The organism is Cohnella caldifontis, from assembly GCF_029360585.1.
Taxonomy (GTDB): Bacteria; Bacillota; Bacilli; order Paenibacillales; family Paenibacillaceae; genus Cohnella; species Cohnella caldifontis.
In genome coordinates this window covers 57,672-285,833 of record NZ_JAQZSJ010000003.1, presented here as the reverse complement: position 1 = coordinate 285,833, position 228,162 = coordinate 57,672, and the positions used below count along the sequence as shown (strand labels likewise).

The 228,162-nt window shown below is 59.8% G+C and carries 219 protein-coding genes, 6 pseudogenes and 1 riboswitch (2 of these 226 running past the window's edge); of the genes and pseudogenes, 67 read left to right on the top strand and 158 right to left on the bottom strand.

Annotated elements, in window-relative coordinates; all coding sequences use genetic code 11:
* Positions 1–428: the start of a DUF3900 domain-containing protein gene (locus tag PTZ19_RS07110; protein ID WP_276353385.1), read on the bottom strand. The gene continues 781 nt to the left of window position 1, outside the view; the window shows 428 of its 1,209 coding nt (coding positions 1–428); the start codon lies at positions 426–428; the stop codon falls past the left edge of the window.
* Positions 429–615: 187 nt separating this feature from the next.
* Between PTZ19_RS07110 and PTZ19_RS07105 the strand changes: the two genes are divergently transcribed.
* Both PTZ19_RS07105 and PTZ19_RS07100 read left to right on the top strand, forming a co-directional pair.
* On the top strand, positions 616–2,025 hold the full coding sequence (locus PTZ19_RS07105) for a hypothetical protein (RefSeq protein ID WP_276353384.1): 1,410 nt from the start codon (positions 616–618) through the stop codon (positions 2,023–2,025).
* Positions 2,026–2,090: 65 nt separating this feature from the next.
* Positions 2,091–2,306, top strand: coding sequence for an H-type small acid-soluble spore protein (locus PTZ19_RS07100; protein WP_276353383.1), 216 nt, complete (start codon positions 2,091–2,093; stop codon positions 2,304–2,306).
* Positions 2,307–2,375: 69 nt separating this feature from the next.
* Here PTZ19_RS07100 and PTZ19_RS07095 read toward each other — a convergent pair whose 3' ends face one another.
* From PTZ19_RS07095 to PTZ19_RS07070, 6 genes are all read right to left on the bottom strand, one after another.
* Positions 2,376–3,398, bottom strand: a complete 1,023-nt coding sequence (locus PTZ19_RS07095; RefSeq protein ID WP_276353382.1) for a ThiF family adenylyltransferase — start codon at positions 3,396–3,398, stop codon at positions 2,376–2,378.
* A gap of 52 nt (positions 3,399–3,450) precedes the next feature.
* Positions 3,451–3,726, bottom strand: a complete 276-nt coding sequence (locus PTZ19_RS07090; protein WP_276353380.1) for a MoaD/ThiS family protein — start codon at positions 3,724–3,726, stop codon at positions 3,451–3,453.
* Between the two features lie 17 nt (positions 3,727–3,743).
* Positions 3,744–4,844 (bottom strand): WD40/YVTN/BNR-like repeat-containing protein, encoded by a 1,101-nt coding sequence (locus PTZ19_RS07085; protein WP_276353378.1) that lies wholly within the window; start codon positions 4,842–4,844, stop codon positions 3,744–3,746.
* A gap of 161 nt (positions 4,845–5,005) precedes the next feature.
* Complete coding sequence (locus PTZ19_RS07080) at positions 5,006–5,509, bottom strand: hypothetical protein (RefSeq protein ID WP_276353376.1); 504 nt, start codon at positions 5,507–5,509, stop codon at positions 5,006–5,008.
* Complete coding sequence (locus PTZ19_RS07075; protein WP_276353375.1) at positions 5,484–5,978, bottom strand: hypothetical protein; 495 nt, start codon at positions 5,976–5,978, stop codon at positions 5,484–5,486. The genes PTZ19_RS07080 and PTZ19_RS07075 overlap by 26 nt, the downstream gene beginning before the upstream one ends.
* Before the next feature lie 120 nt (positions 5,979–6,098).
* Positions 6,099–6,941, bottom strand: a complete 843-nt coding sequence (locus PTZ19_RS07070; protein ID WP_276353374.1) for an HNH endonuclease — start codon at positions 6,939–6,941, stop codon at positions 6,099–6,101.
* A gap of 197 nt (positions 6,942–7,138) precedes the next feature.
* On the opposite strand from PTZ19_RS07070, the gene PTZ19_RS07065 reads away from it, so the two are divergent.
* Positions 7,139–7,267 (top strand): DUF4023 family protein, encoded by a 129-nt coding sequence (locus tag PTZ19_RS07065; RefSeq protein ID WP_276353372.1) that lies wholly within the window; start codon positions 7,139–7,141, stop codon positions 7,265–7,267.
* A gap of 196 nt (positions 7,268–7,463) precedes the next feature.
* Here the strand turns inward: PTZ19_RS07065 and PTZ19_RS07060 are convergent, their stop codons facing one another.
* Positions 7,464–8,705: an MFS transporter gene (locus PTZ19_RS07060; protein ID WP_276353369.1), complete on the bottom strand. Its 1,242-nt coding sequence runs from the start codon at positions 8,703–8,705 to the stop codon at positions 7,464–7,466.
* A 195-nt stretch (positions 8,706–8,900) separates the two neighbouring features.
* On the opposite strand from PTZ19_RS07060, the gene PTZ19_RS07055 reads away from it, so the two are divergent.
* Positions 8,901–10,391, top strand: coding sequence for an MDR family MFS transporter (locus PTZ19_RS07055; protein ID WP_276353368.1), 1,491 nt, complete (start codon positions 8,901–8,903; stop codon positions 10,389–10,391).
* Here the strand turns inward: PTZ19_RS07055 and PTZ19_RS07050 are convergent.
* The 3 genes from PTZ19_RS07050 to PTZ19_RS07040 all read right to left on the bottom strand — a co-directional run bounded on the left by PTZ19_RS07050 (position 10,385) and on the right by PTZ19_RS07040 (position 15,169).
* On the bottom strand, positions 10,385–12,262 hold the full coding sequence (locus PTZ19_RS07050; protein ID WP_276353367.1) for an ABC transporter ATP-binding protein: 1,878 nt from the start codon (positions 12,260–12,262) through the stop codon (positions 10,385–10,387). The genes PTZ19_RS07055 and PTZ19_RS07050 overlap by 7 nt on opposite strands.
* Positions 12,243–14,012, bottom strand: coding sequence for an ABC transporter ATP-binding protein (locus PTZ19_RS07045; protein ID WP_276353366.1), 1,770 nt, complete (start codon positions 14,010–14,012; stop codon positions 12,243–12,245). The genes PTZ19_RS07050 and PTZ19_RS07045 overlap by 20 nt, the downstream gene beginning before the upstream one ends.
* Before the next feature lie 65 nt (positions 14,013–14,077).
* A complete protein-coding gene (locus tag PTZ19_RS07040; RefSeq protein WP_276353364.1) occupies positions 14,078–15,169 on the bottom strand; it encodes a winged helix DNA-binding domain-containing protein in 1,092 nt (363 codons plus the stop codon).
* Between the two features lie 173 nt (positions 15,170–15,342).
* On the opposite strand from PTZ19_RS07040, the gene PTZ19_RS07035 reads away from it, so the two are divergent.
* From PTZ19_RS07035 to PTZ19_RS07025, 3 genes are all read left to right on the top strand, one after another.
* Positions 15,343–16,044, top strand: coding sequence for a futalosine hydrolase (locus PTZ19_RS07035; RefSeq protein WP_276353363.1), 702 nt, complete (start codon positions 15,343–15,345; stop codon positions 16,042–16,044).
* Complete coding sequence (locus PTZ19_RS07030; protein ID WP_276353689.1) at positions 16,044–16,883, top strand: 1,4-dihydroxy-6-naphtoate synthase; 840 nt, start codon at positions 16,044–16,046, stop codon at positions 16,881–16,883. Before PTZ19_RS07035 ends, PTZ19_RS07030 begins: the two co-directional genes overlap by 1 nt.
* A 160-nt stretch (positions 16,884–17,043) precedes the next feature.
* Positions 17,044–17,772, top strand: a complete 729-nt coding sequence (locus tag PTZ19_RS07025) for a peptidylprolyl isomerase (protein ID WP_276353362.1) — start codon at positions 17,044–17,046, stop codon at positions 17,770–17,772.
* A 105-nt stretch (positions 17,773–17,877) separates the two neighbouring features.
* Here PTZ19_RS07025 and PTZ19_RS07020 read toward each other — a convergent pair whose 3' ends face one another.
* Complete coding sequence (locus PTZ19_RS07020; protein ID WP_276353361.1) at positions 17,878–18,708, bottom strand: CPBP family glutamic-type intramembrane protease; 831 nt, start codon at positions 18,706–18,708, stop codon at positions 17,878–17,880.
* 227 nt (positions 18,709–18,935) lie between these two features.
* On the opposite strand from PTZ19_RS07020, the gene PTZ19_RS07015 reads away from it, so the two are divergent.
* The 5 genes from PTZ19_RS07015 to PTZ19_RS06995 all read left to right on the top strand — a co-directional run bounded on the left by PTZ19_RS07015 (position 18,936) and on the right by PTZ19_RS06995 (position 23,975).
* Positions 18,936–20,492, top strand: a complete 1,557-nt coding sequence (locus PTZ19_RS07015) for a catalase (protein WP_276353359.1) — start codon at positions 18,936–18,938, stop codon at positions 20,490–20,492.
* Positions 20,493–20,643: 151 nt separating this feature from the next.
* A complete protein-coding gene (locus tag PTZ19_RS07010; protein ID WP_276353358.1) occupies positions 20,644–21,147 on the top strand; it encodes an RNA polymerase sigma factor in 504 nt (167 codons plus the stop codon).
* Entirely contained in the window at positions 21,144–22,505 is a 1,362-nt protein-coding gene (locus tag PTZ19_RS07005) for a hypothetical protein (protein WP_276353357.1), read from the top strand. The genes PTZ19_RS07010 and PTZ19_RS07005 overlap by 4 nt, the downstream gene beginning before the upstream one ends.
* A gap of 16 nt (positions 22,506–22,521) precedes the next feature.
* Complete coding sequence (locus PTZ19_RS07000) at positions 22,522–23,064, top strand: hypothetical protein (RefSeq protein ID WP_276353356.1); 543 nt, start codon at positions 22,522–22,524, stop codon at positions 23,062–23,064.
* Positions 23,065–23,204: 140 nt separating this feature from the next.
* Complete coding sequence (locus PTZ19_RS06995) at positions 23,205–23,975, top strand: hypothetical protein (protein WP_276353354.1); 771 nt, start codon at positions 23,205–23,207, stop codon at positions 23,973–23,975.
* 51 nt (positions 23,976–24,026) lie between these two features.
* Here PTZ19_RS06995 and PTZ19_RS06990 read toward each other — a convergent pair whose 3' ends face one another.
* The 4 genes from PTZ19_RS06990 to PTZ19_RS06975 form a co-directional block, all read right to left on the bottom strand.
* The gene (locus PTZ19_RS06990; RefSeq protein WP_276353352.1) at positions 24,027–24,362 is read right to left on the bottom strand and encodes an ArsR/SmtB family transcription factor; all 336 of its coding nucleotides are present in this window, start codon (positions 24,360–24,362) and stop codon (positions 24,027–24,029) included.
* A 1-nt stretch (position 24,363) separates the two neighbouring features.
* Positions 24,364–24,783 carry an SRPBCC family protein gene (locus PTZ19_RS06985; RefSeq protein WP_276353351.1) on the bottom strand — a complete coding sequence of 140 codons (420 nt, stop codon included), beginning with the start codon at positions 24,781–24,783 and terminating at the stop codon, positions 24,364–24,366.
* 97 nt (positions 24,784–24,880) lie between these two features.
* Positions 24,881–25,333: a hypothetical protein gene (locus PTZ19_RS06980; protein ID WP_276353348.1), complete on the bottom strand. Its 453-nt coding sequence runs from the start codon at positions 25,331–25,333 to the stop codon at positions 24,881–24,883.
* A gap of 2 nt (positions 25,334–25,335) precedes the next feature.
* Positions 25,336–25,887, bottom strand: a complete 552-nt coding sequence (locus PTZ19_RS06975) for an NAD(P)H-dependent oxidoreductase (protein WP_276353346.1) — start codon at positions 25,885–25,887, stop codon at positions 25,336–25,338.
* Between the two features lie 137 nt (positions 25,888–26,024).
* On the opposite strand from PTZ19_RS06975, the gene PTZ19_RS06970 reads away from it, so the two are divergent.
* The 4 genes from PTZ19_RS06970 to PTZ19_RS06955 all read left to right on the top strand — a co-directional run bounded on the left by PTZ19_RS06970 (position 26,025) and on the right by PTZ19_RS06955 (position 33,784).
* Positions 26,025–26,663 (top strand): HlyD family secretion protein, encoded by a 639-nt coding sequence (locus tag PTZ19_RS06970; RefSeq protein WP_276353344.1) that lies wholly within the window; start codon positions 26,025–26,027, stop codon positions 26,661–26,663.
* 12 nt (positions 26,664–26,675) lie between these two features.
* Positions 26,676–28,208 carry a DHA2 family efflux MFS transporter permease subunit gene (locus tag PTZ19_RS06965; protein WP_276353342.1) on the top strand — a complete coding sequence of 511 codons (1,533 nt, stop codon included), beginning with the start codon at positions 26,676–26,678 and terminating at the stop codon, positions 28,206–28,208.
* A 145-nt stretch (positions 28,209–28,353) separates the two neighbouring features.
* Complete coding sequence (locus tag PTZ19_RS06960) at positions 28,354–29,373, top strand: LLM class flavin-dependent oxidoreductase (protein ID WP_422614975.1); 1,020 nt, start codon at positions 28,354–28,356, stop codon at positions 29,371–29,373.
* 1,267 nt (positions 29,374–30,640) lie between these two features.
* Positions 30,641–33,784 carry a S8 family serine peptidase gene (locus PTZ19_RS06955; protein ID WP_276353339.1) on the top strand — a complete coding sequence of 1,048 codons (3,144 nt, stop codon included), beginning with the start codon at positions 30,641–30,643 and terminating at the stop codon, positions 33,782–33,784.
* 76 nt (positions 33,785–33,860) lie between these two features.
* Here PTZ19_RS06955 and PTZ19_RS06950 read toward each other — a convergent pair whose 3' ends face one another.
* The 8 genes from PTZ19_RS06950 to PTZ19_RS06915 all read right to left on the bottom strand — a co-directional run bounded on the left by PTZ19_RS06950 (position 33,861) and on the right by PTZ19_RS06915 (position 40,972).
* Positions 33,861–34,640 carry a DODA-type extradiol aromatic ring-opening family dioxygenase gene (locus PTZ19_RS06950; protein ID WP_276353337.1) on the bottom strand — a complete coding sequence of 260 codons (780 nt, stop codon included), beginning with the start codon at positions 34,638–34,640 and terminating at the stop codon, positions 33,861–33,863.
* Between the two features lie 147 nt (positions 34,641–34,787).
* Complete coding sequence (locus PTZ19_RS06945; RefSeq protein ID WP_276353336.1) at positions 34,788–35,231, bottom strand: ferritin-like domain-containing protein; 444 nt, start codon at positions 35,229–35,231, stop codon at positions 34,788–34,790.
* 405 nt (positions 35,232–35,636) lie between these two features.
* A complete protein-coding gene (locus PTZ19_RS06940) occupies positions 35,637–36,311 on the bottom strand; it encodes a DUF998 domain-containing protein (RefSeq protein ID WP_276353335.1) in 675 nt (224 codons plus the stop codon).
* 38 nt (positions 36,312–36,349) lie between these two features.
* Positions 36,350–37,156 (bottom strand): alpha/beta fold hydrolase, encoded by an 807-nt coding sequence (locus PTZ19_RS06935; protein ID WP_276353334.1) that lies wholly within the window; start codon positions 37,154–37,156, stop codon positions 36,350–36,352.
* Positions 37,157–37,191: 35 nt separating this feature from the next.
* Positions 37,192–37,650, bottom strand: coding sequence for an SRPBCC family protein (locus tag PTZ19_RS06930; protein WP_276353333.1), 459 nt, complete (start codon positions 37,648–37,650; stop codon positions 37,192–37,194).
* 4 nt (positions 37,651–37,654) lie between these two features.
* Entirely contained in the window at positions 37,655–38,005 is a 351-nt protein-coding gene (locus PTZ19_RS06925) for an ArsR/SmtB family transcription factor (RefSeq protein WP_276353332.1), read from the bottom strand.
* 1,380 nt (positions 38,006–39,385) lie between these two features.
* On the bottom strand, positions 39,386–39,877 hold the full coding sequence (locus PTZ19_RS06920; RefSeq protein WP_276353331.1) for a hypothetical protein: 492 nt from the start codon (positions 39,875–39,877) through the stop codon (positions 39,386–39,388).
* 189 nt (positions 39,878–40,066) lie between these two features.
* Positions 40,067–40,972 carry an NAD(P)/FAD-dependent oxidoreductase gene (locus tag PTZ19_RS06915; RefSeq protein ID WP_276353330.1) on the bottom strand — a complete coding sequence of 302 codons (906 nt, stop codon included), beginning with the start codon at positions 40,970–40,972 and terminating at the stop codon, positions 40,067–40,069.
* Positions 40,973–41,226: 254 nt separating this feature from the next.
* Here PTZ19_RS06915 and PTZ19_RS06910 point away from each other — a divergent pair, with 254 nt between their 5' ends.
* Together PTZ19_RS06910 and PTZ19_RS06905 are read left to right on the top strand one after the other, a co-directional pair.
* Positions 41,227–41,988, top strand: a complete 762-nt coding sequence (locus PTZ19_RS06910; RefSeq protein ID WP_276353329.1) for a DUF2087 domain-containing protein — start codon at positions 41,227–41,229, stop codon at positions 41,986–41,988.
* Between the two features lie 12 nt (positions 41,989–42,000).
* Positions 42,001–42,387: a GIY-YIG nuclease family protein gene (locus tag PTZ19_RS06905; RefSeq protein WP_276353328.1), complete on the top strand. Its 387-nt coding sequence runs from the start codon at positions 42,001–42,003 to the stop codon at positions 42,385–42,387.
* A gap of 68 nt (positions 42,388–42,455) precedes the next feature.
* On the opposite strand, the gene PTZ19_RS06900 is transcribed toward PTZ19_RS06905, so the two are convergent.
* The 3 genes from PTZ19_RS06900 to PTZ19_RS06890 form a co-directional block, all read right to left on the bottom strand.
* On the bottom strand, positions 42,456–43,940 hold the full coding sequence (locus PTZ19_RS06900) for a DHA2 family efflux MFS transporter permease subunit (RefSeq protein WP_276353326.1): 1,485 nt from the start codon (positions 43,938–43,940) through the stop codon (positions 42,456–42,458).
* A 187-nt stretch (positions 43,941–44,127) separates the two neighbouring features.
* Positions 44,128–44,826: a C40 family peptidase gene (locus PTZ19_RS06895; RefSeq protein ID WP_276353324.1), complete on the bottom strand. Its 699-nt coding sequence runs from the start codon at positions 44,824–44,826 to the stop codon at positions 44,128–44,130.
* Between the two features lie 73 nt (positions 44,827–44,899).
* On the bottom strand, positions 44,900–45,535 hold the full coding sequence (locus PTZ19_RS06890) for a spore coat protein (protein WP_276353323.1): 636 nt from the start codon (positions 45,533–45,535) through the stop codon (positions 44,900–44,902).
* Positions 45,536–45,622: 87 nt separating this feature from the next.
* Here PTZ19_RS06890 and PTZ19_RS06885 point away from each other — a divergent pair.
* Positions 45,623–45,967, top strand: a pseudogene (locus PTZ19_RS06885) (Crp/Fnr family transcriptional regulator); the annotation flags it as partial.
* On the opposite strand, the pseudogene hmpA reads toward PTZ19_RS06885, so the two are convergent.
* The 12 genes and pseudogenes from hmpA to PTZ19_RS06825 form a co-directional block, all read right to left on the bottom strand.
* A pseudogene (gene hmpA, locus PTZ19_RS06880) lies at positions 45,925–47,131 on the bottom strand (NO-inducible flavohemoprotein). The pseudogenes PTZ19_RS06885 and hmpA overlap by 43 nt on opposite strands.
* Before the next feature lie 142 nt (positions 47,132–47,273).
* Positions 47,274–47,513: a hypothetical protein gene (locus tag PTZ19_RS06875; protein WP_276353321.1), complete on the bottom strand. Its 240-nt coding sequence runs from the start codon at positions 47,511–47,513 to the stop codon at positions 47,274–47,276.
* Positions 47,510–48,616, bottom strand: coding sequence for a GerAB/ArcD/ProY family transporter (locus PTZ19_RS06870; protein WP_276353319.1), 1,107 nt, complete (start codon positions 48,614–48,616; stop codon positions 47,510–47,512). The genes PTZ19_RS06875 and PTZ19_RS06870 overlap by 4 nt, the downstream gene beginning before the upstream one ends.
* A 7-nt stretch (positions 48,617–48,623) precedes the next feature.
* Positions 48,624–48,962 carry a Ger(x)C family spore germination C-terminal domain-containing protein gene (locus PTZ19_RS06865; RefSeq protein ID WP_276353317.1) on the bottom strand — a complete coding sequence of 113 codons (339 nt, stop codon included), beginning with the start codon at positions 48,960–48,962 and terminating at the stop codon, positions 48,624–48,626.
* Positions 48,929–49,834, bottom strand: coding sequence for a Ger(x)C family spore germination protein (locus tag PTZ19_RS06860; RefSeq protein WP_276353316.1), 906 nt, complete (start codon positions 49,832–49,834; stop codon positions 48,929–48,931). The genes PTZ19_RS06865 and PTZ19_RS06860 overlap by 34 nt, the downstream gene beginning before the upstream one ends.
* Entirely contained in the window at positions 49,831–51,354 is a 1,524-nt protein-coding gene (locus PTZ19_RS06855; RefSeq protein ID WP_276353315.1) for a spore germination protein, read from the bottom strand. Before PTZ19_RS06855 ends, PTZ19_RS06860 begins: the two co-directional genes overlap by 4 nt.
* A gap of 231 nt (positions 51,355–51,585) precedes the next feature.
* Complete coding sequence (locus PTZ19_RS06850) at positions 51,586–52,140, bottom strand: pyridoxamine 5'-phosphate oxidase family protein (RefSeq protein WP_276353314.1); 555 nt, start codon at positions 52,138–52,140, stop codon at positions 51,586–51,588.
* Positions 52,141–52,171: 31 nt separating this feature from the next.
* The gene (rlmN, locus tag PTZ19_RS06845; protein WP_276353313.1) at positions 52,172–53,233 is read right to left on the bottom strand and encodes a dual-specificity RNA methyltransferase RlmN; all 1,062 of its coding nucleotides are present in this window, start codon (positions 53,231–53,233) and stop codon (positions 52,172–52,174) included.
* A 127-nt stretch (positions 53,234–53,360) separates the two neighbouring features.
* Positions 53,361–53,771: a hypothetical protein gene (locus PTZ19_RS06840; RefSeq protein ID WP_276353311.1), complete on the bottom strand. Its 411-nt coding sequence runs from the start codon at positions 53,769–53,771 to the stop codon at positions 53,361–53,363.
* 69 nt (positions 53,772–53,840) lie between these two features.
* On the bottom strand, positions 53,841–54,263 hold the full coding sequence (gene arsC, locus PTZ19_RS06835) for an arsenate reductase (thioredoxin) (RefSeq protein WP_276353310.1): 423 nt from the start codon (positions 54,261–54,263) through the stop codon (positions 53,841–53,843).
* Positions 54,264–54,293: 30 nt separating this feature from the next.
* Complete coding sequence (locus PTZ19_RS06830; protein ID WP_276353309.1) at positions 54,294–55,586, bottom strand: arsenic transporter; 1,293 nt, start codon at positions 55,584–55,586, stop codon at positions 54,294–54,296.
* Positions 55,587–55,599: 13 nt separating this feature from the next.
* A pseudogene (locus tag PTZ19_RS06825) lies at positions 55,600–55,913 on the bottom strand (ArsR/SmtB family transcription factor).
* A gap of 390 nt (positions 55,914–56,303) precedes the next feature.
* On the opposite strand from PTZ19_RS06825, the gene PTZ19_RS06820 reads away from it, so the two are divergent.
* The 3 genes and pseudogenes from PTZ19_RS06820 (at position 56,304) to thrC (ending at position 58,615) form a co-directional block, all read left to right on the top strand.
* Positions 56,304–56,681, top strand: a complete 378-nt coding sequence (locus tag PTZ19_RS06820; protein ID WP_276353308.1) for an ArsR/SmtB family transcription factor — start codon at positions 56,304–56,306, stop codon at positions 56,679–56,681.
* A pseudogene (locus PTZ19_RS06815) lies at positions 56,678–57,043 on the top strand (methyltransferase domain-containing protein); the annotation flags it as partial. The gene PTZ19_RS06820 and the pseudogene PTZ19_RS06815, both read left to right, overlap by 4 nt.
* 183 nt (positions 57,044–57,226) lie before the next feature.
* Complete coding sequence (thrC, locus tag PTZ19_RS06810) at positions 57,227–58,615, top strand: threonine synthase (RefSeq protein ID WP_276353307.1); 1,389 nt, start codon at positions 57,227–57,229, stop codon at positions 58,613–58,615.
* A gap of 75 nt (positions 58,616–58,690) precedes the next feature.
* Here thrC and PTZ19_RS06805 read toward each other — a convergent pair whose 3' ends face one another.
* The 6 genes from PTZ19_RS06805 to PTZ19_RS06780 form a co-directional block, all read right to left on the bottom strand.
* The gene (locus tag PTZ19_RS06805; protein WP_276353688.1) at positions 58,691–58,900 is read right to left on the bottom strand and encodes a hypothetical protein; all 210 of its coding nucleotides are present in this window, start codon (positions 58,898–58,900) and stop codon (positions 58,691–58,693) included.
* A gap of 140 nt (positions 58,901–59,040) precedes the next feature.
* The gene (locus PTZ19_RS06800) at positions 59,041–59,550 is read right to left on the bottom strand and encodes an SRPBCC domain-containing protein (protein ID WP_276353306.1); all 510 of its coding nucleotides are present in this window, start codon (positions 59,548–59,550) and stop codon (positions 59,041–59,043) included.
* A 99-nt stretch (positions 59,551–59,649) separates the two neighbouring features.
* Positions 59,650–60,303 (bottom strand): ABC transporter permease, encoded by a 654-nt coding sequence (locus tag PTZ19_RS06795; RefSeq protein ID WP_276353305.1) that lies wholly within the window; start codon positions 60,301–60,303, stop codon positions 59,650–59,652.
* An 18-nt stretch (positions 60,304–60,321) separates the two neighbouring features.
* Positions 60,322–61,230 carry a glycine betaine ABC transporter substrate-binding protein gene (locus PTZ19_RS06790; protein WP_276353304.1) on the bottom strand — a complete coding sequence of 303 codons (909 nt, stop codon included), beginning with the start codon at positions 61,228–61,230 and terminating at the stop codon, positions 60,322–60,324.
* A gap of 21 nt (positions 61,231–61,251) precedes the next feature.
* On the bottom strand, positions 61,252–61,917 hold the full coding sequence (locus PTZ19_RS06785) for an ABC transporter permease (protein ID WP_276353302.1): 666 nt from the start codon (positions 61,915–61,917) through the stop codon (positions 61,252–61,254).
* A complete protein-coding gene (locus PTZ19_RS06780; RefSeq protein WP_276353301.1) occupies positions 61,907–63,064 on the bottom strand; it encodes an ABC transporter ATP-binding protein in 1,158 nt (385 codons plus the stop codon). Before PTZ19_RS06780 ends, PTZ19_RS06785 begins: the two co-directional genes overlap by 11 nt.
* 334 nt (positions 63,065–63,398) lie before the next feature.
* On the opposite strand from PTZ19_RS06780, the gene PTZ19_RS06775 reads away from it, so the two are divergent.
* Positions 63,399–64,847, top strand: a complete 1,449-nt coding sequence (locus PTZ19_RS06775; protein ID WP_276353299.1) for an esterase-like activity of phytase family protein — start codon at positions 63,399–63,401, stop codon at positions 64,845–64,847.
* A gap of 123 nt (positions 64,848–64,970) precedes the next feature.
* On the opposite strand, the gene PTZ19_RS06770 is transcribed toward PTZ19_RS06775, so the two are convergent.
* From PTZ19_RS06770 to PTZ19_RS06750, 5 genes are all read right to left on the bottom strand, one after another.
* Positions 64,971–65,828, bottom strand: a complete 858-nt coding sequence (locus tag PTZ19_RS06770; RefSeq protein ID WP_276353298.1) for a DUF6807 domain-containing protein — start codon at positions 65,826–65,828, stop codon at positions 64,971–64,973.
* A 28-nt stretch (positions 65,829–65,856) separates the two neighbouring features.
* The gene (locus tag PTZ19_RS06765; protein WP_276353297.1) at positions 65,857–66,663 is read right to left on the bottom strand and encodes a carbohydrate ABC transporter permease; all 807 of its coding nucleotides are present in this window, start codon (positions 66,661–66,663) and stop codon (positions 65,857–65,859) included.
* 11 nt (positions 66,664–66,674) lie between these two features.
* Positions 66,675–67,559: a carbohydrate ABC transporter permease gene (locus tag PTZ19_RS06760; RefSeq protein ID WP_276353295.1), complete on the bottom strand. Its 885-nt coding sequence runs from the start codon at positions 67,557–67,559 to the stop codon at positions 66,675–66,677.
* Between the two features lie 63 nt (positions 67,560–67,622).
* Positions 67,623–68,903, bottom strand: coding sequence for an ABC transporter substrate-binding protein (locus PTZ19_RS06755; protein ID WP_276353294.1), 1,281 nt, complete (start codon positions 68,901–68,903; stop codon positions 67,623–67,625).
* 47 nt (positions 68,904–68,950) lie between these two features.
* On the bottom strand, positions 68,951–69,997 hold the full coding sequence (locus PTZ19_RS06750) for a Gfo/Idh/MocA family protein (protein WP_276353293.1): 1,047 nt from the start codon (positions 69,995–69,997) through the stop codon (positions 68,951–68,953).
* 212 nt (positions 69,998–70,209) lie between these two features.
* Here PTZ19_RS06750 and PTZ19_RS06745 point away from each other — a divergent pair, with 212 nt between their 5' ends.
* Positions 70,210–71,145, top strand: coding sequence for a helix-turn-helix domain-containing protein (locus PTZ19_RS06745; RefSeq protein ID WP_276353291.1), 936 nt, complete (start codon positions 70,210–70,212; stop codon positions 71,143–71,145).
* A 66-nt stretch (positions 71,146–71,211) separates the two neighbouring features.
* Positions 71,212–72,054 carry a sugar phosphate isomerase/epimerase family protein gene (locus PTZ19_RS06740; protein WP_276353290.1) on the top strand — a complete coding sequence of 281 codons (843 nt, stop codon included), beginning with the start codon at positions 71,212–71,214 and terminating at the stop codon, positions 72,052–72,054.
* 251 nt (positions 72,055–72,305) lie between these two features.
* Here the strand turns inward: PTZ19_RS06740 and aguB are convergent, their stop codons facing one another.
* The 6 genes from aguB to PTZ19_RS06710 all read right to left on the bottom strand — a co-directional run bounded on the left by aguB (position 72,306) and on the right by PTZ19_RS06710 (position 78,032).
* Positions 72,306–73,181 (bottom strand): N-carbamoylputrescine amidase, encoded by an 876-nt coding sequence (aguB, locus tag PTZ19_RS06735; RefSeq protein ID WP_276353289.1) that lies wholly within the window; start codon positions 73,179–73,181, stop codon positions 72,306–72,308.
* Positions 73,182–73,233: 52 nt separating this feature from the next.
* Positions 73,234–74,262, bottom strand: a complete 1,029-nt coding sequence (locus PTZ19_RS06730) for an agmatine deiminase family protein (RefSeq protein ID WP_276353288.1) — start codon at positions 74,260–74,262, stop codon at positions 73,234–73,236.
* 222 nt (positions 74,263–74,484) lie between these two features.
* Positions 74,485–75,417 (bottom strand): cysteine synthase A, encoded by a 933-nt coding sequence (gene cysK / locus PTZ19_RS06725; RefSeq protein ID WP_276353286.1) that lies wholly within the window; start codon positions 75,415–75,417, stop codon positions 74,485–74,487.
* Between the two features lie 34 nt (positions 75,418–75,451).
* The gene (locus PTZ19_RS06720; protein WP_276353285.1) at positions 75,452–76,189 is read right to left on the bottom strand and encodes an ABC transporter ATP-binding protein; all 738 of its coding nucleotides are present in this window, start codon (positions 76,187–76,189) and stop codon (positions 75,452–75,454) included.
* Positions 76,190–76,975: an ABC transporter permease gene (locus PTZ19_RS06715; protein WP_276353284.1), complete on the bottom strand. Its 786-nt coding sequence runs from the start codon at positions 76,973–76,975 to the stop codon at positions 76,190–76,192.
* A gap of 19 nt (positions 76,976–76,994) precedes the next feature.
* The gene (locus tag PTZ19_RS06710) at positions 76,995–78,032 is read right to left on the bottom strand and encodes an ABC transporter substrate-binding protein (RefSeq protein ID WP_276353283.1); all 1,038 of its coding nucleotides are present in this window, start codon (positions 78,030–78,032) and stop codon (positions 76,995–76,997) included.
* 157 nt (positions 78,033–78,189) lie between these two features.
* Here PTZ19_RS06710 and PTZ19_RS06705 point away from each other — a divergent pair, with 157 nt between their 5' ends.
* The 6 genes from PTZ19_RS06705 to PTZ19_RS06680 all read left to right on the top strand — a co-directional run bounded on the left by PTZ19_RS06705 (position 78,190) and on the right by PTZ19_RS06680 (position 83,662).
* Complete coding sequence (locus PTZ19_RS06705) at positions 78,190–78,708, top strand: hypothetical protein (protein ID WP_276353282.1); 519 nt, start codon at positions 78,190–78,192, stop codon at positions 78,706–78,708.
* A 260-nt stretch (positions 78,709–78,968) separates the two neighbouring features.
* Positions 78,969–79,628, top strand: a complete 660-nt coding sequence (locus PTZ19_RS06700; RefSeq protein ID WP_276353281.1) for an HD-GYP domain-containing protein — start codon at positions 78,969–78,971, stop codon at positions 79,626–79,628.
* Complete coding sequence (locus PTZ19_RS06695; RefSeq protein ID WP_276353280.1) at positions 79,600–79,779, top strand: aspartyl-phosphate phosphatase Spo0E family protein; 180 nt, start codon at positions 79,600–79,602, stop codon at positions 79,777–79,779. The genes PTZ19_RS06700 and PTZ19_RS06695 overlap by 29 nt, the downstream gene beginning before the upstream one ends.
* Positions 79,780–79,858: 79 nt before the next feature.
* Positions 79,859–81,280 (top strand): DUF7125 family protein, encoded by a 1,422-nt coding sequence (locus PTZ19_RS06690; RefSeq protein WP_276353279.1) that lies wholly within the window; start codon positions 79,859–79,861, stop codon positions 81,278–81,280.
* Positions 81,281–81,293: 13 nt separating this feature from the next.
* Positions 81,294–81,530, top strand: a complete 237-nt coding sequence (locus PTZ19_RS06685; RefSeq protein ID WP_276353278.1) for a hypothetical protein — start codon at positions 81,294–81,296, stop codon at positions 81,528–81,530.
* Positions 81,527–83,662 (top strand): helix-turn-helix transcriptional regulator, encoded by a 2,136-nt coding sequence (locus PTZ19_RS06680; protein ID WP_276353277.1) that lies wholly within the window; start codon positions 81,527–81,529, stop codon positions 83,660–83,662. The genes PTZ19_RS06685 and PTZ19_RS06680 overlap by 4 nt, the downstream gene beginning before the upstream one ends.
* 22 nt (positions 83,663–83,684) lie before the next feature.
* Here the strand turns inward: PTZ19_RS06680 and PTZ19_RS06675 are convergent, their stop codons facing one another.
* The 3 genes from PTZ19_RS06675 to PTZ19_RS06665 form a co-directional block, all read right to left on the bottom strand.
* Positions 83,685–83,921 carry an alpha/beta-type small acid-soluble spore protein gene (locus PTZ19_RS06675; protein ID WP_422614982.1) on the bottom strand — a complete coding sequence of 79 codons (237 nt, stop codon included), beginning with the start codon at positions 83,919–83,921 and terminating at the stop codon, positions 83,685–83,687.
* A gap of 106 nt (positions 83,922–84,027) precedes the next feature.
* Entirely contained in the window at positions 84,028–84,711 is a 684-nt protein-coding gene (locus PTZ19_RS06670; protein WP_276353274.1) for a response regulator, read from the bottom strand.
* A gap of 4 nt (positions 84,712–84,715) precedes the next feature.
* Positions 84,716–85,912, bottom strand: a complete 1,197-nt coding sequence (locus tag PTZ19_RS06665) for a sensor histidine kinase (protein WP_276353273.1) — start codon at positions 85,910–85,912, stop codon at positions 84,716–84,718.
* A 191-nt stretch (positions 85,913–86,103) separates the two neighbouring features.
* Between PTZ19_RS06665 and PTZ19_RS06660 the strand changes: the two genes are divergently transcribed.
* Together PTZ19_RS06660 and PTZ19_RS06655 are read left to right on the top strand one after the other, a co-directional pair.
* Positions 86,104–86,607, top strand: a complete 504-nt coding sequence (locus tag PTZ19_RS06660) for a CcdC protein domain-containing protein (protein ID WP_276353272.1) — start codon at positions 86,104–86,106, stop codon at positions 86,605–86,607.
* 58 nt (positions 86,608–86,665) lie between these two features.
* Positions 86,666–86,854 (top strand): DUF2524 domain-containing protein, encoded by a 189-nt coding sequence (locus tag PTZ19_RS06655; protein ID WP_276353271.1) that lies wholly within the window; start codon positions 86,666–86,668, stop codon positions 86,852–86,854.
* Positions 86,855–87,051: 197 nt separating this feature from the next.
* On the opposite strand, the pseudogene PTZ19_RS06650 reads toward PTZ19_RS06655, so the two are convergent.
* The 12 genes and pseudogenes from PTZ19_RS06650 to PTZ19_RS06595 form a co-directional block, all read right to left on the bottom strand.
* Positions 87,052–87,243 (bottom strand): annotated as a pseudogene (locus tag PTZ19_RS06650) (AAA family ATPase); the annotation flags it as partial.
* 113 nt (positions 87,244–87,356) lie between these two features.
* On the bottom strand, positions 87,357–88,049 hold the full coding sequence (locus PTZ19_RS06645; RefSeq protein WP_276353270.1) for a class I SAM-dependent methyltransferase: 693 nt from the start codon (positions 88,047–88,049) through the stop codon (positions 87,357–87,359).
* A 652-nt stretch (positions 88,050–88,701) separates the two neighbouring features.
* Positions 88,702–89,541, bottom strand: a complete 840-nt coding sequence (locus PTZ19_RS06640) for an amidohydrolase family protein (RefSeq protein ID WP_276353269.1) — start codon at positions 89,539–89,541, stop codon at positions 88,702–88,704.
* Positions 89,542–89,560: 19 nt separating this feature from the next.
* Positions 89,561–90,580, bottom strand: coding sequence for a zinc-dependent alcohol dehydrogenase (locus PTZ19_RS06635; RefSeq protein WP_276353267.1), 1,020 nt, complete (start codon positions 90,578–90,580; stop codon positions 89,561–89,563).
* 88 nt (positions 90,581–90,668) lie between these two features.
* Positions 90,669–91,745, bottom strand: coding sequence for an enolase C-terminal domain-like protein (locus tag PTZ19_RS06630; RefSeq protein WP_276353266.1), 1,077 nt, complete (start codon positions 91,743–91,745; stop codon positions 90,669–90,671).
* 21 nt (positions 91,746–91,766) lie between these two features.
* A complete protein-coding gene (locus PTZ19_RS06625) occupies positions 91,767–92,540 on the bottom strand; it encodes an SDR family NAD(P)-dependent oxidoreductase (protein WP_276353265.1) in 774 nt (257 codons plus the stop codon).
* A complete protein-coding gene (locus tag PTZ19_RS06620; protein WP_276353264.1) occupies positions 92,530–92,883 on the bottom strand; it encodes an L-rhamnose mutarotase in 354 nt (117 codons plus the stop codon). Before PTZ19_RS06620 ends, PTZ19_RS06625 begins: the two co-directional genes overlap by 11 nt.
* Positions 92,884–92,992: 109 nt before the next feature.
* Positions 92,993–94,369 carry an ABC transporter substrate-binding protein gene (locus tag PTZ19_RS06615; protein WP_276353263.1) on the bottom strand — a complete coding sequence of 459 codons (1,377 nt, stop codon included), beginning with the start codon at positions 94,367–94,369 and terminating at the stop codon, positions 92,993–92,995.
* Between the two features lie 104 nt (positions 94,370–94,473).
* Positions 94,474–95,373 (bottom strand): fumarylacetoacetate hydrolase family protein, encoded by a 900-nt coding sequence (locus PTZ19_RS06610; RefSeq protein ID WP_276353262.1) that lies wholly within the window; start codon positions 95,371–95,373, stop codon positions 94,474–94,476.
* Positions 95,374–95,414: 41 nt separating this feature from the next.
* Positions 95,415–96,188, bottom strand: a complete 774-nt coding sequence (locus PTZ19_RS06605) for an SDR family NAD(P)-dependent oxidoreductase (protein ID WP_276353261.1) — start codon at positions 96,186–96,188, stop codon at positions 95,415–95,417.
* A 17-nt stretch (positions 96,189–96,205) separates the two neighbouring features.
* On the bottom strand, positions 96,206–97,027 hold the full coding sequence (locus PTZ19_RS06600; RefSeq protein ID WP_276353260.1) for a carbohydrate ABC transporter permease: 822 nt from the start codon (positions 97,025–97,027) through the stop codon (positions 96,206–96,208).
* Positions 97,024–97,899 carry a carbohydrate ABC transporter permease gene (locus tag PTZ19_RS06595; protein ID WP_276353258.1) on the bottom strand — a complete coding sequence of 292 codons (876 nt, stop codon included), beginning with the start codon at positions 97,897–97,899 and terminating at the stop codon, positions 97,024–97,026. Before PTZ19_RS06595 ends, PTZ19_RS06600 begins: the two co-directional genes overlap by 4 nt.
* Positions 97,900–98,083: 184 nt before the next feature.
* Between PTZ19_RS06595 and PTZ19_RS06590 the strand changes: the two genes are divergently transcribed.
* A complete protein-coding gene (locus PTZ19_RS06590) occupies positions 98,084–99,907 on the top strand; it encodes a cache domain-containing sensor histidine kinase (RefSeq protein ID WP_276353257.1) in 1,824 nt (607 codons plus the stop codon).
* Entirely contained in the window at positions 99,889–100,662 is a 774-nt protein-coding gene (locus tag PTZ19_RS06585; RefSeq protein ID WP_276353255.1) for a response regulator transcription factor, read from the top strand. The genes PTZ19_RS06590 and PTZ19_RS06585 overlap by 19 nt, the downstream gene beginning before the upstream one ends.
* A gap of 4 nt (positions 100,663–100,666) precedes the next feature.
* Here the strand turns inward: PTZ19_RS06585 and PTZ19_RS06580 are convergent, their stop codons facing one another.
* Positions 100,667–102,319, bottom strand: coding sequence for an FAD-binding dehydrogenase (locus PTZ19_RS06580; RefSeq protein ID WP_276353254.1), 1,653 nt, complete (start codon positions 102,317–102,319; stop codon positions 100,667–100,669).
* A 150-nt stretch (positions 102,320–102,469) separates the two neighbouring features.
* Between PTZ19_RS06580 and PTZ19_RS06575 the strand changes: the two genes are divergently transcribed.
* The gene (locus PTZ19_RS06575; RefSeq protein WP_276353253.1) at positions 102,470–102,682 is read left to right on the top strand and encodes a hypothetical protein; all 213 of its coding nucleotides are present in this window, start codon (positions 102,470–102,472) and stop codon (positions 102,680–102,682) included.
* 12 nt (positions 102,683–102,694) lie between these two features.
* Positions 102,695–103,999 (top strand): hypothetical protein, encoded by a 1,305-nt coding sequence (locus PTZ19_RS06570; protein ID WP_276353252.1) that lies wholly within the window; start codon positions 102,695–102,697, stop codon positions 103,997–103,999.
* 60 nt (positions 104,000–104,059) lie between these two features.
* Here PTZ19_RS06570 and PTZ19_RS06565 read toward each other — a convergent pair whose 3' ends face one another.
* From PTZ19_RS06565 to PTZ19_RS06530, 8 genes are all read right to left on the bottom strand, one after another.
* Positions 104,060–105,517 (bottom strand): SulP family inorganic anion transporter, encoded by a 1,458-nt coding sequence (locus PTZ19_RS06565; RefSeq protein ID WP_422614981.1) that lies wholly within the window; start codon positions 105,515–105,517, stop codon positions 104,060–104,062.
* 1,850 nt (positions 105,518–107,367) lie between these two features.
* On the bottom strand, positions 107,368–107,943 hold the full coding sequence (locus PTZ19_RS06560) for a dihydrofolate reductase family protein (RefSeq protein ID WP_276353251.1): 576 nt from the start codon (positions 107,941–107,943) through the stop codon (positions 107,368–107,370).
* A gap of 23 nt (positions 107,944–107,966) precedes the next feature.
* Positions 107,967–108,707, bottom strand: a complete 741-nt coding sequence (locus PTZ19_RS06555; protein ID WP_276353250.1) for a Bax inhibitor-1/YccA family protein — start codon at positions 108,705–108,707, stop codon at positions 107,967–107,969.
* Between the two features lie 114 nt (positions 108,708–108,821).
* Positions 108,822–110,483 carry a class I adenylate-forming enzyme family protein gene (locus tag PTZ19_RS06550; protein WP_276353249.1) on the bottom strand — a complete coding sequence of 554 codons (1,662 nt, stop codon included), beginning with the start codon at positions 110,481–110,483 and terminating at the stop codon, positions 108,822–108,824.
* A 60-nt stretch (positions 110,484–110,543) separates the two neighbouring features.
* A complete protein-coding gene (gene fabF / locus PTZ19_RS06545) occupies positions 110,544–111,782 on the bottom strand; it encodes a beta-ketoacyl-ACP synthase II (RefSeq protein ID WP_276353248.1) in 1,239 nt (412 codons plus the stop codon).
* A 34-nt stretch (positions 111,783–111,816) separates the two neighbouring features.
* Positions 111,817–112,260, bottom strand: coding sequence for an acyl-CoA thioesterase (locus PTZ19_RS06540; protein ID WP_276353246.1), 444 nt, complete (start codon positions 112,258–112,260; stop codon positions 111,817–111,819).
* A 109-nt stretch (positions 112,261–112,369) separates the two neighbouring features.
* Positions 112,370–113,083: a VIT1/CCC1 transporter family protein gene (locus PTZ19_RS06535; protein WP_276353245.1), complete on the bottom strand. Its 714-nt coding sequence runs from the start codon at positions 113,081–113,083 to the stop codon at positions 112,370–112,372.
* A gap of 223 nt (positions 113,084–113,306) precedes the next feature.
* Entirely contained in the window at positions 113,307–114,665 is a 1,359-nt protein-coding gene (locus PTZ19_RS06530) for a DEAD/DEAH box helicase (RefSeq protein ID WP_276353243.1), read from the bottom strand.
* Positions 114,666–114,865: 200 nt separating this feature from the next.
* Between PTZ19_RS06530 and PTZ19_RS06525 the strand changes: the two genes are divergently transcribed.
* Entirely contained in the window at positions 114,866–115,789 is a 924-nt protein-coding gene (locus PTZ19_RS06525) for an aldo/keto reductase (RefSeq protein WP_276353242.1), read from the top strand.
* A gap of 219 nt (positions 115,790–116,008) precedes the next feature.
* Positions 116,009–117,061 carry an LLM class flavin-dependent oxidoreductase gene (locus PTZ19_RS06520; protein ID WP_276353241.1) on the top strand — a complete coding sequence of 351 codons (1,053 nt, stop codon included), beginning with the start codon at positions 116,009–116,011 and terminating at the stop codon, positions 117,059–117,061.
* A gap of 69 nt (positions 117,062–117,130) precedes the next feature.
* Here the strand turns inward: PTZ19_RS06520 and PTZ19_RS06515 are convergent, their stop codons facing one another.
* The 8 genes from PTZ19_RS06515 to PTZ19_RS06480 all read right to left on the bottom strand — a co-directional run bounded on the left by PTZ19_RS06515 (position 117,131) and on the right by PTZ19_RS06480 (position 125,432).
* Positions 117,131–117,595: a RidA family protein gene (locus PTZ19_RS06515; RefSeq protein WP_276353240.1), complete on the bottom strand. Its 465-nt coding sequence runs from the start codon at positions 117,593–117,595 to the stop codon at positions 117,131–117,133.
* Positions 117,596–117,632: 37 nt separating this feature from the next.
* Positions 117,633–118,727, bottom strand: a complete 1,095-nt coding sequence (locus PTZ19_RS06510) for an alanine racemase (RefSeq protein ID WP_276353239.1) — start codon at positions 118,725–118,727, stop codon at positions 117,633–117,635.
* 29 nt (positions 118,728–118,756) lie between these two features.
* Complete coding sequence (locus tag PTZ19_RS06505) at positions 118,757–119,935, bottom strand: M20 family metallopeptidase (RefSeq protein ID WP_276353237.1); 1,179 nt, start codon at positions 119,933–119,935, stop codon at positions 118,757–118,759.
* A gap of 41 nt (positions 119,936–119,976) precedes the next feature.
* Entirely contained in the window at positions 119,977–120,717 is a 741-nt protein-coding gene (locus tag PTZ19_RS06500; protein ID WP_276353235.1) for an MBL fold metallo-hydrolase, read from the bottom strand.
* Positions 120,718–120,758: 41 nt separating this feature from the next.
* Entirely contained in the window at positions 120,759–121,733 is a 975-nt protein-coding gene (locus PTZ19_RS06495) for an ABC transporter permease (protein WP_276353232.1), read from the bottom strand.
* Positions 121,730–122,683, bottom strand: coding sequence for an ABC transporter permease (locus PTZ19_RS06490; protein WP_276353230.1), 954 nt, complete (start codon positions 122,681–122,683; stop codon positions 121,730–121,732). Before PTZ19_RS06490 ends, PTZ19_RS06495 begins: the two co-directional genes overlap by 4 nt.
* Before the next feature lies 1 nt (position 122,684).
* A complete protein-coding gene (locus PTZ19_RS06485) occupies positions 122,685–124,214 on the bottom strand; it encodes a sugar ABC transporter ATP-binding protein (protein ID WP_276353227.1) in 1,530 nt (509 codons plus the stop codon).
* Between the two features lie 111 nt (positions 124,215–124,325).
* Positions 124,326–125,432 (bottom strand): ABC transporter substrate-binding protein, encoded by a 1,107-nt coding sequence (locus tag PTZ19_RS06480; RefSeq protein WP_276353225.1) that lies wholly within the window; start codon positions 125,430–125,432, stop codon positions 124,326–124,328.
* Positions 125,433–125,861: 429 nt separating this feature from the next.
* Between PTZ19_RS06480 and PTZ19_RS06475 the strand changes: the two genes are divergently transcribed.
* Positions 125,862–126,512, top strand: coding sequence for a helix-turn-helix transcriptional regulator (locus tag PTZ19_RS06475; protein ID WP_276353222.1), 651 nt, complete (start codon positions 125,862–125,864; stop codon positions 126,510–126,512).
* A gap of 73 nt (positions 126,513–126,585) precedes the next feature.
* A complete protein-coding gene (locus tag PTZ19_RS06470) occupies positions 126,586–128,583 on the top strand; it encodes a GTP-binding protein (RefSeq protein ID WP_276353220.1) in 1,998 nt (665 codons plus the stop codon).
* 242 nt (positions 128,584–128,825) lie between these two features.
* Here PTZ19_RS06470 and PTZ19_RS06465 read toward each other — a convergent pair whose 3' ends face one another.
* The 7 genes from PTZ19_RS06465 to PTZ19_RS06435 form a co-directional block, all read right to left on the bottom strand.
* Complete coding sequence (locus PTZ19_RS06465) at positions 128,826–129,941, bottom strand: sensor histidine kinase (protein WP_276353218.1); 1,116 nt, start codon at positions 129,939–129,941, stop codon at positions 128,826–128,828.
* Entirely contained in the window at positions 129,931–130,617 is a 687-nt protein-coding gene (locus PTZ19_RS06460) for a response regulator transcription factor (RefSeq protein WP_276353216.1), read from the bottom strand. The genes PTZ19_RS06465 and PTZ19_RS06460 overlap by 11 nt, the downstream gene beginning before the upstream one ends.
* Positions 130,599–131,792 carry an alanine racemase gene (alr, locus tag PTZ19_RS06455; protein ID WP_276353213.1) on the bottom strand — a complete coding sequence of 398 codons (1,194 nt, stop codon included), beginning with the start codon at positions 131,790–131,792 and terminating at the stop codon, positions 130,599–130,601. Before alr ends, PTZ19_RS06460 begins: the two co-directional genes overlap by 19 nt.
* 3 nt (positions 131,793–131,795) lie before the next feature.
* Entirely contained in the window at positions 131,796–132,863 is a 1,068-nt protein-coding gene (locus PTZ19_RS06450; RefSeq protein WP_276353211.1) for a D-alanine--D-alanine ligase family protein, read from the bottom strand.
* A 140-nt stretch (positions 132,864–133,003) separates the two neighbouring features.
* Positions 133,004–133,606, bottom strand: a complete 603-nt coding sequence (locus PTZ19_RS06445) for an NADPH-dependent FMN reductase (RefSeq protein ID WP_276353209.1) — start codon at positions 133,604–133,606, stop codon at positions 133,004–133,006.
* Between the two features lie 125 nt (positions 133,607–133,731).
* Positions 133,732–134,148, bottom strand: a complete 417-nt coding sequence (locus PTZ19_RS06440) for a YjdF family protein (protein ID WP_276353207.1) — start codon at positions 134,146–134,148, stop codon at positions 133,732–133,734.
* A gap of 140 nt (positions 134,149–134,288) precedes the next feature.
* On the bottom strand, positions 134,289–135,539 hold the full coding sequence (locus tag PTZ19_RS06435; protein WP_276353205.1) for a helix-turn-helix domain-containing protein: 1,251 nt from the start codon (positions 135,537–135,539) through the stop codon (positions 134,289–134,291).
* 211 nt (positions 135,540–135,750) lie between these two features.
* Here PTZ19_RS06435 and PTZ19_RS06430 point away from each other — a divergent pair, with 211 nt between their 5' ends.
* From PTZ19_RS06430 to PTZ19_RS06420, 3 genes are read left to right on the top strand one after another with little or no spacing between them, the layout of a single operon-like run.
* The gene (locus PTZ19_RS06430; protein WP_276353203.1) at positions 135,751–136,509 is read left to right on the top strand and encodes an MBL fold metallo-hydrolase; all 759 of its coding nucleotides are present in this window, start codon (positions 135,751–135,753) and stop codon (positions 136,507–136,509) included.
* Between the two features lie 10 nt (positions 136,510–136,519).
* Complete coding sequence (locus PTZ19_RS06425) at positions 136,520–137,041, top strand: hypothetical protein (protein ID WP_276353200.1); 522 nt, start codon at positions 136,520–136,522, stop codon at positions 137,039–137,041.
* A gap of 9 nt (positions 137,042–137,050) precedes the next feature.
* Positions 137,051–137,929 (top strand): alpha/beta fold hydrolase, encoded by an 879-nt coding sequence (locus PTZ19_RS06420; RefSeq protein ID WP_276353198.1) that lies wholly within the window; start codon positions 137,051–137,053, stop codon positions 137,927–137,929.
* Here PTZ19_RS06420 and PTZ19_RS06415 read toward each other — a convergent pair.
* On the bottom strand, positions 137,904–138,521 hold the full coding sequence (locus PTZ19_RS06415; RefSeq protein ID WP_276353196.1) for a uracil-DNA glycosylase: 618 nt from the start codon (positions 138,519–138,521) through the stop codon (positions 137,904–137,906). The two genes, PTZ19_RS06420 and PTZ19_RS06415, sit on opposite strands and share 26 nt — an antisense overlap.
* 28 nt (positions 138,522–138,549) lie before the next feature.
* Complete coding sequence (locus tag PTZ19_RS06410; RefSeq protein WP_276353193.1) at positions 138,550–139,329, bottom strand: TetR/AcrR family transcriptional regulator; 780 nt, start codon at positions 139,327–139,329, stop codon at positions 138,550–138,552.
* A gap of 132 nt (positions 139,330–139,461) precedes the next feature.
* Between PTZ19_RS06410 and PTZ19_RS06405 the strand changes: the two genes are divergently transcribed.
* Together PTZ19_RS06405 and PTZ19_RS06400 are read left to right on the top strand one after the other, a co-directional pair.
* Positions 139,462–140,346, top strand: a complete 885-nt coding sequence (locus tag PTZ19_RS06405) for an ATP-binding cassette domain-containing protein (protein ID WP_276353192.1) — start codon at positions 139,462–139,464, stop codon at positions 140,344–140,346.
* Positions 140,343–141,140: an ABC transporter permease gene (locus PTZ19_RS06400; RefSeq protein WP_276353190.1), complete on the top strand. Its 798-nt coding sequence runs from the start codon at positions 140,343–140,345 to the stop codon at positions 141,138–141,140. Before PTZ19_RS06405 ends, PTZ19_RS06400 begins: the two co-directional genes overlap by 4 nt.
* Positions 141,141–141,500: 360 nt before the next feature.
* On the opposite strand, the gene PTZ19_RS06395 is transcribed toward PTZ19_RS06400, so the two are convergent.
* From PTZ19_RS06395 to PTZ19_RS06355, 9 genes are all read right to left on the bottom strand, one after another.
* Complete coding sequence (locus PTZ19_RS06395) at positions 141,501–142,478, bottom strand: aldo/keto reductase (RefSeq protein WP_276353188.1); 978 nt, start codon at positions 142,476–142,478, stop codon at positions 141,501–141,503.
* A 143-nt stretch (positions 142,479–142,621) separates the two neighbouring features.
* A complete protein-coding gene (locus PTZ19_RS06390; RefSeq protein WP_276353185.1) occupies positions 142,622–144,169 on the bottom strand; it encodes a stalk domain-containing protein in 1,548 nt (515 codons plus the stop codon).
* 350 nt (positions 144,170–144,519) lie between these two features.
* Complete coding sequence (locus PTZ19_RS06385; protein WP_276353183.1) at positions 144,520–145,992, bottom strand: protein adenylyltransferase SelO; 1,473 nt, start codon at positions 145,990–145,992, stop codon at positions 144,520–144,522.
* A gap of 52 nt (positions 145,993–146,044) precedes the next feature.
* A complete protein-coding gene (locus tag PTZ19_RS06380) occupies positions 146,045–147,274 on the bottom strand; it encodes an MFS transporter (RefSeq protein WP_276353181.1) in 1,230 nt (409 codons plus the stop codon).
* 9 nt (positions 147,275–147,283) lie between these two features.
* On the bottom strand, positions 147,284–148,123 hold the full coding sequence (locus PTZ19_RS06375) for an energy-coupling factor transporter transmembrane component T family protein (protein ID WP_276353178.1): 840 nt from the start codon (positions 148,121–148,123) through the stop codon (positions 147,284–147,286).
* A complete protein-coding gene (locus PTZ19_RS06370) occupies positions 148,120–149,829 on the bottom strand; it encodes an ABC transporter ATP-binding protein (protein WP_276353176.1) in 1,710 nt (569 codons plus the stop codon). The genes PTZ19_RS06375 and PTZ19_RS06370 overlap by 4 nt, the downstream gene beginning before the upstream one ends.
* A gap of 154 nt (positions 149,830–149,983) precedes the next feature.
* Positions 149,984–150,538 carry an ECF-type riboflavin transporter substrate-binding protein gene (locus PTZ19_RS06365; RefSeq protein ID WP_276353174.1) on the bottom strand — a complete coding sequence of 185 codons (555 nt, stop codon included), beginning with the start codon at positions 150,536–150,538 and terminating at the stop codon, positions 149,984–149,986.
* Positions 150,539–150,747: 209 nt separating this feature from the next.
* Entirely contained in the window at positions 150,748–151,341 is a 594-nt protein-coding gene (locus PTZ19_RS06360) for a JAB domain-containing protein (protein ID WP_276353172.1), read from the bottom strand.
* 47 nt (positions 151,342–151,388) lie between these two features.
* Complete coding sequence (locus PTZ19_RS06355) at positions 151,389–151,598, bottom strand: helix-turn-helix domain-containing protein (protein WP_276353170.1); 210 nt, start codon at positions 151,596–151,598, stop codon at positions 151,389–151,391.
* Between the two features lie 155 nt (positions 151,599–151,753).
* On the opposite strand from PTZ19_RS06355, the gene PTZ19_RS06350 reads away from it, so the two are divergent.
* Positions 151,754–152,110 carry a helix-turn-helix domain-containing protein gene (locus PTZ19_RS06350; RefSeq protein WP_276353168.1) on the top strand — a complete coding sequence of 119 codons (357 nt, stop codon included), beginning with the start codon at positions 151,754–151,756 and terminating at the stop codon, positions 152,108–152,110.
* A gap of 79 nt (positions 152,111–152,189) precedes the next feature.
* On the opposite strand, the gene PTZ19_RS06345 is transcribed toward PTZ19_RS06350, so the two are convergent.
* Entirely contained in the window at positions 152,190–153,131 is a 942-nt protein-coding gene (locus PTZ19_RS06345; RefSeq protein WP_276353166.1) for a helix-turn-helix transcriptional regulator, read from the bottom strand.
* A gap of 186 nt (positions 153,132–153,317) precedes the next feature.
* Between PTZ19_RS06345 and PTZ19_RS06340 the strand changes: the two genes are divergently transcribed.
* The gene (locus PTZ19_RS06340; RefSeq protein ID WP_276353163.1) at positions 153,318–154,511 is read left to right on the top strand and encodes an MFS transporter; all 1,194 of its coding nucleotides are present in this window, start codon (positions 153,318–153,320) and stop codon (positions 154,509–154,511) included.
* 104 nt (positions 154,512–154,615) lie between these two features.
* Here PTZ19_RS06340 and PTZ19_RS06335 read toward each other — a convergent pair whose 3' ends face one another.
* Both PTZ19_RS06335 and PTZ19_RS06330 read right to left on the bottom strand, forming a co-directional pair.
* Entirely contained in the window at positions 154,616–155,047 is a 432-nt protein-coding gene (locus tag PTZ19_RS06335; RefSeq protein WP_276353160.1) for a hypothetical protein, read from the bottom strand.
* Positions 155,044–156,030: a Gfo/Idh/MocA family protein gene (locus tag PTZ19_RS06330; RefSeq protein WP_276353159.1), complete on the bottom strand. Its 987-nt coding sequence runs from the start codon at positions 156,028–156,030 to the stop codon at positions 155,044–155,046. Before PTZ19_RS06330 ends, PTZ19_RS06335 begins: the two co-directional genes overlap by 4 nt.
* A gap of 115 nt (positions 156,031–156,145) precedes the next feature.
* On the opposite strand from PTZ19_RS06330, the gene PTZ19_RS06325 reads away from it, so the two are divergent.
* Both PTZ19_RS06325 and PTZ19_RS25380 read left to right on the top strand, forming a co-directional pair.
* Positions 156,146–157,015: a LysR family transcriptional regulator gene (locus PTZ19_RS06325; protein WP_276353156.1), complete on the top strand. Its 870-nt coding sequence runs from the start codon at positions 156,146–156,148 to the stop codon at positions 157,013–157,015.
* On the top strand, positions 156,984–157,262 hold the full coding sequence (locus tag PTZ19_RS25380) for a TfoX/Sxy family DNA transformation protein (RefSeq protein ID WP_422614974.1): 279 nt from the start codon (positions 156,984–156,986) through the stop codon (positions 157,260–157,262). The genes PTZ19_RS06325 and PTZ19_RS25380 overlap by 32 nt, the downstream gene beginning before the upstream one ends.
* Here the strand turns inward: PTZ19_RS25380 and PTZ19_RS06320 are convergent.
* Genes PTZ19_RS06320 through PTZ19_RS06310 form a run of 3 tightly spaced genes read right to left on the bottom strand, consistent with a single transcriptional unit; the run spans position 157,157 to position 160,062 of the window.
* Positions 157,157–158,002: a sugar phosphate isomerase/epimerase family protein gene (locus PTZ19_RS06320; RefSeq protein WP_276353154.1), complete on the bottom strand. Its 846-nt coding sequence runs from the start codon at positions 158,000–158,002 to the stop codon at positions 157,157–157,159. The two genes, PTZ19_RS25380 and PTZ19_RS06320, sit on opposite strands and share 106 nt — an antisense overlap.
* A 25-nt stretch (positions 158,003–158,027) precedes the next feature.
* Complete coding sequence (locus tag PTZ19_RS06315; RefSeq protein ID WP_276353152.1) at positions 158,028–159,122, bottom strand: FUSC family protein; 1,095 nt, start codon at positions 159,120–159,122, stop codon at positions 158,028–158,030.
* A gap of 40 nt (positions 159,123–159,162) precedes the next feature.
* Positions 159,163–160,062 (bottom strand): LysR family transcriptional regulator, encoded by a 900-nt coding sequence (locus PTZ19_RS06310; protein WP_276353151.1) that lies wholly within the window; start codon positions 160,060–160,062, stop codon positions 159,163–159,165.
* A 123-nt stretch (positions 160,063–160,185) separates the two neighbouring features.
* On the opposite strand from PTZ19_RS06310, the gene PTZ19_RS06305 reads away from it, so the two are divergent.
* The 3 genes from PTZ19_RS06305 (at position 160,186) to PTZ19_RS06295 (ending at position 162,407) form a co-directional block, all read left to right on the top strand.
* Positions 160,186–160,926: an SDR family NAD(P)-dependent oxidoreductase gene (locus PTZ19_RS06305; RefSeq protein ID WP_276353149.1), complete on the top strand. Its 741-nt coding sequence runs from the start codon at positions 160,186–160,188 to the stop codon at positions 160,924–160,926.
* A gap of 28 nt (positions 160,927–160,954) precedes the next feature.
* On the top strand, positions 160,955–161,851 hold the full coding sequence (locus PTZ19_RS06300) for a DMT family transporter (RefSeq protein WP_276353148.1): 897 nt from the start codon (positions 160,955–160,957) through the stop codon (positions 161,849–161,851).
* 406 nt (positions 161,852–162,257) lie between these two features.
* Entirely contained in the window at positions 162,258–162,407 is a 150-nt protein-coding gene (locus PTZ19_RS06295) for a hypothetical protein (protein WP_276353146.1), read from the top strand.
* A 642-nt stretch (positions 162,408–163,049) separates the two neighbouring features.
* On the opposite strand, the gene PTZ19_RS06290 is transcribed toward PTZ19_RS06295, so the two are convergent.
* The 3 genes from PTZ19_RS06290 to PTZ19_RS06280 form a co-directional block, all read right to left on the bottom strand.
* Entirely contained in the window at positions 163,050–163,604 is a 555-nt protein-coding gene (locus tag PTZ19_RS06290) for a peroxiredoxin family protein (RefSeq protein WP_276353144.1), read from the bottom strand.
* A 74-nt stretch (positions 163,605–163,678) separates the two neighbouring features.
* Positions 163,679–164,365 carry a Crp/Fnr family transcriptional regulator gene (locus PTZ19_RS06285; protein ID WP_276353141.1) on the bottom strand — a complete coding sequence of 229 codons (687 nt, stop codon included), beginning with the start codon at positions 164,363–164,365 and terminating at the stop codon, positions 163,679–163,681.
* Between the two features lie 5 nt (positions 164,366–164,370).
* Positions 164,371–164,736: a winged helix-turn-helix transcriptional regulator gene (locus PTZ19_RS06280; protein WP_276353686.1), complete on the bottom strand. Its 366-nt coding sequence runs from the start codon at positions 164,734–164,736 to the stop codon at positions 164,371–164,373.
* A 261-nt stretch (positions 164,737–164,997) separates the two neighbouring features.
* On the opposite strand from PTZ19_RS06280, the gene PTZ19_RS06275 reads away from it, so the two are divergent.
* The 5 genes from PTZ19_RS06275 to PTZ19_RS06255 all read left to right on the top strand — a co-directional run bounded on the left by PTZ19_RS06275 (position 164,998) and on the right by PTZ19_RS06255 (position 172,202).
* Complete coding sequence (locus tag PTZ19_RS06275) at positions 164,998–165,537, top strand: NAD(P)H-dependent oxidoreductase (RefSeq protein ID WP_276353138.1); 540 nt, start codon at positions 164,998–165,000, stop codon at positions 165,535–165,537.
* Positions 165,538–165,825: 288 nt separating this feature from the next.
* Positions 165,826–169,080, top strand: coding sequence for a DEAD/DEAH box helicase (locus PTZ19_RS06270; protein WP_339329310.1), 3,255 nt, complete (start codon positions 165,826–165,828; stop codon positions 169,078–169,080).
* A gap of 137 nt (positions 169,081–169,217) precedes the next feature.
* Positions 169,218–169,739, top strand: a complete 522-nt coding sequence (locus tag PTZ19_RS06265) for a TetR/AcrR family transcriptional regulator (protein ID WP_276353134.1) — start codon at positions 169,218–169,220, stop codon at positions 169,737–169,739.
* Positions 169,740–169,887: 148 nt separating this feature from the next.
* Positions 169,888–171,333, top strand: coding sequence for a DHA2 family efflux MFS transporter permease subunit (locus PTZ19_RS06260; RefSeq protein WP_276353132.1), 1,446 nt, complete (start codon positions 169,888–169,890; stop codon positions 171,331–171,333).
* Positions 171,334–171,335: 2 nt separating this feature from the next.
* Entirely contained in the window at positions 171,336–172,202 is an 867-nt protein-coding gene (locus tag PTZ19_RS06255; RefSeq protein ID WP_276353131.1) for an NAD(P)H-binding protein, read from the top strand.
* Positions 172,203–172,227: 25 nt separating this feature from the next.
* Here PTZ19_RS06255 and PTZ19_RS06250 read toward each other — a convergent pair whose 3' ends face one another.
* Both PTZ19_RS06250 and PTZ19_RS06245 read right to left on the bottom strand, forming a co-directional pair.
* Positions 172,228–173,127 carry a DMT family transporter gene (locus PTZ19_RS06250; RefSeq protein ID WP_276353130.1) on the bottom strand — a complete coding sequence of 300 codons (900 nt, stop codon included), beginning with the start codon at positions 173,125–173,127 and terminating at the stop codon, positions 172,228–172,230.
* 25 nt (positions 173,128–173,152) lie between these two features.
* Entirely contained in the window at positions 173,153–173,764 is a 612-nt protein-coding gene (locus PTZ19_RS06245; protein WP_276353128.1) for a TetR/AcrR family transcriptional regulator, read from the bottom strand.
* Positions 173,765–173,911: 147 nt separating this feature from the next.
* On the opposite strand from PTZ19_RS06245, the gene PTZ19_RS06240 reads away from it, so the two are divergent.
* Together PTZ19_RS06240 and PTZ19_RS06235 are read left to right on the top strand one after the other, a co-directional pair.
* Entirely contained in the window at positions 173,912–175,150 is a 1,239-nt protein-coding gene (locus PTZ19_RS06240; RefSeq protein WP_276353126.1) for an MFS transporter, read from the top strand.
* Between the two features lie 23 nt (positions 175,151–175,173).
* Positions 175,174–175,818 (top strand): peroxiredoxin-like family protein, encoded by a 645-nt coding sequence (locus tag PTZ19_RS06235; RefSeq protein ID WP_276353125.1) that lies wholly within the window; start codon positions 175,174–175,176, stop codon positions 175,816–175,818.
* Positions 175,819–175,822: 4 nt separating this feature from the next.
* Here PTZ19_RS06235 and PTZ19_RS06230 read toward each other — a convergent pair whose 3' ends face one another.
* The 16 genes from PTZ19_RS06230 to PTZ19_RS06155 all read right to left on the bottom strand — a co-directional run bounded on the left by PTZ19_RS06230 (position 175,823) and on the right by PTZ19_RS06155 (position 193,490).
* Complete coding sequence (locus PTZ19_RS06230; protein ID WP_276353123.1) at positions 175,823–177,244, bottom strand: sigma-70 family RNA polymerase sigma factor; 1,422 nt, start codon at positions 177,242–177,244, stop codon at positions 175,823–175,825.
* Positions 177,245–177,471: 227 nt separating this feature from the next.
* The gene (locus PTZ19_RS06225) at positions 177,472–178,788 is read right to left on the bottom strand and encodes a 6-phospho-beta-glucosidase (RefSeq protein WP_276353121.1); all 1,317 of its coding nucleotides are present in this window, start codon (positions 178,786–178,788) and stop codon (positions 177,472–177,474) included.
* A 19-nt stretch (positions 178,789–178,807) separates the two neighbouring features.
* Positions 178,808–179,749: a metallophosphoesterase family protein gene (locus PTZ19_RS06220; RefSeq protein WP_276353118.1), complete on the bottom strand. Its 942-nt coding sequence runs from the start codon at positions 179,747–179,749 to the stop codon at positions 178,808–178,810.
* A 41-nt stretch (positions 179,750–179,790) separates the two neighbouring features.
* On the bottom strand, positions 179,791–180,489 hold the full coding sequence (locus PTZ19_RS06215) for an HAD family hydrolase (protein WP_276353116.1): 699 nt from the start codon (positions 180,487–180,489) through the stop codon (positions 179,791–179,793).
* Complete coding sequence (locus tag PTZ19_RS06210; RefSeq protein ID WP_276353114.1) at positions 180,482–181,252, bottom strand: glycerophosphodiester phosphodiesterase; 771 nt, start codon at positions 181,250–181,252, stop codon at positions 180,482–180,484. The genes PTZ19_RS06215 and PTZ19_RS06210 overlap by 8 nt, the downstream gene beginning before the upstream one ends.
* On the bottom strand, positions 181,234–182,229 hold the full coding sequence (locus PTZ19_RS06205) for an N-acetylglucosamine kinase (protein WP_276353685.1): 996 nt from the start codon (positions 182,227–182,229) through the stop codon (positions 181,234–181,236). Before PTZ19_RS06205 ends, PTZ19_RS06210 begins: the two co-directional genes overlap by 19 nt.
* A gap of 46 nt (positions 182,230–182,275) precedes the next feature.
* Positions 182,276–183,118: a carbohydrate ABC transporter permease gene (locus PTZ19_RS06200; protein WP_276353113.1), complete on the bottom strand. Its 843-nt coding sequence runs from the start codon at positions 183,116–183,118 to the stop codon at positions 182,276–182,278.
* Positions 183,115–183,996 carry a carbohydrate ABC transporter permease gene (locus PTZ19_RS06195; RefSeq protein WP_276353112.1) on the bottom strand — a complete coding sequence of 294 codons (882 nt, stop codon included), beginning with the start codon at positions 183,994–183,996 and terminating at the stop codon, positions 183,115–183,117. The genes PTZ19_RS06200 and PTZ19_RS06195 overlap by 4 nt, the downstream gene beginning before the upstream one ends.
* A 39-nt stretch (positions 183,997–184,035) precedes the next feature.
* Positions 184,036–185,370, bottom strand: a complete 1,335-nt coding sequence (locus PTZ19_RS06190) for an ABC transporter substrate-binding protein (RefSeq protein ID WP_276353111.1) — start codon at positions 185,368–185,370, stop codon at positions 184,036–184,038.
* A 134-nt stretch (positions 185,371–185,504) separates the two neighbouring features.
* Positions 185,505–186,506 (bottom strand): LacI family DNA-binding transcriptional regulator, encoded by a 1,002-nt coding sequence (locus PTZ19_RS06185; RefSeq protein WP_276353110.1) that lies wholly within the window; start codon positions 186,504–186,506, stop codon positions 185,505–185,507.
* Positions 186,507–186,858: 352 nt separating this feature from the next.
* On the bottom strand, positions 186,859–187,824 hold the full coding sequence (gene nrdF, locus PTZ19_RS06180) for a class 1b ribonucleoside-diphosphate reductase subunit beta (protein ID WP_276353109.1): 966 nt from the start codon (positions 187,822–187,824) through the stop codon (positions 186,859–186,861).
* A gap of 45 nt (positions 187,825–187,869) precedes the next feature.
* Entirely contained in the window at positions 187,870–189,954 is a 2,085-nt protein-coding gene (gene nrdE, locus PTZ19_RS06175) for a class 1b ribonucleoside-diphosphate reductase subunit alpha (RefSeq protein WP_276353107.1), read from the bottom strand.
* A complete protein-coding gene (nrdI, locus tag PTZ19_RS06170) occupies positions 189,941–190,300 on the bottom strand; it encodes a class Ib ribonucleoside-diphosphate reductase assembly flavoprotein NrdI (protein ID WP_276353105.1) in 360 nt (119 codons plus the stop codon). The genes nrdE and nrdI overlap by 14 nt, the downstream gene beginning before the upstream one ends.
* Before the next feature lie 144 nt (positions 190,301–190,444).
* Positions 190,445–190,654, bottom strand: a riboswitch (cobalamin riboswitch).
* A gap of 84 nt (positions 190,655–190,738) precedes the next feature.
* Positions 190,739–191,416, bottom strand: coding sequence for a Na-translocating system protein MpsC family protein (locus PTZ19_RS06165; protein ID WP_276353103.1), 678 nt, complete (start codon positions 191,414–191,416; stop codon positions 190,739–190,741).
* Positions 191,417–191,547: 131 nt separating this feature from the next.
* Entirely contained in the window at positions 191,548–192,255 is a 708-nt protein-coding gene (locus tag PTZ19_RS06160) for a Na-translocating system protein MpsC family protein (RefSeq protein WP_276353102.1), read from the bottom strand.
* Positions 192,256–192,425: 170 nt separating this feature from the next.
* On the bottom strand, positions 192,426–193,490 hold the full coding sequence (locus PTZ19_RS06155; protein ID WP_276353100.1) for an ATP-binding protein: 1,065 nt from the start codon (positions 193,488–193,490) through the stop codon (positions 192,426–192,428).
* Positions 193,491–193,791: 301 nt separating this feature from the next.
* On the opposite strand from PTZ19_RS06155, the gene PTZ19_RS06150 reads away from it, so the two are divergent.
* Complete coding sequence (locus PTZ19_RS06150) at positions 193,792–195,387, top strand: bifunctional metallophosphatase/5'-nucleotidase (protein ID WP_276353099.1); 1,596 nt, start codon at positions 193,792–193,794, stop codon at positions 195,385–195,387.
* A 321-nt stretch (positions 195,388–195,708) separates the two neighbouring features.
* Here the strand turns inward: PTZ19_RS06150 and phnE (PTZ19_RS06145) are convergent, their stop codons facing one another.
* The 4 genes from phnE (PTZ19_RS06145) to PTZ19_RS06130 form a co-directional block, all read right to left on the bottom strand.
* On the bottom strand, positions 195,709–196,515 hold the full coding sequence (gene phnE / locus PTZ19_RS06145; RefSeq protein ID WP_276353097.1) for a phosphonate ABC transporter, permease protein PhnE: 807 nt from the start codon (positions 196,513–196,515) through the stop codon (positions 195,709–195,711).
* A gap of 15 nt (positions 196,516–196,530) precedes the next feature.
* Positions 196,531–197,346 carry a phosphonate ABC transporter, permease protein PhnE gene (phnE, locus tag PTZ19_RS06140; protein ID WP_276353096.1) on the bottom strand — a complete coding sequence of 272 codons (816 nt, stop codon included), beginning with the start codon at positions 197,344–197,346 and terminating at the stop codon, positions 196,531–196,533.
* Positions 197,336–198,121: a phosphonate ABC transporter ATP-binding protein gene (phnC, locus tag PTZ19_RS06135; RefSeq protein ID WP_276353095.1), complete on the bottom strand. Its 786-nt coding sequence runs from the start codon at positions 198,119–198,121 to the stop codon at positions 197,336–197,338. Before phnC ends, phnE (PTZ19_RS06140) begins: the two co-directional genes overlap by 11 nt.
* 98 nt (positions 198,122–198,219) lie before the next feature.
* Positions 198,220–199,335 (bottom strand): phosphate/phosphite/phosphonate ABC transporter substrate-binding protein, encoded by a 1,116-nt coding sequence (locus tag PTZ19_RS06130; RefSeq protein ID WP_422614973.1) that lies wholly within the window; start codon positions 199,333–199,335, stop codon positions 198,220–198,222.
* A 376-nt stretch (positions 199,336–199,711) separates the two neighbouring features.
* Between PTZ19_RS06130 and PTZ19_RS25305 the strand changes: the two are divergent.
* Positions 199,712–204,151, top strand: a pseudogene (locus PTZ19_RS25305) (OmpL47-type beta-barrel domain-containing protein); the annotation flags it as partial.
* 44 nt (positions 204,152–204,195) lie between these two features.
* On the opposite strand, the gene PTZ19_RS06110 reads toward PTZ19_RS25305, so the two are convergent.
* The 8 genes from PTZ19_RS06110 to PTZ19_RS06075 all read right to left on the bottom strand — a co-directional run bounded on the left by PTZ19_RS06110 (position 204,196) and on the right by PTZ19_RS06075 (position 211,781).
* Entirely contained in the window at positions 204,196–205,161 is a 966-nt protein-coding gene (locus PTZ19_RS06110; RefSeq protein WP_276353094.1) for a GNAT family N-acetyltransferase, read from the bottom strand.
* On the bottom strand, positions 205,158–205,841 hold the full coding sequence (locus PTZ19_RS06105) for a GDSL-type esterase/lipase family protein (protein ID WP_276353093.1): 684 nt from the start codon (positions 205,839–205,841) through the stop codon (positions 205,158–205,160). The genes PTZ19_RS06110 and PTZ19_RS06105 overlap by 4 nt, the downstream gene beginning before the upstream one ends.
* Positions 205,838–206,308, bottom strand: coding sequence for a signal peptidase II (lspA, locus tag PTZ19_RS06100; RefSeq protein WP_276353091.1), 471 nt, complete (start codon positions 206,306–206,308; stop codon positions 205,838–205,840). The genes PTZ19_RS06105 and lspA overlap by 4 nt, the downstream gene beginning before the upstream one ends.
* A gap of 94 nt (positions 206,309–206,402) precedes the next feature.
* Positions 206,403–208,832: an RNA polymerase recycling motor HelD gene (gene helD, locus PTZ19_RS06095; RefSeq protein ID WP_276353089.1), complete on the bottom strand. Its 2,430-nt coding sequence runs from the start codon at positions 208,830–208,832 to the stop codon at positions 206,403–206,405.
* Positions 208,833–209,065: 233 nt separating this feature from the next.
* Positions 209,066–209,485 (bottom strand): hypothetical protein, encoded by a 420-nt coding sequence (locus PTZ19_RS06090; RefSeq protein WP_276353088.1) that lies wholly within the window; start codon positions 209,483–209,485, stop codon positions 209,066–209,068.
* Positions 209,486–209,488: 3 nt separating this feature from the next.
* Complete coding sequence (locus tag PTZ19_RS06085; protein ID WP_276353087.1) at positions 209,489–210,310, bottom strand: FG-GAP repeat domain-containing protein; 822 nt, start codon at positions 210,308–210,310, stop codon at positions 209,489–209,491.
* Between the two features lie 8 nt (positions 210,311–210,318).
* The gene (locus PTZ19_RS06080) at positions 210,319–210,771 is read right to left on the bottom strand and encodes a helix-turn-helix domain-containing protein (protein ID WP_276353085.1); all 453 of its coding nucleotides are present in this window, start codon (positions 210,769–210,771) and stop codon (positions 210,319–210,321) included.
* Between the two features lie 119 nt (positions 210,772–210,890).
* Positions 210,891–211,781: a LysR family transcriptional regulator gene (locus PTZ19_RS06075; protein WP_276353084.1), complete on the bottom strand. Its 891-nt coding sequence runs from the start codon at positions 211,779–211,781 to the stop codon at positions 210,891–210,893.
* 123 nt (positions 211,782–211,904) lie between these two features.
* On the opposite strand from PTZ19_RS06075, the gene PTZ19_RS06070 reads away from it, so the two are divergent.
* On the top strand, positions 211,905–213,098 hold the full coding sequence (locus tag PTZ19_RS06070) for an MFS transporter (protein ID WP_276353083.1): 1,194 nt from the start codon (positions 211,905–211,907) through the stop codon (positions 213,096–213,098).
* A 48-nt stretch (positions 213,099–213,146) separates the two neighbouring features.
* On the opposite strand, the gene PTZ19_RS06065 is transcribed toward PTZ19_RS06070, so the two are convergent.
* The 3 genes from PTZ19_RS06065 to PTZ19_RS06055 form a co-directional block, all read right to left on the bottom strand.
* Positions 213,147–214,010, bottom strand: coding sequence for an SDR family oxidoreductase (locus PTZ19_RS06065; RefSeq protein WP_276353082.1), 864 nt, complete (start codon positions 214,008–214,010; stop codon positions 213,147–213,149).
* Positions 214,011–214,098: 88 nt separating this feature from the next.
* Positions 214,099–214,515: an Rrf2 family transcriptional regulator gene (locus tag PTZ19_RS06060; protein WP_276353080.1), complete on the bottom strand. Its 417-nt coding sequence runs from the start codon at positions 214,513–214,515 to the stop codon at positions 214,099–214,101.
* A gap of 94 nt (positions 214,516–214,609) precedes the next feature.
* The gene (locus PTZ19_RS06055; protein WP_276353078.1) at positions 214,610–215,044 is read right to left on the bottom strand and encodes an Lrp/AsnC family transcriptional regulator; all 435 of its coding nucleotides are present in this window, start codon (positions 215,042–215,044) and stop codon (positions 214,610–214,612) included.
* 124 nt (positions 215,045–215,168) lie between these two features.
* Here PTZ19_RS06055 and PTZ19_RS06050 point away from each other — a divergent pair, with 124 nt between their 5' ends.
* On the top strand, positions 215,169–215,636 hold the full coding sequence (locus PTZ19_RS06050) for a hypothetical protein (protein WP_276353075.1): 468 nt from the start codon (positions 215,169–215,171) through the stop codon (positions 215,634–215,636).
* 15 nt (positions 215,637–215,651) lie between these two features.
* On the opposite strand, the gene PTZ19_RS06045 is transcribed toward PTZ19_RS06050, so the two are convergent.
* The gene (locus PTZ19_RS06045) at positions 215,652–216,218 is read right to left on the bottom strand and encodes an NAD(P)H-dependent oxidoreductase (protein WP_339329312.1); all 567 of its coding nucleotides are present in this window, start codon (positions 216,216–216,218) and stop codon (positions 215,652–215,654) included.
* 63 nt (positions 216,219–216,281) lie between these two features.
* On the opposite strand from PTZ19_RS06045, the gene PTZ19_RS06040 reads away from it, so the two are divergent.
* Positions 216,282–217,892 (top strand): thiamine pyrophosphate-binding protein, encoded by a 1,611-nt coding sequence (locus PTZ19_RS06040; protein ID WP_276353071.1) that lies wholly within the window; start codon positions 216,282–216,284, stop codon positions 217,890–217,892.
* Positions 217,893–217,911: 19 nt separating this feature from the next.
* Here PTZ19_RS06040 and PTZ19_RS06035 read toward each other — a convergent pair whose 3' ends face one another.
* Positions 217,912–218,682, bottom strand: coding sequence for an RDD family protein (locus PTZ19_RS06035; RefSeq protein WP_276353069.1), 771 nt, complete (start codon positions 218,680–218,682; stop codon positions 217,912–217,914).
* Between the two features lie 61 nt (positions 218,683–218,743).
* Between PTZ19_RS06035 and PTZ19_RS06030 the strand changes: the two genes are divergently transcribed.
* On the top strand, positions 218,744–219,721 hold the full coding sequence (locus tag PTZ19_RS06030) for a stage II sporulation protein M (protein WP_276353067.1): 978 nt from the start codon (positions 218,744–218,746) through the stop codon (positions 219,719–219,721).
* Here the strand turns inward: PTZ19_RS06030 and PTZ19_RS06025 are convergent.
* The 7 genes from PTZ19_RS06025 to PTZ19_RS05995 form a co-directional block, all read right to left on the bottom strand.
* Positions 219,681–221,096, bottom strand: a complete 1,416-nt coding sequence (locus tag PTZ19_RS06025) for a DUF58 domain-containing protein (protein ID WP_276353064.1) — start codon at positions 221,094–221,096, stop codon at positions 219,681–219,683. The genes PTZ19_RS06030 and PTZ19_RS06025 overlap by 41 nt on opposite strands.
* Positions 221,047–221,967, bottom strand: a complete 921-nt coding sequence (locus tag PTZ19_RS06020) for an AAA family ATPase (RefSeq protein WP_276353682.1) — start codon at positions 221,965–221,967, stop codon at positions 221,047–221,049. The genes PTZ19_RS06025 and PTZ19_RS06020 overlap by 50 nt, the downstream gene beginning before the upstream one ends.
* Positions 221,968–221,984: 17 nt before the next feature.
* Positions 221,985–223,130, bottom strand: coding sequence for a DUF4350 domain-containing protein (locus tag PTZ19_RS06015; RefSeq protein WP_276353062.1), 1,146 nt, complete (start codon positions 223,128–223,130; stop codon positions 221,985–221,987).
* A 1-nt stretch (position 223,131) separates the two neighbouring features.
* Positions 223,132–223,770, bottom strand: a complete 639-nt coding sequence (locus PTZ19_RS06010; RefSeq protein ID WP_276353059.1) for a DUF4129 domain-containing protein — start codon at positions 223,768–223,770, stop codon at positions 223,132–223,134.
* Complete coding sequence (locus PTZ19_RS06005; protein ID WP_276353057.1) at positions 223,770–224,729, bottom strand: hypothetical protein; 960 nt, start codon at positions 224,727–224,729, stop codon at positions 223,770–223,772. The genes PTZ19_RS06010 and PTZ19_RS06005 overlap by 1 nt, the downstream gene beginning before the upstream one ends.
* A 181-nt stretch (positions 224,730–224,910) precedes the next feature.
* On the bottom strand, positions 224,911–225,591 hold the full coding sequence (locus PTZ19_RS06000) for a hypothetical protein (RefSeq protein WP_276353055.1): 681 nt from the start codon (positions 225,589–225,591) through the stop codon (positions 224,911–224,913).
* A gap of 33 nt (positions 225,592–225,624) precedes the next feature.
* Entirely contained in the window at positions 225,625–226,530 is a 906-nt protein-coding gene (locus tag PTZ19_RS05995) for a helix-turn-helix transcriptional regulator (protein WP_276353052.1), read from the bottom strand.
* A gap of 131 nt (positions 226,531–226,661) precedes the next feature.
* Between PTZ19_RS05995 and PTZ19_RS05990 the strand changes: the two genes are divergently transcribed.
* Positions 226,662–227,555: an MBL fold metallo-hydrolase gene (locus PTZ19_RS05990; RefSeq protein WP_276353051.1), complete on the top strand. Its 894-nt coding sequence runs from the start codon at positions 226,662–226,664 to the stop codon at positions 227,553–227,555.
* A gap of 78 nt (positions 227,556–227,633) precedes the next feature.
* On the opposite strand, the gene PTZ19_RS05985 is transcribed toward PTZ19_RS05990, so the two are convergent.
* A protein-coding gene (locus PTZ19_RS05985; protein WP_276353050.1) for an EAL domain-containing protein crosses the window boundary here: on the bottom strand, positions 227,634–228,162 show its 3' portion. Its footprint extends 2,534 nt past the window's final position; 529 of the gene's 3,063 nt are visible here — the last part of the coding sequence; the start codon falls outside the window, past its right edge; it ends in the stop codon at positions 227,634–227,636.

Below are 228,162 nucleotides of genomic sequence, written 5' to 3'. Positions count from 1 at the left end.
AACAGGAACGGATCGTCGAACAGCTCGTTCATTTTGGCCAGCGTAACGATGAACGCCCCGCCCCGCACGGCGCTGGCGTCCAAGTAGACCCGGATCAGGTCGTCGCACATCGCGTGGAACTGCTCCTTGTCCTGCGCGGTGCGGATCCGCTGGAACAAATTGTAGTTCGGGTTGCTCGAAAGCTCGTGCCCCGGCTCCACGAGGAAACGCCCGATTTTGGTCGGCACGGCGTCGCTGATCGGATTGATCTCGGCTTTACGCTTGCCGATCCGGGCGAACTCCCCGTTGAGGAACGACCTCAGCTCGCTGTCCAGGTACTCCTCGTGCGTCAGCGTCTGAAAATGCTTGTACCGCTTGGCGGCGGAATCGGCCTCCGCCTCTTCGGATTGAATCACGAAAAAAGACAAGTATTGTACGGCGAATTTCATGCTCGTTCGGCGATCTCCTTATTCGAGAAATGGCGGTATTCCTCATTCTAAAACAGCCCGCCGCAAAAAAGAAGGCGAAATCCGCGTTTCGCCCGCGATCCCGCAGCCGGGATGATGCAACTTAGCCCGCCCCGGCATCGTTACATTGCAAGAAGTCCATTTCCGAGTTGCTTCAGTGGAGGACGCCATGAGAAAACGATGGTTCGCTTGCCTGTTCGCCGCCGCGATCTTGTCCGGCTGCACCCAAGAAACGCCCTCATCCGATTCCACCCCGCCGGAAGAAACCATTCCGCTGCATTTTCAAGCGGCGGCGGTCGGGCAGCAGGTCCAAGCGGTCTCCGAAATCGTGCCGAAAACGATCCTGAAGCGGCTGAACCTGCCGTCCGGGACGATCCTCGTATACGCCAAAGAGAACGATCCCAGCCTGCACGGGGCTTTCGAATCCGCAAACGCCCATTACGATTTGGGCGTCGTAGGAGACTTGCCCGCGACAATCGACGATGAAACGCTGTCCATCCAACCGATGGAGCTTTTCGGCAAATCGTTAATCCGGATCAAAGGCGTGTTCGGAGCGAATGCCCCGGTTCAAAATTATTACGCCATCGACAATGGAGGTCTTTCTCCTTTTCTGAGGATCGATACCGGTCACGCGGCGGAAACGGACTTGGACGGCGACGGGACCGCCGAGATCGTCTCCACCCACGGGACTCCTGCCCAAACCTATCTCTATAAATGGAGCGAGGGAGCGTTTACGGTCGCGGACGTGAACGAGGCGTTGGGAGCGGTGTCCGTGTACTTGAATGACAAGCATCAGTTCGAGGCTTTCTATTCCCAAGACCGGCCGATCGAACGATACGAATATCGCTCCGGAGGTTTGCGGCAGGCACGGGGTTCGTCGGATGCCGATGCTTCCGTTTCGGTCGGCTCGCCGCAGGTACCCGCGGAAACCCCCGCCAACGTCGAGCCTGTCGCAGCGCTGCCTGAGCACGGCGTCTATCTATATCCGGGAGCGCAGGATGGCGTCATCTTGCAAATCGGCGAGCGGCGGCAGCAGATGGATTGGAATTACACGACCCCCAGGCAAATCATGCCGGTTCTGAGCGTAGCGGATTACGACCAAAATGGTGCGGAGGAGCTGGCGGCGATCCTGAATGTAGGTTCGGGAACGGGGGTGTCCGTGTATGAGCTGCACGTGGTGGAGTGGGAAGGCGCGGCCGAAGTCGGTGACGCTCCGTTTGAAGACCATGTTTTTCGAACGGAAGATTACTTGGCTCAACTGGGGAAAGTGATCGGATTCCGCAAGGCGGAAAAGAACGGGGAATGGATCGGTCGGATCGCCGTCGGAGGCGAGACCCATGACGTCAGCCTGAAGCCCTTCGATCGGGAGTTCGGCGCGGACAAAATCCAAAATCGGGCGGGGTTCGGCAGCATCGTGGGGTTCGAGGCGGATAACGGCAAGTTGGCGATAAGCGCCGCGATCGGCTTGGTTATCGGCGGAGTCGCGGAGCCGCAGTATTTCGGCACGGTCGAGGCGGACGTGCGCTACGCGTCGGGATCGTTCCGGCTGGACCGTTTCCGGTTTGTCGCCGATCCGTGACCGCGCAACGGCCGGATACGCGGGCCAAGCCGGGCGAATACTGTTACCTGAGGTGATCCGCGACCATGAACGCGCAAAGAGCCGAAGAAATCGCAAGCTCTCCCGAATTGGTGGACGTCTCGTACTACGGGATCCCGGTCTACATCCAGCACGTGGACGCCGAGGCGGGAACGGCCCGCATCTTCCCCCGGGAAAACCCGGAGGAGGAGCAGACCGTGCCGCTGGACGCGTTGTCCGAAGATTTTCCCGAGGCGGAGCTTCCCGATCTTCCGTTCGTGTAATCCGCGCTTACGAAGGGAAGGGCGACCCATGAGTCGCCCTTCCTTCCATTCGCTGCCGCGGCCCTGATCTCAGGAGCCGATGTAGCGATCGTACAGCGTTCTTGCCCGCGCCGATTCCTCCGTGCCCTGCACGAGCACCCGGCCGTCCGGGAACAGCACCAGCCTTTCGCCTTCCGGCAGCTCGGCCCGCAGCAGGAACGGATTGCGGCTTACGGCGCAGACGGGAGCCAGCCGCCGCTCCCACGCCTCCAGATCGAGCGGGCGCCCTCCCCGGATCTGTACCGTGTCCCGCCCGCAGAGGGTCGATGCCTCGTCTTCGGAAGCCGCGAGCGAAGGGTATTCCCGCCGGCCGCAGGTCGGACAATCTTTCTTGGGACCCGGGAGCTTCAGGTTCATCGACTGGTAAAACCAGACCTCCAGCGACAGCAGCCCGCCGCGCCTCGCTTCGGCGTCTCCGACCAGATACTTCAGCGCCTCGACCGCTTGATAAGAAGCCACGATGTCCACGATGGGCGCGATAACGCCGACCGTATCGCAGGTTTGCCCGCCGCTGCCGTCGCCGGATCCGATCAGGCAGCGCAGGCAGCAGGTTTCCCCGGGAATCAGCATCGCGGTCATGCCTTGCGCGCTGACGGCCCCCCCGTACACGAAGGGGATGCCGCGCTTGAAGCAGGCATCGTTCAGCAGCAGCCTCGTACGGAAATTGTCCGTGCCGTCCAGCACGAGATCGATGCCGTCCAGCAGTTGCTCCGCGTTCAGCGCCGTCACGTCGCTCACGACCGCCTCCAGCTTGACGTCCGAGTTGACCCGCGCCAGCTTGCGCTCCGCGGCCATCGCCTTGGGCAGCGCCGCGGCCGCGTCGTCCTCGTCGTACAGCATTTGGCGCTGCAGGTTGCTGAGTTCGACGTAATCGCGATCTACCATCCGCACCATGCCGACGCCGGCGCGGACCATATGGCTGGCCAGCACCGTGCCGAGCGCCCCCATCCCGACGACGAGCACCCGGGAGGAGGAGATTTTGCGCTGTCCTTCCGGACCGATGGGCTTGAACAGCATTTGTCTCGAATACCGCGCGTTCGAGCCGGTGGTCATGTCTGGAAAATCCTTTCCCGCTGCCGTCTTCGATAAGGTTCGGCCGCCGGCGTCATCCGCCGGAAACGGCCTGCAAGACCCGCAGCTTGTCCCCCGGCCGGAGCGGAATCCCGAGATCGTCCAGCCAGGCGACGTTATCGTCATTATAATAGAGCAGCACGTGCTCGCGCACCTGGCCCCGCTCATCGTACACGTGCACCTTGAGCAGGGGATACGTCTCGATCAGCCGGCGAAGCGCCTCTTCCAGCGTATCCGCCTCGAGGGAGAAGCGGGACCGGCCGCCGGTGCAATCGCGCAGCAGCAGCGGCACGCTGACTTCCAACCGCATCGCGCCTCCGTCCTCCTTCAATCCTCCACCAGCCAAGGCTTCACGCACAAAATGCGGGACAGCTGCCCCGGGAGGCGGTTCCAGTTCCGGCCGCGGTCGAGCGAAGCGTAGACCTCCCCGGACGTAGTCCCGAAATACAGGCCGTACGGATCGAACGCGTCCACGGTCATGGCGTCCCTCAGCACGCTGACGTGACGCGGCTCGTCCGGCATGACGTCCCCGATCGGCGACCAGCGGCTCTCTCCCCGATGCATGCCGTAAACGAGCAGCTTGCCTTCCGCCACCGCCCGCTGCTCGCTGCTTTCCAGCGGAACGAGGAACAGGTCTCCGTTCGGAGCGACGGAGATCGGAAAACCGAACGGCGCGTCGTTTTCCCGCAGCGTCACCCCGTCCTCGATCGTGAACCAGGAGTCTCCGCCGTCCGTCGACTTGAACACGCCTCCGTGCTCCTGCATGTACAGCGTATCGGGATCGAACGGGTCCAGCACCATTTTGTGCACGCAGTAGCCGACTTCCTCCTGCGGCTGACCGGTCGGTACGCGGGCCAGGCCCTGGTTGCGGGGCGTCCACGTCTCGCCGCCGTCCTCGGTGCGGAATACGCCGACCGCGGACATCGCCACCCACATGCGCTTCGGATTCCGCAGGTCGATCAGGATCGTGTGCAGGCACATGCCGCCGGCGCCCGGATACCAGCCCGGCCGCGTCGGGTGCTTCGTCAAGCCGTCCAACTCGCGCCACGTCGCCCCTCGGTCGCGGGTGACGAACAGCCCGGCCTCCTCCGCGCCCGCGAACAGCGTGTCCGGTTCGGAAGGGTGACCCTGCGCCAACTGCCAGATCCGGTTCAAGCGGAAGCCCGATTCCGGCGAATAGGACGGTCCTTGCTCGATCTGCGTCCAGGTTTCGCCGAAGTCTTCGGACACCCGGATCGTCGCCCCGTAGGCGGCGTGCGACGTACCGGCGAAAATCCGGTTCCCGTGCCGGCTGTCCCCGAGCACGCTGTACGCTTCCCATCCCGGCAAATACGGGCCTTTCAAGCTCCATTCCTTGCGCTCGGCGTCCGAGGTATACAGGAATACCCCTTTGTTCGTGCCGACGAGCAGTACCATGCGTTTGGCCAACGGAATTCCCTCCTTGGTCTGCAGGTGACGGTCCCGGATGTCATTCCTCTATCCGAAGGAATTCGCTTACATGGAGAGTAAATCCTGCCAAACATCTGAACGGATTTTCATAAAGATGAGAGGAGCCCCGTGCATTCGGGGATCCCCCCGGCGGTATACGATCAAGGTCGGAAACTCGCCTTACGGGCCCGATGAAACGACGCCATCAGCCGAACGAACAGGTAAGCCGTTACGGACAGGACCGCAAGATAAACCAGAAAAGAATACCGGAGCGACCACCCTTTGTAGTCGAAAACGCCGAAGGAAGCGGCAGCCGCTTCGAATGCGGTGCCGGCAACCGCCCAAACCAGAAGGTAGGCCGGGATGGCGAGTCCCCGAATCCGCAGCTTGTCGTAGAGGTACGCGAAGAAATAAGCGAGGGGCGGATACATGGCCCAAGTAAGCACGTCCGCAAACGTCAGCTCAGGGTAAACATTCGTATCGTACAAGTCGATCGGCGGCGTGCCGAGGGAATGGTCCCAGACCAGCGGGAGGGCAAGTCCGATCAGCATGACCAGCGCGGCCACGCTTTTCGGAATTCTCGGAGGCAGAAAGAAGAATAGGACGTACTCGATGACGAGCACGATGACGTTAAACCAATCATTCGGGCCTATGGAACGCAGCATCCGGGATCCCGTCCTTCCGCATGAGATAACGGATTCCCAGCGCCGCCCCCGCGGACGACAACAGCACGATCGTTTTCAGTATCGCGTAATACGGCCAGGCGGCGGGCTTGAACTGGACGATGCCCGATAGATGCAAACCCCAGCCGAGTCCGATCATGGCCGCGTCGGCCGCCAGGAAAAAAGCCAGCTTCGCCAGCGGGCGGCGCAAAGCCGTCATTCGGCCCACCGTCCACGTAACGTACAGCGGAAACAGCCATTGCGTATAAATCAAACGGGCCGCGGCAATTTCGCCGATCCGGGGGACCGAAACCCAATGATGGTTAACGGCAAAGAAGGAGTAGGCGGGAGAATTGATGATGATCGCGGTCAGCCAAGCCGCGAGAATCTCGAAGTGATGAAGCCGCCGTTCGGTTGCGAAATACGCGAATGTAGTCAGGAAAGCGACGGCGCTCATAATGACCAATTGCATATGGAAGATTCCCTCTTATCCGGAAAAAAGTCGGTGATGTCAATATGCCCGATTCGAGGAAATCCCACACCTTTGGCCCTAACATGCTCCCGGCATGTCCGATCCCCTGATCCTGCCGGTTTAGCGTCGTCCGCCCGCGGCTCCCGTTCCCACGAATTCCTCGAGATCGCGGTCGGCTTTCGATTGGTTGCAGGCCTGGCAGGCGCACACGCAGTTGTCGGGCGTCGTGTGGCCGCCCTTGGCCCGCGGCAGCAGATGGTCGATCGTGTCCCCGTATTGCCCGCAAAAGTGGCAAACGTGCTTGTCCCGGGTCAAGATGTACCGCCGAAAATCCTTGTTGGTGAACAGCCGGCGGATCGTATGGCGGTTGACGACGACCGCCGCCCGCTCCCGTACGAGCGTCTGGGCGAGCTCCAGGTCGATTTCCTGGAACCAGCGCCGCCCCTTGTCGGTTCGCCCCCGCATGCGGATGAAGCCTTGCCTCGTAGGGATCAGCGCGGTCACGTCCGTCGGGTCGGGAACGGCATGGCCGGCCGACTCCGGCACCCGTCGGCGGCGGACATCCGGCGTTTGTTTCGGGTGCGGGTGCAGGGCTTGCTTCGCTTTGCGGGGACCGCCGCGCTGCGGTTTGGTTCCGGCAGCGTTTGGCACGGGCTCCGATTCGGCCGTACCTTCTCGGAAGTTCCGTCGACCGGCTTCGGTCACAGCGCCCTGAGGCGAAGGGATCTTGGCCAATGTTGCTGCTTGGCGGGGTCCGCGCCGCATCGCGGGAACCGCGGCTGGATCGAGAATGCGATCCGCCGCGGATGCGGAGGCGCCCCTTCGTTTGACGCAGCTTTTGCACGTCCCCCGCCTGGAGTCCCGGCCGGCCCTGCGCCCCGACCGCCGGGGATATTCCCCAAGCGGTTTGCTCTCTCCGCAAACCGAGCATATTTTCAATGCCGTCTTTCCTTCGTCCGGCATGATCCATCACCCCAATCTCACACTGCCAGTATAACACGGGGTTCCGGAAGAAACAGGCGCCAACCGCGGGAAGTTCAAGGAAGAAACAGGCGCCAACTGCTGGAAGTTCATGCACCTCCGCACCGGAAGGGAGCTGTTGGGATCGGATGCCGATGGGCATAGTAGTCGGAGAACGCGGAAAAGGAGGGAACCGAATCGTGGACAGCACCGAGGAGTTCGTGCAAAAGCTGAAGGAAAACCAGGAGAAAGCCGAACGCAACTACAATCACGCGAGAGGCAACGTAGGCGGCAAGCTTCCGAACAAACGCAAGGGTACGATGAAATAGGCTGGACGGAGGTTAAGTCGGTATGACCGACTTATCGGGTTCGTACAGCGGGCGGCGGGTAGCCTTAGGTCGGTGTGACCGACTTAACGGGTTCGTTCGGCTGGCGGCGGGCAGGGTTAAGTCGGCGTGACCGACTTAACGGGTTCGTCCGGCCCGTGCCGGGCAGAGTTAAGTCGGTATGACCGACTTAACCTTTTCACGCCGCGCCGGCGCCGGCCGTCTTCTTGCGCGGATGCAGCCGGCTCCGCATGTACAGCCAACTGACCAGCGGCGAACTGCCGACGATGAGCAGCATCCAGTTGACGACCGCCGGCTCCTTGCTCACGCTGAGCACCGCGATAAACACGGCCATGCCGGCGATGCGCCCCGCGTTGAGCGACAGCTCCCTCAGCACCACGTACTCCGCGCGCTGCCGCACGCTTTCTTCGTTCGTGCCGATCAGATCGAACACGGAGGAAGTCATCGGAATCGTAAACAAAGGGATAAACAGCGCCGTTCCCACGCCGAAGATCAGCAGCGTGACATAGTTGACCCCCGCGAAAAACGGCAAAATGACCAGCGTCATCGCGATTACGCCCAGCAGCATGCCGATCTTGCGCCAGCCCGGCTTCAGCCACCGCCCGACGGCGTAGAATGCGGCGAACGCCACGATCTGCGTGATGAGCGAATAGTTGCCCAGCTTCATTTCGCTGCCGGTCTGGATGTAGACCAACAGGCTGACCATGACCCCGAACACGGTCTCCCGGAATCCCTGGGCGATCAAAGCCCCGATCACCGGGTGCCAGGGACAGTCCGGCACGCGCCAGATCCGCACGGGCAACCCCCATTCGTAACGGCCTTCCGGGTCACGGTTATGCAGGAGAAGACTGACCAGCGCCCCCGCGAGGAAAATGCCGACCGAAGTCATGAACATGATCCGGTACCCCATTTCCCCCGAGGTGTGCGAGATCAGGAACCCCGAGGACCAGGGCGCGGCCATGCCGACCAACGCCCCCGTCACGCCCGCCAGGCCGTTAAATCGGTCGCGGTTGGCGGCGTTCGTCACCTCGAAGTAGATGACGTTGAAGCCCAGCCAGAACAAGCCCACGGATAACCCCTGCACCATGCCGAGCAGCCAGACGTAATGGACGGCTTGCTTCCCCAGCAGCAGCACGATGCCGTAAAAGACCGCCGATACGCCGATGCCGACCCGGATGCAGGTGCCGCTGCGCCCTTTTTTCGCCCAAAAACCCGCAATCCAGAACGTCAGCGCCATGAACACGTGGTTCATCAGCGTAAACCAGCCGAGCACGACGAAATTATGCGTCGATTTCCATATGTAAATCCCGAGGAACATCCCGGACAACATACTTGCGGTAATGAACAATCCGTTCACCAGGAGCAGAAGGCGAGTCTGCCCATCCAGCCGCCCGGCGCCGGAACGTTTGCTTTCAGGCATGCGGTCGGTCCCCTTTGCTTGGCGGTAGGTGCGATGCCTCTTTTGGCACCGTCTTACTCTGCCCAAAAACGAGGCGGGGGAACCGTGCGAATCAACCGGATCGGAATCTCCTCGCGAATATGACAGGATCTGACGGGTCTTGCCTGTATGATGACGGATAGAAAGACATAACTGAAGCTTCGGGAGGGTCTGGCCTTGTCCCCCATATCCGGCAGGAAAACACCGATTATCGTCGCCCTGATGACCACTTTGTTTCTGATTTCGATCGAGGTCACGATCGTGAGCACGGCAATGCCCCATATCGTGAAGGATCTGGGCGGACTGCAGTCCATGAGCTGGATCTTCTCCGCTTATCTCTTAACGACCGTGGTGAGCACCCCCATCTTCGGCAAGCTGCTGGATTTGTACGGCAGGAAAAAGATTTATCTGTTCGGCCTGATCGTCTTCGTACTTGCGTCCGCATGCTCCGGCTTCTCCCAAACGATGCTGCAGCTCATCCTGTTCCGGGCCGTACAGGGGCTTGGAGCGGGGGCGCTTTTCCCGTCCGTCATGACCGTCACGGGCACGCTTTTCTCCCAGGAGGAGCGAGCGAAAATCCAAGCGGGGTTCAGCGCCGTCGGCGCGGTCTCCGGCTTGGCCGGCCCTTATGTCGGCGGCCTGTTCGTCGATCATCTGACGTGGCAGTGGATTTTCTTCCTCAACGTCCCGATCGGACTCGTCTGCCTTTTGATGTTCCACTTCTCTTACCTGGAACGGCTGGAGCGCGGCAAAATCTCCATCGACGTGCCGGGAGCGCTGCTGTTCACGGCGGCCAGCACCTGCCTGCTTCTTTATTTTACGAGCGTAAATACAACTTTATTGGCCTGCTCCTTCGCTTTATATGCGGTATTTCTTTTCGTGGAACGCAAAAAAGCGGAAAGCGCGCTCGTTCCTCTCGGCCTGTTTTCCAACCGGGCTTTGTCGCTGGGCTTTTTGGCGACATTTTTGCTCAGCACGCTGTATATCGGGATGAACGTGTACATTCCGATGTGGATGCAAGGGGGCGCGGGCAGCAACGCGACCGATGCCGGTCTGACGCTGGCTCCGATGTCCGTCATGTGGTCGGTCGGCGCTTACTTGTGCGGCGTCTGGCTCGGCAAGAAAGGGAGCAGATTCGTTTGCCTGTCCGGCATGGTCCTGATCACGGCCGGGGTCGTTATGCTGGCGGCGCTCGGGAGCGTCCCCGTTACGGAGTGGATCGTTGCGGCCATGGTGCTGGTCGGTTCGGGAATGGGACTCACCACGACCGCCGTCATGGTGGCCATTCAGTCCGAAGCGAAACCGAGTCAGCTCGGCTCGGCGATGGCGACGCTGACTTTTTTGAACTATATGGCGCAGAGCATCGGAATTTCGTTCTTCGCTTCCGTGTTTAACCGTTCCGCTCTTAAGGGGACGGAGGAACTGCGAAATCAAGGATTGGAAATCCAAAACTTAAATGCGCTGCTCCAATTCCGACATGTCGGCTCCGCATCGGACACGGTTCGAAATGCGATCCGGACGGTCATCGCGGAAAGCGTTTCCGGGATCTTCTTTTACATCCTCGCCTTCGTCGTTCTGGCTTTTGCCGTCGTCTGGTTTTTCCGCAGCCAGCCTCCGGAGAACCGGGCGGGGGCAGGCCGGGAGCTTGCCGAAGCCGCGGATCAATGACCCGCGGCCGCTTCCAGTTGCCCGAACTGATTCATGAACATCCGGTAATACACGCCTTGCCGGGCCATCAACTCCTCGTGGCCGCCCTGCTCGACGATCTGCCCGTGGTCGATGACCATGATGCGGTCGGCTTCCCGGATCGTGTTGAGCCGGTGGGCGATGATGAAGGACGTCCGGCCCTTCATGACCTGCAGCAGCGCGTCCTGGATCTGGAGCTCCGTACGGGTATCGATGCTGCTCGTCGCTTCGTCCAGGATCAGGATGGACGGCTTCGCCAGGAATACCCGCGCGATGGCGAGGAGCTGGCGCTGCCCTTGGCTGAGATTGCCTCCGTTCTCCGACAGCAGAGTACCGTAACCCTGCGGAAGCCTCCGGATAAAAGGATCCGCGTTCGCCATGACGGCGGCGGTCCGGACCTCCTCGTCGGAGGCCTCGGGTTTGCCGTACCGGATATTTTCCGCGATCGTGCCGGAGAACAGATACGTGTCCTGCAGCACGATGCCGAAGCTGCGGCGCAGGCTGTCCAGCGTGTAATCGCGGAGATCCCGGCCGTCGATCCGGATGGAACCGCCCGTAACGTCGTAGAACCTCGTGAGCAGGTTCACGATCGTCGTCTTGCCCGCGCCGGTCGGACCGACCAGCGCCGTGCTGGTCCCCGCCGGGGATTCGAAGCTGATGTCGCGCAGAATCGGCACGTCCGCCAGGTAGCCGAACGACACCCGGTCGAACTCTACGTGGCCGGCCGGATTTGTCAGCACGGCGGCTTTCGGTTCGTCGGCCGGTTCCTCCTCCTCGTCGAGCACCTCGAACACCCGCTCCGCGCCCGCGACGCCGGACTGCAGCAGGTTGAACGTGTTGGCCAAGTCGTTCAGCGGCCGGACGAATTGCCTGGAGTAGCTCAGGAAGCTCGCGATGACGCCCACGGTGATGTAGCCATGCACGGAAAGCCATGCCCCGGTGATCGCGATCGCGGCGAAGCCTACGTTGCCGATCACGTTCATGATCGGCATCAGGAAGCCCGAGCGGATCTGCGCCTGGGTGCCGACCTGACAGAGCTCCTCGTTGATCGTCTCGAACTCCTGGATGACCTTTTCTTCGCGGTTGAACGCCTTGACGATATGGATGCCGGAAATCGTTTCTTCCACGTGCGCGTTCAGGGCGCCGAGCCGCGCCTGCTGTTCCTTGAACAGCGGACCCGTCTTCCGCGCGATCGTCCGGGTGAGCAGAAAGACCGCCGGCACGGTAATCAGAGCGGCCAGCGTCAGCAGCGGACTCAAGTAAAGCATCATGGCCAGCGAACCGAGGATCGATATCGAGCCGGTCATGATCTGGACGACAGCCTGCGCGACGGTGGTATTGACGTTGTCGATATCGTTCGTGAGGCGGCTCATCAAATCGCCCTGCGAACGGCTGTCGAAGAAGCGCAGCGGCAGCTTCTGGACTTTGGCGAACAGGGCGCGCCTCAGGTTCATGACGATGCGCTGCGAGACTCCGGCCATCAGCCAGCCCTGCGCGAAAGTGAGCGCGCCGTCGGTCGCGTAAGCCGCGATGAGCGTCGCCAGCGCGATGCCCAGCAGGGCGAAATCGACCTGCCCGGCGCCCCCCGCCATCGAATCGATCGACCGGCCGATGAGGTACGGACCGGCTAACGTGATGACCGAATCGACGATGACCATGAAGAAGATGAACGCCAGCAGGGCCTTCTCCTTGCCGAAAAGAGACCAAAGCCGCCGAAGCGTGTCCTTCCAGTTCTTCGGCTTGACGACCGCCCCCCGCCGCCCGGGATGGCCGGCGCCCGGACCGAAACCTCCCGCCCTCGGGGGCGGCAGTTCCGACGGCGCGGCGTTCGGTTTAGGAGCTTGCCGGGACATCCGCTCTCGCCTCCTTGCCGATCTGCGACCGGTAAATTTCCTGATAGCTCCGGCAGCCGCGCAGCAGCTCCTCGTGCGTGCCGATGCCGGCCACCCGCCCGTCGTCCATCACGACGATGCGGTCCGCGTCGATGACGGAGGTGATCCGCTGGGCGATGATCAGGCAGGTAATGCCTTCGGCGTACTTCCGCAGCCCTTCCTTGATGCGGCTTTCCGTCGCCGTGTCGACGGCGCTCGTGCTGTCGTCGAGGATCAGGATGTCGGGACGCCGAATGAGCGCCCGCGCGATGGACAGCCGCTGCTTCTGGCCGCCCGACAAGTTGACGCCGCGCTGACCGAGCCTCGCCTCGTACCGGTCCGGCAAGCCGAGAATGAACTCTTCCGCCTGGGCGATCCGGGCGGCTTGTTCGATCTCCGCCACGGAGGCGTCTTCTTTGCCCCAACGGATATTTTGTTCGATCGTTCCCGTGAACAGGATCGATTGCTGCGGCACGACCGCGATGGATTCGCGCAGCCGGCGCGGATCCATCGCTCTCACGTCGACGCCGTCCACGCGGATCGTGCCGGACGCCGAGTCGTAGAAGCGGGGAATCAGGCTGATCAAGGTGCTCTTCCCCGAACCGGTGGAGCCGATGATGCCCACGGTTTCCCCTGCCCGGCAGACGAACGACACCTCGCGCAGCGCCGGCTCGCCGGAACCGCCCGGATAGGCGAAGCTTACCCGGTCGAACTCGATTTTGGCCGTTTCCCCGGCGCGCCCGGCTCGGCCTTCCGTTTCCTCCGCCGACGCAGGCGCCCGTTCCATGGCCCCGTTTTCCGCGAACACTTCGCCGATCCGTTCCGCCGACGCTTTGGCCCGGACGAACATGTTGAACACCCAGGAGATCATGAGCAGGGAAAACAAGATCTGCGTCATGTATTGAATGAACGCGATGATGTGGCCGACCTGCATATGTCCGGCGTCCACGCGCCGTCCGCCCAGCCAGATGATCGCCGCGATGCCGAAATTGACGGTCAGCATGACGCTGGGACTGAACACGGACATCACCCGCGCGGCCGCGAGCGAGCGTTTCCGGTATTCCTGGTTGGCGGAGTCGAACTTCTCCGTTTCCTGCCCGTACCGGTTGAACGCCTTCACGACCCGCACCCCGGAGAGGTATTCCCTGGTCGTGCCGTTGATGCGGTCCAGCGATTTCTGCACCCGCGCGAACAGCGGGAAGCCGACCCTCATGTTCAGCACGATGAGCAGCGCGACGATCGGAACGACGACCAGCAGCACGACGGACAAGCGGGGATTCAGGTTGACCGCCATGATCAAGCCGCCGAGGCATAACAAAGGCGCTTTGACGAAAATGCGCATGAGCCCGTTCACGAAGTTCTGGATTTGCGTTACGTCGTTCGTGAGCCGGGTCATGAGCGAAGGACGCTCGAACTTGTCGAGGCTCGGAAACGAAAACGATTGGATTTTGCGGAACAGGTCGCGCCGCAGATCCGCCCCGAACCGCTGCGACACGCGGCTGGCGATCAGGTTGCGCATCGTCGCCGCCAGCGCTCCCCCGGCGGTCACGAGCAGCATCAGCCCGCCCAGCCGGTAGACCATGTCCAGATCCCGGTTCGCGACCCCGTCGTCGATGATCCGGGACATGATCGTCGGCAGCAGCAGGTCGGCAAGCGCCTCGCACATCAGGAAGCAAATGGCGACCGCGAACGGCTTGCCGTATTTTCGAATGTATGGACGCAGCAATCCCACGCCTTAGCCCCCTTATACCCGCCAAGCGCGCGAACGAATGGCAAGGAATGTATGGCTTGTTTCGCTTAATCGTAAAAAACCCGCAAGTTTCCGGGAGGAAGCCCCATAAACGCGCAATAGCGCCGGATCTCCGACATGGCTTGCTCTTCCGCGCCCGGGACCGGTTCGAAAAACGCAACGTCCACGTCGATTCCTTTTTTCTTGATCGTCCGCTTCCAAGTGCCGACGACCCGCCCGTCCGAGACGACGGTTGGCTGGAAAATCCCGTTGCCTCCGGGTACGATGCGGGGTGCGTAATCGGGATGCAGCACGGCGGCGCGGTCCGTGTATCCGAGCAGAAACTGGTCGAAGCCCGCCAGCAAAAACGTGCCAGCCGGCTTCTCACCCGCTTCATCCGATACGTCCCGGGACATCCAGTAGGCAGTGCCGCCCGACTGAACCGCTCTCAGTTCGCCGGAAGCGCTTTCCAGCGCTTTTCTGGCGTCCGTCACCGTAAGCCCCGCCCACCAGGCGAAATCGTGCGCCGTTGCGGGACCGTGTCCGCGAACGTACCGCACGGTTAGTTCATGGAGCGCCTCCTCGGCAGACAACTCCCGAGGCCGGGGCACCCATTCGTCCAGCAGCACGAACGTTTGCTGTTTGCCCTCCAATGGACCGAGGCAGATAAACTCGTTCAAAGCGAGATAGAACACGATGTGATACCCGCGTTGATTGCCGGTGGCGATGCCCCCGCTCTCGAGCAGCTCCATGAGGTCGGGCCGGGTGATCCGGCGGCCGCCTTCCAGCGCTCGCCGGATCAGCTCGCGGCAGCGGCTCAAGACGGCGTCGTCCAGCTCCAATTGTTCCCGCCGGCGCTTGAACTGCCCGATCACGCGGGGCGCGAAATGCCGGAGCATCCACTTGGCGTCCTCGGCCGGCACCGCGTGCAGCGTCCCTCTCAGCGGCCAGGTCAGCACGATTTTCCGTTCCTCGATCGCTTGCTCGACATCCGCGGCCGCCGCTCCGGACGTACGCAGTCCGATCGCCCACAGCGCCTGCCCGTAATCCTGGGCTTGCAACGCTCCGAGTCCTTTCGCCGCTTCTTCCGGCGCGGCGAATTTGCCGCCCGCGATCCGCTGGCTGCGCAGCCGCAGCCGGGCGATCGCCCGATCGTCCATGGGCCGTCCCTCCCCGTGCGAAATCTGTACAGCTATAAGATTACTGCTTCATGCTTTCGATGTCACGCGGATGGGTCCCTTTGACACCGCCGCTTCTTCGCGTTACTTTGGTTATTGTGGATGCCCGGACTCGCCGGGCGGAGGTTGCGGAGGATTAAAGGAGCGCTGCGGAAATGGATAAAAAGGTGCTGGTCATGACGGCCGTGGAGGCGGAACGGGAGGCGGTGCTGCGGGGTTTGCGCGGCGATTCCCGCTTCGAGACCGCCCTGGCGGGCGTCGGGCCGGCGGCGGCCGCGGCTCGGACGTCGGCGGCTTTGGCCGGCGGAACGGGATTTCGCGGCGCGGCGGCGGACGGCGCTCGGACGGCTGACTCTTCGGCGTACGGCCTGGTGATCAGCGCGGGCATCGCCGGCGGGTTCGCCGGGACGGCGCCGGTCGGCAGCCTTGTCGCCGCGAGCGAAATCGTGCTCGCCGACCTTGGCGCGGAGACGCCGGACGGATTCTTGTCGGTGGACGAGCTGGGCTTCGGCTCCGCCCGTTTCCCGTGCGACCGGGAGCGGACGGAGCGGCTGCACCGCGCGTGGGTCTCGGCGGGGCTTCAGGCGGGCGTCGGGCCGATTCTGACGGTCTCGACCGCGACGGGCACGGCCGCGACGGCGGCGGACCGGGCCCGCCGGGTGCCGGGAGCCGCGGCCGAAGGCATGGAAGGCGGAGGCGTCGCCGCGGCGGCGCAGGTATGGGGACTGCCGGTCATGGAGATCCGCGCGATTTCCAACGCGGTCGGGCCCCGCGACCGCTCGGCCTGGCGGATCAAAGAGGCGCTGGACGCGCTCGAGTCCGCTTTTCGATACTTACCGGAGGTGTTGTTCGCATGATGAAAATCGCGTTTTCTCCCTGTCCCAACGACACGTTCGTGTTCCACGCCTGGGTGCATGGGCTCGTGCCCGGCGCGCCGGAGCTGGACGTTCTGTATGCGGATATCGATATTACGAATCATTTGGCCGCGTCGCCCGGCGGGCCGGAGGTGCTCAAGATCTCGTACGCCGCGCTGCCCTGGGTGCTCTCGGAATACCGGCTGCTCCCTTGCGGAGGTGCGCTGGGCAGAGGCAACGGACCGCTGGTGCTGACGGCCGGAGAAAAATCGGGCATCTCCAGTCCCGCCGATCTTTCCGGCAAACGGGTGGCGGTGCCCAGCGAGCGCTCGACGGCCTACCTGCTGTTCCGGCTCTGGGCCGCTCAGCAGGTGCCCGGCGGCTTGGGCGAAATCGTCGTCATGCCGTTCCACGAGATCATGCCGGCGGTGCGTGACGGCCGGATCGACGCCGGGCTCGTCATCCACGAGGCCCGCTTCACGTATCCGACTTACGGCCTGTCGCTGCTGGCCGACATGGGCGTCTGGTGGGAAGCCGACACCGGGCTGCCGATTCCGCTGGGCGCCATCATCGCCCGCCGGAATCTGGACGCGGACCGGATCGCCGGCTGGATCCGGCAATCGGTCGACTACGCCTGGGCCCATCCGGACGCGTCGCGCGAATACGTGCTCGGACATGCCCAGGAGATGGACCCCGCGGTGGCCCAAGCCCATATCGAGCTGTACGTGAACAAATTCACCTCGGACCTGGGCGAGGAAGGCTACGCCGCCATCGACGCGCTGCTCGGGCGTGCGGCCCGCGAAGGCCTCGTGCCGGCGATCGATCCCTCCGCTCTTCGGTAATGGACTTGTACTGCTAGACGGGCGCTCGACTAGCTGCTCTCGATTCGAGGCCCCACGGCGGCGTTGCGCAAGAAAGTTATTATCAGCCCATGAGCCGAGGGGATACCGCCGATTTTAAGCATATCGCATCCTACCCTATGTACAAGGAGCCACGTTTTCCATGATGAAAAGCAAGCTGCGACTTACCCTGTTCCTGATGCTGGCCGTCACGCTGCTGATCGCGGCGGGCTGCGGCAAGCGCAACGAAGCCGGAGGCGGCTCGAACGCCGCTTCCCCATCGAATTCTCCGGCGGCGTCGGATGCCGCGCCTTCGCCTTCCGCTTCCGATGATCCCGGCGCTGCGCCGCACTCGGACAAGAACCCGGTCGTCACGATCGAGATGGACAATGGCCGCACGATCAAGCTGGAGCTGTTCCCGGACATCGCGCCGAACACGGTGAACAACTTCATTTCCTTGGTCAAAAAGGGCTTCTACGACGGCATGATCTTCCACCGCGTCATGCCGGGCTTCATGATCCAGGGCGGCGACCCGGAAGGCACCGGCATGGGCGGGCCCGGATACGCCATCAAGGGCGAATTCACCGCCAACGGCTTCCAGAACGACCTGAAGCACAAGCGCGGCATCCTGTCCATGGCCCGGAAGAGCGAGCCGATGGATTCCGCGGGTTCCCAGTTCTTCATCATGGTCGCCGACTATCCGTCCCTGGATGGGCAATACGCGGCTTTCGGCAACGTGATCGAGGGCATGGATACCGTCGACGAGATCGTGAACCAGAAAATCGACCCGAACGATCCCCAAGGGACGAGGCCGGAGAAACCGATGGCGATCAAGAAAGCGACCGTCGACACCAAAGGCGTGGATTACCCGGAACCGGAGAAAATCCAGTAACGCGGCCCCAATCGCGAGGAAACGTACCCCGCGATAAGCATTATCGCGCGATTAAGCGGCGGCCCGGACCCATGTCCGGACCGCCGCCTTTTTCCGTGCCCATCCTTAAGCCGCCGCTTGAGCCGCCTGCGCCTCCCGGGAAGCCCGGGGCTTCCGCCACATCCACAACGTCAACCCCATGTAGAAGAGCGTGACCACGAGGCTCATGTCCCCGGAAATCCAGCTCGCGGCATCCGAACGGTTCACCCACAGCTCCGCCAGCACGGCCCATACCAAATTGTGCGTCGTATGCATCATGGAAGCCGTCCAGACGCTGCCCGTCTTCAATCGCAGCCGCCCGATCACCGGAGCGAGGAACATCGTGCTGAGCAACATAAGCGGGAACAGCACCCACACGTTCTCTCCGGCGTGGTATTCGCTCGTGTTCAGAATGATCGGGGCGTGCCAGACGCCATGCACGAGTCCGTTCAGCAGCGTCGCCCGGCGTTCGCCCATTTTCATCAGACGAGGCAGCATGTACCCCCGCCACCCCAGCTCTTCTCCCAGCGATTCGAACAGAACCGATTTGATATACACGACGATCAAAACGATCGGCGCCGCGGTCCATTCGAACCCGAGCAGCTTGTCCGGCACTCTCCACTCCGACAACCCAAACCCCCACGCGGCCAAATAGCTGAGCGCCAGCGGCGCGATCGGCACGAGCAGCGCGAAAGGCCACCCCCGCAAGCCGAGTTTGTGAAGCCCGAGCTTTTTCCAGCCTTCCTTCCGGTATCCGTCCTTCGTGAATGCCAGCATCATCAGCAGCGCCGCCAGCATCGGCGTGAACATGTATAAAGTGCTGCTCATCCCCGGAACCAAGCTGAATCCGATCCCCAGAGCCAACACCAGCAGCGTGAAAAGACCGGCTTTTTCCGCGTCATTCATTTTGTCCAACATGACTCCCACTCCCAACGAATTGTCTTCACGATTCGGAAGGCGTAGGCCTCCGTTGCATTCAGAATAGGACAAAAAAGTCATGCCCGGTTAGTGACGCTTGGCTAACCGAAAGTCATGTTTTGCGTTGCCGCGCGTGCCCGAAAGTCATGCCGGACTGATAAACGGCCGCGAATTGGAAACCCTATCCTTGAAAATTCCATTCCTTCCCGAAAGGCGGCGCGTACGCCATGGCAACCGAAAAACCAGGCGGCCCCGAGTCGAACGGCATCTTGACCGACCGGCAAGGCCATCCGATCCACGACAACCAAAACATCCGAACGGTAGGCAATCGAGGCCCATCGACGCTGGAGAACTACCATTTCATCGAGAAAATCACCCATTTCGACCGCGAGCGCATCCCGGAGCGCGTCGTCCACGGCCGGGGCGCCGGGGCGCACGGCGTTTTCGAGGCTTACGGCAAAGTCGGGGACGAGCCCGTATCCAAATACACCCGGGCCAAGCTGTTCCAGGAGGCGGGCAAGAAAACCCCCGTATTCGTGCGCTTCTCCACCGTCATCCACGGCATCCATTCCCCGGAGACGCTGCGCGACCCGCGGGGCTTCGCCGTGAAGTTCTACACGGAGGACGGCAACTGGGATCTGGTCGGGAACAACCTGAAAATCTTTTTCATCCGCGACGCCCTCAAGTTTCCCGACATGATTCACGCCTTCAAGCCGGATCCGATCACCAACGTGCAGAACGTGGAACGGTTTTTCGACTTCGTCTCCCTGACGCCGGAAGCCACGCACATGGTCACCTTCGTGTACTCGCCATGGGGCATCCCCGCCAACTATCGGCAGATGCAGGGGTCCGGGGTCAATACGTACAAGTGGGTGAACCGGGAAGGCGAAGCCGTGCTCGTCAAATACCACTGGGAACCGCTCAAGCAAGGCATCCGGAACCTCACCCAGAAAGAAGCGAACGAAATCCAGGCGACGAATTTCAATCACGCCACGCAGGATCTGTACGAAGCGATCGAACGCGGCGATTATCCCGAGTGGGAGCTTTGCGTGCAGATCATGGAGGACGGCGAGCATCCGGAACTCGACTTCGATCCCCTCGACGATACGAAGCTGTGGCCGAAAGACAAGTTCCCGTTCCTCCCCGTCGGCAAGATGACGCTGAACCGCAATCCGGAGGATTACTTCGGCGAAGTCGAACAAGCGGCGTTCGGCACCGGCGTTCTCGTGGACGGCCTGGATTTCTCCGACGACAAAATGCTGCAGGGCCGGACCTTCTCCTATTCCGACACCCAGCGATACCGCGTGGGGCCGAACTATTTGCAGCTGCCGATCAACGCCCCCAAAACCTATGTGGCGACGAACCAGCTGGGCGGCCAAATGCAATATCGGACGGACCGCGCGCCGGGCCAAAACCCCCACGTGAATTACGAGCCTTCTTCTTTAGGAGGCCTGCATGAAGCCCCCCGCAATGGGAAGCCCCACGAGCCGCATTACGACGCCAAGCTCGTTCGCCAGAAGATCGACCGGACGAACGATTTCGGGCAGGCCGGGCAGACGTACCGCGAGTTCGAGGATTGGGAGCGGGACGAGCTGGTCAACAACCTGGGCGACGCGCTCGCGCAGTGCAACGAAGACATCCGCAATCGGATGATCGGGTACTTCACGCAAGCGGATCCCGAGTACGGCAGGCGCGTGAAGGAAGCGATCGAGGAAAGGCGGCGCCGGCCGGGCGCGGATGCCGAAATTTCCGAGGAACTGGGCCACCCAGCCGATCCCTATTAATGCGTTAAGAGCAGAAGCCGCAGCCGAGGCCGCCGTAACGGACTCGCGTCGCGGTTCTTTTTTTTGGAAAAAAGGAACCTCTGTAACGAAACCGCCCCTCCTCTCGTTTACAATGTTCAGAGCCGGCTCTTATTCACGGAGGATCGAAATCATGGATTGGGAAAGCGTCTGGAAGGATCATTGGCTGGAGATCTATCGATATATCTACTTCAAAGTCGGCGGCAGGCAGGAGGCGGAGGACCTGACCCAGGAAACCTTCATCCGGCTGATCCGCAGCGGCAAGGACTATGGCGATGCTCCGATCGTCGGCCTGCTCAAGCGGACGGCGATGCGGCTGATCATCGACCGTTGGCGAAGCGACAAGAGCCGGGCCCGAACGGTCGGCATGGACGACCGGGTACTGGGAGACGAAGGATCGGGCAATCCCGAAAGCCGGTACATCCGGAACGAGCAGATCCGACAGGCGTTGGACGTCTTGAACGACGATCAGCGGCTGATCGTTCGGCTGCGCCTGATCCAGGGATACTCGGTGAAAGAAACGGCGGAGTTGACCGGCCGAACCGAGACTTCGGTCCGCACGCTGCAATTCCGCGCCATTCGCAGCATTCAACAAGCTCTCGGCATCCAAGCCGATGAAGGAGTGATCCGGACATGACAGACAAACGGGAATCGCGGCTATCCGCCTTGATCGACGAAGAACCCGATCTGGAGCTGGCGTTGGCCCTGAAGGAAGATCCGGAGCTGGCCGCCATGGCGGAGACGGTCCGGCAAATTCGCGCCGCCCGAGCGTTCGAGCCGGCGTCCCCGGGATTCGCCGAGCGGGGATGGCAGCGGGTGCTGGAGGAAACGGGGACAATCGTGCAACCCCCGGCCGCCGACATGCAGGACCGGACCGTCGTACGAGCCGCCCGGTCGAATCGGAACGCCTTTCGCAACCGGAAAGGTTGGTGGACGGCCGCGGCTTCGATGTTGCTTGTCGCCGCCCTTTTGTCCAGCCCGTGGTGGAGGGGGCAACAGGCCAGCGCTTCGGAAATCGAGGTGACCGGCACCGGCGTCGTCGCCGACCTGGGGCAAGACAACGCGCTGTCACCCCAGTACGTCGGCGGAACGGATAGGGTGTCATACGGTCAAGAGGACCGCGTGATATTGTGGAACCGGGCAAGCCATCAATCCTCCCCTTTTCCGCTCGAATTCGCCTATATGCGCGATATGAGCTGGTCGCCGGACGGGACGATCGGAGCGTTCGTCGGGTACGAATCGGCGAAACAAGGCCCGGTTTCCCCGGGACTATGGGTGGTCGGCCAAGACGGGAGCAACCTCCGGCAAATCGCCAAACCGGCCGACCCTGACACGGCTTATGAAGAACCCGTTTGGTCGCCGGACGGAACGCGCATCGCGTTCACGTCCGAGCACGCTTCGCTGTCGGATGAGACCGGCGTTATATACGATCGTAAGATTTACGTCGTGGACGCGGACGGAAGCCATCTGACCGAGCTTACGGCCGGCCGGCAGCCGACGTGGTCCCGGGACGGAACGCAACTCGCCTATTCGACGGAACGGGAGCCGGGAAAGTCCGAGATCTGGGTCATGGACGCTAGCGGCGGAAACGCCCGCAAGCTGGCCGACGGCAGCGACCCCGCGTGGTCGCCGAAAGGTCCGTTCGTGGCGTTCGCGAAAGACATTGCAGAGCACCGCACGCTGCGCAAAGACGCGGACGGCAAGGAAACGTTCGGAGCCGATGCGACGTACCGCGAGCTGTGGGCGGTGAACGCGGAGAGCGGCGCCGAAACCCGGCTGACGGAAGGCCGGTTCCCCGAGGAGCTGGTGGAGGGAATGCTGAAGGAATCGGACAGCAGGGGCGAAGCTGCTGCGCGATACGTCATCAGCGGCATGACGTCCGACGAGCAGCCGACCTGGTCGCCCGACGGCAGCCGCATTTTGTTCACCCGCAGCTCCGTCGAAGAGAAAGGCCCGCATTTTACGCTTCAAGAATTGCAAATCGCTTACCGCTAGGAGAGGACCTGAAAACATGAAACGATGGATGATCCTGATCGCCGCGGGCGCCCTGCTCGCGATCGCGGCCTGCGGCACCGCCCAAAACGACGGGGGAACTACCTCCCCTTCGGCATCCCCGGCCGAGTCGGCGTCCGCGGCTTCGCCTTCCCCGGAGAAGCCGGAGGAAACCGGCCACCCTCTGAAGGCCGCGCATATCTCTTTCCAGTTGCCGAAGGCTTGGACGATCCAAGAAGGAGAGGAATCCTTCGCGTTTCAGTCGAACGGCACGCCGGTCGGCGGCCTCGACGGCCTGGGCTACTCCGATACCTTGGAAGGGCTGCTGCCCAACGGTGCCGTCGTGGAAGCCCAAACCGAGCGGAAGGATCTGCCGGTCAAGGCGACCTTCGCCAAGCTGAACCTGGAAGGTCAAGGTGAAGACGAAACCCGCGAAGAGCTGCACTACTATTTCTTCCTCCCCGAACAGAATGCGGTCTACGACCTTCATTTCGACGCCAAGCAAGTCAAGGAAGAGGAAACTCTCGCCATCGCTAAGACGGCCGTTGCCGCGGCGAAGTGACCTGCGGCAACCCCCTCGAATCGGTGCCTGAGAATCGGGCCCGCTCGAGGGGGCCTTTTATTTTGCGGCAACATTCAACTTGGAATCGCGTATTGCCGTCCAATGAATCGAGGAATCGAACCGGCCAAGGAGAGAACCCGATGAATAGAGGAACCTTGATCCTGGTATGGATATCGGCGATGACGTTTCTGTTATCCGGGTGCGTTACCCGCCCGACCGGATCCGGCGAAGCGTCTCCGCTCCGCGCGGAGGCGAGTGCCGGCAGTCAAACCGCGGAACGAGCGCAAACGGTTCACCTTCATGATGACGAACCGCAATCGGAAGAACCGGTGAACCAGCGAGAGAAAATCATTTACCTAGACGACAAGCTCGGATGGAAAGCCGAATATCTGTTTGACGGAATGTTCCGCGAGGATTTGATTTTGTACCGAACATCGGACGGGGGACAGACCTGGACGGAAATCGCGAACGGGGGACAAGAGGGAAGCACCGTGCCGGGCGGGGTGAAATCCGGCATCGTGTTCGTCAGCGAAACGAAAGGCTGGATCACGACCAACGCGCCATGGGAAGGAAAAGTCGGTTTGTTCGCCACCCATGACGGGGGCTTCACTTGGGAAGAGGTGCCGATGCGGATACCGCCCGAATTCCGGGAATCCGAGCTGTATGTTTTTCCGCCCCTGTTCATCACCGGGGACGAAGGCATTCTGGTGACGAAACCGGAGCCGGGGTCCTCACTCCTCTATGTAACGGATGATGGAGGCGATCATTGGACGCCCATGGCGGATTTGCCTACAGGGAATCACGGCGGAATGTCGTGGACCCTATCGGAGGATGGCGTTTATACGGTTGCCCAAGATCGAAACTCCTGGAGCCTGAATACGGCCGGTTCTGGCGTTTGGAGCGGCCTCTAACGCAGAAAGGCCCGCATGATGCCTCAAGGCAATCAGCGAGCTTTACTACGGTCATTCCTCGTCTTCCTCCACGTACCGCTTCAAAGCGGCCATGCGATTTTCCCAGTACTTCTCGAAATACGAAAGCCATCGCTTCAACTCCAGCAGCGGATCGGGATTCATCCGGTATCGGGTCTCCCTTCCGACTTTCCGTTCGCTGACAAGGCCGGCGTCGGCCAAAATTCGCAAATGCTTGGACACCGCCGTACGGCTCATCGCGAAATGGCCGCTAAGCGCCGTAACCGGCTTCTCCCCTTCGTCCAGCAGGCGGAGCAGCCGGCGCCGGGTCGGATCGGCGACGGCCTGGAACACGTCGTGCTTCGCCTCTCTCGCCGCAGCGTCCGCCATGTCAGCCCTCGACGTATTGGGCCAGCTTGCGCCCGATTCCCGTCCAGCCTTGGCCCATATGCTCGCGGACTTGCGGATGCGGCTGACCGAACTCGGTGACCTTCTCCGCGTCCCAGCCGCCATGGATCAGCGTGAACTCGGTGCGGCCCTCTCCCAGATCGGCCAGCTCGAACGTCAAGGTCCAATCCTTGGCCCACGCGATCGACATCCGGCGCGGAGCCTCCACCTCCAGGACTTTGCAAGGAGATTGTCCGAACGGCCCGGCTTCCAAAAGAAACTCGTGGCCGACGACCGGCTGCACGTTGCCCGGCATGAACCAGGCGGAAAATCCTTCCGGCGTGGTTACCGCTTTCCACACCTTCTCGATCGGCGCGTTCAAAATCTGGGTTTGGCGGATATCGGGAAGCTTGGTGCTGCTCATTCGTTTCGTCCCCTCCAAATCATGATTCCAAATTGCGAAACCATTTGGTTTCCTTTTTGATTATACGAAACCATTTGGTTTCACGTCAACCCGGAAATTATTCCTTCGGATCGGCGGGTTTTCTCCAGCTGCGCATCGCTTCCCGGTAGTTGGCGTCAGTGGAACCAGGCTCCGGGCTCTTCGGCGGGGCTTCCGAATCTCCCGTTCTCCACCTGCGCATCGCTTGCCGATAATCCACGTCCTTCATGCCCGGATCGGCGGCGGCCGATGGAGCTGCGGCAACACTCGGCTTCGATCGTTCGGGCTCCTGTACGGGGGCTTCGGCAGGGACGGTCGACGCCCGTTCGGGCTCGGGAGCCGGTTCAAGCTGAACCGCGCCCGTCGCCTCCGGTTTTGCGGCAGCCTGCCGGTCGCCCTCGGCAGACTGCTCTTGTTCGGCGCCCGTTTTCCGCGTCTCCCCGCGATTTTGGGCGTTAGCCGCGCGTACGTTGAACACGATCAACAAGATCAGGGCGATCACGGCGACTCCCGCGAAAAGATAAACCGGCATGCTCAGCCGCCCCGCTTTCCGGCGAATCGGGAGGTCACTTCGGCCACTCTGCGGCCTAAAGCCCGGCCGAGCGCCAGATCGTCCGCCGTCGGGAGATTGGGAGGATCGTCGGGGGACTCCTCCAGCCTGCACGTGATCCCGACCCCGTAGTAGGATCCGTACAGCACGTTTTCGGGAATGTTGGCGGGCAAGCCGACGATGATCATCCCATGGTGGAGCATGGGCGTGATCAGATTGATCAGCGTCATTTCGATGCCGCCATGCTCGGTAGCGGTCGTACAAAATACGGCGCCGATCTTGTTCACCAGCTTGCCGTGGGCCCACAGATAGCCCAGTTTGTCGATCCAGGCCTTGAGGCCCGCGCTGATCGTGCCGAAATGCCCCGGGCATCCCCAGATGATCGCGTCCATCCCTTCGAGCTCCCGGACGTCCGCCTGATCCACGCTTTTCAGATGGACATCGGCTTCGCCGGATTCCGCCGCGCCCTGCGCGACTGCCTGCGCCAGCACCTCGGTGTGGCCGTCCTCGCTGTCATACACCACGTAAATGTTCATCGTCCTCGACACCTCTGCAGTATCCGCCGTTTTCCATACCTTTGCCCCCGTTGCCGCCGAATATTCCGCCCAGCCGCTCCCCATACTTTCCTCATGCGGCAAAATCCAAAACTTTGGGCAAGGAAAGGATACCTGCCATGAAGAGTTCCAATCTCGTGCTGATCAACGTGCTCGTCATTCTGCTCATCGTAGCCGGCGGCGGCGCTGCGGTCTATTACTACATGCAGTCGGTCAACTACATTTCCACCGACAACGCGCGCGTCGACGGCCAGGCGGTATCGATCGCCGCCCCCGCCGACGGCGTGCTGTCCGATTGGACCGGCGCGGTCGGCCAAACGTTCACCCCCGGCCAAAGGGTCGGAGCGGTGCGCACCCCTGCCGGCACGACCAACATTACGGCGTCCGTCAAAGGAACGGTCGTTCAACAGAGCGCCGTCGTCGGATCGATCGTTGGGGCGGGAACCCCGCTCGCCCGCACGTACGACTTGGACAGCTTGTGGGTGACGGCCAACATTAAAGAAACGCGCATCCGGGACGTCAAAGCGGATCAGGTCGTAGACGTTTACGTAGATGCGTACCCCGGGACGACGCTGACCGGCAAAATATCGCAGATCGGGCTGGCGACGGCCGGCACCTTCTCCCTGCTGCCGGCTTCCAACACCTCGTCCAACTATACCAAGGTGACGCAGGTCATTCCGGTGACCGTCACCATCGACAACTACCGGGGGGTCGGACTGCTGCCCGGCATGAACGCGCGGATCCGAATCCACAAATAAGGAGGCTGTCCGATGGAAGAACGTCACAGCCTCGTTCCGACGGTAGCGGTGCTGATCGCCGGCATGTTCATCGCCATCCTGAACCAGACGATGGTCAACGTGGCGATCCCGCATATGATGACGGATCTGAACGTCTCCACCACGACAGTCGAATGGGTGTCCACCGGTTACATGCTGGCGAACGCGGTCATGATCCCGATCAGCGCCTTCCTCTCGGAATCCGTCCCTACGCGCCTGCTCTTCGCTTCGGCGATGGGGATGTTCACCGCCGGTTCCCTCATCTGCGGCATCGGTCCCTCCTTCGCGCTCGTGCTCGTCGGACGCCTGGTTCAAGCGGTCGGAGCCGGCGTCATGATGCCGCTCGTCACCAATATTTTCCTGAGGATTTTCCCTCAAGAACAGATGGGCAAAGCGATGGGCCTCATGGGCGTCGCCATGATGTTCGCTCCCGCGCTGGGACCTACTTTCGCCGGTTACATGATCGAACACGCCTCCTGGCGGGTGCTGTTCCTGATCATGGTGCCGCTCGGCGTCATTGCGGTCGCGCTCACGTTCCGTTACCTGCCTAACGTGCTGAAGCTGACCCATCCGACATTGGACTGGTTCGGGGCGATCCTGTCCACGGCCGGGTTCGGATCGTTGCTTTACGGCCTTAGCGAAGCCGGCAGCCGAGGCTGGGGCGACGATGTCGTCATCCTCACGATCATCGCCGGCGTCGTGTTCCTGATCTTCTTCGTGATCCGGCAGCTGACCGCCGATACGCCGCTTCTCAATTTGCGCGTGTTCCGATCGTATATTTTCTCCATGACGAATCTGGTCGGCATGATCGTCAACATGGCCATGTTCGGCGCGATGCTGCTGCTTCCCATTTACGTCCAGAATATCCGGGGGTACTCGGCGCTGGATTCCGGACTGCTGCTTCTGCCCGGCGCATTGCTCATGGGGGTCATGTCCCCGATATCGGGCATCCTGTTCGACAAATTCGGGGTTCGCCCGCTCGCGCTGATCGGGCTGACGATCACCACGATCACCACCTACCAGTTCGCCCAATTGACATCCGCGTCCAGTTACGATCATCTTCTTCTGCTTTACGCGCTCCGCAGCTTCGGCGTCTCATTCATCATGATGACGATCATGACCGCGGGGCTGAACGCCCTGCCTCCGGCGCTCAAAGGGCACGGGACGGCCGCCTCCAATACGCTGCGCCAAGTGGCGGCCTCGTTCGGCACCGCCTTGCTCGTGACCGTGATGTCGTCCCGGACGAACGAACATTACGCGGCCTACGCCAGCACGATGACGAGCAGCAACCCGATCGCGGCCGACAACGTCGCCGCTTTCCAGACCGGCATCGCCGCGTTGACCGGCCTTCCTTCCGATATGGCAGCCGCGTATGCGGGCAGCATCCTCGGCGGCCTCGCAACGGTGGAATCGACGATCGGCGGCATCAACGACGCGTTCGTCGTCTCGACGGTCATCACGGCGATCGGCCTGTTCTTCTCCCTGTTCCTTTCCCGCTCCAAAAACCGGACGAAGCCTTCCCGATGAACCTTCGGGGGCAGGCGCGTTTCTCCGGGCATTGATCTTCGGCTTCCGCAGGCGTAGGATGGTAAGTACCAAGTTCGCCCGACTCCGCCAGCGCGTGCGGTCGGGCTCCTACGATTTGCAGCGCTGAACGGAAGGAGAGATGAAGATGTCCGAATCCGATACGATGCCCGATATTACTTTGTCCGTGCTGGACCTGGCTCCGATCGTCGCGGGAGGAACCGCGGCCGTAGCTTTGCGCCGCACGCTTGATCTCGCCCGCCGCGCCGAGCGGTGGGGGTACCGCCGCTATTGGCTGGCGGAACACCACAACATGCCGGGGATCGCCAGCTCGGCGACTTCCCTCGTCATCGGCCAAGTGGCGGCGGTCACGGAGAAAATCCGCGTCGGCTCCGGCGGCATCATGCTGCCGAACCATGCGCCGCTCGTCATCGCCGAGCAATTCGGCACGCTGGAATCTTTGTTCCCGGGCCGCATCGATCTCGGACTCGGCCGGGCGCCGGGTTCGGACATGCGGACGGCACGGGCGCTGCGGCGCAACCTGGGTACGGGAGGCGACGACTTCCCGGAGCTGCTGCATGAGCTCCGCGCCTATTTCGATCCATCGATGGGACCCTATACCCCGGGCGTTCGGGCCGTGCCGGGCGAAGGCTTGAGCATCCCGATCTGGCTGCTCGGCTCGAGCGGGTACAGCGCGCAGCTTGCGGCGCATCTCGGGCTGCCGTTCGCGTTCGCCAGCCATTTCGCCCCGGAATACCTGCTCCCCGCGCTGGAGCTTTACCGCAGCGGCTTCAAGCCTTCCGAGGCGTTGGAAAAGCCGTACGTCATGATCGGGATGAACGTAATTGCCGCCGACACGGAGGAAGAAGCGCATCGCCTGGCGACCTCCTCCTATCAACAGTTCCTGAACATCGTCCGCGGCCGCTCGGGTCAGCTGCAGCCTCCGGTGGACAGCATGGACGGCTTGTGGACCGAGCAGGAGAAAGCGATGGTGCAGTCCATGCTGCGGTACGCGATCATCGGCGACCGGGAGACGATCCGCCGGAAGCTTCCGGAAATCTGGGCCGAGACGAAGGCCGACGAGATCATCGTCACCTGCCAAACATATGACCACGAAGCCCGCCTCCGCTCCTACGAAATCCTTGCGGAGACGGCAATCGGGACATGAAAGGCCGGGTCGCCGCCCGGCCTTTCCTTATTGCCTTGTGATGTTGCCGGCCAAAAGCTGCGTTAACGTACCATGTACGCTATTCCGCCGATCCTGTCTCCCTATCACCGTAATAAGGTACCACGTACGCTATTTCGCCGATCCTACCTCCCTCCTGCCGTAATAACGTACCACGTACGCTATTTCGCCGCTCCTACCTCCCTCCCGCCGTAATAACGTACCACGGACGCTATTTCGCCGATCCTACCTCCCTCCTGCCGTAAGAACGTACCACGTACGCTATTTCGCCGATCCTTTCTCCCTCTCGCCGTAATAAGGTACCACGTACGCTATTTCGCCGATCCTACCTCCCTCCCGCCGTCATAACGTACCACGTACGCTATTTCGCCGATCCTACCTCCCTCCTGTCGTAATAACGTACCACGTACGCTATTTCGCCGATTTTACCTCCCTACCGCCGTATTAATGTACCACGTACGCTATTTCTCAAATTTTACCTCCCTACCGCCGTAATAACGTACCACATACGCTATTTCGCCGATCCTACCTCCCTCCCGCCGTAATAACGTACCACGTACGCTATTTCGCCGATCCTACCTCCCTACCGCCGTAATAATGTACCACGTACGCTATTTCGCCGATTATACCTCCCTACCTCCGTAATAACGTACCATGTACGCTATTTCGCAAATTTCACCTCCCTACCGCCGTAACAACGTACCACGTACGCTATTTCGCCGACTTTACCTCCCTACCGCCGTAATAACGTACCACATACGCTATTTCGCAAATTTTACCTCCCTACCTCCGTAATAACGTACCACGTACGCTATTTCGCCGATCCTACCTCCCTACCGCCGTAACAACGTACCACGTACGCTATTTCGCCGACTTTACCTCCCTACCGCCGTAATAACGTACCACATACGCTATTTCGCAAATTTTACCTCCCTACCTCCGTAATAACGTACCACGTACGCAATTTCGCCGATTTTACCGTCAAACCAGGGCATTAACGCACCACATCCGTTATTTTGCCAATCTCTCAGTCTGCTGCAATAACACTTCGCAGGCAAACTGTGGCCAGAAGTTCGAGGGGTAAGCCATTCCTTGCCGATGAAGTGACGTTGGTTAAAATGGGGTTCCCTTTTCTCTTGTTTTCAGTATAAATTTATCCATTTTTAGACCTAAAAAGGAAGGATTTTGGATTTTTGTGTCGAATCTATCCCTTCTGTTCCCAATTGTAAGAGGATAGGAGGAAGTAGAGTTGACGCTCAAGATCAGATCCACCGCCTTGATCTCGGCGTGTTTCCTGGCAGCTTCAGTCGCCGTGCCGATGTCCGTTGCTGCAGAAACTCCCGCCTTGATCCGGGCAGCCGAAGTTCCTACCATTCTGAAGACGACTCCCCATCAAGATGCGGAAATCGTTCCGGGCGAGGTGATCGTTAAATACAAAGACGGCCTTGTAAAAAAGGGGCTATCCGCAAACAGTATTGATCCATATGCTTTACCTGGCGTAGAGAAACTGACGCTGAACGCAGGAGAAGACGTTTTCTCCAAAATAGAGGACCTACAAGCCGATCCTAACGTGGAATACGCTCAGCCGGTGTATGTCTATCATGCACTGGGTATCGACTCGACGGTTTCCGCGTCCGGTAAAACGGTCACGGCTTCCGTTTACAGCTCCGATGACCCTCTGAACCCTAGTCAGTGGGGATTGTACGCCGTTCATTCAGATGAAGCATGGGCCGAGGTTCCCGTTTCCGAACGTCAAGAGATCGTAGTGGCCATCGTGGACACCGGCGTGCGTACCGACCATGAGGATCTAAAAGACAATTTGTATAAGGTTAACGGGCAAATAGTGGGTTATAACTTCGTACAGGATGGCAAGCCGGCCAACGATTTTAACGATTATAGCGGGCACGGCACCCACGTGGCTGGGATTATCGGCGCTACCGCAAATAACGGCAAAGGGGTCGCCGGTATTGCAAGCGGGGTCAAAATCATGCCGGTACGCGTGCTGAACGACACCGGAAGCGGTAAAACGACGTATGTCGCCGCAGGGATTCGGTTTGCCGCCGACCATAGGGCGGATGTCATCAATCTGAGTTTAGGTACCGAAGGATACGACCGTGTGCTTGAAGAAGCGGTGAACTACGCAATTGATAAGGGGGTTGTCGTCGTTGCGGCAACTGGGAACGAGAGTAACCACTACAACTACCCTGATCCTCGAGATTTAGACGGTATAGGACATGCGAACGATCCAGTTTCCGATGTTTCAGTCAGTTACCCTGCCGCTTTACCGCAAGTCATCGCCGTCGGTGCTGCTGATTGGGTAGACAGCGACGGTAATTCGGTCATCAACCACAACGAGCTTTACCTAGCGGATTTCTCCAATACTGGGTCTGCGGTAGACTTTATTGCTCCCGGCGTAGATATATGGAGCACTTATAACAGAAGCGCCAACGATTATGAATTTGCCAGCGGCACTTCAATGGCTACGCCTTTCGTTACCGGACTTGCGGCGCTCATCCTTGCGCATGACGATTATGTGAACGGGTTAAGCGGAAAGAGTCGCAGCCTAGAAGTGCAGTGGATTTTGGCGGATAGCGCCTACCCACTCGGGGCTTGGGACAAAGTTGGATCGGGAATAATCCTCTCCGGTGAAGCGGTAACGATGCCTCGTATTTATATTCGACCGCTTGAAAGAAATAACGGAGATACTACGATTACGATGGATATCCGGGACGGGAAGGGAGTGACCGTAACCGATTCCGTCTATTCTTTGAATCTTTATGTGTACCGAATAGAAACGGGACATCAAGTTACTCTTCACCAGGACAACCTGACCAAAGACGGATCCACCGGACAGTTTGCAAAAACATACAGCGATATGACTGATCCAGGCATGTATATATTGCTTGCCGACGATGGCGGAAACGCCAACGAATTGATTTTCGGCAGTCTATCTTTCACCATATTACCAACAGCCCCAACGGCAAGTCTGAAATCGGGTACCTATTACGGAAGCCAAAAAGTTACCCTGACCACAGCTTCCCCTGGGGCTGAAATCCACTACACGTTGGACGGTACCTACCCGTGGTATGGCAGTACTCTATATACCGGTCCTATCACAATTAGCGGCAGCACGACTTTAAAAGCGGTCGCCTATCAGAATAACTTACAAAGCGATGTCAGCACGTATTCGTACACGATCACAACCGGCGTTGGAGGTGGCGGTGGTGGCGGCTTTTTTGGCGGCGGGTTCGCCCCTACGACCCCAACCGACACCAAGAAAATGTCCACCGACCCTGACGGCAAAACCAAGCTGACGGTCACCGCGGACCCGAACGAGGTATTGAAGGATATCGACTCCGCGTCTGAAGTAGTGATCGACGCTTCATCGGATCAGGACACGGACAAGCTGGCCGTGGAGCTCAGCGGAGACATTCTCCAAAAAGCCGCGGAGCGCGGCAAACCGATCCGCATTCAATCCAACGGCGTTGCTTTCGCCATTGCGCCCGGATCGGTCAAGGTGTCCGGCACCAGTGCCGCAGTCAACCTTACCGCGGAAAAGCTGGACTCGGGGATGACCGGCCTGCCCCCGTCCCGGCAACTCGTCTCCCGCGTTTACGACTTTCAAATGTCGGTTGGCGGCAATCGCGTTACCCGATTCGACGCACCGATTACCATCACTTTCAACCATCTTTCTTCGGTAACCGACCGCGAGAAACTCGGCGTTTATTACTTTAACGAACAAACGAAAACCTGGGATTATGTCGGCGGATCCGCCAAAGGATCGGATTCGATTGCCTTTGCGGCAACCCATTTCTCCGCTTACGCCGTGATGGAATCGAACTTAACGTTTGGCGACATCCAAAACCACTGGGCCCGGCACGACATCGAAGTCATGGCGGCTCGGCAGGTCGCGCAAGGACGCGGGCCGGACACGTTCGATCCGAACGGCACGGTCAGCCGGGCAGAATTCGCCGCGCTTCTCACTCGCGCTCTATCCGTCGGCAACGACGCGCAAGCGCCTTTCACCGACGTGCCAGAAGGCGCCTGGTACCACGATGCGGTGAACAAAGCTTTCGCCGCGGGCATCATTAAAGGCACGAGCGATACGACGTTCTCGCCGAACGCGCCGATTACCCGCGAAGCATTGGCGACCATGCTGCTTAACGCATACGCTTATTCCGCCAAGGTGGACCTCTCCACCCTGGTGACCACGCAAGAAGTGAAGTACGCGGACGAAGGTTCCGTCAGCTCTTGGGCCAGAAGGAACGTCCGCCTGGCCCACGCGCTCGGCCTGATGGTCGGCAACGACGACAGGTTCAACCCCAAGGCCAACGCCACCCGCGCCGAGGCGGTCTCGATTCTGAAACGTTTGACCGACAAGCTGAACAAGTAGCCTAATTAAAAAGGAGAGGCCGAGCATCTCGCCCGGCCTCTCCCTTTTTTTTGCCTATGCTTGCCGCTCAGCCGCCTCACCCGAACCGATACACGCTGTTGGTGAAAGCATCCATCATGAGGCTTTGGTGCAGCGTCGTCACCGACCGGCTGTCGTCCGCCGCCCCCATCGCGTAGAAAATCGGTACGAAATGCTCCTTCCCCTGGGGAGGGACGGCGACCTTGCCATAAGGAGCCAGCTCCTCGTAGCGGTACAGCGAATCCACGTCCCACTCCTTCATCCGCGCCTCCAGCCAGTTCTCAAAGCCGAGCGCCAGCGCCTTTACCGCATCCCGGTCCCGGACCCCGAACAAGCCGAAGTTGTGGACGGTCACCCCGCTGCCGATAACGAGCACGTCCTCCGCCCGCAGCGAAGCCAACGCTTTGCCGATGGCGTATTGCTCCTCCGGTTTCAGATCCGGATTGACCGACATCGCGATCAAGGGTATATCCGCATCCGGATACATCCGCCGCAGAATCGTCCAAGAGCCGTGGTCGAGTCCCCGCTTCAGCTCGGCGCGGTGCTCGATTCCCGCATCCGAGAGCAACTGCTGAACCCGGCGGGAGAGCGCAAGATCCCCTTTGGCCGGATAGACGACCCGGTACAGCTCGTCCGGAAATCCGCCGAAATCGTAAATCATCGAGTAAGCGCTGATTTCGCTCACCATCTGCACGCCGCTTTCCCAGTGCGCGGAGAAGAGCACGATCGCCTTCGGACGAGACATCGTCCGGCCCAGCTCTTCCAGGTAACGGGCGTATTCGCTGTCTTCAATGGCCACCATCGGTGATCCGTGCGCAATGAACAGGGAAGGAACCATTCGAACCCGCCTCCATTAACGAAATGAAATCCGTAGTCCATGATGCGGTCCTCACGGCTCGTCCCCAAGGACGAAAAGCCGCAGGCGCCGCCTTGCCTTCCATTGTGGCCGATGACGGCTCCTTTGGCAAGTCGGGCCGGCTTTCCTTCAGCGGACCGTCAGGAAATAGAGGAACCACACGGCATGGTTCTGCTCATCGAACGCCGCGCGCCGAAACGCTTCCCGAACCTCCAAGTCGCCCGTGCCATCCGCGATCGAATGGTAGGAATCCGCCGTCTTCTGTTCATCGCGGAAAGCGAACCTGATCCCCTCAAGATAATCGGACGGGCATTCCTCGCTCAATTGGGGAGTCGGCTTTCGTCCGCTAAGCCGGAAAAAAAGACGGGAGAACGTCTGGTAATGCCGGATTTCGTCCTGGCGGATTTCTTCGATCCGGGTCTTCGCTTCTTCTCCGGGCGCAAGCTGCAGCAACCTCCCGTAGCAAGCGATCGAGCTGTATTCCCCGTTGATCGCCTGAGCGATTTCACTCAGCAGGGTCGACTCCGCCGCAGGCAGCCGATCGTAAATCCAAGGATACGGATAAGCGTACATCTGGAATCCTCCTTCACTCCCGCCGATTAGGCGGGTGCCTGATTCCACAGTATGCGCCGCAACGCAAAATGCCCCGCTCCAGGCGGAGCACGAAAACGAAAGCATCGCCGATCGTCGTGCCGTCAAGAAACGTCCGCCCTTCATCGGTAATGAAGCTAGTATTTTTTTCACTTCCCCGGCCGAATCCAGATGCGTTGCCGCCGCTTGAAGTCCGCTTGATCCGCTTGCTTAACCTCAATCTATCGAAAAAAAGTCATGCCGGCATAGTGACTTTCGGCCATTCTTCGGTCATGCAAGTTCATGTTCGTCGGCCGAATGAACAAAAACCGCTTCCCAAACGGCCGCTGCGTGCCGGGAAAAGCGGTTTTTGATTGCCCATAAAAGGCCGGAGAAGCAAACTCGAGGTTAGACTTCGTTACCGCTGACGACTGCTTTTGATCGCTTGGCCCATTCGGGTCTGGGTTGCAGGCGCAGCATGTGAAAACTTGCGATGACGATCCAGGCAGCATAACCAACCATCAGGAGGCGTCCAAACAATCCGGCGTATACGCCGGGACCGAATTCTCCCTGGGCCGCGCCGACCGATACGGCAAAACCTATCGTGACAAACAGGGTAAGAACCGCCGTTGCTTGCAACGGTAAGCGAACCTGCTTCCAGTCCTTGCGCTTGTTTAAACCCCACGTTAGAAACAATACGGCGAGAGGCGTCAAGTTCAGCTGCCCGCCCAAGGCGTGCATTTTGCCGCTGTCGGTCATTTCGCCGGCAGGCGTAGTGATGGGATCCGTCGTGAAAAAGGCCGCGATCGCCATCCCCAACGCGCTGATCCCCAGCAGGATCTGCCCGATTCGGCCCGTTGCGGATTTGGTTTCGTCCCATGCCGCGATCATGAAACACAAGCTGCCCAAGGCAACGAGAGAGAAGCTCAAATGCATGAGCCAACCGTATGGACCCAACGCGTATTCGCTAATAAATCGCCACGTGGGATCGAATTCGGGTTCCAGCACGTGCAAACCCAACAAGATCAGCAAGAACAGCCCCATCGACGCGAAAGAAAGTTTGGTCGCGATGTTCCTAACCATACGAACTTCACCTCGTCATGAAACTTCATTCCGCACGTTCAACCCCGGCTTCCGAAAAACTCGACCAACGCGGGTACGACCGCATCGGGAGCGACGTCATGGCCTTGCCCCGCCAGCGTCCGGCTCTTCGCGTCCGGAAGCCGGCCGGCCAACGCATTCGCGGCGTCATGGAAGAAACGCTCGCTCAGTTCGCCGGTAATGATCGTCGTGGTTGCCGAAACGCGGGACCATTTGCCGGGCGGCAGCGGCTCGCCGGCCATCACGTCCCTGGCGACCATTCCGTCGTAGGCAAGGGTGTGCGCCACCGCCATGAAATCGTTCCACATCGGGCTGCTTTTCATCGGCGCCAAGTATTCGGCCGGAATCAACAGCGCCTGCGTCATGAAGATTTCCAGCGCTTGGTCCCGCCGACCGGATGCGATCGCCGCGTTCAACCGTTCGACGTAATCCCGCGGAAGCGGCGGGCGGCTGCCGTCCAGAATCAGCGGCGGTTCGTACAGGGCCAACTTGGGAATCTTCTCCGACAGCCGTTCGGCTGCCTCCAGGGCGAGAATCGCGCCGGACGACACTCCGTACAAGTACGCGCTGCCGCCTGCGGCGTCGATCAAAGCCTCGATGTCATCGATCTCGCGGTCGACGGAATAGGGCAACGTATCTCCGCTGTCGCCCCGGCCGCGGCGGTCGTAATTGAAAACGGTGAAATGCGCGGATAACAACTCCGCCAAGCGTTGCTGCAATGGGAACGCGCGATAGCCGAGGGCGCCGGCCGCCAGAATGAGCGCCGGTCCATTGCCGAATCGGTCGTAAGCAATCGCGGTTCCGTCTTTGGAAATGACAGTGCTCAAGTCTGATCTCCTCCCGAGTGGATGTTGATCCGGATTTAGGATAATGCCCGCTCCAGGCGGTCCAAACTGGTCATCCAACCTTCCTCCATGCCGGAGAGCGGTTGTTCCAATCCGGAGGCCGCATGGGTTACGGCGGTATGGACGGTCAGCTTCGTCTTGCCTTCGTATTCGTCGAACAACACGGTCGTTCGGGATTCGAGCTGCGGACGGCCGCTCCCGTCCAAGAACGAACCCCCTGTAAACACGAGCTTTTCGGGTTCGACGATTTCGTTGTACTCGCCCCTGAACGGGTAGACCGTGCCGTCCGGCGCCGTCATATCGAGACGAATCGTTCCCCCGGGACGCACATCCAGTTCGCAAGCGGAATTCGTGAACCCTTCCGGCCCCCACCACTTGGCGAAAAGTCTCGGGTCCGTCCAACCTCGGAACACGAATTCGCGCGGTTGTTTATAGATACGGGTTATCGTTAGCTCCTTTTCTTGTTCTTGTGGCATCGTTTCATTCCTCCGACTCGGAATTTCCCTTCGTTTTGTCCCACTCTTCGTCCAACACCTGCTCCAAAACATCCAGCCGACGGTTCCATCGTTTCCTCAAACCCATGGACCAGTTCTCCAGCTCCGCCATGGCGGAGGGGTTGATGCGGTAGATGCGCTGCTGCGCTTTTTTCTCGACCATGACCAATTTCGCCTCGCGAAGGATTTTCAGATGCCGCGAGATGGCCTGCGGACTTACCGGATAGCGATCGTAAATCTCGGTAGCCGTTAACGAATCCGTGTCTGCGAGCATCTCGAGAATGCTTCGCCTCGTCGGATCGGCAATCGCGGAGAAGATGTCCGTTGATTCGTGCACCGTCCTGTCCCGTTCCCTCCTTTCGAGAAGCCGTTCTCTTGCCTGCGCAAAGATGCCTTACCCGTGATGGATCGTCTACGCTTATTATTCCACGTTTTTGTTAATTAAGTCAACGGTTAATTAAATTATTCGTTAAATAGTCGCGGCAGGTTTCCTTCAACCTCGTCTGAAAAGATAGAGAGATCAGAAAAACCGTCAGGGAGAAACTCGTCCCTGACGGTCCTTTGATGGGTGCCTCTGAAGTCACTCTTCAGCCACTTTCCCACGTACATCCTCAATCCTGTACGCAAATGAACATAACCATTGGGACCCGTTTGTCCAGAGGGGCGAGGATTAAGCTTGCTTGCCCCCTACGGTGGCGGGGGTTAAGCTTGCGCGGCAAGCTTAATCAGCTGTTGCCCCAAGCACTGGCGGGGGTTAAGATTGCGAGGCAAGCTTAATCAGCTGTTGCCCCCTACGTTGGCGGGGGTTAAGCTTGCGCGGCAAGCTTAATCAGCTGTTGCCCCAAGCACTGGCGGGGGTTAAGATTGCGCGGCAAGCTTAACCAGCTGTTGCCCCCTACATTGGCGGGGTTTAAGCTTGTACGACAAGCTTAATCGGCTGTTGTCCCCTACGCTGGCGGGGGTTAAGCTTGCGAGGCAAGCTTAATCAGCTGTTGCCCCCTACATTGGCGGGGTTTAAGCTTGCGAGGCAAGCTTAATCGACTGTTGCCCCAAGCACTGGCGGGGTTTAAGCTTGCGAGGCAAGCTTAATCAGCTGTTGCCCCCTACGTTGGCGAGGGTTAAGCTTGCGAGGCAAGCTTAACCAGCTTTAGCCCTCTCATTGGCGGGTTTAAGCTTGCGCGGCAAGCTTAATCAACTGTTGCCCCAAGCACTGGCGAGGTTTAAGCTTGCGCGGCAAGCTTAACCAGCTGTTGCCCAACGCGTTGGCGGGGGTTAAGCAGTCATGCTTCATCCCTTTCTTATTTTTTGGTAATTTGGACATATGGAATCCCAAAAAGAAATTCTGATCGGTTAAGTAAAAACGACTTCGTCGTCCTTTAAGTAAGGGTGTTAAGAGCTTAAATACAACTATTCATCTCATTCTGCCCCATTTTTAAAGTACTAAGAGCCGAAATGCATTTATTCTAGGCCAATCCTTCATTTTTCCGAGAGACGAGCTCTGCTAATTGCGTTTTGGTCTTTAGTCATCTCATTTTGTGAGAAAACAGAATAAATAACTGCATTTTATCCCTTAGCCTTAGCCTTAGCCTTAGCCTTAGCCTTAGCCTTAGCCTTAGCCTTAGCCTTAGCCTTTGGAGATCCATAGCGCTTCACAACGGTTTTTCCTGCTTTGAAGTCATAAATTCTGAACCTTTAAAAAAAGACGGACCCAGGTCCGTCAAGGGTACGCGATATCGTAATAGGATCCGATCGGCACGACTTCGTACAAGTACTGGCGGATCAACTCCTTCTCGATCTCCGTCACGGCTCCGCCGGGCCGGACCGAAAAGTGGATCGTCCCCGTCCAGCCGTCATACCGTTCGAATTTCATCCGTCCGCCCTCGAGCATTCCGTTGATCAATCCGACGATCGCTTCTTGATTCAGGCTTCGGTTCATGGCCGCCTGGGCGACGGGCTCCGGCGGGTCCGTCACGGGAGGAACTCCGTCCTCCTGGACCGCGGAGTAAGGCTTCACCTGGCAGCACAGGTAGAACGGAAGATACCCCGCGGCAAACCGCTTCAGGCGGACCCGGTCCGTGTCGGGCAGCTCCAGGTTCTCGTCCCAGGCATAAATCGCCGCGCTGTTGCGTCCCGCGGTATGCACCCTGACATACTTCAAATGCGGAAACGCCTTTCTGATCATCGACTCCGTCCATAAGCGGGTTCCCATTTCGGACTCACCTCATCGCGATTTGGGGTTCACTTTAAAATTTGTCAGCGTTTACATTTCCATTATATCGGATGGACAAGCGATTGAGTCAAAAATTTGGCGTTCATTAGAGACTCCTAACCAAACGCGAAAAAACGGCTCCCTCTCCTGCAGGAAAGCCGCCTCCCCGTTATGGAACGAAGCCGCCCGTCAGAAGTCTTCCGACGTCAGTTCCGAGTTGATGCCGATGGCCGCGCGGCATCCTCCCGCCGCCGCTACGATGAGCTGGGGCGGCACGATGTTCGCGGCGTCGCCCGCCGCGAATACCCCGTGCGCGCTCGTTCTGCCGAAATCGTCGGCCGCGATGCCGCCGTGCTCGTTCCGCCTGCAGCCGAGCGCCCGATCGAAGACGTTCGGATGCGACCAGACCGGTGACACGAATCCCCCCGCCCTGCGTTCCTCCGCTCCGTTTTCGAACACGACCTTCTCCAACCGCCCGCCCGTTCCGACCAGCGCGCGGATTCTCTGCTCATACACCGGAATTCCTCGGGCCGCCAGCTTCCGCCTCTGTTCATGCGACAACACGTAATGCCCGTTGGTCGCCAGAATGAGGTTCCGGCTCCAAGGGTATACCGACTTGACCAGGTCGAAGGCATGCTCGGTTTCGGAAATGATCACGAGCGGTTCGTCCTTCCTCTCCCACCCGTCGCAATAAGGGCAGTTGAACAGGCTCACCCCGTAAAAATCGCGAATGCCCGGAACGGCAGGCAGCTCTTCGACCAGCCCCGTCGCCAACAAGATTTTACGGGATCGATAAATCAGTCCGTCCATCGCTCTCAGTTGAAAATGGCCGCCCGCATTCCGCGCGTCGGCGACCGCGGTATTCCGGATTCGGACTGAAGGATAACGAGCCAGCTCCTCATGAGAGATCCTGCGGAACTCGTACGGAGGGATGCCGTCCCGGGTCAGGAAGCCGTGCGTCTCCCTCGTGACGGCGTTTCTCGGCCGGCCCGAGTCGAACAGCACCACGTTCCGCCTCGCCCTGCCCAACACCAGCGCGGCGCTGAGGCCCGCCGGTCCCCCGCCGATAATGGCGCAATCCCAGATCGTCTCCACGCTCCTTCTTCTTTCGCAACGACTCTCGTTTGCCCTATGTATATCTCCATTGTGCCCATTTGATCTCTTGGAAATTTAATCCCACGAGTCGAAGACGGCAGAGGAATGATCCCGTCTATCATCGGACCTGCCGGCTGGAAAGGGCGTTTTCGCGTCTGCCGCTCGCTCGGACAACTTTTCTTCCATTGACATCAAGTAAACATTTCAATAAAATGTCTACATATTAACCAAACGTATTTGGAGTTGGTTTGGATATGAACATATCGGAGAAATTCTGGGAAGTTCCTCTTGCCGACCTCAAACGCGGATTCACGTACGACCGGGAGTCGGAGTCGCATGTCTGCCTGGCCTGCGGCGAACGGTTCGTTCAAGGGGTGATCTACCCGCAGGACGGCACCTTGTACGAAGCCGGCAAATTCGCGCAAGTGCACGTGGAAACGGCACACGGCTCCCCTTTCGAGTTTTTGCTCGGCTTGGACAAGAAGCTGACCGGGCTCACCGATCTGCAAAAACGGCTGCTGCAGCTGTTCCATGCGGGTCTGTCGGACGGCGAAGTGGTGAAAGAACTGGGCGGGGGAAGCACCTCCACGATCCGCAACCACCGCTTTACGCTGCGCGAGCGGATGAAGCAGGCCAAAATTTTTCTGGCCCTGATGGAATTGGCCGAAGAGAGCACCCACCGGCAAAACCGGTTCATTCCGATACACAGGACGGCGACGATGGTGGACGAACGGTACGAAATCACGGAGAAAGAACAGGCCGACGTGTTGAAAAACTTCTTCAAGGAAGGACCGGACGGCCCGCTGTCCGCGATTCCCACGAAGGAGAAACGCAAAATCATCATCCTGAGGCATCTCTCGCGGATGTTCGAGGAAGGCCGGCGTTATACGGAAAAAGAAGTGAACGCGCTGCTGAAGGAACGTTATCCGGACTTCGCCACGCTGCGAAGGTATTTGATCGAGTACGGCTACATGGACCGGCTGCCGGACGGAAGCCAATATTGGCTGAAGCAATAGGAGGAGACGAAAATGACGCTCGAAAAACAGAGGAAAAAGGAACTGGCGGACGCGTACGCGCGGTCTTTTCGGCCGATGGGCGTGTTCCAATTGCGGAATACGGCGAACGGCAAAATTTACGTCGGCGCCGCCATGGATCTGGACGGCATGAGGAACCGCGTGTTCTTCATGGGGGGACAGACGGAGCCCTTCGCCGTGCTTAGGCAAGATTGGCGGCAATACGGGCCCGAGAGCTTCGCGTTCGAAATCCTGGATCGGCTTGATCCGAAGGAGGATTCGCTCGCCAGCCAAGCGGATCTGGCGAAATACAAGGAGGAGCTGGACGCCCTGCTGGAGCTGTGGCTCGAGAAGTTGCAGCCGTACGGGGATCGGGGTTACAACAAACCGAAACGATCCTAGCCCGGCATAGAACAAGACGGCCATCAGGTGCGATCGCACCCGATGGCCGTCCTTTTTTGCCGCCGCTTTTAATGCATGCCCGGCGATCCGGCCGGGTGACCTTCCGGCGCCGGCGCTTTCGTACGGCGGATGAATAGGCCGATCACGAACGCCACGGCGGCAATGATCAGGCCGATCCAGAAGGCGTCGTGAACGCCGGCGACGACGCCGTTGGCGATCTCGCCGGGATTCGTCGGGTCCTTGGACCCGCTCATGTAATCCTTCGTCCCGTTCGTCATGATGCTGATGAACAGGGCGGTGCCGATCGCGCCGGACACTTGCTGCAGCGTGTTCAGGATCGCCGTGCCGTGCGGATACAGGTGAGGGGGCAATTGGTTGAGCCCCGTCGTCTGCGCGGGCATCATGACCAGCGACAGGCCGATCAGCATGACGATGTGAATCGCGATGATGTACCCGGTGCTCGTATTGGCGTCAAAACCGGTGAACAGATACAACGCGAGCATGACGATGGCCAGGCCGGGAATCACCAGCACCCGCGGACCGAATTTGTCGAACAGCTTGCCCGAAACGACGCCCATGACCCCGTTCACCATGCCGCCGGGCAGCAGCATGAGCCCGGATTTGAAGGCGGTGAGGAACAGCGCGCCTTGCAGATAAAGCGGAATCAGCGTCATCGAAGAGAACAGCGTCATCATCAGCACGAACAGCAGCACGGTGACGAGCGTAAACATCGGAAATTTGAACGCGCGCAGGTCCATGACCGGCGATTTCAGCCTCAGCTGGCGCCAGATGAAGAGGGCGAGCGCGACGCATCCGACGATAATCGGCCAGTAGACTTGCTCATCGGACCAGCCGTTCTCCCCCGCTTTGCTGAATCCGAAGACGACGCCGCCGAACCCGATCGTCGACAACACGATGGACAGGATGTCCACCCGGGGTTTGGTTACCGTCGTGACGTTCTTCAGGAAAGCAGCCGCGCAGACGATGGAAACGGCGGCCAGCGGCAGGACGAGAATGAACAGCCAGCGCCAAGGCAGCGAATCCAGGATCAAACCCGAAATCGTCGGCCCGATGGCTGGCGCGAACATGATCACGAGGCCGATCAGGCCCATCGCGCCTCCCCGCTTCTCCGGCGGGAAAATAACCAGGAACGTGTTCATCATCACCGGCAGCATCAGACCGGTGCCGAGCGCTTGGACGACCCGTCCGACGAGCAGCAGCTCGAAGCCGGGCGCCACCGCCGCGATGAGCGTGCCGGCGAAAAACAGGATCATGGCGGACAAGAACATTTGCCGTGTCGTAAACCATTCTTGCAAAATCGCCGTCACGGGCACGAGTACCCCGATGACGAGCATGTACGCCGTGGTCAGCCATTGGATGGTCGAATAGGTAACGCCCAGCTCCTGCACCAGGTCGGGCATCGCGTTCCCGAGCAGCGTCTCGTTCAAAATCGCGACGAACGCCCCGATGATGAGCGCGAGCACGATCGGTCCGCGCTTGATTTTGCTCAAGTCGACGGAGTTGCCCGTTTGATTTGCGCCTGCGGTATTCATGTTTCTAACGTGACCCCCTGTCTCTTTCACCAATATTTAGAATGAAAAGTTGTAGTTTCAACTATACACTTTTCAGGGGCTGCAAAGTCAAGTGTCGATTTTGCGCAGCCCAGGACGCGCATGCGAAAGCCCTCGCCGCCGCGGGGGTCGCGGATGCGGGGGCTTCGGGAAACGGCCGGGCTGACGGTCAAATCACCCGGCGGCCGGTCACGTAGCGCGTGCTCCAATAACCGGTGGTCATGCTGGAAATCCCGACTCCGTCAAAGGACGGGGAGTTGTGGATGAACTGGCCGTCCCCGAGGTAAATGCCTACGTGGCCGATCTCGGTGGACGAACCGACGCGGAAAAAGACCAGGTCGCCCGGCTGCAGGCCGCCGCGGTCCACGAACGCGCCGGCGTCCTTCTGATAGCGGGTTCCCCATTTGAGCGAGATGCCTTCCTGGCCGAACACGTATTTCGTGAACGCGGAGCAATCCATGAGGGCCGGGGCTTGGTTGACACCGTAAGCGTAATGGGTCGTCCCTTTCAGGTCCTTCGCGTGCTGGATGACTTTCCCGGCCGTCGCCGAAGCCCGAGAAGGCGCCGGTTCAGGGGGCGGGGACGGTAATGGCGTCGGAGGCGCCGGGGCTTGTCCATACTCGATAAAGGCGGGGGAGAGGTAGCCGGTTTTTCCGTTCACCGTGACTTTCAGCCAGTAAGCGTTTACTTTTTGCTGCACATCGATGGCCGTTCCCGGCTTCAACGTCTCGTTTACCGTGCTGCTTGTCGAAGGGGCCGAGCGGAACTTCACGTAGGATTTCACCGTAGCGGGCGATGCGAATGCCGTCGAGGAAATCGTAAGCGATAACAATCCCGCTCCAGCCAATGCAAGCCAATTTTTTTTCAAGTTAATCCCTCCCTATGAAAAATTATACCTGCATTCATAGGGAGGTTTCCTTGCACAAATTTATCCAACCGCCTTACATGGCGCCGTACGTGTGACCCGCTCCGAAGTTGCCTATTTGCTGCTGCATCGGCTGCATTTGCTGCATTTGCTGCATTTGTTGCGTTTGTTGCATCGGCTGGTAGGCATGCATGAACGTTTTGGCGGTGTGGTCGTTCAGCGTGGGAACTTGGTACAGCCCTTGCTGGTTCATGAACAGGAACGTCTCGTACGCTTGGTCGGCGCAGGCGACGGAGCTGTTCATCATCATCCGCCGCAGATGCGGATCGGCGCATTCCACGGCGCCCATCATGGCGTTTTTGGCGCCGTTCTTGTGGCAGATCAGCATGGCGGAGGCGATCTCCTGGTCGCTGAACGTCGTGTTGGTCTCGGGTCCGACCGGCTGCGGGTTGTGAAGGCCGTATTGGATTTGCCCGGGGTTGATTCCGCCCATCGGCTGATGCATGCCCATTTGCGGCGCCGCGTTGTAGTCATGGGTATAAGCGACGATCTCGTTGTAAGACCGGATCGCTTCCTGCCGGTGGCGGTTGATCATTTCCTTCAGTTGGGGATTTCGCGCTTGCTGGGCATACAGGTTGAAGTGGGCAATCCGGTTGATTTTCTCGCAAAGCAGCTCGTGGGCTTCCATCGTCTCGTGGGCGCCGAAAGGCATGGGATTCATCTCCTGTTTTCCGTAATTTTTGGTTGCCGGGATATACGATGTCCTTACGCCGCCGCGCTTATGCAAATCGCGCGGCGAACGGCCGTGGCGCTTATGACCTCGGAGGTCGAGACGATCCCACCCGAGGAATGGTACAAGGGACTGAACGAAGATCCGAAGCGATGCTTGAACCTGGCGCTGCAATTGCAGGACAAGCTCCGCATGATGCAGCAGCGGATCGATCAGTTGACCGAGTTGACCCCGGCCGGGAAGCTCCGGAAGCTGCAAGCCTGGTTCCGCGCGTTCATCTCCCCCGTTCCTTTGACGGACTTGCTGACGCAGGACGAGATCGGCCAGTTCCTAGGCCTCCGGCGGGAGACGATCAACCGGCTGCTGCGCCGTCAAGCCGAGACGAGGCTGCCCGAAGGACCGAAGAATTCATAGTGGATGTCCGATTCGGGCACTCCCCATTCCGTCAGCATGCGATGGACGTCTATCATGAACGGAACGGGCCCGCAGAAGTAAAAGCCCGCGTCCTTCGTCGGCACGATCTGTTGGAGCCAAGCCAGATCGACGTGTCCTTCTTTATCGAAAGCCTTGGAGGCCCGATCTTGTTCGGTCGGGTTATCATAGCACCAGTGCACGGAGATTTGGGGACGCTTCGAGGCGAGCTCTTCCACTTGCTCCTTCAGGGCATGCACCCGGCCGTTCTGCGCCGCGTGGATGAACGTAACGGAACGGTTCGGCTGCGACTCGGCCAGATCCGCCAGCATGCTGACGAGCGGAGTCGCCGATGAGCACGACGGGTCGACCGTCTTCGCGGTCCAAGATGAATTCGCCGGCAGGAGCGGACAGCCAGACACGATCGCCCTCCTCGATCTGTTGGTGCAGATAGACCGACACTTTCCCGTCCGGTTTACCCGGCGCGTCCTCCCGTTTCACGGAGATTCGGTAGTACGGCCGATTCGGTGCGCCGGACAAGCTGTATTGCCGGATATGGGTGTTCGTTTCGCCCGGGATCTCCATTTTCACGCTGACATACTGACCCGGCTGGAAGGATGCGATCGATCCTCCGTCCTCCGGCATCAGATAGAACGAAGTGATCACGTCGCTCTCCCGTACTTTGCGGGCAACCCGGAACGCGCGGAATCCAGTCCAGCCGCCGGATTGCTCCTCGGCCTCCCGGTACATCTCCCGCTCCACGCCGATGAAGGCGTCCGCGATCACGCCGTAAGCTTCCGCCCAAGCGCCGAGGATTTCATCGGTCGCGGCGTCGCCCAGCACGTCTTGGATGGCGGCCAGCAGATAGCGGCCGACGATCGGGTACTGTTCCGGCAGAATGCCGAGGCTGCGGTGTTTATGGGCGATTTGCCGAACCGCGGGCAGGATGGCCGCCAGGTTGTCGATATGCATGGCCGCGGCCAGGACGGCATTGGCCAGGGCGGTCTGCTGCCGACCTTGCTTCTGGTTCGCGTGGTTGAACACGTTCAGCAGTTCCGGATGGCCTTCGAACATCATTTGGTAGAACCGCTTGGTGATGTCCGTGCCGCGCTGCTGAAGAACCGGAACCGTCGATTTTACGATTTGGACCGTTTGTTGGCTGAGCATGAGAACTCCCCGCTTTCATCTGGATTTACCTTAACGGAGTCCAGTATAGATAACGGGGAGCCCAGAAGGTTGTGAATTCGATCACAATGAACTTGTAGGATTTGTGAAATCCTTACGAGCCCGGAATGCCGGCTATCCGTCGTTACTCCGTTTCGGAATGGTTCCGGGTGGACGGAGCGCCGCCCGAAGCCGGCTGAACCGGCTGTTCGGCCGATCCGGCAGAAGCGCCGGCGGAAGTCCGTTTCCCTCCGCCCGACGGACGCGCGCGGTTCCTCGCCCAGGTCAGCACGGAAAAAACCGCCGCCAACGCGAGCATCATGATCTGCATTTTCCAAGGCGCATCGATAAGGTTGCGGGATTCCCACGGCCAATAACGGTTCAAGATGGGTTCTCTCCTTTCGCGTTGCCGAGCTTCCGGATCCCCGCGACGGCGAGGGCGGCCGCGGGCAGCACGAGAAACAGCGGCACCCAGATCTGCAGGGGAAGGTTACGAAATCCAGCCTCCAGGTGATCGGTGAAGCTGTCCGCCATCGTCATGCCCATGAAGAAGGCTGCCGCCGCAGCCGCGGGAATGATCCAGCGGTCGCTCTTCGCCCCCGTCAGCCGGCGGACGCAGAGGACGACGGAAAGCAGGTGCAGGGAAAGCTTCATGAAGGCGTTCACCACCAAATAGATGACGCCGAGCGCGTCGAGGTTTTCCAGGAAATCGGCTAAGCTGGGCAGTTTCAGAAGGGCCAAGGACGGAAGCGTCATCTGCCTGAACACGCCCTCTCCCAATCCGTTGATGCCCAGTACGTCCGTTAACGCGATAATGGCTCCGGCGGCCAGCGTCGCGGCCAGCGTCGTGCCGGCCAAACCGTTCTTCCGGGCGATATAAGTCCAGATCATCGCGAACGAAATGCTTTCCCCGAAAGTTTGCGTGATCCCCAAGGGCCATACGGTATTCCACACCCTTCCCCACCCTTCCGCCATGACCGGGCTGAGATGGTGGGCATCCAGACTTCCCGAAGCGACCAGCAGCACGATCTCCAGGAAGAAAAAAACCATCACGACCGGAAACAGGACGCCCGCCACTCTTCCCACGACTTCCACGCCCGCGTATAGCCCGTAAACGACCACGATCAGGAAAGAGCCCGCGATGACCCAGTCGGGCGTTCCCGACAGAATGGTGATCGGAAACAGGAACCGGATATCGGCGACGATGCGGCCCGCGTCGTACAGGAAGAGGAGGGGATACAGCCAAGCCGCGATCGTTCCCGGCCATCGGCCGAACAAGGCGGGAAACCACTCGACCAGCGTAAGCCCGCCGGTCATCCGGAATAAGGCCAAATAACCGGCGATGATCGCCGCGCCGAGCAAAGCCGAAAGGAGCGAAGCGATCCATGCGTCCCTGCCGGCCCCCGAGGCGAAACCGAACAGGATCGTCGTCCCGAGCTGGAACAGGATCAGCATGGAGAACAGCTGGAAGCGGGAAATCCGGATCAAGCGGGAATCACTCCTTGAGTTGGATCGGACGGTTGGTCAAGCCGGTCCGCAGGACTTTCACGTCGATGCCGACCGAGACCGAAGTTTCGGGAAACGATTCCGGCCACCGGTCCCGGAACGTTTTCTTCCACGCTTGCGGGTGATGGCGGTAGACCGATTTCCCGAATCCGAAGATGTCGGTGCGGAACTCCCGCCGAACCTTCCGGCTGGCCTCGAGGATCCGTTCCTCGATGTCATCTTTCACCCCTTGCTGAATCCGACTCACGTTCCGGGGTTCGGTGAGGCTGAGTCCCGTCGTGTTTTCGTATATATTCAATTTGATCGCGATCCGGAGATGGATGTGCACCCGGTCTCCGCGGACGGAAACTTCCCGGCGAACCCGGATGTCCTCCATTTCCCCGCTGATTTTTCCGGTTCCCCTTCGTGCGGGAATTCGACCGTGACGACGCCTTCATGGACCATTTTCCGGACCCACATGACGCCCCGGCCTTCTTCGTCGTTCAATCGGCCCACCATGCGGTCCCCGCGGAACACCGCAACGCCTGTTACGGCAAGGCTGTCTACCCCCCCGCTCCCGGCTGCGGATTTCTTGATCTCCACGACCGGGGCAAAGGGGGCGTCTCCTTCCGACATCAACGCGTTCAGGAAGTCGACGAGCCGCACGCTGGGGATCAGCTCCCGTTTGAGTTCTTCCCTGAGCACCTCGGAAGGAAGCTTTTCGAATTTGGATTTGAAAGCCAGAACGTCTTCTGCCGAGGTCTTGGAGACGACTAAATAGCTCTTCAATTGCGATTCCCGGTACCGTTCGAAAAAGTCCAGGTAAGGCGTCACGCTCCGGGAAGCGAGCGAGCTTCCCAGGACGATCACCCGGCAGTGCGAAAAGAAAATCTGCCGCGGCAGTTTCTCCTGCAATTTCCGGTACGTATCCATGAGATCGCTGCCCTCCTCGGTAACGACCCATGCGGCGTCGTTCTCGATCTTGCTCTCACCCCCGCCTTGCGCCGAACCGGTGCCGATCAGACGGGGCACGGCAAGCATGAGCGACAGCCTGACGTTTCCCCTTTCCCCTTGATCCAGTCCGGCCGCCGTCACGATCGCGATATCGTTCACCTCGATTCGGCTCCAGCACCCCCCCAGTAACGGAAACAGGATGAAGATGCCCAACCAGAAAGCGGTCTTCCGCACTCGTCCGTTCCTTGCTTCGAACGCCGGCGTCATCCGCCCGACTCCCCGCCGCTCGGCGGCCCGGGGCGCGATCCGGCACGGATGCGCCGGCGGTTCCGTTTGCCGGTTTCTTGCGGCCGGAGAACCATCCGCCACCAAGGAGCGCGGATCATCGAATCCTTCATGCCGTCCGCTTGCAAGGGAACGAGCGGGGATAAATAGGGGACTCCGAACGAGCGGAGTTTGCAGAGATGGATCAGCAGCGCGAGCAGACCCAGGAATAAGCCGTACATCCCCAAAGTACCGGCCAGCAGCATCATCGGAAAACGCAAAAACCGCAACGCCAAACCTTGGGCGTATATCGGAAAGATAAACGAGGCGATGCCCGTGAACGATACGACGATCACCAGCATGGCGGAGACGATGCCCGCTTGGACGGCGGCCTGCCCGATGACCAGCGCCCCCACGATGCTGACCGCTTGGCCTACCGGGCGCGGCAGCCGGATGCCCGCTTCCCGCAATCCTTCGAAAGCCGCTTCCATGACGAAGGCTTCCACGATGCCGGGAAACGGAACGGCTTCCCGCGAGGAAGCGATGCTGAACAGCAGGCTCGTCGGGATCATTTCCTGATGGAACGTCGTCACCGCGATATAGATGGACGGGAACACGAGCGCGCTGAACGACAGCCAGAAACGGAGCAGGCGGGTCGCGCTGGAGACGATGTAATTTTGATAGTAGTCTTCGCTGGCCTGCAGCGAATCCACATACGTGCCGGGAGCGACCAGCGCGAAGGGCGTGTTGTCCGTCAAGATGGCTACCCTGCCCTCCAGCATCCCCCCCACGACCCGGTCCGGCCGTTCCGTATTGAGCAATTGGGGAAAAACGCTGTACGGGTTGTCGGCAATCAGCTCTTCGAGATACCCGCTTTCCAGGACGGCGTCGATCCGGATCCGGCTCAGGCGTTCCCGAGCCTCCTTCAGAACGCCGGGAAGCACGAGGGAATCCAGGTAAACGACGGCCACGGAGGTTTTGGAGCGATCGCCGATCCGCATGAGCTCGACCTTGAGGTCCGTCGTCGCGAGCCTTCTGCGCACGAGCGCGAGGTTGCTTGCCAAACTTTCGGTAAAACCGTCCCGAGGACCGCGAATGACCGGTTCCGATGCCGGTTCCTCCACGGCACGCTTATCCCATTTGAGCAAATTCACCAGGGTGACGGAACGTTCTCCCTCGAGCAAAAGCGCCGCCTTCCCTTGGCATACGGCCTCCGCGGCTTTCGCGATGTCGGTCTCCGATTCCGACCGGTCCGCGTGCAGAAAATCGGCAGGGTCGGGCAAAGGCCCCCGGCTCGGCGCGAAACCGCGGGCCTCCTCCCGCATCAAAGGCCGGATGCATTCCGCTTCCAACCGCTGCTCGTCCACCAAGCCGACGATGAAGATGAAAGTACCGTTCCGGCCGGAATCCAGCGCGAAAGAACGGTAAACGACATCCGCGCATCTCTCGAACACCTGACGGAACCGCGCCAAATCCTGTGCATAAGAACCGCTGATGGTAAGCGCGGAGCCGGAATCCCCCACCGTCGATCCCTCCTTGGGACGGGGTGTAAATAATGGAAGCTTGCCGTTTCTAGGATTCCTGCGTTCCTATGAAAACATACGCGCCCGCATTCCGCCGGCTGTTCTCTCCCCTCTGCGCTCGAAAACGCGAAGAAAGCCCCGACCCTGCCCGGTCGGGGCTTTCGATATCACGTACTTTCGAAAAGAGCCGCCCTTCTCGCCGTTGACCGGCCGACGCGCCGGCCGACCGCCCTAGTCCGCCAAGCCGAGCGGCGTCGGCAAGCCGTCGATGCTGCGCGCGTTTTTCTCTTTGCGGTATTGGACGAGTCCTTCATCGCCTTTCTGGACCGCCCAGCGCTGTAGCGTATCCCGCTCTCCGGCGTAATCCATGAACGGCACGGCGTAACCGCATGCTGTCGTGACCAAATGGATGTCGACCTCGATGATTTGCCGGGCTCCGGGCACCGAAGGGAATAGAGGGACCAGGTCATCCCACTCGGCGGTCCCGGGCAGGATGACCGTTCCCCGTCCGTACAGGCGCAGGATATTGGGCGGGCCCTCGAAGGCGCAGAACATGAGCGTGATCCGCCCGTTCTCCCGCACGTGCGCGCTCGTCTCGTTGCCGCTTCCGGTCAGATCCAGATAGGCCGCCCGGTTCGGTCCCAGAATCCTCAGACTGTCGTACCCTTTAGGCGATAAATTGACGTGTCCCTCTCCGGACAACGGCGCCGTACCGACGAAGAACAACCGCTGCTTGCGGATGAACTCCTCATGCTCCGGCAGCATCGCTTCGAATTTTTTCCCCATTCGTATTGCCCCCTCTCCCGATTTGAAAAGACTACACCGTTTGGCGGATCTGCTTGCTCCTCAGCTGGCCGCAGGCGGCGTCGATGTCGGTTCCGTGCTCGATGCGGGTTGTGCATTTGACGCCTTGCTTCTTCAGCGTATCGAAGAACGTCCGGATCGCCTCCTGCGCGCTCCTCCGATACTGGCTGTGTTCGTCGACCGGATTGTACGGGATCAGGTTCACGTTGATGAACCGCCGCCGATCCCCGATCAGTTCCGCCAGCTCCAAAGCGTGCTCGGGCCGGTCGTTGACGTCTTTCAGCAGAATATATTCCACCGTGATTCTCCGGTTCGTCTTCGCGAGGTAATAATCGATCGCGTCCATCAGCTTTTCGATCGGAATCGCCCGGTTGATCTTCATGATCCGGGAGCGCAGCTCGTTGTTGGGCGCGTGGAGGGAAACCGCGAGATTGACGCCCGGATCGTCGTCCGCGAACTCCTTGATCTTGTCCGCGAGTCCGCTGGTGGAGACGGTGATGTGGCGGGGGCCGATGGCCAGCCCTTTGGGGTCTTTGACCACCGCGAGGAAATCCCGCAAGTTCTTCATGTTGTCGAACGGCTCGCCGATGCCCATCACCACGATATGCGTGACGTTCTCGCCTTTGCCCTCCCGATCCAAATACAGCTGTACCTGCAGGATCTGCTCGACGATTTCGCCGGCGGACAAGTCCCGGCTCTTGGCGAGCAGCCCGCTCGCGCAGAAGCTGCAGCCGATGTTGCAGCCCACCTGCGTCGTCACGCAGACGGACAAGCCGAAGCCGTGCCGCATGAGCACCGTTTCGATCAGGTTGCCGTCCGCCAGCCGGAACAGGAACTTCACCGTGCCGTCCTTGGACACCTGCTTCGTGTGCTCCGTCAACGTTCCGAGCTCGAAATGTTCCTTCAGCAACCCGAGGCACGTCTCGTTCAAGTCCGCCATGTCCGCGAAATCGGTCGCCCGCCTGCGGTACAACCAATCCCAGACCTGGTGTGCCCGGGATCGTTTCTGTCCGCGTTCCGCCAGCCAATCGGCCAGCTTCTCCTGCGGAAATCCGTACAAGGAAACTTTCGCCATTCGTCGTTCCTCTTTTCGAAGCTTGGTGGGGTTATTATAACATTTGCCTGCGAACCTGCGTAACATCCCGGAACGAAAACAAAAACCCTCCGGAATGGAGGGTTCTCGCCGAGTTTGCTTTCCGTATTTAGCCGGACTGCCGGTTTCTCTCCGCCAGGTACGTACTCACCCATTCCGGATGCTTCTGCGCCTGCTGGACGAATTGGACGAGCAGCCGGCTCCAATCCCCGCCGTTCTCCAGCGCTTCTTGGAACTTGCCGTACCTTTCCGGATCGACCCGCTTCATCCATTCCGCCGGATTCACATAATCGTTCGGAGCGCCCTGCGGCTTGTCCGGAATTTCGACGCGGCGGGCGGGCCGATGCTCGATCGCGCCTTCCGCCAGCTGACGGCCGGCGTCGCTGATCTCCAGCAAGTCATGGTTTTCGCGCGTGACGGGAAGTTGGGCGGATTCCAATCGAAGGTCGGCCTCCGGCTTCCTTGCCGAAGCGTACAGGTTGGGGACGACCGCCGCCCATGGATTCTGGGAGATTTGCATGTCTTTTCCTCCGGTGGATATCGTTCTCTTTCTTATATCGGACTTACTCTCCGCCGAATTGAGCGTATTTTACTTCCCTTCCCGAACGAACCTCTCGATCCGTTCTTTCATCGCATCCCGGACCGCACGGAACCGCGCCATGATCTGTTCCTCCGTGCCCGTGGCTTTAGCGGGGTCGTCGAAGCCCCAGTGCCATTTGGTCGCGTTCGGATTCGAAATGACGGGGCAATGCTCGTCGGCGTGACCGCAGAGGGTGATGACGTATGTCGCGCGATTCAAAATTTCCGGATCCATGACGTCCGACGTATGATGCGAAATGTCCACACTGGCTTCACTCATCACCTGAACAGCTCGCGGATTAAGGCCGTGCGCTTCCAAACCCGCGCTTTTCACTTCGAATCGATCGCCGCCCAGCGCCTTCAGAAAACCTTCCGCCATCTGGCTCCGGCACGAATTCCCCGTACACAAAAAGTAAACAAGCGGCTTATCCATTCTTGCATTTCTCCTTTATCGGACGAGTTTTTAATGAATGACTTTGAGCCAAAGATAGAGACCCGAAAGCGTAATGAACAAGACGGGTACGGTGAGAACCATGCCTACCCGGAAGTAATAGCCCCATCCGATTTTGACCCCTTTACTCGAAAGCACATGCAGCCAGAGCAAGGTGGCCAGCGAACCGATCGGCGTGATTTTGGGCCCGAGGTCGGATCCGATGACATTCGCGTAAATGAGCGTTTCCCGCCAGACTCCGGTTGTTTGGGTCCCTTTGATGGCCAGCGCATCGATCATGACCGTCGGCATGTTGTTCATGATGGAGGAGAGGATGGCCGCGATAAAGCCGCCGCCGACCGCCGCCATGTACAACCCTTGATCCGCCGCCCACTGAAAGGCTTTGCCCAGCTCATCGGTTAATCCCACGTTTCGAAGTCCGTACACGACGACGTACATGCCGATCGAGAATACGACGACGGACCAAGGCGCGTCTTTCACCAGGTTCCATGTAGGAATTGCGGGACTTCTTCTAGCCAGCATCAAGAAAATCAACGCAACGACGCCGGCAATTAAGGATACCGGAATATGAACGAATTCACTGCACAGGTAAGCCGCCAGCAGTACCGCCAACACCACCCATGAGACACGGAACAGGCGCAGATCCTTTACGGCTTCCATCGGCTTTTTCAGTTGCGCCAAATCGTATTGATTCGGAATGTTCTTGCGGAAATAGAGGTACAGAACAAGCAAACTCGCCGCGATGGAGAATAGAGCGACAACGATCATCCTGCCGGCGTATTGCACGAATTCGATGCCGAAAAAATCGGCGGAGACGATATTGACCAGATTGCTCACGACAAGCGGCAAGGATGCCGTATCGGAAATAAATCCGCTTGCCATAATGAAAGGCAAAACCATCCGGTCATCGAATTTGAGGGCCCGAACCATGGCGAGTACGATCGGAGTTAAGATGAGCGCGGCTCCATCGTTTGCGAAGAACGCGGCAACGGCTGCTCCAAGCAAGACGACGTATACAAACATCCGTTTGCCGTTGCCTTTGGCAGAGCGGGCCATGCGCAAAGCGGCCCATTCGAAAAATCCGATTTCGTCAAGGATTAAAGAGATGAGGATGACAGCAACGAAAGCGAGCGTGGCGTTCCACACAATTCGGGTAACATCCCATACATCTTGGAAGCTAACGACTCCGGCAATGAGGGCGACGATCGCCCCGCCGCAGGCGGACCAGCCGATATTCAGCCCTCTGGGCTGCCAGATGACGAAAACTAATGTGACGAGAAAAATGGCGGATGCGAGAATCAGCATGTTGCCTCCCGGGTTAATCGCAGCTCTGGGGCTTGGATGCGTCGATACGTTCTCTCATGGAAGGAAGCTCCGCAATCACTTCTTTAAGCATCGGCTTATCCTCCACGTTCAACGAATAGTAGATCCATTGACTTCTGCGGGTCTCATTAACGAGTCCGCCGGTCTTCAATTTCTTCAATGCTGGCTTACGTTCGGCTGCGTAGTCTGAAGAATTTCAACGATATCGCAGACGCACATCTCTTTTTCCTTCAGCAAAGCCAGGATCGTCAACCTGGTTTTGTCCGATACGAGCTTCAATTGTTCGGTAAGTTCATCGAACGATGGCATTTTGCATCCTCCTTCCCTTTGGTCGACGAGTCTATTCCATCATATAATCGGATTGTTATATTAGTGTTAACTTATAAAGCGTTACTTGAACATTTTAGTTATTGATCAAATATTTTTGATTTAGCATTGATTGAGCCGCACCTTCCGTGGTAAGATCTGTTCATCAAATTATTTTGATTAAGGTGAGTGGTTCCGACATGATGAATCTTTACGGCACTCCGTATCTGATGATTCAAAAACAAACGGAAATCGAACAATCAGCCCTACAGGCTTGGAAATGGACAAATCAACCTGAACAAGTACCGAAAAAGCAAAACAAGCGTACGAATTCCGCCGCGGTAAACCCGGTTGCCGCTTGTTGCCCTGCACCATGCTGCTGAAGGTGAGCTTATGCTGAAAGAACTTCCGTTATTGAATGAATCAAACGCGTCCGTCGATTTCTCGGCGTATGAAAGCAAATTCAAGGCGCTCGCCGATCAAAAACGGCTTCAAATCATGTATGAACTGACCCAACGGGGCAACATCTGCGTCTGCGACTTATGCGAAGTGTTCGAAATGCCGCAATCCAAGATTTCGTATCACCTGAAAATATTGCTGGATGCGGGGCTTATCAAGCGCGAAACCAGAGGAACTTGGAGTTACTACGAGTTGAATCAACAGGAAGTGAATCGGTTGCTCTCGCCGGAGTTATGCTGTATTTTCAGGCGTTCCGACGATCGGCAAACCGAATGCTGTTCATCGAATCCAAAACCGGAGGGATCCGAATGAGCCAAGTTCAGCACGACGAGGTCCGTCAATTCGTCCGCAACCGCTATAAAGAGATTGCGTTGCAGGATGCCGGGGGCGGATGCTGTTCGCCGGCATCGGGTTGTTGTCATACCCCGGAGGATTTCAACGGGGTTTCCTCCCGACTCGGCTATTCCGACGAAGAGCTTGCCTCCGTTCCGGAAGGCGCGAACTTGGGGCTGGGCTGCGGAAATCCGCAAGCGATCGCTTCTTTGAAGCCGGGGGAAGTCGTGTTGGATCTGGGCAGCGGCGGCGGCTTCGATTGTTTCCTGGCTGCTAGACAAGTTGGGGAAACGGGGAAAGTCATCGGCGTCGACATGACGCCGGAGGAAGAATCCAAGTCATTCATCCAAGATTGGATCCCTGGCGCGAATATCGAGGATTACATTGGATCTGCCGTCATCACGGCGGATAAGTAAAACCATGAAAAGACTACCCAATCGTTGGATTGCGGTAGTTTTTCGTTGATTTGCAACCCTGCACTACATTACAATAACGTAAACGCTGATTACGCAAGGGGAATACGCATGAAATACATTAGCACTCGGGGACAAGTCGCTCCGACCGGATTCATCGATGCCGTGCTCATGGGACTGGCCGACGACGGGGGCCTGCTCGTTCCGCAGAGCGTGCCGAAAGTGACGGCGGACACGCTCCAGGCTTGGCGGAAGCTGTCTTACGCGGACCTGGCGCTGGAGGTTTTCTCGCTGTATGCGGGGGGAGAAATTCCCCGCGAGGAATTGAAGAAGCTGGTGGACGACAGCTACGGGACGTTCCGCCACGAAGAAGTGACGCCGGTCCGGAAGCTGAACGACAACCTATACGTTCTGGAGCTGTTCCACGGACCGACGTTCGCTTTCAAAGACGTGGCGCTGCAATTCCTGGGCAACCTCTACTCCTATATCTCCCGCCGGACGAAGTCGATCATCCATATTCTCGGCGCGACCTCGGGCGATACCGGCGCTTCGGCGATCGAGGGCGTACGCGGCAAGGAAGGCATCCGCATCTGCATTCTGCACCCGCATAACAAGGTCAGCAAGGTGCAAGAACTGCAAATGACCACGGTGGACGACGCCAACGTGCTAAACCTGGCGGTCGAAGGGACGTTCGACGATTGCCAGCGCATCATCAAGGACCTGTTCGCCGACGTGGGCTTTAAGCGCAAGTACCACCTGCGGGCCATCAACTCGATCAATATCGCCCGGCTGCTGGCTCAGACCGTGTACTACTTCTACGCCTATTTCCGGCTCGAGGAGCAAGGCGTCAAGGGGAACGTCAGCTTCAGCGTGCCGACCGGGAACTTCGGGGATATTTTCGCGGGGTATTTGGCCAAGCGGATGGGGCTTCCGATCCACCGGCTCCTGCTGGCGACGAACGAGAACAATATTCTGGAACGTTTCGTGAACGAAGGCGTCTACCAACCCGGTGAATTCCGGGGCACGTACAGCCCGTCCATGGACATCCAGGTGGCCAGCAACTTCGAACGCTACTTGTATTACCTGTACGGAGAAGATGCCGCGGCCGTCGCCTCGCTGATGGCCGGGTTTAAAGCGGAAGGACGCATCGAGATTCCCGCGGAGAAACGCAAGCAGGTGCAGGCCGACTTCGCGGCTTACGGCGTACGGAACGAGGAGTGCCTGGATACGATCGGCGGTTATCACGGACGTTACGGCTATTTGTTGGATCCGCATACCGCCTGCGGCGTCGCGGCCGTAGACAAGCTGGCGGAGCAAGGCGAGGTCGCGGTGGCGCTGTCCACGGCCCACCCCGCCAAGTTCGACGAGGCGATCCGCCTGCGCGGGATTCCCCAGACGTTCCCGCCGCAAATCCAAGCTTTGTTCGACAAGCCTCAGTTCCGTACGGTCGTCGGCGGGACGAACGTGGAGATTCAGGCGCGGCTGGAGAAGTTTTTCTGAGGTTGAGCCGCCGTGCCGGCGATGAAACGAACGTAACCCCGCAAATAACCTGCGGGGTTCTTTTATGCCTTATGCCTATTTTTTCGCCTTCCCTGCATGATAATCTTCCCATAGCGGGCCGATGTATGTTTCCAGAGTTTTTACGATGGCGTCTCTTTGCATCTCATCGACATTTCCAACGTCATTGGCGATATCGTTTCGGACTCGAACCAATACGTACAGAGGCGGAAAGTTCGCCTCGCGGAATGCCTTGATCATGGCTTCTTCTTGCGGTGTAATCTCCATCACGCATGGTCACCCTCTCCATTTCGCGGATCACACCCTCCATGATAAACCATGACGCTAATGTCACGGTCAAGCGGCAATAATGAAAAAACCACTCGCGAAGGAGTGGTTTTTTACGTGTCCGAACGGCTTCGCCGCGTTTATTGAAGAGATTCCAAATGCTCCTCCAGACGGTCCCACGTTTGCGAGATGCCTTGCTCCATGCCCATATCCAACACTTTCTGGAGCTCTTCCGGAGATACGTACCGGGTTTTGCACACGAGTTTCGTCTTGCCTTCGTAATCCAGAAACGTGTTCGTGGCGTCGGCCGCGGGCATCCCGGGCACTTCGTTGCCTTCGGGATCGGAGAAGTAGTCCGTGTAGTCGATCTTCTCTCCATCCACGATATCGCCGTAGATCGACTTGCCCCAGGATTCCATGCCGTAAAAGTCCCCGAGGTTCTTGTCCATGCATTTCATGCAGTAGTGCCAGCGGCCGCCCGGACGGAAATCGATGTCGCAATACGTCAGCTCCCAGCCGCGGGGGCCCCACCAACGTTTCAGGTGCTCCGCTTCGGAGAAGGCTTTGAACACCAGCTCGCGCGGCGCGTGAAACACGCGCTCCAGAATCAATACGTTGCCTTCCACTTTGGCCGTCATGGCATTCGACATCGGAGGATCCTCCTAAAATAGTGGTTGTGCTCGGATGCAATCACCGTGCTCATGCCCGTAATATACCACGAGTGGAATATTCCTGTAAAGGAATTAAAATCAAAGGCGTACTTTGCGTTTCCCGAATCGGCCTTGCCAGCGCCCCAGCAGGGCATCGGCGAGAATCGCCAGAGCGGCCGCCGGAATCGCGCCGGCGTAAATCTTCACGTCGTTGCGCATGTTGAGCCCGGAGTAGATTTCCCGGCCCAGCCCGTCTCCGCCGATCAAGGGAGCCAGCGTCGCGACGCCGATCGCGATGACGGCGGCCAGCCGGAGCCCGGCCGCCAGGAACGGCATCGCCAGCGGCAGCTGCACCTTCGCGAGCAATTGCAGTTGGCTCATGCCAACGCCTTTGCCGGCTTCCGCGATCCCGGCGTCGACCTGCTTCAAGCCGACGTACGTGTTGCGGATGATCGGCAGAAGCGAGTACAGGAACAAGCCGACGACGATTGTCTTGAAGCCGAGCCCTAGCACGATCATGAGCAGCGCCAGCAAAGCGAGGCTGGGCAGCACCTGAACGACGTTGGCCGCAGCCAGGATGACGGGCGCGAGCTTCTCGCGCCGGGCGCACAGGATCCCGAGCGGAATGCCGACGATCAGCGCCAACCCCAATCCGCACAGCACCATGACGACGTGATCCCACGTCAGGCTCAGCAAGTGGGGCCAGTTCTCCCGAACGTACTCCAGCAGCCCCGCGAATCCGCTCCGATTCATGGCTTCTGCCTCCTTCCTTTATTTCAGCAATCCGTTTTTCTTCAGGAACTCGGCGGCGACGTCATGCGGACTCCGCTTGTTCACGTCCACCTCGTAGTTGAGGCCCGTCATCGCGGCGGCATCGATTTTGCCGATGAGCAGCGGGATGACGTCGTTCAAAGCCGGGAACTTCTCCAGCGTGTCCTTCCGGATGACCGGAGACGCGTCGTAAGGCGGGAAGAACTGCTTGTCGTCCGCCAGCGTCTGCAGGTTGTACTGCTTGATGCCCGGATCGGTCGTATAGGCAAGCACGACATCCACCTTCTTGTCCGCAACCGCCTGATACACCAGCGAGATCTCCATCGGGAACGTCTTGGCGAATTCGAACCCGTACGTTTTGGCGAACGCCTTGTAGCCGTCGTTGTCCCGTTCGAGCCATGTGGTGTCGACGCCGATTTTCATGTCCTTCGCCAGGTCTTTCAGGTCGGACACGTTCTTCAAATGGTATTGGTCCGCCACGTCCTTCCGCACCGTGAACGCGTACGTATTCTCGAAGCCGTAAGGATCGAACCATTGGAAGCCGTACTTCCGATCGAACCCTTCCTGCGCCTGCTTCAGCACTTCCGTGCGGTCCTTCGTATCCTTGATGTCGAAATAGCCGTTGAAAATTTCCCCGGTGTACAAAGTCGCCATCTGGATGTCGCCCTTGTCCATCGACTTAATGACGATCGGACTGGCCGCCAGATCGGGCACGATCTCCACTTTCGCGTCCGTGCGGTCCTCGATCAGGGCTTTGTACATTTCGGCGATGATTTTCGGCTCCGTATACGTTTGCGTGCCGATTTTGATCGTGCCGGACGCCGCCCCCTCCTTTTTGCTTCCGCATGCGCCCAGTACCAGGGACAAAGCTGCAATCATGGCAACGATGAAGATTCCTTTTCTATTCATGAGTTCCTCCTTGCGTTCAGATTAAATCCATGAAGCTTCCGGTTTCTTCCCCGCTCTTCTGGAAAACCGTTTCTCCACTGTGCCGAGCACGCGGTCGGACAGCAATGCCAGCACGATCGCGCAGGCCGAAGCGGAGACGATCAATTCTTCCTTGTTGACGCCGATGCCCGAGACGATGAGCTGCCCCAGTCCGCCCGCCCCGATCAGGGACGCGAGCGTCGTCCAGCTGATGATATAGACCGTCGTCAGGCGGATCCCCGACATGATATAGGGAAACGCCAGCGGAAACTGGATCCGGAACAGCCGCTGCGCCGGGCTATAGCCCATGCCCTTGGCCGATTCCAGGATGGCGGTATCGACGGATTGAAAGCCGGCGTACGTGTTGCGAAGAATCGGAAGAAGGGAGTACAGGAACAGGGCGAAAACCGCCGGCTTGACGCCGATGCCGAACAGCGGGATGAGGATGGCCAGCAGGGCCAGGCTCGGAACCGTCTGGAACAGGTTGGCGACTTGGAACACGATGCCGTTCACCGTCTTGTTGCGGCTGCCCGCCAAGTAAAAGCCGAGCGGCACGGCCACGAGAACGCCCAGCAGGATCGAGACCGCCGAGATCGTCAGATGCTCCCGCGCCGCCGCCAGCAAGTCCGGATACCGGTCCCGCAGAAAACCGATATAATCAGCCCGCATGGACTTCCTCCCCCCCTTCCGGATTCGCGTACACGTCCGCCAAATGGCTCACGACGGAACCCCTTGTGATGAGGCCGACGAATTCGCCCTCTCCCCGAACGACCGGGAGGTTGGAGAGCTGGTGCTCGCTCATCAGGTTCAACGCGACGGACAGGGGCGTATTCGTTTTCACCGCGTGCCGCACGGGCGTCATGACGTCCGCCAGCGTTTTGCCCTCGTCTCCGTAATGGTCCAGGACGCGGTAGATGGAGACCGTACCGAGCAGCCGGTTCGACGGGTCCACGATGAGCAGGGTGTCGACGCGTTTCTTCTCCATCATTTTCACGGCTTCGGCCAGCCCCCGGGTCGGCAGCGCGGTGACCGGCTGATCGGCGATCACTTGGTCTACGGTCGTGAACACTCTCCGTCGGCCTTCTTCCTGCAGCCGTTTCTTGCCGATGAAATTTTTCACGAAATCGTTGGCGGGGTGCCGCAGGATCCGATCGGGGTGCCCCGTCTGCACGATCGTTCCGCCGTTCATCAGGATGATCGTGTCGGCGAGTTTGATCGCTTCGTCCATGTCGTGCGTGACGAAAACGATCGTTTTCTTCAGCTCGTGCTGCAGGCGGATCAGTTCATCCTGCAGCTGCTCCCGGCTGAGCGGGTCCAGCGCGCTGAACGGTTCGTCCATCAAGATGATCGACGGGTCCGCCGCCAACGCCCGGATGACCCCGATCCGCTGCTGTTGCCCGCCGCTGAGCTCCGAAGGGTAGCGGTTCCGGTACACCTTCGGCTCCAGGCCGACCATGGACAGCAGCTCGTCGACCCGGGCCGCGGTTTTGCTTTTGTCCCACCTGAGAAGGCGGGGGACCACGGCCACGTTCTGGGCGATCGTCATGTGCGGGAACAGCCCGATATGCTGGATCACGTAACCCACTTTCCTGCGCAGCGCGACGGGATCGAACGCGGCGATGTCCTTGCCGCCGATCTCGATCCGGCCGGACGAGGGCTCGATCAGCCGGTTGATCAGCTTCATCGTCGTCGTTTTGCCGCAGCCGCTGGGGCCGATCAGGACGGTGATTTCCCCCTCCTTCACTTCCAGATTCAAATCTTTCAGCACTTGATGCCCGTCATCGTATTCCTTGTTCACGCCGGTAAATCGAATCATGAAAACATCCTCCTTTTCTGAAATGCGGCAGAGTACCCGGTTTCTCAGTTCGGAAGGCGGTGTAGAGAGCGGCGATTGCGAAAATGAAGGGGGGAGATGCGGAGTCGAATGGAAGGCGGTTCTGTATAACGTACGTTTACTATATCAAATATCCGGATTGCCAACAACCCTTATGATATATATAAGTTGTTAGTAAAATATTAGAATCGCCCGTCCCCGCGCGGCTTCCTTTACATTCCCATGAAAATTCCGCCCATCGGAGTTAACATTTCCCTGCTATTCTCTTGGAGTGGACTTGCACAATGATGGGACTGGGAAGGGAGACGGACGAAGGATGAAGAAAAAGTGGTTGGCGGCATCCGTGCTGCTGCTCGCGGTTTCGGGAGGCGCCGCGTCTGCGGCGGGCATCAGCGGAACGACGGCGGACAAGGTGAACTATTCGAACAACGGGAAGACGGTGACCCCCGCGCAGCCTGCGGTCAACATCGGCGGCAGCCTGTATTTGCCGATTCGCGCGTTCGGCGAAGCGAGCGGCAAATACGTGGACTGGGATGAATTCCGCGGCAATGTGGCGCTGACGGATAAGCCGGCATTGACCGGCAAGTACAAATTGAACGCGCCGGATCTGGCGGAAGGCATTAAAATGGGGATCGGTTCCTCCCTGACCCACGTGCCGGGCGACCCGGACAACGTGTTCTACTCGACCGCGGACCGCGGGCCCAATGGCGATATCGAAGTGAACGGCGTATCGGGCAAGTCTTTCCCGCTTCCCGGTTACACGCCGACGATTTATAAAATCGAGCTGAATGGCGGCGAAATCAAGATTCTGGACAAGTTCCCGCTGAAGGTGAACGGAACGGACCCCGCCAGCGGCACCTCCCTCATCACCGGGCTTCCCAACATCAAAGGACGCGACGAAGTCCCTTATGACACCACGGGGGCAAACGTGCTCGCTTATGATCCTTACGGCGCCGATATCGAAGGGCTCGCGTATAACCAGGCGGACGATACGTTCTGGATTTCCGACGAGTACGGCCCGTCGATCCTGCACGCGAAACGGGACGGCACGATCATCGAACGCATCGTGCCGCAAGGCTGGGCCGCGCAGGTCGAAACCCCGCTCGTCCCGGCGCGCGAGGCGCTTCCGGCCGTATACGACAAGCTTCGCCAGAACCGCGGAGCCGAAGCGGTGGGCATCACGCCGGACGGCAAGTATATGTTCATGGCCATGCAAAGCCCGCTGCGCAACCCGGACAAATCCACGGACAACGCCCGCCAGCTGCGCATCATCAAGATCGACCTCGCCGCCTTGAAGCCGGTCGCCGAATTCGCCTACGTCGCGGAAGACGCCGCCCAGTTCAAGGGTCTGAAGCAAGGCGACATCGTCATCTCCGACCTCGTCGCGGTGAACGAGAACACGCTGCTGATCGACGAGCGCGACAAAAACGCGGGCGACAAGGCGCAGCTCAAGCGGATTTACGCCATCGACCTGTCGGACGCGACCAACATCCTCGGCAAGTACGACGACGCGAAAGCCGCCGGCAAAACGCTGGAGCAAATGGGCGTCGCCGACCTGAAAGCAAACGGCATCCTCCCGCCTTCCAAGCGGACCGTGCTGGACGCGGTCGCCTTCGGGTTCCCTTACGAGAAAATCGAAGGCATCACGCTGGTCGGCGGCAACCAATTGTTCTTCGTCAACGACAACGATTTCGGAATCGGCAGCACGTCGCCGGAAAACGGCACGGAGCTGTGGGCGTTCGAACTGCCTTACGAGATCAAGTAAATCGGCTTGAAGCATAACAACCCAGCCAAGACCCTACGGTCTTGCCGGGTTGTCGCGTTTTCTCTTGCTCTGGGATCCGGTTGGCAAAAGATTTCGCTTTGCTCCCGGATGAGATGCTCTCTCTCATAAGTTTTGCCACAAGCGTTCGATCGTCACGGCGTCGGCCTTGTTGTCATGCACGTATAACGCATATCGGAGCGACAGGGACTCCCCGCTGCGAAGGGAATAAGGCTCATGGAACAGGAACGCGGCGGACAAAAACTGCAGGTCCTTGTAATCGTAAGTAAGGAACGAGGTCGGGAATCGCGGATTTTCCGGATGGTCCATCAGGCAAATGCCGGCATGGCGCGCTTCCGTATATCCGTCCAGCTTGCCGGTGTAATCGCACCAGCGGAACGGGCGTCCGAACGCTTCTTCGGCTAACCGCGTTCCCAGATCGGTCGTAATGTCCGGTCCGAGGAAATTGCGCTCCAAACGGCAGGACAATCCAGCGTACCCTCCCCAAGGCTCCTTCTCCGTGCATGGAGTCCGGTCCAGGATCAAATCAAGTTCCTGAGCCGTGAATTCCGCTTGCCAGCGCAGCAAATAACCTTCCTCCGCCTCCGTAACGCTGACTTCCCGTTTCTCTTTCAACAGGTTCACCCCGTCCTCCGCGACGTAGGAAATCCCTGTTCGGAAGCCTATTCTTCCGCCCTCGAGCGGCTTAAGGAAATCGGTGACGGCGACGTTGCGTTGTCCGTGGTACATGGACTCCCAGAAATTGCGGCCGTTGATGTACTTCCAGGAAAAGAACAGACCCGTATGCCAAAAGTGATCCCAGGGGCGGTAGGTCGTGATTTTCGTGCCGCCCGGCGTGCGAACTTCGCGAAAAGACGGATTGGGATCCCCTGCCGCCCCGTGAATGTATTCCAGCACCGTGACTCCGTTCAAGCGAGCTTGCCACATCGCCTGCTTCTTGTCGTAATGCGATTCGAATCCCATGGCGATCTCCCCTTGACCTCCTGCGGCTTTATTTGTTCACGTTTACGTTTCCGATTCCGTTCACGACCGCACGCTGGGCGAGCACGACGAAGATCATGGCCGGCAGCGCAAGGCTGGCGGACAACGTCATCAAGCGGCGCCAGTCGGTTCCGTATTGTCCGATGCTTTGGTACAATCGCACGGTCGCGGGTTGCAGATCGTTATCCGTCATCATGGTGAGGCCGAACAGGAAGTCGCCCCAGGAGAACAGAAACGTGAACACCACGATCGTCATGATGCCCGTCATCGCATTGGGGATGATGATCCGCACGAAAGCCCTCATCTCCCCGCAGCCGTCGATAAACGCCGCCTCCCGCAGCGAATCGGGCAGCGAAACCAAATAGGAACGCAGCACGAGGATCGAGAAAGGAATCGTGTTCGTACCGATAGCCAGCGCGGTCCCCGCATAGTTATTCAACAGCCCGGTCTTGCTGAATATCAAGAACATGGGGGTGATCAGCATAACAAGCGGAAACATTTGCGTGATGAGAAGCACGAGCAGATAGAACGATTTGCCCGGCACGTTCAATTTGGCCAAGCTGTACCCCGCCGGAATCGCCACGAAGACGGTGACGGCGATCGTAATGAACGCGATAACCAAGCTGTTGGAGAAATATTGGGCATTATCGACGACGATCTTCCAAACCGAAAGGAAGTCAAAGCTTCTCGGAAACCATAACGGAGGGCGGGAGAACAGTTCGGCCCGGGTCTGGAATACGGAGTTCAGCATCCAGTAGATCGGAAACAGCAAAAACACGGATAACAGCGCAAGCACGACCGAGAATCGCTTTTTCATTTGCCGCCCCCCTAACTTTGCAATTTCTTCGAGACCCTCAAATACACGAAGCTTGCGACCAGGGAAATCAGCAGCATGACGTTGCCGACCGCCGCACCGATCCCGAAATTGTTTTTGGCGAAGGAATATTCGTAAGACAGCGTCCCCAGCAGTTGACTGGCATTCCCCGGTCCGCCCTTCGTCATGATCCAGACCAGATCGAAAATTTTGATGCCGTAGACGACCCCGAGCAAGATGACGATCGCAGAGACCTCCTTCAGCATCGGAAGCGTGATATGCCGGTTTTTCTGGAAGGGACTCGCGCCGTCGATTTCCCCCGCTTCGTACAATTCACTCGGAATCGACTGAAGACCGGCATGCAGTAAGACCATGCAGAAAGGAATCCCGATCCAGATGTTCACGATCACCGTCATTACGAGCGCCGTACTCGGCTGCGACAGCCAGGGAATGCCTTGGTCAATCAAGCCCAATGCATGAAGCGCGTAATTGGCGATGCCGTTGGACCCGCTTAACAGCCAGATCCATACGGTGGACGTGGCCACAATCGGGGTAAACCACGGGGTCAGCAACAGCCCCCGCAGGAAATTGGCGGCCCTGCTAGACTTGTTTAACAGGACGGCCAACAGGAAGCCGATGCTGTACTGGAACAGGATGCTGAAAAACGTGAACAACAACGTATTTCGCAAGGCCGAATAAAACACTCCGTTCTGCAGCAGAGCCCGGTAATTTTCCAACCCGTTAAACGCGCCGTCCCCGTTCATGAACGCCTCGGCATCCATCCGCTGAAACGCCAGATAGAGATTGTAGGTGACCGGGTACAGGTAGAAGACAAGCAAAAAGACGCCTGCCGGCATCAATAACAAGATCCCGAACCATCTGCTTTTGACATGACTCATCTGCGGATCAGTCCTATCGTCGAAATTTCCGGAAAGGGAGAGTCCCTTTCCGGAACCGATCGCTTACTGAATGTTGGCGATCTCCTTGGCGGCCTTGTCAAGCGCGTCCTTCGGCGTCGCCTGTCCAGTCAGCGCGGATTGGATAGCGACTTGCATGATTTTGTCCAGCTTCAAATAACCTTTCTCATCATACATGGGTTTGGCATAAGCCATTTGATCCAGGAAAGGCGTGTATTCCGGGAATTGGCCCTTGAACTCGTCGGATTTCGCTTTGAGCGATGGCAGGTAGCCGAACCCGTGGACCAAGTCGATGTAACGATCTGAATCGGCAAGGTATTCCAGGAACTTGGCCGCCTCTTTCGTCCTGCCCTCATCGCCGGTATTGCCGAGCGAGAAGACTTCGCCTCCGACCGCAACGACCGGTTTCATGCCGGCCTTGGGTACAGGAATCGTTACGACCCCGTATTCGATTCCAGCATCGTTCAATGCCTTGAAATTCCATGGACCGTTCACCATCATCGCCGCATTGCCGGCGACGAACTGATCCACTTCCTGCCCTTGCGCCCAGTTCACGACTTCCTTGGACATCGCTCCGTCCTTGACGAGTTGGGCGAGGAAATCCAGCGCTTCCACGCCTTCGGGAGACGCGACGTTGCTGAAATCCGCCCCGTTGCTCCAGAAGAACGGCTCGAATTGCCATAGCGCTTCGACCGTGTTCGTGGCGGATACGGCGAGACCGTACCTGCCGTCCTTCGATAAAACCTTCGCGGAACTCGCGAGCTCCGCCCACGTCGTCGGGGGATTGATCCCGGCATCGGACAGCAGCTTCTTGTTGTAAAACAATGCCAAGTCGTTCGCGCCGGCGATCTGCACGCCGTACACTTTACCGTCGGTTGCGGTGCCCGCCTTCACGTTCGCGTCGTAAAATTGGGACAAAAAGTCGCCGTTCACGTAATCCGTCAACGGAACCAACGCCCCATGCAGCGGATCGACGGAAATATAGTTCAGGATGATGATATCCGCCACCTGTTTCGCCGTCGCCGATTGAAGGATCTTCTGGTCGAGGTCGGCAGGCGGAGCGCTTTCCAATTTGATCGTCACATTCGGATTTTGCTGATGGTAATCATCGACGAACTTCTTTAAAATGTCATACTGGGTCTCGCCTTCCGAAAAATAACTTAGCAGTTTCAGTTCCACCGTGTTCCCGGACGAAGCGCCTTTTCCGGAAACCGTGCTCGACGCCCTCGCGGATCCGCCCGAATCGGAACCGCCCGACTTGCCGCATGCGCCAAGCACCGCCGTCAGCAATATACTGACCATGACCATGCCCAACCGTCTTCTCATCGCTTTTGCCCCCTATGATGGAGTGGTTCAAACGTTTCCAGCGTTTCTTACTTCGCCGCGGCGTCCATTCCGAACCAAGCAACCAGCGGGTTCACCGGATCCTCGAACGGCAGGTCGATTGTCCGGTGCGTCCTGGCGGACTGGAAGGCGGCCATCGCGATCTGCATGTTGATCAGAGCGGATCCCGAATCCAGATCGGAAGGCAAGCCGGTCTGGACGCTGAGCGCCAGGTGCTCCACCGATCCTTGGAACCCGGACTTTGCGTCGTCCGGCCACTCGAGCTTCCTCGTTCCGCTTCTGCCCACCACCGTGATCGGCGAGCGGATCTCCGGATAGAAGAGGATCATCCCCTCCTCTCCTACCAGCAGATTGCCCGGTTGAACCTCGTCTTCCGACAGATGGAGGATGCCCTGGACCTCGTTGTCGAATTTCAACTGCATGAGAATCCGGTCTTCGACCGGATGTTCATATCGAATCGTTCTCTTGGATACGTCCGCTTGGGCGAATACGTTGCGAACGTTCGCGTCGTGGGTGTAGAACCGCATCATGTCGATCCAGTGAACCCCCCAGGACATCAGATCCCAGCCGTCGCCGACCCAGGCCTCCAGCCGGAGCAAGCGGCCGATTTCCCCGGCGTCTGCCAGTTCCCGTGCTTTAATGAACGGAAAATCGTACCGGCGTTGATGGTTCACATGCAGCACGATCCCTTTCTTGCGGCAGATCTCGTGCATCTCGAGGGCGTCTTTGTAGTGGACGGTCATCGGCTTTTCGCACAGAATGCCCTTCACGCCCGCTTCGGCGGCTGCCAGCACCATTTCCTTATGCAGGCGGGGCCACGTGCAGATGCTGACCAGATCCGGCCGTTCCGCGTGCAGCATTTCGCGATAATCGGCATACACGCGCTCGACCCCGAAGTGATTCGCGTACGCTTGGGCATTGTCCATGGCGATATCCGCGACGGCGCACAGCGTCGTCAACGTCGATGATACATAGCCTTGTCCGTGCAAATACGCGATGCCGAATCCTTGCTTGCCGTCATTCGAGACCGCGTTCGGGCGCCCGCACCCGATGACCGCTGCTCTCCATGTTGTCATGGATTCTCCATCTCCCTTGTCTCTATATGGAACCCGCATGCGCGTCCGTTCTCCGAATCTATGAAAGCGATTACCTCCTTGGCCCGACTTGGTTCCCATTTTAGAATCCGATCCGTGCAGGGACAATTGATAAATCTTTCTTCTTTTTGACCATTTGTCTATTTCGGAGGTACAATGGAATCCAATTACAGAGGAGGGAGGGTGATCGGACCATGCTCGACGCCCATTTCCCCAATATCACGAACACGCTGCTGGTCAGGGATTTCCGGGTCGCCGCTTTCGATTCCCGTTGGTTCGTGGATACCCATTCGCATAAATTGTACGAGCTGCTGTTCTGCTGGGAGGGAGACGTGACCGAGTGGGTGAACAATGAGGAAATCCGCTTCCAGTCGGGCGACGTCTTGCTGCTGCGGCCGGGAGAGCGGCATCGGACATTCAATCACTCCATGAACAACTTTTCCTTTATCGCCATCCATTTCGATCTTGACGATGCCGAGCTTCGCCCGCTGTTGAACCGATCTAGGGTGGGATATATCCGCAAGAGCGAGCTCGGGGATTCCCGGTTGCTCTCCTACGTCCATTATTTCGAATCGTTGGTGCAATCCGCCTTGGTACAGAACCGATACCGGCGAGAGGCGGAGCAGTTGTCCATCGATCTTTCGGCGGCGGACAAGCTGGCGTTGCAAGGATACATCTTGCTTGCGATCTCCGAAGTCGTGAAGCGGTTCGAATCCCTGGACCATTATGCGCAGAACGAATACGCCGCGTCGGCGTCGCATTTCGAGATCGAGATGGCCAACAAAATCGCGACCCTGATCGAGAATAACGTCTATTCCGCCATCTCCGTCAACGAGATCGCTTCCCGTATCGGATGGAGCCGCAGCCAGTGCACGAAGATTTTCAAAAAAGTCTACGGGCAGTCCCCCCGGCAATATCTGAGCGCCATTAAACTCAAAAAAGCCAAGGAATTGCTGCTAGAGAGCGAACTGTCCGTAGACAAGATCGCCGAAATCCTCGGCTTCAGTTCAATCAGCCATTTCAGCCGGCAATTCAAGCGCTGGGCCGGGTTTCCTCCCAATCGCTACCGGCCGAAGCAAAGCCTAGGCAACGCCGCCTTGGCGACAAATGGTCAAAAAACGGGAACATAATTCAATTATCCCGGCAAGCGGATATTTCTATAATGAGAACAATCCGACCGAAAGGCGAGTGATAGCATGCGCGTTGGTTGTTTTGCGCTCGTAGATCCGTTTGCCACGATTGAGCACCAACTCAAAAGAATCAAAGATATGGGATTCGACTATGCGGACGTCACCGATAACAGTGACGGGGGCACGCTCGGCGTCGAATTCGGCTTCTCTTCCGTCATCAGCCTGGACAGCAATCCCTATGACGTCAAGCGGATGTTCGAACAAGCGGGCTTGACGATTACCGCCTACTGCGCCCACGCCAACCTGCTCGACCCGCCCGCGCCATGGCGGTACGGCACGAACCAGATTCTGAAAGCGATCAAAAATGCGGCGGCCATGGGCGTCAACCACGTCGTGACGACCGAAGGGGATCCCAAGACCGAATACGGACACCGACTCACCGAAGACCAACGGATCTTCGCCGTCCTGGACAAGCTCCATGAACCGGTGCGCATGGCCGGGGACTACGGCGTCACGCTGATGCTGGAGCCGCACGGCATCCTGACGGACAGCATCGCCGGCATGGAAAAGCTGCTTCACGGACTGAATTCCGACCATGTGGGCATCAATTTGGATACCGGCAATCTGTGGCTGGGTGGAGGGGACCCGGTCGAATTCATTCGCAAATTCGGACCTAAGATCCACCACGTCCATTGGAAAGACTTGCCTCGGGATATGGAGAAGATCCGCGGCACGGCATTCGGTTGCGGGATGAGCACGATCCCGCTCGGAACGGGAGCCGTCGATATCCGAGGCGCTTTCCAGGCGCTCAAGGAAGTCGGTTTCGACGGCAACACCACGCTCGAGATCGCGGGTGACGATAACGTGCTGGCGAGTCATCGGTTCCTGCAGCAATTGGGTGCGGAATAACCTGGGAAGCAGCGAAAGGACCGTCAAGGAGAAATTCGTCCCTGACGGTCCTTTCGTTTCTTGCCTCGCAGTCGCGAATCGGTTCCTCCCGAATTATACTTTCACCCTGCGCGGGAGTTTTTTCTCAACGCAAGAAACAACCATCCGCAAAAGGATGGTCACAAATGCCCGATTGTCTCATGAACAGAAAGAGGGTACCCCGGGGGTACCCTTCAGACACGCGATGTTTGGCCGCGAAAACGGGACAAGGCTCACACCGGAGTCGAGCCGTCGTAGGTGGCGAGGATCTTGTACAGGTCCGGGCGCCGGTCGCGGAAAATGCCCCATTCGATGCGCTGAACCTCCAGCTGGTCCAGATCGAACTCGGCGGTCAGCACCGTTTCCTCCGTGCGTCCCGCTTCCTCGACCTTATTCCCCGCGGGTCCGGCGATGAATGACGAGCCGTAGAAATTGATCGAGGAATCCTCGTCCGACTCCGTGCCGATCCGGTTCGACGCGACGACCGGGATAAGATTGGCAGCCGCATGGCCGAGCATGCAGGTTTGCCAGTGATCCTTGGAATCGATCGAGCTGTCCTGCGGCTCCGAGCCGATCGCCGTCGGATAGAACAGCAGCTCGGCGCCCATCAGGGTCATGCAGCGGGCCGCCTCCGGGTACCACTGGTCCCAGCAGATCCCGACGCCGATTTTGGCATAACGCGTTTTCCATACCTTAAAGCCGGTGTCGCCCGGGTTGAAGTAGAACTTCTCCTCGTAACCCGGACCGTCCGGAATATGGCTTTTGCGGTAGCTGCCCAGCACCTCGCCGTCCGCGTCGATGACCGCGAGGGAATTGTAGCGGGCGTAGTTCTTCTTCTCGTAGAAGCTGATCGGCAGCACGACGCCCAGTTCCTTGGCCACGCCCCGGAAATGGTTGACGGCCCGGTTCTGCTCCAGCTCCGTCGCGTACTGGTAGTAGCACGACTTTTCCTTCTGGCAGAAGTACGGGGTCTCGAACAGCTCCTGCAGCAGGATGATCTGCGCGCCACGGCCGGCCGCCTCCCGGACCAAAGCCTCGGCTTTGCGGATGTTGTCCTCGATGTCCCAGGTGCAGCTCATCTGCGTAGCGGCGACTTTCACTTTGCGCATCGGTTCGTCCCTCCTCTAATCGGGAGTTCGACTCCCGTCAAACTCCCTCCGCTTATACGGGCATTTGCTGGGTCGTACAGTGGACGTTGCCGCCCTCGCGGATGACGCCCATGCCGTCGACGGTCCGGATTTCGCGGTCCGGAAACGCCGCTTGCAGCGCCTGCGCGGCAAGCCGGTCGGTCTCCTCCGCCTCTCCGCCGAACACGGGCAGGATAATGCCCCCGTTCACGAAATAAAAGTTGAGATAGCTCAGCGTCAGGCGATTGCCCTCATGCTCCCGGTAAGGCGGCTGCTGGATCGGCACGATCTCGAGCCGGCGCCCCCGGGCGTCCGTCGCCTCGCGCAGCGTCCGCAGGTTGTCCTGCGCTATGGCGTAATTCTCGTCCTGCGGATCGTCGCACACCTGCAGGATGACTTTGCCGGGCGCCGCGAAGCAGGCGACGTTGTCCACGTGGCCGTCGGTCTCGTCCCCGCTCAGGCCGCGGCGCAGCCAGATCACCTTATCGATGCCCAAATAATTCCGAAGGTACTCCTCGATCTGCTCCCGGCTCAGCTCCGGGTTGCGGTTCGGATTGAGCAGGCACTCCTCCGTCGTGATCAGCGTCCCTTCGCCGTCGACGTGGAAGGAACCGCCCTCCATGACCAAGGGCGCGTCGAACCGCTTCTTGCCGAAGTGGTCCAGAATGCGCGGAGCCACCTGATCGTCGAGATCCCAAGGCGCGTACTTGCCGCCCCAAGCGTTGAACTTCCAGTTGATGCCCGCCACGTCGCCTTTGCCGTTCTTGACGAAGGTCGGCCCGTTGTCCCGCAGCCAGGCGTCGTTATGTTCCACGGCCAGGCATTCGATCCGCATATTGCCGGCGAACCGCGCCCGGACCGTCTCCAGGTCGGACGGATTCACGATGACCGTGACCGGCTCGAACTCGGAGATCGCTTGGATCGTCTCGGCATACGCGCCGCATACGCCTTCGTATTCATCGGGATAGCACATGGAAGCCTGGATCGGCCAGGATATCAGCGTTCTCGCATGCTCGGCCCATTCGGGCGGCATCGCGTAAGACAACTCTCTAGGGAAGGTCATTGTGCACCTCATGTCCGAAATGGAAATTCGCAAGCGGACGGACGAACGATTGCCGCCCGTACGAACCAATACCCATCATATAATAATTCGGTCCCGTATTGAAGAGGTAGGTCCGCTGCGTTCTGTCGGGCGGTCCTCCCGTCCGATAACGCCGCGGTTCGGGGCTCGGCATACAAGGAACAACCCGGCGCGGCCGTAAGGCCGATCCGGGCTGCGGAGGATTCAATCCTTGAATTTGAACAAATCGGACGACAGGTAACGCTCGCCCGAGTCGGGCGCGAGGCAGAGCACGCGAGCGGACTCCGGCAGTTGCCCGGCGATCTTCACCGCGAAATAGGCGGATGCCGCCGAGGAGGCCCCGACGAGGATGCCCTCCTTGGCCGCCAGCTCCCGAGCCATCGTCTGGGCGTCGTCGTCTTCGATCTTCAGAATCTCGTCGTAGATCGACCGGTTCAGGATCGAAGGAACGAAGCCCGGCCCGGTGCCGGGAATTTTATGCGGGCCCGGCCGGCCCCCCGACAACACCGGCGATCCGGCCGGCTCCACCACGTAGATCTTGAGCGAAGGAATTTTCTTCTTCAGCTCTTCCCCGGTTCCCGTGACGGTTCCGCCCGTCCCGGCCGTCAGCACCAGCGCGTCCAGCTTCCCTTCGAACGCCTCGTAGATCTCTACGGCGGTCGTCTGGCGGTGCGCGTCTGCGTTGGCGGGATTCTCGAACTGCATCGGGATAAAGCTGCCGGGGGTCGACTTCGCCAGTTCCTCGGCCCGTTCGATGGCTCCCTTCATGCCTTTGGAAGCCGGAGTCAGCACCACCTGGGCGCCGTATCCCCGCATGACGAGCACGCGTTCCTTCGTGGCGTTCTCCGGCATCGTAATGATGCAAGGGTAGCCCTTCGCGGCGCATACCATCGCGAGGCCGATACCGGTGTTGCCGGAGGTCGGCTCGATGATGGTCGAACGGCCCGGCGCGATTTTGCCTTCTTGTTCGGCCTGCGCGATCATGTTGGCCGCCGCCCGGTCCTTCACGCTCTTCCCGGGATTGAAAAATTCCAGCTTCATATAGACGGACGCGCCCGATTCGGCAACGACCCGGTTCAGCTTGACGACCGGGGTATCGCCGATCAGATCGATGACCGAGGATACGGCTCTTGCCATAACCGCCACTTCCTTTATTTTTGGGATGTCTATGTCAATCTTCGAGCCCCAGCAGGCGCATGATGTTCCGCCGATGCTCGGCGAACGCTTCGCTGCTGCGGTCCCGCGGCCTCGGCTGGTCGATGCGGATCGTCTCCACGATCTGCCCCGGCCTTGCGCTCATGACATAGATTTTATCGGCGAGATAGAGCGCCTCGTCGATATCGTGCGTGATCAGCAGCATCGTCTTGCCGGAACCGGACCAGATGTCCAGCAGCTCGTTCTGCATCGACAGCCGGGTGAGCGCGTCCAGCGCGCCGTACGGCTCGTCGAGCAAGAGCACGTCCGGGTCCATGACCAATGCCCGGGCGATCGACGCCCGCTGCTTCATGCCGCCCGACAGCTGCGACGGGTAATACCGGTTGAAGCCGCCCAAGTTGACCTTCTCCAGCACCTCGTTCACGCGCCGGATCCGCTCCGCTTTCGGGACGCCGGCCAGCTCCAGGCCGAGCCCGACGTTATCCTCGACGGTGGACCAAGGGTATAGGGCGTGCTCCTGGAAAATCAGCATGCGCGCGGGAGAGGGACCTTCGATCGGCACCCCGTCCGCCAGCGCCTGGCCTTCGGACGGATTCTCCAGCCCGGCGAACATGCGCAGCGCCGTGCTCTTGCCGCATCCGGAAGGACCGACGATGGCCGCGAACTCCCCTTGCTCGATCCGGATGTCGATCTCCTTCAACACCTGCAAAGCGCCGAATCGTTTTCCGACTCCGCGAAGCTCCAGCGTCTGCATCTACCGGTCCCCCCCTCCCTTAATGTACCGCCACCGCAGCAGGCGGCGCTTGAGCATTTCCAGCACGAAATGGTCCAGGAACGTGGCGATGGCTCCGATCACGATGATGTACATGATCACGCCCTCCATGTCCGCCACTTCCCCGGAGAAGCTGATGGCGAAGCCCAAGCCGACCGCCGCGCTGCCGACCATCTCCCCGGCGATCAGGGAGCGCCAGGCGTTGCCGAAGGCCACTTGCGCCCCGGTGATGAAAGCGGGCAGCGTCTCGGGCAAGTACACTTTGCGGAGCAGCTGCCCCTTCTTCGCGCCCAGCACCTTCGCCACTTCGATGTGCGTATGGCTGACGCCTTCCGTCCCGTTCATGACCGACAGCGCCATCGGGAAGAAGCTGGCGATGACGATGATCGTGATGATCGGCACGTCGCCGAACCCGTATAGGATCACCAGAAACGGAAGCCAGGTGATCGGCGGGATCGACTGCAGGATGCCGATCAAGCTGCGCAAATAAACCGCGAAGCTGCGGGAAAGTCCCGCCAGCAGCCCCAGCAGGCCTCCGAGGAAGCAGGCGATCGGAAACCCGATGCCGAGCCGGTACAAGCTGGCGCCGAGCGAGTGCCAGAATGCCGCGTCTGCCAGCTCGTCCCCCAGCCGCGCGAACACGGCGGAGATCGAAGGAATGACGATCGGCGTCCGCAGGTGACCCAGCTGCAGGAGGAGAAGCAGGGTGAGCGCCGCGGTCAGGAACGGCCAAAGCGGCCTCCAAATATTGCGAAGTCGGTTATTCATGCGGTCAACATCCTAGCGCTTATTTTTGTTGGTTCTGCCAAGTCAAATCCAGCGCTTGCTGGACGTCCAGCTTGTTCTTCAGGATGCCCTGGTCGACCATCATTTGGACGACGTCCTGCATGCGGGAGACGTCTTGCTCGTTCAGCGCCCACTCGAACGTCTGGGACTTGATCGCGGAGGAGATGACGTCCTGCGCTTTGACTTCCGTGCCGTCCGTCTTCTTTATCGTATCCTCTTTAATGAATTCCTTCGTAATATAACCCGCGGCCTTGTCCGGATCGTTCTGAAGCATATCAATCGCTTCTTTCTGCGCGTCCAGCATCCGGTTCACGGCGTCGCGGTTGTTCTTCAGCATATCCCCGGTCGTGATGACCACCATGCAGGGGAACGGCCACTCCTTGCCGATTTCGTACACTTCCTTCACCGGGTAAGACAGCTTGGCGATCGAGCTGTAGGGCTCGAACACGAACGCGCCGTCCACTTTGCCCGCCGCCAGCGATTGGATCGCCACGGCCGGCGACACGTATTGCATCGTCACGTCCTGCTTCGCCAAGCCCGCATCCTTCAGCACGACGCCGTTCCAGACGACGTCGGCCGTGCTGCCTTGCTTCTGGGACGCGACGCTTTTGCCCTTCAGCTGGTCCACGGTCAGGATGCCGCTGTCGGCGCCGACCAGGAGGCTGTGGTAGCCGATCTGCGCGCCGCCGACGATTTTCAGATCGGAGCCCTTGTCCAGCCACGACAGCGCATTGGTAAAGCCGAGCACGCCGCCGTCGACTTGGCCGCCGACCATGGCTTTGATCAAATCGGTGCCGCTGGCGAATACTTTCATATCGACATCCAGGCCGTGCTGCTTGTAAATGCCGGCTTGGTAGGCCAGGATCGTCTGCGCGTCGTCCATGACGCTGAGATAGCCCAGGGTCAGCTTTTGCGGCTTGGCCGATTCCGCCGGCGCGCCGCCTTCCGCTTTATCGTCTTTCCCGCCGCACGCGGCGAGACCGAATACCATCGCGATCAGGAGAACGACTCCCAACATTTTCTTGCTTCGTGCCATCATGCCATAACCCCTCCGTCTGTCGAATTTGCTGCCTGTTTAAAAAAGAACGGTTCCGATTATAGCACGAATTCCGAGTATACGCATAGACTTTAAATCGAATTCGAGCTATACTGATTCGTGCGTCGCACCCGAATCCGACGAAAGGGGGATCCCGCGTTTGAAAATATCGGCCGCCTTCTTGCCGCGTTCCGGATTCGGCCGGATCGTTGCCGCGACCGTCGCCGCATGCGTCTGCGCCATATTGCTGGCATACGGCTGGGACAAGATCCGTCCCCCCGCGGCGAAGAAAACCCCGTTCACCCCGGAGCAGACGTATTACCAGCAGCTCATCTACGCCGTGAACGAAATGCATAACCAATTGGCGCAAATGAACGGGCTCCGCCTGCAAGGGAAACCGGCCGAGGCCCCGGACAAGTTGGACCGGCAGACCGCCTACGCGGACTCCTTGATGCCGGCGACGGATTCGCCGCCCGAGGAGCTGACGGTCGCGCTCAGCCTGGCCCAGGACCTGCAGCGGTCCTACAGGCAGTATGCGGCCGCCGTGAAAACCGGCGACTCCTCCCAAGCGGATGCCGCTTACCGGCAGTCGGAAAGCGAATATCGCAAGTTCCAACAGAACGGCGACCTGATCCTGATTCTCTCCGCCTACAACGGCGTGAACCTATACTGCCACTAGCGAAAGGGAGCCCCGCGCGGGCTCTCTTTTCGTTTTACGGCGCCGCTCTCGCTCGTCCCCCGATGGGAGAAAAGTAGGAGTGGGACGGACGGCCCGCCGCCTCACTGGGAGCGCAATCCTATTTTGTCCCTAACGGACGGAATTGGGACCTTTCGGCGATCGTTTTTCCGCGCCTCCCCCCCTATAATGAAGCCATCCAAGCCGCTTCCGAATCGGCAGCGGCAAGAACGGAGAGCCATTCTAGGAGGTACCTGAAACGCATGAGCAACGCCTTATACGCGGAGGAGAAAGCCTTGGGCATTCTCGGAACCATGGAATTCCTCCGAAACGACATCTGTTCGTTCAGCCTGCGAAAGCTGAAGTCCCACCATCCGGAAACGTATCGCCATTCCATTCGCACGGCCAATCTCTGCACGCGCCTTTACGATGCCTTGAAACTCGATCCGGCGGGCAGGGATCGGATGATCCGTTCCGCCTTGATGCACGATATCGGCAAGCTGAGCGTTGATCCGAGACTGTTGGACCAGTTGGATCTGTTGACGCACGAGGAGTGGCTCCGATTGAAGGACCACTGTCCAAGCGGTTTGGAAATCGCGAGGCAGACGGGGATCCTGCCTTACATTCAAGAAGACGTGATTTTATTCCACCACGAGAATTTGGACGGGACCGGCTATTTCGGCCTCAAAGGGGACCAACTGTCCCTCGAGGTCAGAATCGTGCGGGCCGCGGACTGCTTGGATACGATGACCGGCTTCCGCGCCTATGGCCGGACGGGGGACGCGCGGGAAGTATTCGAGGAGATGTACCACTGGCGGGACATCCACTTCGATCCGGCCGTGCTGGATGCGCTCCATCGCCTGATTCGTCCATTACTCGCGAAGGAAGGTGCCGATGATGGCCTCCACCCGATTGGTGAATAATTTGAAGCGGCAATTGATCCAGACGTACCGGCAGTTCGGGCAGCTGACCCATCCGGAGGTCGTGCGGGTCAGCCAGCTGCTGGACCACGCGCTGAACGAGCTGAATGGCCGACCCTCCGCTCGCTCCTCCGGCCATCATTCCCAACCCTAACAATTGAATAAACCCCCAAAATCCGATAAAATATCCAAGAACTCGCCGCAAGCTCGACTATGCCTGGGGGTGGCGTCTAATGGATTATGCCAGAAGCGGAGACACTTGCCTGGATGCCGTATTGCAAGGCGGAATTCCGAGCGGTTCCGCCGTCGTTCTGGAAGGAGCGCCCGGCACGGGCAAAACCACGCTCGCCTTCCAATTCCTCCATTACGGAGCGGTGCAGGAGAACGAGCCCGGCATCTACGTGACGTTCGAGGAGCTCCCGGATCAGCTGTATCAGGACATGGGCGCGTTCGGCTGGGACCTGAGGGAGCTGGAGAAGCGGAACCTGCTTCGCGTCATGTGCATGTCCCCGAAACTGTTCATCGAACAAATTTCCAAAGCCGGCGGTCTCGTCGAGCACGTGATCCAGGAAATGCGGTGCAGACGGCTCGTCGTCGACACCATCAGCCTGCTCAGGTTCGAAGCGGAAGAACTGGGCGCCTACCGCAAACTGTTCTACAGCCTGCGCAACGCCTTGCGCAAATTCGGCATCACCGCCCTGCTGCTGCAGGAGACGGATTCCTCCGAAGCGGACCGGATCCCGATCGAGAACTACGTCTCGGACGGCGTCATCCGGCTGTCGCTGAAATGCCACATGGAAAATTACCGCAAACGGACGCTTGAGGTTTTGAAAATGCGCGGCTCCCCCATTCTGGAGGGAGAACACCATTATAAAATCACGGATCGGGGCATCCACGTCGTGCCTTCCCTGTCCTCGGTCCAGGACAAGCTCCAGGATATCGGCCAGCCGGTCAAGACGGGTTTCCCGAAGCTGGACCGCCTGCTGTTCGGAGGCATTCCCACCGGTTCTTCCTTTCTGGTCGATACGAACAGCAAGGCCAATTACAAGTACTTCATCGCTTCGATCATCACGGAACACTTGAAAGCGGGCTTTCGCGTAATCGCTTTCATTAATAGCCTGTCCACGCTGGAGGACATGGTGACGAAATACCGGCTGTTCGGCGTCGACCTCATCCGGGAAGTCCGCGAAGGACGGTTTTACATCATCGAGCACTACGGCCGCAGCTATCCCGCCGACCTTCAGCCTTCGATCATCGACGTCAGCCATACGGACCCGCAATCGTTCCAGCAAATCCTGAAGGACCGATTGGGCCCGGTCATATCCGAAAGCACGGCGAACGGAGACCATTGGTTCGCTTATTACGATCTGAACTCCGTCTTCTCCCAGCAAGGCATCGACTTCGTACGGCGCTTCTACTCCGAAGAAATGTCGATCGCGCGGTCGGTCGGCCTTACGGTGGTGGCGCTCTGCAATTTCGCGGAAATCCGGAGCGACCTTGCCTCTTATCTGGAGAGATCCAGCAACGGGGTGATCCGCACCTGGGTGGACGGGGGCTACCAGTACATGCAGCTAGTAAAGTCCCCTTATTCGGTCATCTCGGAGCCATTGATCGCCGTCAACATCCCGGAGATGCCTTATATGAAACTGGTGTAGGGAGGATCGACCGATGACGACGAGCGATTTGCTGCTGCGGATCGAATGCACGGCGTTTTTCCGGCAAAATCCGTATACGTTCGAGACGGAAGAAGGCATCGCGCTTCGCCTGGGGAGAGTAGGCGCAGACGTGCGGCCGGCCTTGGAGCATCTGGTGGACAGCGGGATCCTGAACCGGATCGGGGAAGGAAGCTCCGCGATTTACCGTTATCTTCAGCCTTTAGTCCAAGAGGAGCGGGAGTTCCTGTGAGGGAGGGACCCGCCCAGTCTGCCGTGTTGGAGGATATGCTGAGGTTTCTGCGGCTGGACGGATGGTTTGCCGTACTCACGGACCGTTCAGGCGCGAAACGGGACCAAGCACCGGTCACGTTCCTCGATGTCCTGATCCGGGAGAACATCCTATGGGCCTCCCCTCCCAGCCATTGGCTGCATAAACTGGACGGATTGAGCCGTCCGGTCGCGATGGAATTGGACGTCGCCGGCATCTACGTCGGCGTGTCTCCGCTCCAATGGAACCGCGAAATGCTGTATGTCTGGACCTGCGAAGGGCTGGAACGCCAGGCGAAAAGACGGCTGATCGATTGCCTGGAGGAACGCGGCGATCCGTCCGGGGAATGGCGGGCCGCGGTCGAAGCGGCTCCCGAACTGCCGGCCGCCGACAAAGACAAGCTGCAGCGGCAGCTGGACCGGTGGGCGCGGCTGGCCCGGATCGTCGCGGAAAGCCGATCGGAGGGCAGCTTGCAGGACGGCCCGTATGTCGAGATTCTCTTGAAAGCCGCGGAGCGTTGGCGCGACGGGCATTTGGAGACGGCGCCATTCTTAAGCCAATTTCTCCGGGACGCCGGGGATACCGCTTTCGGCGGCTTCGCCCAAGCGGTGGAAGAGGGCGGCGCGTTCCGCATCGCGGAGACGGTTAACCCTCGGCATGGACGGATGGTCGGCGCGGAATTCCGGCTGGGCGAGGGTTTTCTCGGCCAAGCCGCCATGATCGGGGAAACGCTCAGCTGGGGGGACATCCGGCACGATCCCCGCAGCCGATTTTTCGCCCCCTTCGGCATCGAACCCCGGAGCCTGATCTGCGTTCCGGTTTCGGACGGCCGGCAAGCGGTCGGGCTCTTGTTCTGGGGCAGCTGCGCAGGCGACGGGGAACTGCCCGCCGTTACGGCCCCGGCGCAGGCGCTGGCCGCGCTGTATGGCGCCTATCATTCGGCGGCGGAGCTCGCCAAAGCGTATCAGAAGCAGAAAATCTATCTTTCCTCCCTGATCGAAATCACGAAGCTCGTTCAGATGATCCCGGATCTCAAGGGACTTCTGGCCATGCTCGTGGACATCAGCCTGAACCTGGTCGAGCATGCACGGTCCAGCCTGCTTTTGTTCGTGCTGCCGGGAAAGGGCAAAGCCAGCATCGTGTCCCGCGGTTTGGCGGAGGAGCAGGCGCAGGAATACGGCAGGGCGCTGATTTCCCGATTCATCGATTCGCCCGCGCCGCCGGACCGGCCGGTCCAAGGGGATCCCCTTTGGGGCGGAAAGTCCATCGAATGCCCGGTCGTCACCCGCGGCCAAGTCCGGGGCGTGCTCTGCGTCTCCCTCCCCGGTAACCGGAACTTCGAAGAATACTCGGACGTTTTCCAGGCTCTCATGACCCTGGTCTCCGCGGCGATCGAAAGCGCCGCGTCCCGGGAAGCCGTGCCGGAGACGGACCGCGAGGTTACGCTCTTGCATGAATCCATGGGCCAATGGGATCCCGAACGGCATGCGCGGAATGCCCAGGCCGGGCAGCTGGCCGCGGAGTTCGCGGACACTCTGCCGCCGGAGGCCGGCACCGTCTCCCTGGTCTCCTCGGCGTGTCTGGTCTGCTCCTATTCCGCGGAATTTCTCCGGACGTTTTTGAACGATCGAGCGGAAATCGCCGATCTCGTGGAGGAATTCCAACGTTTCCGCAAGGCCGGCGCTTCGGCGGGATCGGGAAGCTGCAGCACGGCCTGCCAGATCATGCTCCTGACGTTCGCGCACTTGGAAGGGAACGGGCGGCCGGAGGCAGCGGAGCGGCTCGGCGCCGTTGCCGAGCCGCTCCGGGAATCGTTTCAACGCTTCCTGAACGGAAGGATCACGGCGGCGTTCGAAACGAGGATCGGCCCCGAGCCGGAATCCGGCGTCCCTTCCCTTCCGCTCGCCGATCTCATGGAGCCGTACAAGCTGTCCTCCCGGGAATTGGAGGTGTACGCCCTCATGGCCCAGGGCCGGAACAACCGGGAAATCGCCGAAGCCCTGTATATCAGCGACAACACGGTCAAAAACCATATCACGAAATTGTTCCACAAACTAAACGTAAGCGACCGCGCGCAGGCGATCGCTTTGGCTTACCGTTCCCATTTCGATTGACAATGGACGGCGGGCCGGCGAGCTAAGGCTCGTCCCGGTTCGCCAGCCTCTCCTGCGCGAGGCGGATCATCTCGCGAACCATCGATCCGCCGATTTTGCCCCCGACCTTGCCGGCCGACCCCGTCGACAACTCCCCGTTGTCCCCGGGCTTCAGCGGAACGCCGAGGTCGCGGGCGACTTCGTATTTCACGTCGTCCGGCCGGCTCGGGTTCACCGCGTATCCTTCCCGTTTCATGACGTCGGCCTTGAAGCTTTGCATCCCCTGCTCCGCACCGGGCACCACGTACCTTCTGCGCCTGGACACCTCGATCCCCTCCTTCGGGCGTTTTCCCTAACATGCCCGGGAGGCGGCGCGGCCATTCCCTTCACTGAACGATCCCGTTTCTCAGCGCCATCACGACCGCTTGGGTCCGGTCCTCGCACCCGAACTTTTGGAGGATCCGATGGACGTGCGACTTTACGGTCCCCTCCGCGATGAACAGCTTCCGCGCGATCTCGTCGTTGCGCAATCCGTAGGCCATTTCCTGCAAAATCTCCCGTTCCCGCTCCGTGAGCGGCTCCATGCCTTCCGGACGGACCGCCGTACCCGGCGCTCCGGGAGACGCGGGCACCTCGGAAGACGCGAGCCGGGACAAGGCCGACGCCGCCGAGCCGGTACGGTACGCCGCCTCGCCCCGATACGCGGATCGGACCGCTTCCAGCATGTCCTCCACGTCCGCGTCCTTGAGCAAATAGCCGACCGCCCCCGCCCGAATGCCCTGGTAGATGTAATCTTGGTCATCGAAGGTCGTTAAAATGACGATTTTGGTTGCCGGCTGCCGGCCCACGATTCGCCGGGCGGCTTCGATGCCGGACATGCGGGGCATTTGGACGTCCATCAGGATGACGTCAGGACGCAGCCGTTCGGCCCGTTCGACCGCCTCTTCCCCGTCCGAGGCTTCACCCGCCAGCTCCATGTCGGGCTGCAGGCCGATCACGTATCCGAACCCCTGGCGGATCATCGTTTGATCGTCCGCAAGCAACACTTTGATTTTGCCGTCCCGATCCATGCGCTCACCCCCTTTTTCGATCCTCTTGACGTTCGGGTTGCCCCTCATCCGGAATTTCCGCGACGATTTCCAATCCGTTCGGGGCGGCCGCGGCATAGCGGAGACTGCCGCCCAGCACTTCCAGCCGGGCTTTCATCGTCCGGAAGCCGAAGCCTTCGCGGATTTCGCCGCCGGGTTCCAACGTTCCGTTATCCCGGATGCGCAATACCGTTGTCCCTGATCCGCGGGAGAGCGCGACCTCGAGGCGGGTCGCACCGGAATGCCGGATAACGTTCGTGACGGCTTCCTGAAGCACCTTGAATAAAACGGCGTACGCTCCTTCCGCCGGCTCCTCGTCACCCAGCTCGGCATGGAACGAATACCGGATGCCGGAGGTGGACTCCATTCGGGAGAGGAGCGCCTTGAGGGAGGAGACGCCGGAGAAAGACGCGTCGTCGGCCAAGGCGTGAACGGATACCCGAATGTCCTGCAGCCCCTGCCGGGCCGTGCCCAGCATCGCCTCCAGCGTTTCCTGCGCCCTGTCCGGGTTTTCCTTGACCATGTACCGCAGGGCTTGGATTTGGACGATCAGCGAGTTCAGGCTGTGTCCGACGGCGTCGTGGATGTCTTTGGCGATCCGCGTCCTCTCCTCCAGCACCGCTTGGCGCATGGAATCGGCCGACGCCTCCTGCAGCCGCTCGTACGCTTCCTGGAGCTCGGCCAAATGGCGTTTGTTCTCCTCGAACAGTTCGTTTCTCTTGATGCGGTTGCGGAGATTGAGCGAGAGCACCGTTGCCAAAGCGGCAAACGACAGCAGGTTGATCAGGGTTTCTTGTCCGAACCGGATATACAGTCCCGAGACCGCCAGCATGACGGCGATCGCCGGGAACGCCGGCAGCGGGGGAAGCTTCGATTGGGCAAGGAAGAAGCGATTCGCGACCACCAGCAAGGCAACGGCCGCCACATAGAGGAGCTTGGCATCCCGGAATATCGCCCACACGGCCGACGTTTCGGCAACCAAGACGCATGTCGCCGCGATGACGAGCCCTTTGGTCCACCGGGCGCGGGGAACCAATAGAACGCAGCAGAACGTGACCCATACGGCCGCATTCAGAACCGTCTGCAGCGGCGGGCCCGAGAAAAACCGGCCGTAAGCCATGAACGCGAAGATGATGGCCGCTGCGGCGAGCGGTCTTGCGTACGTCCGGAATTGATCCGGCATGCACCATTCCCCCTTGCCAGCATTGTAGCCCAGCCCCCGCGCCAATCCAAGCGAAAGGACGAAGAACGGCCGCATTTCTATCTGCAGATAGAGACCGCGGAGGCCGAAGTGCTATCCCCGGAGAGACGATCGAGGGGCGCGCTTTCGGTAAGATGGAGTCATCGTTCATGAATGGGGGAGGAAATGAAAGAATGGATACGCAATACTGGGTCATCCTGGCGATCGGCGCGTTTATGGTATACCGGATTTACCGGCGCGTGCTTCGGAATTTGACGTGGCAGCCGCTTAGCGTGAAATCCTTGACCGTCTATACGGTTCTGTTCGGCGTGGTTGGGCTGTTGTTCTTCGCGGAGGGAGCCTCCCATGCCGTGAGCCTGATTTCGGACTTCGTCGGCATTCTCCTGGGCGCCGCGTTGGCCGCGGTGAGCGCGGCGAATACCCGCTGCGAGCAGCAGGGGGGACAATGGAAGTACCGGACGAACCCCTGGATCGGCGGCCTCGTCATCGTCCTCTTCATCGGGCGCCTCGTTTTCCGCGTGTACCAGTTGATCGAGACGGACGCTTTCTCCGAAGGCGCCTCCGGCACTCTCTCCGCCATGGCCGGCGGTTGGACGTCCGGACTCCTGTTGGTCCTGTTCGCTTACTATGTCGTCTACAATTCGTTGCTGCTGCGCCGCGCGAAAGCACGCGCATAATTTCGTCCCGGGCTTCCAAAATAGAAAGGATGCCTGGAGACGGGAGGGACGGCGGCGCATGTTGGATAACCTGGAAAGCCAGTATGATTGCTCGAACGCGGGCGAAGACCTCCACCAGCTGAAACAGGAGCTTGCGGCCCTTCGCGGGCAAGGCTCGGAAGACGCGGAGACGCAGGAGAGGATCAACCGGCTGGAAAACCAAATCTCGTTCATCCATAACAAATGCGGCATTCAGCCTCGGGGATGAACGTACAACGAACAAGAACGCTAACGGTCATGAACCGTTGGCGTTCCCATTTATCGGGGCTCTCTGATGATCGTTTTCAATTGCGCACCCCTTCGCGGAGCAACCGTTCAACCTCTCAGCCGTCCATGGAATGATCGAACGTATTCTCGATTCGTTTTCCGTCAAAATACTCCTTCTCATCCATCCTGAAGCAGATCCGTATTAAATCCGCATTGGTACGCGATTGCCTCCAGTAAAGTCGATTTTCCGGATCCGTTCTCTCCCACAAAAAACGTGACCGGGTTTTCGAAATCCAAGGACTCAAGCCCTCTAATCGCCGGCACGGTAAAGGGATAGGCGTTCAAGTCGGTTATTTTCTCCCGGAGAAGAGTGACGCTGCGCAAAAACAAAGGAATCCCTCCTGCAGTGTGAATGATTTTGCGCATCGCTGCCCGTTCGTGGAACAAGCTGCCGGATTCGAGATCGGCAGCCTGTCGTCGATGTGCTATCGTTCTGTAATGAGCTAGAGGATAATCCTCAACATGCGGTTGGCTCCTTTTTGAAACTCGTAGCCCGCGGTGATTTCCTCGGTCGATAAGCCTTGTTGGTGTGCAAAGGAGAGGAGATCATCCAATCGATCGTATCTTTCCGCTGCAAGGTTGGTCAAAGGGAATATCCGAATTTCCCGCCTCGTCACTCGAATCATCTCTTGGATCGTTTTTACATGGAAATCGTAGCCGAGTCTGTCCGAGTACATAAAGAGAAAGTGCGCGGACAACGTCATATCGAATTGCTTGTCCTCAAACGGCAGGGAAGGCAAAGTTGCAGGGACATACCGTGCGGGGTGCAGTTTCATATCGTTGAAGCAATCGGTTAATGCTTGGTAGCGATGGTTTTTCAAGTCCTCTATGGACTTGAAATCATCCCATACGTAGCTCGATTGCACACTCTCCATTTTGGCCATGGCGTGATCCAAATCTTGAACGCCTTTTTTCCGCAGTTCCTCAACGTCATGAAAATAGGCGATATCCGATGCGGTTACATCCGCGCCGAGTCGGTTCGCCCATGCCGTGAACGAACAGGCTCCAGCGGGGCAATCCAATATGGACCGCCCCCTTAATTCCGGTTTCGTTAGGTTGAACATGGACAGGTATTCCTCGAATGTCCGGCCGATAAAAACGATACGGCTTAAATCCAATTTCGTCTCTTTGCTCATCTCCGCTCACCTTTCCTCTGCTCAACTCATCTCAACTCCATCTACAAGCATTAAATGCATGTAGATGATTTTACAGCAATCCTATCCATTCTGAAATGAAACATCGTCGCGGCCCCCTCCACTTGGGAGGTTCGTTATATTCACCTTATTCGAATCGTAACGGATATCCATCTCCACAACAGCCTTCATAGTAGTAACCTGCTTCTCTTTCATCCGGCGCGCGGAGCATGGAGTGTCGGGCAAGTTGTCGTATTCCTGCGCACAAGTAGAGACGTTTCCCGTCACCGCGGAGTTGTTGCTTTCGCGCAATAATTCGGCCGACTCTACCCCCGCGTCTTAGGAACTCACGTCCAAATCCCGACGCTCCCACTAAGTTATTGCCCGAAGTTTCGCGCCGACGCTGCCCATTTCCTGTAACACCCGCAATATGTACAGGTCTTATCGGCGGTTACTCCGCATTTGGCGGGTCTACGGAAAAATCGACTGCAGCTTCTGCAGTCGATTGGGTGGAAATCGCGAAATTTTCGAAAATGAACGGTACGTTTTATAGTCGATTGTGTCCAACCTCGGCCATCTATCCGGCGCAAACGTCGGCAAACCATCGCGTTACGGAATGTCGAGCAGTCCCTTGCAAACGTCAGCAAACAGCGCCTTACAACCCGTAAAATCTCGCGGCGGTTCCGCCCAGCACCGCATCCCGCTCCTCGGGCGAGCGGCCGCCCAGCACATCCAGCGTCGCTTCCCACACGCGGCGATACCCGCCCGCCAGGTTGGCGACCGGCCAGTCGCTGCCGAACATCAGCCGTCCGGCGCCGAACGCCCGGAACGCTTCCTCCACGCAGGGCATCCAATCCTCGGCGCTCCAGTCGTTCCAGTCGCAGGCGGTGTTCAGTCCGGACAGCTTCGCGCAGACGTTCGGGTACTCGGCCGCTTCCCCCAGCTGCCGGGCCCATTCCTCCAGGTTCCCGTCCCGGATCGGCGGCTTCGCCAAATGGTCGAGCACCATTCGCAAGTTCGGCACTTTCTCCGCCAAGTACGGCACGTGGCGAAGGTGGTTGGGGTAGACGGCTACGACGTCGAACGGCAGCGCGAACGACGCCAGCATCTTCAGCCCTTCGATCACCTCGTCCCTCACGATCCAGTCGGGATCGGCTTCGCAGTGGATCAGATGGCGGACGCCTTTGAAATACGGATTCTTCGTCAACCGTTCCAACTGCTTGCCGGCCTCATACGGACGATCGAGCGGCACCCAGCCGACGACGCCCTTCACCCGCTCGGCCTCCGCCGCTTTCTTCAGCAAATAGGCCGTCTCCGCCTCGTGATCGGCCGCCTGCACGAGGACCGCGCCGGCGATGCCGGCCTCCTCGAGCAGCGGGGCCAACTCGGGCGGTTCGATATTGCGGTACAACGCCCCGTCGGCCGGCGTCGGCCAGTCGTACCGGACCTTCTCGACGTTCCAGACGTGCACGTGGGCATCGATTCTGAAAGACATGGCAGACGAACCTCCCGGATTACTCCCCGCAGCGAAGCAGGATCTTCATCGCGTCCCCGCCGCTCTCCATTTTCTTGAAGCCGTCCCCCAGCCGTTCCAGCGGAAGGATGTCCGTGACGAGCGAAGCCAGCGGCAGGCGGCCGGACGCGGCCAGCTCGATCGCGCGGGAGAAGTCTTCCCGTTCGTATACGCGCGCCCCGAACAGCTTCAGCTCCCGGAAGAAGAAGCGATGCAGGTCGACCGCCGCCGGTTTGCTGAAAATGCCGACGACGACGATCCGCCCGCGCGTACGCGGCAGCTTCGTCATCAGCTCCGCCCCCGCTTGAGAGGATGTGACCTCGAATACCGCGTCGGCTCCCGCGCCGCCGGTCAGCCCGTTTACCAATTCCGCGACGTCCCGCTCCAGCGGATTCACCGTCAGGAAGCCCAGGCTTTCCAGCAGCTTGAGCCGATAGGGGTTGATCTCGGAGACGAGCACCCGCGCCCCGTTCTCCCTTGCCGCCATGGCGATCAGCGCGCCGATCGGGCCGCCGCCGAGCACGACCGCCAGCTCGCCTTCCTTCACTTCCCCGATCCGGACGTCGTGGCAGGCGACCGCGAGCGGTTCGATCAAGGCGGCGTGCTCCAGGCTCAGGGAATCGGGAATCTTGAACGCGGTGAACGCCGGAACCGTCCAGAACGTCTGGAACGCCCCGGGCGTCTCGATGCCGAGGAACTTCAGCTTGTGGCAAATATGCCCATGCCCGGCCGCGCATGCCGGACACTCGCCGCACGGATGCAGCGGCATGACCGTGACCCGGTCGCCCGGCCTTAAACCTTCGACGCCTTCGCCGACGTCTTCGATCGCGCCGGACATTTCGTGCCCCATGATCTGGGGAAACGTAACCCGGGCATCCATATGCCCGTGGTAAATATGCAAGTCGGTCCCGCAGATGCCCGCGTACCCGACGCGGATCCGAACCTCGCCCGCCCCGGGCGTTTCGGACGGCGCCGCGCCGACCGAGATCGTGCGGTTCCCATGGTAGTACACGGCTTTCATCGACTGCACCACTCCTTCCGGATTTCCTCCATCCTCCGCATCCCCGCGGCCGCAGCCGGACACGCGGAACGACGGACCGTCAGCATGCCTAGACCTTCGCGTATGCCGTCCGCTCGATTTCTTCCCAGTCGAACTGGTAGCCGATCCCCGGCCCTTGGGGAGCGGTGATGTATCCGTCCTCCTCGACCGGGTAGCCGAAGCCGATCGGCCCCGTACCCCATACGAGCACTTCGAAGAACGAATTGTTGTTGATGCCGCAGGCCAGCTGCACGTTCGCCTGGTCGCCGCCGTGGATTTCCGCCTTCATGCCGAAGCTGTCCGCCAGATGCGCGATCCGGAGCGAACCCGTGATACCGCCTTTCAGCACCGTCCCGGTCCGGATAAGGTCGCAGGCACCGTGCGCGATGAAATCCGCGGCATTCCAGTGGGCGCCGTCCGACGTCTCCGCCGCCAGCACCGGAATCGTCAGCTCGTCGCACAGCTTCTTATAGTTCCAGAGGCTGAACTCCCGCATCGGCTCCTCGTACCAATAATAGTCCGCCTGCTCCAGCGCTTTGCCCAAGTAAATCGAGTCCTGCAGGTCGAAGCCGGCCGAACCGTCGTACATGAGGCAGATGTCGTCCCCGACGTGCTTGCGCAGCGCCTGGCACAGCTTCGCGTCGGCTTTGGCGTCGCCCCACGCGTGGAGCTTGATCGCCCGGTAGCCCTTCTCGAGGCAATAGTCGGCAACCCGAAGGTACTCTTCGGTCGTATCGAACGTCACCGTCGAGGCGTACGCCTGCACGCGGTCGCGGGATCCGCCGAGCAGCTGGTAGAGCGGCATGCCGGCTTTCTTGGCCGTAATGTCCCACAGCGCGATGTCCGGCAAGCCCATGTAGTAGATTTGGAACTCCTCCGCCCGGTCCAGCTCCCACATTTCGTGCCAGAGCTGCTCCTTGAGCAGGGGGTCCCTGCCGATCAGCAGGTCCTTCAGCCTGCGCTTCGTATAATCCACCGTCATCAAGCCCCGCTGGGCGACGGCCACGCCTTCGATTCCCTCATCCGTCAGGATGCGGAGAATCCCCATTTCGTTCAGGTGGGATCCTTCCGGCAATCCCTTGCGCCATTTGAACGGAATGGCGACGTTCTGCTTGACGGCGTACGCTTTGACGTCAACGATTTTCATTACGGCTCCCGCCCTTTCCCCTCAACCGATGTTATAGCCGCCGTCGATCGGAATGACGGCTCCGTTGATCCATGAAGAACCTCCGCCGCACAGGTAGACGACGGCGTCGGCGATCTGCTCTGGCGCGCCCATGAACGGCTTCGCCTTCTCCTCGTCGGCCAGCCGCTGCGCTTCCGCGGGGTCGGCGTACATCTGATGGAACCACTGGTCGATCAGCGGCGTGGCGACCCCGCCGGGCATCAGCGTGTTGATCCGCACGCCGCGGTCCCGCAAATCGAGCGCCAGCCCCCGGGTCATATGGTTGAGGCAGGCTTTGATCGCGTCGTACACCACGTTGTTCGGCTTGTTTACGGTGCCGTTGATCGAGCCTACGTTCACGACGGCGCCTTTATGCTCCGTCAGCCAAGGCAGCGCCCGTTGGACCAGGAAGAACGGCGTTTTCATATTCACTTGAAACAGCCGGTCCCAGTCCTCGTGCCGGACGTCTTCAATCGGCTTGTTGCACACCAGCGCCGCGTTGTTGACGACGTAGTCGACCCGGCCCCAGGCGTTCACGGCGGCTTCGACCAACCGGTCCGGCGCGGACGGATCCAGCAGGTCCGCCTGGACGAACAGCGCTTCCCCGCCGGCCTCGCGGATCCCTTGGACCGTCCGTTCGCCGGCTTCCCGGTTGCGTCCGTGAACGACCGTCCGGACGCCGCGGGAGGCCAGCTTCTCCGCGACCGCTTGGCCGATGCCGCTGGTCGAGCCCGTCACGATCGCCGCTTTCCCTTGCAAATTCCGTTCATTCCCCATGCCGTTCCGCTCCCCGCTGATCAAGTTCCGAAGCTTTGTGCCGATGGCCGGACAGCCGGAAAAGCGGAGGAACCTGCCGCCAGCTTTCCGCGAAGCAGTCCCCCGTCAGCCGGTCCCACTCGCGCTCCGCCTGTTCGCGGACCACCCGGTCCGGCACCGCCAACGCCGGATCCGTCTCCCAAGTCATGTACAAAGTGAGGTCGTCGCGGTAAATGTTCAGTTCGACGAACCCTTTATCCCGCAGCTGCGCCGCGATTTCGGCCGGCAAACGGTCGTGAAGCCGTTCGTATTCGCCGACTTTGTCTTCCCGCAGCGTCGCCACCCACAGCGATCTCTCGATCATGTCCGACTCTCTCCTCCGCTCCCGCGAAACCCGCGAATCCCGCGATCCCGTGATGGCCGCGAAAAGCAAAGCCCGCCCCGGTGAAGGACGGGCCGCCTTGCTTCTCGGTTTACTTCCAGGCCGGGTCTTTCGCGGCCTTGGCCTGCTCCGCCCTGCGCTTGTCGGCGTTCTTCAGGACGTCGCTCGGTTTCATCGCTCCGCCGATCATCGCGCTCATGTCTTTGCCGATGTCCATCCATTGCGGGTTCACGTACTTGGCCGTCATTTGCATGTCGGTCCCTTGCTTCGCGCCGTAAGTGTCGAAGAATTTCTGCTGCTCCGGCGTGAAATTGCCTTTGACGCCATCGAAGTTCAGCGACAGGAAGCGCGGCTCGTTCGTCAGGAAGTATTGCAGGTTCTCTTGCTGCGTCAGGAAGCGGAAGTATTCTTTCGCTTCTTCGATGTGCTTGGATCCGGAGTAGATGAACTTGCTGGGCGCGGCCGGCGCGAGGTTCATGATCTGGTTGTCGACCAGCGGGATCGGGAAGAAGCCGAACGTATCCTGTTTGACTTCCGGGAACGCCTTCTCGATCGTCGCCGGCAGGCCCAGGTTGTGAACCGTCATGGCGTACTTGCCGCCGGCCATGTTCTTCTCGGTGTCCGCGAACGTGTTGGAGAAGTAACTCTTGCCCATGTAGCCTTTTTGGACGAGTTCGTTAAACTGGGACAAAGCCTGCTCCATGATCGGAACGTCCGCCAGCTTGATTTCGTTGTTGTTCAGCTTGTCGATCAGGCCCGGATTCGCTTCCTCGAACTTCGGCCCGATTTCCGGGAACCACAGCACGTGGTGCCAGCCGTCGGAGACCGGCTCGTAGATCGGGGTGATGCCGGATTTCTTGATCGCTTCGCACGCGGCGAGGAATTCCTGGTAATTCGTCGGGACCTGCAGCCCGAGTTTCTCGAAAATCTGCTTGTTGTACACGACGTAGTAGTCGTAGGTCGGATCCCAGATCGTCAGGGCGTAGACCTTGCCGTTCCACGTGGCTTGCTCGAGGAACTGCTTGTTCTCCCGCTGCGTCCACTCTTCGCCGGTCAGGTCGACCGCGTTGTTCTCGACGTCGTACAGGGGACCGAGGTCGAATTTGCCGTCCTGGCCGCCGAAAATGTCGGGCGCTTCCTTCGCGTTCAGCTTCACCTTGAGCAGGTTCTGGTACTGGTCGGCCGGGACGATCTGATAGTCGATGTGGATGCCGGTCTGCTCTTCGAATTTCTTGGCGAGCTGCATCTCCGAATCCTTGATCCAGTCTTGGCTGGCCATGTAGGTCAGCGTCACCTTTTCTTTCGGCGCCTCCGAGGAGGCCGAAGGGCTGGCGCTTGCGCTGCCGCCCGCGCCGCCGCTTGCGCTCGAAGCCGGAGAGGGAGAGGACTCCCCGTTCTTGCCGCCGCAGCCGGCCAGCAGGCCGACCGTCAAGCCGAGGATTGCCAGCAAGCCAAAAGCCTTTTTCATCGGATGATTACCCCTTTAGGTCGAGTTGTTGATTGCGCTTTCATTGTATGTCCATACAGATACAGGATGAAATGCACGAATCTGTCTTCTTGCTTGCACTTTTTTTACTGGCCGACCCTCGGTTCATCGATCATCCGGTTGGTGAGCGCGCCTAACCCTTCGATTTCGACCGTTACGACGTCGCCGTCCTGCAGGTACACCCTCCGTTCCGGCGGGTAACCGAGCACGACGCCTTCCGGGGTGCCCGTCAAGATGACGTCTCCCGGCTCCAGGGTCATATGGCGGGAAACGTAGCTCACGATCTCGTCGCAGCGGAAAATCATGTCCGCCGTGTTCGAGCATTGGCGGCGTTCCCCGTTCACCGTGCAGGCGATGGGCAGCGCGTTCGGATCGGGGATCTCGTCCGCGGTCACGAGGTACGGGCCGATCGGCGCGAATTTGTCGCACGTTTTGCCGAGCATCCATTGGGCGGTTCTCATTTGCAGGTCCCGCGCCGACAGATCGTTGGCGTTGCAGTAGCCGAACACGTAGTCCAGCGCCTGCTCCGCGGAGACGTTGCGGGCCCGCTTGCCGATGACGATCGCGAGCTCCGCCTCGTAATCGACTTCCCGGGATTCCGCGGGCAGGGGAACGTCTTCGCCATGGGCGGCCAACGCGTTATTGAATTTGTTGAACAGGATCGGATAAGCGGGGATGGCGGCGTTCGTCTCCTCCGCGTGCTTGCGGTAATTGAGGCCGACGCAGACGATTTTCTGCGGATCGGCGACGCACGGAGCGAGCCGCAGCGAGGACTCGTCCAACGCGGGCACGGCGTCCCCCGCCGCCGACAGCAGCTTTCCGAGCGCCGCAACGGCGGAATCGCCGCCTTCTATCGCCTCCCGTAGGGTAAGCGGCGCCCCGGCGGAGGGAGCCTTTCGGGCCGCCTCCGCGACGTCCACGACTCCCCTCGCGGTTTTGACGCCCAGGCGCGTCTTGCCATCCATCCAGTATTGCAGCAGTTTCATCGGTTTTCCATCCCTTCTCCATGCCCCGGCCCGAAACGGACTCAGGCGTTCTTGCCGAACACGACGCCCCCGTCCACGTACATCGGCGATCCCATCATGAATCTGGATTCGTCCGAAGCGAGGAACACCGCCGCATGGGCCACGTCCTCCGGGCGGCCCAGCTCCCCGCTGAGCTGCCGTTTCTTGATCGATTCGATCGCGGCTTCGGGATCGTCGTAGGAAGTTTTCAAATAATTTTCCACGAACGGCGTCAGGATCGTCCCGGGCAGCAGCGCGTTCACCCGGATGTTATACGGCGCGTAATCCACCTGCATCGACTTCGTCAGCGCCAGCACGGCGCCTTTCGTCGCGGAATAGACGGCGCGGCGCGCCAGTCCGATCTCCGCGGCGCAGGAGGACATATTGATGACCGAGCCGGACCGCTGCTCCATCATGCGCGGAAGGACGTATTTGCTCATCAGGTAGACGCCGCGCAAGTTCACGCTGACGACGCGGTCCCATTGCTCCGGCTCCAGCTCGTGCAAGGCGCCGACCCCGCTGATGCCCGCGTTGTTGAACAGCGCGTCGATGCGGCCGTACCGCTCCATCGCGAAAGCGGCGGCGGCTTCGGCCGATGCCGGGTCGGTCACGTCCACCCGGACGAACGCGGCCTCGCCTCCGGCCGAGCGGATCGCTTCCGCGGCTTGCTCGCCGGCCTCCGCGTTGATTTCCCCGATGACGACGGCGGCGCCTTCCTCGGCGAACCGTTCGGCCGTCCGCCGGCCGATGCCGGAGCCGGCGCCGGTGATGACCGCGACTTTGTTTTTCAGCCTCATGTTCGAGTTCGCCTCCCTTACCCTTTGACGGAGCCGGCGGTCATGCCGGCGATGATGTAGCGCTGCCCCAGCAAGTAGAGGATCACGACGGGCAAGCTGGTCAGCACGATATCCGCGCTGACGAGGTTCCAGTCCATCTGGAACTGGCCGAAGAAGTTGTACACCGACAGCGTCATCGGCCATTGGCTGGCGGAATTCAGGAAGTAGAGCGGCAGCAGGAACTCGTTCCAGGAATTCAGGAACGCCAGGATGAACACGGTTACGGCGGCCGGCTTGAGCAGCGGGAAAATGATTTCGAAGAACAGCCGCCCCGGCCCGCAGCCGTCGATGATGCCGGCCTCGTCCAGCTCCCGCGGGACGCCGCCGACGAAGCCGTACAGGATGAATACGCTGAGCGGAATCTGCACCGCGGCGTACAGGATGATGATGCCGGCTTGCGTGTTGACGAGGTGAAGCAGCTGCATCGCCTTCATCAGCGTAAAATAGTTCAGCGGCATCGCCAGCCCCAGCAGGATGAACAGGTAGCTGAAGCGGTTCAGCCGGGTCCGTCTGCGGGAATAGACGTACGCGGCCAGCGAGCAGAGCGCGACGCAGAGCGCCGTGGACACCCCCGCGTACAGCAGGCTGTTCCACAAAGAATGGCCGAGCTTGCCCTTTTCGAAAACGACCGAGAAATTCTCGAAATGCAGCGATTTCGGCAAATCCATGCCCATCGAGCTCGCCTGCGCGCTGTCTTTCAGGGAGTTGATCACGATCAGCACGAGGGGCGCGACGGTAATGACGGTAACGATCCAGACGACGACGTTGACGGCCAGCTGCCTCATGACGCGCGCGTTCAATGCGATTCCTCCTCCCGGCTCATCCATTTGACGACGAAGTAGCCCAGCACCGTCATGAACAGGAACAGCACCGTGGACAGCGCAGTTCCGACCCCGTACCGGCCCATCGAGAACTCTTTGAACACGCCGGTATAGATGACCTCGGTCGCGTAGCCCGGCCCCCCGTTCGTGAGGACGTAGACGGTATCGAAAATTTTCAGTCCGTACAGCAGGTTCAGCACGATCGACACGGTGAGCGCCGGGGCGAGCAGCGGAAGCGTGATATGCCAGATCCGTTTCCAGAAACCCGCCCCGTCGATCTCCGCCGCCTCGTCGTAATCTTTGGGAATCGTCTGCAGGCCGGCCAGCAGGATGACCATGATGTAGCCGGCGCCTTTCCAGACGTCCACCGCGATGATCGATTTGAACGCCCACTTCAGGTCGGTCAGCCATTGCTGCTCCAGAACGCCGAGGCCGAGGGAGCGCAGCGTGACGTTCAGCAGCCCGGTATCGGGATGCAGGACCGATTTGAAAATGAGGCCGACGATCAGCATCGGAACGACGGCGGGCATGAACATCATGGCGCGGTGCATGTTTTTGAGCCGGACGGCGTTACTCAGCATCAGCGCCAGGACGAAACCGATCGCCGTCTTCAGCAGGATGGTCGACACGGTGAACACGAGCGTGTTTTTGATATAGGACAGGTACATGTTCTCGCCGGAGAAGACCTGCCGGAAATTGTCGAGCCCGATGAAATGGACCGCCGAATCGTAGCTGTTCCAGTCCGTGAAGGCATACAGGATGCCCGCGACGCCCGGCAGGACCAGCAGCAGGACGTAGAGCAGCATGGCTCCGAGCGAGAAATAGTAGGGGTACGTCCTGTTGTCGTTCAATGGAATCCCTCCCGTGCAACCCAACATGAATGCGCTTACCTTTCCGGTATGCGTTTTCATTATAGAGTCGGGCAGCGGGAGCCGCCATGCAGAAAACCGACCAGATGCGTTGCACTTATTTTACCTGCGCCTTCCCTTTGACAAGCCGGCGGGACGCGGTCACAATGGAGCCAGGAGGTGTCCCATGCTTCGCCGCCGGTCGATCCGCTCGGTCCTGTTCGTGACGTATTCCGTCATCATCGCGCTGATCCTGTCCATCTCGCTGCTGCTTTTTTACCTCTGGTCGTCGGACACGCTCCGCGAGAAAGCGGCGGATTCGCTCTCCGGAACCTCCCGCTCCGTCAAGGAGAAGCTGGATTTGGAAATTCAAAAAATGGATACGGTTTCACAAAACATCCTCTATTCGAACTTGGTGAAGGAACGGTTTCTGAAGCTGTCCGGTTTAAACGAACCCGGCGCCAATCCGCAGGATGCCACGGTTAACGCGAAAGAGCTGGCGGAGGTGCTCGTCGCCGCGAACGGGCCGGCGCTGCCCGTGCAGCAGGTGAACTTGTACGATTTCGAAGGCAACCTGTTCGGCTCGGGCTTTGACAACCGGCGAACGACGGTCGTCCTGACGGACATGCCCTGGTATCGGGAGGTCATGGAAGGCGACTCCGGCAAAGTGATCACGACGCCCGCGGTGGACGAACAGCTGGCGCACGTGCTCCCGACGCAGGAGGAGGCGTATTCGATCTCCCTGCTGCGCCAATTCACCGATAAATACAATACGCCGGAAGGAATCGTGGAGGTCAAGCAGTCGGTGAACAACCTGTTCAAAACCGTCGTGTTGACGCAGCGGGAGGGCGTCATCGTCTACAACGACAACGGCGAGCTGATCTATCCGGCGGGGCCCGGGCACGAAGCCGAATCGGCCTACGTCCGCCAATTCCTGGCCCGGCCGGCAGGCGGTTCGATCGTGAATCCGGCGACCGGGGAGCGGGAATTGTTCGCGATCTCGCATTCCGAATTCACGGGCTGGAACTCGGCGGTGTTCCTGTCGGAGAAATCCCTGTTCGCGCCGCTGAAGACGTTTACGACCGCTTTCACCGCGCTGTCCGGGTGCATCCTGATTCTGGCGTTCCTCCTGACGTTCCTGGCCGCCCAGCGGATCACGAAGCCGATCGCGCGGATGCACGCGCTCGTCAAATCGGCGAATCTGGACAGCATCGCGGCCTCCGCCCTGTCCGAGCCGACGAGCGGACTGAACGAACTGGACCGGCTGCAGCTGGCGTTCGGCAAGATGGGCGAGCGGCTGAAGTATTCGATGGAGCAGCTCATGATGGCGCAGCAGCAGGAGATGCAGGCCAAGATGCTCGCCCTGCAATCGCAGATGAATCCCCATTTCCTGTACAACACGCTGGCCACGATCGGGGTCATGGCGGAAGAGAACATGAACCGGGAAATCGTGGGCATGATCGAGAATCTGTCGGATTTGCTCCGCTATATTTCGGCGGACGGCGACTCGTTGGTCGAACTCGGCACCGAGCTGTCCCACACGGAGAAATTCCTGGGCTGCGTCGGATTCCGCTATGGGAACCGGTTGTCGTATGCCTTCGATACGGACGACGGGCTGCTCCAGGTGCCGGTTCCGAAGCTGATCGTGCAGCCGCTCGTCGAGAATTCCGTCAAATACGCCACGAAGGGAGTGCCTCCCTGGAGCATCGGTATCCGTGCCTATGCCGAGGGGGAAATGTGGCTCGTGGAAGTGCGGGATAACGGGCCCGGTTTCGACGAAGCGAGCCGGACCCGCATCGAGGAGGCCGTCCGGAGGATCAACCGGACCGGGGAAGCGCCCAGCCTGACGGTGGACGGCATGGGGCTGCTGAACGTATACGTTCGGCTGAAAATCATGTATGGAGAACAGATGGTGTTCCGGATCGGGGAGGCGCCCGGCGGGGGCGCGCTCGTGACGATCGGAGGAACCCGCGCAACCGGGGGGAACGACAAATGGACAAGCAGCCGATAATCATCCGCACCGTCGTGGCGGAGGACGAAGAGCTGATCCTGCAAAATCTGGTGAAGAAAATCCAGGCGGCCGACGCGGCCTTCCAGATCGCCGGCACCGCCATGGACGGCGCGGCCGCCCTGGAACTGCTGGGCCGGTCGCCCGTCGACCTGCTGATCACGGACATCCACATGCCGGTTATGGACGGACTGGAGGCGATCCGGCAGGCGCACCTGAAATTCCCCCGCGTCCATAAAGTCATCGTCAGCGGCTACGACGAATTCGAATACGCCCGGCAGGCGATGCAGCACGAGGTCGTCGACTACCTGCTCAAGCCCGTCAAAACGAGCGAGCTGGAACTCGTGCTGGGCAAGATCAAGATGAAGGTGCTGCAGGAGCGGGAGGAACGGAACGCCGCGAAGGTCGCCACGCTGGACAATCACGCCTACACGCCGGAGGAAATCGTCCGCTCGGTCCAGCTGTTCCTCAAGGACAACTTCGCCAAAGAGCTGAATCTGGAGGACATCTCGCGGCAGTTCAATTTCAATCCGTCCTATTTGACCAAAATTTTCATCAAGCACACGGGAGAGCCCCCCTCCAAGCACCTCATCACGCTGCGGATCCGGGAGGCGAAGCGGCTGCTGGCGGCCGAGCGGGACTGGTCCGTCAAGGAGGTCGGCGAACGCGTCGGTTATCCGGACCCGTATTATTTCAGCCGGATTTTCAAGCAGGTCACGGGCTGCACGCCCAGCGAGTACCGCAGCCGGGGAGAGTAGGCCTTTACCTCAACGCTTCGGCCATCGCCCGGCCCGCCGTCCGGCCCGAGAACAGGCAGCCCCCGAGGAATGTCCCTTCCAGCGCCCGGTATCCGTGCATGCCGCCCCCGCCGAACCCCGCCGCTTCTCCTGCCGCGTATAGCCCCGGGATCGGCTCGCCGTCGGTGCCCAGCACCCGGCCCGACAAGTCGGTCTGCAATCCGCCCAGCGTCTTGCGGCTGACGACCCGCAGCCGGACCGCGATCAGCGGGCCGTTCTTCGGGTCCAGAAGCTTGTGGGGCGGAGCGACGCGGATGAGCTTGTCGCCGATGTAGCGCCGGGCTCCACGCAGCGCCGTGATCTGCAGGTCTTTCGTGAACGGATTGTCGATCTCCCGGTCGCGCGCCCGGATTTGCCGTTCGATCTCTTCGCGATCGAGCAAGTCCTCCCCGGTCAGCCGGTTCATGCCGGCCACCAGCTCGTCCAGCCGTTCCGAGATCACGAAATCCTCGCCCCGGTCCATGAATGCCTGCACCGGACCCGGCGCGCCCGGCAGCACCCGGGACAGCACCTTCCGGATGCTCTTGCCGGTCAAATCCGGGTTCTGCTCGGACCCCGAGAGCGCGAACTCCTTTTCGATGATTTTCCGCGTGAGGATGAACCAGGAGTAGTCGTATCCCGTCTTCCGGAGCGCCGCCAGCGTGCCCAAGGTGTCGAAGCCCGGGAAATTCGGCGCCTGGAGCCGCCGCCCCCGCGCGTCCAGCCAGACGGAGGACGGGCCGGGCAAAATCCGGATGCCGTGCCGAGGCCATACCGGATTCCAATTGCCGATGCCCTCCGTGTAATGCCACATCCGGTCGCGGTTGACGATGCGCCCGCCCGCCGCTTCCGCGACGCCCAGCATCCTTCCGTCGACGAACGCGGGAACGCCCGACAGCATGGACTCGGGCGGGCGGCCCAGCCGCTCCGGCCAGTTCGCCCGGACGAGCTCCGGGTTGCCGCCGATGCCGCCGCTGGACACGAGCACCGCCTCGGCCTGGAACTCGAAGCGGCCGACCGCCTCGTCCGGGCTTTTCTCGCCCCGCGCCGCGGGACTGGGGGCCAGGACGGAGCCGCCGACGCCGGTGACCGCCCCTTGATCCCGGATCAGGCGTTCTACGCGGTGGCGGGGCCGATAGTCGACTCGCCCGCTGCGCATATGTTCCCGGACGCGGCGCTCGAATGGCGCCAAAATCGCCGGACCCGTGCCCCATACGACATGGAACCGGGGGACGGAATTCCCGTGTCCCTCCGCCAAGTAGCCGCCCCGCTCCGCCCACCCGACGACCGGAAAAAAGCGGACCCCCATGCCGTGCAGCCACGCCCGCTTCTCCCCCGCCGCGAAGTCGACGTACGCCTCCGCCCAGCGGCGGGCCCAGCGGTCTTCGTCTTCCCGGTCGAAACCTGCGGATCCGAGCCAATCCTGCCAGGCCAATTCGCGGGAATCCTTGATGCCCAACCTTCGCTGCTCCGGAGAGTCGACCAGGAACAGCCCCCCGAACGACCACCACGCCTGCCCGCCGAACGAAGCTTCGGGCTCCTGGTCGAGCAGCAGCACCCGCTTCCCCGCGTCCGCCAATTCCGCCGCCGCGACCAACCCGGCCAGTCCCGCTCCCGCCACGATCGCATCGTAATCCATGTAACCGCTCCTCCCGATTTTGCCGCGCATCTGATCCGACCCATGCGCCGTAAAGCGCCCGAATTCCCGCGAGTATTGCCCCAAATTTTGGAACCCACTATAATCAATATTGTAAAGCGCTTACAACCACTTGAACAGGGGGCGGGGAAGATGCTGTCCGAGACGAAGTACCGCAACCGCGCGCTCGCGATTTGGAAGGAAGAACGGGAACGGAAGGAAAGCCCGGCCGCCGCCTCGCCGCGGGCCGATTCCGCAGCCGACCCCGGCCGCCGTTTCCGGGGCCGACTTCGATCCTTCGTCATCAGCCTTCTCAAGATCCGCAAGTCCGCGCATGGACCCCTGAACAGCAATCTTGCCCGATAAGGAGTCCGACGGATGAAAAAACCATGGATGGCCAGCTTGATTGTCGCCTGCGGATTGACGCTTGCCTCGCAGGGCTCGGGGGCGGCAGCGCAGAAAAAACCGGCGGCTCCCGTCGATCCGATGACCGTCACGCAGCAGCTGAACCTAAAGGACGACCAAGGAAAGAACTGGGTGCTCAAAAACGCGAAAGAGTACCGGATGAAATGGTCCTACGAGGATCCAAGCCGGTATCAGCATTTCGAAGGCTTCCTCGCCCCGGACGGGAAGCTGCTGTTCATCATCGCCTTCGACTATGCGATGGGGCTCGATTTGAACGGGAAGGTCGTCTGGAAGCAGCCCCTGGAGTCCGGATTTTACCAATACAACTTCATCGGCGCCGACAATACCGCCTACTTCTTGGAGGTTGAAGAGCCCCGGCTCGAGGTCTTGGGAGACGCCGAACGATTAGACGACTCGGAGAAGCGGCTGTCCGGAATCGAACGGGTTGACGTCCGAGGCCGCTACGTCCGAATGCCGCCGGTGTCCGTCTATGCGCCCCAAGACGAAAACGGCTTCTCCATGGGCTATCCGATGTACGCCGGGGATGCGAAAGGCAACCTCCTGCTCCTGACGACGGAAGGGTTGGCCGCTTACCGCCCCGATGGAACGGTCGCTTGGAAGCAAACCGGGTTTACCTACAAAGACCGGACCTACGACAGCTTCGCCCTCAAAAATCTCTTCTCCGATGAAGAGGGATTCTCCTATTTGCAATTCGAAGACGACCTGCTGAAAATCGATTCGGCGGGCGTCGTCCAATGGAGAACGGCGATTTCGGAAAACGCGGATTATTTCGTCTCCGGCCGCTATTTGATCGCCCAGACGTTCGACATGAAGTCCCTTCAGCCCGCCTATCAAGTTTATGCGGCCTCCGCGGACGGCAAGCTCACCCTCGTCACCGATCCCAAGGCGCAATTCCAGACGATGAACGGCTGGAGCGACCAAGCGGGCGGCGTTTATCGATTGGACGATCGGACGAGTACGTTAACCGACACCGATTCGCGTACCGGAAAAATCAAATGGACGCACAAGCTGACCCCATGGGAGAAAATGCTGGGATACTCGCTCGCGCAATTCACGATGCGGACGGATTCCGCCGGCAACGTGTATTTCAGCGCCAACGTCGGCACCGTTTATTCGCTGGACCGGCAAGGCAAGCCGCGGTTCGCGGTCACGATGTCCAACTCGATCATCGCCTACTCGGACATCATTCCGATTTCGGACAAGCAGGTCGTCATCCTGAACAATAACCATATCGCGTTTTTCGAGAAGAAGGGTTGATCGCCCGCCGAAAAGGGGAAGCGCCCCGGAGCCGACGCTCCGGAGCGCTTCTTGCTTATTTCACGGCCCGTGTCCCGTAGGCGCGGTCAGCCCGGCCCGGTCGACCAGCTTCCGGCTTTCTTCGTTCAGGCCGGCGACCTCGGCTTGCTTGCCGGCTTGTTCGTATTTCTGGACCGCCTTGGCGATGGCCGTCACGGCGGAATGGTCCCACACGTGCGAGGAAGAAAAATCGATCACGACGCGCTCCGGATCGTTCCGGTAATCGAACAGCTCCGCGAAATGCGCCATCGTCCCGAAGAACAGCTGCCCGGCAATCCGGTACACCTTCGTCCCGTCCGGCTTCAGCTCCGCGCGCGCCTTGATGCTCGCCATTTTCCAGCCGAAGTTCAGCGCGCTCAGGATGACGCCCGTCACGACGCCGATGGCCAAATCCGAGGTCGCCACGACGATCGCCACCGTCACGACCATCACCAGCGCGTCGCTGCGCGGGATTTTGGTTAGCGTCTTGAGCGAGCCCCAATCGAACGTACCGATGGACACCATGAACATGACGCCGACGAGCGCCGCCATCGGAATTCGCCGGACGACGTCGCCCAAGACCAGGATGAGGAACAGCAGGAACACGCCCGCGACGAAGGTCGACAGACGCGAACGGCCGCCGGACTTCACGTTGATGACCGTCTGGCCGATCATCGCGCAGCCCGCCATGCCCCCGAACAAGCCGGAGACGATGTTGGCGATGCCCTGGCCTCTGACTTCCCGGTTCTTGTCGCTCTTCGTTTCCGTCATCTCGTCCACGATGGTCGCGGTCATCAGGGATTCGGTCAGGCCCACGATCGCCAGCGCCAAAGCATATGGAAGCATGGTGCCGACGACGTGCAGCGAAAGCGCGAGATCGGGGAGATGGAAAACGGGCGGCGCCTGCGTGATTTCGCCCATGTCGCCCACGGTCCGCAGATCCAAACCCATGGCCATGGACAGCGCCGTCATGACGATGATCGCCGCGAGCGCGGACGGCACGGCTTTCGTGAGCAGCGGGAACAGGTACACGATCGCGAGCGTTCCCGCCACCATCGCGTACATTTGCCAATTCGCGCCCCGGAAGTTCGGAAGCTGGGCCATGAAAATGATGATCGCCAGCGCGTTCACGAACCCGGTCACGACGGAATGCGGGATGAACGTAATGAATCGGCCGAATTTCAGCATGCCCATCAAAAACTGGAGGATGCCGGTCAGGATCGTGACGGCGAACAAATATTCCAATCCGTATTTGGCGACGATCGGTCCCATGAGCGAAGCCATCGCGCCGGTCGCGGCCGAAATCATGCCCATCCGCCCGCCGACGATCGAGATCGTCACCGCGATGCAGAACGACGCGTAAAGGCCGACCATCGGGTCGACGCCGGCCAGGATGGAGAACGCGATCGCCTCCGGAATAAGCGCGAACGCGACGGTCATGCCGGACAGCACGTCCCTGCGGACGTTGAACAGCCAGCTGTTTTTCAATTTCGCGTACAGCAAATAAAAGTTCCTCTCCTTCTCTATTTTCCTATGATTTCTTGGTGGCTTGCCACTCTCAGGCAAGCCGGGGCCGATGTCACAATGAGACTTATTATACTGTAACCCTAGCGTGTTCTCTACCCTTTTTTGTCAAGGAATGTTCGGCAACGCCGGATCATCGGAATTATAAGAAAACCGTCAGGGAGAAATTCGTCCCTGACGGTCCTTTGTTTCGTGCCTCTGAAGTCACTCCTCAGCAATTTTCCCACGAACATCTTCAATCCTAATGAACATGACCATTGGGATCCGTTTGTCCAGAGGGACGGGGGTTAAGCTTGCGCGGCAAGCTTAATCAGCGATTGCCCCCTACGTTGGCGGGGGTTAAGCGTGCGCGGCAAGCTTAATCAGCGATTGCCCCCTACGGTGGCGGAGGTTATGCTTGCGCGGCAAGCTTTCTCAGCGAGTGCCCCCTACGTTGGCGGGGGTTAAGCGTGCGCGGCAAGCTTAATCAGCGATTGCCCCCTACGGTGGCGGAGGTTATGCTTGCGCGGCAAGCTTTCTCAGCGAGTGCCCCCTACGTTGGCGGAGGTGAAGCTTGCGCGGCAAGCTTAATCAGCGATTGCCCCCTACGTTGGCGGGGGTTAAGCTTGCGCGGCAGGCTTAACCAGCTCTTGCCCTACGTGTTGGCGGGGGTTAAGCTTGCGCGGCAGGCTTAACCAGCTCTTGCCCTACGTGTTGGCGGGGGTTAAGCTTGCGCGGCAGGCTTAACCAGCTCTTGCCCTACGTGTTGGCGGGGGTTAAGCTTGCGCGGCAGGCTTAACCAGCTCTTGCCCTACGTGTTGGCGGGGGTTAAGCTTGCGCGGCAGGCTTAACCAGCTCTTGCCCTACGTGTTGGCGGGGGTTAAGCTTGCGCGGCAGGCTTAACCAGCTCTTGCCCTACGTGTTGGCGGGGGTTAAGCTTGCGCGGCAGGCTTAACCAGCTCTTGCCCTACGTGTTGGCGGGGGTTAAGCTTGCGCGGCAGGCTTAACCAGCTCTTGCCCTACGTGTTGGCGGGGGTTAAGCTTGCGCGGCAGGCTTAACCAGCTCTTGCCCTACGTGTTGGCGGGGGTTAAGCTTGCGCGGCAGGCTTAACCAGCTCTTGCCCTACGTGTTGGCGGGGGTTAAGCTTGCGCGGCAGGCTTAACCAGCTCTTGCCCTACGTTTTGGCGGGGGTTAAGCTTGCGCGGCAGGCTTAACCAGCTCTTGCCCTACGTTTTGGCGGGGGTTAAGCTTGCACGGCAGGCTTAACCAGCTCTTGCCCTACGTGTTGGCGGGGGTTAAGCTTGCGCGGCAAGCTTAATCAGCGGTTGCCCCTCGAGCTGGCGGGGGTTAAGCTTGCGCGGCAGGCTTTAGTCAATCCCACTACCGCCTGCTCTTGGTCACGGTCGATCCCGCCTTCCTGCCCATGCGGTAACGTTTTTCACCGAAACCCCATCCTCCCCGTCACGGGTTCCGATTCTAACGGACACCGCAGCCGCTATTGGATCAAATCCCCTCATTTTCAAAACGTAACGGACACAGCGGCCCTTATCCGTAACCTTTTACGGATATACTTGGGGTTTTTCCCCCAATAAGCGCAACTCTGACCGTTAAAATGCGCTTTGCCGAGGAGCGCCCCTGATAGCGTCCGCTGTGTCCGTTAGCCTTACCGCCCCAGCGAATGGGGCAGCCGGCGTCGGTCGCTCTAAGAAAGGGATGGAGCATGACTTCACGCCGAAAAGTTATAAATTCTGATCGGTAGAAAAAACCGTTGCCGGACGGAAATCCCTTCCGCCCAACAACGGCTTGATCGGTTATGGCTATGCCTTAAACTACTTTACGGGGCTGATCATCTAACCGTCTGGTAATAGAGACCGATGGCTCCGGAATCGAACGTTTTATTTTCGATGAGTTTAAGATTGATTTTCTCCCTGAGACCTTGAAATAACGGCAATCCGCTGCCGATCAGGACGGGAGAAACCGTGATTTTATACTCATCGATTAAATCAAGCTGCATCAGGCGGTGCGCGAGCCTAGGACTGCCGAGGATGACCATGTCCTTGCCCGGCTGCTCCTTCAAGTTCAGGATTTCTTCCTTGACATTCTCTTTCACCAGTCTGGAATTGTTCCATTCGACTTTCTCCAGCGTCGTGGAGAAAACGATTTTGGATGTTTGCTCAATCCACGCGGCATGCTCCAGTTCATGCTGCGAAGCTGACGGGTCCGAAGGCACGGACGGCCAGTAACCGTGCATCATCTGATAAGTCCCGCGTCCCCAAATGACGGCGTCGGCCGTACTCAGAATTTCTTTCGCGTGTTTCTCCAGATCCGCATCGTAGGAAACCCAGCCAATGTCCATTTCGCCGTTCGGCCCTTCTACGAAACCGTCAAGCGATGCGTGCAAAAAAAGAACGAGTTTTCTCATTTTCAGTTCCCCTCTGTCTTCGCTCAATCCCGGCTGCGAAGCTTGGCCAGCAGACGGAGCATCTCGACGTACAGCCAGACGAGCGTCACGAGCAACCCGAACGCCCCGTACCATTCCATGTATTTCGGCGCGCCGCCGTTCGCCCCCGACTCGATGAAGTCGAAGTCGAGCACGAGGTTCAGGGCCGCCACGATCACGATGACGAGCGAAATGCCGATGCCGATCCAGCTGTTGTCGTGCAGGTACGGAACCGTGACGCCGAACAAGCCGAGAATGAAGCTGAGCAGATAAACGAGCGCGATGCCGGCGGTGGCGGCGAACACGCCCAGCTTGAAGTTCTCCGTAGCCTTGATGACTCTCGTTTTATAAGCCAGAAGGAGCGCGAGGAAGACCCCGATGGTCAGAAGCGCGGCCTGAAGCGTGATGCCTTGGTACAAGGATTCGTAATTGGCGGACAAAGCGCCGAGAAAGACGCCTTCGGCCACCGCGTACACGGGCACCAATATCGGGGAGACGCTGGGCTTGAAGCTGACGATCAGCGCCAGGACGAACCCGATGATCGCGCCGCCGATCGCGTAAGGAACGACATTCTGTCCCGTGAAATAGCCGGACCAGGATACGAAGGCGCCTCCCAGCAGCAGGGCCAGCGTGATGAACGCTTTGTTCACCGTGCCTTCGATCGTCATGGCCTGATTGCCGTAAGAAGCTTGCTGCCTTTCGAAAGTCTTGTCGTTCAAGGTAGGATTGCCGCTGCGTCCGATCAAGGGATCACCTCATAGGCAAGATTTGTCTAGATTGTACCACAGCGCCCAGGAAGTTCCTACAGAAAAGGACGGGCGCCCTGATCAAACGCCCGTCCCGCGAATCCGCCGGCTTCCTTACGGCCGTTCCAGCAATCCTTGCTTCTGATCCTCCGCGGCCATCGCCTTAACCTCGAAATTTTTCTTTTTCCCGGTCGCCGTATAAGGCAATTCGTCGATGAATCGATAATAGCGGGGCCGTTTGTACTCGGCCAGCATCGGATGCTCGCTGCAGAATTTGTGGAGCTCCTTGGCCGTCAGCGACGGATCGGCCTTGATGACGTATGCGGTGACGGCTTCTCCTCGAAGCTCGTCCGGCACTCCGACGACGACCGACTCTTTGACCTTCGGATGCTGGTTCAAAACCTCCTCGACCTGGACCGGATGGATGTTCTCGCCGGAGGAAATGATCATGTTGTTCTTGCGCCCGACGATCGTGACGAACTCGTTCTCGTCCCAGGTGCCCATATCGCCGATGTATATCCAGCCTTTATAGAATACCCGCTCGCTCTCCGCCGGGTTGTTCACGTAGCTGTAGGTCGTTTTACCCGGAGCCTTCACGATGACTTCCCCGACTTCGGTTCCGTCCTTGGCCGCCAGATCGTCCGGCTCCGCCCGGCGGTCGGGATACACTTTCACCACCGCGACCTCGTCGTCCGTGCAAGCCCGGCCGGCCGATCCGGCCATCTCCGGCAAGTCGTACGGACGCAGGAACGTGTTCCAGAACGCCTCCGTCGTGCCGTATCCGTTGAAAATGTTCGGCGTCAGCGTCTCCTGGAATTTGATGCAGTCGTCCCTCGACAGCGGCGCTCCCATCGTGACGATACCTTTCAGCTTCGAGAGGTCGGCCGGATGCTTCTTCTGCGTCTCGTACAGCATCTTCAGCATCGGCGGCGCCCCGATCAGGAACGTCAAATCGTATTTCTCCGCCAATTCGAGGCACGTTCTAGGGTTGAAATGCCGGAGAACGACCACTTCCCCGCCCACGTACAGCGTGGGGTTCGGACCGCCGGAATAGAGGCCGCCGCGGTGGAACCACGGGCTCATGTTCATCGTTTTGTCCTTCGGGTTCAGCGGAAAATGCATCGCCACGTCGTGGGCGGAGAGGATCTCATTGATGTTGTTGAGCGGTACGCCTTTGGGCCTTCCCGTCGTCCCGGACGTGTACAGGCGCGTCGTCTCGTCGTAGATGTGGGCGGGACGGCCGACGTCCGGATTGGCGTTCGAGCGGTTCCGCACGTATTCGGAGTACAGGATGTGGCCTTGCGGCGCCTCCTGTTCCCCCGCGATGTCGACCATGACGACCCGCTTCGGCTTATGGTTCGCCATGGCGAGGGCTTGTACGGCCGTTTCTTTCACTTCGGCGTCGTAAATAAACACGACGGGTTTGCTGTCGTCCAGCGTATAGGCGGTTTCCCCGGGAGACAGCCGGAAGTTGATCGGGCTGTTGATCGCCCTGATTTTCTGGGGCGCAAGGAAGCTGAAGACGAATTCGGCGGAGTTCAGCAGCTGGTACATCACGATATCTTGCTGGCCGACTCCGTCTTCGAGCAAAGCGTGGGCGAGCCGGTTCGCTTCCCCGTTCAGTTCGGCGTACGTCCACGTACGGTTCCGCAAAGGGCAGGTGACGGCGGGACGATGGGCAAACCGGTGCACGTTGCGCAAAAACCCGTTCAAATACGTGAACTCGTGCTCGAACGTTTCTTTAAACATACTGACGTCGTACGTGAATGACTCCATGGGATCCGTCCTCTCCTGTTACGTGGGATAAACTGCGTACACTCTTGCGTGCGTTGCTAATTAGGGCTCGCGATAGGCCCCGACGATCAGCGACGTGTTCTGCCCGCCGAATCCGAAGGAGTTGGACATCGCGACATTCACGGCGGCTTCCCGCGCCTGGTTTGGCACGTAATCCAGGTCGCACTCCGGATCGGGAACTTCATAGTTGAGCGTCGGCGGGATGACGCCTTCGCGGATGGCTTGGATGCAGGCGATCAGCTCCGTCACTCCGCCCGCTCCCATCAGGTGGCCGGTCGCTCCTTTGGTGGAGCTGACGGGTAGGCTTCGCGCCTTCTCGCCGAACACGGTTTTCAAGGCGACCGTTTCGATCTGGTCCCCCATCGGGGTCGACGTGCCGTGGGCGTTGACGTAATCGACGTCCTCCGGCGACAGGCCGGCTTGGTCCAGCGCCTGCCGCATGCTGAGGACTTCCCCGCGGCCTTCCGGCTCCGGGGACGTGACGTGGTACGCGTCCGCGCAGTTGGCGTACCCCAGCAGCTCGGCCTTGATGTCGGCCCCCCGGGCCCGGGCGGCTTCCAGCGGCTCCAGGATGACGGCGCCGCCTCCCTCGCCCATGACGAAGCCGTCCCGGTTCCGGTCGAACGGCCGGCTCGCTTTGGAAGGCTCGCCGTTGCGGGTGGACAGCGCCCTTGCCGAGGCCAGTCCGGCGTCCATCAAGCCGCACAGTATCGATTCCGCGCCGACCGCGATGACGGCGTCGGCCAGTCCCGTCCGCAGCAGCAGGGATCCGAACCCGACGGCGTCGGCGCCCGAGGAGCAGGCCGTGTTCAGCGTGTAGCTCGGTCCCCTGAAGCCGTGCAGGATGCCGATGTGGGCCGCGGCGATGTTCCCCAGCATTTTGGGGACCAGATGCGGGGTCACCCGATAGCTCCCGCTGCGGGTCATCTGGTCCTGCGTCTCGGCCGCGGTGGAGATGCCGGCCATCGCGGTGCCCAGCACGACCGCCACCCGCTCCGGGTTCGCCCGGAGCTTGCCGTCCGCGAACGCTTCCTCGGCGGCGGCCAGCGCGAATTGCATGAAAACATCCGTCTGCGAGACCAGCTTCTTGGGCAGGAAATCCGTCGGAACGAATCCCTTCACTTCCGCGGCGATTCGGACGGGAAGCCCCGTCGGGTCGAACCGGGTAATTTCCGCAACGCCTTGAACGCCCTTCCGCAGGCTGTCCCAGTAGGCCGGCACTCCGATGCCGACAGGGGTCACCGCGCCCATTCCGGTGATCGCGATCCGTTCTCTGTTCATTTGGCGCGTCCTCCTCCTTCCCTTTCGCTGCGGATCATTCATCTTGGAACACGGGCCACCGATCCATCATCGAGGCCCACAGTCCGGGATGGCGTTTCTTCAGGTTGTAGGGGTTTCCTTCCGGATCGACGTACGCATGGGAAGTCGTCCCCTCGGCCGCAAGCTGTCCGTCCGACTTGTAAATCCGGTAGTCGAACGCCAGCCGGCTCCGGGTCAAGGTCGTCAGCGAAGCGCGGACCGTAATGCGCTCTTCGGGCTTCAGCATTTTCTTGAAACGGCAGTCGGCCGTCAGGCAGACGAGGGAAATCCCGGGATGATGGAACGTCTCCATATAAGGGAATCCGTGATCCGCCAGAAACTTCATGCGGGCGTTGGTGAACCAGTCGAACGTCCGCGCGTAGTAGTGGATCCCGGCGGCGTCGCAGTCTCCCCACGTGACGGTCATCTCGAGGTCGGTGCCGGGATAAGTCCCGTTCAAAGCGGCAGCCTCCTTTCCGTTGTGCTTCTTTGCAGAGAGTAATTATACTCTTGGATGCGAAAAATTTTAAATATTTTTTAGAATTCCGCCCCTGTATCCGGATGCGCCCTTATGAAATCCATCTCGCGATCCCGTAAGCGAACCCGGCGGCCAGACCGCCGACGAGCATCGTCTGCCAGGCGCTCTTGAACGGCTTGGAGCCGGTGAATTTTCCCTTGATCCAGCCGAACAGGAACAAGGCGATCAGGGTGAGAACGGCGGATACGAGCAGGGCGGTATCCGAGCGGGCAATGAACATGTAGGGGGAGAGCGGAATCAATCCGCCCAGCACGTAAGAAAGCCCGATCGTGAGCGAGCTGTCCCGCGCCCGCTTCGGTTCCGGCTTCTCCAAGCCCAGTTCGTGCTTCATCATGAAATCGATCCACATCTCGTCATCCGCGCAGATCGCGTCCGTCGCGGCGGAAAGTGCGGGCTCGGGGATGCCCCAGCTCTTCAGGACTTCCGCGACTTCCTCGCGTTCCCGGTCCGGCAGTTCGACGATTTCCCGACGCTCGCGCGCGAGTTCGGCCTCGTAATGCTCCCGGTCCGTCCGCGCGGCCAAATAGCCGCCCAGCCCCATCGCGATCGAACCGGCCGCGATCTCCGCCGCCCCGGCGACGACGACCAGCGTCGTATGCGATACCGTTCCGGACAAACCGGCGGCGAGGGCGAACGGAACCGTCAGCCCGTCGGACATGCCGATCACGATGTCGCGGATCAAGTCCGATGCCGTGAAGTGCTTTTCCTCATGGACGGGGGCGGTATTCTCTGTTTCGCGTTTCAATTGGCTGTCCTCCTTCGGGGTTTCCAGTTTAATGTCATCATACCCGATTGCTTCTTTTTCGTTCAGTCCCGGAGAAGCGAGCAGGCGTGCGAACGAGGCGCGGGCGGTGCTGTAACCGGATTTCACCGGGTTACGGCAGGCGAACGAGGCGCGGGCAGAAACCGGCCAATGAAAAATGCCCCTTCCGCTTGGAAAGGGGCAGTACACGAGTCAAATATTCGGTTTACCGGCGGGCCTGGGGCTGCCCTTGCGGCCGTCCTCCCGCATGCCGCGATTCGGTCGGCCGGGGCTTCCCGCCGGCTTGTCCCGCGGCAGGCCGCCCCCCGCCTTGCCGGGGGGTTCCGCCCGTCTGTCCCGCCGCGGTCCGGCTCGCCGGCTGACGGGGCTTGCCGGATTGTCCGGCAGCCGTCGAGCCGCCCTCCTTCGCGGAGGCGGCCCCGTCCGCCGACAGGGGCCACGGGTGCTCCTGCACGACGGGAACCTTCTTGCGGGTCAGCTTCTCGATATCCTTCAAATACGCCAGCTCCTCCGCGTCGCAGAAGGAAATCGCGGTTCCGCTGAGGCCCGCCCTGCCGGTCCGGCCGATGCGGTGGACGTAGGTTTCCGGAACGTTCGGAAGGTTGAAATTGATCACGTGCGACAGTTCTTCGATGTCGATCCCCCGCGCCGCGATATCCGTCGCCGCGAGCACGCGGACCGCGCCGCTCTTGAAGTTGTTCAAGGCGCTCTGCCGCGCGTTCTGGGATTTGTCGCCGTGAATGGCCGCCGCGGCGATATTCGCCCGGTTCAGCCCTTTCGCCACCCGGTCGGCGCCGTGCTTGGTCCGCGTGAACACGAGGGCGGATTCGATCGCGGGATCCTGCAGCAGATGGATGAGCAGCTTCATCTTGTTTTCCTTGTCCACCAAATAGACGGACTGATCGATCCGGTCCACCGTGGAGGATACCGGCGTCACTTCGACTTTCGCCGGATCGTGCAGCAGCGAGTCCGCCAGCTGCGTGATTTCGGGCGGCATGGTGGCCGAGAAGAACAGCGTCTGCCGCTTCGCGGGCATCTTGGCGATGATCCGCTTCACGTCGTGGATGAAGCCCATGTCCAGCATGCGGTCGGCCTCGTCCAGCACCAGCACTTGAACGCGGCGCAGATCGGCGATGTTCTGATTCAGGAGGTCGATCAGCCGCCCGGGCGTGGCGATGAGAATGTCCGCGCCCTTCTCCAGCGACTCCTCCTGCCCTTTCTGGGACACGCCTCCCACGATGACGGCGCTCCGCAAGTTCATAAACCGGCCGTAAGCCCGGATGTTGTCGAAGATCTGAATGGCCAGCTCCCGCGTCGGCGTCAGGATCAAGGCGCGGATGGGCCGCCTGCCCTTCGGCGGCACGGGCTGTTCGTTCAGTCGTTGGAGGATCGGCAAGGAGAACGCGGCCGTCTTGCCCGTGCCCGTCTGGGCCACGCCGAGCACGTCCCGCCCGGCCAGCGCGGGGGGAATCGCCTGTTCTTGGATCGGCGTCGGCGCCGTGTAGTTTTCTTTGGCCAGCGCCTGGAGCAGCGCCGGAATCAGCTTCAAGTCTTGAAAGGTCATGGGAGTCTCCCTTAGTGTTTTTCCCAACGTATAGGATACAGCTATCATACCATCAAAGCCGGCACCGCCCAAACTTCCGCCGGATCGCCCTATTGAAAACGCCTTCCCGAATGTGCCACAATAAGTTAACGAACTTAGACTTTCCGTAACAATCGTAGCGGCAAGTCATTTTTCCGAGAGTTTACGAGGAGGGAATCATGATGCGGACAATGAAACTGGGCAGCAGCAACCTGGAGGTGCCGGTTATCGCGGTCGGCTGCATGCGCATCAATTCGATCGATAAAACCGAGGCGGAGCGTTTCGTCCGGACGTCGCTCGAGGAAGGCGCGAACTTCTTCGACCACGCGGATATTTACGGCAAGGGCGCGTGCGAGGAAATTTTCGCCGACGCGATCGGCATGAACCCGAGCATTCGCGAAAGCATGATCCTGCAATCCAAATGCGGCATCCGTCCGGAGGCCGGCACGTTCGATTTCTCCAAGAAGCACATCCTGGCTTCGGTCGACGGCATCCTGAAACGGCTGAAAACCGACTACCTGGATATCCTGCTGCTGCACCGTCCGGACGCGCTGGTCGAGCCGGAGGAAGTCGCCGAAGCGTTCGACCGGCTGGAGGCTTCCGGCAAAGTGCGCCATTTCGGCGTCTCCAACTTGAATCCGATGCAAATCCAGCTGTTGAAAAAGTCCGTCAAGCAGCCCATCGTGGCGAACCAGCTGCAGCTCAGCATCACGAACGCTACGATGATTTCCCAGGGAATCAACGTCAACATGGAGAACGACTCCGCGGTCAATCGGGACGGCAGCGTTCTCGATTTCTGCAGATTGAACGACATCACGATCCAGCCTTGGTCGCCGTTCCAATACGGCTTCTTCCAAGGCGTGTTCCTGGACAACCCCGAGTTTCCGGAGCTGAACAAGAAAATCGACGAGATCGCGGAAAAGTACGGGGTCAGCAACACGACGATCGCGATCGCCTGGCTGCTGCGCCACCCCGCGAAAATGCAGCCGGTGACCGGCACGATGAACGTTCAGCGGCTGAAGGATTGCTGCAAAGCCAGCGACGTTCACCTTACTCGCGAAGAATGGTACGAGATTTACCGCGCGGCGGGGAACAAGCTTCCCTGAGCCGATTTTGTAACGCGCGGCAAGAGCAGCCTTCCGTCCGCAAGGGCGGAAGGCTGTTTTCTCGTAGAGGATACCCGTCACCCCTCCCATGGCGATTTCCCTCTCGCTTGGAATGGCGGAAGTGGGTAAAATACAGCTAAGCGCGTCCATTTACTTACTAAATTTGAGAAACAGTAAATTCTATAGTAAAATATGAGGAGATAAGGAGGGGCGAACCCTATGGAAATCGGAATCAGCACGTTCCTGGCGACGACGCCGGACCCGTCCAGCGGAACCGCGGTGGGCCACGCGGAACGGCTTCGCCAAGCCGTGGAGGAGATCGTCCTCGCCGAACAGGCCGGGCTGGACGTATACGGAATCGGCGAGCATCACCGGGCCGATTACGCCAGCAGCGCGCCGGCCGTCGTCCTGGCGGCCGCCGCCACGCTGACCAAACGGATCCGGCTGACGAGCGCCGTCACGGTGCTGTCGTCGGACGATCCGGTCCGCGTGTACCAGGCTTTCTCTACCTTGGACGCGGTTTCGAACGGGCGGGCGGAAATCATGGCGGGGCGCGGTTCGTTCATCGAATCGTTTCCGCTGTTCGGGTACGACCTGAACGATTACGACGAATTGTTCGAGGAAAAACTCGAGCTGCTGCTGGAAATCTGCCGATCGGAGAAAGTCACCTGGCGCGGCGGCCACCGTCCCGCCTTCCGCAACTTAGGCATCTATCCCCGCGCCGTCCAGCAGCCGCTTCCGGTCTGGATCGCGACCGGCGGGAACCCGGAGTCGTCCGCCCGGGCGGGCATGCTGGGCCTTCCCGTCGCCTACGCGATCATCGGCGGCATGCCGGAGCGATTCGCGCCGCTCGTGAACCTGTACAAGCGGGCGGCCGCGCAGGCCGGGCACGATCCGGACCGGCTGCAGATCGCGACGCATTCGCACGGCTTTATCGCCGACACGAAAGAGGAAGCGGACCGCCTGTATTTCCCGGCCGCCAAAGCCCAGATGGACATCATCGGCCGCGAGCGCGGCTGGCCGCCGTATTCGCGGGACAGCTACGACGCCATGGTCAGCCCGCGGGGCGCCCTCTACGTCGGCGATCCGGAATACGTGGCGGAGAAAATCGTGCTGCTGCGCCAAAACCTGGGCGTCACGCGGTTCTTCCTGCACGTCGACGTTAGCACGGTTCCGCACCGGGACGTGCTGCGCACGATCGAGCTGCTCGGCACGAAGGTCGCGCCGATCGTGCGGAAGGAAATCGCGCGTACGGAACGGAATGAGGAATAATAAACGGGAGCGCCTCGATCGATCGCGAGGCGCTCCCGTTTTGAGATGCAACCGGACTTCCGTATCTTGTTAATCGCGGATCTCCGCGATGATTTCGATTTCCACGGGGGTATTGAACGGCAGCTCGCTCGTTCCGATCGCGGACCGGGCGTGCTTGCCCTTCTCTCCGAATACCGACACGAGCAAATCGGAAGCCCCGTTCATGACGTAAGGCTGGTCCGCGAAACCGGGCGCGCTGTTGACGAAACCGAGCAGCTTCACGATTTTCTCGACGCGGTCGAGATCGCCGAGGTAGCCTTTCATGACCGCCAGACAATTGATGATGGTTTGACGGGCCGCCTCCTGGCCTTGTTCGATCGTCACTTCGCGGCCAAGCTTCCCTTCGTACATCAATTCCCCGTTAATCCGGCAGTCCTGGCCCGACAAATAAATCAAGTTGCCCGTCCGCTTGCACGGAACGTACGTGAACCGGGGTTCCGGCGAAGGGGGAATCGTGATCCCCAGCTCTTGCAGTCGTTGTTCTACTTGTCCCATATCGAAATGCCTCCTAAGCGAATTCTAGTTGCGTGGATTAAAAATCGCAGCCTCTCGCGTCTACCGGAATCGTTTCCTCCAGCTTGCCGCGGCGCACGCCGAAAACCCGGCCGTTCAGGTTCGGGATGACGCAGGAATGGTTCGGGATGATTTCCACCCGGTCCCCAACCCGCAGCGAGACCCGCTCCGGGTCGAACCGGACGAAGCCGTGCTCCTCGTTCAAGCTGGCGATCTCCGCCCCGGGAAGGCCGACCAGCCTGCCGAAGCCGTTGCCGTGATGCGACTTGTCGCTGGTCAACGTTTTCGTTCCGGCGTCGATCGTCGCCATGCCGGGCAGCGGAGTGCTGATGACGGTCGCGATCACCCGCAGCGCGCAATCCCGTTCCTCGGCAAAACCGATTTCCACGGCCGACACGTCGTAGAAAATATAGTTGCCGGCGCGCACCTCCGTCACGGCGCCCCGCAAATGCTCGCCGAGGAGAGACGTGGGCGTGGATCCGGAGCTGACGACGGAGACCGGGATGCCCGCCTTTCTCAGGTCCGAAGCGACGCGGTTTACGGTTTGCGCTTCGTATTTGGCGTACTCCGCGATCTCGGGGACGGTGTTTTCTTTGTACACCAATCCGAAATAACCCATGATGCCCTCGATTTCGATCCCGGGCAGCCGCTGAAGCTCCCGCGCGAAGTCGACGGCGTCCTGCCCCGGCTGCCGGCCGCCGCGATGCAGCCCTCCGTCGATTTCGATCAGAACTTTGACCGGTTTGCCCGTCTTCTCCCCGACCGCCGATAAACCGACGGCCGATTCCAGGCTGTCCACGGTGACCCTGACGTCGATCTTCCGATGGAGCGCCGCCAGGCGTTCCCGATTATCCTCGCCGACGATCGAATGCGCGACCAGAATATCGTCGAAGCCCGCTTCCGCGAACACTTCGGCTTCGGACAGCTTGGCCGTCGTAATGCCGCGAGCCCCCGCGGCCAGCTGCATGCGGGCGAATTTCACCGATTTGTGGGTTTTGATATGCGGACGGTGGTCGATTCCCGCCGCGGACAATTTCTCCGCCATGTTCCGGATGTTGTTTTCCACCGTATCCAGATCGACGATGACCGCCGGCGTCGACAGTTCCTTATACATCCTTGGCACCTCGATTCCCGTTTCTGTTGTCAGCCGCGAAAGCCCATCACGGTTTCGATCAAAATCGCCGCCGCGTCGACGACTTGCCGCAATTCCACCCATTCATCCTTCGTGTGGGCTTGGCGGATGGAGCCGGGGCCGAACACGACCGCAGGCACGCCGACGCGGGTCAGCTTGCTGGCGTCGCTGCCGTAAGCTGCCCCCATCAACTCGCCCCTGGCCCCGTAACGCAGAGCGTTGTCCCGCAGCAGCCGGACGATCGGTTCCTCCGGCGAAACCTCCATGGAGTAATCCAGAATGAACGGATCGCTTACGCTCAGGTTCAGTCCCGGATCGCGTTCCCGAAGCGACTCCAGCTTCCGCTTCATCTCCCGCCATACGCTTTCCGAGTCCTCGCCCGGAATCGTCCGGCGGTCGATCGTGATCCGGCAGGCGTCCGGCACGGTGTTCGGGGCGACTCCTCCCTGGATCATGCTGACGCAATGCGTCGGCGAACCGACCCATGCATGCTTCCGGCTCTCGTAGTCGGCTTCCCATTCGCGCAAATGCCGGATGATCTTCGCCATCTGCTCGATGGCATTGACCCCCGCGCGCGGGTTGGAGCTGTGGCTCGCGACGCCGTGGGCGTCCACGTGGAACCGGACGACCCCTTTATGCGCGACGATGAGATCAAGCTCCGTGGGTTCGCCCACGATTGCCGCGGCATATGCCCGCTTCCCGCAGGCGATATCGTCCGCCAGCGCGCTGACGCCTTTGAAGCTGATTTCCTCATCCGCCACGGCCGCCAGATGGACGTCCGCGGGAGGCACGAGGCCGTTTCGTTTGATCGTCTCCAGGCATACCATCATCGCGGCCAAAGAAGCTTTGGTGTCGCAAGAACCGCGGCCGTACATTTTCCCGCCTTCGACCTTCGCGGCGAACGGGTCGACCGTCATCCCATGGACCTGCACGGTATCCATATGCGCTTCCAGCAGCAGCGCTTTTCCTTGACCGGCCCCGCGCAGTTCTCCGACGACATTCGCCCGGCCGGCCTCCACGGCTTGATCCGTCCATTGCAGCCCGTTGCTCCGGAAGAACTGCCGGACGTAACAAGCCACCTCTTCCTCGCCGTGCCCCCCGGGAAAACCCGGATTGACGCTGGGAATCGCGACCAAATCCCGCAGCACCGTCTGGACGCGCTGCGGATCCACCAGTGACCTATATTTCATCTTCCCGGAACACTTCCTATCCCTGGATTCGCCTTCGTGCCTTACCCGTTGTAATTCCTAGGGACTTCCAACCGTTCGAACCGATGCGCGGCCTCCGCCACGTGGCGCCACGCGTCCCGCAGCAGGAACGCGGCATGGCCGGGAAACAACCCGTCGATCCGAAGTTCGTTCACCTTCCCGATGCTTTCCGCGTAACGGTTCAAGCGGGAATCCCACGTGGCCAGCAACGAAATGCGGCCCCCGCCGAAAACGAGATCGCCGGCGAAAAGCAGCTTCCGTCCTTCCGCCTCGAGCAGAAAGCCGGCATGCCCGTCGCTGTGGCCGGGCGTTTCGATCACTCGCACCGATAAGCCGCCCACCGCGATGACATCCCCTTCGTTTACGGTTTCCGCCGCGAAAGCCCGAAACCGGTAATCCTCCGGGTAGGTTCCCGCTTGGATGGCCGGCGCCAGCGAGATGGCCTCCAGATCGGGACCGGCCCCGAAGCGGACGGCGTCCGGCAAGGCGTAGATCGTCGCGCCGAGTTTGCCGGCGAGCGCGGAAGCTCCTCCGGCATGATCCGCGTGGGCGTGCGTCAGCAAAATCGAGCGGATCGCCGCCGGATCCAATCCGTCCTTCCGGACCTCGGCGAGAATGGCGTCCGGATCGAGTCCCGCGCCCGTATCGACCAGGGCCATCCCCGAACCGCCATTGATCAAATAAACGTTGCAGTCGTATTCGTCGGTCAATTGAAAGCCCGCGTATCCGCTGCCGACCAAGTGAACCCAATCGTTCACCTTCATCTCCTTCACCTCCGCATGCAGATCGTCGAGACGTTTTCCGATTATCTGATTTTGCGCTCTCTCGCATAGGCGAACAGGATGACCAGAATCAGCAGACCCATCACGAATTCGCGGCCGGCCGAAGAAATATCGATGACCGTCAGCACGTTCTTCAGAATGATGATCAGAAGCGTGCCGGCGATCGTGCCCAAATAGTTGCCCCGTCCGCCGAGAATGGAAGTCCCGCCGAGCACCACGGCCGCGATCGACAAGAGCTGGTAAGGTTCCCCGAGGGTGAGATAGGTGCTGCCCATGTATCCGAGCTGCAGAATGCCGGAGAGTCCCGCGAAAAGGCCGCACAGACTATACCCGATCATCTGCAGTTTCGCCGTATGCACGCCCGACAAGACGCTGGCCTTCTCGTTCGTTCCCAGCGCGATCGTCTGCCGGCCGAATTTGCTGAGATGCAGGAACCAGTACGTGAAGACGGAAACGACCAGCCAAATGAACACGACGTTCGGCAATCCGAAGAACCAGTCGTTGTTGGCCAATTGATTGAGCACCGGGGACATCCCGCTTGGCGGCGTTCCGTTCGTCGCGATCAACATGAACCCGGTGATCAGGCTGATGGTCGCGATCGTCATGATGAGCGGCGGCAGCTTGAGATAGGCGATGCCGAGCGCGTTCACCAAGCCGACCGCGGCGCCGATCCCGAGTCCCGCGGCGATGCCGGCGTACGGCCCCATGCCCGAGTGGGCCATGACGGAAGAAGCCGCCACCGAGGACAACGTCACCGTGCTGGATACCGAAAGATCGATCCCCGCCATCATGACGACGATCGTTTGGCCGGCGGCGATGATGCCCAGGAATGCCGCCGTCTGGAGCGTTTGAATCAAGGAAGCTTTCGTCGCGAAGCCGTCGATCGACACGGCGGTAATGACCCAGACCAGGAGGAGCACGGCGAACGCGACGACCGTCGGGGAGAACGAGAGGGGCAGCCGCCGGGCCGGGGATGCGGATTTATCGGTTCCCATCATGCTTGCCCTCCCTTTCTGCCTTGCGCGATCGTCTTCAGGCCGATGGCGACGACGAGGATCAAACCTTGCACGACGTATTGATAGAATGGCGAAATGCCGGCGAAAAACAGAATGTTCATCAGGGAACCGACGATGATCGCGCCGATGACGGTGCCTTTCATCTGTCCTTGTCCCCCCAGGAAGCTGATGCCTCCCAGAATGGAGGCGGCAACCGAGTTCAGCGTATACGGCGAGCCGATGTTCGGGTCGCCCGAACCGATTTGCCCGCTCAAGCCGACGCCCGCGACCGCCGTGAATACGCCCGCCAGCACGTACGCGGTGATTCTCGCGCGGTTGGTCCGGATTCCGTTCACGTAAGCGGCATGCGCATTATTGCCGGTCGCATAGAGGCTGACGCCCGGGCGCGTGTTTTTGAAAAACTTCCAGAACAGCAGCGGTATGACGACGAGAATGACGCCCGCCGGGACGACGGCCACCGAGGTGACCCATCCCGTGAAGGTGGGCGCGACGTGTCCTCCGGGCACCGGGAGCACGAGCAAAGCGACGCCGTGCCATAAGTAAGAGGTCGCCAGCGTGACGATAATCGCCGGCAGGCGGCCATACGTCACCCCAAGCCCCGTGAAGAGACCCGTCGCGGCTCCGCAGAGAATCGTGGCGACGATCGAGAGGGCGATTCCCCCCGGCGAATCCTGCATCGTCACCGCCGAAATGCTGACCATGAGGGAAAGAACGGCGCCGACGGACAAATCGATCCCGCCGGTCAACATGACGGCCGTCTGCGCCATCGCGACCAGAATCAGCGGCATGAACTGAACGGACAGCGTGGAAATCCGCGCAAACGTGAACATTTGGGGATCCAGCGCCAGATTGACGATCAGGAGCACCGCGAAAAACACGTAAAGGGGGACCAGCTCCCTATGATGTCGAGGCAAACGAAGTACGCGGAACATGTTATCCCCCCTGTTTAATCACCGACGCGCGTACGAGGTTCCGTTCGGTGAGTTGTTCGCCCATCAATTCCCCGTTCACCTGATGCTCGTAGATGACGAGTACGCGGTCGCACATCCCGATCAGCTCCAGGGCGTCGGAAGACACCATGATGATCGACACCCCGCGTTCGGCCTGGGCGCGCAGCAATTCGTAAATCTGTTTTTTGGTGCCGACGTCGATGCCGCGCGTCGGTTCGTTGAGCAGCAGCAGCCGGGGCTCCCGCTCCAGACATTTGTTCATCGCGACTTTCTGCTGGTTGCCGCCGCTCAGCGCGCCGACGGGCTGCTCCTGGTTTTGCGCCTTCACCTGCAGCCGTTCCATCGAGCGTTCGACGATTCCGTTTTCCTCGCGCGATTTCACGGTCCCCCATCGATTGGAGATGCGGTTCAGGCTGACGAGGCTCGTGTTGAACCGGATCGAATGGGGCAGCAGCAGGCTTTCCGTTTTGCGGTCGGCCGGGATATAGGCGATGTCTTGCTCCATCGCTTGCCGGGTGTTTCTGGCCCGATAAGTACGGCCTTGCCACGTGATCTTGCCGCCGGTAACGGGAGCCGCCCCGAACAGAGCCTTCAGGATCTCCTCCTGTCCTTGGCCCTGCAGCCCTCCGATTCCCAGAATCTCGCCTTCATGGAGAACGAAGCTTGCCTCCTGCACCTTGTCCGACTTCAATCCGTCCACGACCAGCACTTCCGGACGGCGCATCACGCTATCGATATCCGGTTTGGCGGGGAATAGATCCGTAAACTGCCGACCGGTCATAAGCTCGATCAGATTGGAATGGTTGAATCGTCCGATATCGTCCGTCGCGACCCACTGCCCGTCCTTCAGTACGGTCATCCGGTCGCACAAATCGAAAAGCTCCTGCAAGCGGTGGGAAATGAAAATGACCGCCATTCCTTCTTCCTTCAACTTCCTCAGGATGCCGAACATGATGTCGACCTGCGTCGGATCCAAGGCGGAGGTCGCTTCGTCAAGCACGAGAAGCGCCGGATTCTGGTCGACCGCCTTGATGAATTCGATCATCTGCTGTTGGGCCAGCGTCAAAAGGTGAACCGGAGTTTCGGGATCGAGGTGCCCCAGCTCGACTTCCCGCATCAATTCGGCGGCCCGCGTTCTCATTGCCTTTTTGCGCAATCGGCCGAAGGGGCCCGTCCATTCCCTGCCCAGGAAAATATTCTGCGCGATCGTCAGATGGGAGCATAGGCTCAGTTCCTGGTGTACCGCGTAAATCCCCAGTTTGTTGGCTTGCCCGGGCGTCAGCGACGAATGGGCTTCGCCGTTCACGGAAATCGTGCCGGCGTCCGAAGGATAAACCCCGGTAATCAAATTGATCAGCGTGCTTTTGCCCGCCCCGTTCTCTCCGATCAGCGCATGGAATTCCCCTCGGGCGATCCGCAGCTGAACGGGGTGAAGGGCCATGTGCCCTCCGAACGATTTGGCGACTCCGGACAGCGTGAGATAAGGAACTTGCTCATGGTGCGCCTCGTTCATGGCCTTGCCTCCGAGTCGGTGATGTGGGATGAAGAGAAATCGTGCATACGGGGCAACGGAACCGCTGCACCTCGTATACACGATTTGTCATCGAGTGCTTAGGTAACGGGGTTACTTCTCGAGCGGACCGAGAATTTGCGTGATTTCGTCTTCCGTGAGGTCCTTGATCGGGAAATAATCGTCCGGGTAATCGTTCGGAACGTAATCCTTCAAGGTGTTGTCGTCGATCGTAGGCAGTTTCACCTTCACTACCTTCTCGACCTTATAGCCTTGGAGGGCGCGGATCGCCTGATCCAGCGACAGGGCCGACAGCCAGTTCGGGTTCGCCGGCGCGAACGAAGAGAATCCCTTCGGCAGCAGGTCGTTCCACTGTTTCAGATAGCCGTTGTAGTTCTCGCCGGTAACCGGGATCAGCTTCATGTTCTTCTGCTGGATGGCTTTGATCGCCGCCGAAGACATGCTGCCGCCTTGCGAGAAGATGCCGTCGACGTCCGGATTGGCGTCCAGCGCGGGCAGGATCGCCTGCATCGCCGGACCTTCGTTGTACTCGCTGTGCAAGTTGGCGACGATTTTGATATCCGGGTATTGATCGAATACTTCCTTGGCGCCCGCCCAGCGCTCTTCGCTGACGGCTACGCCGGCCGGCCCGTTCATGGCGATGACCTTCCCTTTGCCGCCGAGCTTGTCGGCCAGCCATTGCGCCATGACGGATCCCCATTCCTTGGTATCCGGGTTGACTTTGCTCGTGATCTTGTCCGTGCTGGGCAGCGAGTCGAATGCCACGACCGGGATCCCGGCGTTGACCGCCTTCTCGAGCACGGGATTCAGCGCGGTCGCCGATCCGGCGTCTACCAGGATGGCGTCGTATTTCTGCGAGATCATGTTTTCGATTTGGGAAATTTGAACCGAAGTGTCTCCGTTGGCGTTCGTGACGACGACTTTGTCCAGCACGCCTTGGCTTTTCCAGTATTCGGCCCGGTCCGTCAAAAACTTGTTCGTCTCCTGCATCCAAGAAGGCGTCAGGTAGATCGTGGACCATCCGATCACGTATTTGTGATCCTGCGCCGCGGCCGTTTGGCCGGCTTGGCCGCTCGCCGCGGGGGAAACGGACGGGCTCGCGTCCGAATTTTCCTTGATTTGTCCGCACGCCGCCGCGAACAAGGTTAACGAAAGCACGGCGGCCGTAAGGGTAAGCCGTTTCAATTTGCCAGTTTTCATCGTGGTGTCCTCCATATGGGTCCGTATGACTTGCGGCTTGCCTTTCGATGAGCGTGGGGATGATCGCCTGATCTTCGGAACATCCCTGGATTCGTTTCATCACCTCGGTTCCGCGATCCGTGTCGGATGGGCGCGTGGGCAAATCGAATGTATTACTAATTTTTTTTCAGCATAACTGAATGTTTTTTATGTGTCAACAATCGTTCCACAAATTCTTTTTTATTCGCTAAAAAATTGTTTTGGTTTTTGTCGTGAATGCGCTACCTGTTAGTTTATATAACGCAATGCGCAAAATTCTTTTGCTTTTTCGCTCGTTTTCCGCTATTCTAGAGTTCTAAATTTTTTTTAGATCAAATGAATTATTGTTTGTTTTTTTCTTTTCCTATGCTAAAATTTCCATATTGTGATTACATGCGGGAGGCCTGGATCATGGAGTCTGTCGATAACGAGCTCGAATTTCTCAACGCTCTCGTGGACGGGATCGCGGCGCAATTCGGCGATCAATGCGAGGTCGTCTTGCATGATCTGCGAAAGCCGTACGAGAGCACCATCGTCGCGATCCGCAACGGGCATATCACGGGGCGGAAAGTCGGGGATCCCGGGACCAACTTGGGGCTCGAGATTTTAAGGGGCACCACCCAGAACGACCACCGGTTCAATTACATCACGCAGACCAAGGACGGAAGGCTCCTTCGGTCGACTTCCATTTACATCAAGAACGGCCAGCAGAAAACGATCGGCGCGCTATGCATCAATTTCGACATCACCAATCTGGTCGTGGCCGAAAAAACGCTGCAATCCCTGACCACCAGCAACATGCAGCCGGAAGTCAACGAGTCCTTCGTCAGCAACGTCAACGATTTGCTGGACGCCATCGTGCAGGAAACGCAGGACATCATCGGCAAACCGGTCGCGATCATGACGAAGGAAGACAAAATGAAGTTCATCCAGCTGCTGGATCAAAAGGGAGCGTTCCTGATCAAAAAAGCCGGGGATAAGATCTGCGGCTACCTGAACATTTCCAAATACACGCTGTATAACTATTTGGAAGAAGTCAAAAGTACGGAAAACGGGAACTAGAACGGGGATTCACGGACTTTTCGGCGCCCTCATGCTAAAATGGATGGGACATCAGGAGCCGGGGGGAACGGAAATGCCGATGGAGGTTCGGCCGCTTCGGCGCAACGTCGGGATCTTCGCGCACGTGGACGCGGGGAAAACGACGACGACGGAGCATCTGCTGTATGAAAGCGGGCGGATCCGCTCGCTCGGGAGCGTCGACCGGGGCACCGCCCAGACGGATTGGCTGGACGTCGAGCGCGAGCGCGGGATTTCGGTGCGGGCGGCGGCCACTCGGTTTACCTGGCAGGACGTTTCGGTGAACTTGGTCGATACGCCGGGACACGTCGACTTTCTGTCCGAAGTGGAACGGTCGCTTCGCGTCATGGACGGCGCGGTGCTGATCGTGTCCGCCGCGGAAGGCGTGCAGGCGCAGACCGAGGTGATCTGGCACGCCCTGCGCAAGCTGGGCATTCCGACGATCCTCTACGTGAACAAAATGGACCGCGTCGGGGCGGACGGCGGGCGTACGCTGGAGGAAATCCGGAAGCTGCTCTCGCCGAACGCGGTGCCGGCGGCGATTCCGGACGGCGTGGAGGATGCGTTCCGCGGCTTGGTCGACTTATGGGATCCCGCGGTTAAACGGAGGCCCGAGGCCGCCGCAGCCCGGATCGCATTGGCGGAAGCGATCGCGCAGACGGACGAGGGGTTGCTGGAACGTTATTTGGAGGACGGCGCGCCGGAGGACCTTCGGGAGTGGCGGCCTTTTTTCCAATCGCTGGCCGGCCGCGGATCGCTATTTCCCGTGCTGTACGGCGCGTCCGCCCGCGGCATCGGCATCCGGGAGCTGCTGGACGGGATCGTGCGATATTTGCCGGCACCCGCCGGGGACCCGGATGCCCCCGTCTCGGGCGTCGTGTTTAAACTGGAACGGGACAAAACGATGGGGCGGATGGCGTACGTCCGCTTGTACCAAGGCACGTTGCGGAACCGGGATACCGTCCGGAACTTGACCTTGGGACTGGACGAGAAAATCACGCAGATCCGCAAAGTCGAAGGGCGCAAATCCGAGGACGTCGGCCTGCTGGAGGCCGGCGATATCGCGGTCGTCTGCGGCATGCAGCACGTGCGGATCGGCGACGTCCTGGGCAGCGGCGAGCGGGTGCCGGAGGAGGCCCGGCTGGCGGTTCCGCTGCTCACGGTGCAGGTCCGATGGGCGGACGAGCCCTCTTATCCGAAAGTCGTGGCCGCGCTGCAAGAGCTGGCCGACGAGGATCCGCTGCTCGACCTGCAATGGCTGCAGGAGGAGCGGGAGCTGCATTTGAAGGTCATGGGGCCGATTCAGCTCGAGATCCTGTCGCGCCTGCTGGAAAGCCGGTTTGGGCTGCAAGGGGTGTCATTCGGTCAGCCTTCCGTGATTTACAAGGAAACGCTGTGCGGCGAGGGCGAAGGCTTCGTCGCCTATACGATGCCGAAGCCTTGCTGGGCGATCCTGCGGTTTCGGATGGAGCCGCTGCCCAGAGGGGCAGGCTTGGTCTACGAGTCGCGCGTCCGCGCCGAGGATCTGCTGCCGCAGTATCAGAACGAGGTGGCGCGCCGGGTGCCGGAGGCTTTGCAGCAAGGCATGTTCGGGTGGGAGGTCGTCGATCTGCGCGTGACGCTCGCCTTTGGCGAACACCACGTGTGGCACACCCACCCGCTGGATTTCGTCGTCGCCACGCCGATGGGCGTCATGGACGGCTTGAACCGGATCGGCACGAAGCTGCTCGAGCCGATGCTGCGCTTCCGGTTGACCGTGCCGGAGGAATTCGGCGGCAAGGTGATGAACGATCTCGTCCAAATGCGGGCCGTTTTCGAAGCGCCTTCCTTGCATGGCGACCGCATGACGATCCACGGCCGGGTGCCGGTCGCGACCTCGCTCGACTACGCGGTCAAACTGGGCTCGCTGACGAAGGGCCGCGCCGCGCTGTCCACGTTCTTCGACGGCTACGAGGAGTGCCCGCCGGACGTGAAGGCGGAACGACCCCGCCGCGGCGTCAATCCGCTGGATACGGCGAAGTACATCTTGAGCGTGCGCAACGCGCTGTCTTGAACGAGGCCGGGAAGATCGACTCGGGCCTCGTGTTTCCGGCAGCGGCTTCGGGCTACGTCTCCCCGACAGCCGAATATGGACGTCGGCTCGGACCCGGCAAAGCAAACGCATCCCAGCCGCTGCTCGTTCCCGAAGTCCGGTGTCCAATCGTCAATCCCCACGCACTCCCGAGGGCGGTCTGCCGACCGCAGCCGCATGTTCCCCGCGCACTCCCGGAGCGGGATTCCGCCCTTCTACTCCGCCTATTTCGGCAGCGTCACGCGGAACAGTGTTCTTTCCGGACTGCTCTCCGCCTCGATGCGGCCGCCGTGCAAATCCACGATACTTTTGGCGATGGCGAGCCCCAGGCCCGAACCCCCCGTGTAATCGGAACGCGATTTCTCCACGCGGTAAAACCGGTCGAACAGATGCGGCAAGTCGGTGCTGGGAATCATGGCGCCGTAGTTCACGATTTCCGCGACGATCGTCTCCCCCTCTTCCCTCAGCCGCAGATCGGCGAATTTTCCCTCTTGGCCGTACGTGACCGCATTCTGGATCAAGTTCTCGAACACGCGCACGAGCTTGTTGCCGTCCGCCGGCACGATCGGATGCAGGACCTCGAACGCTTGCCGGCATTCCATGCCGGCCTCATCGAACTGCGGCTGGAATTGTACGGCCAGCTGGTCCAGCATTTCGGCGAGATCTACCCGCTCCTTCTGAAGCACCATCCCGCGATTCTGCATCCGAGTATATTCGAACAGGTCGTTGATCAGCCCATGGAGCCGTTCCGTTTTCTGATGGAGCACCTGCGTGTAGTACCGGAGCTCCACTTCGTCCCGGTACCGGTCCGTATTGATCAAATTCAAATAGCCCACGATCGAGGTGAGCGGCGTCCGCAGGTCGTGGGAAACGTTCGTGATCAGCTCGTTCTTGATTTGCTCGGAGCGGCGTTCCTCTTCCATCGCCCGCTTCGCCTGCACGACGATGTTGTTGATATGGGCCGCGAGCTGCCCCAGCTCGCCCCGGTCGCGAACGGACACCTGCCGGCTTAAATCGCCCGCGGCGATCGCCTCCACCTCGCCCATGATTTGCCGGATCCGGAGCTCCGTGTAACGGTAGCTCTCCCTGACGTAGAACCGGTACAAGTAAAACCCGAAAAACGCAAGGTAAAGTAACGTTAACAGGGTGTTGCCGTCCATGCTGCCGCTGACGAGGAGCAGCACGAATCCCCGGACCGTAACCCATCTTTCATAAGCGAACGTCAGCGCGGGAAACAGCAGCGTCAGCGTGAGCGCCGCGAGGACCGCCGCTTCGAGCACGCCCCTCAGCGCTCTCCATCCGGACAGGGATTTCAGCACGGACAGCGGATCATTTTTCAATTTTGTATCCCACTCCCCATACGGTCTGGATGAGATCGCCGGTCTGAAGCGCGGCCCCCAGCTTCTCCCGCAGATGGCTGATGTGGACCATCACCGTCTTGTTGGAGCCCATCCCGGCTTCGTTCCATACTCTCTCGAAAATTTCCTCCGAGCTGAACACCCGTCCCCGGTTGCCGGCCAACAAATACAGGATGTCGAATTCGATGGCGGTCAGCTTGACGTCGATCCCCCGGACCTTGACGGCGTGACTTTCCCTATCGATCAGCAAATCCCCGATCCGGATCGCGCCTTCGGGCACCGCCTGCTGCTGATAGCCCGCCCGGCGGAGCAACGCCTTGACCCGGGCGGTCAGCTCCAGCGGGTTGAACGGCTTGATCATGTAATCGTCGGCGCCGGTCATGAGGCCCAGGATCTTGTCCATGTCTTCGACCTTCGCGCTCAGCATGAGGATCGGGATCCGGCTCTCCTGACGCACGCGCTTGCACAGTTCCATTCCGTCCATTTTCGGCATCATGATATCTTGAATCATCAAATCGACCGGATGGCGTTTCAGCTTCTCCAGGGCTTCTACCCCGTCGTGCGCCTTCAGCAGCGCGTATCCTTCGTTGCGCAGATAGACTTCGATCAGTTCCGCGATTTCTTTATCGTCATCGACGATCAGGATCGTTGCAGGCATGCTTCTTCACTCTCGTAGACGGATTTGGTTGGTCCCATTATAGCATGTTCGGCGTATACCCGGGGGACGCGAGCCGCGACGCCGGCGACCAGCTCGTTGTCGATCGTTCCGGCCCAAGCGGACAGCCGGCTCAGCGGAAGGCTCCGGCCCCGATCTTCCCCGAACAGCAGCGCGGCGTCTCCTTCCCGCACGTCATCGATCTCCGTCACGTCCGCCATCATTTGGTCCATGCAGATCAGCCCGATCTGCCGGGCCGGCTGCCCGCGGATCAGGATTTCGGCCCGGCCGGACAACGACCGGGGATACCCGTCGCCGTAGCCCGCCTGGATCGTCGCGACGACCATCTCCCGCGGCGCGACGAAACGCTGCCCGTACCCGATCGCTTCGCCGCGGCGCACCTTCTTCACCATGGCGATCCTGGCTTTGAGCTGCATAACGGGTTTCAGATCCAGCTGTCGGGACGCCTCCCCCGAATAAAGGCCGAACAGCATGAGGCCCGGCCGGACGGCGTCGTACGCCGCGTCGACTCCGTTTACGATGCCCGCGCTGCTCAGCGCGTGAACCATGCCGACCGGCCAACCCTTCAGCCGACGCAGCGTTGCCTCGAACCTCGCGGTCTGCATCCGCGTATAACGCACGTGCTTCGGCGCCAGCAGATCGGCTGCGGCCAGATGGGTAAAGGTGCCGCCAACCTGCAGCCCTTTCATCCGGAAAACGGCTTGGACGGAACGGATGTCGTCGTGCGGAAACCCGATGCGGTTCATTCCGGTATCGATCTTGAGATGCACCGGGATGACGCAGCGCTGGCGGACCGCGAAATCGTTCAGCCTCTCCGCGTACGGGCTCGAGTGCACCGTCTGCGTGATTCCGTGTTCGGCGAGTAGGGGGAATGCGCCGGGCGGCGACGCGCCGAGGATCAGGATCGGCTGCCGGATCCCGCATCGCCGAAGCGATACGGCCTCTTCGACGGTTGATACCGCGAAATGCCCGACTCCCCACTCCGCAAGGCGGCTGGCGATGACGCGGTCTCCATGGCCGTAGGCATTCGCTTTGACGACGGCCATGATATTCGTCGAATCCGGCAACAGCGATCGCGTCAGCCTCAAGTTATGCGCCAAGTGGTCGAGGTTGATTTCGGCCCAGACCCGGTGCAGGTCTCCCGCTTGCCCCCGCATCCTTCAGCCCTCCCCGAATGCCAGCCGGATCAGCTTGTCGAGAAAATCGGAATACCGGATCCCCGCCGCCTCGATCATGCGGGGATAACGGCTGGAAGCGGTAAAACCCGGCATCGTGTTGATTTCGTTGAACAGCACGCGGCCTTCGCGGGTCACGAAGAAATCGACCCGGGCCAATCCCCGGCAGCCCAGCAGCCGGAACACCTCCATTCCCAGCCGCTTCACTTCCTCTTGAAGCGCCGGGTTGATGCGGGCCGGCACGTGCTGGCGGATCTCGCCCAGCAAATACTTGTCCTCGTAATCCAGAAACTCCCGGCTCGGCTCGATTTCGCCGATCACGCCCGTCTCCAGCCGGTCGTTCCCGTATACCGCGCAGCCGACCTCGATACCCGGCACTTCCTTCTCGCAGATCACTTTGCCGTCGAACCGGAAGGCATGCCGGACCGCGGCTTCCAACGCTTCCGGGCCGCGCACTTTGGTAATGCCGACGGACGAGCCCGAGTTCGCCGGTTTGACGAAGACGGGATACCCTCCCAATCGCCACTCCACCTGCTTGTCCAACGCGGAAAGAATCCGTTCGTCCCGTTCCGTGAAATAGAAATACTCCGTCGTCGGAATGCCAGCCTGCTTGACCAAGTCCTGTGCGAGGGTTTTGTCCATGCTGATCGCGGAACTGAGCAGGCCGCAGCCGACATACGGAATGCCGGCCAGCTCGAGCAGCCCCTGCACGGTGCCGTCCTCGCCGCCCCGGCCATGCAGCACCGGGAACGCGCAGTCTACCCCGACCCGCTCGTACCGGTCATCCCCCTGCAGAACCAGCAGTCCCCGATGGGAAGCGTCCGGGCTCAGGACCGCCGGGCGGCAGGACGGGTGCTCATGCCAAGTGCCGTCGCGGATCCGGTCCGGACCGCCTTCGAAGCGGAGCCATTTTCCGTTCTCGGTAATGCCGATGAGCAGCGGTTCGTAGAAATCCCGGGGAATATGTTCGATGACGGCAGCGGCCGACTCCAAGGATACCCGGTGTTCCGTGGATTGACCGCCGAATAGAATCGCGACTTTGATTTTATCCATCCCGATGCTCCTCCTGTATATAGGGCGAAGTGATGAGCATCAGTATAGCGGGAAGAAGCTAAGAGAAGGGTAAGGCAAGGATAAGAAGGGGAAAAGAAAACGTAAAGTTTTTCTTAAGACGGGGGAGGGAAGCGGCTGGCTTAGACCGCTCCCCTGACGGCAGCCAGCAGGGCCTTCGCGACGGATTCAAGCTCGGATCGGATTTCCGGGTCCGTCACTTTGCCGTCCGGACCCAGCTTGCCGCTGTTGAAAAAAGGGATCGCCAGCGTGCCTTGTTCCGGAATTTTCGCGTTCATCATCCCGAGCGTCCCGATCAGCGAAGCCAGCGCGGTCGCCCCGCCTTCCGGGTGCGGCGACGCGCTGATCGCGGCGACGGGTTTATTCACGAGCTCGCCCGACGAAACGATCCAATCGAGCGCGTTTTTCAAGGAACCCGGCACGCCGCGGGCATACTCGGGGGTGCAGATCACGACCGCGTCCGCTTCCCTCAGCGCTTCGCGCCACTCCCGAACCGCTTCATGAACCGCCTCTTCGTCTTGATCGAGGTCCGGGTTGAAATGCGGAAGTTCCTGAATGCCTGCCCGAGCAGTCGGCGAAGTCGACGACCGCGCCGAACGGTCATACCGTCGATACTCGGCGCTCTCCTCTATCCAGTCCCTTAGGGACTCCAACAGCAACGTATGGGACGATAATTCGCGCAAACTCCCGGAAACCGCCAATACGACTTTTTTTCCATGATCCATGCTTGACCCTCCGAATTTACATTTTCAACATCACTTTAAACCATGACGCTAATGTCAGGGCAAGCGAGGAAACGAAGAAGGCTGCCCTCCGGCGAAAATCCGCCTGAAGGACAGCCTTCATCCTATTAATGTCCGCGATGCTTTTCCTTCGCCTTCCGCACCTTCAGCTCCCGCTTGCGGGCGAGCAGGGCTTCCCGCTTCTGCCTGGAGTCCGCGCGGCTTTCCAGCTTCCGCTTCTCGTGCTCCAGCTTCAGCGCTTCTTGGGCGAAGGTCGAGATTCCTCGGCGTTTCGTTTCTTCGGAAGCTTGCCGGGCCAGGCGTTTCGGACTGATCTTCCGGGCTTCGGCTTCGGCGCGCCCCACGACCGCCTCCCGCGACAACGCGCCGACAAGACGCGGCATCACCTGGCGCACGAATTGCAGAACTTCCTCGTCGTGCGGCTCCGGACCGAACACGTGCCGGGCGGCCTTCAGCCTCCCCCGATCGAGCTCCTCCACGACGCCGACCCAGAACTGTCCATCATGGTAAACCGTAAGCTTCATTCGGCATCCCCCTCTAAGCGAATCGAAACGACGGACACCCCGAGGGGGGAGGTTACTGACAGGACGAAGAGACGGCCGAGAAACGTCTCCCGCCTGCGCCCGGACTACCGACCGGACCGTGTTTTCTCGTTTCGGCAACATTATAGTCCGCCGCCGCGCAAGGACCAATCAGGGAGCGCGGTTTTCGCGGCCTGATGGTAGTAGAATGCCGCCTTTTTATATGCGCCTTTCTCGTAATAATAGGAGCCCAGCTCCGTGGACAGGTTCCGGAAATGGTCGTGCAGCCTCCGCTCCCGGCATTGCTCCAGCACCTTTTTCATCGCCTTCTCGTACGCGGCCTCCCGGGCCTGAAGCTTGCAGACGCCGGCTTGCAGGATGTCGAGCTCCATGTCGTAATAGGCTTCCTTGTTCCGTTCCGCCAGCCGCCGGGCTTGCCCGAGATGCTCCTCCACGCGCAACCAGTCTTTCTGCTCGATGTAGATTTCCACCAGCCGCTTGTGGACCTGGACCGATTTCTCCTCGAAAGCGCCGCCCGCATACAGCTCCAGGGCGGTCTCAAAGCGCGATACCGCCTGCCCATAATCCTTGCCCGCTTGGTAAACGCGCCCGATGCCGTACTCGAACACCGCCCGCAAATTCCGGTTCTCCCGGTCCCAATCGCAAGCGCTCGCCTCGGACAAACAATCCATCGCGTCCTTGGACTGCCCGACAAGCTGGAATTGGATCGCGCGGGCGTACAGGACCATGGCCAGCCGGTCGGGGTTCCCCAGCTTCCTCTGGTAAGCGAGGGATTTGCCGGAGTAGTGCAGGCTGACGAACTTGTCCTCGCCCAATTGCTGCTTCACGATGCTGAGGCTGAAATAATATTTCGCCCTTTCTTGGTCGTCAGCCTCGGATAGGTACGTCTCGCACCGCATCAGATATTCGTTGGCTTGCGGGAGCAGGTGAAGGTCCGCTAACAGCTTGCCTGCATTCAGGCAGTAGCGGAAATAGAGGCGGTCTTCCGCCGACGGATCGTAGGAAGGAATGACCCGGACGGATTGCTCGAAACGCGCTTTGGCTTCCTGCAACCGGAATCGGATATAAGCATGTCGGATCAGAACCGTGAACATCATCAGCAAAGCGCGGTTGCCGTGCGGCTCGTTCACTTGCACCTGAATGAGCGCCAAATCCTCCTCGGCGATCTCGTCCTGCCGCCAGAACCGTTCGTAAATCTCCTCCAACGAAGCTTCGAACCCCTCGGGCGCTTCTTCCGTCAACAAAGCGGGTTCTACCTGCAGCCGTTCCGCGATTTTGCGGACGAACCGGTCCGTCGGCAGCGTCTGGTTGTTCTCGACTTTGCTCAAATACGCAATCGAAGCGATGCCTTGCACCAGCTCGCCCTGCGTCATTTGCTTGATCCGCCTTAAATTCCTTATGCGCTCGCCGATCCTCATCTTGGCACCCCGGTTGGTTAAATGGCCGCGGAAAAACGCCGAAAAAACGGCCTCTAAAATCGTTCGGTTTTACCCGGTTTTCTATACGAAACATACTCCATTAAGATAGGGGAGCACAAGTTATCCCCCACAAATATAACGGAACCGAAAGGACGGAGTTCGGAAAATGATGATCGATCGCGGCGTGGAAATGATAGAATTGCAGGAGGAGGCGTTCGGGCAAAAAACCGCTTTGCACCCCGTTCTGATCTGGGACGAGACGTCCGCGGCGCTGATCGATACCGGGATGCCGGGCAGCTGGGAGCGGATCAAGGCGGCGATGGCCGACTGCGGCGTCGCTCCGGAGAAGCTCGCGGCGGTCATTCTCACGCATCAGGATTTCGACCATGTCGGGTCGATCGAGGAAATCCGGCGCGAGCTGGGCGACCGCGTGAAGGTGTACGCCCACCCACTGGACCGCCCGTACATCGAAGGCGATTTGCCGCTCACCAAGACGACCCCGGAAATCATGGAGAAAACGTTGGCCGCCCTGCCCGAAGAGCCCCGGAAAAAGGCTTTAGCTTTATTCGCGAATCCGCCCAAGACCAAGGTGGACGCGGCGTTGACCGACGGACAGCTCCTGCCGTTCGGCGGCGGCTTGCAAGTCATCCATACGCCCGGCCATACGGAAGGCCATGTCAGCCTGTATTTGCCGCAAAGCAAAATCCTGCTCGCGGTCGATGCCATGATGATCATCGGGGGCAAGCTGCACGGCCCCGTTCCGCAAACGTCGCTGGATTTGGCCGAGGCCCGGCGTTCCGTCGCCAAGTTCCTGGACTACGATATCGAAACGGTCGTATGCTATCACGGAGGATTGCTCGAATGGGAGCCGATGGAGCAAATTCGGCGGATCGCGGCGGAGGCTGACCGGGCGGGAAAAGAATAGGAGGTTTCGATTGCAGATCGTATTGGATCGGGAGACGTTCGACTCCACGCCGGACGGCGAACTCGGCGGCGCTTGCTTCGCGCCCGTGATCCCGCTGGTTCGCGCGAAATCCATGGAAGTCAAGGAGGAAGTCTACCGTCGGATGACAGAGGGACAGAAGGCGCTGTTCCTCTTCTACGCTTTTTACAACCATGCCTGCCATTCCATGCGGGAGTATTTCTGGTGGTGCGCCTACGATTACGCGCAGCCGAAGCTATGGGCCGGTTTGAAGGAAGCCCTGCGGTATTTCGGAGCGGAGTCCATGCGGGAGGTGCTCGAGGAGACCGGGAATCTGCTGGAGAAGCACGGCTTTCCCGTTAGCCTGGAGGCGTTCTCCCTATCGCCGGAAGAGCTGGACCGTTGGCCCGAGTTGCTGCCGGACGTCCAATCCTTGTACGCCCGTTTCACGGAAGCGGCTCCCGCCGCCTTAACCCGGATCGGCGCAACGATTCGCGGCCGCCCCGGCGAATTCGTCGCATTTGACAACCCATGAGGTGCACCCATGACCAACAAGGTTTCCATCTTCAAAACGCCCGAAGGCAAAGAGAAATTCCTGCGAACCTACGACGAGTGCTTGCAACGCCTGTGGGACAAGCCCTACGAGACTTTATACGCGGAAACCCGCTTCGGCAAAACGCACGTGCTGGTCAGCGGACCGGAAGACGCGCCTCCCCTGGTGCTGCTTCACGGCATGACGTTCAACTCGATCATGTGGTACCGCAACCTTCCCGAACTGAACCGGAAATACCGGACGTACTGCATCGATACGCTGGGCGACTACGGAAAGAGCGAAACGGCCGTGCCTCTGAAATCGCGCGAGGATTGCGTCCGCTGGATCGACGAGGTGCTGGACGGCCTGAAGCTGGATCGGGCCGGGCTCATCGGCCATTCCATGGGCGGCTGGCTCAGCCTCAATTTCGCGCTGGCCCGCCCGGAGAGAGTGGAGAAGCTGGTGCTGCTGGCGCCGATCATGTCCGTCCAGCGGCTCCCGCTGAAATTCATGTTCAAGGTGTATCCGGTCATGGCCCGTCCGACGCGGGAGAAAATCCTGAAGCTGTGGACCTGGTTCCTCGCGGAGGGAAACCGGCTTGATAAGGAGATCGAGGAAATCATCGTGCAGGGGTGGCTGCACTGCCGGCCGCAGATGAAGGTGGTTCCTTGCGTGTTCAAGCGTGAGGAAATGAGCGGGCTTCAGCCCAGAACGCTGTTCCTGGCCGGGGATCAAGAAGTGGTGTACCGCGCGCTGAAAGCCGTCGCCCGCATCCGGGAGCTCGTGCCGGGCATTCGGGCGGACATCATCCCGCATTCGAACCATTGCTTCATCGCGGAGCAATACGAGTCGGTCAACGCGAAAATCATGGACTTCCTGGCGGAGGGCTGACGGCATTGCTTTTCGGCTGACCGGAGGCCTCGATCTCCTTCCAACGGATGGCGAGTGCCGTTAAGTCATCTACGAAAATGCGCATTAAATTCGGACGTCTGCGTACGGCCAGCGGATGATAGGTCAGCCCGGCGGGGATGCCTTGGAACGCATGCCAGCTTCCCCGCAGCGCCTTCACGGTCGGATCCTCCGCCAACGGAAACATCGCTTCCGCCACGACGTTGCCGAAGCCGAACAGCAGCCGCGGCCGCTTCTCCCCAAGCTGCAGGTCGAGGTGCGGCGCGCATGCGGCCCGCGCGGCCGGTTTATCGTAAGCGCGGATCGGTCTGCATTTCAACAGATACGTCACGTATACGGTTTCGATCGGCAATCCCGCTTCCCTCAGCCCCAGTTGCAGCGTCTCCCGCGTTCCGCACAGAAACGGGTTCCCTTCCCGATCCTCCCGGGCCCCGGGATTGTCCAGGATCAGCACGATCGGGGCGTCCGGATTCCCTTCGCCCCAGACGACGCGGGTCCGCTGCCGAGCCAACTCGCAGCGCTCGCAATTCCGCGCGTGCGGGGGTGCCGCCTCCTCGGGCAAAATCGAAAACATTTTCAGCCATCCCCCGGTTTCGTTCCGTTTACTCTTCTTTATTCCCCTTTTGCTTGGCGTTCAAATAAGCTTCGATGCCGTCCAGAATCCGTTCGAGGCCGAAATCGAAGTCGTCCCCTACGGAGTTCTCTTCCTTACTCTCTTCGGTGTACACGCCGGACTCCACGATCGGATGCAGATAAGGGAATTGATCGGGCGTCACCAGCTGCTTCAGCGCCTTGCTGTAGGCGAGTCCGCTGATTTCGTCCTGACTGGCTCCCGCCTTCAAAGCCCGATCGAAATCCCGCTGAAGAATACCGGTCGAGCGAGCATAACTGCTGAGCAGCAGCACGATCGACATTTTCTCGAAATCGTTCAGCGCCATTCCCCGGAGCGTCCGCATGACCCAATCCACGACCCGAAGGTTATTCGGCGTCATCGGAACCCCGCTAACCGGAATTTCGCCGAACCAGGGATGGTTCCGGAATACCTCGATACAAGCCTTGACGTATTCGCGCAAGCTTTGCCGCCAGTCCTCGCCTTCCCGTTCCGGAGGAATGGGGACGTCGCACACCGCGTCCTGCATCAGCATCAGCAAATCGTCCTTGCTCGGAACATACCGGTACAGGGACATCGCGGTGAAACCGAGCGTCTCCGCCACCCGGCTCATGGAGACGGCGGAAAGTCCTTCTTGATCGGCGATCGCGACCGCGGCGTCGACGATTTTTTTCAAGCTTAATTCCCGCTTGGGCCCGCGCTGCGGTTCCTTGACCAGGCCCCAGCTTAGGGCGATGCCGCGCGGCAGGCTTTTCTCAAGCTCTTGGTCCATCGGTTCGTCCTCCAGGTCACCGGAAAATTTAGGGTTGCCATTTAACTGTATACGTTATATACTGTGTATGCAATATACAGTGTACAAAATAAACAGTTTATATTCTAAGCAGAAATGAGAGGATGAAATCCGATGATTCCAGCCATCGAAATCCGAGGCTTGCGCAAGGCTTTCGGGAAACAGACGGTACTGAGCGGCATCGATCTGAACGTGCCGGCGGGCACGATTTTCGCGCTGCTCGGACCGAACGGCGCCGGCAAAACGACGCTGATCCACATTCTGTCCACCTTGGTCGCGCCGGACGCGGGATCCGTGCGGATCGCCGGGCACGATCTCGTCGGCGGCAAAGACGGCGTCAAGCGCTCGATCAGCCTGACCGGCCAGTTCGCCGCGGTCGACGAGGTGCTGACGGGGGAAGAGAACCTGCGCATGATGGGGAGGCTCTCCGGGCTGTCGGCGTCGGAAGCGAAAGCGCGCGCCGAAGAGCTGCTACGGCGCTTCGACCTGACCGACGCCGCCCGCAAGCGCGTGAAGACCTATTCCGGCGGCATGCGCCGCCGGCTGGACCTGGCGGTCAGCCTAGTCGTGCGGAAGCCGATTCTGTTCCTGGACGAACCGACGACGGGCATGGACACGCACAGCAGGCGGGCTTTGTGGGACATGATCCTGGGACTGGCCGAAGAGGGGGTCACCGTGTTTCTCACGACACAGTATTTGGAAGAGGCCGATCAATTAGCCGACCGAATCGCCGTGATCGCGGGCGGCAAGATCGTGGCGCAAGGCACCGCCAAAGAACTCAAGGCCCGCATCGGGGAAGACGTGCTGGAGCTGAGAGACGAGAGGGACGAGGTATTCCGCGAAATTCCGACCGGCGGCAGCGTCGGGGAAATTAAGCGGCTGCTCGACGATCTGGTCCGCAGCGTACCGGAAGGAGCCCGTTTGAACCTGCGCAGGCCCAGCATGGACGACGTTTTCGTGGCGCTGACCGCGACTCCAAAGGAGGAATCCGTATCATGACCACCCGCACCCTCGCACCGGCTCAGAGCAAATCCGCGTCTTTCGGCGCGGCCGGCGCCGTATTCATCGGGCGAAGCCTTCGCCACAGCCTGCGGAACACGGAAGCGTTGATGATGGCGATCCTGCTTCCGATCATGCTCATGCTGCTGTTCACCTACGTGTTCGGAGGCGCCCTCGATCCTAGCGGGCATTATGTCAACTACGTGGTGCCGGGCATTATCCTGCTCTGCGCCGGCTTCGGCTCCTCCAGCACGGCCGTCGACGTGGCGACCGACATGACGAACGGGATCATCGACCGGTTCCGGACGATGCCGATCGCCAGCATGAACGTCATTACCGGACATGTCACGGCCAGCTTGGCCCGCAACCTTCTGGCCACCGCGATCGTGATCGGCGTCGGATTATTGGTCGGGTTCGAGCCCAGCGCCGATTTCCTCGAATGGCTGGGAGCCGCTGGCATGATCACGCTGTTCATCCTGACGTTCACTTGGCTGTTCGCCGCCATCGGCCTCGTCGCCGGCACCCCGGCAGCCGCTAGCGGATACGGCTTCGCTCTGCTGTTCCTCCCGTATCTCTCCAGCGCCTTCGTTCAGACGGATACGATGCCGACATGGCTGCAATGGATCGCGGAAAACCAGCCGATCACGCCGGTTATCGAGACGATCCGCGGATTGCTCACCGGCACGCCGATCGGCAACCAAGCTTGGCTGGCCGTCGGCTGGTGCCTGCTCCTCCTGATCATAGCCATCGTCTGGGGCTCCTGGTCGTTCAGGCGGAAGGCGGGACGGCGGTAACGGAATCGACACCCGGCATTTGCGCCACGTCAATACGCAGCGGTCCTGCTTAACGGACACCACGGACGTTATTCGGCAGGAAACGGCTCTTCTCGGATTCTAACGGACACTGCGGACCTTAATGGGCCCAAATCGCCGTCCTACCTGCTTCCATAAGGCGAATAAGCGCCACGGTGTCCGTTAGAAATTCAAAGTGGCGATTCCATCCTGAATAGCGTCCGCTGTGTCCGTTAGACTTGCATTGCGCATGTGCAGCAGCCGCTGACCGGAACGATGACGAACCGTTCGGTGACGAAAAAACAGAGCCGGCTCACGAAGCTCCCTTCGTACGCGGACTCTGTTTTTATCATGAATATAGGGTCAGGACAAGCGGTAGGTCGCGAAAGGTTCGCCGTAGAGAAAAGGTTTGCTGAGTTCGTCCAGCGCCTGCTCGGTTTCCGGATCGAGAGTGACAGTAAGGCTCTTCAGGTTCTCCTCCGCCTGTTCGGCGCGCGTGGCGCCCACGATCACCGTGGAGACGGCCGGCCGCCCCATCAGCCAGGCGAGAGACAGCGCGCTCGGCGTCACGCCGCGTTCCGCCGCCAGTCGGCTCACGCTCTCCCCCAGCCGAAGGTTCTTTTCCTCCAGAAACCGCCCGAAGCCCGGATCGGTGTCCGCTCTCGAACCGGAGGGCGTTCTCTCCGCTAAGGAGTATTTCCCGCTCAGAATGCCGCCGGCAAGCGGAAAATACGGGATGATGCCAACTCCTTGGTCCAGACAGAACGGCACCAGCTCCCGCTCCGGGGTCCGGTCCGCCAGCGAGTAGCTGGTCTGGGTGGAAACATACCGCACCCATCCGCTTCGGTCGCTGATGCCCAGCGCCTTCATCAGCTCCCAGGCGGCGTAATTGGACGCTCCGACATAGCGCACTTTCCCGGACCGTACCATATCGTCCAGCGTACGCAGCGTTTCTTCCAACGGCGTATGCGGATCGAACGTATGGATCTGGTACAGGTCGACATAGTCCGTTCTCAGCCGCTTCAGGCTGTCTTCCAACTCCTGCTGCAGATGGTACCGGGAGGACCCTCTCTCGTTCGGGCCTTGTCCCCTCACCAGTCCGGCCTTCGTCGCCAGCACGGCGCGCTGCCGCTTGCCGCCTTCCAGCGCTTGGCCGATGATCCTCTCCGACTCGGTATTCGCGTAAATATTGGCCGTGTCGATGAAATTGATTCCGCTGTCCAACGCACGGTGGATGACCCGGACGGACGCGGCTTCGTCGGCCCGTTTGCCGAACGCGTTGGTGCCCAGCCCCAAAGCCGACACTTCCAGCCCGCTGTTTCCCAGACGGCGATACTTCATGGCTCCCACTCCTCTTCCATTCCTGTCTCGATTCAAGATGATCGATCCGACTCTACCGCCATTTTAGCCCATCCGCGGCCATCCTCCAAACCGGCCGATCCTTTACCGGAGGCCCAATGGAAAACGCCAAGCTTTTATTCGATTTACGCCTCTTGCTGCGGTTTCAGCTCCAACGTGTCCAGAAGCTCGGTTAACCCCTCCAGGGCACTGTCCAAATGATCCTCATTCGCGGATAACGTCACCTGATAGAAACGTCCATCCGCCTCGAAGAAAACGGACGTTCGCACGAAGCCTTTCCAATCATCTTCGGTTGCGTAGTACGTCAGCCATTTCGCGGGATGTCCTTGGAACGGATCTTCCGTCTCGTCGATGACGTAGGAATCGGGATTCGCCAGCAGCTTCTTCTTCTCATCCTGGTAGAAGGTATCCAAATCGGTATCCGGAGGCAGATCCGACGGAAGCGTCGCGCGGACGGCGAATGTACTCCCGTCGTAAGATTCCAGCGCCAGCTTGGCAGACGGGGAAGTCTCCTCATCCGCGTTCCATGAACCGTAAGCAGTCACTTTTACGGAACCGTCGGAAGAAGCGAACGTCTGCTTGCTGCGGATCATCGCTTGATTGCTGCTCCCGTCCCATCCCACTTTCGCGTCCAGCGACTCCGCCACGAACCGCAGCGGCACGAACGTGCTGCCGGAAACGAGAGTCGGCGGGACCGCCAGCGTGATCGTCTTTCCGTTCACCTCCGCCGCGGTTTGGCCTACCTGCATGCGGATTCGCGTGCCCTCCTTTTCCCCCAGAATCGTTTGGGTATCCGCCATCCACGTGATGCTTAAACCGAGTTTCTCGAAAAGAACCCGAAAAGGAACCATCGTGTTGCCGTCCTGGATGAAAGGAGGAACGTCGAACGGAACGGACTCCGCGTCGAGCACGACCTGAATCTGCGCCGGGGATTCCGCCGCATTCGCGGTGACGGCAACTCCCTTGTTTTTCAAACGGCTGATCACCTGGCTTGCCTGCGCGTTCAGCGGGTTGCCCGCCACGGATACCTCGATCAGGTTCGGAATCGACTCCAGCACGCCGATATCCTGAATAAGGTTATTTTCCACGTAAAGATACTCCAGCGTGGGGTGGTTTTCGAGCGGGGACAAATCCTGGATTCGGTTGCCGTCCAGAACGGCCCATTCCAGCTTCAAGTCCCGCAAGGGACCGATATCGGCAATCTGGTTGCTTCCGGCAAGCAGATCCGTCAGGTTCGGCAGTTTACTCAGCGGCTCCAAACTCTTGACTTGATTGCCGTCGATGACGAGCTTCTCCAAAGCGGTTAAGCCGGACAAAGGCGAAAGGTCCGCGACCTGATTGCCGTCCAGCGCCAGGAACGTCAAGTTTTTCAGTTTGGCCAGTGGCTTGATGTTTCTAACGCTTTGGCCGGGCAGAAACAAGTTTTGCAGGTTGACGGCATACTCCAACCCTTGCAGCTGGGTGATCTTGTTCTTGGATTCGGGAGGGAACAGGGAATCCAGTTGCTGAAGATCGCTTGCTTTTAGCTCTTTCCCGGACGCCAGCCCCAATTCCAGCCGAATGGCAGCGGCCAATGCGGGGTCCGTGATGACGGAATTGGCCCACACGGCCGTTGCCGGCAAGAACGCGAGGAGCAGGATAAACGCGAGGACTCTCTTCAATCGTGATGTCATCAATCAACGCTCTCCTTCATCTGCATCTCGATGCTTCCGTATGTTTTATCGGAATCGATCTCCGTATCGTGAAATGGAGAGAGAGGAGACCGGTGCGCGAGGCGGTACGCATGAAGGGGCTTTGAATCGATTAGCGGGAAAACTCCCTCTGAATTTGCACATTTTGCAGAATCGGAATAAATAGAGGGAAATTCCCCCATAAAAACGTGCCGCAGCGAAGTTCGGGGTGAATTCGTAAAATAATTAAAACTTTCCGTAACGTTGAAAAACCCGGCATCATCGGGATGCCGGGTTTGCCATCTTAGGTTCGCATCAAGTCCGCGGAAGACGGGAGCGTTCTCGCTTCCGTATTAGGTACCGCAGAAGGTCCGATACGGGACATCGCATGCCTCCGGCAGCGCGGCGTATTCTTCCTGTTCGGGAGAATACGCATAGGGATCCGCCAACGCGGCCAGCAACCGATGCATCACGCTAAAGTCTTCCCGTTCCGATGCGGCTTCCAGCGCTTCCTCCACCCGATGGTTGCGCGGAATGACCGCGGGATTGCTCTCCCGCATCAACCGGCGGGAAGCCTCTTCCGATTCTTGCCCCCGGCCTCGCCGTTCCTCCCACCGCTTGCGCCACTCCGCGAATTCTTCGGAGGCGAAAAGGCCGTTATCCTCCGGCTGATCCAACGTCAACGCGCGGAACGTGTTGGTGTAGTCCGCCCGGTTGCGCTGCATGAGGTCCAGAAGCGCGGCGACCAGCGGTTCGTCCTGCTCCTCTTCGCCGAAGAGGCCCAGCTTCGCCCTCATCCCCGCGAGCCAATTCCGCTGGAACTGCTGACCGAAAGCCTCGAGCTCCCCCTCCGCCAGCTTCACGGCGCGATCCTGGTCGGCATCCAGCAGCGGCAGCAAGGCTTCCGCCAGTCGCGCGAGATTCCATGCGCCGATATACGGCTGACGTCCGTAGGCGTAGCGGCCTTGCCTATCGATCGAGCTGAACACGGTCGCGGGGTCGTAGACATCCATGAACGCGCAGGGGCCGTAATCGATCGTTTCCCCGCTGATCGCCATGTTGTCCGTGTTCATGACCCCGTGGATGAAGCCGACCAGCTGCCACTTCGCGATCAGCGCGGCTTGCCGCCGGATCACCTCGCGCAGCAGCGACAGATAGCGGTTCCCTTCGCCGCCGATCTCCGGAAAATGGCGCTCCAGCGCATAGTCGGCCAGCGTGCGGAGATCCTCTTCGGTTCCGAAATTGGCGGCATATTGAAACGTGCCGACGCGCAGATGGCTGGCGGCGACGCGCGTCAGCACCGCTCCGGGCAGCTCCTTCTCCCGTTGGATGCCCTGACCGGTCGCGATCACCGCCAGGCTTCGCGTAGTCGGAATGCCCAGCGCATTCATCGCTTCGCTGATGACGTATTCCCGCAGCATCGGCCCGACGGCGGCTCGGCCGTCTCCCCCGCGGGAATACGGCGTCCGGCCCGAGCCTTTCAGCTGGATATCGAACCGTTCGCCTCCCGGCGCAATCTGTTCGCCAAGCAGAAGCGCGCGGCCGTCGCCGAGCATCGTGAAATACCCGAATTGATGCCCCGCGTAAGCTTGGGCCAGCGGCTCCGCGCCTTCGGGAACCCGATTGCCGGCCAGCTCCGCGACCCCTTCCCCGCTTTTTAGCGCCTCCGCATCCAGTCCAAGCGATGCCGCCAGAGGCTCGTTCAGCACGACCAGCTCCGGCGCGCGCACCGGAGCGGGGCTTTGCATGGAATGAAAAAATCCGGGCAAACGGGCGTAACTGTTGTCGAAGTTCCATCCCGCCCCGGGTGTTTTGTTCTCCGTCATTTTGCGCTCCCCGATTCCCTTCGGATTTGGGACTAGTATAACTTCCCTTCCCTTATTTTACCCGTATATCGGCAACAGCGCCTCTCAGCCGGAGCATCGCGTTCAACCGCTCCGTACAGAGCAGCATGGCCGCGGCCAAAATGACGAGATACGCCGGAAAAATCGCCAGCGACGCGACCGAGGCCAGAAACCCGAGCAGCGGGGGCACGAGCGTGCTCCCGGCGTAGGCGACCGCGATCTGCCATCCGATGATGGTCTGGGCGTGCTTCTTGCCGAACCGCACCGGCGTTTCATGCAGCATGCACGGAAAGATCGGCGCCAAGCCGAGCCCCGTGACGATCAACCCCGCGAACGTGAACTCCGCCGGCAGCGGAAGCACCACCAGCGCCCCGCCGGCTAATGCCGTCACCTGGCCCGCGCGGATGAGCATCCGGTTGCTTACCTTGAACGTGATGAACCCCGTGATGAATCGGCCGACGGTAATGCCCGCGTAATAGACGGAAATCCATTGCGCCGCCGCCGACGCGTCCAAAGCTTTGACGTTGACCAAATAGCTGCTTCCCCACAACCCTACGCCGGCTTCCACACCGCAATACAACAGGAAGGACGCCAAGGCAAACGCGACGCCCCGAATCCGCCACGGGCTGGACGGCGCGGCGCTTTCCTCTTCCGGAACCCCGCCCTCCCGGCCTTCCGGTTCATGCGCGTTCCCCGATTCCCGGGCACCCGCGGACGCACGCCCCCATAACGGCAGCGTGGCGAAAAGGATGACGACCAGGCCGAATTGGAGAACGGAAATGGTCAGGTACCCGTCCCTCCAAGAAGATGACTCCGCGATGAAACGGGACATGACGATCGGACCGATCGTCGCCCCGACGCCCCAAAAGCAGTGCAGCCAGCTCATGTGGTGCGCCTTGTAATGCGCGGCCACGTAGTGGTTCAGCCCAGCGTCCACCGAACCGCCGCCCAAGCCAAGGGGGATCGCGAGCAAGACGATCCAACCCCATGACGGCGCGAAAGAGAAACCGAGCAGCGCTCCCGCGGTCAGGATGCAGCTGATCAGCGTGAGCTTCCCCGTGCCGAACCGCCGAAGCATATATCCGCACGCCAAGCTAGACGCGATCGTGCTGGCGGTAATGAGCATGGACAGCAGGCCCGCCGTCTCCAGCGGAGCATGGAAATCCAGCCGCATGACCGGCCAGGCCGCGCCCAGCAAGGAATCCGGCAGCCCTAAGCTGATAAAGGCCAGATAGATGATGATAAGCAAACATTGTGCGGCCATTCGAATCTCCTATTCCGTCCGTTCGAAGATGTTGTAAAACCGCGAGCCGTCATGGAACGTCAACAGCATGGAGCCCGCGAGAATCGCGACGATGATCGCCAGCGCCGCGAAATCCGCTTTGCCGAAAGGCCGGGCGTTGTACCAGGTGCGGGTCCGCCCGTGCCCGAAAGCCCGCAGCTCCATCGCCGCGCTGACCGTCTCGATCCTTTGCAGGCTGGTCAAGATGAGCGGCATCAACACGGCCGAGACGTTCTTGATCCGGGCGCCGAGCTTTTCTTTCTTGGACATGTCGATGCCCCGGGCTTGCGCCGCGAACGAAATATTGTGGAAATCGCGCTGGATGTCCGGGATATACCGCATGGCGATGGAGACGGCGTACGCGATGCGATAGCTGACCCCGACGCGGTTCAGCGACGCCGCGAATTCGCTCGGGTCCGTCGTCAGCAGGAACAACAGCGCCATCGGGATCACCGTGAAATATTTCAGCAGGATATTGAACTGGTAGAACAGCTGCTCCCACGTCACGTTGTAACGGCCCGCGATGTGGAACCACTCGTGGCTCGTGCCGTAGATTTTGACCCCTTCCGCCGGGGAGAACAGATACACGGCCAGCTGGTTCAGCAGCATGAAAAACAGGATCAAGTATAACACGAAGGAGTAGTCCCGGAACTTCACCTTCGAAATCTTGAACATGACCAAGCCGAAAAGGAACATGGCGAGCAGGCTGCGGGTATCGTACGTGATCATGGCGGTGACGGACCAAAGCGCGAAAAAGATGAGCTTGACCGCCCCCGTCAGCCGATGGATCGGAGACTCGAGCCGGGTATACGTCAGCATTTTGGCTTTCATCGTGCCCGAATCCTCCTGTCGTAGGCGATGAATCGGCGGACGAACTCCTTAGGTTCGCCGACGCCCGCCCTTCGGGCCAGCTCGTACACCGACGTCTCCTTCAGGTTCGCGGTCGCCACGACGGCCGGATCCGTGAGGATGGCGGCAGGGCGGTCGTCCGCGATTTTCCGGCCGTCCGCGAGCACGATCGTCCGATGGGCGTATTCCATCATCAGATGCATATCGTGCGTGATCATGATGACCGTGATGCCGCCGCGGTTGAGTTCGAGCAGGAACTCCATCATTTCGTTGTAATGCCGGTAGTCCTGGCCCGCGGTCGGTTCATCCAGAATGAGAACGTCCGGCTTCATCACCAGGATCGATGCGATCGTCACCCGCTTCTTCTGGCCGAAGCTGAGCGCCGAGATCGGCCAGTTGCGGAACTCGTATAACCCGCAGATGCGCAGCGCCGCAAACACGCGTTCCTTGAGTTCTTCCCCGGACACCCCCCGCACCTGCAAGCCGAAAGCCGTCTCCTCGAACACCGTGCCTTTGGAGATCATCTGGTTCGGATTCTGCATGACGTAGCCGATATGCCGGGACCGCTCCTTGATCGTGTCCCCGCGCATGTCCCGTCCCCGAAACAGAATCCGTCCCCGGCCCGGATGATGGAAGCCGCAGATCAGCTTGGACAGCGTCGACTTCCCGGCCCCGTTCTTGCCGACGATGCTGACCATTTCCCCTTGTCCGATGCGAAGCGATACGTCGCGCAAAATTAAGCGGTCCGCGTCGTAGCCGAAGTCGACTTGCTCCAGCTCGAGCACGGCTTCCCGCTCTTCCGGAATTTCCTCGCGATCCTGGCTCTCGTACCACGACTTCAACTTCCCGATGACGCCGTCGTCCAATCGGACGGAATCGATATGCTCCGGCCGCCCATCGGGCGTGATCCGGCAGCCGGCATATTTGAGCGCGGTAATGTACAGCGGTTCCCGGATGCCCGTCTCCGCCAATAGATCCGAGCTGAGCAGCTCGCCGGGCGTCAGGTCTGCCCGGATCCGGCCCTCGTGCATGACGACGATCCGGTCGACACGGCCGTGCAGCACGTCCTCCAGGCGGTGTTCGATCACGATGACGGTCTTGTCGGGCCGGCTGCCGATCCGTTCGATCAGCTCGATGGCGCTTTTGCCGGTACGCGGGTCCAAGTTGGCGAGCGGCTCGTCGAAAAGCAGGATGCCGACGTCGTCCACCAGCACCCCGCCTAGCGTCGTCCGCTGCTTCTGCCCGCCGGACAGCTCATGCGGCGACGACCGCAACTGGGCAAGGATATCCACGGCCTCCGCCGCCGCAGCCACCTTCCCGATCATTTCCGCTTGGGGAACGTTCTTGTTCTCCAGCTTGAAGGCGATATCCTCCGCCACGGTCAGCCCGACGAACTGGCCGTCGGGATCCTGCAGCACGGTTCCCACCAATTCCGAGAGCTGGAAGATGCTCAAACTCCGCTGTTCCTTCCCCTGAATCCGCAAAGAACCCGTCATCGTCCCCGGATAAAAAAAAGGAACCAAGCCGTTGATGCAGTGGGCCAGCGTGCTTTTTCCGGAGCCCGACGGACCCACGATCAGCACCGTCTCTCCCTCGTACAAGGTGAGATTGATGTCCTGCAGCGTAGGTGCGGCTTGCGCCCGGTATTGAAAGCCGAAGTTCTCGAATTCGATGATCGGTTTCTTCATGTTGATCTTCTCCGGTCTTCATAAGATATGGCGCATAAAGCAGAGCAAATCCCCCAAAAGTGACGTTAAGCTCGCAGCTTATTCCGATTACTTTTGGGGGAGCCCCCGGAAAACAATAAAAAAGCCGGCGGGTCGCACCGGCTCGTCTTCTTCCTTACGCCTCTTTCGTCAAGCTTCCCTGTTTCGTTCTCGTCTTCGCGTACGCGAGCAGCAGCAGCGTTCCCAGCACCGCGACGGTCACGATATTCGAAGCTCCGGCCACCAAGCCCTGCGTAAACACCTTGTCGGAGGGCTCGGCGTAAATGAGGATGTCGAGCACCGGCGCGATCACGAACCAGGCAACCGCGTTGGCCAAGATTTGGATCAGGTTGAACCGCACGATCTGCTTCGCGCCGAATTCGCCGTCATGGATGCGGATGCTTCGGGCCGCGAATCCGACGACCAAGCCGACGACGCCGGAGGCGATGACCCAGCTGAACCAGGGAGAACCGTAGAAAATCGCGTCTTTGAGCGTATGTCCGATCAGACCGATCAGCAGGCCGGCAATCGGCCCGTATAATACCGAGAACAAAGAGAGTACGGCATAAGTCGTTTCGATGTTGGTATCGGGCAGCCCCGACGGAATCGATCCGAAACGGCCCAGGATGACGAACAGCGCCGCCCCGATGCCGATCGCGACGACCGTGATAATCGACAAGCCTTTTCTCATCTCGATTTCATCCTCCGGAAGAAGATTTTTCCTAGATTATATATCGGAATATTAGGAGCTACAATGAGGAATTTTCAATAATCATCGTAGATTGTCGAATGCCGACAGCCGTATTCGGCAACATATCCGTGAAACAAGCCGCCGAAAATACGATCCAAGCCGACGGCGGCGCTAAATTCGCTTTTGGCGGCGTTCCGCTAATATCGGTTTCAAGGAGGGGGAATGTTCCTTTCGGCCGCGGTGTAGGAAGCGGACGGACCGTTCGCCTTTCCCGGCGACTCCCCCGAGATTCCTTCCATGAACTTCGCGGAAGGCCCATAGAAGTCCATCCGGCCGACCTCCCTCATGCTGACGTATTCGTCCCCCGCTCCCAGGATCAGATGATCCAGCAGCGGAATGCCGATCATGGCGCCCGCCATGACCAACCGGCGGGTGACGGCCGCGTCCTCCGGACTCGGCTCGGGATCGCCGCTCGGATGCGAGTGGGCGCAAATGATGGAGGCGGCATTCGCCGCCAGCGCGGTCTTGTAGATCTCCCGAGGGTGAATCCACGTGCCGTCCAACGTCCCGACGGAGACGATCTGCATGGCCGTGGGACGGCACTTGGCATCCAGACACAGCAGCGCGCAAAGCTCCCGGTCGCTCTCTTTCCCCAGAAACCGGCGAAACACTCCATGCGCGTCGGACGGCGTCTCCACCCGAATCCGCGACAAGAACGAAGACTCCCTCACCAAGCTCAACCGGACGACGTCGATCCGCCTCCACGCGGACGTTCCCGCGCGCTTGCGCTTTCGTTTCCCCATAGCTCCTCCTGATTCGGAAAATGACGTAACTCCGTTTCCGCGGCCCGCTAGCCGGATGACTCCCGTTCTTCGATCCCCAGCAATTCCGCGACTTGTTTCCGGTATTTCTCTGCTTTGCGGGTGCCGCTGATCAGATTGGACAACCGGTACTCCGGTATGCCGTAACGGCGGCAAAACTCCTTCTGGTCAAGCTTCCGCTCGGCCAACCGCTTCTTGACCGCCCAACCGAAGGCCGTAATGGGCCTTGTCCTTCGCAAGCATAGTCCTCCCCCCATTTTCCCGCGCCATGTGCTATAATTTGTTCGGGCAATCGGATTGCCATCGAATTCCTATTATAACTTATTTAAGTCATTTTTGGAAGTCTATTATGACTTTTTTAAGTATTTTTGATCCTAATGAGGGTGCCGAACCGATGCAATCGATCTATGAACGAATCGAAGAGCTGATCGCGACGAGGAAAATGACGAAGAAGGCGTTCTGCCAGGAGCTTGGCATTTCCACCGGCAATTTCGGGGACTGGAAGCGGGGCGTTTCCGTTCCGTCAGCCAAGAAGCTGATCGAAATCGCGCAGTACTTCGACGTCAGCCTCGATTGGCTGATGACCGGCAAGGAGCGCGGGGCGGAGGGCATCCAGGAGCAGCGGAACGGCTATCATCCGGGCGCCGGGCAGCCGGACGTCCGTTTGGAGCAGTTGACGGAGAAGGAACAGGCGTTCATCCGGGAGTATTTGGAGTTCGCGGAGTATCGGAAGAAGAAAGGAAAAGCGTAAACCTGCAGTTCGCGCGAAAGTCAAAGGCAGCCTGGCTCCCTCATGCGGGGTTCAGGCTGCCTTCTATTTTGCGGCGTCCTTAGGCGTAACGTTCCAGCATTTCGGCCAGCCTCCGGCGGATCTCGGTCTTGAGTTCCGCCGGCTCTATCAGGCGGGCTTCGCTCCCCAATCCGATGAAAAACTCGGCGAAAAAGGGAAGCTCTCCGCGCGGCACGCCGCCGTCGATCAAGCCGCTTCCGTCTTCCCGCACCCGCAGCAGCGGCGCCAGCCACAGTTCGCCTTCGCAGCGCTGGACGCCGGCCCGGCTCAGCTCCGCGCGGAGGCGAACGGGCTCCCGCGGCTCCGCGGCGAACCGGCGGCTGAGGCGGACGTCGCCCAGATCGAGCGGCTTCGCGTCCGCATCCGGCTCCGCCCGGCGGATTCGGTCGCACCGGAAGACGCGGAAGCCCTCGCGCAGGAAGCAGTAGGCATTGCAGTACCAGAAGCCGTTGTGCGCGTACAGGCAGACCGGCTGGATCCGCCTCCGGCTCTCCTCCTCGTCCTTCGACTCGTACTCGATAAGGAGGACCCTCTGTTTTACGGCCGCGTCCAGCAGGACGGACAAGCAAGGCGCGTCGCCCCGCCGGGTCGGGGTGACGAAATCCACCCGGTGTTTCATGCCGTCGATCCGATCCCGCACGTCGCCGGGCATATGGAGATAGAACTTACTGAGCGCCGAAGCCGATTCCGCTTCGAACGGCAGCGAGGAGTAGTGGCGCAACGCGTGCACCGCGAAGAACATCGCAACCGCCTCTTCCTCCGTGAACGCGATGGGCGGCAGCACCCGCTCCCGGACCACCTGGTAGCCTCCGTGCGGACCTACCTCCGAGTATAGAGGCACTCCGAGCTCGCTCAGCTCTTGGAGATCCCGCAGGATCGTGCGTTTGGAAACTCCGAATTCGTCGGCGAGTTCCTGCACCTTGAACCGGCGTTTCCGGTTGACGGTCATCATCAGCTCCATCAGGCGTTTGGACTTGGGCACATGCTCGCCTCCTCTTTTTTCCGCGACATCCCTATTCACCGACCGCCTCTCCGTTTCCCGGACGACGGCATGCGGATGGGGCTGCGGCAGCGTTTTTCATTTTACGTTGGGTTGATGACATGTTCTGTCACCATTATTCCCTACGATAAGGTCAGCAAGCAATCCCCATCGTAGGAGTGATCGACCATGCTGCGCCATACCGCGTTGTTTTTCCTCATCATGTTCATGATCGGAACGGATACGTTCCTGATCTCGCCACTGCTCCCGACCCTGCAGGAGCAATTCGGCGTATCGACGGGCATCGCCGGATGGATGATCGGCGCCTACACGCTCGGCTCCGCTGTCTTCGCGTTGATCGCCGGGCCGTTGTCCGACGGCTGGAACCGCAGGACCGTCTTGCTAAGCGGGCTCGCCGGCTTCTCCGTCTCGACCGTGCTGTGCGGCTTCGCGGACAGCTTCTGGACGATGTGCCTGTTCCGCGTCTTGGCCGGCATCAGCGCGGCGTTCACGGCGCCCCAGGTGTGGGCGTCCATTCCGGCGGTCATCCCGCGGGACCGCATCCCGAGGACGATGGGCCTCGCCTTCTCCGGACTCGCCGCCGCCCAGGCGCTTGGCGTCCCGATCGGGAGCTGGCTGGCGGCCTCGAGCTGGTCCGTCCCGTTCTGGACGATCGGCGCCGTCTCCGCGCTTCTGGCCGCCGCCGCGTACTTCCTGCTGCCCGACATCCGGCCGGCCGCGCGCGCGGGAGAACGCCGGACGTCGATTCTGCGCCGGTATGTCCCCCTGATCTCGAGCGGCAAGGCCCGGAGCGGCTTCCTGGGTTACTTGCTCCTCCACCTGGGAAGCGGAACCGCGATGGCCTTCGTCGGCAAATGGCTGGCGGACGGCTTCGATCTGCCCGTCGGCCGGATCGGCAACGTGATGATGTTCCTCGGACTCGGCACGCTGCTGGGCAGCCTCGTCAGTCCGTTCGCCGTACGGAAGCTGGGACGTACGGGAGCGGTCTCCGCCGGGATGGCGGCCGTCGCGATCCTTTACGCGAGTACGCCGGGACTCGCGCATCTTCCGTTCGCCACGGCCGTCTACCTGATCATTTTCGCGATCCTGGGGATCATCTTCCCGATCGTCATGGAGATGCTCACCTCGCTGAACGCGCAGATCCGAGGGACGATTTCCAGCTTGGCCAACTCGACGATGAACGGCGCGAATACGCTGGGCGCTTGGATCGCCGGCCTGCTCTTCGCGCAGTTCGGCGGGTTCTCGTCGATCGGGCTATTCTCGGCGGGCTGCCTCGTCCTCTCGCTCGGCGTCTTCCTGTTCGGCGGCTTGCTGGGGAGAAAGGGCGCACATGCCGGCCAAGATTCCGCAACGGCGTCGTAAACCGCATAAGGCGCCTCGGGCCTCTTCGGAGGCCATGGGCGCCTTCCGTCTAGACGGATGAAGCCAATGAACCATCCGCCTGCCCGCCATTCTGATCCCGTGTCTTACGCGAACATGTATATACTTTGAACGGCCAACGTGACGGTAAGCAGAGCCCCCACGCCTGCATGCTCCGCATCCGGAACGATGTGGTCGCGGATTTTCGGCAGGAACTTATACGTGCGGGAAAAATACTTGTCGTAATCTTGTCGGACCGAAGCGGGCTTGCCCGTCCAATAAGGTATCCACCAAGCGAGCAAATGCATCGCCATAATGATCGCCGTCATCGCATACCCGACCCGCGCCCACGCTCCTTCAAAATAAAAGCAGGCGGAAATGAGGATGAGCGGCGGGTAATTGCCCAGCACTTCGAACTTTCTCAGCCTCTTGTCTCTAGCCCGGATATCGTTGAACGGAAACAAATCCACGAAATCGATCACGATTTGGTACAGCAGGAATACAATCGGAAGAATCACGTTGAGCATATGCAGGTTCATGGGTGCAAGATCCTTTCAGATGATCGATGGTTTAATAAAGCTTCTAGCGTACTTTGCACTTCGACCCCTTCGCGGAACGTTACGATCTCGCTGCTCTGCCCCCGTATCGCCCGCACGACGTGATCCACGAGCTCCAACAGATGGTCTTTCGGCTGTAAAGCGACCTCCGCAAACTCCTCACCTTCTTCGGCCCACAGCAAGCGGGACCAGTTGTACAGTTTCGCTCGGCCTCGGGTACCGTAGAAGGTGAGCGAAGCTTCCTCTTGGACGGCGGCCCCGCTCAGACCGTCGATCACAATGGAAACGCCAGGGTCCGACGCCAACCGCGCGAACGCCGTGAGGCCCGTCTCGCAAGCTGCCGGATCCTTCGGATACTCCATTCGGGAAACGACCTCGCAGGCGGCTCCGCAATGATGCCGGATCAAGTGCAGGAAATGCGGCAGCACTTCCCTCGCGAATCCGCCCTGCTCCCGCGTGGAGATCCATTCGTTGCGCTGCCACGAGCGGGGCCATTGCGGGAAGAACGCTTTGATTTCGATTCTCCTAAGCTCTCCCAGCCTTTCCTCTTGCAGCAGCTTCGCGAAAGCCCGATGAGCCGGCCGGTATAACGTCGGGAAATTCATCGCATGCATGACGCCGGCCGCTTCCGCCGCCTGCAGCATCTCTTCCGCTTCGATCAGCGAATTCGCCAGCGGTTTCTCGCAAAGCAAATGCTTCCCTTGCTTCAAAATATCGAACGCGATCGGGTGATGGAACTTCGGAGGAACCGCCAAATAAACCAAGTCGACCGGTTCCCGTTCCAGCATCATGCGATAATCGGAATAAGCGGCCGAACCGCTCTCCCGTCCCGCTTGTTCGACCAATAACGAAGCGTTGCGGTCGCATAACGCGGCGACCTCGATGGCGGGATGCTCCTCGAACGCCCGTTTCACCGCGCTCCCGACGCCGCCCAATCCGATGATTCCGACTTTGATTTCCCCCATTTTCACGATCCCCCTGCCGCTGTTGGTAAAACTATCGTAATCCCCCTCTTTCTATTAGACAAATTAATTGTTATGATGACTATCATTAGATTCGTTAATTCAACGAGGTGCGAAAATGACCCTGCTCCAGATGCACGTCTTCCTCGCGATTGCCCGGACGGGGAGTTTCACCAAGGCGGGGGAAACGCTGAACTTGACCCAATCGGCGGTCAGCCAGACGCTGGCGGGGCTGGAGGCGGAAGCGGGGCTGACGTTGTTCCATCGCGGAAAAACCGGGGTGACGCTGACGGATGCAGGAACGACGCTTCTGCCGTACGCCCGCGAGATGCTCCGCAGCGAGGAACGGTTCGGGCAGGCGGCCGCCTCCCTGAAAGGGCTTCAGACCGGCAGCCTGACGATCGGATGTTTTCCCAGTTTCATGGCGGGACATATGCCCGAATTGATCAAAGGTTTTCGGGACCGTTATCCCGGACTTTCCGTCGCATTCCGGGAGGGGAACTACGACGAGATTCACGGCTGGCTGCTGGACGGAACCGTCGATGTCGGATTCAACGTCTACGCCAAACCGCCTTTGCGGTTCATCCCGCTCATGGACGACCCCATGCGGGTCGTGATGCCGAAAGATCACCCGTTCGCCAAGCGGAAGGAAGTGTCCGTGGACGAGCTGCTGAGCGAGCCGTTCGTCCGGGATACGGGATGCGAGCATTATTTGGCGCAGCTGTTTCCGGATCCCTCCCGGCAGCCTAACGACCAGTTCGGCGTCAGGGATACGTTCGCGATTCTATCGATGGTGCAAGCCGGGTTAGGCATTACGGTGCTGCCCCGGATGTCCGTCCCGGCGAAAGGGTTCGACGTCCGGACCTGCGAACTGAAGCCAAGGCTCGTCCGCACGATCGGGCTCAGCCTTCACGCGCGCCGCGCGCTCTCTCCCGGGGCAGAGGCTTTGATCCGGCATGTGGCCGAATCCTTTAAGAATGCGGGATAAGGAGGAAAACATCGGCTCGGTTGAAGCCTATTGCCGGCTGAAGGAACGGTTTCCGAACAAGATCAAACTGAACGCCTTATACGCTTTGGAAGCCGGCCTATGGAACATTCACTGGCTGGAGTCGGCCCCGGAAATCAAGGATCAGCTGAAACTCGAAGCCGCGCGGCGAGCCGACGCTCTTCCTTCGCGGACGAACCCGGCAACCGCGGCGAATTGCGCTTCCGCCACGCCTTCCAGCGTCACGTAGCCGCGAGGCTTATGCCGCTCCAGCAGCTCCCAGAACAGCGGGTAGTTCAGGCCGCCTTGTCCGGCCGCCGTCTCCTTCAAGCTGCCGTCCGGCTCCCGCCGGAGGTCCTTGGCGTGCGCGCTGACGATGCGCGTGCCCAGGCGCTCGAAGGCGCAACGGATGATCTCGTCCTGCCGGTCGAACACGGAGGCATTCATGAGGTTGCAAGGATCGAGCACCACCCCTACGCAGGAGGAGGGGAACCGGTCGATCGTCTCCGCCAGCGTGTCGACGGAATCGATCAAGTGGCGCTGCGCCGCCTCCAGCCCGATCGTCACGCCCCAGCGCTCGGCTTCTTCCACCAGCTCCTCCAGCGCCCGGTCCAGCCGTGCCCAATGCTCCTTGGCGCGGGAAGGATCGGGCGGCACGCCGACTTCGGTCGCCACGGTCGGCGCCCCGAAATGCCGCGCATGCCGCAGATGCTCCTTGAACCGGTCCACGTTGTGCCGGTACAGCTCGTCGTCGAGCTCGATCAGGCTCGCATAGCAGCCCAGGACCGCGATCCCGACGCGATGGTCCGCGAACGCGCCCCCCACTTCGTTCGCCAGCCCCGGACTCATTTTCCCCAGCGAGAAGTCGACATCCGAAATCGCTTTGGACAGCGCAAGCTGAACGTAGTCGAACCCCGATTCGGCCGCCTTGGCCGCAAGCGGCTCGTAAGGCTGTTTCCCTAGCAAATGCGCCAAAATCCCAACGGACACGCCCATCGCTCCCATCTGTCTATTTCTATCGGACTTCCCTCGATTCGGATGAAGCCGCGATCGGCGAAGGTTCCCCGTTCTCCACCTCTCTCAGGATTCGATTCAGGTCCGTCAAAATCCCCCCGATCTCCCGCAGCGCTTCGGGGGATTCGATCCGGGCAATCCCGTCCAGGCAAGACAGCTGCACGGAGCGGGCCCGTTCGATGCAGGCCCGGTACGTCTCCTCTCCTTCCGGAGACGCCTGCGTGACCCGTTCGCCGAAACGTTCGACGCAGGCCGCCGCGGTCCCGATCGCTGCGCCGATCCTCATCAGAACCGCCGCGGCTCCGCGATCGCCCTCCATTTCCGTTATATCCGCCAAGCTCCTGCGTATGCCCCTTATCTGCACCGTGACCTTCTCCAACTGTTCCATCCCGTACGCGAGAATCTCGATCCGGGCTCTGCTCCTCGCGAGAAACGGACTGTACTTCTGGCTCTGCTTGGCCAACCGCAGCATTTGGAGGCCCTTCTCCGTCTCCTCGATCAATCCTTCCACCGACGCGGAGTCGTTGGCGGCTTCGCCGGATTCGCCTCCCAGCGAGGCGGCCAATGCCCGGAGCGTCGCGGCGGCGCGCCGGCTCAGCCGAAGCAGGGAAGCCTCGGCCCGGGGAATCGCGTTCGGCGGCACCACCGCCGCGTTGATCGCGACGGCGACGGCGCAGCCGATTGCGGTTTCGAGGATTCTTCCGACGGCGTAGCCCTGGTTTTGGCCGAAGGCCAGCACCAGCAAAGCGCTGACGCCGACTTGGGAGATGATCGGACTGCTTAGGCGCAAGGAAGCGGACACCGCCATCCCGACCAGAATCGTCAGGAAAATGGACAACGTGCCGATTTGCAGCCAATGCCCGATGAATAAGCTGACCGCCACGCCCAGCATGATGCCGACGATTCTTTGAAAAGCTTTCTCCAAGGAATCGGCAACGGTCACCTGAATGGTGAGAATCGCGGCGAGCGGCGCGAAGTAGGGGTAGCTGTTCGAAGTGGACAGGGTGGCCAGCCACCACGCCAGGGCGGACGCGATCGCGGTTTTCACGGTCTGCAGCGTCAAGCCGAAACGCGCCAGCATGCGGTAACTCAGCATGGGATTCCTCCGGAAGTTCGCCTTGTTACGATTGTGCCCTTCATCCCGCGGCCGGAACCGACGCGGCCAGTTCCCGCTTGAGATGCTGGTAGAGCTTCTGGCTCGCGAGCTGGAACGGATAGGCCGAATCCTTGCAGAGAATCCCGTAGGTCATATGGATGAGGCTTCCGCCGATCCTTCTGGCCGTCGTCCCGGGAGCGAGGGGTTCCGCCATGATTTTGGGAACGAGGGCGATTCCGAGCCCGTTCTCCACGTAATGCTTCAAAGCCGTCAAACTCCCGATCTCCATCGTGTCCAACCGGATGTGCCCGTTTTCCTGCATGACCCTCTCCAGCTTCCGGCGGTACGGACAAGTCTCCGACGTGATCAGCACGCGATTCCCCTCGAAATCCCCCGGCTCGATGACCTCTTTTCCCGTCAGCGGGTGGTCCACGGGCAGCAAGGCCATGAACTCTTCCTGGAACCAGGGCTCGAAATAGAACTCGGTGCCGATGCAAGGCGCCGTGCAGAGCGCGAAATCGAGCTCCCCCTTCAAGGTCCGCTCGCTCAGCACCGGGGTATTCGAGATTTCCAGCGAAATTCGGATCTTCGGGTATTGGGCCATGAACGGCTTCAAAATCCTCGGCAAACGGTAGCTCGCGGTCGGTTCCGTGACCCCGACGCGGATATGGCCGGCCGCCCCCGCTTTCCAGTCCGCCAAGCTGGTCTGAAGATGCTCCATGTTTTTCACGATTTGCAGGCTCTGGTCGTAGAACAGCCGGCCGGCTTCCGTGAGGCCGACGTCTTTGCCGCGCTCGAGCAGCTGAACGCCCAGCTCCGACTCCAGCTTCTGGATTTGCATCGTCACCGTGGACTGCACGTAGTTCATCTCTTGCGCCGCGCGGTTGAAGCTGCCGTATTTCACGATCGCCTGGAACGTTCTCAGCGTCTTGAGATCCACCGTTTTCCCTCCCCGCCGCAGGGTTCAATTTTTTTGAATCTTTCCTTCAATTAGTTCAATTATACAGAATCCAATATTCTCCTTACAATGGTCCATACAAAGACATACGGGAGTGGATGGAAAATGGAACTTCGGAACAAAACGGCGCTGGTGACGGGCGGAGGCACGGGGATCGGCAGAGCGGTCAGCTTCGAGTTGGCCGGGCGGGGGGCCGCCGTGATCGTGAATTACTCGCGTTCTCAAGCCGAAGCGGAAGAAACCGCGCGGCGGATCCTCGAAGAAGGCGGACGCGCGATCGCGCTGCAGGCGGACGTCTCCCGGGACGACGAAGTTCGGGCCATGGTCCGAAGCGCCGCGGAGCATTTCGGCACGGTGGATCTGCTTGTTAATAACGCCAGCGTTACCCGGCATATTCCGATGGATGATCTGGAGTCGGCCACGGGGGAAATATGGGACGAACTGTTCGACGTCAACGTGAAGGGCATGTTCTTTTGTGCGCGCGCTGTTGCCCCCTTCATGAAGAGAAACGGCGGCGGCGCGATCGTCAACGTCGGCAGCATCGCCGGCCGGACGGGACTCGGTTCTTCGCTTCCTTACGCCGTGTCCAAAGCGGCCGTCCACGGACTGACCAAGTCGCTGGCCCGCGCGCTGTCTCCCGATATCCGGGTCAACTGCGTCGTGCCCGGCGCGGTCGCGACGAGATGGTGGGCCGGCCGGGAGGAGCAGATGCGGCGGCTGGCCCCGAATCTGCTGCTGCAGCGCATTTCCGCGCCCGAGGACATCGCGCGGATGATCGCGTCGGCCCTGGAGCAGGAAGCGATGACCGGCCAGATCATCACCGTGGACAGCGGGCAAACGTTGTAAGTCCGGACCGCGAAAGGAGGCACGACCGATGAAACCCTCTCGGTATTTCAGTCTGCTGATTCTCACGACGTTCTTGATGGGCGTCGCTTTTCCCGTCGGCAAAATCGGCCTGGATTATGCCCCGCCCTTCTTCCTGATGGGCATCCGTTACGTGCTGGCCGGCGGGCTGCTGGCGCTGATCGTCCGGAACCGTCCGCAACCCCGCGGCAGACAATGGCTGCAGGCGGCGGCGATCGGCGTGCTGCAGTCGGCCGGCGTCATGGGCTGCGTCTATTACAGCATGCGATGGATCACGTCCGGCGAGTCCTCCATCATTGCCGCCACGAACCCGCTGCTCGTCATCATCCTGGGATCCCTGTTGACCGGAACCGTATATCGGGCCCGCGTCTGGGCGGGCGTCGCCGTCGGGTTCGTCGGCGTGTTCCTGACGTTCGGCTCGCATATGGAGTTGAATCCGGGCACGTTCATCTGTTTCCTCGGCGCGGTGAGCTTCGCTTCCGCCACGTTATTGGTGAAAAAATGGGGCCATTCGTTCGATATGATGGTGCTGACGGCCTATCAGATGCTGGCAGGGGGGATCGCGCTCTTCCTCCTGAGCGCTCTTTCGGAGCATCCCCGTTTTGAATTTACGGCGACTTCCGTCGCCGTGACGCTGTGCCTCGTCGTCCTGTGCTCCATCGTCCAGTTCTCGGTCTGGTACTACCTGCTTCAGCAAGGGGATCCCGGGAAAACGAGCTCCTTCCTGTTCCTGATGCCGCTGTTCGGCGTGCTGTCCAGTTGGTTGCTGCTCGGCGAGCAGGTGCAATGGTATGTCGGGTTCGGCGGGGCGTTGATTTGCGCGGGGGTATTCTTGGTGAATTGGCAGGGAAAAGGAAGAGGAAGGCTGAACGCGCGTATGGCGGCCCTCCCCAAATCAGAGGCTTGACAGATTTGAGTGGGAATATTGCCCACCCTTCGGATCGAAGATATACTGGGGAAACGCAGGCTTGTCCCTACTCCATCATTCGAGGTCATCCTTCCGGAAACGAAAAATTACCGTTCGTTTGCCCCCTATTCGGAGGGACTGGCGGCCGTGCGCCCCGAGAAGTCCATGTATTCCACAAGTGGATCATCAAGCCGACGTACACGGACGTGAAAGACTTTCAGGAAGGTTTGGCGATCGCAGGCGACAAACCGGGGAATTATTATGCCATCGACAAGACGGGGAAAAAGCGGTTCACCTTCCCCAAAGGCCACTACCCTCTGGAGGGATTCAGCTACGGATTCGTTGTCGTCAGCGTCCAGGGAAAACACGGCACGGAAGGATATATGATGTTCTTCTTAAGAAGAGCGTGGCCGACGCGAAGTCGTTCCGTTACGGCTTGGCCCGGATCCTCACCAGCGGATATTCGAGTAACACAAAAGCCAGGTTCCAGTACATGAACACGCAAGGCAAGATCGTCTATCAAGTCACCCATGACCAGGTAAGCAGCCTGAAATGATTTTGCAAGAAAAACCGTCAGGGAGAAGTTCATCCCTGACGGTCCTTTTGATTCGTGCCTCTGAAGTCCAGCTGTTGCCCTCGGGTTGGCGGGGATTAAGCTTGCGCGGCAGGCTTTAATCAATCCCACTACCGCTTGATCTTGGTCATGGTGATCCCGCCTTCCTGCCCATGCGGTAACGTTTTTCACCGAAACCCCACCCTTCCCGTCACGGGGTTCTGATTCTAACGGACACCGCAGCCGCTATTGGATCAAATCCCCTCATTTTCAAAACGTAACGGACACCGCGGCCCCTATCCGTAACCCGTTACGGATATACGTGGGGTTTTTCCCACAATAAGCGCAACTGTGTCCGTTAAAATGCGCTTTGCCGAGGAGCGACCCGCATAACGTCCGCTGTGTCCGTCAGCCTTACCGACTCAGCGAATGGGGCAGTCGGCGTCTGATCTTTCAAAGAAAGGGATGGAGCACGACTTCACCCCGAAAAATTATAAATTCTGGCGATTCAAGGACCAAACCGAGCCATCCCATCAGCAGGATGCCGGTTTTTTTCACCTGCGGACAGAATGCATTCTTTCATGGGAATTCCGCCAATGGAGGTCCCCACTAGACGGGATGTCGCCTACCTTAAGCCCGCGTCCGTTATTCGGCCGCGAAACGGTCGATCTCCTCGAATGCCAAATGGTCGGTAAGCAGCCGGCCGTAATGCGCCGTGCGCACGATCCCCCGTTCGTCGAGCAGGAACTCGGCCGGAATCCGGTGGAAGTTCGAGCCTTGCTCGGGCGTCAGCGGGAAGCCGGCGGACGCGGCCTCTTCCACGAATCCCTTCGTGCGTTCATCCGCCAAAGTCACCTGAACCTTCTCCGCGGAAACCTCGACGCCGAACAAATCATAAAGGGCGGCACCGGGATCGGCAACGAGCGGAAAGGAGACATCCTGAGCCCCGACATAAGTCTTCATATGGGACAAAGGCGATTCGAACACGGCGATGACTTCCAGCCCCTGGCTTCGCCACTGCGGATAACGCTCCTTGAAACGGCGGACGCGCAAATTGCAGAGCGCGCAAGCCGAGAACCGGAAGAAAGCCAGCAGCACCTTGCGGCCGCGGTAATCCTCCAAAGATACGGGATGGCCATGGATGTCGGCGGCGGCGAATAGGGGCGCGGCCATTCCGGACTGTAGGCGGATGTTGGACATGGAAAACTCCTCCTCATTGAAGCGGATCAGATGCGAAAACATCATACCAGGAGGAGCCCGAACACTTCCGTGACCTAGTCACGCAACTGCGTCTCCAACGCTTGCCGGCGGAGAACCCGCACCCAGCCCCGCCCCGTCTCTACCCATCCGCAGTTCCGGAATCGCCGCAGCGCGCGGCTGACGACCTCGCGGGCGGAGCCGATTTCCGCGGCCAACTCCTGATGCGTGACGTTCAGCAGAGACTGCCCCTCCGCGGCGCGATGCAGCAGCGCTCTCGCCAGCCGCGCTTCCAACGGCTCCGTCCGCCTCGACTCCGACTGCTCGCTCATGCGCAACATCCCATCGAGCAAACCGCCGAACACGGAGCTCCGAAGATCGTCGTAGGCGTGCAGCCAACGCAGAAAACTCCGTTTGGCCACGAAGAGCGCCTCCGTATCCGTCTCGGCCGTGAGGGCGCCCGGATAATCGCGGCCGCTGAGGCCGCTCAGCACGAGCAAGGCGCACACTTCGCCCGCCGACAGCTTGGCCATGACGGACTCGCTTCCGTCCGCGGCGATCCGGCTGATCCGCGCGGTACCGCTCAGCAGGAACATGCCGTAGGAGGCGGCATCCTCCCGCTGGAAGAATCGCGTACCGGCCGGGAAAGCCCGCACGGTCGGCCGCGCCTCCGACCATTCCTCCGATCCGACCGCTCGCAAACAAGGGAACGCGTCCAACAGCCGCGCATCCGGCAGCGTCGTTGCCGAGTCTCCTCGCATCATTGCGTTCACCTGCTTTCCTCGATCGCCTCATTCTCCTTGCCCGCATGCTCCAAATGGGCGAATCCCCAGCTGCACATGTCGGTCAGAATCCCTTCCAGCGACCGTCCGTGATCGGACAGCGAATATTCCACCTTCGGCGGAATCGTCGGATACACTTTCCGTACGATCAGCCCGTCCCGCTCCAGTTCCCGGAGCTGGTTCGTCAACATGCCCTGCGTGATCCCCGGGAGAAGCCGCCTTAGCTCCCCGAACCGTTTCGTTCCTTCCTTCAGCAGGATGAACAGGATCAGCGGCTTCCACTTCCCCCCGATAACCTGCAGGGCGGTCAGAATCCCCTGCCTTCTGGCGGGACGTCCCGCGCCTTCGCCCACGATCCCCACTCCCTGTCCGAGCGTTTTTCCCAATATCTCTCCCCTCTAATTTACATGAGCGGCGCGGTTTTCCATAGTACGATTTCGATCCGTACTTAGTACTTCGCAACGTACCACCCGACATGCCGGACGCGGCCACCCGTACGTTTTTCAAGACTGAGTCATCTGAAAGAGCGTACTTTTCAAGCCTGCCGTTCGGATCGATAATGGGGGGGCTTAAGCGCGCGCGCCATCTTTTCGGAAGGCAAGGTGATTGTGGAAATGAAACTGATGGTAATGGTGGCACACCCTAACCTGGAAACCTCCCGCGCGAACGCGGCTCTCGTGAAGGAGCTGCAGCGGCGTGAGGCGGCGGATATCCGGCTGCTGTACCGGGAGTATCCGGATTGGAAGATCGACGTGGAGAGAGAGCAGCGACTGCTATTGGCGTACGACCGGATCGTATTCCAGTTCCCTTGGTACTGGTACAGTTGTCCCGCTTTGCTCAAAAAGTGGATGGAGGACGTGCTCACGTTCGGTTGGGCGTACGGTCCGGAAGGCAAAGCCTTGAAGGGGAAAGAGTTCATGGCTGCGATTACTTCGGGGGGAACGTTCAATTGCTATCAGGCGGGCGGGGAAAATTGGTTCACGATCAGCGAATTCCTGAAACCGATCCAACGCACCTTCACCAAGTGCAACGGCGTGTTCCTGCCGCCTTACGTGCTCTATAACGCCAATCGGGCTTCCGAGGAAGAACTCCTCGAACAATCGCGGAGATACGCGGAGCATATCCTGTCCCCCGCGCCGCTTCTCGTACACTGAGCCTTGCGCTGGACTTTGTCCGCCGGCGCGAAATCGGGCGAATCCGTTTATGCTACAATGGACACATAAGCATACCGACTGCAACTGTAATCCTCCGGCATTTTCATTGATTCGTAATCGGTTAAAAAAGGTGTCCTCCCCCAGACGTACTGACTTCCATGACAATGCTGCGGGGGCGTTGAGGAAGAAAGTTTCTTAACGGCTCGCAATGGGCCGTTTCCGGCACTCTTATTTCCGACTTCCTCGACTTCTTAGATTGGATCATCTAGAAAGGGGCCGCCCATGGGCATGAAGCTGACCAAGAAATCGATCAAACAATGGTGCAGCCCTTATGCGTATCAGAAAGGCGAGCGATTGAGCCGGGCGGATAAGGTCCGGTTTCAGCGCTTCGATCCCGAAGCTCGCGAATACGCGGCCGAGGTGGACGGGACCAGCCGCGAGGAGGTCCGCTTGGCTTTCGATTGGAGCGGCAAGCCGAATGCCCGGTGCACGTGCCCGGCCATCGGTTCTTTCGATTCGTTCTGCCACCATATCGCCGCCGTGCTGATTCGGCTGTACGACATCCAGCAGACCGGCGGTTCGGCGGCTCAGGCCGCCGCCTCGCTTCCCGCGGAAGCGGCGGCCGATCCGCAGGAACGCGTCCCCCTTGCCGAGCGCATTCTCGGCTTGTTCGACGACGGTCCCCGGCGCCCTATTCGCAATCAAACCTTGGCGGAAACGAGAACGCCGCTGGAAGCGGAGTTCATCCTCCGGCTGCTGGCCGTGCGCCGACACGCCGCCCTGTTCGGCATCGAGCTGAAGATCGGACCCAAAGCTTTATATATAATCAAGAACCTCGCTTCTTTCTTGGACCAGCTGGACCGGAGGGAAAGCTATCCGGTATCGCCGAGATTCAGCTACGATCCCGAGCTCCACAGCTTCGCGAAGGAGAACGAAGCCGTACTTCGGGCGTTGATCGATACGGTTCGGGAACGTTCCGCCGAGCCCGAAGCGGGCCGCGTACACTCGGGCGCGGGCGGCGACCGCATGCTGCTCGTATCCCCGCGGGCTTGGAACGGCTTGTTTCCCTTGCTTGCGCAAGCGCCTAAGGTCACCGTAATGGATGGGGACCTCACCTACGACGGCGTCATTCAGTCCGACGAACCGCTGCCTCTTCGCTTCGAGTTCCGGGAAGCCGCGGCGACCGGCGGGTATCTGCTGCGCGTACGCGGATTGGAGCAGATCACGCTCTTGGAGGAGGCTTACGGCATGGCCTTCCTCCAAGGCCGGCTGGTCCCGCTTCCGGCGAAACGAAGCCGGCAGCTCGCGGAGCTCCAGGCGATCCTCGAACAATCGGGCACGCCGGACATTCCGATTCCCCGCGGCCAAATCGCGGCTTTTCTCGAGAAGGCGGTGCCCGGCTTCCGGAAGCTGGGCCGCGTCGACATCGACCCGGCCGTGGCGGCGGGCATCACCCAAGCCCCGCTGCAGGCGAAGCTGTATCTCGATCGGGTGAAGGACCGGCTGCTGGCCGCGGTCGAGTTCCAATACGACGAAATCGCGATCAATCCGCTGGAAGACAGCCGGATACAGGAAGGCGCGGGCCGCGTGATCGTCCGCGATCTCGAACAAGAGCGGGAGCTCTTGGGCTTGATCGAACAAAGCCCGTTCGTGCGGACGGAATCCGGTTATGTCATGAGCGACGAGGAAGACGAGTTCGACTTCCTGTATACGGTCTTGCCGCAGCTGGAGAAACGGATGAAGGTGTACGCCACGACGGCGGTGAAGCTGCGGGTGATCCAGCCGGGAGAGATGCCGAAGACCGGCGTGGAAGTGTCCGCGGACGAGCGGATGAACTGGCTGGAATTCCGCCTCGACATGGGATGGATCCCGGAAACCGAAATCCGCGGCCTCATCCGTTCGCTCGAGGAGAAACGGAGATACTACCGCCTGCCGAACGGCTCCCTGATGCCGCTGGACAGCGCGGAATTGCAGGAACTGGCCCGCTTCCTCAACGAAACGGGGCTTCTTCCTTCGGAGTTGAACGGCAAGCGGATCCGGGTTCCCCTGCCCCGCGCCATTCATTGGATCAACCGCGAGTCCCCCGCCTGGAAGCTGGACAAACCGGTTCGACGGCTGCTCGAGAACCTGCGGAATCCGGACAATCTCGATTTCCCGATCCCCGCCTCGCTCGCGGACGTGCTGCGGGATTATCAGAAACTGGGCTACCAATGGCTGAAGACGCTCGCCTATTACGGGTTCGGCGGCATTCTGGCGGATGACATGGGGCTCGGCAAGACGCTGCAGAGCATTGCTTTCCTCCTGTCCGCGCAGCCGGAAATCCGGGAGCGGCGCGCCCCCGCGCTCGTCATCTCGCCGGGATCGCTCGTCTACAATTGGCGCAACGAACTGCGGAAGTTCGCGCCGGAGCTGCGGGTGCTCATCGCGGACGGCACCCAGGCCGAACGCGCCGAGAAGCTGCGCGGCTCGGCCGAGTTCGACGTCGTCCTCACGTCGTACCCGCTTCTGCTGCGGGACGCTCCGCTCTATGCGCGCCAGACTTTCCATACCTTGATCTTGGACGAGGCGCAAGCGTTCAAAAACCACGCCACGCAGACCGCGCGGGCCGTGAAGGCGATCCAAGCGAGCCACCGCTTCGCCTTGACCGGAACGCCCGTCGAGAACCGCCTGGAGGAGCTGTGGTCGATTTTCGACGTCGTGTTCCCGGCCTTGTTCCAGGACTTGAAATCGTTCGGGAACTTAACCGGCCAAGAAGCGGCCAAGCGCGCGCGGCCTTTCATGCTGCGCCGGTGGAAGAGCGACGTGCTGCAGGATTTGCCGGAGAAGATCGAGGGGGTCAAACCCAGCGAACTGCTGCCCGAGCAGAAGAAGCTGTATACGGCGTACTTGGCCAAGCTGCAGCAGGAAACGCTGAAGCATCTGAGCGTGGACGGATACCGCAAGAGCCGGATCAAAATCTTGGCCGGCCTCACCCGGCTCCGGCAAATCTGCTGCCATCCCGCCTTGTTCGTCGAAGGCTACGAGGGAAGCTCCGCCAAGCTGGAGCAGCTGATCGAGATCGTGGAAGAAGGCCTGGCCAACCGGAAACGGCTGCTGATCTTCTCCCAGTTCACGCAGATGCTCGGCCTGATCGGCAAAACGCTGAACGATCAAGGCGTTCCGTTCTTCTACCTGGACGGATCCACGCCCGTCCGCGAGCGCGTCGAACTGTGCAGCCGGTTCAACGACGGGGAGCGGGACGTCTTCCTCATCTCCATGAAAGCCGGAGGCACCGGACTCAATTTGACGGGGGCCGACACCGTCATCCTCTACGATCTGTGGTGGAACCCGGCGGTCGAACAGCAGGCGGCCGACCGCGCCCACCGCCTGGGGCAGAAGAACGTCGTGCAAGTCATCCGCCTCATCGCCCGGGATACGATGGAGGAGAAAATGTACGAGCTCCAGCACCGCAAGAAGCTCTTGATCGACCAAGTGACGGGCCCCGATCCGGATGGGGCTTCTCTGTTGACCGAACAAGAGCTTCGCGAGATTTTGATGTTATAAGGGCACCTCTACCCTTCGACTCAGCCCTCTGCCCGACCGGCGGTTGCCGAAGAAGACGCTGCGAAGTTGCATGGTTGGGAGGGGTCATCTATACTGAGATTGATGAATCACTAACTTCCGAGAGGATGGGATGGCGAATGGCGAAAACCGAATCGGTATCGGTGAATCGGAGATCGGAGATCCTATCGGCGGCGATCGAGGTGTTCGCGGAAATCGGCTATTTCCGGGCGACGACGGCTCAAGTGGCGGAACGGGCGAGCATCTCGCAGTCCTATGTTTTCCGGTTCTTCGCTACCAAAGAGGCCTTGTTGCTGGCGGCGATCGAAGCTTCTTGGCAGCGGGTCCTCGATTCGTTCCGCCAAGTGGTGGAATCCGCGACGCCTGAACAACTGGAGCACGATCTGATCCTTGTTTACGAAGAAATCCTCGCCAAACATCAAAATGAGGTGCTGCTGCAGATGCAAGCCCAAACGATCCGGGAGCCGGCGATCCAAGACGCGATGCGGGACGGATTCCGGCAAGTTCGCGTCACGGTGCTGAACGCATTCCGGAAAGCAGGCCTTCCGCAGCCGGAGGAACGGACGATGCTGTTCCTGGCGCGCGGCATGTTGTGCAACGTCGCCGTAGCCCTGAATATGCCTGAGCTGAAAGAGTTCTGATATTCTGCGGCAAAAAAGTGATTGATTGATCACTTTCCATCGTGTATAGTGGTGAAAGACAAGTGATTGATCAATCAATTTATATTGTTATTTTTTTGAACATTTGTGATTGATCAATCACTCATAAATTCTAAAGGAGAGATGTTCCATGAATGCATCGGTTCAACCCGCCGCAGCGGCAACGCGTGCGGTATCCCATCGCTGGTGGGCGCTGATCGCGCTGGCGCTGGCGCAATTTCTGGTCGTGCTGGACGCCTCGATCGTCAATATCGCGCTGCCGTCCCTCGGAGAAGAGCTTATGCTCGGCACGAACATGCTCAGTTGGGTGATCACCGCTTATGTGCTTCCTTTCGGCGGTTTTCTGCTGCTTGGCGGCCGACTGTCCGATCGATTCGGGCACCGTCGTCTATTCCTGATCGGCGTCACCGGGTTTGCCGCCGCATCCGCGGCGGCGGGACTCGCCGACTCGGGGGCCTGGCTGTTAACGGCGAGAGCGGTGCAGGGGGCTTCGGCCGCGCTGCTCGCTCCGGCGGCGCTCGCCCTTGTCACCCGGTTGTTCGCGGATCCTCGGGACCGCGCGAAAGCGCTCGGCATCTGGGGTGCCGTCGCGGGCATCGGAAGCGCGGCAGGCGTACTGCTCGGCGGCGTGCTTACTTCTTCCTTCGGCTGGCCGTCGGTGTTCTACGTGAACGTTCCCGTTGGATTGCTGGTCGTCGCGGCTACGCCGCTGCTCATCGCGAAGGATGCGGCAGGCGACAGCGCCGGCCTGGATATTCCGGGAGCGGCGACGGTAACGGCCGGCATCGTATCGCTCGTGGCCGCGCTCTCCGGAACGGAGAGAGTCGGCTGGGCTTCTCCGCAGACGTTGATCCTTGCCGGACTCGCCGTCGTTCTGCTCGTTTCGTTCATTCTCTGGGAGAAACGTGCCGCTCAGCCCCTTATGCCGCTCGGCGTTTTCCGGAACCCTTCGATCACCCGGGGCAACCTGGCCATGTTTCTTATCGGCGGCGCGACGACCGGACTGTTCTTCGCCCTGTCGGTTTACATGCAGCAAGTGCTTCAATATAACGCCATGACGGCGGGACTGACCCAGCTTCCGCTGGCCGGAGCGTTAGTCGCGATCGCGGGAGCCGTGCCGGCCGTCGTCAAATCGATCGGCACGCGCCGTACGCTGGCCGGGTCCTTGATATTGCTGGCAGCCGGTTTGATCTGGCTTTCGGCGGCGCCAAGCGAAGCAACGTTCGCGGCCGATCTGCTCGGCCCGACCATTGCCATCGGCATCGGCTTAGGCGGTGCCTTCGTCTCCGGAACCGAGCTTGCGGTGCACGGTACAGCCGACAGAGACGCGGGGCTGGCCAGCGGACTGGTCAATACGAGCCAGCAAATCGGGGGCGCGATCGGGCTCGCTCTACTGACGACGATCTCCTCGGCCAGAATCGATCATCTCCTGGGCAAAGGAACGGCCGCTGCGGAAGCTTTAACCGGCGGGTTCGCCTGGGCGTTCCTTGGGGCTGCCGCGTTCGCGCTGATCGGCGCGGTCATTGTCCTCGCCGGCTCGGCCGGCGCCGCAAAATCCAATACGGAGGAGAGATGATCATGCGCAAAGCTTTGGTCGTAAGAGCAGGCCGCGGTTTTGGAAAAGCGTTAATCGGAACGCTGGCCGGAAGGGGGGTTGAAGTCGTCGCCTATACCGGATCGCCGGAAAAGACGGCGGCTTTGAGGGAATCGTACTCCGGTTCGCCGGGCATCAGGATCGTGCAGGGAAAAGCGGATCATCCGGGCGAGTTGGCGGCTGCGGCGGAAGGCGTGGACGTGATCTTCTGCGGTCTGTATCTGACCTACGACGAGAAACCGGAGAAAGCCCGGCGGATGCTCGATGCCGTACGGGGCGCGGCGACGCGCGGCGGCGCCAAGATCGTGGAGCTGCAAGGGATTTATCGGCCCGCCGAAGCGCTGCGCGATGCACCCGGCCACGGGGCGCAACGCGACATCCTTCGAATTTCGGTTCCGGAGCTGTACGGCCCGACGGCCTCCAACACGCTCACGCATTACGCGATTCGCAAAATCGTGCGAGGCAAGGCGGTGATGCCGTTCATGGACCTATCCGTTCGAAGGGAGTATCTGTATCTGGACGATGCCGCCCGGCATGCGGCCGAACTCGCCTCGATGGAATCCGCGTACGGGAAAAACTGGCGCTTGCGGGGCGGACCGCCTCTCTCTTGTTCGGAGCTGCTCGGCATGGCGGGCGCGATCGCGGGCCGGGAGGTTCGCTACGAGCGGTATGCCGAATGGAAGCTTCGCTTGCTGCGTTGGTATGAGCCTCGGGTCCAGGAGCTTCTGGAGCGTTTCAACCGGGGCGAAGAGGATGCCGTGGCAGCGTCCGTTTATGACGGCGACCCTTCCATCTCTTACGAAACGGGCCTTGCCCTGACCTTCGGACGTCTCGAGGGCAAGCCCATTTAACCGGCGGAGCAGCAGGACGAGCACTTCAACTTTCAACGCGAATCGAGGCCTTCCGGGCGGTTCGGCCCGGCCTCGGGAAATTCAGCAGCAGGAAGCCCGCTATGAATAACAAGGTTCCCCCAATGAGATAGAGCGTGATCGGATCGCGAAAAAACAAGCGGGCCCACACGATCGTGAATAGGACGGTGCAGTTGCCGAGAATGGCGACGGCCGCGAACGGCACCCGTTTGATCGCTTCCGCGAACCAGAAAAAGCTGAGGCCCGTAATGGCGCCGAGCAGCACGAGGGCTCCCCATGCCCACGCCGTCATCGGTCCCGTGAACCCGTGCGATTGGATCGGGATCGGAATCGTGACGACTAAGGTACTCAAACAGAACATGGATAGGTTCATGCTGCCGTTATCCATCGTCTTGAGCAGGATGCGCTGGCTTAAGACGTGCACGGCCGCGCCGGCGCCGGCCAGCGTGAAGAGCAGCGTCGTGAGGCCGCCGGTTCCATGCACCAGCTCGCCGACCGGCGCGCCGTTCCAGCCGACCGCGATGACGCCGGCGACGCATAACGCCGCGGCCGCCCAGCTCCGGGCGGTGATTTTCTCCTTGAACAACAACGCCGCCGCGAACAGAAGCACGACCGTTTGCACCGGCTGCACCACGATATTCCCGTAGGAGAACCCGATTTTCAAGGCGAAATTCTCGAGCGCGTAATTCGCGGCTTTTCCGATCGCCCCGATCCAGATCCAGGCGAGACCTAGACGGATCTGGATTTTGCCGTCCCGGATCCACAGATAGATCCCGAGAAACACGACGCCGAAGAAAAAACGGGCGAAGGAAATCACGGCGCTGTCGGTCATCGCGGACGCGGTTTTGACCAGTACCCCGACGAAGCTCCAAGCCAGCGTGGCCAGCAGGAGCAGAACATAACCCAAACGGGTTCACCTTCTTCGTGATCGATTAACGCGAATCCGCCGCCGTCGCCAGGCACAGCCCTTTCAAATGAGCCTCCAAACTTTCGATGTTCATCCGCACGTGCCGGTTGTCGCCTTCCAGCTTGCTCAGCATGATCCCGCCTTCCATGACGGACAGCGTGAAGGTCGCCAAAGCGTCCGCGTCCAGGTCCGCTCTGAACTCGCCGGAACGAACCCCCTCCGAAATGATGCTCTTCATGATGCCCAGCGTGTTGTCCATGCCTTGGCGCGCCCTTGCGCGCAAAACCGGATGGCCGTCGTCGCTCTCCGTCGCCAAATTCAGCAACGGACACCCGCCGGCGAACGGCGGGTGATCGACGACATTCTCGTATACCCTCAGAAACACGAGCAGCTTGCCGATCGCGGTAGATTCCCGTTCGAGCGCCTCGGTGATCACGCGGTTCACGACGCCGCCCGCATGCGCGTAGGCCTCGAGGGCAAGCTCGTCCTTGCCGGCGAAATAGCGGTAGATGCCGCCTTTCTTAATCCCCGTAACCTCGGTGATGTCCGATAAGGAAGACGCCGCGTAGCCTTTGCGGTTGAACAGCTCGGCGGACTTCGCGATGATGCGCTTGCGGGTGATTTCTCCTTTGGGCATGATCATTCCCTCCCTGAACGCGCCGAATGTTGGTTTCATTATAGCAAAAATCGCTTTCCATCCGTTCTTCCTCATGCTATAGTAAAAAATACCGATCGGTATCTTTTTTTATGAATTCATTATCGGAAAGTCTGGTGGTTGATGAATATGTGGTTCAACGAACCGAAACAGGCCTGGATCGGATTGGGCGTTCTGTGGATCGTCGGGTTTATCGGCGCTTTGATGCGGTTTATCATGGCCTTTTTCCAAACGCGGATTTCGGAGGATTTGGGTATCGGCAGAGGGTTCATCTCCATGGCCTGGTCGACGAACTTGCTCATCGCGGCCTTATGCGCGCCGCTGGGCGGATGGCTCGCGGACCGGTACGGACCGAAAAACGTGCTGCTGGCCAGTTCGGTCCTCGGGGCTGCCGGTACGGGGATCGTCGCGTTCGGACACCAGGAGATCGTATTTTTCCTAGGTTACGGCGTCGTCTGCGGGTTCGCCGGCATCGGCACGACGACGGTCTACCTGCTCCTGTTCGATTGGTTCCGGCATCATCGGGCCAAGGCGACCGGCTTGCTGGCGAGCGCGTCCTCGCTGGGCCTTGCCGTCTGTACGCCCATCTTCGTGTCCGCGAGCGGGCTGACTTGGAAGGATGCTTTCCTCGCCTCCTTCGCGCTCGGCATCGTCGTGGCGCTGCCCGTCATTTACTGGGGAATTCGCGAACCGCAACCCCGAGCCGAAGCGGCGGGAGCGGCGGCGACGGAGGAACCGGAAGAGGCGGAAAGCCGAATCGGGCAGCAGACCGCAGGGTCCCGGCTTCGCGCCAATGCCGCGTTTCTGCCTCTCTTCCTCATCGTCGCGGGTTCATTGTTCGCCTGCGGGTTTAACATGGGGACCGTCGAAATGAACCTCGTGGCCATTCACCAGCTGGCGAACGTACCCCCGGGCATGATCGCGTTATCCATGAGCGTGCTCGGCATCATGGAGATCGCCGGGTCGCTCCTCATGGGGTATCTGCTGGACCGCATCCATAAGCTGGTCATGATGACGGTATTGTACGGCATACGGATCCTGGGGTTCAGCCTGCTTTACCTGCATCTCGGGTGGTCCCCCGTCCTATTCGCCGTCGCATTCGGCGCAACGTATTTGAGCACGGTGCCTGGAGGATTGCTAGTCGTCAAACAATACTTCCAGGGTCACGGCAAACAAACGGGCTGGCTGCTGCTTTTCCATCAAGCCGGAGGGATTCTCGGCGCGTTCGTCGGAGGCGTTTCCTTCGACTACTATCGCGATTACCAGGTCTTGATCGGCGTGGACGTCCTCATGTGCGCGCTTGCCGCGCTTGGATACTTCTATCTATACGCGACCCGTAAACGCGGTTTGCGTCTGCGTCTTGCATGAGAGCGGAAGAGGAGGAACGGCATATGCTGTTGAACGAACTACTGGAGGAAGCGAAAAAGAACTTCGAGGCCAAAGCGCCCGAGGACGTGCAAACGGAGATTTACCGCTTGATGCGCGAGCAGGAGCAGTCGGAAACCGCATACGGCTTGCAGCCGGGGGAGCGGGCGGAAGACTTTACTTTGAACAACGCGAACGGCGTCGCCGTGAATTTGCGCGAGCGGCTTGCGGCGGGTCCGGTCGTGCTCGTCTTTTACCGCGGGGGGTGGTGCCCGTTCTGCAACATCCAGCTGCGGGCCTATCGGTCCGCGTTGCCGGAGATCGAGGCGTTGGGCGCCCAATTGGTGGCCGTCAGCCCGCAAAGTCCCGACAACGCGCTCTCCCAACAACAGAAAGAGGACCTTCGTTTCCAGGTCCTCAGCGACACGAACGGCATGGCGGCCGCCCTTTACAAAGTGCTGTTCGAGGTTCCGCCTCGCCTCCGGGAGCTCATGGCGGGCAAATTACGGGTCAACCTGGCCGAATACAACGCGGCGGACCGCTGGATCCTGCCCATTCCTTCGACTTTCATCATCGACGCGTCAGGCATTGTCCGATCCGCGTACGTCAACCCGGATTTCATGAAACGGATGGAACCGCAGGATATTCTGGATCGACTGAAATCGCTGTAGTCATTTAAGCGCGTGCCGGCGCCTGTCCCCTGTGCACGACATTGCATACGGCCAGCGAGTTCCCGTCCGGATCGAAGAATCCGCCGATTCCGTTCATGCGGACCCCGCGCGCGCGCAGCCCCGCCAGCACGGGGTCCGCGTTCGCGGAATAAAAATCGAACACGCTGTGGGTTACGTTCGTACGGGTATCCGCGAATCCCAGCCGGCGGTCGTCTTGCGTCTCGACGAGGTAGACGTTCGGCACCCCGAGCCTCTCCCCTCCGTCGAGATAGAGCATGGCCGCGCCCCCGCTCTCCGGGCTGCCCAGCACCTTCATCCCGAACACTTCGGCGTACCAATCGACCGCTTGGTCCAGGTCTTTCACCGGAACCTCGACGCTCGCGATTCGCCACGCGTACGGATGCGCCCTCTGCGGTTCGTCGCTGCCTTGGCCCCGGAATTCCACGTTGCAAACGCCGAAGGAGTTGCCGTCCGGATCCCGAAATCCGAAGCCCGGCCGATTCGGTTCCCGCTCCCAATCGATTTCGTTCACGTCGACGCCGCGTTCCGTCAGGAAGCGATAATACCCCTTCAGATCGTGGGTGTAGAGATCGATCACGCTTTGCGTGTAGCCGTACCGCGTATTCCGGAACGTCAATCTCCGCTTGTCTTCGGTCTCTACCAGATAGAGGGTCGGCACGCCGATCGAGCCGGCGCCGCCTTGGAAATGCAGCATGGCCGCCGTTCCTCCGTCCTGCCGCTCCCCCTGAAGCTTCGCGCCCAGCATTTCCGCGTACCATTCCACCGCCCTGCGCAAATCGGAGACGGGAATTTCGATCGAAGCGATGCGCGGAACGATCGCGCGCATGACTTCATGCTCGAGGTTTTGTTCGAAGCCGTCTTGCTTCGCCGCTTCCTCCATCAACGTGACCAACTCCTTTTTCAGCGAATCTTTCGCCCGCCGGATCCGGCTTTCCGCCGCATCGACGGATATCTCCAGCATCTCGGCGGTTTCCTTCAGCGTAAAGCCGCCGACGTAATAAAGCGTCGAGGCCAGCCGCTGGGGTTCATTCAAGGCGTTCAAAGCATCCAGCACCTGCCGTCTCCGGTCGCGCTGCAGGACCAGCTCCTCGACCGTATGGCCGGCTTGCTGCTCCAACGCTTCGTCCAACGGCGCGTATCTTCCGGCCGTTCTCCGCGAATTGAGGCTAAGCCGCCTGGCGATGGAATAGAGCCAGCTCCCCAGCCTGTCGGGTTTTTGCAGCGCGTGCAGATTCATGTACGCTTTGAGAAACGTCTCCTGCGCGATATCTTGGGCGCCATGATAATCCCGCACGATTCCGTACGCGACGGCGTGCACGACATTGGCGTATTTGCGGACGATCGCGCCGAACGCGCCCCAATCGCCGAGCTGCGCGGCCCCCACCCATTCCTCGTCGCGACTCACCTTCGTTTCCTCCTTTCGTTAGGCAGACACATAGGGACGGTTCTTTCCGTCGGGTTTCGTTTAAAAAAAATTCATTATATAGAAAAAGACTTCGACGCGAACGGTCGAAGTCCTGAGGGAGAACACGATTTTTTCGGGCTAATGGCCGGACGTTTCCTCTGCCGCGGGGAATTCCACCTCAAATCGGGCATTTCCCCTCTGGTCGAAGGGATTGGGGCTGCTCCATTTCATGATCGGAAAAACGCGGGCAAGTACGGTTTGTTTTGTTCCAGCATCTCATCCAGCAATACTTTGGCCTTGCTCACCGAAGGCACCAGCGGATGGCTGGCCATCGCCTGGAGCGCGATCCCCCTGTCCCCGCTAAGCGCGGCTTCGATCGTCAGCCTTTCGTACGTTTTGACGGCGGCGATCAAGCCTTTCGCCTGCTCGGGCACCTTCGAGACGGGCAGCGGGATCGGCCCCTTGCCGGTAACGACGCAATTGACCTCGATGGCGGCGTCCTCCGGCAGGAATTCGAGGATTCGGCCGTTCGGCACGTTGAGCGTCTGGATGTCGCGATTGTCGTTATGGAGCGAATCCATGAGATTCACCGCCGCCTCGGAGTAATACGCTCCGCCCCGCTGCTCCAGCTGTTTCGGCTTTTCCTTCAACTCCGGGTTGCGGTACAGCTCGAACAGCTCGTCCTCCACCCGCTTCACGACCTCGGCGCGCGTTCCGTGCGTTTTCAGGGATTCCAGTTGCTCGGCCAGCATCGCGTCGGTCAGGTAGTAGTATTTCAGATAATAGGAAGGCAGCCCTCCGAAACCGCGCAGGAATTCGGGGTCCCACTCCGTCATCGGCACGTTCTTCCCGACGTATTCCTCCCGCCGGTCGAGCAGTTCGGCCAGCTTGTCTTCCCCTTCGACCTCGATCCGGGTTACCCAATGCAGATGGTTCAAGCCGACGAATTCGGCATAAATGCGGTCGGCGGGCGCGCCGTACTTCCGGCTGAGCCATTTTTGCAAGCCGATCGGCGCGTTGCACAGCCCGATGCTCTTCACCCTGGAATGGCGCGTGATCGCTTCGGTGACCATGCCGGCCGGATTCGTGAAGTTCAGGAGCCACGCGTCCGGCGCGAGTTCCCCGATGTCCCGGCAAATGTCCAGCAGCACCGGGATGGTGCGCAGCGCCTTCATCATGCCGCCAGGCCCCGTCGTCTCCTGTCCGATCACGCCGTGCCGGTTCGGAATATGCTCATCCCATTTGCGGGCTTCGAGCAATCCGACCCGGATCTGCGTCGTGACGAAGTCCGCGCCTTCGATGGCGCTGCGGCGGTCGAGCGTCAGCCGGACGTCGATCGGAAGGCCGGCCTGGGCGACCATGCGTTTCGCCAGCTCTCCGACGACTTCCAGCTTGCGCCTTCCCGCCTCGATATCCACGAGCCACAGCTCCCGGACCGGGAGCCGTTCGTAACGGTTGATGATCCCTTCGACGATTTCCGGCGTATACGAAGAACCCCCGCCGATCACCGCGATTTTCAGCCCGTTGCCTGTTCGTTTTCCCATGTTGCCATCCGCCTCCCGGTCATGATCTGCCCGCGGCGGCGGGCCGGTGCGCCAGCGGCTCGCGGATCGTCTCGCCGTTGTCCAGGCGAACCCAAGTCTCGAACCCGGGCTCTCCTTGCCGGAGCCGGATGACGCGGGCTCCCCGCGGGAACGTCTTCCTGCCGTAGGTGTGGTAGCCCGTGGCGCGGCCGTAGCCGAGACGGATGCCCCCGAGCTCTCCCCAATAATCGTTCAGATGGTCGTGGCCGCAGAACGTGCCCATGACCCCGCCCGCTTCCAGCATCGCGGAGAAAAACCCGGAATTGACCCGCGGATAGCCGGGGATTTCTTGGCGGCGGCCGTAGCAGGTTTGCGACTTCCATACCTGCTCGTACTCGGGCAGCGGAATATGGAAGAAGACGAGCGAGGGCAGCGGGCGGCCGCCGTTGCGCTCGTTCAGCGTACGCGATTGCGCGAGGAACCAATCGATCTGGCTGCGGCGGATCCAATCGTAGCCGCCGATCTCCGGTACGGGCGAATAGCTGCCGGTATCCAGGAAGTACAACGCGGCAGCCGCCGTTCCCGCCGTATCCTCCACGCATAGGACTGCGTTGCCGACGCCGTCGACGCCTTCCGCGCCCGGTCCGTTGGCGTTGCCGGGAAGCTCCGCCAGCGTCTTCATCAGCTCCGGACGGGACACCGCCCCTTCCCCGTCATGGTTGCCGAGCACCGCGGCCCAGGGCAGCCCGCTCTCCGCCGCGGGCGCCGCGGCGGCGCGCAGGGACTCCCGCGGATCCGCGCAGCCTCCGCCATAGATCAAATCCCCCGTGAAGACGACGAAATCGGGCCGTTCGGCCTCCAGTACCCGCTCCATCAGTTCCCGGGTCCGCAAATCCTCCGGCTCTCCGTTCTGCCAGTGGAGGTCGGTGAATTGTACGATCGTGAACGTCCCGTCATCCCTGCAACGTAAAACCGCACTCATGATCGTTCACTCTCCGTCATTCGTTTCGCGTCTGAGCCGCCTTAAACCAGCGCCGCCCGATAGTGGGACAGCAGCTGCGGAAACCCGCCGATACGGCGATCCGCCTGCTCCAGTTCCCCGGCATGATGGAAGCCGGCGTAATCGCAGCCGATGACGGTCAGCCCGTTGCGCTTGCCCGCCTCCACGTCGGACACGCGGTCTCCGACCATCCAGGCCTTGCCGACGCCCCGCTCCGAGAGCAGCAAGCGAACGAGATCGGCCTTCGACGCCGTCCGGTACCCGCCCGCGCTGTAAATGCCTTCAAAGAGCCCCGACAGTCCCTTCGCTTCTACGACGCCCCGCACGTAAGGCTCCAGACCGTTGCTGGCGACGAACAGCCGCACGCCGGCCTCCCGCAGTTCCCGCAACGTCTCGCGAACGCCCGGGTACAGCTGCCCGATGCCGGCCTTCAGCCCTTCGAGCTGGTAGGCGAGCAGCAGCTCGTTCGCCCGTTCGTGGACGGCGACCGGCTGGTCGGGCAATACATTCTTCCAGATGTCTTCCAGCAGCAGGCCCAGCGAATCGATAAACCGCTGCTCCGGCGGACATTCTCTCACGTACAGCTTCTCTTTCTTCAGCTGCGCGAACGTCTGGCGGTAGGCCGGAAGGAGCAGCGTCTCCGTCCGGAACAAAGTTCCGTCCAGATCGAAGATCATCGCCTCCGGCACCGTCAGAAACCGCACCGCATACGTTTCAATCATGGGCATGCGTTCCTCCGTTCTCCTCCAGCAGCTTGCGCAGAACGCCCGGCCGGTTCGTGATGATGCCGGACGCCCCCCATTCCAGCATCCGCCGCATGAGCAGCGGGTCGTCGACGGTCCACGGGTAGACTTGCAGCCCGCGCCGCGCCGCCGCGGCGGCGAAGCCGCCATTCAAGCAGCCATGGTACATGTGCATGGAATACAGGGCAATGCCATTCTCTCTCTCGAACGCCTCGTAATCGAACCATTCCTCTTCTTCGTAGAGCAGCCCGACCCGCAGGGAAGGCGACAGCCGTTTGCACCGGACCATGCAGTCGTGGTCGAACGAAGACAGGAATACGCTGCCGGTCCGGCCCGTCCTCTCCAGCAAGTCAACGAGCAGGCGCTCGACGCCGGGATGATCGAAGCTTTTGATTTCCACGTTGATGCCGATCCGGGGCGGCACCAGCTCCAGCACTTCTTGCAGCAACGGCAGCCGCTCGCCCCGATACTTCGCGCCGAACCAGGCGCCCGCGTCGAACCGCTTCAACTCCGCCGCGGTCATCTCGGCGATGCGGCCCGTGCCGTCGGTCGTCCGTTCCAGCGTTTCGTCATGGCAGACGACTAGCTCGCCGTCGGCGCTGACGTGAATATCCAGCTCGATCGCGTCGCATCCTTGCTCGAGCGCCAGCCGAAACGCGGCCAGCGTATTCTCGGGGGCTTCGGCGGAAGCGCCGCGATGGGCGATGACCAGCGGCCGCGCCGTTAAGGCGAAGTCGGACATGGAAGTTCCTCCTGTTCATTACGGATCGCCAGCTGGCTGCGCAGCGAGCGCGATTGCTCCGGGCTCAGCTCATGACCGGCGCCATCCATGGCGGCCAGCACCGCCCCGATCACCGGCTCCACGTCCAGCTTGACGATCCAGGCTTTCGGAGCGAGCTTGGCCAACGCCTCCTTCAGCGGGCGGATCGTCCAAGGCTCCCCCTGCGCGCGCGTCAGGATGCTGCCGACGAGCACGACCGGGAACGTCTCCCCGCCCATGCCCAGCTTGCCGATGACCGCTTTCGCCGACATCGCCAGCTCTTCTCCCTGCCGCTCGAGCAGGCCGATCGCCGCGGCATCCCCTTCGCGCGCGGCCTGGAACAAAGCCATGACGAGATGAACGGGCACCTGCAAATCGCGGTCCAGGAAGTCGTGCTTCATCGCTTCCACGCTCGCGTATCCGAGCCGCTCCAGCACCCTCCGCGTAAGTTGCGTAGGCTCCGCCCGTCCTTCATCGGCGCGGATGACGGCGCGGAACGCCTCCTCCGACAGGATGAGGCCGCCGCCGAAATCGCCGTACCGGTAGCCGAAGCCGCCCAGTTGGAATTCCTCGCCGCGAAGATTGCGGCCCATCGCGTTCGTTCCGGCTCCGCATACGAGCACGACGCCGTGCGGCCGGTCCGCGCCCGCGCGCAAACCGATATAGGTATCGCAGACGACTTGGACGCGCCTTAAGCCCATTGCCGCCGCGATCGGATTCAAAATCTCGTAGTCGGCCGGCCTGTCGGCCCCCGCCAGCCCGATGCAGGCAGCTGCAATGTCCGCCCTGCCCACGCCGGCCGCCGCGAGCGCTTCGTCCAGCGCGCGGTTGACGTTCGCTTTCATTTCCTCGACGCCGTTCTGATGGTTGCCGTTCCCGCTTCTCCCGACGCCGAGCACGCGGCCGGTTCCGTCGGCGATCACGCAGATCGTCTTGCTGTTTCCCCCGTCCATCCCCATGAAGTACAACGTTCTCCACTCCTTTCGCTGCTGCGATTCTGCGAGGTCACGACTTGACGGAGCCCATCATCAACCCGCTGATCAAATAACGGTTCAGGAACGTCACGATCAGGATCGGCGGGATCATGCTGATCACGCCGACCGCGCACATCATCGGATAATCGATGGAGGTTTTGAGCACGAACTCCGAGATGAAGACGTTCAGCGTCTTCAGCGAAGGCGAGAACACCATCACCGTGACGAACATGCTCCAGCAGCCGAGGAACGTGATGATCGCGACCGCCACCAAGCCCGGCGCCGTGAGCGGAAACACGATCGCGAACAGAATGCGCCACCTGCCCGCGCCGTCGATCGTCGCCGATTCCTCGATTTCGTACGGCAGCCCCGCGATGAAACCGCGCATCAGCCAGACGGCGATCGGCGCGAAAGCGGAACAGAAGACGAGGATAATGCCCGGATAGGTGTTCAGCAAATGCATATCCATCATGAGCTGGTACAGCGGAATCATGACCGCGTAACCGGGCAGCGCCATCGTGGCGATGCAAATGAAGAACACCCAGTTGCGCCCCGGAAACCTGACCCGGGCGAACGCGTAGCCGGACAAGAGCGCGAGGAAAATGACGACGATCATCCCTCCGACCGAACCGATCAGGCTGTTGAGCGACGTTTCCCTCATCGTGGCCCAGACGTCCCAGCTGTTCTGGTCGAAGCCGAACAGCTTGCCGTAGCTTCCGAAATTCGGGGCGTCCGGGAAAATGTTCGGCGGAAGGGCGGTCAGATCCTTGACTTTCGATATGCTGGTGATCGCGGTCCAGATAACGGGAAGAAGCGACCAGGCGGCCAGCAGCAGCACCGCGCCGGCGAATCCGATACGTCCGATCAGCTTCACGAGGCTTCCTCCTTGTACATGGACTTAATGTACGAGTAGTTGACCAGCAGCGTAATGACCGTGACCAGGATGGAGATCGCCATGCCGTAGCCGAATTTCAAGTCGCGGAAAGCGACCGTATAGTTCTTCATCGTGATCGTCATCGTGTCCAGAGAAAATTGGTTCATGATATACGGCTCGTCGAACAGGTTCATCGAAGTCATCGTCGCCATGCTGATCGCGATCGTGATGCCGGGCGCGAGCAGCGGCAGCGTGATGCGGCGGAACTGCTGCCACTTGCCCGCGCCGTCGATCGAGGCCGATTCATAGAGGTCGTTCGGAATTTGCTGCAGGAACGACAGCAGGATCAAGGAGGCATAAGGCAGGTTCCTCCACACGACGATCAAGCAGACGAGCAGAAGCGCCACCCATTTGTTGACCGTCCACAGCTGGTATTCCGATATCCAGCCCCACCGCTCGAACAGCACGTTCGCGATTCCGTATTGGGGATGGAAAATCCACCGCCAAGTCACTCCCCCCACGACGGGGGGGAGCGCCCACGGCAAGATCATGACGGCCAGCACCAGAAACCGGATGCGGAAGTTCCGCCGGAGCAGCAAGGCGGCCGCCAAACCGAGCAGCATCTCGAACAGGACCGTGACGACGACGTAGAACCCCGTGTTGCCCAGCGTACGCCGGATGCTCGGATCGGTGAACAGCTTGGCGTAATTTTTGAAGCCGACCCAATGGATATCGTCCGGATTGGTGAGCACCATGTTCTTGAAGCTGTAGACCAAGGAAAGGGCAAACGGAATGAGGACGAACAGGATGATCAGCAGGACAAACGGGGCGATCATCAAATACGCGTCCCCATACCGCGCGCGATGCTGCCTAAACATGTCTTCTTCCACCCCCGGCCGTTAGAACTCGCACCGCGATCAACCCTTATCGATGTTTTCCGTCGCTTTGATGATCATGTCCGCGGTTTTATCCACCGACCAATGCTCCTTCAGGCCGCTGTTGATCGCCGTGTAGGCCGCTTCGGAGAACTCGGCGTACCAGGAAGGCTGGCCTTGCAGGAAGATCGCCTGCACGTCCTCCAGCTGCTTCGCGTAGACGTCGCCGTGCGGAAGGTCGCCGGACTCGAACAACGCCTGAATGACCGAGTTGCGCGTAGGGAAGATGCCGCCCTGCGTCTTGTACGTTTCTTTCATCACGTCCGGAGACGCCAGCCATTTCAGCACTTCGATCGCGGCTTCTTTATGCTCGGCGTGCGCCGGGATCATGATGCCTTCGGGCATGGCGGTCGTCGTGTGGTGGGTGCCGTCTCCGGGCACGAGAATCGGCTTGACGTAGTCTTTGATCTGGGAAGTCGCGGGATCGCTCGCTTCGTTGATCTGCCCGGGACCGGCCAGCAGCTTGATCGAGCCGCGGCCCGACTTGAACGTCTCGATGACTTCCTCGTACGGTATGCCCAGCGCCTTCGGATCGATCAGACCGGCGTTGAACATTTCGAAGATATAGGACAGCGCCTTGTAGGAAGGCGAATTTTTGTCTTTCAGGTTCAGATTCCAGTTGTCGTCGAATACCTGACCGCCCAACGACTTGGTCATCAGCATCCACTCGTGCGTCGTGTTCTCGCCCGCTTCCAGCGTCGTCACGATCGGATACTCGTCTTTGCCCGAAGCTTTGATCTGCTTGGCGGTTTCGATGACGTGCTCCACGGTGTCGACCGGCAAATCGCCGACGTAATTGGAGTTGACCATCGAAATCCGGAAGTCGTTGAAGAACGGCAGCGCGACGATATTGTCCTTATAGGTGAAAACGCTCAGAATGCCGATATCCGACTTGACGTCGTCCGCCAGCACGTCCTTCAGGTCGACGTTCCATTTGGCCGCGCCCATCTGGCCGACCCACGACCAGTCGATGTCGACGATGTCCGCGGGAGCGGAGCCGCCGGCGGAAGTCGTGACGATGTTGTCGTGGATTTGCGAGAACTTCATGTTCTCGACTTCGACCTTGATGCCGGTCTGGTCGGTGAACTTCTGGAAGAAATCCGGCGTGAACTTGTACCAGGGCGGCATCAGCATCTTGACGGTCTGGCCCGCGTAAGGCTTGGCGTCCGCCGGCGCGGACGAGGATGCGGATGGGGATGAAGCAGGCGCGGAAGCGGAAGGCTGGGTGTCGGCCGATTCTTTCTTGCCGCCGCAAGCGGCGATCAACATCAGGACGAGCATCAGAGCGATCATTCCAAGCAAACGTTTTTTGAACACGAAAACGCCACCCCTTCGATTGGATGAATCTGATTGGGATTTCCGGAACTTCGCTTTCCTTACCGAATGGAAACCGGTTTCTATAGATGGTAAAAAAAATCGCTTTGCGGCGGGCGATCAGGCGCGGCCGGCCGTTAAGGCCGGCGCGCGGATTCCCGTACGATCAAGTTGACGTCCACCCGGTGATCCGGAGGCGGGAGCTCCGCTTCGCGGATCATGTCCAGCACGGCGTTCGCCGCGATATTGCCCATCGCTCTCCGCTCCTGTCGGATGGAGGCGAGCGGAGGATGAAGGTACTCGCACAGCGGCAAATCGTCATACCCGACGATCATCAGCCGGTCCGGAACCTCCACCTGCAGTTCCTTGGCCGCTTGCAGGACGCCGGCGGCGATCGTGTCCGCCGCGCAGAACACCGCGGTCGGCGGCTCCGGCAGCGTCAAAAGGCGGCGCCCCAGCTCCGCCCCGCTCTGGGTGGAATACTCGCCGGCAAGCGCGTATTCGGCGGGTACGGGCAAACGCTCTTCTTCCATCACGCGGCGATAGGTCATCATCCGCTTCGCCGATTCGAAGCTCCAATCCGGCCCGGAAATATGCGCGATGCGGCGGTGGCCCTGGCCGATGAGGTGCCGAACGGCGAGCTCGGAGCCCCGCTCGTCGTCCGAGGAGACATAGCCGACGCGGCTCCCGGACAAGTTCCGGTCGAATACGACGCAAGGAATACCGCTGTCCAGCAAGCTTCGGACGGATGCGGGCTCCGGGTAATCCCCGAGCATGATGACGCCGTCCACTTTATACTCCTTGGCGAATTTCAGGAAGTCCTCGTCGGGGCTGGCGGCGAACATCAGCACGTGGTACTTCTCTTTCACGAGCGCCTCCCGGATGCCGGACACGACCTCGCTCCAGTATACGTGGACGATGAACGACTCCAGCAGGTCTTCCGACACGAACAAGCCGATCAAGTTCGATTTGCCCGTCGTCAAGCTCTTGGCGAACACGTTCGGCGTGTACGTCGTGCTTTCGATGGCGTCGAGCACTTTCCGCCGGGTCTCCTCGCTCACCCCTTTATAGTTATTCAATACTTTCGATACCGTCGACTTCGCGACTCCCGCCTTCTTGGCGACATCTGAAATGTTCACTTCATGCTCCTTCAACGTTCCGATGGAAACCGGTTTCGATAGTATTATAAGCGTTTCCATTTCCAGGCGTCAATTTCTTTTTCGTCGTCTAACGGTTTTTTCGGAGCCTTCCCGAACGCTGCGCTTAATAAGATGATTGGACTGTGGAAAATGCAGGCCGTACGCTATAGCGGCGATATGCTCGCGGAGTCCGCGAAATAGAGCACCTCGTGCGCTATTGCGGCGATTTGGCGTAGTTTTAGCAGGCTCACATAAAGCAGTGAGGCACCCCGAAGGATGCCTCACCGTTACCGCCGAAAAACTTTTATCGAAGTCCTTCAAAGACGAGCGACCGCGATACGCGGAATTCAAGTTAGAAATCGAACTGGAAATCGCGGTCCGTCAGCGGCTCCACGTGAATGGTGCGGACATAGCCGTTGCCTTTCTTGGAGAAGAAATCGTGCTGCTTCGTGCGCGTGCTGATGCCGTTCAGAACGATCGGGTTGATGTCTTCCTCGGGGAAGAGAGGTTCAAGCCCCAGGTTCATGAACGCCTTGTTCGCGTTGTACCGCAGGAACGCCTTCACTTCTTCCGTGAGCCCTACGGCCCCGTACAGCTCTTCCGTATACCGCTCCTCGTTGCCGTGCAGGTAGCGCAGCAGCCCTTGGAGCGTCTCGACGGCGGCCGACCGCTCGTCTTCGTCCAGTTCCGCGAACACCTCTTGGGCCAGCAGGCCGACATATAAGCCGTGGATGCTCTCGTCCCGCAGGATCAAGTCGATGATCTCGCCGCTGCTCGTCATTTTCCCCTGTCCGGCCAGGTAGAGCGGGTAGAAGAAGCCGCTGTAGAACAGGTAGCTCTCCAGCAGCACGGACGCCGCCATCGCCAAGTACAGATCCTTGCGCGTTTGAATGTTGCCGTAATATTGGGAAATCGTCTCCGCCTTCAGCTGGAGGCAAGGGTTCCGTTCCACCCAGCGGAAAATTTCGTCGATCTCCTCGTTCGTCGCCAGCGTCGTGAAAATGCTGCTGTACGATTTGGCGTGGATCTGCTCCATCATGCCCATGAAGCCGAGCACCGCTTTGCGCTGCAAGCCGTCCACGTGCTCCAGGATTTTCGGCATGCCGATCCCGCCTTGGACGGTATCGAGCAGCGTCAGCCCGCCCAGCACTCTCTTGTACAGCTCGCGCTCGTTATCGTTTAACGTCATCCAAGACATTTTGTCTTCGGACAGCGGAATCTCTTCGTCCGTCCAGAACTGCATGATGTTCTGGTTCCAAAACATGATCGTGAAATCGTCGTCCGGACGGTTCCAGTTGACCGCCTTCCAGCTCTCCATGGCCTGTCTCTCCGTTCTCGTATTCTCGTTCGAATCGCGTTTCTCTTACACGGAGCAGCTGACGCACTCCTCGACGGACAACCGGTTCGTCCGGGTATAGTAGAGCGACTTCAGCCCCTTCTTGGCCGCGTAGATATAGTACCGGGCAAGCTGCCGCGTCGTGACGTCGCTGTTGACGTGCAGCACGGTCGAGATCCCCTGGTCGACATGGGCCTGAATTTCCGCGATCAAATCCAGCACTTTGAATTGATCCATATTATAGGCCGACTTATAGAAGAAAAGGTTGTCGCGGCTCAGGAACGGCATCGGATAATAGGTCGTCGAGTTGGCGTATGTGCGCGTCTCGATCGGTTCCACGATCGGCATGACGCTGGACGTCGCGTTCTGGATATACGAAATGCTCTGCGTCGGCGCGATCGCCAACCGGTATGCGTGATAGAGTCCATGCTCGCGTACGGCGTCCCTCAGCCCTCTCCAGTCTTCCGGAGACGGGACCGGGATGCCCTCGAACAGCGACTTGACCTTCTCCGTGACCGGACGATAATCGGTTTCCAAATACCGCTCGAAATACGTGCCGTCCGCATAGTCCGACCGTTCGAAGCCCGCGAACGTGACGCCGCGCTCCCTGGCGATTTCCATGCTTTTTTCGAGAGAGTGGAAGTTGATCGTCATGAAAAAGGCGCGCGCGAAATCTTTCGCCTCTTCGCTCTCGTACGCGATTTTGTTCTTGGCGAGAAAGCCGTGCAGGTTCATCGCGCCCAGCCCCACCGAGTGCAGCTCGCGGTTCGCTTTCGCCACGCCCGGCGCGTTCGAGATGTTCGTCATGTCGCTGACCGCCGTGAGCGCGACCATCCCCGCATGCACCGACTCCCGCACCTTTCGCCGTTCCATGACGTTGGCGATGTTCAGGGAAGCGAGATTGCAGCTGATGTCCCGGCGGATCAAGTCCGGCTGGCCGTAATCCCCGATCTCCGACGTCTCCTGCATCTGGAAGATTTCCGTGCACAGGTTGGACATTTTGATGCTGCCCAGGTTGCGGAGCGCGTGCGCGCGATTCGCGTTGCTCTTGTTCATGATGTAGGGATAGCCGGATTCGAGCTGGATCGTCGCGATTTTGACCAGCATGTCCCGCGCGCCCATGACCTCTTTCTTGCGCACGCGGCTGTCCGCCAGCAGCGTGTCGTACATCTCGTCGAGGTCCATGTCGTCGAGATGCGTTCCGTACGCCTTGTAGACGGTATAAGGCGCGAACACGTGGAGCGGCTTGTTCTCCTCCGCCAGCTTGTAGAACTTGCTGGGTACGATAAGGCCGATCGACAGCGTCTTCAGCCTCGTTTTCTCGTCCGCGTTGATTTTTTTGCTGTCCAGGAACTCCATGACGTCCCAGCCGAAAATGTTGTAGTAGGCGGCCCCCGACCCGCGGCGCTGGCCCATCTGGTCGGCGTAGGAGAACGCGTCCTCCATCAGCTTGAGCACCGGCATGATGCCCTTCGCCGCGCCTTCGACCCCTTTGATCGGCTCCCCGCGCCCGCGGAGCTTGGACAGGTTGACGGCCACGCCGCCCCCGATCTTCGACAGCTGCATGCAGGTGCCCAGCACGAAGTTGATCGAGTTGAGCGAATCGTCCATCTCCAGCAGGAAGCAGGAGACCATTTCGCCGCGCCGGCTGCGGCCCGCGTTCAGGAACGTCGGCGTCGCCGGCTGCAGCCGCTGCTCCATCATCGCCTCGGCCAGCGCCCGCGCGGTCGCCGCGTCGCCGCCGGCCAGATGCAGCGCCACGATCGCGACCCGGTCCGGGTAGTGCTCCAGATAGAGCGACTTGTCGTTCGTTTTCAGCGCGTAATCCGTATAAAACTTCGACGCCGCCATGTAGGACGGAAACTCGAATCCGTAGCCGTGCGCAATCCGGTAAACGTCTTCGACCTCGGCCTGGGTATAATGCTCGTACACATTCTCGTAATAGTCGTTCTCGACCATATAACGGACTTTCTCCGTCGTATTCGCGAACCGGAGGCTTTTGCGGTAAACCTCTTCCATGAACGCCTGCGCCGCTTCCCGGTCTTTGTCCAATTGGAAAAAGCCGTCCGCGTCTCTCTTCATCAGCAAATTATTGAGTTCAATGTGCCGCAACCAAGCTCACTCCCTGCATGAATTGTTCGACGTCCCTGCTCGTTCCCGACAGCTCGAATTTGCTCAGCACGGGCACCCCGTACAGCTCCGAGATCCGGTCGGCACTGCGCGCGAAGCCTTGCCCCCAGTTGCGGTTGCCGCTGGCGGACACGCCGATCAAGTGCCGGTGGTTTTTTTGCAGGAAGGAAGCGACTTTATCGGGAACCTGCCCGAATCCGGTCGTATAGGTGACGAGCACGAAAGGCTCGTCGACGGTCATTTCCTCCCGGATTTGAACCGCGGGCAGATTCAGTTTTCCGACGAACCGGCCGACATTGCCCGTCTTCGAATCGTAGACTACCAGCATGCGTGCAATCTCCTTCCGTTCCCTCGACGCCGAGAATTGAAAAGGCGCATCCGGCCCGTGGAAGGGCCGAATGCGCCAAGGCGAGCAAGCGAATATACGCATACTTGCGTCTGGACGAACGGACACCTTCCTGTTCTCCGCAGGGGTCGTGTCAATGAACAGGCAGGTCTCCTGGCTCGAGGATCCAAGCATTCCGTCCGCCTTCCCGGCCCGTTCGATGGAACGTAAGCCAGTGGCCAATCGGGACGATACTCCCCTCTTACAGTGGCGGGACCGCGCCGGCTTCGCACCGGACTTCCCTATTAAGTCTCTCGTTCTCGCAAACGATCAGACACCCGTTCAGAACTATATGTAGTTGATAGATTCAAATTTATATCAAGATATGGGCTTTGTCAATCGCAAAAAAAGAGATGCGCCGCCGATGGGCGTCCGCCCCCTCTAGTTGCCGAGGATGAACGCCATGAGCGATTTGTCGTTCTTGAAGCTCCAGTCCACGAAAATGTCCGATACTCCGGCGCCGCAAATTTGGTCGAACCTTCCCTGCCGGTGTAGATAGGTTTTCTCCAATTCGTCTTTGGTCGATTTCAGTTCGAATGCGAAGCCCTTCTTGATCAAGGCTTTTTCGATGGCGATCAATATCCCGTTCCGTTCCACCAAATAATGCCGAGGGGATACGACGTAAGTATGGATCTCGTCGGGCGCTCTTTGCACGAGTCGGCTGATCCGGACGATCTCTTGCTCGAGCAGCCGGGTGTCGAATGCCGCATGGGGACTTTCGCCTATCGATTCATCCAACTCGAACATCAGAACGCCGGAATTGTTCGGAAAATTCCAGTCCTGATAGTACTCCTTTACTTCCCGCTCCAAGGAGACGCGGATGATGCCCTCCAATTCCCCCAAGATCCGATCGATGATCGCGGTCCGGGCTTTCTCGACCTGAAAGTCGGACCCTTCGCGCATCAGAACCTCTTCCATCGGCGAAATAAAGCCGCGGATATGGACCAGCATGTGTTTGCCGCCGGCGAAGGTCTGGCAGATCTGAGGGCCGCGGCCGAAATTTTGCCGGAGCAATTTGCTCACGTAACCGCTGATCGCGTTCGATTTCTCTTGATCCACGGAACCCGCACCTCCCTACGTTCTTTATTCGCTATTTCGCCGGGGCTTAGTCCCAAAAAGCAAAAAAAACCAAGACCGCCGAAGGACCGAGCCTTCCGGGAATCTTGGTTTCTCTTTCGCTTCCTTGCGGCTTACCCGTTCTTTAAGCAAAAGAGGATATAGCTGCGGTCCTTGCGATAATCCCATATCATGAATAACCCTTCGACCGCCCTTCCGAAGACGGCGGAGAACGACTCCTTGCGGGCCGCGAACCGCTGCTTGATTTCCGCCGACCTCTCTTGCAGGATCGAGACGCTGCCTTTTTCGAACAGAAGCCTTTCGATGGGCAATAAGACGCCGTGGCATTGTACGGCATAGAGGTTCGGATGCAAGGGGATCAGGTCCAGCCTCTCGGGGGTTTTGCAGGTATCGGAGCAGAGCTGCTTGATCCGTTCCGCGAGTTGTTCTCCTAGACGGGAATCGGCATCGGACCGGTTCCCTGCGTCGGAATGGCCCGCCTGATCGTTCCCCATCAACAGAATGCCGGCATTCGAATCATAGTCCCAATCGCTGTAATGGACGTTCAAAACCGCGCCCAGCACCTTTTCGGCTTCCAACGCGAACTCCGAGCATACTTTGTCCATGACGGTGGAGCGGAAACGATAAGCCAGCAGGTTATGGCCGCCCTCCACCAGCGCTTGCTCGGCCGGCGTCGCGAAATTGTGGACGTGGACGGCGAACCAGCTCCGATCGTGCGTAACGAAACATTTTTCCGGGCCCTTTCCGAACCTCTTTTTCAGTAATTTGCTGAAGTAACTCGTGAGGTACACCAGTTCTTCCTGAACCAGGAGCTTATTCATTCTCTAATCTAATCTCCTTTAATAAAAAAGGCCTAACCCCTTTAAAATTTAAAGAAGTTAGGCCATGGAAAGACGTGCTATCGCGAGATAGTTTCTCCCATTTACCAGTCATATTCATTTGGCAGCGAACCAAGTACTATTTTATCATCCCTGACACAAACTCTCAATATCTAGATTTGGGGCAAAACGATTTCCACGCAAGTGCCGTCCTTGCCGGATTGAATGGCGAAACGCCCCAGATGGTTCTCGATGATCTGTTTGCTCACCAGCACCCCGAGCCCCGTGCCGCCTTCCTTCGTCGTGAAGAACGGCTCGCCGATCCTTCCCAGAACGTCTTCGGGGATTCCGGGGCCGTTATCCACCACCCGGATCCGCACCGCGTCGTCGATGTTCTCGGCTTCGATCCGCAAAGCCCCTCCGTCCGCCATCGCCTCGATGGCGTTCTTCATGAGATTGATCAAGACTTGTTTGATCTGGTTCTCGTCGGCGAAAATTTCGGGATTCCGGAGCCCGTCATGCCGGCTGATTTCCACGCTGCGGAGCAGCGCTTGCGGTTCCATCAGCTTCGTCGTCTGGTCCAAGAGGGTGCGGACATTCAGCCGCTCCATCTTGATCTGGCTCGGTTTGGCCAGCAGCAGGAGCTCGGTGATGATTACTTCGATCCGGTTGATCTCGCCGAAGACCACGTCGTAAAACCGGTCCGCGTCGGCGCGGTTTCCCTTCATCAGCTTCAGGAATCCTTTGATCGCCGTAATCGGATTGCGGATTTCATGGGCGATGCCGGCGGCCAGATGTCCGGCGGCGGTCAGCTTCTCGCTAAGAATGGACTGTTCCAGGTTATTCTGCGTTTCGATCCGATTCAGGTTGGTAATGTCGTTCAGCAGAACGAACTTGCCGATCAGTTCCCGGTGATAAAAAATCGGAAACATGAGCATGCTGACTTCCGCCTGGCCGTTCGGCTGCATGCCTGCCGGAAGCTCGAACGATTGCGCCGTCTCTTGGGCGATGGATATTTTCCCGCTCGGAAGAAAATCGTACAGGTTCATGCCGGTCAACTCGGATGAAGAGCGCCCGAAAAGCTGCTTGCAGCAAGGACTCGCGAAGATGAAATCCCCTTGCAGATCAACGACGAAATAGGCATCGGTTTCATCCGATACGATCGAAAACCGGCTGCCGGTCAAGGAATCCACGTACTCCCTCAGCAGCAAGTCCTTGATCCGTTTGTTGTTCGGCATGGGTTCCGCCCTCCTTCCTTTTCGTGAAAAAAAGCCGATCCAAGAGGAATCGCCGCTCCTCTTGTTTCGGCTTTAAATTTTTAGCGCGATCCGTCTAAAAATCCGTAACCATATGAAATTGGATCATGTTAAGGCGATTTCCATAGATACGGACTTCAATCCGGCTCCAAGGCCAATATATACGATATTGGTCCTTACTTCAACCGAAAAAGGTTTACGTTCCGTTTACGTTCCTTTCATTCGTTTCGATTCGCACAATGATAATATACGACGTATGGCGTCATTCCCTTAAGGAGGCATCATGGAAACGAACTTGCCAGAGGCGGCCGTCGTGACTTTGCTCGAAACCAGCGACGTGCACGGCCATTTTTATCCGACCGATTACCGGGGGCCGGAGGACAAGCCACTCGGACTCGCAAAGCTATCCAGCATCATCCGCAAGGAAAGGGCCGGGAATCCGTCGCTGCTCCTGCTGGACAACGGGGACCTCCTGCAAGGAACGCCGTTCATGTACCACTACGCCAAGTACGGCGGCGAAGGCATCCATCCCGCCGCGCGGGCGCTGAAGGCGCTGCGGTACGACGCGGCCGTGCCGGGCAACCATGAGTTCAATTACGGGCTGGACCTGCTCCGCGGGGCGATCCGGGATTCCCCCTGCCCTTGGCTGTCCGCCAATATCGTGGAGGAAGAGAGCGGCCGGCCGGCTTTCGGGTTGCCCTACCGGGTGTTCGCGACGCCCGAAGGGATCCGGATCGCCGTGCTCGGCGTCACCACGCACTATATTCCGAATTGGGAGGATCCCGCGCACATTCGGGGACTGGCTTTCGAAGACGCGCTGGATGCGGCCCGGCGCTGGGTCGCGTACATTCGCGGCAACGAGCGCCCGGACGCGGTCGTGGTCTGCTATCACGGCGGCTTCGAGCGCGACCCGGCGACGGGCGCGGCGACCGAACCGCTGACCGGCGAGAATCAGGGGTATGAAATGTGCCGAACCCTGGAGGGCGTCGACGTTCTGCTCACCGGTCATCAGCACCGGCTTCTGGCCGGCGAAGTGAACGGCGTGGCGATCGCGCAGCCGGGAAGCGCCGGACAGGCGATCGCCAAAGTTCAATTGGAATTCGGGAAGGCGGAAGACGGAGGATGGGCGATTCGCCGCAAAACGGCGGAATGGTTGCCGGTGGAGGAATCGACGCCGGCCGACCGGGAGTTCCTCTCCTTGTTCGCCGAGGACGAGCGAAAGACGCAGGAATGGCTGGATCAACCGATCGGCACGGCGGAAGGCGACCTGTCGATTCCCGATCCGTTCGCGGCGCGGCAGGCCGATCACGCGTTCACGGAGTTCGTCAACCGGGTGCAAATGGAGGTGACGGACGCGGAAATTTCGTGCGCGGCCATTTTCACGAACGAGGCCAGAGGATTCAAGGAACGGATTACGATGCGCGACGTGGTATCCAACTATATTTATCCCAATACGCTCAAAGTCGTCGCCCTGACCGGACGCGACATCCGGGACGCGCTCGAACGGAACGCCCGCTACTTCGCGCTCGACGAGCGCACGGGCGGCCTGCGCGTGTCGCCTTCTTATATGGAGCCGAAACCCCAGCATTTCAATTACGACATGTGGGAAGGCATCGAATACGAACTCGATATCTCGAAGCCGGAAGGACAACGGGTCGTCAAGCTGCTGCGGAACGGCGCTCCGCTGGATCCGGACGCGGTGTTCGAAGTCGCGATGAACAGCTACCGCGCCGGCGGCGGAGGCAATTTCGACATGATCCAGGGCAAGCCGGTCGTGCGCGAAATCCCCACGGACATGACCGAGATTCTGGCCGACTATATCCTGGAACGCCGGGTCATCCGCGCGGCTTGCGACCATAACTGGAAAGTCGTCTATTGACGTTGCCGTCCCAAGCAAGGGTGCTAAGAGCTTAAATACAACTAATCATCTCATTCTGCCCCATTTTTAAGGTGCTAAGAGCCGAAATGCATTTATTCATGGCCAATCCTTCATTTTTTCGAGAGACGAGCTCTGCTAATTGCATTTTGGCCGTTAGTCATCTATTTTCTGTGAAAACAGAAAAAAATAACTGTATTTTAGCCCTTAGTCTTCGCCTTTGGAGATCCATTGCGCTTCACCAACGGTTTCTCCTGCTTAGGAGTTATAAATTCTGAACTTTAAATGAAAAGGGCGTAGTCTTCCGCGACTACGCCCCTTCGTTTATCCTTTCACCAATCTCGCGCGGAGCTTGTTGGACAGCAGTTCGATGATCAGGATGAGCACGACGAGTCCGATCAAAATGGAGCCGACCTGGTTCCATTTATAGCCGTTCATCGCGAAGGTCAGCGGGGCCCCGATGCCGCCGGCGCCGACAAGGCCCAGGATCGCGGCCTCGCGCATGTTCATGTCGAACCGGTAAATCGTCACCGAGAGAAACACCGACAGCAGCTGCGGAAAGATCCCGTAGCGAATCTTCTCGAAGGTCGTGCATCCGATGGAGGTCATCGATTCCAACACGCGGGTGTCCAGCTCTTCGATCGCGTCCACGTAGAGTTTGGCCAGCATCCCGATGGACGTGAGCCCGATCGTCAGCACCCCCGCGAACGGGCCCTGGCCCGCCACGCGGATAAACATCAGGCCGTACACCAGAGCCGGGATCGTGCGGATGACGATCAGCAGCAGCCGGGTCAGCCAGGAGACCGGCTTGGGCACGATGTTGGAGGCCGCCAGAAAGGCGAGCGGAACGGACAGGACCGCGCCGACCAGCGTTCCCAGGAAAGCGATGGCGACGGTCTGCGCGAGCAAATACAGGACGCTTTGCTTGGAAACCTTCAATAACAGGTCGAGATCCGGATGAACGATTCCTTTCAAAATATTTCCCGCGATCTTCAGACCGCTCTCGTTCATGCCTTGGAAGCTGACGGCGGTCAGCGACCATCCGAACAAAAACAAAACGATCAACGCAACCATCAGGATGTACCCGTAATTGCGCGGGGAAGCAAGCAGTTGCTTCTCTACTGTCGTCATCGTACGAATTTCTCCTTAAATCAGCTTTTTTCGGAAGTGCTCGCTTACCGTTTCGATCAGATAAACCGTGACGACCAGCGCCAGGATAATCATGCCCACGCGCGGATAATCGCGCCAGCCGATATTTTCGTTGATGATCAATCCGATCCCCCCGGCACCCACGTAACCGAGAATGGCCGCATAGCGGACATTCCCTTCGAAGCAGAAGAGCGAGGTCGACAAGAAGCCCGGCAGCACCTGCGGGAAGATCGCGTAGCGAAATGCCTGAACCCTGGTCATGCCGGCCGATTCCATCGCTTCGAATGCGCCCATGTCGACATTCTCGATCTGTTCGTACAGCAATTTCCCCACATAGGAGAGCGTGAACAGCAGAATGGCTGCCACGCCCGCCGTAGGACCCAATCCGAAAATAAACTTCGCGATAATCGCGGACACGAGCGTAGGCAGCGTTCGAATCAAGCTGAGAACCGTTTTGAAAATGGCCGTTACGACGCGGTTCCGAATGATATTGGAGGAGGACAGGACGGCGAACGGCAGCGCCAGCGCCGCCCCGATCATCGAGCCGAGCAGCGACATCTGGAGCGTCGCCAGCAGCGCGCTCCACACGGGGGAGAAGTAGCTCCATTTCGGCGGAATCATCTGCCCGATGATGACGAAAAACTGATCGATCCGCGTAACCAGCATTCTCAGGTTAAAGTCGGTCAGGTTGACGGACAGAACGGTCGCGACCAGTAGAACGAGCAGGATCAGCGGGATGCGGGTCCGCTTCTCCTGCACGGTTTTGCCGTTTGGCAGCACCACTTGTTTGGGAGGAAAAATTTTATCGTACATGCGCCATAAACTCCTCGGGCGACGGGTTCATTTCCTCGATCTTGCCGCCGTAAATATCGTCCAGGATTTCCTTCGTCACACGCTCCGATTTGCCGTCGAAGACCACTTCGCCCTTGCGGATCCCGATGATGCGGTCCGCGTATTCCAGCGCCACTTCCACGTGGTGGATGTTCATGATGACGGAGATGTTCATATCCCGATTGATTCTCTTGAAATCGTCCATGACCATCCGGGACGTGACGGGGTCCAGGGAAGCGATCGGTTCGTCCGCCAAAATGATGTCGGGGTTCTGGGCGAGCGTGCGGGCTAACGCGACCCGCTGCTGCTGCCCGCCCGACAGCTGGTCGACGCGGACGAACGCCTTATCGAGAATTCCCACTTTATCCAATGCCTCGAGGGCTTTGATTTTCTGTTCTCGGGTAAAGACGCCGAACCACTTGCGCCAGAGCGGCAGGTCCGGTACGAACGAGACCAGCACGTTCTTGATCACGGTCGTTCTCGTCACCAGGTTGAAGGATTGGAAGATCATCCCGATCCTTCTGCGGAAACGGCGGATTTGGCTTCCGCGCAGCTTGGCTACGTCCACCCCGTCTACATGGAGCTGGCCGCCCGTAATGTCGTGCATCCGGTTGATGCACCGGATCAGCGTGGATTTCCCCGCGCCGGAGAGACCGATGACGGCGACGAATTCGCCTTGTTCGATGGCCAGATTGATGTTCTTCAGCGCGCTCGTGCCGTTGGCGTACGTCTTATCCACATTCTTAAACTCGATCATGAAGATTCTCCGATCCTGAAAAGTAGAAAAATGAGAACATCCATGGGTCCCGAATGTTCTCATTTTTTCGAGTGTACTAGCAGCCTTGGGGAAGGCGGTTACTTCTTCATGCTTTTGATCAAATCTTGGGCTTTTCTTTCGTTGTCGTAGTCGGAAGCCTGCGCGGGCTTGTAGCCTTCGTGGCTGTATACCGCGATGACCTTCTTGCCTTCTTCCGTTCCCGCGATGGCGATGAAAGCGTCCTGGAGCGCTTTTTTGAATTCGTCGGTCATGAGCTTGTCGTTCTTGCTGACGCTGATCGTATCGTTGTAGATCCCTTGGGTCACGCCGATGACGTTCGTTTCGTCCCAGATCGTCTTGCCGCGTCCGAAATCGGTCGTCCATTTTTGCTCATAGTCTCTTCTGGCGTCCGCATAAGCCACGATCACGTCGGCTTGTCCGGCGGCCAGGCTCGCGAACGAACTGCCATAGGAGTCGGACGTCGTGACATGCGCAAGGTCGGTAATGCTCTTCTGGTAGTTGCTTTGCAGCCACAGGGTCGGGTAGATGTAACCGGCCGACGAAGAGGTCGACATGACGGCCCAGTTGGCGCCGTTCAGATCGTCCCAGGTCAGTTGCTGGCCGCCGTTCACTTTCGCCGCCAGCTCTTGGCCCTTCTTGGAAGGACCGGCGATGAAGAGGGCACGGTAGTAGGTGGCCTGATCCGCCGTCGGTTTGGTCGGCTTGTTGTCGTTCCAATCTTTGGCGTTGTCCGAATCGTTCGACAGTCCGGCCCGCGTGGCGGTCAGGATGACATCGGCGCCGTCGCTGTACAGGGCGTACGTGCCGCCCGGGATAAACCCGACATCCGTCGTGCCGGCCGTCAGGGCTTCGCCGACCGCTTCGTACGTCGTACCGACGTCGATCGTGACTTTGCCGACGTTATAACCTTGCGATGCCAATTGGTTCTTCAGCAGGTCCTTGAGCGGATCCGTCGCCGTAATGATTTGGTCCGGATCTTTGGAAGGAACGAAGCTGACTTTCAGCTCCGGGATTTCCTTGGCGGCAGCCGAAGCGTCTGCCGAAGGGCTGGCGGAAGAAGCTGCAGGGCTTTCCGAAGCGCTCGCCGAAGGACTTTCCGAAGCGCTTCCTGCGTCATTGTTGTTCGAGCCGCAACCGGCGAGAAGACCGACGACCAATGTGAGGGCGGCGAAAGGCATCCATTTCTTTTTCAACTGCAGAGACCTCCAATTTTTCCCCGATATTGTTGTCGTTTGCGAGAAGCGGATGACCGCTCCCGAAACCTATCCCCACATTACTAGACTTTTATTTTCCCGGTGTTTAACGAAATCCCGAATAATGTAATGACTTCCGAATTTTTATCCCGCTTCGAAATCCTTATATACGCTTAACATCCCGATCACGATACCCGTACATAGGCCCGGTACACTGATCTAGCAATCACAAAATTTTCGTTGGGAGGTTTGCTGAAGAATGAGATTCGCCCAGCTCAAAAGACTGTCTTGGATCGCGCTAGCGGCCGTCATCGTGCTGTCGAACGCGATGGGGCTCATTTCCGCCCGGGTATCCGCCGCCAATGCGGACGGCTCCCTGACCGTCGCCGAGGCCATCGCCAACAATACCGGAACCGGTACGGTAGAAGGGTACATCGTCGGCCATGCCACGGGTTCTCTGTCCGCCAACTTTACGGCCCCGTTCGGCAACGATTTCAACTTCCTCATCGCGGACGCCGCAGGAGAACGGGACAAATCCAAACTGCTGGACGTCCAGCTCACCACGGCCTACCGCGCCCCGTTCGGACTGCAGACGAATCCCGGCATTATCGGCAAAAAGGTCAAAGTATCGGGATCGTTGGCCCTATACAACTCGTTCCCGGGATTGAAATCTCCTACGGCCGTCTCCTTCGTCGACGATACGACGAATCCGGATCCGACGGGCAACGTCGTCTCGATCGCCGACGCCAAGAAAGCAACCGGCACGGTAACCATCGAAGGCGTCGTGACCGCGGACAACTCCGCCATCGGCGGAGGCAAGCTCTCCACGTTCGTGCAGGACGGCACCGGCGGAATCAATATTTTCGGTTTCTCCGCGGACGGATTCCCGGATTTGAAGGAAGGCGACCGGGTCCAAGTCACGGGAACGATCACCGCTTATCAGGGCTTGACGGAAATCAGCCCGTCCTCGATTACGGTAATCGCGCAAAACCAGCCTCTCCCCGCGCCGGTTCCGGTGACCTTGGCGGATCTGCAAGATCCCGCAAAAGCGGAACCGTACGAAGGCCAGCTCGTTCATTTTACCGGCTACTTCAAAGTCGTTCCGCAGACCCCGGCCGGCGGCGGATACAATGTCCAAGTCGTCGACCGGCAGTTCAACGGAACGACGGTCCGCATTATGGACGGCTCCCTGGACATGGCTGCTGTCCAGCAGGACAAATGGTATGACGTGACCGGCATTCTGGGTCAATACACCAGCTACCAAGTCATTCCGCGCAAAGCGTCGGACGTCGTGCTTTCCGCCGATCAACCGCCGCTGTATCCGTCCGCTCCCGGCGAGTACGAAGGGACCGTCGACAGGGTCGTCGACGGCGACACGATCGCGCTGCAAAGCCCGGTGCTCGGCGCGACCAACGTTCGCTTCCTGAATATCGATACGCCGGAATCCGACGCTTACCTCAATCTGAACGGCGGAGTCCAAACCCCTGCCGACCAGAACCAATTGGATCTTGGCCTCGCCGCCAAGCATTACATGGAGACGGTCCTGAAGCCCGGAGACAAAGTGATCCTGAAGGTCGGAGAAGAAGCGACGGACGACTACGGCCGCTTGCTGGCGCAAGTCGTTCGCGAGTCCGACGGCCTGAACGTCAATTTGGAAATGGTGGACAAGGGATACGCGGTCACGTATTTCATCTGGCCGATCGGCACCGTAGAAGAGTACAACCTGTACCAAAATGCCGTCAAAGCCGCCATGGACCGGAAGATCGGCATCTGGGATCCGGCCAATCCCCTCCAGGAGCTGCCGTTCGCGTTCCGGGCGCGCTTCTCGGGCGAAGGCTTGAGCCGCCCGGTCGGAAACTCGGACACGAAGATTTATGTCGATAAAGAAGATTGGGCCAGCGTTCCGGTAGAGAAGCGCATTTTCTTCAACACGGAAGCCGAGGCCCTCGCGAACGGCTACACGAAAGCCGGGCAAAATCCGGTCCCTCCCCTTCCGAACGGCACGGGCAAGAAGGTGCTGTTCGACCACACGCACGGCCAAACCGCCGGAGCGGCCGACTGGGTCATCGACGGCGGCTTCTCCGATTTCGCGGACGGCTTAAGAGCGGACGGGTTTACGGTGGAGTCCCTGGACCGCCAAATCCCTTATACGTTCGGCGAGCAAGCCGTCACCTACGACGCGCTGAGAAATTACGACGTCTTCATCATCGGCGAAGCGAACATTCCTTATAAGAAATCCGAGCAGGACGCCATGCTGCAGTACGTTCAGAACGGCGGCAGCATTTTCTTCATCGCCGATCATTACAACGCGGACCGCAACAAAAACCGTTGGGACGCTTCGGAAGTCATGAACGGCTACCGCCGCGGCGCATGGACGAACCCGGCCCAAGGCATGTCGGCCGAAGAAGCGGCTTCCCCGGCCATGCAGGGCGTTCAAAGCTCGGACTGGCTGGCGGAGAACTTCGGCGTCCGCTTCCGCTATAACGCCCTTGGGGACGTAGACAACCTGACGGACGTCGTTCCCCCGAGTCAGTCGTTCGGCATTACGGCCGGCGTCGGCTCGGTAGCCATGCACGCCGGCTCGACGCTCGCTATCCTGGATCCGACGAAAGCCAAAGGCCTCGTTTACGTGCCGACCGACGTTCCCGTATGGGCCAATGCGGTCGACAGCGGCGTATACAACGGCGGAGGCCGCGCCGAGGGTCCGTTCGCGGCCGTCTCCAAGCTCGGCGCCGGCAAAGCGGCCTTCATCGGCGACTCCTCGCCGGTCGAAGATGCCACGCCGAAGTATTTGCGCGAAGATAACGGATCGAAAAAGACCACCTACGACGGCTTCAAAGGCGAAGCGGACGATGCGGCGTTCCTCGTCCATACGGTCGAGTGGCTGGCCAACCAGGAGAGCTACACCAGCCTCACCCAAGTGGCAGGGCTGCAATTGGATCAACCGACCCCGCTGCTCCCGTTCGAGGATCCGGCCCAATCGACGGAGCCGAAGCCGGAACCGTGGGCCGCTCCGGACCCGGGATATCGATGGTATGATCCGACGACCTTCAAAGCCGGCTCCTACGGTTCGACCCAACAATCGGTTCAACCGCAATACGCCTTCGTGCACCAGAGCACGCTGCCGAACGCCCAGAAGTTCCAAATCCGCGTGACGGCCGATCACCTGCTGCCCGGACAGACGCTTTCCGGTCTCAGCGTCGGCATCTACTTGGCGGGCGGCAAACAGATCGCCAAGTTCCAAAATGACGACGGCACCTGGCCGGCCGGCTACCAATACAGCTCCGCTTTCTCCGTTACGGCTGACGGCTTAGGCCATGCCTTTAAAGATTTAACCGTGCAGATCGACCCGACCGCGGCCGGTCCGGCCAATCTGCGCCTGAAAGCAAACGGCAACAACGAGCTTACGGAATCGGTATCCGTCGGCAACGTTCCCGCCGAGCCGCTGCCGGAAGACCATCCGCCGGTTCCGGCGAAGATCGCCGTCGCCGATGCCCGTCAAGCCGCGGGCAACACGCTCGTAACGGTCGAAGGCGTCATCACCTCCGAACCGGGACTGTTCGGCGGTCAGGGCTTCTACCTGCAGGACGATACGGCCGGCATTTACGTGTACCAGACGGCCGCTGGTTTCCACGCCGGCGATCGGGTCTCGATCAGCGCGAAGAAGACCGTCTACAATACGGAGCTCGAATTGTCGGATCCGGTCGTGCTCAAGAAGATCGGTACCGCCGATCTTCCGCCCGCCATCGTCCAATCGGAGCTGAATGACGGCAACCAAGGTCAGCTCGTGAAGCTCGAAAATGTCACCATTCAAAATTACAAAACGGCAACGCCCGCGGGATCCTTCGAGTTCGACGCCGTGAACGGGTCGAATTCCACGCACGTACGAGTCGACGGCCGCACCGGCATCCGCTACGCCGACTTCCAAGCGAAGTTCCCGGCTGGCAGCCTCGTGCACGTCACGGGCATTTCCTCGATCTTCAACGGAACGTACCAGTTGAAGCCGTTGGCCATGAGCGGCGTCGCGCTTGCGGATGTCACGCCGCCGACCACCGCCTGGCTCGCGGACGGCCTGACGGGCGAAGGCCATTACAATACCCAGGATGTAACGTTGACGTTTACGGCCCAAGACGAAACCGACGGCTCCGGCATCGCAAGCACGTTATATCGCTTGAACGGCGGAGCATGGACGGCCGCGCAAGGACCGGTAACCGTCTCGTCCGAAGGAAAGCATCTCGTCGAGTTCTACTCCAAGGATAACGCCGGCAACGCCGAAGCTCCGCAAAGCCTGTGGATCTGGATCGACAAAACGGCGCCGGTCGTCTCCTATGAAGGCACCGCGAGCTTCTACCAGACGGATTCCTCCGTTAACCTTACGGTCTCGGCCGCGGATGGCTTGAGCGGAGTGAAATCCGTCCGTTATGCGCTGGACGGCGCAGCGATCGCGTCCGTCGAGTCAAACTCTCCGCTTGCCATGTCCGCCGGGGCTCACACGCTCCAGGTTACGGCCGCGGACAACGCCGGCAATCAGGCCGTCGTATCGATCACGCTTACGTCGGCCATGGATATCGATCACTTCGCCGGATTGATCAGCCTCGGCGAGAGCAAGGGCTGGTTCGCGAATCACGGTACGGCCCAGAGCCTGATCGCCAAAGTGAAGGAGATTCAAAAGGCCGATAAGGATCAAAACGCGGCGAAGAAGCTGGAGGAGCTCGAAAAACAAATCGACAAAGCAGCCGGCAAGCATATCGACGCCGCGTTTGCCGACCTCCTTCTGAACGATCTGGCCTATCTCCAGTCCGCAGCACGGCCATAAAGACGCAAAAGCGGTTGGGCAGGAAATCTGCTCAACCGCTTTTTTCATGCTTTCCCGTCTGCCCAGGCAATCCGGGGATCGACGTACCGAACGAGGCGATACGCATAAGGCGTGAATCCTTGCTTGGGCCAGAATCGCGAAGCCTCTACATTCGTCATTCTCCAATCCGCGATGCAGTTCGTAAATCCCTCTCTGCGCGCACGGTCCAAGCCGTGTTTGACGAGGGCAGCCCCAATCCCTTGTCCCCGCGCCTCCGGAACGGTCGCTCCGACTCCAAGACAGATGCAAGATCCGGGGAACATCCTGTCGATATCCAGGTTGTCAGGAGGGTAAAACGCCTGAAATCCTAAAATTTCTTCCTCTCGAGCGGCCACCCAGAAATAAGCGGAAGGATCCTTGATCAGTTGAACGTACCCCTCCTGGAATTTCGCGCGATCCTCGCCGAAAGCCGGAGCCCATACCGGAGCCCCCGCTTGATGTTCCATGATCAAGGTTGAAATTTTTCGTACCGCCGGCTCGTCTTCCGGCCCGGCCAGCCGAATCCGAACGGCAGGATCCGCAAATTCCGGCAGCTGAACGGCGGGAATCGTCTGAACCGCGTGGACTTGTTCATAGGCAAACCCCAGCCGGAGCCAACCGTCGACAGCCGCCTCGTCGCCGCTCGGAACGAGAACGTAATGCCGGAACGAGCCGTTCGCCACCCAATCGGAGGCGATCGCCGCGTACATCTCCCGATAGAGCTCGGAGCTCTCTCCGGCCGCGATCGCGGCTCCGGCATAATCGACCCAAGTATGGCGCCCGCGGGCTTTATCCGTCTCCAGCCTGCCGATCAGATAACCGACCAGCTCGGAATCGCGGAAAGCCGCGATCCCGCTGACGTTCTCCCGCTCCCATACACCCTCGATCGCCCGTTCGGCCTGTTCCGCGGTTTTGAAGGCCGATGTCAGTTTTGCCGCCGCTTCGACATGCGATCGTTGAAAAGCCGCCCATTCGATCTTCCGATCCCTCATCCGCCCGTCTCCGATTCCAGGTATTCGAGCAAATTGCGTAAAATCACGGCGTACCCGTTGGCGAACATGTGGATGCCGTCGATGGCGAATTCTTCGTTCAAATTCCCCTCCGAATCTACGAGCCCCTCGTTGACGTCAATGAAAGGATAGCCGTGCTTGGATGCCAGCCGCTCGATCGCTTCGTTCGCTTCCCGGATCGCCTCGTTCGTCCGTCTCCGGAATACCTCTTCCATGGCCGCCCGGTCCACGAAAGGAAACACCGCCTTGGCATTCACGGGGTAATAAGCCATGACGAACACCCGGCACTCCGGCAGCCGCTCGGCAATCCGGGTCAAAATCTCGTCGTAATTCGCAAGCAGGCGCTCCACCCGGTAATCGGGCGCGCTGATGTCGTTGGTGCCGATGTTGATGAATATTTTGGAAGGCTCCAGCTCGAAAATGCATTCCTCCATCGACGCCAACAGCTCGGTCGTCACATAGCCGGCGATCCCGCGGTTATAGATGCAGGATGAGTGCCCCAGCGTCTGCATCAGCTCGTGGATCGGGAAAAACTCCATCAGCGAGGAGCCGACGAGGACCGTCTGCCCTTTCCGGGCGAGCTGATTGAGAATTTTGTACTTCCTTGCCTTCTCTTTCTTCTCGTCATACGCCGCTGCCGGTTGAATCGCAGGCTCCGTCATGTGAGGTCCGCTCCCTTCCTCGCCTTCGACGGCGGCTTGAATGCCTGAACGATCTGCGCGACGACGAGAACGATCACGCCGGAGTAGACCCATATATCCGCGAAATTCATCGTGGCCTGGTCCGAGAAATGCAGGAAATCCGTGACCCGGTTGTAGACGACGCGATCGATCGCGTTGCCGATCGCCCCTCCGATGACAAGCGCCAAGCCCGCCTGCATGGGCGGCGTCCGGAATTTGCCCTTGCTTCGCAGGTAGAACGCAACGGCCGCAAGGATCAAGACCAACAAAGCGAGCCATCTTCCGTATCCGTGAAACAGATTGCCGGACGTTCCGTGATTCTCCAGGTTGATCAGCGGCACGACGCCCCAAAGCTCCGTTGTCTCGCCAAGATCCAGATTCGCGCGGATCGCGGTTTTCGTCGCGACGTCGATGACAATGGAAGCCGCGATAATGAAGTAAAAATACATGGAATAGACTCCTCTAAAGTGAGATCGAAATCGGTACCGTTCTCCGTTGCCTACTCTCACCTTACTTCAAAATCCGCTTCGCTTTCAATTCATTTTACGGCCTAACCCTGTATAAGCCGGAATCCACCCCCGACATGAAAGGCGTCCATTCCCCGGCCGAGTAGAGCCGAAGGCGATGCATGGCGCGCGTGCAGGCCGTGTAAAACAGCTTGCGCTCGCTTTCCCGGTTGTACGCGAGGGAAGACGCGTCGTAGATCAGCACCGCATCGAATTCCACGCCTTTGGCGAGATAGGCCGGGATCACCACCGTTCCTTTCTCGAAGACGAGCGTCTCCTTCGTGATCAGCCGCAACCCCTCGAAGCCTTGGGCTTTCAACGTTTCGTAAGCCTCCTGGCTTTCTGCCGCGGTTTTCGTTATGACGGCGATCGAGTCCATCCCTTCCGCCATGAGCGCCGCCAAATCCTCTACGATCCGCGCCGCCCTTTGTTCAACGCTGTCCGCCATCGTGAGGAGCGGCTTTTCGCCGCTTCTGTCGAAGGGGACGATTTCCTCGCCGCCCGGCAGCAGCGGCTTCGTGAACTCCACGATCTCGCGGGTCGAACGATAGCTGCGGACCAACCGGATCAAATTCGTCTCGTCTTCGCCGTAAAGGCGAAGCAACGGGGAACCCGCTTCCCGCAAATTCGTCGCTTGAACGAAAATCGCCTGGTTGAAATCGCCGAGCACCGTCATGCGGGCGCGGGGGAACAGCTTCTTGAGGAACGCGTACTGGAACGGCGAATAATCTTGGCCTTCGTCGACGAATACATGCCGCACCACCGTGTTCGTCCGGGCGCCTTCGAATAGTTCCTGAAGAAACAAAAACGGGGTCGCATCCTCGTACAGCAGTTCCAGCTTGCTCAGCGCCTCCTTCGTCTGGCGGCAGATTTCCGGCCATCGTTCGGGCACTTCGGCTCCGTCCGTCATTTCCCGATACGAGACGGCATCCCCGAACAGTTGATCGTACAATCCGATCCCATCGACGAACGCGAGCCGCTTTACGTCCCGCCGGAGCGGTTTGAAGCTCTCTTTGACGATGAACTGGCGCAGCAACTCTTCTTCCTGCCCGGCGAAGTCGAACGCTTCCCCCTCCCCCAGCATGTTCTCGGGGGACTCTCCGAGCGCATCGACATAAGGTTGGGTAAAATCGAACAGCGCCTCTTCCCGCCGGTATTTCTTGAGCAGAACCCGGTAAGCTTCGGCATACTGCTCGTTGTCGAGATAATCAAGCTCGTCTTGTACCCAGGTCGCCTCTTGCTCTTGGCGCTCCAGCACGGCCAGTTCCTTGAGCAGCCACTCGCGAAGCAAGCCGACGCGATTGGCCAGGGAGATGGACGGGTCAAAGCCGTAGAATCGCGATTCCATTTGCTCGGCGGTAATCAAATCGCGGTCCCGGAAACGGATGGCGCGGAACCTCATCCCCTTCTTCTCCAGCCGCTTCGCATAGTTTTGGAGGGCTTGCAGGAAGGCTTCCGACGCCTTATATCGAATCCCCGCCAACCGGGCTTCATACTCCGGCGCCGCTCCCGCCGTCAGCACGTATTCGATCTGGTCGAACGGATCCTCCAGGCGCAGCTTGGAACCCAGCCAATACGACAAATACTCCTGAAAGGTCGTCTGCTGCATGTTCTCCTCGCCGAGCTCGGGCAGGACGGTGGATACGTAGCTGTTAAACATCGGGTTCGGGGAGAACAGAACGATCTGGTCCGCCTTGAGACGCTCGCGGTGCTTATACAGCAAGTACGCGGCCCGCTGCAAGGCCGCGGATGTTTTGCCGCTGCCGGCCGCCCCTTGGACGACGAGCATCCGGCTCTTATCGTCGCGAATGATGGCGTTCTGCTCTTTCTGGATGGTCGCCACGATGCTCCTCATTTGCGAATCCGCGCCTTTTCCGAGCACTTGCTGAAGCAATTCGTCGCCGATCGTCACGCTCGTATCGAATACGTTCCGGAGCTCGCCCTCCCGGATCTGGTATTGCCGCTTCAGCAGCATCTCCCCCGAAATCCGTCCGGCAGGCGTATCATAATCGGCTTTCCCCGGGGAATAGTCGTAATACATGCTGGCGATCGGAGTCCGCCAGTCGTACACCAGAAAGTCCATGCCGTCCTCGTCGACCAAGGACGAGACTCCGATGTAAATTTGCTCGCGGGAGCCCAGACCATCCTCTCGGAAGTCGATACGCCCGAAGTAGGGGGACGGCAGCATCCGTTTCATGTTTTTATAACGCTGCAGACGTTGCCGATGGCTGCGTTCCCGTTCGGACAACAGCGCTTCCTGCTGTTTGATGCTGTAGAACGTTTCTTCGAAATCTTCGAACGTGCTGGCGTTGACCGTCACTTCCTCCCAGAACCGCTTGCGAAATTCGGTCACCTGGCCGCGGAGCCCGGACACCTCCGGTTCCAGCTCGGCGATTTGCGAGCGGAGCCTTTCCGTCACCTTCGCCAACCGCTCCCGTTCCTGCTGCCAATCGTTCGCGTTCAACATCTCACCCGGCACGCTCCTTTTTCGGACCTGAATTCAGAAGCAAAATCATGTTTGACAATCCGCTTGCACGTGTGATAAGATAATAGTGAAGATAATTGTTATGATGCTACACACAGGCATTTTTATGAAGATAGACTGATTTATCATACCACGTCGCATTTGCGCGTGCAATAGAGATTGCAAAAACAGAACCGGCATTTTGCCGGTTCTGTTTTTGGCTTCTCTTTATCGGCTCAATCCCTGGGAGAATCGACGGAATCGGCCACCCTCAGCGTCAATCGATCCAATAAGAGGACGCAAGCCTGGTCCTTTTCATCGGTTAGTTTTTTGAAGGCTTGAACATCAGCCGCTAAGCCTGCATATTCGTCCTCCAAGTCCTTCGCTGCCTTTTCGATTTCCTCAGGCTCGGCGAACGCGTCCATCCCTTGTGCGCCCTGCTTCTTCAAGGCTGCCATCCGAGCATCCAGTTTTTCGGCCAGCTGGTCGTATGCTTGCGGGGCGGTTGCCGCGCCGTCCAGCTTCATCTGCACATACCGGTACACGTAATAGTGATACCATCCGATCTCACGGTTTCCGTTATGCCCCCACATCGTTCCGCCGCCATTGCGGATATAATCGATCGTGGAAAGATGGCCAATGGCGTCGGCTAGCACCTTCTATACTTCCGTCGCTTTGGAATCCAATTCGCCGTTCCGGGCCAGCAGCCGGTCCGTCTCCTGTTCGAAGCAGCTCCCGATTTCAGCGAACATCGCGTCTTGCCCCGCTTCTGAGGCGTCGTACCCCAGCTTTTCGCTCTCATCGTAATACGCGTGGACGATATCCTCCTCCGTCATGTCGGCGGCAAGCGCTTGTCGGCATAATCGGACTCGGAAAGACTTCGCCTTGTAGTAAGCCGTTACGTCTTTGACCGTCGAGACATTGCCGGAGGAATAAAGGTCGTCATCCGACTCCGTATCGGAGATGAATTCTTGATTCCCCTGAAGGAATGTCGTCGCAGCCGTAAAGGGCACGACCCCCTCCTCACCCGCTCCGGTAAAGTAATCGGCCAGCACGAGCACGTCTTTGCGGCCGTCCTGATTCACGTCTTGAAACGATACCGCTTTGACGGAATCCAATTGCCACCCTTCCGTAAGCTTCGGTTTCGGAAACGTGTACAGAACGTTTTTATGCGAATCTTGCAAGGAAAGCAGCAGTTCCGTGCGCCCATCCTCATTCGTTTGCTCGGCCGACACGAAGCGGACTTTACCCCAGGAATCCAAGGTCGTATCAAAGGACTGATCGGCGATTTCTTTTACTTGAGGTTGGGGAGTCCGGCCAACCTCGGGGGATTCCCGGACCGGCGCGACGGCAGCCGGAGTCGTTGTTTCCGCCGCCGGCGTCGAGGTGGTTGCAGGCGGCGATTCGGGCGAGGAAACGTTGGAGAAGTGGCTGCATCCCGCCGTTAGGAACAGGAGTACCCCGAGCACGAGTCGTTTCATGAGAATGATTACTCCTTTTGATATCGATCTTTGAGCACGTTGGAACCGATCCCCGCGCCCACCATCAGAATCAACGGTCCGAAATTCCACAGAAACTTTCCGCCGTATAAATTAACGTCCAACGACGTCGTCCGGTTCAACAGAAGCACGCCGAGTTTCATCGCCAAGAGCGCGACTCCAAGCAGAAAGATGACGTCGAAAAGAAATTTCAACCGAGGATAAGCCAATCGTCTGCTGTCCTGTATCACCTTTTTCGTCAACTCCTCATCGCTTCTTAATAATTCATCGAGGGAAATGCCGAAGAGGTCGCTGATTTTGAACAGGATTTCGATGCTCGGGTAGTTCTGGCCGTTCTCCCATTTGGAAACCGACTGTCGGCTGACGAACAGCTTCCCGGCTAATTCTTCTTGCGACCAGCCCATCTTCGTTCTTTCCGCCTTCAACTTCTCCCCGAATACCATGGCGTCAACTGCCTTTCCTTTTGGATAGAGTCAGTATCGGATCAACCGCTTGCGGTTGTAAAGAACGCGTTGGTTGCGCGGCCTCGCAACCTCCGGTTGCGCCGCAAAAGCCGGAACCGCTAGGTGGTCGGGTCGGCGGACAAGAGCTGCGTGGCGGATTGGATGAACGTTCTCGCGGCGGGAATGAGGTATTTGTCGGAGCGGTAGAGGATCCCCATCTGCCGGAACGGGGGGTCGTCATGGATCGGAATGAACCGAAGCGACGGGTCGCCGACGGACCGAACCAGATGGACGGTCTGCACGGTGGCCCCGATATTCGCCGCGACGAACCGGAACAGGGACGGATTCGAGGTCGTTTCGACGATCACGTTCAGTTCGAACCCGTGTTTCCGGCACACGTCGTTCACCAGCCCTCTCCCCCAGAAATCCGAGGGATAGAGGACGATCGGCAAGTCCTTCAGCTCGGCGATCGACACCGATTCCCGGCGGGCGAGAGGATGCCGTTCGGATACGACGAGGCCGTATTCCTCCCGTTGCAGCGGAAGCACGGTCAGGCGGTCGTCCGGCAGCGGGGCGAGCCCGATTCCGATGTCGATCGTCGTATCGAGCACCAGCTTCGCGATGTCGATCGAGGATATCATCCGCAAGGCGACCTTCGGAAACCGCTGATGGAACTCGACGAACAGCGGGGGCAGCCGAAAATCCAGCTCCGAAGGCAGCACGCCGATCGTCAGCCGCCCTCCTTCATGATGCCGCAGCTCGGCCAGCTCGTCGTAGGCATTCTGCAAATGGGTCAGCAGAGTGCGGCTGTGCCTGTAGAGCACGTCTCCCGCCAGCGTCCTCACGATCCGCTTCCCGATCCGGTCGAATAACGGAGCGCCGATTTCCTCCTCCAGCGCTTTGATCTGGAGGCTGAGATTCGGCTGGGAAATCCCTAGCTTGTCGGCCGCCCGGGAGAAGTGCAGTTCCTCGCAGACGGCGATGAAATACTCCAAATGCCGAATTTCCATCCGGGGTGGCTCTCCTCGCTTAATCATTTGTTATAAAAATCATTATTATTGTTTTCATTGAATTGATCAATGGTCACATATGGAATATGATGGGTTCAATTCCACCGGCGAGGAGAGATGATCATGCGAAACCACGCTTCCCTCTTCATGGGTATCGCGTTATTCCTGGCATCCTTGAACTTGCGGCCCGCGATCAATTCCGTGTCCCCGCTTCTGCAAGCCATCCGCGGCGATCTTGGCATGAGCGCCTTCGCGGCCAGCCTGCTGACCTCGATCCCCGTCCTGTGCATGGGGATCTTCTCGCCTCTGGCTGCTCGGCTCGGACGCCGGTTGGGCATCGAGCGCGTCATCGGCTGGTCGCTGGCCGTAATCGGATTGGGCAACGCGATGCGGATCGCGACCCATTCCGGCCTCATGATGCTGCTCACCGCGTTCGTGGCCGGCGTCGGCATCGCGGCGGTCGGCCCGCTGCTCTCCGGCTTTATCAAGAGCCGCTTTCCAACCCGCGTCCCGGCCATGATCTCCCTGTATACCGCGGCGCTCGCCATCGGGGCGACGGCCGCCTCGGGAATGTCCATTCCGCTGCAAGCCGGGCTGCACGCTTGGCAAAATTCCTTGGCGGTCTGGTCTCTGCTCGCGCTCGTCGCCTACGCGTTCTGGCGCTTGACCGCCCAGCGGGCGTCTTCGCGGCAGGAAAGCGTCTCCGCCATCGCGTCGTCAGGTTCGAAGTCGGCGTGGCGCAACGGGAAAGCCTGGCTGCTGACGATGTCGTTCGGCGCTCTTGCCATGCTCTTCTATTCCTTGACGGCCTGGCTGCCGCCGATCGTGCAGGAGATGGGCTTCGGCAAAGCTTATGCCGCGGGCATGCTCACCTTGTTCTCGATCACCCAAGTGCCGGTCGGACTGCTCCTCCCGATGCTGCTGAAGAGGGTTCCGTCGCGCTTCGTCTGGCTGCTGACCGGTTCCGCCTTCCTGCTCGTCGGTTTCACGATGCTCGAGCTGTCGCTCGTCCCTTGGCTCGCCGTCATCCTGATCGGCTTCGGCCCCGGCATCCTGTTCCCGCTGAACCTGATGATGCCGATCGAGGCCACCGGCAACGCCCAGGAGGCGGCCAATTGGTCGGCCATGACGCAATCCTTCGGTTACGTGATCGGCGCCATCGGCCCGCTGGCTCTCGGTTTGCTGCACGACGCGACGGGCGGCAGCTCCTCGGCGCTCGTGGCCGGGATGATGCTGATCACGCTTGCCATGTTGGCGATCCAGTTCTCGCTGTTCCCGGCCGGGAAGTCCCGCAGGCGTGTGGCGCTGCAGAATTGAGCCGGGAATCGAAAACGGGGGCACTCTTGGAGTGCCCCCGCGATCGTTTTAGGAGTCGGCTTGGATGAGTTGCTTTATCGCTTCGTGAAGGGGAGTGAGCGGCCGGCCGAGCACCTTCTCGAAATCGGCGCTTTCAACCTCCAGCGTTCCTTCCCGGATCCCTGCTTGAATCGCGACGAGAATCGGGATGACGAAGTCCGGTACGCCGGCGTTCTTCATGATCTCGGCATAGGCGGCATCGTCGACTTGCCGCACCTCGACTTCCCGATTCAAAACCGCGCCGAGCGCAGACGCCAATTGCTCCTGGGTAAGCAGCTTGCCGGACAACTCGTAAGTCTTGTTTTCATGTCCGTTTCCGGTAAGCACGGCTGCCGCCGCATCCGCATAATCTTGCTGAAGCGCCCAACCTACCTTGCCGGAACCCGCGGACGTCACCCAAGGCGCTCCGGCAAGTACGCCTTGCATGCTGGGAATCTCGTTTTCCAGGTACCAATTGTTCCGGAGGAAAGCATACGGGATACCCGTTTTCAAGATCGCCTTCTCCGCGGCTTGATGGGGCGGAGCCATCGGGTTCTTGCTTTCGCTTGCATTCGCGATGCTCGTATACGCGATGAATCGGACTTTCGCGCGGGCTGCGGCTTCTACCGCGTTCGTATGCTGACGAATCCGCGTCTCGTTGTCCCCGTCCGCGGAAATGATCAAAATCCGGTCAACCCCGGCAAAGGCGGAATCCAAAGTTTCCGGACGATCGAAATCTCCTTGCCGAACCTCGACGCCTCTTGCGCGGAAGCCTTCCGCTTTATCCGGCTGGCGGACGCTGACCGCCAGCCGGTTCGCCGGAACGGTTTTCAACAACGCGTTCACGACCTTAGATCCGAGTTTCCCGGTTGCGCCGGTCACTAAAATTTTCATTGTTGTTTCCTCCCACTGATTGTAATGGTTCATGTTATAACCACAATTGTTACAACCATTTTATAAATAAAAGCTCTCTTGGGAGCTTTTATTCGAATTTGGCGATCAGCCGGCCTAATGTCGTTTGCGCCAGCCTCCGTTCCATCTCGGACTGGGCGTCCCTCAATTCCGTTTGGAGGACTTGCTCGATATTCCGGCCAACCAGACAAGCCGGATTCGGCTTCTCGTGAATGCGGAAGAGTCGATTCTCCTCCGTCGCGTTCACGGCGCGGTAGACGTCAAGAAGCGTGATTTCGTCGGGAGCTTTAAGCAAGGTTGCGCCTCCGACGCCTGGGCGTACGTCCACCAACCCCGCTTTTTTCAGCATGCCCATGATTCTCCGGATCACCACGGGATTCGTATTCACGCTGCCTGCGATAAAGTCCCCGGTGCAATCCTGCGGGCTCACCGCGATGAGGGACAAGGTATGCACCGCGATCGAAAAGCGCGTACTGATCTGCTTCACAGGATCACCACCGATGTAACCATCATAGTTACAACATAACGCCGTGTCAAGGCCGAGAGCGAAAATGCTTCCGAAGGAACGGCATAGGAGGGGGTTACTTAAACTGGCCGATCGAAATATTGATTTTATAATAGCCGTAGGCCAGAATCTCGTCTAAAAATTGCGAGAGCCGGTTGTGGTCGGGCACTTCGACTTTCAAAATAAAACAAGGTTCGCCGCTTACGCGGTGGGCCTCTTTGATTTCATCGTGTTCCCGGATGAATTGCTGGAACTTCGTATGCTTATAGTCCTTGATCATCACGGTGACGAATACGCAGTAGATGTTGCCGAGCAATTTTTCGTTTAAACGGACCGTATAACCCTCTATGACGCCTAACTTCTCTAACCGTTGAATGCGGTTGGCTACGGCCACCCCGGACATATGGACGATCTCCCCGATTTGTTTCCATTGCAATCTTGAATTATTTCGCAAACACCGGATAATCTCCATGTCGATATGATCGATCACCGAAATCGCCAATCCTTTCATCGGCTAAGTGAGAGGACGCAAACGCTTTCACGGGCGTATGTAAGCAAAATAATGCGGCGAGTAGAATGGTTGCAGAGGAGGAATCCTCCAGAAATCCATTATACCAGACGAGGTGACCGTTTTCGTGAAAAGGCTCTTGATTCTATTGTCGCTGTCGTTAACGTGCGTGATGGCAGCCGGATGCTCGAACGACAAAGCCAGTTCGGCAGGCCGTTCTCTCCCTAGCGCATCCTCTTCTCCCCATGATCATCTATCCGACCCGACGGAAAAAGCCGTTGCCGACAACCCCGCTACGAAATCCGAAACGAAATACACGCTGGATGCGGAGGTTTCCAAAGAGAAAGACGGCTACTACTTGAAAGTCAGCACGAATTTAAAGCTCTCCAGCGAACATTATGAGGGAGCTCCGGCAGAAGGCGAAGGACATATCCATCTTTACCTGAACGGCGTATTGGTAGGTCCGATCAAGGACGAGTCTCCCTATCTTCTTCCCGAGATGCCGAAAGGCAAAAATACGATCAAGCTCGTATTGGCCGAAAATAACCATTCGGAAAGCCTCGGCGTAACGAAAGAACTGAGCATCGAAGTTTAGTTTCCCGACTCGGCGCTATCGCGCGACCGTTCTGAAATAACGATAAACCTTGCGCAGCTTTTCCTTTTGCCTGCCTTTCGGGCTTTCCATTCGGCCGAACTCGAAGAACTTCACTTTCTTGATGCCCACGAAACGGAACAGCGCCCTCCGCATTATGATCTTGTGGGCGTTATGAAGCCACAGCAACGGATAACGGGCCGGACCTTTCATGGTGGAGACGCAGACGACCGATTTCCCCTTCAGAAGTCCCTCCGGGAAAAGTCCGCCCTTGTCCCTGTAGGCGAATCCCGCGGCAAACATCCGGTCGATGAATCCGAGCAGCATCGCCGGCGGGCGCCCCCAGAAGAGCGGATAAATAAAGACGAGTTTATCCGCCCATGTCACGAGTTCGCGGTATCGCGCGAGATCCGGGTCGGCGTGCATGTCTCTCCTGCGTTTTTCCGCGTTAAAAACCAGTACCGGGTTGAACCCTTCCCCGTACAAGTCCAAGATGCGGATCTCCTCGATCTTGGGATTCTCCTCGCACCCCCGGACGACTTCCCGCAAAAAAGCATAGTTCAAGCTCAAAGTCTTCGCTTGAATGACAAAGACTTCCGTTGGGGCAAATTACCATCACATCACTTTCCAACGGGAGCTGCGGTTCGCATGAAATCGAAATCTCCGAGTGTAGCCGGCGTGATTTTATCCCAAATGTCCCTGTGGGGGATTCGAAATATTTACGGCGTGGCGGGGGACGCGATCATCCCGCTGCTCGATGCGCTTCAGCATCAGGACGCCATCCGGTATATCGCCGCGCGCCATGAATCGGCCGCGGCTTTCATGGCCTCGGCGGAAGGAAAATGCACGTCCCGCATCGGAGCCTGCATCGGCACCAGCGGCCCGGGACTGGCCAATATGCTGAACGGCGTTGCCGATGCGGCGGCGGATCGGGTTCCCATGCTGGTCGTTACGGGCCAGGTAAAAACCGACCAAGTCGGCACCGAAGCCAAACAATACGTCGAGCAGCAGCAGCTGATCAGTCCGTTGGCCGTATTTTCCGCTTCCCTATTGCATCCGGATGCCGCACTCACCGTCCTGAACCGAGCGATCATCGAAGCCATCCGGAAACAAGGGGTCGCCCACATCAGCGTCCCCAAAGACGTGCTGGCTCTCCCCTGCCATGGGTCCGCGCGTGCTCCTACGGGCTTGCTGCAACACGCCTATCCGGTAAACCTGTCTCAGATGGACCTCTGCATAGACGCGTTAAATGCCGCCCGGAAACCGATGGTCTACATCGGACAAGGGTCCAGAAACGCGGCGGTTCCGATCCGGGAACTGGCCGAGAAATTAAGCGCGGGCATTATCGAAACGTTGGGGGCGAAGGGGACGATCCCCGCGGATCACGAATTGCATATCGGAGGAATCGGGGTGGGGGGAACCGAAGAAAGCGCCGAGCTTCTGAAGCTGTCCGATTGCCTGCTGATCATCGGAGCGAATTGGTATCCGGACACGTATGTGCCACGAGAGACGCGAGTGATCAAGATCGACACGGCGCCCGGCAGCATCGAATCCCAGCAGGATATTACGTTCGGACTCGTCGGGGATGCCGCGGAGGTTGTCCGTCTGCTGATTCCGAAAATCACCCATACCTATCGTTCGGAATGGCTGAACCAGGTGAAGGAAACCAAATCCGCCCTGATGCGCAGGCTGGACCGGGAACGCCGGCCCGGCGGCCGGACCATCACGCCGCAAGCGCTCATGGCCGCTTTGGAAACGTACGTCGCGCCCGACGGAATCATCGCCCTGGACACCGGAGACCATACGATCTGGTTTAACCGGATCTTCCGCGCGCAGGGGCAGTCGGTCCTCTTCTCCGGAAAGTGGCGCACGATGGGCTTTGGGCTGCCCGGAGCCATATCGGCAAAATTGCACTTCCCGAACAAGGAAGTCACGGCGCTGGCGGGGGACGGGTCTTTCCTGATGACCTCCATGGAGCTGTCCACGGTCGTGAAATATCAGACGCCGATCAAAATCATCGTCGCGAATAACGGCACGCTTGCCGCCGAACAAAGCAAAATGGCCAAGGCCGGCATCCAGCCGTATGGCGTGGATCTCACCAACCCCGACTTCTCCCTGCTGGCGCGCGCGTTCGGGATTAAAGGCATCAAGGTGCGGCACCTCGACGAGTTGGAGGATGCCTTGCGCGAAGCGTACACCGGCGAGGATCAGGCGGTGCTGGCGGACGTGCATGTCACCGATTCTTCGCCGCTGACTTAGGGTTCGTCCCGCCCCCGGATCAAACTTCCCATTCGTCGCGCAGCTGCTCGTACAGCCAGATCAGGAACGCCGTGTCGTTCGGCGCGATGGATGCGAGCCGGGGGCCGACTCGGCCCGCGAAATGCCGAGCGATCGGCCGCGCGAGTTCCGCGAGACGCTCCCGCGGGACGAACGGCAGCCGCTCCGCCCAAGCGGCCAGCAGCTCCCAGTCCGAATAAGCGATCGCTTGGCGGCTCTCCGCGTCCAATTCCATGCGGGGCAACGACATTCGCCATTCCTCTATGCGTTTGTCGATCTTCTTGCGAAGCTTCAGCCGCTCCTTCTCCTTCTCGACGACGACGATCGTTCCCGCCACCATATCCCCGATCCTTCGGTCCCTGGAGCTGCACAGCACGACGATCATGCCAAGGAAGTACCCGATCGGCAGCATATCGAGCAAGCGGAACAGATTCCGAATGAGGACCGCGAACAGTCCGGCGTTCCGGCCGTCCGCCTGGACGACGCGGATATGGACCGCCCGCTTGCCGAGCGTCTGGCCGCCCATGAAATATTCAAGGGAAACGTAATATCCCGCGCCGACAACCGCTCCGACGATAAGAAGCGCCGCTTGCGCATAGTCGCTGCCCCCGATGAGAACGGAGGCGATCCCCAGCGCGATATAAAACACGCCCAGTATCAGCGTGTCGATCAATTGCGCGACGGCGCGCATTCCGACCCCCGCCGTCGGGAATTGCAGCTCGACTTGCTCGGGGGTGACGACGGACACTTCTTTCTCCCACGAAACATTCATCTTAAGCTCCTCGTTTCCGGCAACTTATGGTAGTATGTTGAACAAACAGGAGGTCGTAGCGATGGATCCCGCGCAGCGAATCAAGCGATATAAAGACGATTGGTCCGAGCTGGAGCGCCTGCTGGGCGCGCTGGACAAAGTCCGCGGGCCGATTCGGGCGGAAGATATCGACCGCTTGACGGCGCTGTACAAATCCGCGTCGGCGCACCTGGCCGCGATGCGGACGCAATGGCCCGGCGACTCCACGACAACGTACTTGAACCATCTGGTCGCCCGGGCGCATCACGTCCTGTACCGCCAAAACGAGAAAGGGGCAAGCCGCGTCCGGCAATTTTTCGGCGTGCTCTTCCCTTCCCTGATCCGGCGACGATTTCCGTTCGTTCTTGCAGCCGGGGCGCTGTTTCTGCTCGGCATGATCGCCGGATTCGCGGCCGTATGGGCGGATCCGCTCAACATGCATCTGGTGCTGCCCGCCCACATCGCCGGCACCATCGATCCCGCGGCCACGGACCAACCGCGGGGCGATCTGCACAGCCCTCTCGTCTCGACGGAAATCTTCATCAATAACATCCGCGTCGCCATGCTCGCCTTCGTAAGCGGCGTGACGCTCGGATTCGGCACCTTGTATCTGCTTGCGTATAACGGCCTGCTCATCGGCGCGCTGGCCGCCGTCTTCATGCAGGCCGGAAAGAGTTACGTCTTCTGGGCCTACATCTTGCCCCACGGCGTCATCGAGCTGGCGGCGATTTTCATTGCCGGCGGATCCGGTCTGTACATGGGGTATCGGTTTTTCGTTCCCGGCGCCTACACCCGCAAGCGCCAGTTCCTTCAGGCTGCCAAGGAATCGGTCCAACTGCTGCTCGGCACGATACCGCTGCTCGTCGTCGCGGGCATCATCGAAGGCTACGTTACGCCTTCCGAGCTGACGCTCGGCGTCAAGTACGCCGTAGCCGGAGCGACGCTGGTTCTGCTCGCGCTCTATTGCTTCTATGGTTCGATTAGAGGGCGTTCCGCGCCTTCAAATTCAAGTATTCATTGACCGCACTGAGCGCCAGCCGATCGGCCGGCACGTCCATGACTCGAATGCCCGAACCCGCCATGCGGCTGACGTATTCGCCGCGGTCCAGGCGGAACTTGTGCGCCAGGCTCTGGATATAGGCGGTCCGCTCATTCGCCGGCTCCGCGCGCGCCCACTCGTGCAGCAGCGGGTCATTCAAAGAAACGAGCAGCGGCACATGGCTCTTGCGCAGCCGCCGCGCGTAGACGGGAAGCTCTTGATCGTACAAGTAGCTTTCCATATCGGAAAACAGCACGACGAACGAACGCTTCTTGATCTGTCGCAACACATGGGACAAAGCCAGGCCGAACCCGGATTCGACGAAATCCGATTTCAGGTCGTAAACGGCCATCGTGAGCTGATGCAGATGCGCAAGCCCCCGGCCCGGGGGGACGTACGTCTTGATTCGGTCGGAGAAGGCGAGCAACGCGACGGAATCCCCTTGTTTCAAAGCGGCCGCCGCCAGCACGAGCGCGGCTTCCAGCGTACGGTCCAGCTTCGTCTGGTGCTCGAGCTCGACCCCCATCATCCTCCCGCAATCCAGCAATATCGTGACGACCTTCCCTTTTTCGGGACGGAGAATGTTCGTCATCAGTTTCCCGCTTCGGGCCGTCGCCCGCCAGTTCACCCTGCGCGGATCGTCTCCCTGGGCGAAGTTGCGGATCGAGTCGAAGTCCGAACCGGCCAGGTGCGGCTTCGCCAGCTTGCTTCCGTCGAGCACCAGCGAGTCTTGCGCCGAAGCCAGAACGCCGCGCACCCGCGATAGATCGGGGACGATTCGAACTTCGCCGGGACAGGTCAGCCTCGTCTGCTTCTTCCACAGCCCGATTCCGCCCCAATAGCGAAGCATGATGCTTCCGAACGTATAGCACCCCCGCTCCTGGCCCGCCGTTTCGTATTCGAAGCAGGCAGCGCCGTCCTCCATTCGTCCACGAAGCACGGTTGGCGGAATCCGAATATCCTGCTCCTCCTCCCGCTGCGTTCGATACGCCGTGAAAGCAATCGGAATGTCGTCGGCCAGCTCGACATGCAAGGGAAGGCCCGCCTTACGGTTGTTCAGCTCGAGCCTGACCTTGAAGGACTGGCGCACGTCCGCCGTCTCCGGCAGCGTCCGCCTGGCAGAGAAGCGCCCGCGCGCAGGCAGCAGCAGCCAGTCGACGGCGCTAAACGCCGCCAGAAGCAGATAAAAACTCCACGACGCACGGACGCCGTAACCCAGCGCATAAGCCGCCCCGATCAGAACGGAACCGGCAGTCGCAAGGACGACAAGGCGCCGGGTCGGAACGACGGACTCGTCGCCGAGCCGCTTACCGAGGAACCGGAACGGCTGCGAGCGTTTCTTGGACGACGTGGTCACCGTTTCCACCCTCCAGTTCCGCTTGCGGCGTCAGCAGCAGCCGATGTCGAAGCGCGGGGCGCGCAACCAGCTTGACGTCGTCCGGCGTCACGTAGTTTCTTCCTTCGAGCGCTGCCCAAGCTTTGCTTGCGTTCAGGACGGCGATCCCGGCGCGCGGGCTTGCTCCAAGCTGCAACCGCTTGGATTCGCGGGTTTTGCGGATCACCGCCGTAATGTAAGCGATGATCGAATCGCTGGCGACGACTTCCGCCGCGCGCGCTTTGGCTTCCCGGATGTCTTCGAGCGACAGCGCCGGAACGGCCGCTTGCTCCCGCTCCGTCTCGAAGGGAACGTGCTCCCGCAAAATTTGCCGTTCTTGCTCTTCGCCGGGATAATCGAGCGTCAGCTTGAACAGAAACCGGTCGAGCTGCGCTTCCGGCAACGGATACGTGCCTTCGTATTCGAGCGGATTTTGCGTGGCTACGACAAGGAACGGCTCCGGCAGCCGGTGCGTCGTTCCGTTGATCGTGACCTGACGCTCCTCCATCGCTTCCAGCAGCGCCGCTTGGGTTTTCGGGCCGGAGCGGTTGATCTCGTCGGCCAGCACGATGTTGGCGAACACCGGACCGCGGACGGTTTGGAATTCGCTCTCCTTCATGTGGAAGATGACGCTGCCCGTAATATCGCTGGGCATCAAATCCGGCGTAAATTGAATCCGGCGATACTCGCCCCCCATCAGGGCCGCGAGCGTTCGGGCCATTTTCGTCTTGCCGAGTCCCGGCACGCCTTCCAGCAGCACGTGCCCACCCGCGAGCAGGGCCGCCGCCATCAGCCGGATGTTCGTCTTCTGTCCGTACAGCCGCTGTTCCATCGCGTCCAGCAGCCGTTCCATACTTGCGCTCACAACGCTCACTCCTTCTCCAGCAGCGCGATCATCTCGCTATACTCACGGGCGCGTTCCGCGAACGCGCCCGGTGCGGCTTCGCCGCGATCGAGCGCCTGCGCATGCCGCAGCAGACGCGTAAGTCGGGCCGCCTGCGTTTCGCTCAGGCGGCTTCGTGCCGCCATCGCCGCTTCCTCCGGCGACGCTTCAGGCCGCAGCCCCCAGCGCGTTAGCAGCAGCCGGCGCAGGGCGCGCGCCTGGTGCGCGAGTGCTTCGTTGCGGAAGCCCCGCCGCTCGTACCAAGCGGCAACCGCACGCAGCGTCTCGTCGCCGCGGCGCACCGTCCAGGCCCGCGGCGTATACGCAGGGCCGAAGCGCTTGCCGCGCTGCCACAGCCACAAGAGCAGAGCGACGGCCAGCGCGGCGCATGAAGCGGTCAGCCAGGCCGGGAAAACGGCCAGGAACCCTCTCGCATCCTCGTAACCATGATGGTACTCATCCACCCACAGGGCGGCGCGGCTGCCGTCATCGGCCAGCCAAGGCCACACGAGATCGAAATGATCGTATCTCAGCACGTTCTCGTTCGTCAGCCATTCGGGCGTTACCGCCGCGATGACCGTACCGTTGCCGATCGTTTTACGCGCCGCGATGATCCCGTTCGCGTCGCGGATGAGTTCGATCACGCCGTCTTCCGGCACGATCCGCTGCTCCGTCCCGACTTCCGCCCGGTATTCGGCAGCCTCTGCCCCATCCTCCCGCGTGACGACGGCGACTCCGGGCTTGGCGGACGACCCTTCCGTCCGGAAGGCTTCTCCTTCGCCCATCACCCGGCTGAAGAGAAGCAGCTCGTTGCCCCGCTCCACCCACTCGAGCAGGTTCGTCCACTCGCCCTCGTCCGCGACGCCCGGCTCGACCGCCAGCAGCGCGTGTCCGGTCCCCGCGGGCAGCTCTCGCCACGGGCGTCTCCATGTTTGGACCGGCGCCGCCTTCTCCCCAAGCAGCTCGGCGACGCCTTTCGTCCCGTCGACGTCGGCGGAGAACGACACGTAAGGCGGCATCCGTTCCGGCTCCGGCTTCACCATCGTCAGTCCCAGCGCAACGAAGAGCACAACGCAGACCGCCAGCCCGATCGCATGTTTGTTTCCGTTCAGCAAGCGAAGGATCGGCGCCATCCTATCTCGCCTCCCTTACGGCGGCCAAAGCGTCGATATCGCGTTGAATCGCCAGAAAGCTGTCCTCGTCCGCGGGCTCGTTGCCATACCAAACCCGCTCGAACAGCACGGCGTTCCGCTGAAACAGCGGAACCGCATTCGCGCGGTTCCGTTCCAACTCGTCCCGGTAATCCCAGTCCGTCTTCCAGTTCTCGATCCGGATCCAACCTTCGTGCTCCATCAAGAACAGCAGCGACAGGAACGAGCAACGGATGCTCTCCCGGATCCGTCCCTCCGATTTCGCTTGCTTCGCCATCGCCGCATACTGCTCGTACGTCATCGCGATCTCCGACGGCCCGACGAGCGCCTTGCGCCGCTTCGCTTCCCGTTGGAACGCGACTTGCCGGGAAAACCAATAAATCGCCCCGCACAGCGCAATCAGCACCGCGCCCAGCAGCGCGTACGTCGCGGCGCTCGCCGCTCCCTCCGGCCATCGGGCGGAAGGAAAAAGTCCGGCCGCCTTGTCCCACAGCCACGTCCACACGCTCGCATGCGGGCGGGCATGGCCTCCATGATCCTGCAGATAGGCCGTATATTCGTCCCGGCTCAGGATTTCGCCGAGCCTTCGTTTGTCCTCCAGGAAATCGGACCGTTCGGCCATCACGGCTGTTCGGCTTGCGGCTCGGTTGCCGACGGACCCGGCGCGATCCGGCCGATCATCTGCTCCAATCCCATTCCGTCGCGTACCTTCAGATCGTGATAGCCGACCGCGTAGGCGACGATCGCGATCGGCGCGGAGATCAACGTGACGATCACCTGCAGCAAGACGAAGAGGACGCTGTTCATCGGCACGACCAGAAGAAGCGATACGACTACGAGATTAAACAGATAGATCAGCAGCAACAGCACGAAGAACATCACGAACATCCTCCAGAAGCTTCTGCGCGTCAAGCTCCAGCTGCTACCGATGCCGACCGACGCTTCCTTGAACGCCACGAACGGGAGGTAATACATGAAGCGGAAAACGAAATAGTAGAGTCCCAGCACGATTCCGATGACGAGCAAGGCGATCAGGATGACGGCGAACGCGCCCGACGCCGCCGAACCGCCGCCCATTCCGAAAATGCTCACGCTGCTGATCGCCCCGACGATCGTAAACACGATCACGACGACCAAGAACAGACCGAGCACAATCAAACCGAATACGATCGAACTGCCGAGCAGCCCCCAGAACCGTTTCAACGACTGACGAAGCAGCCGGAGCGCGGACGGGGCCTCCTCGCCTTGCAGGACGCCGTGCACGAGGAACACGACCGAAGCCAATACGACCGGCGTCAAGACGAGAAATAGGAGACCCGTGAGGACCACGGCCCATTGATATCCGCCGTTGTCCTCGGAGATGATCGGCTCGGCGCCGCCGGAGGAATCATTCACGATTCCTTGGATGTCCAAGATCGATTGTACCGACGTTTGGTCCTGCGTCATCGCCTGCACCAGGTAGAACGGACCATAGCAGATCAGGAGGATCAGCACCAGCTTCGAGAAATGCTTGCGATACAATCGAAAAGTTAAATCGAGCATTCTGCCGATTCCCATCGGCTTCATGACCTCTTGCGGCATGCAGCGGCCTCCTAGGTTCTGGTTAAATTTCTCTTATTATACTACACGATTCGTGCAGAAGTTTTGTCGAATCGCGGCGATTCTTCGATAAAAAACGCCAACCCCCGTCATAATGACGGGGCGATTGGCGTCTAAAGTAACGTAGCACGTATTGCGAACATTAATCGTGCGAGCTTGCCCGTTAGCGAACCCAGACCCGGAGCGGACCGATCGACGTCCAACCGGACGCAAGCGCCGCCGCGAGATCGTCGTCCCGTTCATAGCCGACCATCGGGATCCCGGGAAACTGTTTCGAAACGATGCTCACGATGTCCGTCCAGATGCTTTCGTTTGTCCTCCCGGTCGAGAAGACGTTGGAAATCCCGATCGCATTCCCGCCCAAGCTCGCGATAAACCCGGACAAGCCGTCTGCTTCTTCGCGCATGTAGATTTTCACGTCATTTCGGCGCAATAGATCGGTTCGGATCACCGTCTCCGTCCCGTTCGCGACCGACCATGGAAGCAGATCCTCTTCCGAAGCAACCGCGTGCCATTGCCATGAAGATTCAGCAGGCTCCATGCCAATCGCGGGTGCATGGTAAATCCACTCTGCCTCGAATAACACGTTGAACCCGCGCGATGACAGGTCCAGATTGGCGTAACTGTCTTTCATGCTTGCGAATTCCCTGTTTTCCATGAAATCTTCTACATCTCTTAACGTAACGTCCGGATGGATCGTAATGGCATCGGGATAATAGGGAGGCGCCTTCGATAACGCACCCCATACGCGTTCGTTCGAATCATGGGCGATTCCGTGCGAATCGCATACGATCGCACACCAAATCCGGTTGTTGGCAACCGCCAAATCCACAGGTGCCCTCAAATCATTCCTCCTAGACATAAACAACCGTTCCTCCTACTTCAACATCCAGCAAAATTCCGAACGGTACGCGCTGGGCGAATAGCCGATATGCTTGCTGAAGCTCCGGTTGAAATGCGCCGAATCCTTGAATCCGACCCTGCTCGCGATCTCGTCCCTCGACAACGTCGTATTGCGGAGCATGGAGCTGGCCATCTGCATCCGGAACCCGTTGAGATACGCCACGATCGAATAGCCCGTGTACGCTTTGAATTTCTGGTTCAGCGTCGTTTTGTTCGTATTGAATTTGCGAGCGATGTCCTCCAGCTTGAGCTTTGATCCATAATGAACATGCAAATACAGCAGCACGTCTTCCATCCCGTCCGCCGCAGCGTCGGGAATGCCCTGCGGTCCCGTCTCCCCGCGCTGATACGCCCTTCCGACCAGGAACAACAGCTCCAGCAGGAGGGAACGGCTTCGGCAGGGCCAGCTGTTGTCCGGCTGATGCTGCAGATTGAAGCCGATGTCCTCCAGAATTCTCTCCGCATGCCGCGATAAGGCCGGATCTAGCGGGATGCATCCGTAGTAAGCCTCCGTCCGCTCGTCGAAAGGCTTCAAGCACCATTGATCCTGTCCGTCCGTCAAGGACAGGTCCCCGCCGCCGGAACGGTCAAACGTCAGCTTCCGATTGATCACGTTCGGATGGAAATAGAGGGACAGCGCCGATATCCCGGTTCCGTCCAGCAGCTCGACGTCTTCCCGCTCGCGGAAACAATAGACCGCCTGGGGTTGCAGCGGAAACCGGCGATCGTTCACGCGTACGACTCCGGCGCCCGATTGGATCAGCAGCAATCGATACCGGTTTCCGTAGCCGCCGACCTCTTCCATATTGCCGCGCCCGGCGTAAACCATATCCAGCCGGAATTGCGGATAAAAACGGGTCCCGATCGTACTCATCTCCATGCGGAAGCCACCCTTGTCCGTAACGAAATTGTCGATCCGTCAACCATTCTTTTCGATTTGCAATGGGATCCGGACGTAGACGTTGATACTATTTTAAATGTTCCGATCGCAACCCAAAAGGGGGATTTCGCATGAGCCGCAATCGCGTTTCTCTTCTGGCCGCCGGCGTCCTGGCCGCCGCTGTCCTAGTCGCACTGCAAGCATGTTCCAACCCGGCCGAACCTTCGACCGCCGCCTCTCCATCCGGCGCGGCGTCCTCGCCGGCCGCAACCGCCGCTTCTTCCGCGTCGGCCGCCGCAGCTTCGGAATCGGAGGAACCCGACGCCAAGCGGGATACGGAGACGCTGAAGAACGACACGGGCAAAACGTTGATCAAGAGCTTGGGGACCAAGTTCGGCAAACACATCTCCTTCGCCGTCGTCTCCTCGAAAGGCACCGTCGTCGTGGCCGATCCGAACACGATTCCGTTCACGCACGGATTCATCAAGGCGGATATCATTACGTCGACCTTCGTCAATCACGATCATAAGGATTCGTATTTCCTTCAATACAATCCCGACGCCCGGGTATCCGAGATGAAACCCGAGAGCTTCGCGGTCAAGGACGTCAAGGTAACGGGGATCGCGGCTTCCCATACGGGAGATCCGATCGATGCGAACGCGCCGACGGACGTCATCTATGTCTATGAAGTCGACGGTCTGCGAATTGCTTACTTCGCCGGATTGGATCAAGAACGGTTGACCGAAGACCAGCTGAAACAGCTCGGCGCGATCGATATCGCCCTCTTGGCGTTCAAAGACGCTCCCGCATGGCATGTCAAGAAAGAAGCGTCCATCATGATCCTGAACGCCTTGAAACCGCGCCTCGTCTTGCCGACCGAGTTCGATGCCAAAACGGCGGAAGAAATCCGGAAGGCGGCGAACGTCACCGATGGAGGAGAAGCGGATCAGCTTGCGGTCAGCAGGGAGGATCTGAAAGCCATGAACGGAACGCGCTCGATTTTTCTCCGGGCGCTGCTGGATTAACCTAGCCGCCTACGATCAAGGGGCTGACCCTCCGGTCATTTCCGACCGATAGGGACAGCCCCTGCCGCATGTTTCGCGTCATCGACCGTTATAGTTCCGGATATGGAGGAGACACTCTTCCGCGGGAAGAGGCCGGCTTACGATAAAGCCTTGAATGGCATTGCACTTCTCTTCCGACAGAATCCGGATTTGGTCTTCCGTTTCGACGCCTTCGGCCGTCACCCACAACCCCAAGCTGTGCGCCATCGCGATCACGGCCCTTACGATCGCCCCGTCATCCGCGTCGTTCACCATGTCGCAAATGAACGAACGGTCGATTTTCACGTTTTGGATGGGCAAATGCTTGAGCATCGACAAGGAAGAATAGCCGGTGCCGAAGTCGTCGATGGCGATGCGCACGCCGAACTCGCTCAGCTCGCGCAGCTTGTCGCTGCTGACCTCCAGATTTTTGATGGCGGTGCTCTCCGTGATTTCGAGGCACAGCAGACCGGGCGGCAGGCGGGTTTCCGCAAGCGCCGTCTTCACCAAGTCCACGAAATCTTTCTGGTGAAGCTGGCTAGCCGAAATATTCACGGACATGACCATTCCGGGAAGTCCCTGATCGATC

Bases quoted from the DNA above. Each gene is read 5' to 3' on its own strand.
- PTZ19_RS07105 (WP_276353384.1), top strand. From the start codon at position 616: ATGAGAAAACGATGGTTCGCTTGCCTGTTCGCCGCCGCGATCTTGTCC.
- PTZ19_RS07100 (WP_276353383.1), top strand. From the start codon at position 2,091: ATGAACGCGCAAAGAGCCGAAGAAATCGCAAGCTCTCCCGAATTGGTG.
- PTZ19_RS07095 (WP_276353382.1), bottom strand. From the start codon at position 3,398: ATGACCACCGGCTCGAACGCGCGGTATTCGAGACAAATGCTGTTCAAG.
- PTZ19_RS07090 (WP_276353380.1), bottom strand. From the start codon at position 3,726: ATGCGGTTGGAAGTCAGCGTGCCGCTGCTGCTGCGCGATTGCACCGGC.
- PTZ19_RS07080 (WP_276353376.1), bottom strand. From the start codon at position 5,509: ATGCTGCGTTCCATAGGCCCGAATGATTGGTTTAACGTCATCGTGCTC.
- PTZ19_RS07075 (WP_276353375.1), bottom strand. From the start codon at position 5,978: ATGCAATTGGTCATTATGAGCGCCGTCGCTTTCCTGACTACATTCGCG.
- PTZ19_RS07070 (WP_276353374.1), bottom strand. From the start codon at position 6,941: ATGCCGGACGAAGGAAAGACGGCATTGAAAATATGCTCGGTTTGCGGA.
- PTZ19_RS07060 (WP_276353369.1), bottom strand. From the start codon at position 8,705: ATGCCTGAAAGCAAACGTTCCGGCGCCGGGCGGCTGGATGGGCAGACT.
- PTZ19_RS07050 (WP_276353367.1), bottom strand. From the start codon at position 12,262: ATGTCCCGGCAAGCTCCTAAACCGAACGCCGCGCCGTCGGAACTGCCG.
- PTZ19_RS07040 (WP_276353364.1), bottom strand. From the start codon at position 15,169: ATGGACGATCGGGCGATCGCCCGGCTGCGGCTGCGCAGCCAGCGGATC.
- PTZ19_RS07035 (WP_276353363.1), top strand. From the start codon at position 15,343: ATGGATAAAAAGGTGCTGGTCATGACGGCCGTGGAGGCGGAACGGGAG.
- PTZ19_RS07030 (WP_276353689.1), top strand. From the start codon at position 16,044: ATGAAAATCGCGTTTTCTCCCTGTCCCAACGACACGTTCGTGTTCCAC.
- PTZ19_RS07025 (WP_276353362.1), top strand. From the start codon at position 17,044: ATGATGAAAAGCAAGCTGCGACTTACCCTGTTCCTGATGCTGGCCGTC.
- PTZ19_RS07020 (WP_276353361.1), bottom strand. From the start codon at position 18,708: ATGTTGGACAAAATGAATGACGCGGAAAAAGCCGGTCTTTTCACGCTG.
- PTZ19_RS07015 (WP_276353359.1), top strand. From the start codon at position 18,936: ATGGCAACCGAAAAACCAGGCGGCCCCGAGTCGAACGGCATCTTGACC.
- PTZ19_RS07010 (WP_276353358.1), top strand. From the start codon at position 20,644: ATGGATTGGGAAAGCGTCTGGAAGGATCATTGGCTGGAGATCTATCGA.
- PTZ19_RS07005 (WP_276353357.1), top strand. From the start codon at position 21,144: ATGACAGACAAACGGGAATCGCGGCTATCCGCCTTGATCGACGAAGAA.
- PTZ19_RS07000 (WP_276353356.1), top strand. From the start codon at position 22,522: ATGAAACGATGGATGATCCTGATCGCCGCGGGCGCCCTGCTCGCGATC.
- PTZ19_RS06995 (WP_276353354.1), top strand. From the start codon at position 23,205: ATGAATAGAGGAACCTTGATCCTGGTATGGATATCGGCGATGACGTTT.
- PTZ19_RS06990 (WP_276353352.1), bottom strand. From the start codon at position 24,362: ATGGCGGACGCTGCGGCGAGAGAGGCGAAGCACGACGTGTTCCAGGCC.
- PTZ19_RS06985 (WP_276353351.1), bottom strand. From the start codon at position 24,783: ATGAGCAGCACCAAGCTTCCCGATATCCGCCAAACCCAGATTTTGAAC.
- PTZ19_RS06980 (WP_276353348.1), bottom strand. From the start codon at position 25,333: ATGCCGGTTTATCTTTTCGCGGGAGTCGCCGTGATCGCCCTGATCTTG.
- PTZ19_RS06975 (WP_276353346.1), bottom strand. From the start codon at position 25,887: ATGAACATTTACGTGGTGTATGACAGCGAGGACGGCCACACCGAGGTG.
- PTZ19_RS06970 (WP_276353344.1), top strand. From the start codon at position 26,025: ATGAAGAGTTCCAATCTCGTGCTGATCAACGTGCTCGTCATTCTGCTC.
- PTZ19_RS06965 (WP_276353342.1), top strand. From the start codon at position 26,676: ATGGAAGAACGTCACAGCCTCGTTCCGACGGTAGCGGTGCTGATCGCC.
- PTZ19_RS06960 (WP_422614975.1), top strand. From the start codon at position 28,354: ATGTCCGAATCCGATACGATGCCCGATATTACTTTGTCCGTGCTGGAC.
- PTZ19_RS06950 (WP_276353337.1), bottom strand. From the start codon at position 34,640: ATGGTTCCTTCCCTGTTCATTGCGCACGGATCACCGATGGTGGCCATT.
- PTZ19_RS06945 (WP_276353336.1), bottom strand. From the start codon at position 35,231: ATGTACGCTTATCCGTATCCTTGGATTTACGATCGGCTGCCTGCGGCG.
- PTZ19_RS06940 (WP_276353335.1), bottom strand. From the start codon at position 36,311: ATGGTTAGGAACATCGCGACCAAACTTTCTTTCGCGTCGATGGGGCTG.
- PTZ19_RS06930 (WP_276353333.1), bottom strand. From the start codon at position 37,650: ATGCCACAAGAACAAGAAAAGGAGCTAACGATAACCCGTATCTATAAA.
- PTZ19_RS06920 (WP_276353331.1), bottom strand. From the start codon at position 39,877: ATGGGAACCCGCTTATGGACGGAGTCGATGATCAGAAAGGCGTTTCCG.
- PTZ19_RS06910 (WP_276353329.1), top strand. From the start codon at position 41,227: ATGAACATATCGGAGAAATTCTGGGAAGTTCCTCTTGCCGACCTCAAA.
- PTZ19_RS06905 (WP_276353328.1), top strand. From the start codon at position 42,001: ATGACGCTCGAAAAACAGAGGAAAAAGGAACTGGCGGACGCGTACGCG.
- PTZ19_RS06900 (WP_276353326.1), bottom strand. From the start codon at position 43,940: ATGAATACCGCAGGCGCAAATCAAACGGGCAACTCCGTCGACTTGAGC.
- PTZ19_RS06890 (WP_276353323.1), bottom strand. From the start codon at position 45,535: ATGCCTTTCGGCGCCCACGAGACGATGGAAGCCCACGAGCTGCTTTGC.
- PTZ19_RS06860 (WP_276353316.1), bottom strand. From the start codon at position 49,834: ATGACGCCGGCGTTCGAAGCAAGGAACGGACGAGTGCGGAAGACCGCT.
- PTZ19_RS06850 (WP_276353314.1), bottom strand. From the start codon at position 52,140: ATGGGGAAAAAATTCGAAGCGATGCTGCCGGAGCATGAGGAGTTCATC.
- rlmN (WP_276353313.1), bottom strand. From the start codon at position 53,233: ATGGCGAAAGTTTCCTTGTACGGATTTCCGCAGGAGAAGCTGGCCGAT.
- PTZ19_RS06840 (WP_276353311.1), bottom strand. From the start codon at position 53,771: ATGCAAATCTCCCAGAATCCATGGGCGGCGGTCGTCCCCAACCTGTAC.
- arsC (WP_276353310.1), bottom strand. From the start codon at position 54,263: ATGGATAAGCCGCTTGTTTACTTTTTGTGTACGGGGAATTCGTGCCGG.
- PTZ19_RS06830 (WP_276353309.1), bottom strand. From the start codon at position 55,586: ATGCTGATTCTCGCATCCGCCATTTTTCTCGTCACATTAGTTTTCGTC.
- PTZ19_RS06820 (WP_276353308.1), top strand. From the start codon at position 56,304: ATGCTGAAAGAACTTCCGTTATTGAATGAATCAAACGCGTCCGTCGAT.
- thrC (WP_276353307.1), top strand. From the start codon at position 57,227: ATGAAATACATTAGCACTCGGGGACAAGTCGCTCCGACCGGATTCATC.
- PTZ19_RS06805 (WP_276353688.1), bottom strand. From the start codon at position 58,900: ATGGAGATTACACCGCAAGAAGAAGCCATGATCAAGGCATTCCGCGAG.
- PTZ19_RS06800 (WP_276353306.1), bottom strand. From the start codon at position 59,550: ATGTCGAATGCCATGACGGCCAAAGTGGAAGGCAACGTATTGATTCTG.
- PTZ19_RS06795 (WP_276353305.1), bottom strand. From the start codon at position 60,303: ATGAATCGGAGCGGATTCGCGGGGCTGCTGGAGTACGTTCGGGAGAAC.
- PTZ19_RS06790 (WP_276353304.1), bottom strand. From the start codon at position 61,230: ATGAATAGAAAAGGAATCTTCATCGTTGCCATGATTGCAGCTTTGTCC.
- PTZ19_RS06785 (WP_276353302.1), bottom strand. From the start codon at position 61,917: ATGCGGGCTGATTATATCGGTTTTCTGCGGGACCGGTATCCGGACTTG.
- PTZ19_RS06780 (WP_276353301.1), bottom strand. From the start codon at position 63,064: ATGATTCGATTTACCGGCGTGAACAAGGAATACGATGACGGGCATCAA.
- PTZ19_RS06775 (WP_276353299.1), top strand. From the start codon at position 63,399: ATGAAGAAAAAGTGGTTGGCGGCATCCGTGCTGCTGCTCGCGGTTTCG.
- PTZ19_RS06770 (WP_276353298.1), bottom strand. From the start codon at position 65,828: ATGGGATTCGAATCGCATTACGACAAGAAGCAGGCGATGTGGCAAGCT.
- PTZ19_RS06765 (WP_276353297.1), bottom strand. From the start codon at position 66,663: ATGAAAAAGCGATTCTCGGTCGTGCTTGCGCTGTTATCCGTGTTTTTG.
- PTZ19_RS06760 (WP_276353295.1), bottom strand. From the start codon at position 67,559: ATGAGTCATGTCAAAAGCAGATGGTTCGGGATCTTGTTATTGATGCCG.
- PTZ19_RS06755 (WP_276353294.1), bottom strand. From the start codon at position 68,903: ATGAGAAGACGGTTGGGCATGGTCATGGTCAGTATATTGCTGACGGCG.
- PTZ19_RS06750 (WP_276353293.1), bottom strand. From the start codon at position 69,997: ATGACAACATGGAGAGCAGCGGTCATCGGGTGCGGGCGCCCGAACGCG.
- PTZ19_RS06745 (WP_276353291.1), top strand. From the start codon at position 70,210: ATGCTCGACGCCCATTTCCCCAATATCACGAACACGCTGCTGGTCAGG.
- PTZ19_RS06740 (WP_276353290.1), top strand. From the start codon at position 71,212: ATGCGCGTTGGTTGTTTTGCGCTCGTAGATCCGTTTGCCACGATTGAG.
- aguB (WP_276353289.1), bottom strand. From the start codon at position 73,181: ATGCGCAAAGTGAAAGTCGCCGCTACGCAGATGAGCTGCACCTGGGAC.
- PTZ19_RS06730 (WP_276353288.1), bottom strand. From the start codon at position 74,262: ATGACCTTCCCTAGAGAGTTGTCTTACGCGATGCCGCCCGAATGGGCC.
- cysK (WP_276353286.1), bottom strand. From the start codon at position 75,417: ATGGCAAGAGCCGTATCCTCGGTCATCGATCTGATCGGCGATACCCCG.
- PTZ19_RS06720 (WP_276353285.1), bottom strand. From the start codon at position 76,189: ATGCAGACGCTGGAGCTTCGCGGAGTCGGAAAACGATTCGGCGCTTTG.
- PTZ19_RS06715 (WP_276353284.1), bottom strand. From the start codon at position 76,975: ATGAATAACCGACTTCGCAATATTTGGAGGCCGCTTTGGCCGTTCCTG.
- PTZ19_RS06710 (WP_276353283.1), bottom strand. From the start codon at position 78,032: ATGATGGCACGAAGCAAGAAAATGTTGGGAGTCGTTCTCCTGATCGCG.
- PTZ19_RS06700 (WP_276353281.1), top strand. From the start codon at position 78,969: ATGAGCAACGCCTTATACGCGGAGGAGAAAGCCTTGGGCATTCTCGGA.
- PTZ19_RS06695 (WP_276353280.1), top strand. From the start codon at position 79,600: ATGATGGCCTCCACCCGATTGGTGAATAATTTGAAGCGGCAATTGATC.
- PTZ19_RS06690 (WP_276353279.1), top strand. From the start codon at position 79,859: ATGGATTATGCCAGAAGCGGAGACACTTGCCTGGATGCCGTATTGCAA.
- PTZ19_RS06685 (WP_276353278.1), top strand. From the start codon at position 81,294: ATGACGACGAGCGATTTGCTGCTGCGGATCGAATGCACGGCGTTTTTC.
- PTZ19_RS06675 (WP_422614982.1), bottom strand. From the start codon at position 83,921: ATGCAAAGCTTCAAGGCCGACGTCATGAAACGGGAAGGATACGCGGTG.
- PTZ19_RS06670 (WP_276353274.1), bottom strand. From the start codon at position 84,711: ATGGATCGGGACGGCAAAATCAAAGTGTTGCTTGCGGACGATCAAACG.
- PTZ19_RS06665 (WP_276353273.1), bottom strand. From the start codon at position 85,912: ATGCCGGATCAATTCCGGACGTACGCAAGACCGCTCGCCGCAGCGGCC.
- PTZ19_RS06660 (WP_276353272.1), top strand. From the start codon at position 86,104: ATGGATACGCAATACTGGGTCATCCTGGCGATCGGCGCGTTTATGGTA.
- PTZ19_RS06655 (WP_276353271.1), top strand. From the start codon at position 86,666: ATGTTGGATAACCTGGAAAGCCAGTATGATTGCTCGAACGCGGGCGAA.
- PTZ19_RS06645 (WP_276353270.1), bottom strand. From the start codon at position 88,049: ATGAGCAAAGAGACGAAATTGGATTTAAGCCGTATCGTTTTTATCGGC.
- PTZ19_RS06640 (WP_276353269.1), bottom strand. From the start codon at position 89,541: ATGTCTTTCAGAATCGATGCCCACGTGCACGTCTGGAACGTCGAGAAG.
- PTZ19_RS06635 (WP_276353267.1), bottom strand. From the start codon at position 90,580: ATGAAAGCCGTGTACTACCATGGGAACCGCACGATCTCGGTCGGCGCG.
- PTZ19_RS06630 (WP_276353266.1), bottom strand. From the start codon at position 91,745: ATGAAAATCGTTGACGTCAAAGCGTACGCCGTCAAGCAGAACGTCGCC.
- PTZ19_RS06625 (WP_276353265.1), bottom strand. From the start codon at position 92,540: ATGGGGAATGAACGGAATTTGCAAGGGAAAGCGGCGATCGTGACGGGC.
- PTZ19_RS06620 (WP_276353264.1), bottom strand. From the start codon at position 92,883: ATGATCGAGAGATCGCTGTGGGTGGCGACGCTGCGGGAAGACAAAGTC.
- PTZ19_RS06615 (WP_276353263.1), bottom strand. From the start codon at position 94,369: ATGAAAAAGGCTTTTGGCTTGCTGGCAATCCTCGGCTTGACGGTCGGC.
- PTZ19_RS06610 (WP_276353262.1), bottom strand. From the start codon at position 95,373: ATGAAACTGCTGCAATACTGGATGGATGGCAAGACGCGCCTGGGCGTC.
- PTZ19_RS06605 (WP_276353261.1), bottom strand. From the start codon at position 96,188: ATGAGGCTGAAAAACAAAGTCGCGGTCATCACCGGCGCCGGCTCCGGC.
- PTZ19_RS06590 (WP_276353257.1), top strand. From the start codon at position 98,084: ATGCTTCGCCGCCGGTCGATCCGCTCGGTCCTGTTCGTGACGTATTCC.
- PTZ19_RS06585 (WP_276353255.1), top strand. From the start codon at position 99,889: ATGGACAAGCAGCCGATAATCATCCGCACCGTCGTGGCGGAGGACGAA.
- PTZ19_RS06580 (WP_276353254.1), bottom strand. From the start codon at position 102,319: ATGGATTACGATGCGATCGTGGCGGGAGCGGGACTGGCCGGGTTGGTC.
- PTZ19_RS06575 (WP_276353253.1), top strand. From the start codon at position 102,470: ATGCTGTCCGAGACGAAGTACCGCAACCGCGCGCTCGCGATTTGGAAG.
- PTZ19_RS06570 (WP_276353252.1), top strand. From the start codon at position 102,695: ATGAAAAAACCATGGATGGCCAGCTTGATTGTCGCCTGCGGATTGACG.
- PTZ19_RS06560 (WP_276353251.1), bottom strand. From the start codon at position 107,943: ATGAGAAAACTCGTTCTTTTTTTGCACGCATCGCTTGACGGTTTCGTA.
- PTZ19_RS06550 (WP_276353249.1), bottom strand. From the start codon at position 110,483: ATGGAGTCATTCACGTACGACGTCAGTATGTTTAAAGAAACGTTCGAG.
- fabF (WP_276353248.1), bottom strand. From the start codon at position 111,782: ATGAACAGAGAACGGATCGCGATCACCGGAATGGGCGCGGTGACCCCT.
- PTZ19_RS06530 (WP_276353243.1), bottom strand. From the start codon at position 114,665: ATGACCTTTCAAGACTTGAAGCTGATTCCGGCGCTGCTCCAGGCGCTG.
- PTZ19_RS06525 (WP_276353242.1), top strand. From the start codon at position 114,866: ATGCGGACAATGAAACTGGGCAGCAGCAACCTGGAGGTGCCGGTTATC.
- PTZ19_RS06520 (WP_276353241.1), top strand. From the start codon at position 116,009: ATGGAAATCGGAATCAGCACGTTCCTGGCGACGACGCCGGACCCGTCC.
- PTZ19_RS06515 (WP_276353240.1), bottom strand. From the start codon at position 117,595: ATGGGACAAGTAGAACAACGACTGCAAGAGCTGGGGATCACGATTCCC.
- PTZ19_RS06510 (WP_276353239.1), bottom strand. From the start codon at position 118,727: ATGTATAAGGAACTGTCGACGCCGGCGGTCATCGTCGATCTGGATACG.
- PTZ19_RS06505 (WP_276353237.1), bottom strand. From the start codon at position 119,935: ATGAAATATAGGTCACTGGTGGATCCGCAGCGCGTCCAGACGGTGCTG.
- PTZ19_RS06500 (WP_276353235.1), bottom strand. From the start codon at position 120,717: ATGAAGGTGAACGATTGGGTTCACTTGGTCGGCAGCGGATACGCGGGC.
- PTZ19_RS06495 (WP_276353232.1), bottom strand. From the start codon at position 121,733: ATGATGGGAACCGATAAATCCGCATCCCCGGCCCGGCGGCTGCCCCTC.
- PTZ19_RS06490 (WP_276353230.1), bottom strand. From the start codon at position 122,683: ATGTTCCGCGTACTTCGTTTGCCTCGACATCATAGGGAGCTGGTCCCC.
- PTZ19_RS06485 (WP_276353227.1), bottom strand. From the start codon at position 124,214: ATGAACGAGGCGCACCATGAGCAAGTTCCTTATCTCACGCTGTCCGGA.
- PTZ19_RS06480 (WP_276353225.1), bottom strand. From the start codon at position 125,432: ATGAAAACTGGCAAATTGAAACGGCTTACCCTTACGGCCGCCGTGCTT.
- PTZ19_RS06475 (WP_276353222.1), top strand. From the start codon at position 125,862: ATGGAGTCTGTCGATAACGAGCTCGAATTTCTCAACGCTCTCGTGGAC.
- PTZ19_RS06470 (WP_276353220.1), top strand. From the start codon at position 126,586: ATGCCGATGGAGGTTCGGCCGCTTCGGCGCAACGTCGGGATCTTCGCG.
- PTZ19_RS06460 (WP_276353216.1), bottom strand. From the start codon at position 130,617: ATGCCTGCAACGATCCTGATCGTCGATGACGATAAAGAAATCGCGGAA.
- alr (WP_276353213.1), bottom strand. From the start codon at position 131,792: ATGCGGGGGCAAGCGGGAGACCTGCACCGGGTCTGGGCCGAAATCAAC.
- PTZ19_RS06450 (WP_276353211.1), bottom strand. From the start codon at position 132,863: ATGGATAAAATCAAAGTCGCGATTCTATTCGGCGGTCAATCCACGGAA.
- PTZ19_RS06445 (WP_276353209.1), bottom strand. From the start codon at position 133,606: ATGGATCATGGAAAAAAAGTCGTATTGGCGGTTTCCGGGAGTTTGCGC.
- PTZ19_RS06440 (WP_276353207.1), bottom strand. From the start codon at position 134,148: ATGAAGCTTACGGTTTACCATGATGGACAGTTCTGGGTCGGCGTCGTG.
- PTZ19_RS06435 (WP_276353205.1), bottom strand. From the start codon at position 135,539: ATGACGCAGGGCGAGCTGGTGCAAGGCATCGCTTCGATTGCGTATTTG.
- PTZ19_RS06430 (WP_276353203.1), top strand. From the start codon at position 135,751: ATGATGATCGATCGCGGCGTGGAAATGATAGAATTGCAGGAGGAGGCG.
- PTZ19_RS06420 (WP_276353198.1), top strand. From the start codon at position 137,051: ATGACCAACAAGGTTTCCATCTTCAAAACGCCCGAAGGCAAAGAGAAA.
- PTZ19_RS06415 (WP_276353196.1), bottom strand. From the start codon at position 138,521: ATGTTTTCGATTTTGCCCGAGGAGGCGGCACCCCCGCACGCGCGGAAT.
- PTZ19_RS06410 (WP_276353193.1), bottom strand. From the start codon at position 139,329: ATGGACCAAGAGCTTGAGAAAAGCCTGCCGCGCGGCATCGCCCTAAGC.
- PTZ19_RS06405 (WP_276353192.1), top strand. From the start codon at position 139,462: ATGATTCCAGCCATCGAAATCCGAGGCTTGCGCAAGGCTTTCGGGAAA.
- PTZ19_RS06400 (WP_276353190.1), top strand. From the start codon at position 140,343: ATGACCACCCGCACCCTCGCACCGGCTCAGAGCAAATCCGCGTCTTTC.
- PTZ19_RS06395 (WP_276353188.1), bottom strand. From the start codon at position 142,478: ATGAAGTATCGCCGTCTGGGAAACAGCGGGCTGGAAGTGTCGGCTTTG.
- PTZ19_RS06390 (WP_276353185.1), bottom strand. From the start codon at position 144,169: ATGACATCACGATTGAAGAGAGTCCTCGCGTTTATCCTGCTCCTCGCG.
- PTZ19_RS06385 (WP_276353183.1), bottom strand. From the start codon at position 145,992: ATGACGGAGAACAAAACACCCGGGGCGGGATGGAACTTCGACAACAGT.
- PTZ19_RS06380 (WP_276353181.1), bottom strand. From the start codon at position 147,274: ATGGCCGCACAATGTTTGCTTATCATCATCTATCTGGCCTTTATCAGC.
- PTZ19_RS06375 (WP_276353178.1), bottom strand. From the start codon at position 148,123: ATGAAAGCCAAAATGCTGACGTATACCCGGCTCGAGTCTCCGATCCAT.
- PTZ19_RS06370 (WP_276353176.1), bottom strand. From the start codon at position 149,829: ATGAAGAAACCGATCATCGAATTCGAGAACTTCGGCTTTCAATACCGG.
- PTZ19_RS06365 (WP_276353174.1), bottom strand. From the start codon at position 150,538: ATGAGAAAAGGCTTGTCGATTATCACGGTCGTCGCGATCGGCATCGGG.
- PTZ19_RS06360 (WP_276353172.1), bottom strand. From the start codon at position 151,341: ATGGGGAAACGAAAGCGCAAGCGCGCGGGAACGTCCGCGTGGAGGCGG.
- PTZ19_RS06350 (WP_276353168.1), top strand. From the start codon at position 151,754: ATGCAATCGATCTATGAACGAATCGAAGAGCTGATCGCGACGAGGAAA.
- PTZ19_RS06340 (WP_276353163.1), top strand. From the start codon at position 153,318: ATGCTGCGCCATACCGCGTTGTTTTTCCTCATCATGTTCATGATCGGA.
- PTZ19_RS06335 (WP_276353160.1), bottom strand. From the start codon at position 155,047: ATGAACCTGCATATGCTCAACGTGATTCTTCCGATTGTATTCCTGCTG.
- PTZ19_RS06330 (WP_276353159.1), bottom strand. From the start codon at position 156,030: ATGGGGGAAATCAAAGTCGGAATCATCGGATTGGGCGGCGTCGGGAGC.
- PTZ19_RS06325 (WP_276353156.1), top strand. From the start codon at position 156,146: ATGACCCTGCTCCAGATGCACGTCTTCCTCGCGATTGCCCGGACGGGG.
- PTZ19_RS25380 (WP_422614974.1), top strand. From the start codon at position 156,984: ATGTGGCCGAATCCTTTAAGAATGCGGGATAAGGAGGAAAACATCGGC.
- PTZ19_RS06315 (WP_276353152.1), bottom strand. From the start codon at position 159,122: ATGCTGAGTTACCGCATGCTGGCGCGTTTCGGCTTGACGCTGCAGACC.
- PTZ19_RS06305 (WP_276353149.1), top strand. From the start codon at position 160,186: ATGGAACTTCGGAACAAAACGGCGCTGGTGACGGGCGGAGGCACGGGG.
- PTZ19_RS06300 (WP_276353148.1), top strand. From the start codon at position 160,955: ATGAAACCCTCTCGGTATTTCAGTCTGCTGATTCTCACGACGTTCTTG.
- PTZ19_RS06290 (WP_276353144.1), bottom strand. From the start codon at position 163,604: ATGTCCAACATCCGCCTACAGTCCGGAATGGCCGCGCCCCTATTCGCC.
- PTZ19_RS06285 (WP_276353141.1), bottom strand. From the start codon at position 164,365: ATGATGCGAGGAGACTCGGCAACGACGCTGCCGGATGCGCGGCTGTTG.
- PTZ19_RS06275 (WP_276353138.1), top strand. From the start codon at position 164,998: ATGAAACTGATGGTAATGGTGGCACACCCTAACCTGGAAACCTCCCGC.
- PTZ19_RS06270 (WP_339329310.1), top strand. From the start codon at position 165,826: ATGAAGCTGACCAAGAAATCGATCAAACAATGGTGCAGCCCTTATGCG.
- PTZ19_RS06265 (WP_276353134.1), top strand. From the start codon at position 169,218: ATGGCGAAAACCGAATCGGTATCGGTGAATCGGAGATCGGAGATCCTA.
- PTZ19_RS06260 (WP_276353132.1), top strand. From the start codon at position 169,888: ATGAATGCATCGGTTCAACCCGCCGCAGCGGCAACGCGTGCGGTATCC.
- PTZ19_RS06255 (WP_276353131.1), top strand. From the start codon at position 171,336: ATGCGCAAAGCTTTGGTCGTAAGAGCAGGCCGCGGTTTTGGAAAAGCG.
- PTZ19_RS06245 (WP_276353128.1), bottom strand. From the start codon at position 173,764: ATGCCCAAAGGAGAAATCACCCGCAAGCGCATCATCGCGAAGTCCGCC.
- PTZ19_RS06240 (WP_276353126.1), top strand. From the start codon at position 173,912: ATGTGGTTCAACGAACCGAAACAGGCCTGGATCGGATTGGGCGTTCTG.
- PTZ19_RS06235 (WP_276353125.1), top strand. From the start codon at position 175,174: ATGCTGTTGAACGAACTACTGGAGGAAGCGAAAAAGAACTTCGAGGCC.
- PTZ19_RS06225 (WP_276353121.1), bottom strand. From the start codon at position 178,788: ATGGGAAAACGAACAGGCAACGGGCTGAAAATCGCGGTGATCGGCGGG.
- PTZ19_RS06220 (WP_276353118.1), bottom strand. From the start codon at position 179,749: ATGAGTGCGGTTTTACGTTGCAGGGATGACGGGACGTTCACGATCGTA.
- PTZ19_RS06215 (WP_276353116.1), bottom strand. From the start codon at position 180,489: ATGATTGAAACGTATGCGGTGCGGTTTCTGACGGTGCCGGAGGCGATG.
- PTZ19_RS06210 (WP_276353114.1), bottom strand. From the start codon at position 181,252: ATGTCCGACTTCGCCTTAACGGCGCGGCCGCTGGTCATCGCCCATCGC.
- PTZ19_RS06205 (WP_276353685.1), bottom strand. From the start codon at position 182,229: ATGGGGATGGACGGGGGAAACAGCAAGACGATCTGCGTGATCGCCGAC.
- PTZ19_RS06195 (WP_276353112.1), bottom strand. From the start codon at position 183,996: ATGTTTAGGCAGCATCGCGCGCGGTATGGGGACGCGTATTTGATGATC.
- nrdF (WP_276353109.1), bottom strand. From the start codon at position 187,824: ATGGAGAGCTGGAAGGCGGTCAACTGGAACCGTCCGGACGACGATTTC.
- nrdI (WP_276353105.1), bottom strand. From the start codon at position 190,300: ATGCTGGTAGTCTACGATTCGAAGACGGGCAATGTCGGCCGGTTCGTC.
- PTZ19_RS06160 (WP_276353102.1), bottom strand. From the start codon at position 192,255: ATGAATAAGCTCCTGGTTCAGGAAGAACTGGTGTACCTCACGAGTTAC.
- PTZ19_RS06155 (WP_276353100.1), bottom strand. From the start codon at position 193,490: ATGCCGAACAACAAACGGATCAAGGACTTGCTGCTGAGGGAGTACGTG.
- PTZ19_RS06150 (WP_276353099.1), top strand. From the start codon at position 193,792: ATGGAAACGAACTTGCCAGAGGCGGCCGTCGTGACTTTGCTCGAAACC.
- phnE (WP_276353097.1), bottom strand. From the start codon at position 196,515: ATGACGACAGTAGAGAAGCAACTGCTTGCTTCCCCGCGCAATTACGGG.
- phnE (WP_276353096.1), bottom strand. From the start codon at position 197,346: ATGTACGATAAAATTTTTCCTCCCAAACAAGTGGTGCTGCCAAACGGC.
- phnC (WP_276353095.1), bottom strand. From the start codon at position 198,121: ATGATCGAGTTTAAGAATGTGGATAAGACGTACGCCAACGGCACGAGC.
- PTZ19_RS06110 (WP_276353094.1), bottom strand. From the start codon at position 205,161: ATGAGGGATCGGAAGATCGAATGGGCGGCTTTTCAACGATCGCATGTC.
- PTZ19_RS06105 (WP_276353093.1), bottom strand. From the start codon at position 205,841: ATGACGGAGCCTGCGATTCAACCGGCAGCGGCGTATGACGAGAAGAAA.
- lspA (WP_276353091.1), bottom strand. From the start codon at position 206,308: ATGTATTTTTACTTCATTATCGCGGCTTCCATTGTCATCGACGTCGCG.
- helD (WP_276353089.1), bottom strand. From the start codon at position 208,832: ATGTTGAACGCGAACGATTGGCAGCAGGAACGGGAGCGGTTGGCGAAG.
- PTZ19_RS06085 (WP_276353087.1), bottom strand. From the start codon at position 210,310: ATGAAACGACTCGTGCTCGGGGTACTCCTGTTCCTAACGGCGGGATGC.
- PTZ19_RS06080 (WP_276353085.1), bottom strand. From the start codon at position 210,771: ATGGTATTCGGGGAGAAGTTGAAGGCGGAAAGAACGAAGATGGGCTGG.
- PTZ19_RS06075 (WP_276353084.1), bottom strand. From the start codon at position 211,781: ATGGAAATTCGGCATTTGGAGTATTTCATCGCCGTCTGCGAGGAACTG.
- PTZ19_RS06070 (WP_276353083.1), top strand. From the start codon at position 211,905: ATGCGAAACCACGCTTCCCTCTTCATGGGTATCGCGTTATTCCTGGCA.
- PTZ19_RS06065 (WP_276353082.1), bottom strand. From the start codon at position 214,010: ATGAAAATTTTAGTGACCGGCGCAACCGGGAAACTCGGATCTAAGGTC.
- PTZ19_RS06055 (WP_276353078.1), bottom strand. From the start codon at position 215,044: ATGAAAGGATTGGCGATTTCGGTGATCGATCATATCGACATGGAGATT.
- PTZ19_RS06040 (WP_276353071.1), top strand. From the start codon at position 216,282: ATGAAATCGAAATCTCCGAGTGTAGCCGGCGTGATTTTATCCCAAATG.
- PTZ19_RS06035 (WP_276353069.1), bottom strand. From the start codon at position 218,682: ATGAATGTTTCGTGGGAGAAAGAAGTGTCCGTCGTCACCCCCGAGCAA.
- PTZ19_RS06030 (WP_276353067.1), top strand. From the start codon at position 218,744: ATGGATCCCGCGCAGCGAATCAAGCGATATAAAGACGATTGGTCCGAG.
- PTZ19_RS06020 (WP_276353682.1), bottom strand. From the start codon at position 221,967: ATGGAACGGCTGCTGGACGCGATGGAACAGCGGCTGTACGGACAGAAG.
- PTZ19_RS06015 (WP_276353062.1), bottom strand. From the start codon at position 223,130: ATGGCGCCGATCCTTCGCTTGCTGAACGGAAACAAACATGCGATCGGG.
- PTZ19_RS06010 (WP_276353059.1), bottom strand. From the start codon at position 223,770: ATGGCCGAACGGTCCGATTTCCTGGAGGACAAACGAAGGCTCGGCGAA.
- PTZ19_RS06005 (WP_276353057.1), bottom strand. From the start codon at position 224,729: ATGCCGCAAGAGGTCATGAAGCCGATGGGAATCGGCAGAATGCTCGAT.
- PTZ19_RS05995 (WP_276353052.1), bottom strand. From the start codon at position 226,530: ATGGAGATGAGTACGATCGGGACCCGTTTTTATCCGCAATTCCGGCTG.
- PTZ19_RS05990 (WP_276353051.1), top strand. From the start codon at position 226,662: ATGAGCCGCAATCGCGTTTCTCTTCTGGCCGCCGGCGTCCTGGCCGCC.